Source organism: Acinetobacter sp. KH_038, from assembly GCF_057839405.1.
On the sequence record NZ_CM174489.1, the window covers coordinates 2,883,200 to 3,113,885 of the forward strand.

General features: G+C 43.8%; 199 protein-coding genes, 4 tRNA genes, 3 rRNA genes and 4 pseudogenes (2 of these 210 cut by a window edge). 83 read left to right on the forward strand and 127 right to left on the reverse strand.

The window, feature by feature from the left end; translation table 11 throughout:
* The 5 genes from AC3IT7_RS13720 to AC3IT7_RS13740 form a co-directional block, all read left to right on the forward strand.
* A protein-coding gene (locus AC3IT7_RS13720; protein ID WP_489248826.1) for an NUDIX domain-containing protein crosses the window boundary here: on the forward strand, window positions 1-75 show its final stretch. 561 nt of this gene lie to the left of the window's left edge; the window shows 75 of its 636 coding nt (coding positions 562-636); the start codon falls outside the window, past its left edge; its stop codon occupies window positions 73-75.
* Entirely contained in the window at window positions 72-884 is an 813-nt protein-coding gene (cpdA, locus tag AC3IT7_RS13725) for a 3',5'-cyclic-AMP phosphodiesterase (RefSeq protein ID WP_489248827.1), read from the forward strand. The genes AC3IT7_RS13720 and cpdA overlap by 4 nt, the downstream gene beginning before the upstream one ends.
* Before the next feature lie 209 nt (window positions 885-1,093).
* Window positions 1,094-1,621, forward strand: a complete 528-nt coding sequence (gene dksA / locus AC3IT7_RS13730) for an RNA polymerase-binding protein DksA (RefSeq protein ID WP_364484384.1) — start codon at window positions 1,094-1,096, stop codon at window positions 1,619-1,621.
* Between the two features lie 2 nt (window positions 1,622-1,623).
* A complete protein-coding gene (gene gluQRS / locus AC3IT7_RS13735) occupies window positions 1,624-2,544 on the forward strand; it encodes a tRNA glutamyl-Q(34) synthetase GluQRS (RefSeq protein WP_489248828.1) in 921 nt (306 codons plus the stop codon).
* 58 nt (window positions 2,545-2,602) lie between these two features.
* Window positions 2,603-2,863: a zinc ribbon domain-containing protein gene (locus AC3IT7_RS13740; RefSeq protein ID WP_489248829.1), complete on the forward strand. Its 261-nt coding sequence runs from the start codon at window positions 2,603-2,605 to the stop codon at window positions 2,861-2,863.
* Here the strand turns inward: AC3IT7_RS13740 and ftsW are convergent.
* The 5 genes from ftsW to AC3IT7_RS13765 form a co-directional block, all read right to left on the reverse strand.
* Entirely contained in the window at window positions 2,852-4,048 is a 1,197-nt protein-coding gene (ftsW, locus tag AC3IT7_RS13745; RefSeq protein WP_475655344.1) for a putative lipid II flippase FtsW, read from the reverse strand. The genes AC3IT7_RS13740 and ftsW overlap by 12 nt on opposite strands.
* A gap of 20 nt (window positions 4,049-4,068) precedes the next feature.
* A complete protein-coding gene (gene murD / locus AC3IT7_RS13750) occupies window positions 4,069-5,415 on the reverse strand; it encodes a UDP-N-acetylmuramoyl-L-alanine--D-glutamate ligase (RefSeq protein ID WP_489248830.1) in 1,347 nt (448 codons plus the stop codon).
* Between the two features lie 162 nt (window positions 5,416-5,577).
* The gene (locus AC3IT7_RS13755) at window positions 5,578-5,829 is read right to left on the reverse strand and encodes a DUF6587 family protein (RefSeq protein ID WP_489248831.1); all 252 of its coding nucleotides are present in this window, start codon (window positions 5,827-5,829) and stop codon (window positions 5,578-5,580) included.
* A gap of 55 nt (window positions 5,830-5,884) precedes the next feature.
* Window positions 5,885-7,741 carry a ferrous iron transporter B gene (feoB, locus tag AC3IT7_RS13760; protein WP_475655158.1) on the reverse strand — a complete coding sequence of 619 codons (1,857 nt, stop codon included), beginning with the start codon at window positions 7,739-7,741 and terminating at the stop codon, window positions 5,885-5,887.
* Window positions 7,738-7,998 carry a FeoA family protein gene (locus AC3IT7_RS13765; protein ID WP_475655159.1) on the reverse strand — a complete coding sequence of 87 codons (261 nt, stop codon included), beginning with the start codon at window positions 7,996-7,998 and terminating at the stop codon, window positions 7,738-7,740. The genes feoB and AC3IT7_RS13765 overlap by 4 nt, the downstream gene beginning before the upstream one ends.
* A 175-nt stretch (window positions 7,999-8,173) precedes the next feature.
* Here AC3IT7_RS13765 and xerD point away from each other — a divergent pair, with 175 nt between their 5' ends.
* The 4 genes from xerD to thrC all read left to right on the forward strand — a co-directional run bounded on the left by xerD (window position 8,174) and on the right by thrC (window position 12,632).
* The gene (gene xerD / locus AC3IT7_RS13770; RefSeq protein ID WP_489248832.1) at window positions 8,174-9,091 is read left to right on the forward strand and encodes a site-specific tyrosine recombinase XerD; all 918 of its coding nucleotides are present in this window, start codon (window positions 8,174-8,176) and stop codon (window positions 9,089-9,091) included.
* A gap of 99 nt (window positions 9,092-9,190) precedes the next feature.
* Window positions 9,191-10,003: a DsbC family protein gene (locus AC3IT7_RS13775; RefSeq protein ID WP_475655161.1), complete on the forward strand. Its 813-nt coding sequence runs from the start codon at window positions 9,191-9,193 to the stop codon at window positions 10,001-10,003.
* Window positions 10,004-10,130: 127 nt separating this feature from the next.
* Window positions 10,131-11,435 carry a homoserine dehydrogenase gene (locus tag AC3IT7_RS13780; RefSeq protein WP_489248833.1) on the forward strand — a complete coding sequence of 435 codons (1,305 nt, stop codon included), beginning with the start codon at window positions 10,131-10,133 and terminating at the stop codon, window positions 11,433-11,435.
* 57 nt (window positions 11,436-11,492) lie between these two features.
* On the forward strand, window positions 11,493-12,632 hold the full coding sequence (gene thrC, locus AC3IT7_RS13785) for a threonine synthase (protein ID WP_489248834.1): 1,140 nt from the start codon (window positions 11,493-11,495) through the stop codon (window positions 12,630-12,632).
* Between the two features lie 56 nt (window positions 12,633-12,688).
* Here the strand turns inward: thrC and AC3IT7_RS13790 are convergent, their stop codons facing one another.
* Window positions 12,689-13,756, reverse strand: coding sequence for a serine hydrolase (locus AC3IT7_RS13790; protein ID WP_489248835.1), 1,068 nt, complete (start codon window positions 13,754-13,756; stop codon window positions 12,689-12,691).
* 219 nt (window positions 13,757-13,975) lie between these two features.
* On the opposite strand from AC3IT7_RS13790, the gene gacA reads away from it, so the two are divergent.
* From gacA to AC3IT7_RS13805, 3 genes are read left to right on the forward strand one after another with little or no spacing between them, the layout of a single operon-like run.
* Window positions 13,976-14,611: a response regulator transcription factor GacA gene (gene gacA / locus AC3IT7_RS13795; RefSeq protein WP_005108454.1), complete on the forward strand. Its 636-nt coding sequence runs from the start codon at window positions 13,976-13,978 to the stop codon at window positions 14,609-14,611.
* Between the two features lie 22 nt (window positions 14,612-14,633).
* On the forward strand, window positions 14,634-16,199 hold the full coding sequence (locus AC3IT7_RS13800) for a sensor histidine kinase (protein WP_489248836.1): 1,566 nt from the start codon (window positions 14,634-14,636) through the stop codon (window positions 16,197-16,199).
* A 14-nt stretch (window positions 16,200-16,213) separates the two neighbouring features.
* Window positions 16,214-17,638 carry a sigma-54-dependent transcriptional regulator gene (locus AC3IT7_RS13805; protein ID WP_489248837.1) on the forward strand — a complete coding sequence of 475 codons (1,425 nt, stop codon included), beginning with the start codon at window positions 16,214-16,216 and terminating at the stop codon, window positions 17,636-17,638.
* On the opposite strand, the gene AC3IT7_RS13810 is transcribed toward AC3IT7_RS13805, so the two are convergent.
* The 4 genes from AC3IT7_RS13810 to lptF all read right to left on the reverse strand — a co-directional run bounded on the left by AC3IT7_RS13810 (window position 17,639) and on the right by lptF (window position 22,688).
* Entirely contained in the window at window positions 17,639-18,811 is a 1,173-nt protein-coding gene (locus AC3IT7_RS13810) for a S41 family peptidase (RefSeq protein ID WP_489248838.1), read from the reverse strand.
* A gap of 31 nt (window positions 18,812-18,842) precedes the next feature.
* Window positions 18,843-20,390, reverse strand: a complete 1,548-nt coding sequence (gene gpmI / locus AC3IT7_RS13815) for a 2,3-bisphosphoglycerate-independent phosphoglycerate mutase (protein WP_489248839.1) — start codon at window positions 20,388-20,390, stop codon at window positions 18,843-18,845.
* Window positions 20,391-20,514: 124 nt separating this feature from the next.
* Window positions 20,515-21,585 (reverse strand): LPS export ABC transporter permease LptG, encoded by a 1,071-nt coding sequence (gene lptG / locus AC3IT7_RS13820; RefSeq protein ID WP_489248840.1) that lies wholly within the window; start codon window positions 21,583-21,585, stop codon window positions 20,515-20,517.
* A 2-nt stretch (window positions 21,586-21,587) separates the two neighbouring features.
* Entirely contained in the window at window positions 21,588-22,688 is a 1,101-nt protein-coding gene (gene lptF, locus AC3IT7_RS13825; protein ID WP_475654427.1) for an LPS export ABC transporter permease LptF, read from the reverse strand.
* Window positions 22,689-22,844: 156 nt separating this feature from the next.
* Here lptF and AC3IT7_RS13830 point away from each other — a divergent pair, with 156 nt between their 5' ends.
* The 4 genes from AC3IT7_RS13830 (at window position 22,845) to AC3IT7_RS13845 (ending at window position 25,699) form a co-directional block, all read left to right on the forward strand.
* The gene (locus tag AC3IT7_RS13830) at window positions 22,845-24,293 is read left to right on the forward strand and encodes a leucyl aminopeptidase (RefSeq protein WP_489248841.1); all 1,449 of its coding nucleotides are present in this window, start codon (window positions 22,845-22,847) and stop codon (window positions 24,291-24,293) included.
* Window positions 24,286-24,693 (forward strand): DNA polymerase III subunit chi, encoded by a 408-nt coding sequence (locus AC3IT7_RS13835; RefSeq protein ID WP_489248842.1) that lies wholly within the window; start codon window positions 24,286-24,288, stop codon window positions 24,691-24,693. The genes AC3IT7_RS13830 and AC3IT7_RS13835 overlap by 8 nt, the downstream gene beginning before the upstream one ends.
* Window positions 24,694-24,719: 26 nt before the next feature.
* Window positions 24,720-25,331: a cell division protein BlhA gene (gene blhA / locus AC3IT7_RS13840; RefSeq protein WP_489248843.1), complete on the forward strand. Its 612-nt coding sequence runs from the start codon at window positions 24,720-24,722 to the stop codon at window positions 25,329-25,331.
* 149 nt (window positions 25,332-25,480) lie between these two features.
* Window positions 25,481-25,699, forward strand: a complete 219-nt coding sequence (locus tag AC3IT7_RS13845) for a hypothetical protein (protein ID WP_475654423.1) — start codon at window positions 25,481-25,483, stop codon at window positions 25,697-25,699.
* A gap of 357 nt (window positions 25,700-26,056) precedes the next feature.
* Here the strand turns inward: AC3IT7_RS13845 and AC3IT7_RS13850 are convergent, their stop codons facing one another.
* From AC3IT7_RS13850 to glnK, 7 genes are all read right to left on the reverse strand, one after another.
* Window positions 26,057-26,602, reverse strand: a complete 546-nt coding sequence (locus tag AC3IT7_RS13850; RefSeq protein ID WP_489248844.1) for a VTT domain-containing protein — start codon at window positions 26,600-26,602, stop codon at window positions 26,057-26,059.
* Between the two features lie 109 nt (window positions 26,603-26,711).
* On the reverse strand, window positions 26,712-27,371 hold the full coding sequence (locus tag AC3IT7_RS13855; RefSeq protein WP_159516346.1) for a riboflavin synthase: 660 nt from the start codon (window positions 27,369-27,371) through the stop codon (window positions 26,712-26,714).
* 20 nt (window positions 27,372-27,391) lie between these two features.
* Window positions 27,392-28,684 carry a DNA adenine methylase gene (locus AC3IT7_RS13860; RefSeq protein WP_489248845.1) on the reverse strand — a complete coding sequence of 431 codons (1,293 nt, stop codon included), beginning with the start codon at window positions 28,682-28,684 and terminating at the stop codon, window positions 27,392-27,394.
* Entirely contained in the window at window positions 28,681-29,769 is a 1,089-nt protein-coding gene (ribD, locus tag AC3IT7_RS13865) for a bifunctional diaminohydroxyphosphoribosylaminopyrimidine deaminase/5-amino-6-(5-phosphoribosylamino)uracil reductase RibD (RefSeq protein WP_489248846.1), read from the reverse strand. Before ribD ends, AC3IT7_RS13860 begins: the two co-directional genes overlap by 4 nt.
* Before the next feature lie 2 nt (window positions 29,770-29,771).
* Window positions 29,772-30,236, reverse strand: a complete 465-nt coding sequence (gene nrdR, locus AC3IT7_RS13870; protein WP_005094481.1) for a transcriptional regulator NrdR — start codon at window positions 30,234-30,236, stop codon at window positions 29,772-29,774.
* Window positions 30,237-30,375: 139 nt separating this feature from the next.
* Window positions 30,376-31,791 carry an ammonium transporter gene (locus AC3IT7_RS13875; RefSeq protein ID WP_489248847.1) on the reverse strand — a complete coding sequence of 472 codons (1,416 nt, stop codon included), beginning with the start codon at window positions 31,789-31,791 and terminating at the stop codon, window positions 30,376-30,378.
* Between the two features lie 59 nt (window positions 31,792-31,850).
* Window positions 31,851-32,189, reverse strand: a complete 339-nt coding sequence (gene glnK / locus AC3IT7_RS13880; RefSeq protein WP_004650081.1) for a P-II family nitrogen regulator — start codon at window positions 32,187-32,189, stop codon at window positions 31,851-31,853.
* 277 nt (window positions 32,190-32,466) lie between these two features.
* Between glnK and AC3IT7_RS13885 the strand changes: the two genes are divergently transcribed.
* Complete coding sequence (locus AC3IT7_RS13885; protein WP_225553520.1) at window positions 32,467-32,694, forward strand: accessory factor UbiK family protein; 228 nt, start codon at window positions 32,467-32,469, stop codon at window positions 32,692-32,694.
* A gap of 66 nt (window positions 32,695-32,760) precedes the next feature.
* Window positions 32,761-34,251, forward strand: coding sequence for a YifB family Mg chelatase-like AAA ATPase (locus tag AC3IT7_RS13890; protein ID WP_489248848.1), 1,491 nt, complete (start codon window positions 32,761-32,763; stop codon window positions 34,249-34,251).
* A gap of 53 nt (window positions 34,252-34,304) precedes the next feature.
* On the opposite strand, the gene AC3IT7_RS13895 is transcribed toward AC3IT7_RS13890, so the two are convergent.
* Window positions 34,305-35,033 (reverse strand): TorF family putative porin, encoded by a 729-nt coding sequence (locus AC3IT7_RS13895; protein ID WP_489248849.1) that lies wholly within the window; start codon window positions 35,031-35,033, stop codon window positions 34,305-34,307.
* Between the two features lie 616 nt (window positions 35,034-35,649).
* On the opposite strand from AC3IT7_RS13895, the gene AC3IT7_RS13900 reads away from it, so the two are divergent.
* Window positions 35,650-36,921, forward strand: coding sequence for an OprD family outer membrane porin (locus AC3IT7_RS13900; RefSeq protein ID WP_489248850.1), 1,272 nt, complete (start codon window positions 35,650-35,652; stop codon window positions 36,919-36,921).
* A 101-nt stretch (window positions 36,922-37,022) separates the two neighbouring features.
* Here the strand turns inward: AC3IT7_RS13900 and ppa are convergent, their stop codons facing one another.
* Window positions 37,023-37,559 carry an inorganic diphosphatase gene (gene ppa / locus AC3IT7_RS13905; protein WP_004281037.1) on the reverse strand — a complete coding sequence of 179 codons (537 nt, stop codon included), beginning with the start codon at window positions 37,557-37,559 and terminating at the stop codon, window positions 37,023-37,025.
* Window positions 37,560-37,678: 119 nt separating this feature from the next.
* Window positions 37,679-38,077, reverse strand: coding sequence for an MAPEG family protein (locus tag AC3IT7_RS13910; protein ID WP_489248851.1), 399 nt, complete (start codon window positions 38,075-38,077; stop codon window positions 37,679-37,681).
* A gap of 100 nt (window positions 38,078-38,177) precedes the next feature.
* On the opposite strand from AC3IT7_RS13910, the gene AC3IT7_RS13915 reads away from it, so the two are divergent.
* Window positions 38,178-38,558: a hypothetical protein gene (locus tag AC3IT7_RS13915; RefSeq protein ID WP_244782681.1), complete on the forward strand. Its 381-nt coding sequence runs from the start codon at window positions 38,178-38,180 to the stop codon at window positions 38,556-38,558.
* Between the two features lie 50 nt (window positions 38,559-38,608).
* Here AC3IT7_RS13915 and AC3IT7_RS13920 read toward each other — a convergent pair whose 3' ends face one another.
* The 6 genes from AC3IT7_RS13920 to AC3IT7_RS13945 form a co-directional block, all read right to left on the reverse strand.
* Window positions 38,609-40,285 (reverse strand): AMP-binding protein, encoded by a 1,677-nt coding sequence (locus tag AC3IT7_RS13920; RefSeq protein WP_489248852.1) that lies wholly within the window; start codon window positions 40,283-40,285, stop codon window positions 38,609-38,611.
* Between the two features lie 151 nt (window positions 40,286-40,436).
* Complete coding sequence (parC, locus tag AC3IT7_RS13925) at window positions 40,437-42,656, reverse strand: DNA topoisomerase IV subunit A (RefSeq protein WP_489248853.1); 2,220 nt, start codon at window positions 42,654-42,656, stop codon at window positions 40,437-40,439.
* A gap of 165 nt (window positions 42,657-42,821) precedes the next feature.
* Entirely contained in the window at window positions 42,822-44,141 is a 1,320-nt protein-coding gene (gene niaP, locus AC3IT7_RS13930; protein ID WP_475654866.1) for a niacin transporter NiaP, read from the reverse strand.
* A 129-nt stretch (window positions 44,142-44,270) separates the two neighbouring features.
* Complete coding sequence (locus AC3IT7_RS13935; RefSeq protein ID WP_004281031.1) at window positions 44,271-44,915, reverse strand: trimeric intracellular cation channel family protein; 645 nt, start codon at window positions 44,913-44,915, stop codon at window positions 44,271-44,273.
* 61 nt (window positions 44,916-44,976) lie between these two features.
* Window positions 44,977-45,441 carry a YchJ family protein gene (locus tag AC3IT7_RS13940; protein WP_489248854.1) on the reverse strand — a complete coding sequence of 155 codons (465 nt, stop codon included), beginning with the start codon at window positions 45,439-45,441 and terminating at the stop codon, window positions 44,977-44,979.
* A 74-nt stretch (window positions 45,442-45,515) separates the two neighbouring features.
* On the reverse strand, window positions 45,516-47,093 hold the full coding sequence (locus AC3IT7_RS13945; RefSeq protein ID WP_489248855.1) for a TerC family protein: 1,578 nt from the start codon (window positions 47,091-47,093) through the stop codon (window positions 45,516-45,518).
* A 333-nt stretch (window positions 47,094-47,426) separates the two neighbouring features.
* On the opposite strand from AC3IT7_RS13945, the gene AC3IT7_RS13950 reads away from it, so the two are divergent.
* On the forward strand, window positions 47,427-48,047 hold the full coding sequence (locus AC3IT7_RS13950) for an LOG family protein (protein ID WP_244782678.1): 621 nt from the start codon (window positions 47,427-47,429) through the stop codon (window positions 48,045-48,047).
* 59 nt (window positions 48,048-48,106) lie between these two features.
* On the opposite strand, the gene AC3IT7_RS13955 is transcribed toward AC3IT7_RS13950, so the two are convergent.
* Together AC3IT7_RS13955 and AC3IT7_RS13960 are read right to left on the reverse strand one after the other, a co-directional pair.
* A complete protein-coding gene (locus AC3IT7_RS13955) occupies window positions 48,107-49,081 on the reverse strand; it encodes a hypothetical protein (RefSeq protein ID WP_489248856.1) in 975 nt (324 codons plus the stop codon).
* Window positions 49,082-49,235: 154 nt separating this feature from the next.
* Window positions 49,236-51,053: a choice-of-anchor I family protein gene (locus AC3IT7_RS13960; RefSeq protein WP_489250022.1), complete on the reverse strand. Its 1,818-nt coding sequence runs from the start codon at window positions 51,051-51,053 to the stop codon at window positions 49,236-49,238.
* Between the two features lie 176 nt (window positions 51,054-51,229).
* On the opposite strand from AC3IT7_RS13960, the gene mdtD reads away from it, so the two are divergent.
* From mdtD to AC3IT7_RS13985, 5 genes are all read left to right on the forward strand, one after another.
* Window positions 51,230-52,621: a multidrug transporter subunit MdtD gene (gene mdtD / locus AC3IT7_RS13965; RefSeq protein WP_475655045.1), complete on the forward strand. Its 1,392-nt coding sequence runs from the start codon at window positions 51,230-51,232 to the stop codon at window positions 52,619-52,621.
* A gap of 63 nt (window positions 52,622-52,684) precedes the next feature.
* On the forward strand, window positions 52,685-53,464 hold the full coding sequence (locus AC3IT7_RS13970) for a glycoside hydrolase family 25 protein (protein ID WP_489248857.1): 780 nt from the start codon (window positions 52,685-52,687) through the stop codon (window positions 53,462-53,464).
* Between the two features lie 58 nt (window positions 53,465-53,522).
* Window positions 53,523-54,539 carry an MBL fold metallo-hydrolase gene (locus tag AC3IT7_RS13975; RefSeq protein WP_489248858.1) on the forward strand — a complete coding sequence of 339 codons (1,017 nt, stop codon included), beginning with the start codon at window positions 53,523-53,525 and terminating at the stop codon, window positions 54,537-54,539.
* 20 nt (window positions 54,540-54,559) lie between these two features.
* On the forward strand, window positions 54,560-55,615 hold the full coding sequence (gene dinB / locus AC3IT7_RS13980) for a DNA polymerase IV (RefSeq protein ID WP_489248859.1): 1,056 nt from the start codon (window positions 54,560-54,562) through the stop codon (window positions 55,613-55,615).
* Window positions 55,616-56,500: 885 nt separating this feature from the next.
* Entirely contained in the window at window positions 56,501-56,857 is a 357-nt protein-coding gene (locus AC3IT7_RS13985) for a RidA family protein (protein ID WP_489248860.1), read from the forward strand.
* A 50-nt stretch (window positions 56,858-56,907) separates the two neighbouring features.
* Here AC3IT7_RS13985 and AC3IT7_RS13990 read toward each other — a convergent pair whose 3' ends face one another.
* From AC3IT7_RS13990 to def, 11 genes and pseudogenes are all read right to left on the reverse strand, one after another.
* On the reverse strand, window positions 56,908-57,459 hold the full coding sequence (locus AC3IT7_RS13990; protein WP_489248861.1) for a DUF2726 domain-containing protein: 552 nt from the start codon (window positions 57,457-57,459) through the stop codon (window positions 56,908-56,910).
* Between the two features lie 399 nt (window positions 57,460-57,858).
* The gene (locus AC3IT7_RS13995; protein WP_489248862.1) at window positions 57,859-60,270 is read right to left on the reverse strand and encodes a YgiQ family radical SAM protein; all 2,412 of its coding nucleotides are present in this window, start codon (window positions 60,268-60,270) and stop codon (window positions 57,859-57,861) included.
* 263 nt (window positions 60,271-60,533) lie between these two features.
* Window positions 60,534-61,727, reverse strand: a pseudogene (locus AC3IT7_RS14000) (MFS transporter).
* 149 nt (window positions 61,728-61,876) lie between these two features.
* Window positions 61,877-61,991 (reverse strand): 5S ribosomal RNA (rrf, locus tag AC3IT7_RS14005).
* A 190-nt stretch (window positions 61,992-62,181) separates the two neighbouring features.
* Window positions 62,182-65,078, reverse strand: a 23S ribosomal RNA gene (locus AC3IT7_RS14010).
* Window positions 65,079-65,536: 458 nt separating this feature from the next.
* Window positions 65,537-65,612: transfer RNA gene (locus AC3IT7_RS14015), tRNA-Ala, on the reverse strand.
* Between the two features lie 71 nt (window positions 65,613-65,683).
* Window positions 65,684-65,760 (reverse strand) — tRNA-Ile (locus tag AC3IT7_RS14020).
* A 60-nt stretch (window positions 65,761-65,820) separates the two neighbouring features.
* Window positions 65,821-67,358 (reverse strand): 16S ribosomal RNA (locus tag AC3IT7_RS14025).
* Together the 16S, 23S and 5S rRNA genes with 2 tRNA genes alongside form the textbook arrangement of a ribosomal RNA operon.
* A gap of 761 nt (window positions 67,359-68,119) precedes the next feature.
* Window positions 68,120-70,204 (reverse strand): TonB-dependent copper receptor, encoded by a 2,085-nt coding sequence (locus AC3IT7_RS14030; protein ID WP_489248863.1) that lies wholly within the window; start codon window positions 70,202-70,204, stop codon window positions 68,120-68,122.
* 71 nt (window positions 70,205-70,275) lie between these two features.
* Window positions 70,276-70,689, reverse strand: a complete 414-nt coding sequence (locus AC3IT7_RS14035; RefSeq protein ID WP_225553502.1) for a DUF2946 family protein — start codon at window positions 70,687-70,689, stop codon at window positions 70,276-70,278.
* Between the two features lie 92 nt (window positions 70,690-70,781).
* The gene (gene def, locus AC3IT7_RS14040) at window positions 70,782-71,312 is read right to left on the reverse strand and encodes a peptide deformylase (protein ID WP_044112406.1); all 531 of its coding nucleotides are present in this window, start codon (window positions 71,310-71,312) and stop codon (window positions 70,782-70,784) included.
* A 120-nt stretch (window positions 71,313-71,432) separates the two neighbouring features.
* Between def and AC3IT7_RS14045 the strand changes: the two genes are divergently transcribed.
* The 3 genes from AC3IT7_RS14045 to tsaC all read left to right on the forward strand — a co-directional run bounded on the left by AC3IT7_RS14045 (window position 71,433) and on the right by tsaC (window position 74,429).
* Window positions 71,433-72,587 carry a LysM peptidoglycan-binding domain-containing protein gene (locus tag AC3IT7_RS14045; protein ID WP_489248864.1) on the forward strand — a complete coding sequence of 385 codons (1,155 nt, stop codon included), beginning with the start codon at window positions 71,433-71,435 and terminating at the stop codon, window positions 72,585-72,587.
* 91 nt (window positions 72,588-72,678) lie between these two features.
* A complete protein-coding gene (dprA, locus tag AC3IT7_RS14050) occupies window positions 72,679-73,818 on the forward strand; it encodes a DNA-processing protein DprA (protein ID WP_489248865.1) in 1,140 nt (379 codons plus the stop codon).
* Between the two features lie 41 nt (window positions 73,819-73,859).
* On the forward strand, window positions 73,860-74,429 hold the full coding sequence (tsaC, locus tag AC3IT7_RS14055; protein ID WP_489248866.1) for an L-threonylcarbamoyladenylate synthase type 1 TsaC: 570 nt from the start codon (window positions 73,860-73,862) through the stop codon (window positions 74,427-74,429).
* Window positions 74,430-74,868: 439 nt separating this feature from the next.
* Here tsaC and AC3IT7_RS14060 read toward each other — a convergent pair whose 3' ends face one another.
* A complete protein-coding gene (locus tag AC3IT7_RS14060; protein WP_489248867.1) occupies window positions 74,869-75,768 on the reverse strand; it encodes a DMT family transporter in 900 nt (299 codons plus the stop codon).
* A gap of 176 nt (window positions 75,769-75,944) precedes the next feature.
* Between AC3IT7_RS14060 and AC3IT7_RS14065 the strand changes: the two genes are divergently transcribed.
* The 3 genes from AC3IT7_RS14065 (at window position 75,945) to AC3IT7_RS14075 (ending at window position 78,430) form a co-directional block, all read left to right on the forward strand.
* Window positions 75,945-76,490 (forward strand): glutathione peroxidase, encoded by a 546-nt coding sequence (locus AC3IT7_RS14065; RefSeq protein ID WP_489248868.1) that lies wholly within the window; start codon window positions 75,945-75,947, stop codon window positions 76,488-76,490.
* Window positions 76,491-76,690: 200 nt separating this feature from the next.
* Complete coding sequence (locus AC3IT7_RS14070; RefSeq protein ID WP_489248869.1) at window positions 76,691-77,293, forward strand: hypothetical protein; 603 nt, start codon at window positions 76,691-76,693, stop codon at window positions 77,291-77,293.
* 129 nt (window positions 77,294-77,422) lie between these two features.
* Entirely contained in the window at window positions 77,423-78,430 is a 1,008-nt protein-coding gene (locus tag AC3IT7_RS14075) for a pirin family protein (RefSeq protein WP_489248870.1), read from the forward strand.
* 24 nt (window positions 78,431-78,454) lie between these two features.
* On the opposite strand, the gene AC3IT7_RS14080 is transcribed toward AC3IT7_RS14075, so the two are convergent.
* The 13 genes from AC3IT7_RS14080 to AC3IT7_RS14140 form a co-directional block, all read right to left on the reverse strand.
* Window positions 78,455-79,831, reverse strand: coding sequence for an NAD-dependent succinate-semialdehyde dehydrogenase (locus tag AC3IT7_RS14080; protein ID WP_489248871.1), 1,377 nt, complete (start codon window positions 79,829-79,831; stop codon window positions 78,455-78,457).
* Window positions 79,832-80,191: 360 nt separating this feature from the next.
* The gene (locus tag AC3IT7_RS14085; RefSeq protein ID WP_489248872.1) at window positions 80,192-80,800 is read right to left on the reverse strand and encodes a hypothetical protein; all 609 of its coding nucleotides are present in this window, start codon (window positions 80,798-80,800) and stop codon (window positions 80,192-80,194) included.
* A gap of 11 nt (window positions 80,801-80,811) precedes the next feature.
* Window positions 80,812-81,762: a hypothetical protein gene (locus AC3IT7_RS14090; RefSeq protein ID WP_489248873.1), complete on the reverse strand. Its 951-nt coding sequence runs from the start codon at window positions 81,760-81,762 to the stop codon at window positions 80,812-80,814.
* A gap of 96 nt (window positions 81,763-81,858) precedes the next feature.
* Complete coding sequence (locus AC3IT7_RS14095; RefSeq protein ID WP_005094544.1) at window positions 81,859-82,278, reverse strand: F0F1 ATP synthase subunit epsilon; 420 nt, start codon at window positions 82,276-82,278, stop codon at window positions 81,859-81,861.
* 27 nt (window positions 82,279-82,305) lie between these two features.
* A complete protein-coding gene (atpD, locus tag AC3IT7_RS14100) occupies window positions 82,306-83,700 on the reverse strand; it encodes a F0F1 ATP synthase subunit beta (RefSeq protein WP_148334829.1) in 1,395 nt (464 codons plus the stop codon).
* 26 nt (window positions 83,701-83,726) lie between these two features.
* On the reverse strand, window positions 83,727-84,596 hold the full coding sequence (gene atpG / locus AC3IT7_RS14105) for a F0F1 ATP synthase subunit gamma (RefSeq protein ID WP_005105137.1): 870 nt from the start codon (window positions 84,594-84,596) through the stop codon (window positions 83,727-83,729).
* Window positions 84,597-84,685: 89 nt separating this feature from the next.
* Window positions 84,686-86,230 carry a F0F1 ATP synthase subunit alpha gene (gene atpA / locus AC3IT7_RS14110; protein WP_475655206.1) on the reverse strand — a complete coding sequence of 515 codons (1,545 nt, stop codon included), beginning with the start codon at window positions 86,228-86,230 and terminating at the stop codon, window positions 84,686-84,688.
* Between the two features lie 43 nt (window positions 86,231-86,273).
* On the reverse strand, window positions 86,274-86,810 hold the full coding sequence (locus tag AC3IT7_RS14115) for a F0F1 ATP synthase subunit delta (protein ID WP_489248874.1): 537 nt from the start codon (window positions 86,808-86,810) through the stop codon (window positions 86,274-86,276).
* 12 nt (window positions 86,811-86,822) lie between these two features.
* Window positions 86,823-87,293 carry a F0F1 ATP synthase subunit B gene (locus tag AC3IT7_RS14120; RefSeq protein WP_004970142.1) on the reverse strand — a complete coding sequence of 157 codons (471 nt, stop codon included), beginning with the start codon at window positions 87,291-87,293 and terminating at the stop codon, window positions 86,823-86,825.
* 39 nt (window positions 87,294-87,332) lie between these two features.
* The gene (gene atpE, locus AC3IT7_RS14125) at window positions 87,333-87,578 is read right to left on the reverse strand and encodes a F0F1 ATP synthase subunit C (protein WP_000424060.1); all 246 of its coding nucleotides are present in this window, start codon (window positions 87,576-87,578) and stop codon (window positions 87,333-87,335) included.
* Between the two features lie 84 nt (window positions 87,579-87,662).
* Window positions 87,663-88,538: a F0F1 ATP synthase subunit A gene (gene atpB / locus AC3IT7_RS14130; RefSeq protein ID WP_004644859.1), complete on the reverse strand. Its 876-nt coding sequence runs from the start codon at window positions 88,536-88,538 to the stop codon at window positions 87,663-87,665.
* Between the two features lie 110 nt (window positions 88,539-88,648).
* Window positions 88,649-89,041 carry an ATP synthase subunit I gene (locus AC3IT7_RS14135; protein WP_004280982.1) on the reverse strand — a complete coding sequence of 131 codons (393 nt, stop codon included), beginning with the start codon at window positions 89,039-89,041 and terminating at the stop codon, window positions 88,649-88,651.
* Between the two features lie 174 nt (window positions 89,042-89,215).
* On the reverse strand, window positions 89,216-90,052 hold the full coding sequence (locus AC3IT7_RS14140; RefSeq protein WP_475655207.1) for a metal ABC transporter solute-binding protein, Zn/Mn family: 837 nt from the start codon (window positions 90,050-90,052) through the stop codon (window positions 89,216-89,218).
* A gap of 146 nt (window positions 90,053-90,198) precedes the next feature.
* On the opposite strand from AC3IT7_RS14140, the gene AC3IT7_RS14145 reads away from it, so the two are divergent.
* Genes AC3IT7_RS14145 through znuB form a run of 3 tightly spaced genes read left to right on the forward strand, consistent with a single transcriptional unit; the run spans window position 90,199 to window position 92,264 of the window.
* Window positions 90,199-90,696: a transcriptional repressor gene (locus AC3IT7_RS14145; protein WP_489248875.1), complete on the forward strand. Its 498-nt coding sequence runs from the start codon at window positions 90,199-90,201 to the stop codon at window positions 90,694-90,696.
* Complete coding sequence (znuC, locus tag AC3IT7_RS14150) at window positions 90,678-91,460, forward strand: zinc ABC transporter ATP-binding protein ZnuC (protein ID WP_475655209.1); 783 nt, start codon at window positions 90,678-90,680, stop codon at window positions 91,458-91,460. The genes AC3IT7_RS14145 and znuC overlap by 19 nt, the downstream gene beginning before the upstream one ends.
* A gap of 3 nt (window positions 91,461-91,463) precedes the next feature.
* Window positions 91,464-92,264: a zinc ABC transporter permease subunit ZnuB gene (znuB, locus tag AC3IT7_RS14155; RefSeq protein WP_489248876.1), complete on the forward strand. Its 801-nt coding sequence runs from the start codon at window positions 91,464-91,466 to the stop codon at window positions 92,262-92,264.
* A gap of 49 nt (window positions 92,265-92,313) precedes the next feature.
* Here the strand turns inward: znuB and AC3IT7_RS14160 are convergent, their stop codons facing one another.
* Together AC3IT7_RS14160 and AC3IT7_RS14165 are read right to left on the reverse strand one after the other, a co-directional pair.
* Window positions 92,314-92,916, reverse strand: coding sequence for a hypothetical protein (locus AC3IT7_RS14160; protein WP_489248877.1), 603 nt, complete (start codon window positions 92,914-92,916; stop codon window positions 92,314-92,316).
* 62 nt (window positions 92,917-92,978) lie between these two features.
* Window positions 92,979-93,599, reverse strand: coding sequence for a LysE family transporter (locus AC3IT7_RS14165; RefSeq protein WP_489248878.1), 621 nt, complete (start codon window positions 93,597-93,599; stop codon window positions 92,979-92,981).
* Between the two features lie 161 nt (window positions 93,600-93,760).
* Between AC3IT7_RS14165 and AC3IT7_RS14170 the strand changes: the two genes are divergently transcribed.
* Window positions 93,761-94,681 carry a Dyp-type peroxidase gene (locus AC3IT7_RS14170; RefSeq protein WP_489248879.1) on the forward strand — a complete coding sequence of 307 codons (921 nt, stop codon included), beginning with the start codon at window positions 93,761-93,763 and terminating at the stop codon, window positions 94,679-94,681.
* A gap of 123 nt (window positions 94,682-94,804) precedes the next feature.
* Here the strand turns inward: AC3IT7_RS14170 and AC3IT7_RS14175 are convergent, their stop codons facing one another.
* Genes AC3IT7_RS14175 through AC3IT7_RS14185 form a run of 3 tightly spaced genes read right to left on the reverse strand, consistent with a single transcriptional unit; the run spans window position 94,805 to window position 99,415 of the window.
* Entirely contained in the window at window positions 94,805-95,275 is a 471-nt protein-coding gene (locus AC3IT7_RS14175) for a hypothetical protein (protein ID WP_489248880.1), read from the reverse strand.
* The gene (locus AC3IT7_RS14180; protein ID WP_489248881.1) at window positions 95,262-96,566 is read right to left on the reverse strand and encodes a LysM peptidoglycan-binding domain-containing protein; all 1,305 of its coding nucleotides are present in this window, start codon (window positions 96,564-96,566) and stop codon (window positions 95,262-95,264) included. Before AC3IT7_RS14180 ends, AC3IT7_RS14175 begins: the two co-directional genes overlap by 14 nt.
* Window positions 96,567-96,568: 2 nt before the next feature.
* Window positions 96,569-99,415 carry a type VI secretion system Vgr family protein gene (locus AC3IT7_RS14185; RefSeq protein ID WP_489248882.1) on the reverse strand — a complete coding sequence of 949 codons (2,847 nt, stop codon included), beginning with the start codon at window positions 99,413-99,415 and terminating at the stop codon, window positions 96,569-96,571.
* A 258-nt stretch (window positions 99,416-99,673) separates the two neighbouring features.
* Here AC3IT7_RS14185 and AC3IT7_RS14190 point away from each other — a divergent pair, with 258 nt between their 5' ends.
* The 3 genes from AC3IT7_RS14190 (at window position 99,674) to AC3IT7_RS14200 (ending at window position 103,891) form a co-directional block, all read left to right on the forward strand.
* Window positions 99,674-100,828: a methionine aminotransferase gene (locus tag AC3IT7_RS14190; protein ID WP_489248883.1), complete on the forward strand. Its 1,155-nt coding sequence runs from the start codon at window positions 99,674-99,676 to the stop codon at window positions 100,826-100,828.
* 128 nt (window positions 100,829-100,956) lie between these two features.
* Complete coding sequence (locus AC3IT7_RS14195) at window positions 100,957-102,321, forward strand: MATE family efflux transporter (protein ID WP_489248884.1); 1,365 nt, start codon at window positions 100,957-100,959, stop codon at window positions 102,319-102,321.
* A gap of 202 nt (window positions 102,322-102,523) precedes the next feature.
* Window positions 102,524-103,891, forward strand: a complete 1,368-nt coding sequence (locus AC3IT7_RS14200; protein ID WP_489248885.1) for an LLM class flavin-dependent oxidoreductase — start codon at window positions 102,524-102,526, stop codon at window positions 103,889-103,891.
* 126 nt (window positions 103,892-104,017) lie between these two features.
* Here the strand turns inward: AC3IT7_RS14200 and AC3IT7_RS14205 are convergent, their stop codons facing one another.
* Both AC3IT7_RS14205 and AC3IT7_RS14210 read right to left on the reverse strand, forming a co-directional pair.
* The gene (locus AC3IT7_RS14205; RefSeq protein ID WP_489248886.1) at window positions 104,018-104,842 is read right to left on the reverse strand and encodes an ABC transporter ATP-binding protein; all 825 of its coding nucleotides are present in this window, start codon (window positions 104,840-104,842) and stop codon (window positions 104,018-104,020) included.
* 30 nt (window positions 104,843-104,872) lie between these two features.
* Window positions 104,873-105,088 (reverse strand): TOBE domain-containing protein, encoded by a 216-nt coding sequence (locus AC3IT7_RS14210; RefSeq protein ID WP_489248887.1) that lies wholly within the window; start codon window positions 105,086-105,088, stop codon window positions 104,873-104,875.
* 224 nt (window positions 105,089-105,312) lie between these two features.
* Between AC3IT7_RS14210 and AC3IT7_RS14215 the strand changes: the two genes are divergently transcribed.
* Window positions 105,313-106,410, forward strand: a complete 1,098-nt coding sequence (locus AC3IT7_RS14215) for a sigma-54 interaction domain-containing protein (RefSeq protein ID WP_489248888.1) — start codon at window positions 105,313-105,315, stop codon at window positions 106,408-106,410.
* A gap of 314 nt (window positions 106,411-106,724) precedes the next feature.
* Here AC3IT7_RS14215 and AC3IT7_RS14220 read toward each other — a convergent pair whose 3' ends face one another.
* From AC3IT7_RS14220 to AC3IT7_RS14265, 10 genes are all read right to left on the reverse strand, one after another.
* The gene (locus AC3IT7_RS14220) at window positions 106,725-107,561 is read right to left on the reverse strand and encodes an ABC transporter permease (RefSeq protein ID WP_489248889.1); all 837 of its coding nucleotides are present in this window, start codon (window positions 107,559-107,561) and stop codon (window positions 106,725-106,727) included.
* A 32-nt stretch (window positions 107,562-107,593) separates the two neighbouring features.
* Window positions 107,594-108,427 (reverse strand): ABC transporter ATP-binding protein, encoded by an 834-nt coding sequence (locus tag AC3IT7_RS14225; RefSeq protein ID WP_489248890.1) that lies wholly within the window; start codon window positions 108,425-108,427, stop codon window positions 107,594-107,596.
* A gap of 2 nt (window positions 108,428-108,429) precedes the next feature.
* On the reverse strand, window positions 108,430-109,461 hold the full coding sequence (locus tag AC3IT7_RS14230; protein WP_489248891.1) for an ABC transporter substrate-binding protein: 1,032 nt from the start codon (window positions 109,459-109,461) through the stop codon (window positions 108,430-108,432).
* A gap of 9 nt (window positions 109,462-109,470) precedes the next feature.
* Window positions 109,471-110,295, reverse strand: coding sequence for an ABC transporter permease (locus tag AC3IT7_RS14235; RefSeq protein ID WP_489248892.1), 825 nt, complete (start codon window positions 110,293-110,295; stop codon window positions 109,471-109,473).
* Window positions 110,296-110,297: 2 nt separating this feature from the next.
* On the reverse strand, window positions 110,298-111,143 hold the full coding sequence (locus tag AC3IT7_RS14240) for an ABC transporter permease (protein ID WP_489248893.1): 846 nt from the start codon (window positions 111,141-111,143) through the stop codon (window positions 110,298-110,300).
* Window positions 111,140-112,390 carry an MFS transporter gene (locus AC3IT7_RS14245; RefSeq protein ID WP_489248894.1) on the reverse strand — a complete coding sequence of 417 codons (1,251 nt, stop codon included), beginning with the start codon at window positions 112,388-112,390 and terminating at the stop codon, window positions 111,140-111,142. Before AC3IT7_RS14245 ends, AC3IT7_RS14240 begins: the two co-directional genes overlap by 4 nt.
* A gap of 11 nt (window positions 112,391-112,401) precedes the next feature.
* On the reverse strand, window positions 112,402-113,457 hold the full coding sequence (locus tag AC3IT7_RS14250) for an ABC transporter substrate-binding protein (RefSeq protein ID WP_489248895.1): 1,056 nt from the start codon (window positions 113,455-113,457) through the stop codon (window positions 112,402-112,404).
* Between the two features lie 24 nt (window positions 113,458-113,481).
* Entirely contained in the window at window positions 113,482-114,966 is a 1,485-nt protein-coding gene (locus AC3IT7_RS14255) for a porin family protein (protein ID WP_489250023.1), read from the reverse strand.
* A 90-nt stretch (window positions 114,967-115,056) separates the two neighbouring features.
* Window positions 115,057-116,565, reverse strand: coding sequence for an amidohydrolase family protein (locus tag AC3IT7_RS14260; protein ID WP_489248896.1), 1,509 nt, complete (start codon window positions 116,563-116,565; stop codon window positions 115,057-115,059).
* A 273-nt stretch (window positions 116,566-116,838) separates the two neighbouring features.
* Window positions 116,839-117,687, reverse strand: a complete 849-nt coding sequence (locus AC3IT7_RS14265) for an SDR family NAD(P)-dependent oxidoreductase (RefSeq protein ID WP_489248897.1) — start codon at window positions 117,685-117,687, stop codon at window positions 116,839-116,841.
* A gap of 222 nt (window positions 117,688-117,909) precedes the next feature.
* On the opposite strand from AC3IT7_RS14265, the gene AC3IT7_RS14270 reads away from it, so the two are divergent.
* The 3 genes from AC3IT7_RS14270 (at window position 117,910) to phoR (ending at window position 120,931) form a co-directional block, all read left to right on the forward strand.
* Window positions 117,910-118,587 (forward strand): TetR/AcrR family transcriptional regulator, encoded by a 678-nt coding sequence (locus AC3IT7_RS14270; protein ID WP_475653544.1) that lies wholly within the window; start codon window positions 117,910-117,912, stop codon window positions 118,585-118,587.
* A 249-nt stretch (window positions 118,588-118,836) separates the two neighbouring features.
* Window positions 118,837-119,547, forward strand: a complete 711-nt coding sequence (gene phoB / locus AC3IT7_RS14275; protein WP_475653543.1) for a phosphate regulon transcriptional regulator PhoB — start codon at window positions 118,837-118,839, stop codon at window positions 119,545-119,547.
* Between the two features lie 25 nt (window positions 119,548-119,572).
* Window positions 119,573-120,931 (forward strand): phosphate regulon sensor histidine kinase PhoR, encoded by a 1,359-nt coding sequence (gene phoR / locus AC3IT7_RS14280; protein ID WP_489248898.1) that lies wholly within the window; start codon window positions 119,573-119,575, stop codon window positions 120,929-120,931.
* Between the two features lie 39 nt (window positions 120,932-120,970).
* Here the strand turns inward: phoR and AC3IT7_RS14285 are convergent, their stop codons facing one another.
* Both AC3IT7_RS14285 and AC3IT7_RS14290 read right to left on the reverse strand, forming a co-directional pair.
* Window positions 120,971-121,621, reverse strand: coding sequence for a glutathione S-transferase family protein (locus AC3IT7_RS14285; protein ID WP_489248899.1), 651 nt, complete (start codon window positions 121,619-121,621; stop codon window positions 120,971-120,973).
* 163 nt (window positions 121,622-121,784) lie between these two features.
* Window positions 121,785-122,732 carry a pirin family protein gene (locus AC3IT7_RS14290; protein WP_489248900.1) on the reverse strand — a complete coding sequence of 316 codons (948 nt, stop codon included), beginning with the start codon at window positions 122,730-122,732 and terminating at the stop codon, window positions 121,785-121,787.
* A gap of 511 nt (window positions 122,733-123,243) precedes the next feature.
* Here AC3IT7_RS14290 and AC3IT7_RS14295 point away from each other — a divergent pair.
* The 3 genes from AC3IT7_RS14295 to AC3IT7_RS14305 all read left to right on the forward strand — a co-directional run bounded on the left by AC3IT7_RS14295 (window position 123,244) and on the right by AC3IT7_RS14305 (window position 128,504).
* Complete coding sequence (locus AC3IT7_RS14295; RefSeq protein WP_489248901.1) at window positions 123,244-124,593, forward strand: GGDEF domain-containing protein; 1,350 nt, start codon at window positions 123,244-123,246, stop codon at window positions 124,591-124,593.
* Between the two features lie 163 nt (window positions 124,594-124,756).
* A complete protein-coding gene (locus tag AC3IT7_RS14300; protein WP_489248902.1) occupies window positions 124,757-125,977 on the forward strand; it encodes a GGDEF domain-containing protein in 1,221 nt (406 codons plus the stop codon).
* A gap of 73 nt (window positions 125,978-126,050) precedes the next feature.
* Window positions 126,051-128,504 carry an AAA family ATPase gene (locus AC3IT7_RS14305; protein WP_489248903.1) on the forward strand — a complete coding sequence of 818 codons (2,454 nt, stop codon included), beginning with the start codon at window positions 126,051-126,053 and terminating at the stop codon, window positions 128,502-128,504.
* A gap of 181 nt (window positions 128,505-128,685) precedes the next feature.
* Here AC3IT7_RS14305 and guaA read toward each other — a convergent pair whose 3' ends face one another.
* Window positions 128,686-130,254 carry a glutamine-hydrolyzing GMP synthase gene (gene guaA, locus AC3IT7_RS14310; protein ID WP_475654958.1) on the reverse strand — a complete coding sequence of 523 codons (1,569 nt, stop codon included), beginning with the start codon at window positions 130,252-130,254 and terminating at the stop codon, window positions 128,686-128,688.
* 203 nt (window positions 130,255-130,457) lie between these two features.
* Complete coding sequence (locus tag AC3IT7_RS14315) at window positions 130,458-130,820, reverse strand: NirD/YgiW/YdeI family stress tolerance protein (RefSeq protein WP_489248904.1); 363 nt, start codon at window positions 130,818-130,820, stop codon at window positions 130,458-130,460.
* 272 nt (window positions 130,821-131,092) lie between these two features.
* Between AC3IT7_RS14315 and AC3IT7_RS14320 the strand changes: the two genes are divergently transcribed.
* Window positions 131,093-131,731 (forward strand): DedA family protein, encoded by a 639-nt coding sequence (locus tag AC3IT7_RS14320; protein ID WP_489248905.1) that lies wholly within the window; start codon window positions 131,093-131,095, stop codon window positions 131,729-131,731.
* Window positions 131,732-131,752: 21 nt separating this feature from the next.
* Here AC3IT7_RS14320 and AC3IT7_RS14325 read toward each other — a convergent pair whose 3' ends face one another.
* The 5 genes from AC3IT7_RS14325 to AC3IT7_RS14345 all read right to left on the reverse strand — a co-directional run bounded on the left by AC3IT7_RS14325 (window position 131,753) and on the right by AC3IT7_RS14345 (window position 134,591).
* Window positions 131,753-132,346, reverse strand: coding sequence for a threonine transporter RhtB (locus AC3IT7_RS14325; RefSeq protein ID WP_475654959.1), 594 nt, complete (start codon window positions 132,344-132,346; stop codon window positions 131,753-131,755).
* A gap of 196 nt (window positions 132,347-132,542) precedes the next feature.
* On the reverse strand, window positions 132,543-132,935 hold the full coding sequence (locus tag AC3IT7_RS14330; RefSeq protein ID WP_475654955.1) for a hypothetical protein: 393 nt from the start codon (window positions 132,933-132,935) through the stop codon (window positions 132,543-132,545).
* Window positions 132,936-132,948: 13 nt separating this feature from the next.
* Window positions 132,949-133,785, reverse strand: a complete 837-nt coding sequence (locus AC3IT7_RS14335; RefSeq protein ID WP_489248906.1) for a ParA family protein — start codon at window positions 133,783-133,785, stop codon at window positions 132,949-132,951.
* Window positions 133,786-133,880: 95 nt separating this feature from the next.
* Window positions 133,881-134,273 carry a SirB2 family protein gene (locus AC3IT7_RS14340; protein ID WP_489248907.1) on the reverse strand — a complete coding sequence of 131 codons (393 nt, stop codon included), beginning with the start codon at window positions 134,271-134,273 and terminating at the stop codon, window positions 133,881-133,883.
* A 9-nt stretch (window positions 134,274-134,282) separates the two neighbouring features.
* On the reverse strand, window positions 134,283-134,591 hold the full coding sequence (locus AC3IT7_RS14345) for a BolA family protein (protein ID WP_475654952.1): 309 nt from the start codon (window positions 134,589-134,591) through the stop codon (window positions 134,283-134,285).
* A 233-nt stretch (window positions 134,592-134,824) separates the two neighbouring features.
* Between AC3IT7_RS14345 and AC3IT7_RS14350 the strand changes: the two genes are divergently transcribed.
* From AC3IT7_RS14350 to AC3IT7_RS14370, 5 genes and pseudogenes are all read left to right on the forward strand, one after another.
* Window positions 134,825-134,897, forward strand: a tRNA-Gly gene (locus AC3IT7_RS14350).
* Window positions 134,898-134,945: 48 nt separating this feature from the next.
* Window positions 134,946-135,021: transfer RNA gene (locus AC3IT7_RS14355), tRNA-Gly, on the forward strand.
* A 112-nt stretch (window positions 135,022-135,133) separates the two neighbouring features.
* Window positions 135,134-135,500: pseudogene (locus AC3IT7_RS14360) on the forward strand (antitoxin Xre/MbcA/ParS toxin-binding domain-containing protein).
* Window positions 135,501-135,930: 430 nt separating this feature from the next.
* Entirely contained in the window at window positions 135,931-137,325 is a 1,395-nt protein-coding gene (locus AC3IT7_RS14365; RefSeq protein WP_489250024.1) for a GntP family permease, read from the forward strand.
* A 57-nt stretch (window positions 137,326-137,382) separates the two neighbouring features.
* Window positions 137,383-137,844, forward strand: a complete 462-nt coding sequence (locus AC3IT7_RS14370) for a MaoC family dehydratase (RefSeq protein WP_489248908.1) — start codon at window positions 137,383-137,385, stop codon at window positions 137,842-137,844.
* A gap of 434 nt (window positions 137,845-138,278) precedes the next feature.
* Here AC3IT7_RS14370 and AC3IT7_RS14375 read toward each other — a convergent pair whose 3' ends face one another.
* The 3 genes and pseudogenes from AC3IT7_RS14375 to AC3IT7_RS14385 all read right to left on the reverse strand — a co-directional run bounded on the left by AC3IT7_RS14375 (window position 138,279) and on the right by AC3IT7_RS14385 (window position 141,967).
* Complete coding sequence (locus AC3IT7_RS14375; protein ID WP_489248909.1) at window positions 138,279-139,064, reverse strand: 3-hydroxybutyrate dehydrogenase; 786 nt, start codon at window positions 139,062-139,064, stop codon at window positions 138,279-138,281.
* 37 nt (window positions 139,065-139,101) lie between these two features.
* Window positions 139,102-139,793: pseudogene (locus AC3IT7_RS14380) on the reverse strand (GntP family permease); the annotation flags it as partial.
* A 473-nt stretch (window positions 139,794-140,266) separates the two neighbouring features.
* Complete coding sequence (locus tag AC3IT7_RS14385) at window positions 140,267-141,967, reverse strand: NAD-dependent malic enzyme (protein WP_489248910.1); 1,701 nt, start codon at window positions 141,965-141,967, stop codon at window positions 140,267-140,269.
* 294 nt (window positions 141,968-142,261) lie between these two features.
* Between AC3IT7_RS14385 and AC3IT7_RS14390 the strand changes: the two genes are divergently transcribed.
* The 10 genes from AC3IT7_RS14390 to AC3IT7_RS14435 all read left to right on the forward strand — a co-directional run bounded on the left by AC3IT7_RS14390 (window position 142,262) and on the right by AC3IT7_RS14435 (window position 153,656).
* Entirely contained in the window at window positions 142,262-143,224 is a 963-nt protein-coding gene (locus AC3IT7_RS14390; protein ID WP_489248911.1) for an alpha/beta hydrolase, read from the forward strand.
* Window positions 143,225-143,572: 348 nt separating this feature from the next.
* Window positions 143,573-145,084 carry an acetaldehyde dehydrogenase ExaC gene (gene exaC / locus AC3IT7_RS14395; RefSeq protein WP_489248912.1) on the forward strand — a complete coding sequence of 504 codons (1,512 nt, stop codon included), beginning with the start codon at window positions 143,573-143,575 and terminating at the stop codon, window positions 145,082-145,084.
* 412 nt (window positions 145,085-145,496) lie between these two features.
* Window positions 145,497-146,612, forward strand: a complete 1,116-nt coding sequence (ribBA, locus tag AC3IT7_RS14400; RefSeq protein WP_489248913.1) for a bifunctional 3,4-dihydroxy-2-butanone-4-phosphate synthase/GTP cyclohydrolase II — start codon at window positions 145,497-145,499, stop codon at window positions 146,610-146,612.
* Between the two features lie 18 nt (window positions 146,613-146,630).
* On the forward strand, window positions 146,631-147,101 hold the full coding sequence (gene ribH, locus AC3IT7_RS14405; RefSeq protein WP_004280926.1) for a 6,7-dimethyl-8-ribityllumazine synthase: 471 nt from the start codon (window positions 146,631-146,633) through the stop codon (window positions 147,099-147,101).
* 4 nt (window positions 147,102-147,105) lie between these two features.
* A complete protein-coding gene (gene nusB, locus AC3IT7_RS14410; RefSeq protein WP_475653362.1) occupies window positions 147,106-147,555 on the forward strand; it encodes a transcription antitermination factor NusB in 450 nt (149 codons plus the stop codon).
* An 18-nt stretch (window positions 147,556-147,573) separates the two neighbouring features.
* On the forward strand, window positions 147,574-148,491 hold the full coding sequence (gene thiL / locus AC3IT7_RS14415; protein ID WP_489248914.1) for a thiamine-phosphate kinase: 918 nt from the start codon (window positions 147,574-147,576) through the stop codon (window positions 148,489-148,491).
* Window positions 148,469-148,990, forward strand: a complete 522-nt coding sequence (locus tag AC3IT7_RS14420) for a phosphatidylglycerophosphatase A family protein (protein ID WP_475653360.1) — start codon at window positions 148,469-148,471, stop codon at window positions 148,988-148,990. Before thiL ends, AC3IT7_RS14420 begins: the two co-directional genes overlap by 23 nt.
* A 20-nt stretch (window positions 148,991-149,010) precedes the next feature.
* Window positions 149,011-150,375, forward strand: coding sequence for a bifunctional UDP-N-acetylglucosamine diphosphorylase/glucosamine-1-phosphate N-acetyltransferase GlmU (glmU, locus tag AC3IT7_RS14425; protein WP_489248915.1), 1,365 nt, complete (start codon window positions 149,011-149,013; stop codon window positions 150,373-150,375).
* 12 nt (window positions 150,376-150,387) lie between these two features.
* Complete coding sequence (glmS, locus tag AC3IT7_RS14430) at window positions 150,388-152,226, forward strand: glutamine--fructose-6-phosphate transaminase (isomerizing) (RefSeq protein ID WP_489248916.1); 1,839 nt, start codon at window positions 150,388-150,390, stop codon at window positions 152,224-152,226.
* A 59-nt stretch (window positions 152,227-152,285) separates the two neighbouring features.
* Window positions 152,286-153,656, forward strand: a complete 1,371-nt coding sequence (locus AC3IT7_RS14435; RefSeq protein WP_489248917.1) for a phosphohexomutase domain-containing protein — start codon at window positions 152,286-152,288, stop codon at window positions 153,654-153,656.
* Window positions 153,657-153,728: 72 nt separating this feature from the next.
* Here the strand turns inward: AC3IT7_RS14435 and galE are convergent, their stop codons facing one another.
* The 18 genes from galE to tviB all read right to left on the reverse strand — a co-directional run bounded on the left by galE (window position 153,729) and on the right by tviB (window position 174,308).
* Window positions 153,729-154,745 carry a UDP-glucose 4-epimerase GalE gene (galE, locus tag AC3IT7_RS14440; protein ID WP_489248918.1) on the reverse strand — a complete coding sequence of 339 codons (1,017 nt, stop codon included), beginning with the start codon at window positions 154,743-154,745 and terminating at the stop codon, window positions 153,729-153,731.
* The gene (pgi, locus tag AC3IT7_RS14445) at window positions 154,738-156,369 is read right to left on the reverse strand and encodes a glucose-6-phosphate isomerase (RefSeq protein ID WP_489250025.1); all 1,632 of its coding nucleotides are present in this window, start codon (window positions 156,367-156,369) and stop codon (window positions 154,738-154,740) included. Before pgi ends, galE begins: the two co-directional genes overlap by 8 nt.
* Before the next feature lie 35 nt (window positions 156,370-156,404).
* Window positions 156,405-157,661, reverse strand: coding sequence for a nucleotide sugar dehydrogenase (locus tag AC3IT7_RS14450; RefSeq protein ID WP_489248919.1), 1,257 nt, complete (start codon window positions 157,659-157,661; stop codon window positions 156,405-156,407).
* A gap of 12 nt (window positions 157,662-157,673) precedes the next feature.
* Entirely contained in the window at window positions 157,674-158,552 is an 879-nt protein-coding gene (gene galU / locus AC3IT7_RS14455) for a UTP--glucose-1-phosphate uridylyltransferase GalU (protein WP_489248920.1), read from the reverse strand.
* A gap of 12 nt (window positions 158,553-158,564) precedes the next feature.
* A complete protein-coding gene (locus AC3IT7_RS14460) occupies window positions 158,565-160,439 on the reverse strand; it encodes a polysaccharide biosynthesis protein (protein WP_489248921.1) in 1,875 nt (624 codons plus the stop codon).
* 130 nt (window positions 160,440-160,569) lie between these two features.
* Complete coding sequence (locus AC3IT7_RS14465) at window positions 160,570-161,739, reverse strand: DegT/DnrJ/EryC1/StrS family aminotransferase (protein WP_489248922.1); 1,170 nt, start codon at window positions 161,737-161,739, stop codon at window positions 160,570-160,572.
* Window positions 161,740-161,770: 31 nt separating this feature from the next.
* On the reverse strand, window positions 161,771-162,427 hold the full coding sequence (locus tag AC3IT7_RS14470) for a PglD-related sugar-binding protein (protein WP_489248923.1): 657 nt from the start codon (window positions 162,425-162,427) through the stop codon (window positions 161,771-161,773).
* Window positions 162,424-163,032: a sugar transferase gene (locus AC3IT7_RS14475; protein WP_489248924.1), complete on the reverse strand. Its 609-nt coding sequence runs from the start codon at window positions 163,030-163,032 to the stop codon at window positions 162,424-162,426. The genes AC3IT7_RS14470 and AC3IT7_RS14475 overlap by 4 nt, the downstream gene beginning before the upstream one ends.
* Window positions 163,033-164,175 (reverse strand): glycosyltransferase family 4 protein, encoded by a 1,143-nt coding sequence (locus tag AC3IT7_RS14480; RefSeq protein ID WP_489248925.1) that lies wholly within the window; start codon window positions 164,173-164,175, stop codon window positions 163,033-163,035. It lies immediately after the preceding gene.
* A gap of 4 nt (window positions 164,176-164,179) precedes the next feature.
* Window positions 164,180-165,535, reverse strand: coding sequence for a phenylacetate--CoA ligase family protein (locus AC3IT7_RS14485; protein WP_489248926.1), 1,356 nt, complete (start codon window positions 165,533-165,535; stop codon window positions 164,180-164,182).
* 3 nt (window positions 165,536-165,538) lie between these two features.
* Window positions 165,539-166,390, reverse strand: coding sequence for a glycosyltransferase family 2 protein (locus AC3IT7_RS14490; protein WP_489248927.1), 852 nt, complete (start codon window positions 166,388-166,390; stop codon window positions 165,539-165,541).
* The gene (locus AC3IT7_RS14495) at window positions 166,391-167,398 is read right to left on the reverse strand and encodes an EpsG family protein (protein ID WP_489248928.1); all 1,008 of its coding nucleotides are present in this window, start codon (window positions 167,396-167,398) and stop codon (window positions 166,391-166,393) included.
* Between the two features lie 39 nt (window positions 167,399-167,437).
* Entirely contained in the window at window positions 167,438-168,556 is a 1,119-nt protein-coding gene (locus tag AC3IT7_RS14500) for a glycosyltransferase (RefSeq protein ID WP_489248929.1), read from the reverse strand.
* A 45-nt stretch (window positions 168,557-168,601) separates the two neighbouring features.
* Complete coding sequence (locus tag AC3IT7_RS14505; RefSeq protein ID WP_489248930.1) at window positions 168,602-169,576, reverse strand: glycosyltransferase family 2 protein; 975 nt, start codon at window positions 169,574-169,576, stop codon at window positions 168,602-168,604.
* 1 nt (window position 169,577) lies between these two features.
* Complete coding sequence (locus tag AC3IT7_RS14510; protein WP_489248931.1) at window positions 169,578-170,648, reverse strand: polysaccharide pyruvyl transferase family protein; 1,071 nt, start codon at window positions 170,646-170,648, stop codon at window positions 169,578-169,580.
* A gap of 1 nt (window position 170,649) precedes the next feature.
* Window positions 170,650-171,939, reverse strand: coding sequence for a lipopolysaccharide biosynthesis protein (locus AC3IT7_RS14515; RefSeq protein WP_489248932.1), 1,290 nt, complete (start codon window positions 171,937-171,939; stop codon window positions 170,650-170,652).
* A 50-nt stretch (window positions 171,940-171,989) separates the two neighbouring features.
* The gene (locus AC3IT7_RS14520; protein ID WP_489248933.1) at window positions 171,990-173,012 is read right to left on the reverse strand and encodes an NAD-dependent epimerase/dehydratase family protein; all 1,023 of its coding nucleotides are present in this window, start codon (window positions 173,010-173,012) and stop codon (window positions 171,990-171,992) included.
* A gap of 18 nt (window positions 173,013-173,030) precedes the next feature.
* Window positions 173,031-174,308 (reverse strand): Vi polysaccharide biosynthesis UDP-N-acetylglucosamine C-6 dehydrogenase TviB, encoded by a 1,278-nt coding sequence (gene tviB, locus AC3IT7_RS14525; protein WP_262472645.1) that lies wholly within the window; start codon window positions 174,306-174,308, stop codon window positions 173,031-173,033.
* 301 nt (window positions 174,309-174,609) lie between these two features.
* Here tviB and AC3IT7_RS14530 point away from each other — a divergent pair, with 301 nt between their 5' ends.
* Genes AC3IT7_RS14530 through AC3IT7_RS14540 form a run of 3 tightly spaced genes read left to right on the forward strand, consistent with a single transcriptional unit; the run spans window position 174,610 to window position 178,357 of the window.
* Complete coding sequence (locus tag AC3IT7_RS14530) at window positions 174,610-175,710, forward strand: polysaccharide biosynthesis/export family protein (RefSeq protein ID WP_262472658.1); 1,101 nt, start codon at window positions 174,610-174,612, stop codon at window positions 175,708-175,710.
* On the forward strand, window positions 175,710-176,138 hold the full coding sequence (locus tag AC3IT7_RS14535) for a low molecular weight protein-tyrosine-phosphatase (protein ID WP_262472660.1): 429 nt from the start codon (window positions 175,710-175,712) through the stop codon (window positions 176,136-176,138). The genes AC3IT7_RS14530 and AC3IT7_RS14535 overlap by 1 nt, the downstream gene beginning before the upstream one ends.
* 35 nt (window positions 176,139-176,173) lie before the next feature.
* Window positions 176,174-178,357 carry a polysaccharide biosynthesis tyrosine autokinase gene (locus AC3IT7_RS14540; RefSeq protein WP_489248934.1) on the forward strand — a complete coding sequence of 728 codons (2,184 nt, stop codon included), beginning with the start codon at window positions 176,174-176,176 and terminating at the stop codon, window positions 178,355-178,357.
* A 757-nt stretch (window positions 178,358-179,114) separates the two neighbouring features.
* On the opposite strand, the gene AC3IT7_RS14545 is transcribed toward AC3IT7_RS14540, so the two are convergent.
* From AC3IT7_RS14545 to rfbB, 13 genes are all read right to left on the reverse strand, one after another.
* Window positions 179,115-179,765, reverse strand: a complete 651-nt coding sequence (locus AC3IT7_RS14545) for a sugar transferase (protein ID WP_489250026.1) — start codon at window positions 179,763-179,765, stop codon at window positions 179,115-179,117.
* Between the two features lie 943 nt (window positions 179,766-180,708).
* Window positions 180,709-181,641, reverse strand: a complete 933-nt coding sequence (locus AC3IT7_RS14550) for an IS5 family transposase (protein ID WP_489248935.1) — start codon at window positions 181,639-181,641, stop codon at window positions 180,709-180,711.
* 343 nt (window positions 181,642-181,984) lie between these two features.
* Window positions 181,985-182,938, reverse strand: coding sequence for a GNAT family N-acetyltransferase (locus tag AC3IT7_RS14555; protein ID WP_489248936.1), 954 nt, complete (start codon window positions 182,936-182,938; stop codon window positions 181,985-181,987).
* A 43-nt stretch (window positions 182,939-182,981) separates the two neighbouring features.
* On the reverse strand, window positions 182,982-184,136 hold the full coding sequence (locus AC3IT7_RS14560; RefSeq protein ID WP_489248937.1) for a glycosyltransferase family 4 protein: 1,155 nt from the start codon (window positions 184,134-184,136) through the stop codon (window positions 182,982-182,984).
* The gene (locus tag AC3IT7_RS14565; RefSeq protein WP_489248938.1) at window positions 184,136-185,002 is read right to left on the reverse strand and encodes a glycosyltransferase family 2 protein; all 867 of its coding nucleotides are present in this window, start codon (window positions 185,000-185,002) and stop codon (window positions 184,136-184,138) included. The genes AC3IT7_RS14560 and AC3IT7_RS14565 overlap by 1 nt, the downstream gene beginning before the upstream one ends.
* Window positions 185,003-185,004: 2 nt before the next feature.
* A complete protein-coding gene (locus AC3IT7_RS14570) occupies window positions 185,005-186,147 on the reverse strand; it encodes an O-antigen ligase family protein (protein ID WP_489248939.1) in 1,143 nt (380 codons plus the stop codon).
* 142 nt (window positions 186,148-186,289) lie between these two features.
* Window positions 186,290-187,186, reverse strand: a complete 897-nt coding sequence (locus AC3IT7_RS14575; RefSeq protein WP_489248940.1) for a glycosyltransferase family 2 protein — start codon at window positions 187,184-187,186, stop codon at window positions 186,290-186,292.
* Window positions 187,187-187,198: 12 nt separating this feature from the next.
* A complete protein-coding gene (locus tag AC3IT7_RS14580; RefSeq protein ID WP_489248941.1) occupies window positions 187,199-188,443 on the reverse strand; it encodes an O-antigen translocase in 1,245 nt (414 codons plus the stop codon).
* Window positions 188,444-189,559 carry a DegT/DnrJ/EryC1/StrS family aminotransferase gene (locus AC3IT7_RS14585; RefSeq protein WP_489248942.1) on the reverse strand — a complete coding sequence of 372 codons (1,116 nt, stop codon included), beginning with the start codon at window positions 189,557-189,559 and terminating at the stop codon, window positions 188,444-188,446.
* 89 nt (window positions 189,560-189,648) lie between these two features.
* Window positions 189,649-190,740: an acyltransferase family protein gene (locus AC3IT7_RS14590; RefSeq protein WP_489248943.1), complete on the reverse strand. Its 1,092-nt coding sequence runs from the start codon at window positions 190,738-190,740 to the stop codon at window positions 189,649-189,651.
* Between the two features lie 70 nt (window positions 190,741-190,810).
* Complete coding sequence (locus AC3IT7_RS14595; RefSeq protein WP_489248944.1) at window positions 190,811-191,221, reverse strand: sugar 3,4-ketoisomerase; 411 nt, start codon at window positions 191,219-191,221, stop codon at window positions 190,811-190,813.
* Between the two features lie 3 nt (window positions 191,222-191,224).
* Window positions 191,225-192,100, reverse strand: a complete 876-nt coding sequence (gene rfbA / locus AC3IT7_RS14600; protein ID WP_489248945.1) for a glucose-1-phosphate thymidylyltransferase RfbA — start codon at window positions 192,098-192,100, stop codon at window positions 191,225-191,227.
* A complete protein-coding gene (gene rfbB / locus AC3IT7_RS14605) occupies window positions 192,100-193,158 on the reverse strand; it encodes a dTDP-glucose 4,6-dehydratase (protein WP_489250027.1) in 1,059 nt (352 codons plus the stop codon). The genes rfbA and rfbB overlap by 1 nt, the downstream gene beginning before the upstream one ends.
* A 728-nt stretch (window positions 193,159-193,886) precedes the next feature.
* Between rfbB and AC3IT7_RS14610 the strand changes: the two genes are divergently transcribed.
* The 6 genes from AC3IT7_RS14610 to AC3IT7_RS14635 all read left to right on the forward strand — a co-directional run bounded on the left by AC3IT7_RS14610 (window position 193,887) and on the right by AC3IT7_RS14635 (window position 200,535).
* Window positions 193,887-194,963: a polysaccharide biosynthesis/export family protein gene (locus AC3IT7_RS14610; protein ID WP_489248946.1), complete on the forward strand. Its 1,077-nt coding sequence runs from the start codon at window positions 193,887-193,889 to the stop codon at window positions 194,961-194,963.
* Between the two features lie 430 nt (window positions 194,964-195,393).
* On the forward strand, window positions 195,394-197,577 hold the full coding sequence (locus AC3IT7_RS14615) for a polysaccharide biosynthesis tyrosine autokinase (RefSeq protein ID WP_489248947.1): 2,184 nt from the start codon (window positions 195,394-195,396) through the stop codon (window positions 197,575-197,577).
* 165 nt (window positions 197,578-197,742) lie between these two features.
* Window positions 197,743-198,447 (forward strand): BamJ family beta-barrel-assembly machinery protein, encoded by a 705-nt coding sequence (gene bamJ / locus AC3IT7_RS14620; protein WP_489248948.1) that lies wholly within the window; start codon window positions 197,743-197,745, stop codon window positions 198,445-198,447.
* 49 nt (window positions 198,448-198,496) lie between these two features.
* The gene (bamJ, locus tag AC3IT7_RS14625) at window positions 198,497-199,186 is read left to right on the forward strand and encodes a BamJ family beta-barrel-assembly machinery protein (RefSeq protein WP_489248949.1); all 690 of its coding nucleotides are present in this window, start codon (window positions 198,497-198,499) and stop codon (window positions 199,184-199,186) included.
* Between the two features lie 164 nt (window positions 199,187-199,350).
* Complete coding sequence (locus AC3IT7_RS14630; RefSeq protein ID WP_475654462.1) at window positions 199,351-200,085, forward strand: dienelactone hydrolase family protein; 735 nt, start codon at window positions 199,351-199,353, stop codon at window positions 200,083-200,085.
* Between the two features lie 90 nt (window positions 200,086-200,175).
* On the forward strand, window positions 200,176-200,535 hold the full coding sequence (locus AC3IT7_RS14635; RefSeq protein WP_168386674.1) for an HIT family protein: 360 nt from the start codon (window positions 200,176-200,178) through the stop codon (window positions 200,533-200,535).
* 100 nt (window positions 200,536-200,635) lie between these two features.
* On the opposite strand, the pseudogene AC3IT7_RS14640 reads toward AC3IT7_RS14635, so the two are convergent.
* Window positions 200,636-201,076: pseudogene (locus AC3IT7_RS14640) on the reverse strand (transposase); the annotation flags it as partial.
* 177 nt (window positions 201,077-201,253) lie between these two features.
* Between AC3IT7_RS14640 and AC3IT7_RS14645 the strand changes: the two are divergent.
* The 6 genes from AC3IT7_RS14645 (at window position 201,254) to ahr (ending at window position 205,948) form a co-directional block, all read left to right on the forward strand.
* Entirely contained in the window at window positions 201,254-202,321 is a 1,068-nt protein-coding gene (locus AC3IT7_RS14645; RefSeq protein ID WP_489248950.1) for an RNA-guided endonuclease InsQ/TnpB family protein, read from the forward strand.
* Between the two features lie 86 nt (window positions 202,322-202,407).
* On the forward strand, window positions 202,408-203,436 hold the full coding sequence (gene mutY, locus AC3IT7_RS14650; protein WP_475654461.1) for an A/G-specific adenine glycosylase: 1,029 nt from the start codon (window positions 202,408-202,410) through the stop codon (window positions 203,434-203,436).
* A gap of 69 nt (window positions 203,437-203,505) precedes the next feature.
* On the forward strand, window positions 203,506-204,048 hold the full coding sequence (locus AC3IT7_RS14655) for a M23 family metallopeptidase (protein ID WP_489248951.1): 543 nt from the start codon (window positions 203,506-203,508) through the stop codon (window positions 204,046-204,048).
* Window positions 204,049-204,063: 15 nt separating this feature from the next.
* Window positions 204,064-204,309, forward strand: coding sequence for a hypothetical protein (locus AC3IT7_RS14660; protein WP_441368430.1), 246 nt, complete (start codon window positions 204,064-204,066; stop codon window positions 204,307-204,309).
* A 24-nt stretch (window positions 204,310-204,333) separates the two neighbouring features.
* Window positions 204,334-204,915 (forward strand): DNA-3-methyladenine glycosylase I, encoded by a 582-nt coding sequence (locus AC3IT7_RS14665; RefSeq protein ID WP_489248952.1) that lies wholly within the window; start codon window positions 204,334-204,336, stop codon window positions 204,913-204,915.
* Between the two features lie 4 nt (window positions 204,916-204,919).
* The gene (gene ahr, locus AC3IT7_RS14670) at window positions 204,920-205,948 is read left to right on the forward strand and encodes an NADPH-dependent aldehyde reductase Ahr (RefSeq protein ID WP_489248953.1); all 1,029 of its coding nucleotides are present in this window, start codon (window positions 204,920-204,922) and stop codon (window positions 205,946-205,948) included.
* Between the two features lie 48 nt (window positions 205,949-205,996).
* On the opposite strand, the gene AC3IT7_RS14675 is transcribed toward ahr, so the two are convergent.
* Both AC3IT7_RS14675 and dapB read right to left on the reverse strand, forming a co-directional pair.
* Window positions 205,997-206,641 (reverse strand): START domain-containing protein, encoded by a 645-nt coding sequence (locus AC3IT7_RS14675; RefSeq protein WP_005094773.1) that lies wholly within the window; start codon window positions 206,639-206,641, stop codon window positions 205,997-205,999.
* A 57-nt stretch (window positions 206,642-206,698) separates the two neighbouring features.
* Complete coding sequence (gene dapB / locus AC3IT7_RS14680) at window positions 206,699-207,520, reverse strand: 4-hydroxy-tetrahydrodipicolinate reductase (protein WP_489248954.1); 822 nt, start codon at window positions 207,518-207,520, stop codon at window positions 206,699-206,701.
* A 1,254-nt stretch (window positions 207,521-208,774) separates the two neighbouring features.
* On the opposite strand from dapB, the gene AC3IT7_RS14685 reads away from it, so the two are divergent.
* A complete protein-coding gene (locus tag AC3IT7_RS14685) occupies window positions 208,775-209,239 on the forward strand; it encodes a BLUF domain-containing protein (RefSeq protein ID WP_489248955.1) in 465 nt (154 codons plus the stop codon).
* Between the two features lie 127 nt (window positions 209,240-209,366).
* Here AC3IT7_RS14685 and dnaJ read toward each other — a convergent pair whose 3' ends face one another.
* The 4 genes from dnaJ to AC3IT7_RS14705 all read right to left on the reverse strand — a co-directional run bounded on the left by dnaJ (window position 209,367) and on the right by AC3IT7_RS14705 (window position 215,342).
* Window positions 209,367-210,485: a molecular chaperone DnaJ gene (gene dnaJ / locus AC3IT7_RS14690; RefSeq protein WP_489248956.1), complete on the reverse strand. Its 1,119-nt coding sequence runs from the start codon at window positions 210,483-210,485 to the stop codon at window positions 209,367-209,369.
* Window positions 210,486-210,589: 104 nt separating this feature from the next.
* On the reverse strand, window positions 210,590-210,967 hold the full coding sequence (locus AC3IT7_RS14695; RefSeq protein WP_475654323.1) for a hypothetical protein: 378 nt from the start codon (window positions 210,965-210,967) through the stop codon (window positions 210,590-210,592).
* 131 nt (window positions 210,968-211,098) lie between these two features.
* Window positions 211,099-214,236, reverse strand: coding sequence for an efflux RND transporter permease subunit (locus AC3IT7_RS14700; protein ID WP_489248957.1), 3,138 nt, complete (start codon window positions 214,234-214,236; stop codon window positions 211,099-211,101).
* A gap of 2 nt (window positions 214,237-214,238) precedes the next feature.
* On the reverse strand, window positions 214,239-215,342 hold the full coding sequence (locus AC3IT7_RS14705) for an efflux RND transporter periplasmic adaptor subunit (RefSeq protein WP_489248958.1): 1,104 nt from the start codon (window positions 215,340-215,342) through the stop codon (window positions 214,239-214,241).
* A gap of 150 nt (window positions 215,343-215,492) precedes the next feature.
* On the opposite strand from AC3IT7_RS14705, the gene AC3IT7_RS14710 reads away from it, so the two are divergent.
* The 3 genes from AC3IT7_RS14710 (at window position 215,493) to AC3IT7_RS14720 (ending at window position 220,543) form a co-directional block, all read left to right on the forward strand.
* Entirely contained in the window at window positions 215,493-216,119 is a 627-nt protein-coding gene (locus AC3IT7_RS14710) for a TetR/AcrR family transcriptional regulator (protein ID WP_489248959.1), read from the forward strand.
* Window positions 216,120-216,266: 147 nt separating this feature from the next.
* A complete protein-coding gene (gene ppc / locus AC3IT7_RS14715) occupies window positions 216,267-218,951 on the forward strand; it encodes a phosphoenolpyruvate carboxylase (protein WP_489248960.1) in 2,685 nt (894 codons plus the stop codon).
* 296 nt (window positions 218,952-219,247) lie between these two features.
* Window positions 219,248-220,543, forward strand: a complete 1,296-nt coding sequence (locus tag AC3IT7_RS14720; RefSeq protein ID WP_489248961.1) for a solute carrier family 23 protein — start codon at window positions 219,248-219,250, stop codon at window positions 220,541-220,543.
* Window positions 220,544-220,662: 119 nt separating this feature from the next.
* Here the strand turns inward: AC3IT7_RS14720 and AC3IT7_RS14725 are convergent, their stop codons facing one another.
* From AC3IT7_RS14725 to ilvD (AC3IT7_RS14740), 4 genes are all read right to left on the reverse strand, one after another.
* On the reverse strand, window positions 220,663-220,950 hold the full coding sequence (locus tag AC3IT7_RS14725; RefSeq protein WP_195725371.1) for a chorismate mutase: 288 nt from the start codon (window positions 220,948-220,950) through the stop codon (window positions 220,663-220,665).
* Window positions 220,931-222,253, reverse strand: a complete 1,323-nt coding sequence (locus AC3IT7_RS14730; protein WP_489248962.1) for a hypothetical protein — start codon at window positions 222,251-222,253, stop codon at window positions 220,931-220,933. The genes AC3IT7_RS14725 and AC3IT7_RS14730 overlap by 20 nt, the downstream gene beginning before the upstream one ends.
* Before the next feature lie 149 nt (window positions 222,254-222,402).
* The gene (ilvD, locus tag AC3IT7_RS14735) at window positions 222,403-224,088 is read right to left on the reverse strand and encodes a dihydroxy-acid dehydratase (RefSeq protein WP_489248963.1); all 1,686 of its coding nucleotides are present in this window, start codon (window positions 224,086-224,088) and stop codon (window positions 222,403-222,405) included.
* Window positions 224,089-224,476: 388 nt separating this feature from the next.
* Window positions 224,477-226,306 carry a dihydroxy-acid dehydratase gene (gene ilvD / locus AC3IT7_RS14740; RefSeq protein WP_489248964.1) on the reverse strand — a complete coding sequence of 610 codons (1,830 nt, stop codon included), beginning with the start codon at window positions 226,304-226,306 and terminating at the stop codon, window positions 224,477-224,479.
* A gap of 408 nt (window positions 226,307-226,714) precedes the next feature.
* Between ilvD (AC3IT7_RS14740) and fmt the strand changes: the two genes are divergently transcribed.
* Window positions 226,715-227,677: a methionyl-tRNA formyltransferase gene (gene fmt, locus AC3IT7_RS14745; protein WP_489248965.1), complete on the forward strand. Its 963-nt coding sequence runs from the start codon at window positions 226,715-226,717 to the stop codon at window positions 227,675-227,677.
* Complete coding sequence (gene rsmB, locus AC3IT7_RS14750; protein ID WP_489248966.1) at window positions 227,674-228,981, forward strand: 16S rRNA (cytosine(967)-C(5))-methyltransferase RsmB; 1,308 nt, start codon at window positions 227,674-227,676, stop codon at window positions 228,979-228,981. Before fmt ends, rsmB begins: the two co-directional genes overlap by 4 nt.
* A gap of 84 nt (window positions 228,982-229,065) precedes the next feature.
* Here rsmB and zupT read toward each other — a convergent pair whose 3' ends face one another.
* The 3 genes from zupT to AC3IT7_RS14765 all read right to left on the reverse strand — a co-directional run.
* The gene (gene zupT, locus AC3IT7_RS14755) at window positions 229,066-229,875 is read right to left on the reverse strand and encodes a zinc transporter ZupT (RefSeq protein WP_475653333.1); all 810 of its coding nucleotides are present in this window, start codon (window positions 229,873-229,875) and stop codon (window positions 229,066-229,068) included.
* A gap of 88 nt (window positions 229,876-229,963) precedes the next feature.
* On the reverse strand, window positions 229,964-230,074 hold the full coding sequence (locus tag AC3IT7_RS14760; RefSeq protein ID WP_411689564.1) for a methionine/alanine import family NSS transporter small subunit: 111 nt from the start codon (window positions 230,072-230,074) through the stop codon (window positions 229,964-229,966).
* A gap of 10 nt (window positions 230,075-230,084) precedes the next feature.
* Window positions 230,085-230,686, reverse strand: the 3' end of a protein-coding gene (locus AC3IT7_RS14765) for a sodium-dependent transporter (protein WP_475653332.1). Its footprint extends 874 nt past the window's final position; 602 of the gene's 1,476 nt are visible here — the last part of the coding sequence; the start codon falls outside the window, past its right edge; it ends in the stop codon at window positions 230,085-230,087.

Consider the following 230,686-nt stretch of genomic DNA (forward strand, 5'->3'; position numbering starts at 1 on the left):
CCGGTCATTATGGCCTTGCAGTGGTTGCAACAGCATATTCATACTGCCGGGATATGTCTAAGGGGAAAGACATGAGTTTTCAGCAGTCAGGTACAACCACACAGCCGGACTGGACCATCATCCAGATTTCGGATACGCATTTGATGAATCAGCAAGAGCTGGAATTTGCCCAGATGAATCCTGAGCAGAGTTTTCATGAAGTGATACGGCATGTGCAGCAACGCTTTCCCAAAATTGATGCACTGCTTCATACCGGTGATCTGGCTCAGGTTCCGGTAGCAGAAACTTATCAGCGTTATATCGACTTTATCCAGTCCTTAGGCGTACCGCATTACCAGATTCCAGGCAATCATGATGATGCTCAAGTATTTCCGTTTCATCAGAATACCAATCAGGTACATGCGATTCATTTCGGCACTTGGAGCATGATGCTGTTAAACAGTGCGGTTCCAGGCAAGGTCGATGGCTGGGTCGAGCAAGCTCAGCTCGATCAGCTGGATCAGCTTCTGGGTGAATACAGCCAGCAATATATTATTATTGCCTGTCATCATCATCCGTTTAGCATGCAATCTCACTGGATCGATCAGCACCGGCTTAAAAATGCCGACCATCTTAAAGATGTGCTGGCACGGCATCAGAATGTGAAGCTGGTATTATTCGGTCATGTGCATCAGGACTCCTGCAATGAGTGGCACGGTATCTATTTTTTATCCACGCCATCGACCAGTGTACAGTTCAAACCCCAAAGCCCGGATTTCGCGCTAGATCAGGCGGCGCCTGGTTATCGTGTATTACATTTGCAACAAAATGGTGAGTTTGATACCTACATTGAGCGGGTGGCATTGAGCCAGCAAAATATTAATACCGAAATTTCAGGTTATTAACTTTTCAATTTGTTTTTTTTGCATTACTTTATTGCAACCAAAGGAAATGTGATATGCATAGTCCAGCCATCAAAGACTATCAATAAGCATAAAAAGTCTATATGATGACGGCCCCCACAGGAGGATAATCCTTCTTCAGGGTGGATAAAAATTGCATATCACCATATTTTTTGCGTAGCAATCATACGCATAGATGAGGAATGCCCTAAATGGCGAATGACAACCAAAATCAAGTCTTAGACAATCAAACTGAAGTTGTAGAAGAGAAAGCTGCAAAGCGCGTACGCAAATCTAAGCCTAAAACGACTGACGGTGGTTCTACTGCTAGCTTATTTGGTATTGAACCTTATCAACCTAAAAAAAATGAAGAATACATGTCTGAAGGTCAGCTTCAGCATTTCCGCCAGATCTTGATGGCATGGAAAGCTGAATTGATGTCAGAAGTAGATCGTACCCTCAATACAATGCAAGATGAAAATACTGCCCTTCCTGATGTCAACGACCGTGCGACGCAAGAAGAGGAATTTGCCATTGAGCTACGTACCCGTGACCGTGAACGTAAACTGATCCGTAAAATCGAACAGTCGATCGAAGCGATCCAGAATGATGACTATGGTTTCTGTGAAACCTGTGGTATCGAAATTGGTCTGCGTCGTCTAGAAGCACGCCCAACTGCAACTTTATGTATTGACTGCAAAACGTTGGCAGAAATCAAAGAGAAGCAAAATAACGGTTAAGTATGTCTTTAAGTAATCCCTCCCTGACCCTCCCTTTATTAAAGGGAGGGAAAGCTGAAGTGAATTACGTGGGTCGGTTCGCGCCATCGCCAACCGGCCCTTTGCATTTTGGCTCCCTCATTACCGCAGTCGCCAGTTACTGCGATGCCAAAGCAAATCAAGGTACATGGCTGGTCCGGATTGAAGACACCGACATTCCACGTATTTATCCTGGTAGCGAAGAGCATATTCTGCGCGCCATGGATGCCTTTCAGTTTGAGCCAGACGGCGAGATTATTTTCCAGAAAGACCGTTTAGACATCTATGCAAATGTAATCGAACAATTACGTCAGCAAGGTCTGGTCTATGCCTGTCAATGTACCCGTAAAATGCTCGGTTCCAATCATATCTATCAGGATACCTGTCGCGACCTGGGTCTGGCTTTTGAACAGCAGGCCATTCGCCTAAAAGTCGCGGAGGTCGAGATCTGTTTTGAAGACCGTCTGCAAGGCAGACATTGCTCCGAGCTCAAAAAAGATCTGGGGGATTTTGTCTTGAAACGTCGCGACGGCATTATCAATTATCAGTTGGCTGTTGTGGTCGACGATTATCTGCAAGGCATAAGCCATGTTGTGCGCGGTGCGGACTTGCTGGACAATACCGAACGGCAGATCTATCTGGGACAGTTACTCGGCTACCCTCGCCTGAGCTATATGCATCTGCCACTGGCAATGAATGATCAGGGACAAAAACTGTCAAAACAGAATCTGGCCCAAGCCCTGGATTTAACCCAGGCACCGCAATTATTACAACAGGCACTTCAGGCTTTGCATCAGGCTGAAGTTGATCCGGATACGCCGCAGCACATGCTGCAACAGGCTGTGGCGCAGTGGGACATTGAACGGATTCCGCATACAACAGCGCTACAAGGTCACTATTTATAAAAACGGGTTTTCAATTAATCTATCTAAAAGTAACTCGCCAGATAAAAGGATGATAAAAATGTTGTTTATTTTTGGATTCGGCCCGAAAACCAAAGTGATTGAGAAAAGCCAGTTCCTGTGTCCGGTCTGCCGCACCCGTTCAGGCTATGAACTGAAACAGCAGCGCAATTATTTTTCTCTGTTTTTTATTCCCTTGATTCCGCTCTCTAAACCCAAGAATGCATTTGTCAGCTGTTCTAACTGCGGTACGGTGATGCCGAGCACAGTGCTTGACCATGCTCAGCCTGAACCTCAGCGTAATTCCAGTCTAGAAGCTTGATTCTTCCCGGCTTGGATTGACCTGTCGTGTGGTTGAATCGATTTTCAGAATCAGACTGATCATTACCGCACAGACAATTAAGGATGAACCACCATAACTGATAAATGGCAGGGTCAAACCTTTGGTTGGCAACATGCCCATATTCATGCCGGCATTCACCAGAATCTGTAACAGGAAAATGATGCTGATGCCATAAGCCAGATAGCCGGCACGCAGATATTGATGCTGCAAGGCACGATGACCAATACGGATGCAGCAGACCATCATGGTAAAAGACAGGATCAGAATTGTTGCAATACCCAAGAAACCGAATTCCTCACCCAGAATCGCCAGCATGAAGTCGGTATGCGCTTCCGGCAGATAAGACATTTTCTGGATACTGTGACCTAAGCCTACCCCTGTCCATTCGCCGCGCCCAAAGGCCATCAGGGCATTGGACAACTGATAGCCGGTACCCAGAGGATCTTCCCAGGGATTCGAGAAAGACAGCAGACGTTGCAGACGATAAGGTTCCAATAAAATCGCGGCAGCAAATGCCCCCACCAGGGTCATGAAAGCCACACCAAACTGAATCCACGGCGCACCCGCCAGGAAAAACACCCCGAGCATGGTCAGGGTAATCACGACGGTTGCACCCAAGTCAGGCTCAAGGATAATCAAACCGACGGTCACCCCCATAATGGCGCTTAAACGTACCAGACCCTTGATGTTATTGCGCACTTCTTCCGCACGGCGTACCACATAGTCGGCAGTAAAAATCGCCATCATCACCTTGGCCACTTCCGAGGCCTGCAAGGTAAATCCGGCCACCCGAATCCAGCGCTTGGAACCATTCACTTCAGTTCCAACCACCAGCACCGCCACCAGCAGCATAATGGTGATAATCCACAAAAAGAAGGTGTTGTTAAACCAGACCTTTAAGGGAATCTTATACGCCAGCAAGGCCGCAACAGCGGCAACAAAAATGGAAATACCATGGCGGCTAATATAATGAAAGGCATTTTCATGCATGCGTTCAGCATAGGGCATCGAGGCCGATGCCACCATGATCGAGCCAATACACAGCAATGCCAACACACAGAAAATCAGCACATTGCGCGGATTCAGCTCAGCGGGGAGTTTCGGCAACCACTGGCTATAAAACTGGTTTAATTTATTGATCGTAGTCTGAGCAAACCCAGCCATATCACGAATCCTTGTTATTCTTAATTGAGTTCATTCACATATGCAACAAACTTGCGACCACGCTCCGGATAGCCCGAGAACATATCAAAACTTGCACATGCAGGAGACAATAGCACGACATCATGTGGCTGGGTGTGCTTTTGGCAGATTTCCACCGCCTGCTGCAAGCTCTCTGCACGCAGCAGTTCAGTCGTGCCTGCAATTGCCGCTTCGATGACGGGACGATCTTCACCCATCAGGACAGCCAGCTTGGCATATTTACCCAGTGATTCACGCAAGGCCTTAAAGTCCTGACCTTTGCCCTGCCCACCAAGAATAATCGCCACCTTGCCGCCTTGTGCTTCAATGGCCATACCTAAGCCGTCGAGTGCCGCCAAAGTTGCACCGATATTGGTTCCTTTAGAGTCATTGTAGTAACGTACACCCTGTACTTCTTTGACGAATTCGCAGCGATGTTCCAGACCTTTGAAGGTTTTCAGGGTTTCCAGCATGCTGTCCAGTGGCAAACCAATTGCTTCACCGAGTGCCAGACAAGCCAAGGCATTGGCAACATTATGCGTGCCCTGCATATACATTTCGGTACTTTTTAGCAGACGTTCACGCCCCCGCGCCAGCCAGATGCCACCATCACCATCTTTAAGAATCCCGTACTGGTTCATATCCGGTGCATTCAGCCCAAAGCTTTGCATCGGCGTCACATCCGGCACCAAAGGACGGGTCAAAGAGTCATCCCGGTTATACACCACTTTTTTCACACCCTGAAAAATCCGGTGCTTGGCAGTGTGATAGCCCATCATGTCGCCATGACGATCCAGATGATCTTCACTCATGTTGAGTACTACAGCAACCTCTGCCGCCAGGTTTGAAGTGGTTTCCAGCTGAAAACTGGATAATTCTAAAATATATAGCTCAGGATCATCTTTGGTCAGATCTAGCGCAGGACGGCCCAAGTTACCACCCACGGCGACTTTCTTGCCAGCATCGGCGGCCATCAAACCAATCAAAGTCGTGACTGTACTTTTGGCATTCGAACCGGTAATTGCCACAATCGGCTTGTCGGTAGCGCGACGTAAAATCTGGATTTCACTGACCACCGGAATGCCATTATTGATCGCAGCCTGAATTTCGGGAAGCTTCGGATCAAGTCCGGGACTGATCACGATTTCTTCTGCGGACAGCAACAGTTCCGCATCAAACTGGCCAAAACTGGTCTGAACCTCGGCCGGAATCTGGTCATGCCCTGGCGGGTTAGCTCTAGAATCTGTTACTGCAACGCGGTAGCCCTGACCATGCAAGAAATTGACTGCTGCAACACCAGATATTCCGAGTCCTGCAACGACTTTTAACCCACCACGTTGTATTAACATTTTCGCCCCATATTTTGGTCTATTTTGAAACTGACGAAATGGTAGCACTTTGCTGTTTTGAATGCCTTTTCTGATTGAGCTTTCTGTACATTTTTTTTGTGTCCATGCGTAAAAAAACCGTCATGCTGATGACGGTTTTTAAAATTCCAGCAGAAAAGGAAATTATTTCCATTTCACCGCTTGCTGGGCCGGCTTTTCCTGTGTAGTTTGCTCCGAAGCCGGACAGGCACAATTTCCGCCACAGCCACTGGCCATTGCAGGCTGCAGCCATTTGGCCAGACCCATCCAGCCTTTGGCTGCACAGGCATCAGACAGCTTCTGGAAGACTGAGCGAGAGGTGTTCGGAAACACCTTTTTAAATACCACCAGCGCACTCCATAGAACCAGTGCCGCCACAATCAGAATTTCAATCATTTCAATCTCCCATGCATAGTATTGAACCAAAGCAATTGACCCAGGCCAAAGCAGTTTAAGCCCAATAATATGAAGCAATTTGATAAGTCAGGAATGACATAAAATATGCCAGACCAAACAGGTAAACCGTCATGATACTGACCGTTTTCCAGGAACCCGTTTCACGCTTGACGGTCGCCAAGGTTGCCAGACAATGCGGTGCATAAATAAACCACACCAGTAAGGACAGGCCTGTTGCCACTGACCAGCCCAGATCACCACCACTGCTGATTAATGAAGATAGACCTTCAGACATGGCATCGTCATCTACAGCAGACAGCGCATAGACAGTACCGAGTGCAGCCACCACCACTTCACGGGCAGCCATCGCCGGAATCAGGGCAATACAGATCTGCCAGTTGAAACCGAGTGGCGCAAAAATCGGCTGCATCAGGTGACCGAGCATTCCAGCCAGTGAATAGTCAATGGCCGGCAAGGTTGCACCTTCAGGCGGTTGCGGAAAGGTGCACAAGAACCATAACACCACAGACAGCGCAAAGATGATGCCACCGACACGTTTCAGGAAGATTTTGCCGCGATCCAGCAAGCCGATCCAGACGTTTTTCAAATCCGGAAAACGGTAGCTAGGCAGCTCCATCAACAGCATGTGCTGAGACTTATCTTTATGAAAAAATTTCAGTACAAAAGACACCACCAGCGCACTCAGGATACCCGCCATATACAGGCCAAATAGCACCAGACCTTGCAGGTTCATAAAACCCCAGACGGTTTGTTGAGGAATAAAGGCTGCAATCAGCAAGGCATAGACGGGCAAACGAGCCGAACAGGTCATCAACGGCGCAACGAAAATCGTAGTTAAACGATCGCGTGGATCACTGATGGTACGTGAGGCCATGATACCCGGAATGGCACAGGCAAAGCTGGATAATAACGGAATAAAGGCACGTCCCGACAGCCCTGCCTTAAACATCAGCTTATCGAGTAAAAACGCTGCACGCGGTAAATAGCCTGATTCTTCCAGTACCAGAATAAAGAAGAACAGAATCAGAATCTGCGGCAGGAACACCACCACCCCGCCGGCACCGGCAATAATCCCGTCCACCACCAGACTGTTGAGCAAGGGATGGGCAATATATTCACCCAGGAATTCACCGAGCCAGCCAAAGAAGGTTTCGATGCCATCCATGAAGGGTGCGGCCCAGGCAAATACTGCCTGGAAAATCACAAACATCATTACCGCCAGACTAAGTAGACCCAGTACCGGATGCAAAAAAATCTTGTCGAGAAAATCGGTACGTTTGTCTTCCTGATCAATGAAATTGACCACATCACTCAGAATGGCTGCCACTTGCTGATGGGTATCGCCTTTCAGGCCGCTCAATTCAGTTTGCGGTACCGAGAACTTGCCTTGATCCAGGGCATTTTTCAGGTTTTCAATGCCTGAACTGCGCACAGCCACGGTTTCTACCACTGGCACGCCCAGACGTTCAGACAGTTTCTGGGTATTGATCTGCATGCCACGGCGGCGTGCTTCATCCATCATGTTGAGTACGACCAGAACCGGACGACCCAGGGCAATCATTTCCAGTACCAGACCCAGATGCAGCTTCAGGTTGGTGGCATCCACCACACACAAAAACGCATCCTGCTCCTGTTCCTCAGCAATTTTACCTTGCACCACATTGCGGGTGATTTCTTCATCCGGACTGGTTGCATTCAGACTATAGGTTCCGGGCAAATCCAGGACGCGGACTGCCTTGCCAGAAGGTAGCGTAAACGTACCCACCTTACGTTCAACCGTAACACCCGCATAGTTCCCGACTTTTTGGCGTGTTCCTGTTAAATGGTTGAATAAAGAAGTTTTACCGCAGTTAGGGTTACCGACAAGGGCAATACGTAATGTATCACTCATGCCGACACCGCCTGTTCAATTTCAATTTTAGCTGCTTCTGATTTACGCAAAGCAAAACGGGTAAATCCAACTTGAATCAAAATGGGATCTCCCCCAAAAATACCTTTCGTAATCACCTGTACTTTGGTACCAGGTACAAAGCCCAAAGTTTCCAGGCGACTCGCGACGACATCGTGTAGCGCACTTTCACCCTCAGTCGCTCGACTCACTTTCCGGATGATGGCAATTTGTTTTGCTTTTAAATCAGACAAACGCACCGTGAAAATTCCTAAACAATTTTGTACAGTATACAAACAAATGAGAATAATTAACAAATAAGATTAATTACATTCCAATTTAGCCTTATACCACATCGACACTGTCATAAAATTACACTACAGTGGAGAATACCAATGCAAATTATCGCTTTTTTAGATCAGATCCTTGCACCCTATGCTGAATAAAAAACCCCGTATCCCTGCTCCGGTTCAAATTCCGGAAGCCTTGAGCTATTTACAGGGTTTTCGTGACTATCTGATTGCGCAAACAGTCAGCCCGCATACCCGAAATGCCTATTTATCCGATTTGCTGCAATGTGCCGAATGTCTGGCCAAACCTTTGCCAGAATGGACTCATGACGATATTTCCGATGTATTGATTAACCTGACCAAACAGCAAAAAAGCCCGCGTTCAATTGCCCGCTGCCTGTCAGCCTTGCGTTCATTTTATAAATTTCTGCGGGAACAGAAACTGCGCAGCGACAATCCGGTAGCAGCGCATAAAACTCCAAAACTGGGCCGGGCCTTGCCCAAAGACCTCTCTGAAGCCGATGTCGAAGCCTTGATTCATGCACCAGATATCAACACGGCGCTAGGACTGCGTGATCGTGCCATGTTTGAGGTGCTATATGCTTGCGGACTACGCGTGAGCGAACTGATCAATTTACGTCTGGAACTGATCAATTTGAAACAGGGCTATTTGCGTATCGTGGGTAAGGGCAATAAAGAACGACTGGTGCCGATGGGACAAATGGCCTGTGAATGGGTAGAAAAATATCTGAACGAAGCCCGTCCGCAACTTTATAAGACTTCGACCGATTATCTGTTTTTAACCCAGCATGGCGGGATCATGAGCCGGCAGAACTTCTGGTATGCCATCAAGCGCTATGCCCTGCAAGCCGGGATTCAGTCCGAGCTGTCACCGCATACCTTGCGCCATGCCTTCGCCACCCATTTACTCAATCATGGCGCAGACTTACGCGTGGTGCAGATGCTTCTGGGCCACAGCGATCTGTCCACCACGCAGATTTATACTCATGTGGCGCAAGTGCGAATGCAACAACTGCATGCAACCCATCATCCACGGGCTTAAAACGTTTACAGGTCGAATAAACTGAGAAGTTTGACGTGATTGTATTTTTTTTTGTTATGCTAATGCTCTGTTTTTAGTCCAAGAAGAAAAGGGTTATTTATGACATTTGCCCGCTCAAAAGTTTTTATGGCTTGCACACTTGCTGCTGGTTTGGGGCTTAGCGCATGTTCCAATTCCACGAACAACGATAAAAAGCAAGATACGCTCACTGCAAGTGCACCAGCAACGGGCGAAGCCTCTACCCTGACCGAACGTAATGCCCAACAGCGCCTGGTTTCTACCCTAGAAAAGCATTTCAAGACTGCTGGCATCAGTGCCAAAATCACCGACATTAAAGCCACCGAAGTCCCGAACCTGTTCTGGGTTAGCCTGGAAGGCATGTCTGCGGTGTATGTCACCAGTGATGGCAAATACCTGATTCAGGGCGACGTGATCCGACTCGGCGATAAACAGCTGCATAATGTCAGTGAAAACCTGCAAGCCGGAATCAACAACAAACTCTTTTCTGAGCTGAAAGCAGAAGACCTGCTGATCTATCCGGCCACAGGCAAAGCCAAGCATGTGATCTATGTGTTTACCGATGTCAGCTGCCCGTATTGCCATAAATTCCATGAGCAAATGGATGAAATGAACAACAAAGGTATCGAAGTGCGTTATATCGCCTGGCCGCGCGGTGAACAGCATATGCCAGCCATGGAAGCAATCTGGTGCAGTGCCGACCGTCGCAGTGCCTTTGATCAGGCCATTGCCGGTGCACAGATCACTGCGCAAAAATGTGAAAATCCTGTTCAAGATCAATATCACATGGGCCTCAATATGGGCGTCAATGGCACCCCGGCAATTTATAGCTCAGAGGGCGTTTACCTGGGCGGATATCTATCTACCTCGGAATTATTGAAGCGGCTTAAATAACTCATTTTAATAAGTTATTTAACTTTAATTTATACATGAAGATATTCTGAAATGACCCTAGAGTCATTGCGTTTTTTTAGCTATGATCTAGGTTCTCGTAAAAAACTGATTATATTTGGAGTGTGACGTGAAACCAGTTCGTCTGGCAATCCTCGGTCTTGGTACTGTAGGTGGTGGTGCCTTGAAACTATTAAAAGAAAATGCTGCTGAGATTAAACGTCGCACCGGTCGTGAAATTCAAATTACTTATGTAGGTACCCGTCGCCCACGTCCTGATCTGGATCTGCCTGAATCGGTAAAGCAAAGTGCCGACTTCATGGATATCGTACGTCAACCGGATGTAGACGTGGTCGTCGAAGTCATGGGCGGCATTCACCCTGCTTTTGAAATCATCATGGAAGCCATGAAACATGGCAAACATATTGTCACTGCCAACAAAGCCTTATTGGCTGAACACGGCAATGAACTGTTTAAAGCAGCTGAAGACAATGCCGTGCAAATTGCCTATGAAGCAGCCGTAGCCGGCGGCATTCCAATCATTAAAGTGATTCGTGAAGGTCTGGCTGCCAACAAGATTGAATGGCTGGCAGGTATTATCAATGGTACGGGCAACTTCATTCTCAGTGAAATGCGTGAAAAAGGCCGTGCTTTTGAAGATGTGCTCAAAGAAGCACAAGAACTCGGTTATGCCGAAGCCGATCCAACCTTTGATGTGGAAGGTATTGATGCTGCACATAAACTGACTATTCTGGCGTCGTGTGCCTTTGGTATTCCGCTTCAGTTCGACAAAGTCTTTACTGAAGGCATTGGCAAAGTCACTGCACAGGATGTCAAATATGCAGAAGACCTCGGTTTCCGTATCAAGCACCTGGGGATTGCACGCCGTACCGATGCCGGAATTGAGCTACGTGTTCATCCAACCCTGATTCCTGAAGAAGAACTGATTGCCAATGTGAATGGCGTAAAAAATGCCGTTCTGGTACAGGCCAATGCGGTTGGCCCAACGCTGTATTACGGCGCAGGCGCAGGTGCAGGTCCAACAGCGTCTGCTGTGGTCGCAGATGTGGTGGATATTGTCCGTGACATCATTTATACCGAAGACGGTGCCGGGACCATTCCTCAACTGGCCTTTGAAGCCCTGACCGATTTACCGATCTTGAGTCGTGAACAAATGACCACCGGCTATTACATTCGTATCAATGCCGAAGATCAAATGGGCGTGCTTGCCGATGTCACCACGATTCTTAGTCGTGCCGGCATCAGTATTGATGCCATCATGCAGCAACCACGCTTAAAAGACCTTATTCCGATCGTGATTCTGACCGATCCTATCGTCGAATCAAAAATGGATGCAGCGCTCTCACAAATTCAAGCATTACCCGTCATCCATGGCGAAATTGTACGAATTCGTTTAGAATCGCTTGATAATTAATCGGGTTAAGGGGAGTATTTCCCCTGGCCAAGCTCTACACACAATTGGAACATCATCATGTCGAATGCCAATCGTTATACTGGTTTAGTTGACCGCTATCGCGACCGTTTACCAGTGTCTGCAACTACTCGTGCGATCTCTTTGGGTGAAGGTAATACTCCCCTGATCAAGCTTGAGAATATTCCACGTATTATTGGTAAAGACGTTGAAATCTATGTGAAGTACGAAGGCTTAAACCCGACTGGTTCATTTAAAGACCGTGGTATGACCATGGCCGTAACCAAAGCGGTTGAAGATGGCTCTAAAGCCATTATTTGTGCCTCTACCGGGAATACTTCAGCTGCTGCTGCTGCTTATGCAGCACGTGCCGGCATCAAAGCATTCGTGCTCATTCCTGAAGGCAAAATTGCCATGGGTAAAATGGCACAGGCCATGATGTATGGCGCGATCACCATGCAAATTCGTGGAAACTTCGATGACGGTATGCGTCTGGTCAAAGAAGTTGCCGATCAGGCTCCGGTAACGATTGTAAACTCAATCAACCCGTACCGTTTGCAAGGTCAAAAAACTATTGCTTACGAGATCGTTGAAGCTTTAGGCCGTGCCCCGGATTACCACTGCCTGCCAGTCGGTAACGCGGGTAACATCACTGCACACTGGATGGGTTATACCGAAGCTGTTGCAAACCAATCCAAGGAAGAGTTTGAGCAAGTTGTATATGATGCTGAAACAGATGCCTTCACTGGTCCTAAACCGGCAGGCTTGCCAATCATGGCAGGTTATCAAGCGTCTGGTGCTGCACCCTTCCTTCGTGGCGGTCCAGTAGAAAACCCTGAGACGGTTGCAACTGCAATCCGTATTGGTAATCCACAAAGCTTCAATCATGCCAAAGCAGTAGTTCGTGACTCAAACGGCTGGTTTGATGAACTGACTGATGCCGAGATTCTTGAAGCACAACGTCTGCTTTCTATGTATGAAGGCGTGTTCGTAGAACCTGCATCTGCTGCGTCTGTGGGCGGTGCGATTCGTGATATTAAAGCAGGTAAAATTGCGGAAGGTTCAGTGATCGTGTGTACCGTAACAGGTAACGGTCTGAAAGATCCAGATACTGCCATCAAACAATGTGCTGATGCCGTAATGTTATCAATCGATGCAACCATGAACCAGGTAAAAGATTCAATTCTGTCGAATATGTAATTTCTGCCAGAATCAAAAAAACCCTGCTGATGCAGGGTTTTTTAATATAGGGATGATTAAATACGTTTTGGTTGCTGAGTCACCCAGGTCATCAAACGGGTTGCATCATTGGTACGGGCCTGTGAGCTGTTGGCACCTAAAAGCACCACTGCCACCGGACGGTTATTTAAAGTGGTATGCATCACCACACAACGCCCTGCTTCATTAATAAAACCGGTTTTGGAAATATTGATATTCCAGCCACCATTACGCACCAGTGCATTGGTATTATTCGATTTCAGCACACGATAGCCCAAGTTAAAGTCGTAGCTCGGGGTGGTCGAGAACTGGCGAATCAGGCCGTATTGAGAAGCCGTATTGACTAAAATTCCCAAGTCACGCGCCGATGCCACATTTCCAGGATGCAAGCCGGTTGATTCCATAAAGCGGGAAGAGTTCATGCCTAAGGCTTTGGCTTTACTGTTCATCGCTGCAATAAATGCACTTCGGCCACCTGGATAGGTACGTGCCAAAGCGGCCGCTGCCGGGTTTTCAGACTTCATCAGGGCAAACAATAAAGCTTCAGCACGGTTCATGCTGTCGCCTGCTCTTAAGGTCGAGCTTGAGCTCTTGCAGCCTGCACAGGAAAAATCAGCCTGTTGTAGCGTGATTTCTTCTGACATGTTTAAACGTGCATCGGATATCACTACGGCGGTCATCAGCTTGGTAATCGACGCAATCGGGTAAGCCGTGTTGGTATTTTTACTAAACAGCACTTCACCCGTCTGTGCATCCATCACCAATGCGGCACGGGCATTTACAGAAGGTTGATTGCTATAGTTATTTGTATCAAAAATCTGAACTGCTTTTGCCGGTTGCTGCCCTACTCCTGCTGGCGCAGTGCTTGGTCCAACCTGACGCAAGGTGGTGGTGACCGTGGCTGAACCGGGTGGCGAAGGCTCATCAGCAGCCACACGAAAATCATCGCTCATCAGCTGATTGACTTGCTCAGATGACCAACTGATACTGGTTCCGCCCTCTGTCGTGCCGGAATTCATAATGATTTCAGCAAAACTTGTCGCACTCATGCTGACTAACACGGATAGGCCCAGTACATGCCTTAAAGACTTGTTTATTTTCTTCACTATTTCTTCACTCAACTAACAGAGGTAAGATTGATTTGCGTATTACCTCTAATATGCCTTACATTTAAACACATTGCAGAACAATTTTTGATCTTGACACTGTGTGATAAGTTTCAGATTTTATCTTGCGAATAGGATTGCTAATTTTGTACTTTCATTGCAAGCTTATTTTGCTTTATGTAACAAAAAAATGATTTTTTTAACAGAGGGAGAGCTTAGGTGATCACAGTTTTAGTTGTGGACGACCATGAATTAGTACGTACTGGAATTTGCAGAATGCTGGAAGACCATGCGGAGGTTCAGGTGATTGGCCAGGCTGAATCTGGTGAAGAAGCAATTTCTCTGGTTCGCCAGCATCATCCGAATGTGGTTTTGCTGGATGTAAATATGCCGGGTATTGGTGGAGTAGAGACCACACGGCGTCTGCTTCAGAGCGCCCCTGAAACCAAGGTGCTGGCTGTCAGCGGCCTGGCCGAAGAACCTTATCCTTCGCTGTTACTTAAAGCCGGGGCCAAAGGCTATATCACCAAAGGCGCACCGATTTCAGAAATGGTTCGCGCCATCAATAAAGTCATGCAAGGTGGTAAATATTTCAGTGCCGACATTGCAGAACAGCTGGCCAGCTCTTACCTTTCCGATACACAACAGTCGCCCTTTGATGCACTGTCAGAACGTGAAATGCAAGTGGCAATGATGGTGGTGAATTGTATCAGTGCTCAGGAAATTGCCGACAAGCTCTTTGTCAGCGTCAAAACCGTAAATACCTATCGTTACCGTATTTTTGAAAAACTGAATATCGATAGTGATGTCAAACTGACGCATCTGGCGATGCGCTATGGGCTGATCAAACCTTAGCCTTTGGCGAGTTGCGGTGCATATGGCACAAAAATCTCATTATTCTGAACTTAATCAATACCACTTAGGCATCTGGTATAGTGCCTATCGCCTGATTATCAGCACTGGCCTGCTGCTGATTTTTCTGCTGACGTATCCTGCACTCACAGCAGATTATCAATATCCACAGCTGTATTCTTATGCATTGGCAATCGGTGTTGCGGTGAATGCCGTGCAGCTGTTTGCACTGAAATGGGTAAAACGACTGATTCAGCAACAGCTGATCATGATTTTCTTTAGCGATGTCTGTGTCTTAAGTTTGCTGACTTTGGCAAGTGATGGGCCTAATCTGCAAATCGGGCTATTGTTTGTGATTACCATCTTTTCTGCATCGTTATTACTGGATGCAAAAAAGGCCTTGGTGGTCACTCTGGTTGCCGTGATTAGTGTTATTTATCAACATTTTATCGGCAGTATTTTTGCATTTTCCTCACTCAGCAATATCAGCAATAGTGCCCTGCTGGCCTTTCTGTTTTTTGTGGTGTATGGCACCGGACAAATCGCCGTGCGGCGTTTTCAGATTCTGGAAAACCTGAATTTTTCCCAATCGCTGGAACTGCATCGCTTACAGAATATTAACCGCTATATCCTGGAACAGATTGAAACCGGTTATCTGGTACTGGATGAAAATTATCATGTGGTACTGACTAATCCCGCGGCCTGTACTTTGCTGGGGATCGAAGCCAAGTATGCCTATGAAAAATTTAGCCTGTACCAGTCCCAGCCCGATTTATTCGAACTGATTCACTTTGAAACCCTGGAAAATGGTGAACGCTTTCAGTTTGAATCCCAGCAAAGTCGCTATAATATTCATGTGCAGGTACAAAAGCTGATTGTGCCGCATCAGACCCTGACTTTATTGGTGTTGCAGGATGCCAAAAAACTCAATCAGCAGGTGCAGCAGCTCAAGTTGGCTGCACTGGGTCAGCTCTCGGCCAGTATTGCCCATGAAATCCGCAATCCTTTGGCTGCCATTGTACAGGCCAATGATTTGTATCTGGATTCAGAAACTGAACAGCAACAGCTGCTTAACCAGATGATTGGCCGCCAGGCAACCCGGATTGACCGGATTATTCAGGACACACTGAATATGGTCAAAAATAAAGAAACCCATCCGGTACCGATCCATCTGAATGAATTTATCCCGTTATTTATCCAGGAAGATTTGGCCGATATTAGCGATCAGATTCAATTTAATATTGATGTGCCGCTGCTGATACAGTTTGATGAAGCACAGTTCCGGCAAGTCCTGATCAACCTGATCCGAAATGCCATCCGTCACAACTCGGGCGATGCTGCTTATATCCAGCTCAACATACATCCCTATGAGCATCGGGTCTGGATTGATGTCCGCGATTTTGGCTCAGGCGTGGCCATACATGATCAGGCCTTATTATTTAAACCTTTTTTCAGTACCTCGATTAGTGGTACCGGATTAGGACTGTATTTATCACATAGTTTTTGTGAAGCAAATCAGGCACAATTAAACTATATACAACAAGAACAGGGCGCATGCTTTCGCATTAGCTGCCAACGTATTACGGTATAAAGGGGTCAAGGGAAATGAGCGTGGAACAACAGCCACTGGTGCTACTGGTGGATGATGAAGAAGATTTGTGCACCCTGATGCAAATGTCATTGCTGCGCATGGGGATTCGTACGCATATTGCCCATCGTCTGCAAGATGCTAAAAAATGCCTTGCAGATCATCAGTATGATGCCTGCCTGACTGACCTGAACCTGCCCGATGGCAATGGTCTGGAGTTACTGGAATGGATTGGCAATCTTTATCCTGCACTTCCAGTGGCAGTTCTGACTGCTTATGGCAATATGGAAATTGCGATTGCAGCGCTCAAAGCTGGTGCCTTTGACTTTGTCAGTAAACCGGTCAATCAGAAACATCTGGAACAGTTACTGCAAAAAGCCCTGAATAAACCGGTAGATTATTCGCATAATAATCCCAATAATGCCTTGGAACATAAAATGCTGATCGGACAATCGATGCCGATTCAGCAATTACGTATTACCCTGCAAAAAATTGCCCGCTCCCAGGCACCGGTTTTTATTACCGGTGAATCCGGAACCGGTAAGGAAGTGGTGGCCAATCTGGTTCATCGCCTGAGCAATCGCAATGAAGGCCCTTTTATTGCCATTAACTGCGGTGCCATTCCAACCGAACTGATGGAAAGTGAACTGTTTGGACACAAGAAAGGCAGTTTTACCGGAGCAGCCCAGGACAAACAGGGTCTGATTCAATCGGCACATGGCGGCAGTCTGTTTCTGGATGAAATTGCAGAATTACCCCTGGCCATGCAGGTCAAACTGCTACGTGCGGTACAGGAAAAACGCATTCGCCCCTTAGGTTCAGACAGCGAAATTGATGTCGATTTCCGGATTATCAGCGCCACCCATCAGGATCTGGAAGCCTTGGTACAACAAGGCAAATTCCGTCAGGATTTATATTTCCGTATTCATGTGATGGATCTGACTTTACCACCGCTGCGCGAACGCGGTCAGGATATTCTATTACTGGCCGAACATTTTATTCAGAAAATTTGCCAGGAATGGGGCATTGCCAATAAAAAGCTGACCGAACGCAGTAAAGAGTTTTTATTGGGGCAATATTATCCCGGTAATGTGCGGGAATTGCGTAACATTATGGAACGTGCGATTACCCTGAGTGATGAGGAACGGATTGATCTTCAGCATCTGCAAAGTGCACCGCTACGTCATGCGCTCAGTAACGCTCAGGAGAGCACCACGCTCAATAGTGAGATCATTGCGACCGACAGCCTGATTGTGCCTAAGAAGCTCCCGGAAGAAGGCCTGGAGCTGTATCTGGAAAAGATTGAAAAAGAAGTGTTACTCAATGCGCTGAATCTGACCCACTGGAACCGGACACTGGCCGCAAAAAAACTCGGCATGTCGTTTCGTTCGCTACGCTATCGTCTGAAAAAGTTCGGACTGGACACTGAAGAAGACGAATAGTTATTTTTGCAGGAGCAGCAGGTCTGTGACGTGTTCCAGATAGCTCTCCTCACGCATTTCCTGCTTAAACGGATAGTTGAAATGCGGCTGCACCCCTCGCCCTTCGATCATCTGGCCGCTCGGACTGAAATACTGTGCGACCGTCATTTGCAAAGCAGAGCCATTACTCAGCGGGAACAGCTTTTGCACCACGCCTTTGCCATAACTCTGCTCACCGACCACCCAGGCACGCTGATGTTCTTTCATTGCTGCAGTAAAGACCTCAGCTGCCGATGCGGAACGGTTGTTAATCAGAATGCCGACTTTCAGATTCTGAAATTCAAAACTTGGCAGTGCCTGAAATTGCTGATTGCCTTCTGCACGGCTTTTGGTCGAAACAATCACGCCCTGATTCAAGAACAGATCGGCCGATTCTACTGCTGCAGAAAGTAATCCTCCCGGATTATTGCGCAGATCAAACATCACGGCTTTTAAGCGCTTGTCGGCATGGCTTTCAATCAGGCGTTTGATTTCATTGGCGGTATCTTGCTGGAAAACTTTGACCTGCAATACCAGTACCTGATTATTGTACAGACTGGATTTAATTTCTGTATCGAGCTTGGTATTGCGTACCAGACGCACCACCGGACTTTGCGGAGAAAGCTGTATGCTCAGCGTAGAGCCAACTGCCCCGCTCAATAACTGCCGCACCTGTTCCTGATTCAGGCTACTCAGCACCTGATCATCAATCTTATAGACCGTGACACCATTGCGCAGCCCCTGCTTGGCAGAATCGGCATCGGCACTTAGTCCCTGAACCATCCATTGCTTCATCTGCGGGTTAAACTGCAGATCGAAATCAATGCTGGCCAGATCGCCCTCGGTATACTCACGTAGCTGTTTATAATCTTCAGGAGACAAATAACGTGAATAGCGGTCCAAGCCACTGACCAGACCTTGAATCGCTTGCTGGAACAAGGCTTCGTCATTTTTATCTTGAATATAATTGTCTTTGACGATGCCGTAAATTTGTACGAATTCTTGAATGGATGCCACAGGAATTTCGGAATAGACCTGGTCATCCATTTGCATATCATCGAGTGCCGGCTCTTTTGAGCCCGCACCCCAGGCTAAATGGCTCAAACACATCAGCAAGCATGGTATTACAACAAACTTCCAATGTGTTCTTGCCATTTTTTACCTTTCTTATCAATCTTATGAAAAATTATTGTTTCAGTTCAATCAGGTTGCGGCCTTGCATTTCTGCAGGAACCGGAACTTGCATCAGGCTTAATAACGTCGGTGCCACATCTGCCAGGACACCGCCTTCTGCGATGGTGGCCTGAGTCGGACCGACATAAATAAATGGAACCAATTCAGTAGTATGCTGGGTATGCACCTGACCACTGTGATAGTCCTGCATCTGCTCTACATTACCATGATCGGCAGTGATAATCATATGGCCTTGTTGCGCCATCACCGCATCATATACTCGTCCTAAACAGGTATCGACCGCTTCGACTGCTTTCACAGCCGCATCAAAGACACCGGTATGACCGACCATATCACCATTGGCAAAGTTCACCACCAGCAGGTCGAATTCACCGGAATTGATTGCTGCCACCAGCTGATCCGTCACTTCATAAGCACTCATTTCCGGTTTAAGGTCATAAGTTGCTACATTTGGTGATGGAATCAGGATACGTTTTTCACCCGGATATTCATCTTCACGACCACCACTGAAGAAGAACGTCACATGCGCATATTTTTCAGTTTCTGCAATACGCAGCTGGGTTTTACCCAGGTTCGACAGGTATTCGCCAATCGAGTTGACCAATGCTTCCGGCATATAGGCCACAGGCGCATCAATTGTCGCCTGATAACGGGTTAGCATCACGAATTTGGCCAGATTTGGCACTACTTTACGTTCAAAACCGGCAAAGTCTTTTTCCACAAATGCGCGAGTAAGTTCACGGGCACGATCGGCACGGAAATTCATGAATACCACGCTGTCGCCATCCTGAATTTTTGCCAGCTCACCAATACGGGTAGCTTTGACAAATTCATCAGATTCATCTGCGGCATAAGCCTGTTCCAGGCCTTCAACTGCGGTAGTAGCAGTACGGGCTGCTTCGCCTTCAGTCAACAAGCGATAAGCCTGTTCCACGCGATCCCAACGGTTATCACGGTCCATGGCAAAATAACGGCCAATCATGCTGGCAATACGGCCTTGACCTGGATATTGTGCAAACAGCGCATCCAGTTTTTCCAGAGAAGGCTGGGCACTTTTTGGTGGTGTATCACGGCCATCCAGGAAAGCATGCAGATACACTGTGACACCACGTTTCAGGGCCAGTTCAGCCATCGCGACAATATGGTCTTCATGCGAATGTACACCGCCTTCAGACAACAGGCCGAGCAAATGCACTGCCCCGCCTGACGCTTTGGCTTTTTCAACGGCATCGACGAGTACTTCATGATTGAAGAAATCACCGGTACGGATGTCTTTGGTAATGCGGGTAAAATCCTGATACAGCACACGACCGGCACCAAGGTTCATATGCCCTACTTCCGAGTTGCCCATCTGTCCATCTGGCAGACCCACGTCTTCGCCAGAACCCGAGATCAGACCATGCGGATGCTTGTCCTGCATTGCAGTTAAATTAGGTCGTTTAGCTGCTAAAAACGCATTGTCTTCGACCGCTTCGCGATGACCCACACCATCCATAATCACCAAAACGTGAGGGATTTTGCCAGCAGTTGCATCCGCCATAATGAAATACTCTGTTCGTCTACGAATTAATCGCTCTATTTTAGCGAAGTTTGCAAAAAGAGGCCATGACCAGTAGATGGTTTAAGCCGCTCATCGCGATTGATTTGTTCTATTTTCCTGAGTCTTAGCGTGCCCGATGCAGCAAATATCCACCAATGGCAAACATGATCAGAATCGGAATAAATACGAACCATGCCGGAGATGGCGCATACACCAGACTGGCATAGCCCAGGAAATCCTGCAGGTAGAAAAAGCCCAGACCGGCAAATAAGGCAATCACCAGACGGAAACCCATCGATTGCTGACGCAGCGGCCCGAAAATAAATGAACAGGCGATCACCACCAGTGCAATCAGGGCAAAAGGCGAACCAAGTTTTTGCCAGAAGGCCAGCTGATAGGTTTTTGGCACCTGGCTATATTCATGCATATAACTGGTGAAACTGATCAGTTGGCTCGGTGACAGGTCTTCAGGATCGATGGTGACCATATGCACATATTTAGGCTGCAAGGCCAGCGCCAAGGGTTGCTGTTGCTGCTTGATCAGGGTGGCATTACCATTTTGCAAAATATCGAACTGTTCGGTATTGCCTAGCGTCCAGGAGCCATCTTTGACAAACTCGCCCTGATCCGCCTGCAAGGTGCCGCGCAAGCGATAATCTTCATCAAAATCCAGCATCTGTACATTTTTCAGCTGACCTTGTGAGTTGGCATAATCGATATAAATAAAGCGCTGCCCTTCCCGGGTCCAGTAACCCCGTACTTCACCCAGTTGCGCCGCTTTACTCGAACTTTTTACGCTCTTGGCCTGTTCATTGGTATAAGGAATCACCCACTCGCTCAGGGCAAATGACAACACCACCAACAACAATGCAGAACGGATCACCCAGCCGACAATCCGCCATAAACTGATCCCGATCGAACGCATCACAATCAGTTCGCTATTCGAGGCCAATGTGCCCAGACCTAAAACTGCACCGATCAGCGCCGAGATCGGCAGAATTTCATAGAGATAATTCGGCGCGCCCCAGAGCACATATTTCAAGGCATCCCAGGCACCATACCCTTCTTTTAGCGAGCCCAGCTCACCCAAATAAGTAAACAGGACCTGTAAACCCGCCAATACCGCGGTTGCACCCAGCATTGCCAGCGCAGTGGTTTGGGTCACATGTTTTGCAACTATACGACGTGCCAACATTGTTAAGACCTCACTCGCTGAATCTGTTTCTTAATTTTCGGGGCCAAGTTCTGTTTACGTGAGAACAAGGCACCCGCAATCGCATAGACCACCAGGATCAGTGGGTAAGCCCAGATGCCCATTTCTTCTTTACTGATTCGGGTTTTCACTGCCATCAAGGCCACGATCAGACTGGCAAAGATCATCAGGGCAGGAAATAGTTTGAGATAACGCCCCTGTCGCGGACTCACTTCAGACAAGGCTACGGCAAGAATCAGGGCAATCAGAATCGCAAACGGTACAAATACCCGCCAGCCCAACTCGCTGGCCACTACCGGATCCTGCCGGTTCTGCCACAATTGCGAAGTCGGCAAGGCTTCCACTTCTGCACTGGCAAACTGGGCTTCTGCATCATTTTCTAAACGCAGACGATAGCTTTCAAATTCGGCCTGGGTATATTGCGGTGTACCCGGATAGATCTCATAACGGCGTCCATTGACCAGATCGACCACATTGGCGGTATCGTTGGGTACCTCGATGCGGGTGGCTTCTTGCGCCAGAATCATCACATCGGGCTTGCCTTGTTTTTGTGAACGCTGATAAAAGAAAATATCTTTTAAATTCTTGCGGTCCTCAGACAGATCACCGGCATAAATGGTATAGGGCCCGGAGGAGATAAATTCTTTGGGTCGAACCAGATCAAAGCCGGTACGTACTGCCTGACTGGTGGTCAGCGCTTCAAACTGGCGAATGCCCCACGGCGCGGCCCACAGCATGAGTCCGGCCTGGGCAATTAAAAATACCAGGGTCATCGGCACCAGTAGACGTGCCAATTGATGCCGGCTGACGCCACTGCCATTCATCACCGCCATTTCATGATCGACATACAGACGGCCAAAAACCAGCATCAGACCAATAAAGAAACCGAGCGGAAGAATCAGGGTCAAGAATTCAGGCAAACGGTAGCCAATGATGCTAAATAAAATACCTGCATCCAGACGGCCTTGCGCTGCGACACCAAAATACTTGATCAGCCGACCACCCATCATGATCAAGGTCAATAAGGCAATCACCACCAAGGATGTCGAGACAACTTGCTTGACCAGATAACGCCGAATAATCAAATTAATTCTTCCAAAATAAGGTCTATAAAACGACTGCTAGTTTACCCGAATAGTAAAAATATAAAACCTAAGCGGCCCTGCCCATTGAAAATCTATTCGGATAAATGTTTCAATGACTGAATGATTTACAAATCCAGACAGGCGTGAAAACAGAATATGAAACTTACAATTAATACGTCATTCCCAGAGAATGGATCAAGTCAATCTTTGTTGATTTTAGTTGACTCAGAGCAGCTTAAGAATATAACCGCGACCTATCAAATCAACAATTTAGACACATTAATTGAAGCTTCCCAATTCAAGGCAACTTTGGCAGAAAACCTGAGCCTGATTGGTCAGGTCAGCCAGTCTAGTCATGCAGCACTGATTGGCTTGGGCAAAGTCGCTGAATTGCAACCGGCAAAACTGGCAAAAATTGCCCAGACTATTATTCAGGCCACTCAAAAAAAATTCAAACAGATTTCTGTAGACCTGACACAACTTCCACAAGAACTGCATTATCTGTTTGCGCTGGCATTGACCCAGGCCAGCTATGCATATGATGAATATAAATCCAAAAAGAATGAGTTTGTTCTGGAACAGATCGACCTGATTGCTACCCATAGCGTCTTGAGCACAGAACAGTTGCAACTGGTTCAAGCGGTACAAAGCGGACAAAATCTGGCACGTGACCTGGGCAACCGTCCGGGCAATATCTGTTTCCCTGAATATCTTGCCGATCAGGCTGTGGCATTGGCAGCTGAATATCCGGACCTGCTCAAAGTCACTGTTCTTGATGAACAGCAGATGGCAGATCTGGGCATGGGTGCTTTTCTTGCAGTCAGCCAGGGTTCCGACCGTCCAGGCCGTATCATCAGTATGGAATACCAGTCAGGGCGTAGCGAAGCACCCGTGGTACTGGTCGGTAAAGGGGTTACTTTTGATACCGGCGGTATTTCACTGAAACCAGGCGCAGGCATGGATGAAATGAAATACGATATGTGCGGTGCAGCCTCTGTACTTGGCACCATGCGCGCACTGTGTGAAGCACGTCTACCGCTGCATGTGGTAGGAACAATTGCCGCAGCAGAAAACATGCCTTCCGGCAAAGCGACCCGTCCGGGTGATATTGTCACCACCATGAGCGGCCAGACCGTTGAAATCCTGAATACCGATGCCGAAGGCCGTCTGGTGCTGTGTGATACCCTGACCTATGTGAAACGCTTTAACCCTGCGCTGGTGATTGATATTGCGACCTTGACCGGCGCCTGTGTCGTGGCTTTGGGTTCAGTGCTGACCGGTCTGTTCACACCAGATGACAAACTGGCAGCAGAACTGGAAGCTGCCGGCCAGCACTCATTTGACCGGGTCTGGCGTATGCCAGTCATCGATGACTATCAGGAACAGCTCGATTCCCCATTTGCCGACATTGCTAATATCGGTGGTCCAAAGGCCGGTTCTGTGACGGCTGCCTGCTTCCTGCAACGTTTTACCCGTGAATATCGCTGGGCGCATCTGGATGTGGCTGGTACAGCCTGGAATTCCGGCGCAAATAAAGGTGCTACCGGTCGTCCAGTTCCATTATTGATGCAGTTCCTGGCCAACCGCGTTCAAACGAATGGCTAAGGTCAGCTTTTACTTATTTGAAAAAAGTCCTGAACGACAAGTCGAAAGTGCTTGTCGTTTATGCCGCAAGATTCTGCGCCAGCCGGCGCGGATCTGGCTGCTGTGTGCCGATGCAGCCTTACAGCAGCAGCTGGATGAACGCCTGTGGAGTTTTGATCCTGCCAGTTTTATCCCTCATGGGATTGACCAAGTTGAGGCCACGGTATGTATTTCAGCAACCTTGCCGGAACAGTCCGACTGGATTATTTTCAATTTTAATCAGGAAGCACTTGAACCTTACACAAAATTTAGTCACATTATTGAGATCATTGAAAATCATGAAACGGCTAAACAGCAGGGCCGTGAAAAATTCAAACAATATCGTCGTTTAGGCATTGAGCCAACCACCCATAAGCTTTAACCGATATCACCCACAAGGAGAGGCACGTGGCATTAAATGTAGGTCCCGATTTTAAACAGCGCTGGTTAAATGTGCCGGAAGCTGTACGTCAGACCTTTATCGATGACCTCTCTCGTATCTGCGATATTTTAAAACCTGAAACGTCCTTAGAAGAATGGCAGATTCGTGATCAGCGCTTACAGCAGGAATCTGAACGCAAGATTGAAGAGGCATATGCCCAGCGCAAAACCGAATTAATTGAAGCAGCCCGTATTCGCAGACAGCTGGCACTCGAACAGGCCCTGGCCGAGAAACGTGCCGCAGAACAAGCTGCAATTGCACAACTGTATCAAGATGAACAACTGAAGTTTGCCGAGCAAAACCAGTTACTTGCTCAACTCAACATGCAGCTGGAAGCTGAAGTACAGCACTATGTTGAGCGTTATCAGAAAAATCCTGAGCATAGCGTTGACTTTGCCAAAGGTCGTCTCCTGGTGGAAGACCACACGATTTTATCTGAACTGGAAAGTGTCCGTTTGCGTCTGGAACTTGAAGCAGAAACCGTGATTGAACAGACTGTCAATGCGCTTAGAGAACAAATGCGTGCAGCGGCCCAGGAGGAAATTGATTACATCTTGAAAAACCGCCAAGCTGAATAAAAATCCGGCAAAAAAAGTCGTTGGTTGCCCAATTTCACCATGATGTCATCAAACTGACATGATTTGGTCACATCATGCCCCTCAGCTGATCTATCGATCTATAACAGAAAGATCAGCATATATAATGAAATAAGCGTTGAGGGAATCGTATGGACATTTTAAGCCAAATTACTCAAAAAATTGCGTTACTGCGCTGCGGTGAACAGTGTGTGATTAGTGCAGAAGAGCTATTGATCGGCCGCGATGACTTTCATTCATTGACGGTATATTTAAACCGCACTTCCGAGCAAGGTGGTTTCTCAGTGGTTGGAAATCGGGCGGTGCCCCAGTCTAGCGCCAGTACCAGCGTCAAAATTATCAAAAACTAATTGAAAAAAGCTCACGATAGTATAATGCCAGTCAGTTAAGAAATTGACTGGCATTTTATTTTTTAAATTCATGGCTGTATTTGATATATAGAAAAGTCATCCGCAACTGTTTGAGGCCGGACCACATTAAAAAATGATTGTTTCTGCGATAAATTTTCTAGTTGATAGTGGCTGACGAGTTTTGCGGATGACAAATGCCTTTGGTTACTTTGGGCGAAACCAAAGTAACAAATGAGCTGCAGAATTTTGATTTAAAACAATAAGACTCTGCGATGAATTAGTAAAAATTAAGGAATTTATTTCTAAACTCCTTAACTGATCAGCATTATCACGATAGTGGGCTTTTTTTATGCCTGTTTAAAGAAAATCGGCCAGCATAAAAGCGGCATTTCCAAGCAGATAGCCAATACTCAACAAGGTGCTAATCCAGAGTATGCCCCCAGCAATATTATAAAAGCTGAATGTAGCAAAATTCATATGCGCTGAACCGGCAGCAAAAGGGCCAAATGAGCGGACAAAGGGAATAAAGCGCGCAATCAGAATGGTTTTACCGCCATGCTTGATAAAATACTGGTTGGTTTTCACCATATATTCCGGCTTGAAATAGCGCGAATGCTGATTAAAATATTTTAAGCCCAGCACTTTTCCGGTGTAATAATTTACGCTATAGCCAAGTACCGAGGCAGTAAAGAGCAGTAATCCCATCGAATGTAGGGTCAGCAGATCACTACTGGCACACAAGGCACCTACCGCCAGCAATAAACTGTCGCCCGGCAGGAAAAAGAAGAATACCGAGCCGGTTTCCGCAAAAATCACCAGAAACAGGATCGCATAGATCCATACCCCATATTGATCGAGCAATAGCGGTAATGACTGTTCCAAGTTGAGTAAAAAATCGAGCATTCGACCCGTCCATCCAGGCAATATTTGCAAGTTGAACTACTGATTATCCCGAAAAATAAAAAAACAGTCTAATTTTTCAATCAGACTGCTCAGTAATTCAGCATTTTTCTTATTTTAAGAAACCATTTTCGGCAAGGAAGTCCATGCTGATTTTGGATTGCTGGGTCGTTTCAGCGGCTTTATCACCGAGCAATAAACGCTCGATATAACGCGCCAGTACATCGACTTCCAGATTGACTTTGCTGCCCGCTTTCCAGGTGCCAATGTTGGTACGCTCGGCAGTATGCGGGATCAGGTTCAGGCTAATCACATTACCACGCAAATGATTAATGGTCAGGCTAATACCATCGACCGTGACCGAGCCTTTTTCAGCCAGATATCTGGCAATTTCAGCAGGTGCAGTCACTTCATAATAAATCGAACGTGCATCTTCACGCACCAGGGTGATTTCACCTACTGCATCCACATGCCCTGACACAATATGCCCGCCAAAGCGTGTGGTCGGCAGCATGGCTTTTTCGACATTGACAGGTTGGCCGGCTTTCCAGGTACCGAGCGTGGTCCGGTTCAGACTTTCACGAGACACATCAGCTGCATACCAGTTCTCGCCCCAGTCAATTACCGTCAGGCAGATACCATTGGTGGCAATAGAATCGCCCAGATGTACATCCGACATGTCCAGATCAGTCTGGATGCGTAAACGTATATCACCACCGACACTTTGCAGACTGTCGACTTTGCCTAGACTTTCGATAATACCTGTAAACATTTTATTTCCTTTTCTATGCTTTACCACAGTGCCAACTGGGTACTGACACCAGTAGTATCGACGCCACCCAATTCAGCATAATGATGGAGCTGACTCAGCAATTGGCGGATTGGTGGGCCAGATTTGGCATGGGTATCGGTAATCACAATAAATTCCAGTACACGTGCACGCTCAGACTGACGCTGTTTGCTGACCCGATACCGTGGCACGTCCTGAGTGAGCAGAGTCACCCGACCACGTTTCAAGTTGGCCTGCAATAAATCGGTGGCACTGATATTGCCGTCGGTTGAATAACTGGTCAGGATAAAACGTGCATTAATGGTCGCCAACAGGTTTTCATAGGCTTCTTGTGCATATTTGGAAGAGTTGTACTGGCTCGGACGTTCTTTACGCCATGCCCGATCAATCCCGCTCTTGAATCCCTTGGTATCTGGCGTAGGTAAATCGGCCTGATCCCACAAGGTCAACGCATTCAGAACATGATAATTACTGCTATAGGCATGCTGATTATACGGTGGATCCAGATAAGCCACATCCACTTCAAAACCGCTCATCTGATTGGCCAGATGCTGGGCATCGACACACCACATTTCGGCGGCCATGCCTTTTTTCTGATCCGACTCACAGAAACGGCTTGGGGTCAGCCACAGTAAAGATTCGATCCGTTCCAGCGCAGTCTGGGTCTTGCCGCCCCAGCCATGGTGGAAACTTTTGAAAACACCCGAGGTATTGCTGACAAAACTGGCTGAATACAGTAAAGGTGCCAATAAGGCCGACATTTCGACATCGTCAATCGCACCTTGCGCCTGCCAGGCAGCAATCTGCTGACGAATCGCATCAATGCGCATGCCGTTACGACGTTTAAAGAACAAGCGGTCACGCGCCGGATCGTAAATTTCATCATTGCGCGGACACAGGTTGTGCGTTACCCAGCCCTTCACTTCCGGCAGACGGTTCAGATAATCAATCGCTTTCTGATAACCGCCCAGTTCTTTAAACGCCGGTGCTTCGGTACAGGCCAGTACGGCATGATTTAGTGCATGGCTATACGGTTCCCAGTCATTGGCAATGACACGATAACCATTTTGACGAGCTAAACGTGACACCACACCTGAACCGGCAAAGAAATCGGCAAAAATGGGGGCACGACCATCTTTACGATTCAGGGTGCCAGTACTTTCCAGAGCTTCCAGAATGAGATGCAGTAAACGGCGTTTGTTGCCCAGATAAGGAACCAATTGATGGAAAAGATACTCATCGGTGGTACGCGCCGCATGGCGGCGTTTATGATAAACCGTAGACTCTGAACTCATAGTGTCTCTTGAAAAGGAATTAACCTGAAGCGCACATCATCACCGAAGCGAGTCACATCGCGCAGCTTAAATCGGAGTTGTTCGGCCATACGGCTGAATTCTGCATTAAACATAGTACGTGCAGACTGGCCCAATAGGGTTGGTGCAACGTAACTGATCAGTTCATCAACCAATTGTTCTTGTAAAAATGCCGTAGATAAGGTCGCCCCTGCTTCCACCAGTACATCATAAATCTGATGCTGCTCAGCCAGCTGGGACAATAATTGTTTTAAAGGCTGTACCGCTAATTGTAGCACACCCAGATCGGCCAGCTCCTGACGGAATGGCCCCATGACCATCACGCTGTCAGGTTGCGCCAGAATTTTTGCTGACAATAGCAAACGCCCCTGACGGTCCAGAATGATGCGCTTGGGCTGTACTACGGTTTCAATATCTTCAATGCCATCCAGTTGCCGTACATTGAGCTGACAGTCATCGGCCAGAACCGTATCAATACCGGTGATCACTGCACCGGAAATGGCCCGCCAATGCTGCACGTCCTGACGCGCCTCGGCTCCGGTAATCCATTTCGATTCACCCGAAGCCATAGCCGTACGGCCATCTAAACTCGAGGCAATTTTAAGGCGCACATAAGGCATGCCGGTGGCCATGGCCTTTAAGAAACCATGGTTCAGTGAATGCGCCTGATCCTGACCAATCCCGACTTCAACCTCAATCCCGGCATCTTTTAAAATCTGTACGCCCTTACCTGCCACCAAAGGATTGGGATCAGGACAGGCCACAATAACTTTAGCCACACCTGCTGCGACCAGCCCCCTGGCACACGGCGGTGTACGGCCATAATGCGCACATGGTTCTAAAGTCACATAAGCAGTTGCACCACGTGCCTGCTCATCCGCCTGACGCAGCGCAAAAACTTCCGCATGCGGCTGTCCGGCCTGAGGATGAAAACCTTCACCGACCATCACCCCATCTTTGACAATGACACAACCGACATTCGGATTCGGTTTGGTGCTGTACTGGCCTTGCTGGGCAAGCTGAATCGCTCGCTGCATCCAGACTTGATCTTGATTCAGTTCAGACATGTTTATTCTTGTGATTCTCGCTGTTGCATCTGTTCAATTTGATGACGAAACGCTTCGACATCCTGAAAGTCCTGATAGACTGAGGCAAAACGTACATAAGCCACGTGATCGAGTGCAAATAAAGACTGCATCACGATTTCACCAATGGTACGCGATTTCACGTCACGCTCACCCAGACGGCGAATCTGCAACTGGATATCGCTCAAAACTGTTTCAATCTGTTCTTGTGTCACCGGACGCTTCTGCAAGGCATGCATCAGGGAACGGCGCAATTTGGCTTCATCAAATGGTTCATTTTTGCCATCCGACTTGATGACACGCGGCATCACCACTTCATAACTTTCAAAAGTCGTGAAACGTTCATTACAACTGACACATTCACGGCGACGACGAATCTGACAGCCTTCGGCTGCCAGGCGTGAATCAATCACTTTACTGTCTGCAGTATTGCAAAATGGGCAATGCATAGCGGTTTAATTGAACAAATCCAGATGGATTCCGAGTGTAGCAAAAATTGCAAACTTTGTAGAGTTTTACGCAACATATAGAAAAAAAACAGCCCATTTGGGCTGTTTTGCACTATATATTGATTATAGGTATTTATTATTATTCGACACGTTCGCCATGTTGGCTTAAATCCAGACCCATACGCTCATCATCAGATGCCACACGGATCCCAATGATCAGGTCAATTACTTTCAGGATGATGAATGTCATGATGGCAGAGTACGCGATGGTTGCCAGAACCCCTTCAATCTGAACCCAAAGCTGGCTCATCATATTGGCAGGCGCAGCATCACCCATAATGAATTCGCTGGCAAAGAAAGCGGTCAGGATCGCACCGACAATACCACCCACACCATGCAGACCAAAAGCATCTAAAGAGTCATCGGCTTTCAAGGCACGTTTCAGTGCAGTAATGCCCCAGAAACATACCACACCACCGATCAGACCCATCGCCAGTGCACCGCCAACCGTTACAAAACCTGCCGCTGGCGTAATCACCACCAGACCCGCCACTGCACCCGATACGCCGCCCAGTACAGAAGCTTTGCCACGTACCAGTTTTTCAGTAATTAACCAGGAGATCGCGGCTGCCGCTGCTGCGACTTGAGTCACCACCAGCGCATAACCGGCCGAGCCGTTTGCACCCAGGGCAGAACCACCGTTGAAACCGAACCAGCCGACCCAGAGCAAAGATGCACCGACGACTGTCAGAGTCAGATTATGCGGTGCCATCGATTCACGACCCAGGCCCATACGTTTGCCCAGCATATATGCGGCAACCAGACCGGCAACACCCGAGTTAATATGAACCACCGTACCACCAGCAAAATCAAGTGCACCGTCGTTACCCAACCAGCCGCCACCCCATACCCAATGGGTAATTGGTGCGTATACGATCACCACCCACAGGGCGACGAAAGCAACGAATGCACCAAACTTCATCCGTTCTGCAATCGAACCGCTGATGATCGCCACGGTAATAATGGCAAAAGTCATTTGGAAAATAACAAACAGGATTTCAGGAATGCTGCCTGATAGTGCTTCGGTGGTAATGCCGGCCAGCATAAATTTATCAAGGCTACCAATAAAGGCATTGCCTTCGCCAAAGGCCAGGGTATAACCGATGATCACCCAGACGATGCTGACGACTGCTGCAGCAATAAAGCTGTGCGCCATCGTTGCAAGCACGTTTTTCTTACGGACCATACCGCCGTAAAATAGTGCTAAACCAGGAATGGTCATTAACAGGACCAATGCGGTAGAGGTTAAAACCCAGGCAGTATCACCCGTATCTAATGTTGCTTCTTCTTCTGCGGGTACTGCTGTTTCAACTGGTGCCACTCCAGCAATTGCTGCTGGAGTATCTGTAGTAGTATTCAGTGTAGTTTCGCCTGCTTCTTCAACAAGCACAATTTCTTCTGTCGGTGGTGTTGCTGTTGCAGCGTTTTCAGCCCATGCAACAGAACCACCAAAAAGAGCGCCGGCCATGCCGAACGCAAGTAGCATTTTTTTCATTCGTATCCCCCAACCAAGTTTTTGTGAGTTCTTAGGTACTCAGCAAACTTCGTGCCAAGTTAGACAGCGTCTGCACCTGTTTCACCTGTACGAATACGGATGACTTGTTCCAAGTTAGTCACGAAAATTTTTCCGTCACCGATTTTTCCAGTGCTAGCCACACGGGTAATAGATTCAATGACGGAGTCGACCATTTCATCGCTAATTGCAATTTCAATTTTGACTTTCGGCAGGAAATCTACAACGTATTCAGCACCACGATAGAGTTCAGTATGGCCTTTTTGACGACCAAAGCCTTTCACTTCAGTTACAGTGATGCCTTGAACACCAATTTCAGATAATGCTTCGCGAACATCATCCAATTTAAAAGGTTTTACAATTGCAGTTACGAGCTTCATGTTTGTTTTCCTTCGGCTTATTTCACCAGTAAGGTTTTACGTTCAAATTTCATGCCAAGATCCCTAAGGTCGGGGGAAATTAGAAAACCCGGCATGTGGTTTATTTATACCTCATTTTATACATATAAAGGTTTTGAATCTCTAAAAAACCGACATTTTTTATGTGGATTTTTACAATATCTCTTATCGACTAAGCCTATATTTTGTCTGAAATACTAGGGTCTGTATTCGAGCAATGCTACACTGTGGGCTCCTTTCGCTGGCGATGGATCAGATAATGATTGAAACCCTATTACAAGCAATCTTGCAGCAAGTTGAACAACCTAAGAAAGATCTGGAACAGAATCTCCGTGCCCTGTTAAATGAAGCCGTGACAAAAATGGATCTGGTCTCGCAAGAAGAGATCGAGCGCCAACGTACTGCGCTAAACAATGCCAATCAGCGTCTGAATGATTTGCTGAAACAGGTTGAAGCATTAGAACAGAAAATTTCGAATAAAAAATAAGCACAAGTACAGTGCATAAAAGACGCTATAGCTATAAAAATAATGCACCAAACTGGAACAATAATAATGTCTTTTGCCAAAATTTATACGCGGGGCTTGCTTGGCCTGCGCGCACCTTTAATTGAAGTCGAGGTTCATGTCAGTTCCGGCATGCCTTCCCTCACTATTGTCGGACTTCCCGAAGCCGCAGTCCGGGAAAGTAAAGACCGGGTCCGTTCTGCTATTTTAAATAGCGGCTTTCAGTTTCCGACCAAACGTCTGACCATTAATCTGGCTCCGGCAGACCTGCCCAAAGATGGTTCACGTCTCGACCTGCCGATTGCCCTGGGTATTTTAGTGGCCTCCGGACAACTGCCAGAAAACTGCACTGATCAGCTTGAGTTTATTGGAGAATTGGCCCTTGACGGTCAATTGCGTCCCGTCACTGGCATTCTCAGTATTGCAATCGCCTGCCAGCATGACCAGCATCAACTGATGTTGCCAGGCCCCAATGCACAAGAAGCCTGCCAGCTCCCAGACTTCAAAGTCTTTGCCGCCAATCATCTGAAAGAGGTCTGTGAACATCTTTCTCAGGCGCAGTGCTTACCGCAAACACAGGCCAGTCCAGTTGATACAGACCATTTTTACAAATTTGATCTTGCCGATGTCAAAGGCCAATTGCGGCCACGGCGTGCACTGGAAATTGCCGCAGCTGGTGGACATTCCCTGCTGTTTCGAGGGCCACCTGGCACGGGGAAAACCTTGCTGGCTTCTCGGCTGGCCAGTATTTTACCGCCGTTAAAAACTCAGGAAAATCTGGAGGTCGCCAGTATTTACTCCGTCGCGAATGCCAGTCATCCTTTTGGACAGCGGCCATTTCGAGCGCCACATCATACTGCCTCTGCAATTGCACTGGTGGGCGGTGGCTCGCACCCCAAACCAGGCGAGATTACCTTGGCACATTTAGGCGTGCTGTTTCTGGATGAGCTGCCTGAATTCGACCGTAAAGTATTGGAAGTGCTGCGCCAGCCTCTGGAAGCCAAGGAAATCGTGATTTCACGCGCTTCACGCCAGATTACTTTTCCAGCCAACTTTCAGCTGGTGGCTGCCATGAATCCCTGTCCCTGCGGTTATGCCTTTAATCAGGATATTCGCTGCCAATGTTCTCCTGACAGTATTAAACGCTATCAGAGCCGGATTTCAGGCCCGTTGCTGGACCGGATTGACTTGCATATCGATGTACCCCCCTTGCAAGCCCAGGAGCTACAGGATAATCGACCCGCAGAAAACTCGGAAACAGTCAGACAACGTGTGATCGCCGCCTATGACATTCAGATGCAACGACAAAATACGTTAAATATGAGCCTCAGCCCCAAACAGCTAGAACGCTATGCGACATTAGATCTGCCTGCTCAGAACATGCTTGAACTGGCCCAGCAAAAACTGAATTTGTCCGCCCGCGGCTATCATCGCGTTTTACGGGTTGCTCGAACCATAGCCGATTTAAATCAAAGTTTGGATATTCAGAGTCAGCACCTGTCGGAAGCTTTATCTTATCGGGGACAGCAACAGATCTGAATCAAAACAGATAAAAAAAGCGACCTCAGGTCGCCTTTTTTATCTACACAGAATTAGAAACTATAGCCAAGTCCAAATACCACTTTATTCTTTTGTTTTTCTTCAAAACGATCATAACCTCCAACCGTATAATTCATGCTTGCAGTCACACCTGTATCACCCAGTGGCTTGCTGAGGCCTATATCGAAATGACGAAAACCGAAACTGTTTTCCGTACCTTCTATATCCCCATCTTTTGCATAGATATATAAGCCAAGTGCGGTATCCAGGCTAAAGTCTTTTGGCAGTGCATAGCTATAGGTTCCTTTTAGATAAGTATCCCCTGCATTACCCCAATCAAGATCTTCAAGTAATGTTTGAGCAGTAACACCAAAATCTTTATAAGTCAGACCGAGCATGGTTTCAAAGCCATTTGAACCGGTATTACCAATATCATAATAGTAATAATAAGTTAAACCTGCTGTATAACCCCAATCCTCATTAATTGAACCGTTATAACCTGCATAAAAGTCATTTTCAAAGGCATTTGGCAAATCATCGCCATAGTCTAATGTTGATCCCCACCAGCCTGCATAGAAGCCTGATGCATGGTTGTAATCCAGCCCGCCTTGCAAGGTCGCTCCGCTATTTTCAGGAGCATTGGTAATACCGCGCAAGTTATAGCTTGAAAGCACGCTGATATTTCCTGAAACTGTATGTTCAGCAGCAGGTTCCTCAGCAAAACTTAACGTTGATGCCGCACCCAATACAGCGACTGATAATACTTTTAAAGTTAGTTTCATTATTTGGCTCCCCAAGACCGTCCTGAGACGTTTTTATGATCATGTATTAAACTCAGGATAGACTTTGCAAGAGCTATGCCAATCTATAAAAAATCAGCTCAAAATAAAATTTCTGCCTTACACTTGGACACAAATAATTGTTTTTAATTAAAAAATTAAAATAAAAGAAATAAACAGCCCCTTATGACGCTCTCATTATTTCTGTTTCAGTTATTTTTGGCTAAAGGTTACTGTTTTTGCAATCGTCACATCTTTATTTAGCTATTGCCTCTTTTTGAGTCCGTTTTTATAGCGATTAAAATTTATGCTAAAAAATAGTGCACAAAATTTGATCTATTTTCATTTTATCTGATCAGTTTACAAAATAAATCAGTAGATTTATTTATGTCTGAGGTATTTCAACCAAGTATCCAGATAGTAAAATATGCTTTTGTTTTTATTAGTTTTTTACTAAAAGTTCAAAATTTACTCTCCTAGAATCCTTGGCACTGTTTAATTTTAATTAAAAAAAACCTGAACTTTAGTGGAATATACTCAATAAAAAATGACATTTTTTCAGCAATTCTTATACAATTCCTAAAAATTTCCGATCAATTTGTATAAGGCTCTCTCCCCAATGCAAAATTCAAAAAAATTAATGTTGGCAGTTTTAATTCAAGCTGCTTTAGTTTCGACTGTATATGCAAACGAACAAAGTGAAGCAAAAGGCTTTGTTGAAGGTGCTGAAGGTACAGTTTTATTCCGTACTGGCTTTTTACAACGCGATAAGAAAAATGGTGTAGCTGATACACGCTCAACCGCGCAAACTGCAATTGTTAAACTGGATTCTGGTTTTACTCAAGGTACAGTAGGTTTTGGTGCCGGTATTATTGGTGATGCATCTTTCAAACTGGGCGAAAATGCACATGCCGGGAATAATATGATTCCTAAGAACAACGATGGCTCAGCTTATGATCATTGGGCTCGTGGTGGTGCATATGTTAAAGCACGTGTATCGAATACGACAGCTCTATACGGTACTCAAGTTCTAGACCTGCCCGTACTTGCCAGCAACACTGCACGTTTAGTTCCTGAATATTTTGAAGGTTTATTAGTCACAAGTAATGAAATTGATAACCTTAGCTTAACCGCGGGTAAATTCACCAAGAACCAATATTCTGATCAAATTAATTCAGATGGTCGTGAATTGGATCGTGCTGTAGTTTGGGGTGCAAAATACACCTTTAATGATGACTTAAATGCATCTTATTATGGTGTTGACGTTAAAGATAAATTAGATCGTCACTATGCCAATGTAAACTATACCCATGGCTTAAAAGACGATGCTTCTTTAAACTTTGATGTAAGTGGCTACCATACTGAGTGGGATAAGGACGGCGAAACTTATTCTGAGACTACAACAGATAAGTCTGATCGTAAAAATACGATTTTCGCGGTATCTAGTGCATACAGTAAAGATGTTCATAATGTAATGCTTGCTTACCAACAAAATACAGGTAATACAGGCTATGACTATGGCAACAATGCTGACGGTGGTCAAAGTATCTATCTTCCTAACTCCTACCTTTCTGACTTCATTGGTAACGATGAAAAATCAGTTCAGCTTCAATACAGTTACAATTTTAAAAATCACGGTTTAGCAGGTTTGAACTGGACTACTGCATATGTGTATGGCTGGGATATCAATGTAAATAACTCAGACACAGATGGCCAAGAACGCGAATTCTTTAATCAGGTGAAATATACAGTTCAGTCTGGTTTTGCGAAAGATGCAAGCTTGCGTTTACGTCATTCTTATTACCGTGCAAGTGATAACTACCAATCTAACTATATTGGTGACACGAATGAATGGCGTATCTGGTTAGATATTCCTGTGAAATTATTCTAATTCACTCGAAGTTCAAGCCATAAAAAAACCTGCACAATGTGCAGGTTTTTTTTCAATTTAAGCTCTAAACGTTTAAAGACTTAAACCAACAGGCAAAGCAATTATTTGTTTGCTTCTGCATATGCAGCAATTGAGTCCAGTACTTCTTGTTTCGCAACATCCGCACCTTCCCAACCGCTTAATTTGACCCATTTTCCAGGCTCTAAGTCTTTGTAGTGCTGGAAGAAATGTTCAATCTGGCTAATCAACAATGGAGGAAGATCAGTATATTCCTGAACATCTTTGTAGATTGGAGTCAGTTTGTCGTGTGGAACTGCAACCAGTTTCGCATCAACACCGCCATCATCTTCCATGTTCAGTTTACCCACTGGACGGCAACGGATCACAGAACCTGGCTCTACTGGGTGTGGCGTCACAACCAATACATCAAGTGGATCACCATCAAGAGACAGTGTATTTGGCACATAACCGTAGTTCGCTGGGTAGAACATTGCTGTACCCATGAAACGGTCTACGAATAATGCATCAGAATCTTTATCAATTTCGTATTTGATCGGTGCTGCATTTGCAGGGATTTCGATAATGACATAGATGTCGTTTGGCGCATCTTTACCCGCTGGGATATTGCTGTAGCTCATAGCATCACTCTTTAACAAGTTATATCTTTTAAAAACCGCGACAATTATAACGGTTTTTCAAGAATTTTTTGGATTTTAAAATATCGAACTGTAAATATGTCTGGCAACGTCGAGGCGACTTAGACCATCTTGATAATCAAAAGCAGCAAAGCTACCGGACACAAGATTGAAAGCAGCCAGATAATTGAGCGTAAGGTCGCCCAGTTGGCCAGATAGCAGATACCATATAGCACACGAAAAACCAGATAAGCGACGCCAAAAGTCATCACCAAGCTTTGTGGCACCACCATATATTCTGCCATCAAGATTGCAGCGATAAATAGCGGTAAACTTTCAAAACTATTTTGCTGGACGGCATTGGCACGGCTCGCGAGGCCTGTTGATTTTGCCAAAAACTCTCGTGGATTCTGATTGTCTTTCGCGCTAAAGCCTGCCGATTTCTTTGCAATCAAAGTAAATACATAAGGCAAAAGACAAGCGGCTAAAATGAGATAAATAATCCCACTAATGCTGTGCATCTGTTTTTTCTCATGAAAATTTTATCTCTATCATAGCATGGCATTTCGTGAATAAATTTTGTTAAATAGGGTGCTTTTTATTACTTATTAAGGATTCACTATGGTTGCGCCTGAGCAAAATGAAATGTTCGATGTCCTCGAGAAACAGCGCCAGCATCAACGTCAAGTGGATCGCGTTTTAAAAATTGTGCTGCCGATTGTGGCATTTTTAATGGCCGTAATTTGTGCCAATATGAATATCTGGTCGCCGATCTTCACCTTTGCGCTGTTATGGATTGCCTTTTATGCGGTCGGGATCAAGCGTATGCCGCTCTGGCATTGGGTGGTGGCGATTTTGCTGTACTGTTTAATTGACAATATTCTCAGTTATGGCAGCTTTAACCAGACCGGATTTACCCGTCAGTTTGGCACCATGTTTATATTCCTGGGAGTGGTCGGTGTCGGCCGTCCTTATTTTGACCGCTGGCTGATGAAAAAATAAAAGCCTGCAACTAAAAAAAGCGCCATCAGGCGCTTTTTTTATGATCCAATTTAAGCAGTTTTACGTAAATCTTTACGCAGGATTTTACCTACGTTGGATTTTGGTAATTCGTCCATAAACTCGACATAACGTGGACGTTTATAACCGGTCAGATTTTCTTTGGCAAATGCCAAAACTTCTTCTGTGGTCAAAGACGGATCCTTTTTCACCACAAACAGTTTCGGTACTTCACCAGACTTCTCATCTGGTACACCAATCGCAGCCACTTCCAGTACTTTTGGATGTGTTGCGACAACTTCTTCAATCTCAGATGGATAGACGTTGAAACCAGAAACCAAGATCATGTCTTTCTTACGGTCTACGATTTTTACATAACCACGTGAGTCCATGACACCGATATCACCGGTACGGAAGAAGCCATTTACCATGACTTTTTCAGTTTCATCTGGACGGTTCCAGTAGCCTTTCATCACCTGAGGACCACGGATTGAAATTTCACCTTGCTCACCCAATGGAACTTCATTGCCGTCATCATCCAGAATTGCCACTTCAGTCAATGGCAATGGAATCCCGATGGTGCCACTGAATTCTTCAGATGCAGGCGGGTTTGCTGTCGCCACCGGAGAGGTTTCAGACAGGCCATAGCCTTCAACAATATTGGTGCCGGTGAGTTTCTTCCACGCTGCTGCGGTAGAAGGCAGGACAGCCATACCACCACCCATCGCCATTTTCAGCTTGCTATGATCCAGCTGCTTGAACTCTTCATTATTTACCAGCGCATTGAACAAGGTGTTCACTGCCGGGAAGAAGGTTGGCTGGTATTTACGTAACTCTTTCATGACCGCAGGAAGATCACGCGGATTCGGAATCAGGACGTTGGCCTGACCTTTGTACATGCCATAAAGTGCACATACCATGAACGCAAAGATATGATAAAGCGGTAAGGCACAGAAAATACGGTCATCTGGCTGGCCATCTTGAGCACCAAACTTGCTCTGGAAGATGCCATCACACTGCAACAGGTTTGCAACCAGATTACGATGGGTCAGTTCAGCACCTTTCGATACGCCTGTAGTACCGCCAGTATACTGAAGAACCGCGGTATCACTGAGAGTCAATTCAGGACGTTTATAGTTGCTTGGACTGATTTTATTTAATGCTGTATTGAATTTCACATGACCTGGAATATCCCAAGCTGGAATCTGTTTACGTACAGAGCGTAAAACAAAGTTCACCAGAGTACCTTTTAATGTACCCAGCATGTCACCTACGGAAGCAACGACCACATGCTTCACCGGGGTTTTACCTATAATTGCCTGATAAACAGAGGCAAAGTTTTCAATAATCACCAGTACTTCAGCGCCTGAGTCATTCAACTGATGTTCAAGTTCACGCGATGTATAGAGTGGATTGACGTTGACCAGCACCAGACCTGCGCGGAACACCGCCAGTGCCACGACCGGATACTGCAGCACGTTTGGCATCATCACCGCAACACGTGAACCTTTTGCCAACCCCAGACTTTGTAAATATGTTGCAAACTTGCGGCTCGCTTCTTCCAGTTCATTGAAAGTCATGGCCTTATCCATAAAAATAAAGGCATCACGCGAACCAAATTTTTGGAAATTACGCTCAAAAACATCAACTAGAGAAGTATTCTCTGCCGGTAATTCTACTGTTTCCGGAATCCCTGTCTTTTGGTATTCAGCCAACCAAATTTTTTCCATAATGCCCATCTCTCCAATCATAATCCTTAGTATTTTCAACTGTTTTTTTCAATATTGCCTGCCTTTTTTAGACTTGTATATGTGCAATATTGCATCCATCTTGTCGAATCGTTGTTCATATATAACGTATTTCCTTAGATGGATGCTAGTATTATCTTTGAATCAACAGTCTATTTGCTTTTTGATATCCACGCGGTAAAAGTTGTCCTTTTGCACCACGCTTGCCGATATATTTCTGCAAATCATCCCCTTTTAATTTTAATTGCTGTTGTCCTGCAAGCACTTGAATTATTTCATCAAGCTTCAATATTGTCATGGACGAAATTTGATCACCACCTTCAAGTTGTATCAATTTATTTCCTTTGCCTTTGTTCAACACCGGCAATTCTGCCAAATCAACAATCAGCAGACGCCCTGCTGAACTGAGCAATGCAATATGCGTGGCATCATCCAGTGCCTGCAAGTTCATGACCTGTGCGCCATCGGATAAATTCAGGAAGGCCTTCCCGGCTTTGGCATTGGTATCCAGCTGTTTGGCCTGGGTTTTAAAACCATAGCCCTTGTTGCTGAGCGCCAGCACTTCAGTCTCATCATCTGCGACCAGGACCTGTTTAAAACCGACACCACTGGCCGGAGATAATTTGGAACTTAAAGGTTCACCCAAACCACGTGCCGAAGGCAGGTTACTGATTGGCAAGGCATAACTTCGACCGCTTTCATCCAGTACATATACGCGTTGATTGGACTTGCCCTGTGCATGACTGAGATACTGATCCCCGGCACGGAAATTCAGATTTTCGGCATCCACTTCGTGGCCTTTGGCACAGCGAATCCAGCCAGCTTCTGACAAAATCACAGTGACAGGATCGGCTGGTAACATTTCATTTTCATTAATCGCAGCAGCTTCGGCACGTTGCACGATTGGCGAGCGGCGATCATCACCGAATTTTTTAGCATCATCTTTCAGTTCAGAAATGATCAACGCTTTTAAAGATTCTGGATTGGCCAGCTGTTCACGAATGACTGCCGCCTTCGCTTCCAGTTCTTCCTGCTCACGGCGCATTTCCATTTCTTCAAGCTTGGCCAAATGACGCAGTTTCAGTTCCAGAATGGCTTCGGCCTGAATTTCGTCAATGCCAAAACGCTGCATGAGAACCGGCTTGGGCTGATCTTCTTCGCGAATAATCTGAATCACTTCATCAATATTCAGATAAGCAATAATCAGACCGCCAAGAATATGCAGACGTTTTTCAATCTTGTTGAGATGATATTGCAGACGGCGGGTCACTGTGGTTTTACGGATTTCAATCCATTCCAGTAAAATACGACGAATCGATTTCACCTGTGGACGGCCATCGGCACCGATCATGTTCATGTTGACACGGTAGCTCGATTCCAGATCGGTGGTGGCAAACAGATGGCTCATCACCGCTTCGGCATCAATCCGGTTAGAACGCAACACAATCACTAAACGGGTAGGATTGGCATGATCCGATTCATCCCGTACATCACTGACCAAAGGCAGTTTCTTGGCCTGCATCTGATCGGCAATCTGGGTGATAATTTTGGAACCTGAGACCTGATACGGCAGTTCAGTAATCACAATCTCATTTTTATCGACTGTATAGACTGCACGCATGCGGTAGCTACCACGACCTGTAATCTGAATTTTTAACAGTTCAGCCGGTGGGGTAATAATTTCCGCTTTGGTCGGCAAATCTGGTGCCGGAATATATTCTGAAATTTTTTCATCGCTTAGATTCGGATTACGAATCAGGGCAATGGTGCCTTTGATCACTTCACGCAGGTTATGCGGCGGAATATCGGTGGCCATACCGACAGCAATACCCGTGGTACCATTGAGCAGGATATTCGGTACACGCGCCGGCAAATTTACCGGCTCTTTCATCGAGCCGTCAAAGTTGTCCTGCCAGTCACAGGTACCCTGTCCCAGTTCAGACAGCAACAGTTCACTGTATTGAGACAGTTTGGCTTCGGTATAACGCATCGCAGCGAAAGACTTCGGATCATCCGGCGAACCCCAGTTGCCCTGCCCTTCAATAAACGGATAGCGATAACTAAAGGGCTGTGCCATCAAGACCATGGCTTCATAACAGGCCGAGTCGCCATGTGGATGATATTTACCGAGTACGTCACCGACGGTACGTGCAGATTTCTTCGGTTTGCTGGTCCACTTCAGACCCAGCTCACTCATGGCATAAACAATACGGCGCTGTACCGGTTTCAGGCCATCGCTGATATGCGGTAAGGCCCGATCCATAATCACGTACATGGCGTAATTCAGATAAGCTTGTTCGGTAAATTCTGCTACGGAGCGGTTTTCTGTCGCATGATGCGCAAGGCTTGTCATAACAACCTATAGTCCTAAATAATTCGTTTTTGTATCAATGTTTCTTATGCTATGTCGCGGCTGAAGATGACACAAGGGTATCAAATGGCTCAGCGCGACAATTTGTGTCTTATGGCCTAAAAATATCCACTTTATAGACTCTAAGCAACTAAAAAATCACCACGTTTATTGGCTCAAAGATTCTAAGGTACGTCCTTTGGTTTCTTCACCCAGGACCAGAATCACAATCGCCACAGCGACCAGAACTGCAGTAAACATGGTAAAGACATAACTGAAACCATTGGGCATACCCATCAGGTGCGTCACCGCAAAAGGCGCGGCAATTCCCCCGATCCGGCCCACTGCACCTGCCCAACCTGAGCCAAAAGCACGGATATTGGTTGGATACTGTTCTGGCGTATAGGTATAAAGCACACCCCAGGCCCCCAGATTAAAGAAGGACATCAGACAGCCCCAGATCACAATTTCAGTGACACTGCCCGACTGCCCGAAGAAATACGCTGAGACAGCACACAGGCCAATAAAACCGGCCAATGTCGGTTTGCGACCGAGTTTTTCGACCAGCCATGCCGCTACCAGATAACCCGGCAACTGCGCCAGAATCATAATCAGCACATATTCGAAAGACTGTACGATGCTATAGCCCTCTTTGACCAGAAGGCTTGGCAACCAGGTAAAGATGCCATAATAGGAGAAAATAATGCCGAACCAGATCAGCCAGAGCATGAGCGTACGCCGTGCAAAGATACCCGACCACAACTGGGTAAATGAAATATGCTGCTTTTCTGCAACCGGCTTCACTTCAAAGATTTCATAGACTTCCACGCCACATTGACGCTCAATCTTTTTCACCAGAGCCGAGGCTTCTTCTATACGGCCACGATTGATCAGAAATGGAATCGATTCCGGCACCATTTTCCAGATCACAATCGCATAGAGTGCCGGCACCCCGCCAATCAGAAAAGCGGTTTGCCAGCCAAAATCAGGAATGATAAAGCGCGATACTAAGGCTGCAACTAACCAGCCCAGTCCCCAGAAGCTTTCCAGCAACACAATAAAACGGCCACGCACATGCGCAGGAATATATTCACTGACCAGTGTTACGGCCACCGGCAACTGCCCACCCAGACCCAGACCGACAATAAAACGGAATACCAGCAGCCAGGTCAGGTTCGGTGCAAAAGCGCAGGCTGCCGTGGCCAGACTGTAAATGACCAGCGTCGCAGCAAAGACGGTTTTACGCCCAAACCGGTCGGCCAGACCACCTGAACAGATCGCGCCAATCGCCATGCCGACAAAACCGATGGATACCACCCAGCTTTTCTGATCTGCAGTCATTTGCCAGTCTTCAGCCATTTTTGCCAGAATAAAGGAAATTAACCCAGTATCCATGGCATCAAACATCCAACCGAGTCCAATCACCACCAGCAAGGTGTAGTGAAACCGGCCAATCGGTAAGCGTTGTATGCGAGAAACTAAATCCATAACAAAAATCTCTGATCAGGTGGAACGGGAGATACTGCTTTCTCAACAAGTAGACTGCTTTTTATTTTTTATACTATGAATTGAGCCCAATGCGGCTATTTTTATAACCGCATTCATCACAATTAAAAATCAGGATTCATCTTTGGAAGATGCCGAGTGTTCATCATCTTCTTTATAAATGAATTTTGGCATTTCCAGACCAAAATAGATGGCAATCAAACGTAAGCTGAAACCAAAAATCAGGGTAGAAATAATCGTCAGGTCCTGCGACAGGCCATAGTGGCTACAGAGCCAGTAAAAAATCACTGAAACAAAGGCAATACTGGCATACAGTTCACGACGGAACACCAGCGGTACATCATTACATAAAATATCACGCAAGATCCCACCGGATACACCGGTCAAGACCCCTGCAACGGCACTGACCACAAAACCATGTCCCATTTCCAGGGCAATCTGGCAGCCAATAATGGTAAAACCAATCAGGCCTAAGGCATCCAGCACCAGAAAGACGTTACGTAACTGTCGCATCCATTTGGCAATCAGGATGGTCAAGAAGGCGGCGCAACAGGTTAATACCAGATATTCAGGGTGTTTGACCCAGGTCAGGGGATAATGCCCCAACAGGACATCGCGGACTGAACCACCACCAAGTGCCGTGACACAGGCAATAATCATGACGCCAAACCAGTCCATGCTGCGCCGGCCAGCAGACAGTGCCCCGGTCATGGCTTCAGCGGTAATTGCAATAATATAGATGACGGTCAGTAACATCGCCCTGCTTCCACCTGAGGCTTTGAGATGGCGGCTATTCTAAGCTAAATCTATGTGAAAGTTATAAGAATCCGGCACAACATTGTTTAAATTTTTTCCCTGAGCCACAAATGCAGGCCTGTTTCATGCCGGGCTTCTGATCGGTGGTCGGATCGAGAAAATACCAGCGACCCTCAAACTTGACAAAATGGGAGGCTTCATGATGAACCTGTGCCTGTCTGCCATCATGATAATGTGCCTTAAACTCGACTAGGGCATGATTTTTATCCAGTTTTTCATTGGTCTGAACAATTTCAAGCTTTAACCATTGATTGGCCTTGCTCCACTCGCTAATCGCCTGCACATCCAGCGCCTGCTGCTGACCGAGTGCGGTGGTAGTTTTGATGTAATCAATCTCGTACTTGGCAAAGGCACTATATCGGGAACGCATGAGTTGCTGCGCAGTCTCTGCAACCTGTTGTCCTGTGTGTAAAAGCTGACAACAGCTGTGATATTCACCTTGTCCGCATGGACATGCTTCTGACATTTCAGTTCCATAAAAAATAGCCCGACTCTACGGGCTATTTTAACAAATTTTACTGTTCAAACGCTGGCTATCATTTAATCCTGTGCAGGAAGCTGCGCAATGATATGCACTTTATCAATCTTATGGCCGTCCATGGTCAGCACTTCAAAAATATGCCCGTCAGCTTCAAACTTTTCACCGCTATGCGGCAAGCGTGCCATATGGAATAACACATAGCCAGACAGGGTCGAATATTCTTCGGTTTCATTGACCAGATCACGATCCAGCAGCAAGGATACATGACGAATATCGGTAGAACCATCCAGAATCAGACTGCCATCTTCCAGGCTTTCTGCTGCAGCCTGCAGCTCATCTTCATCCGGGAATTCACCGGCAATCGCTTCAAGGATATCAATTGGCGTGGCAATCCCTTCGATCGAGCCATATTCATTCAGTACAATTGCCATTTGCAGCGGGGCCTGGCGCAACTGTTCCATCACCATCAGCACCTGGGCATTTTCATGCACGATGACCGGTTCACGTAAATGCTTTTCAAAGTCCAATACACCGGTTTCAATATATTCGTTCAGGACTTTATGGGTCAGTACCACCCCGGCAATATTGTCCAGTTCTCCACGTGCGATAATCAGGCGCGAATGGCTCATCTGCAATAACTGCGCTTTGATACTGTCAGCATCATTGTCCAGATCAATCCATTCCAGTTCGGGACGCGGTGTCATTACTGACTTGACCGGACGTTCAGACAGCCCCAATACCCCCTGCACCATGACACTGTGATAGATACCACTGTCATCATTAAACACTTCATCGGCAAAGGCACGGGTTGCCAGAACATTTTCTGGCTCAGAAGAATCATTGTCCTGAGCAGGCTTACCCCCCAGCATACGCATCACGGCAGAAGCAGTACGGTAGCGCATATCTGTCGTGGTCACCATTTTTTCCTGATTGCGCTTCATGGTCTGGTTAATAAATTCGACAATGACCGAGAAACCAATCGCGGCATATAAATAGCCTTTCGGAATATGGAAACCAAAGCCTTCGACCACCAGCGAGAAACCGATCATCATCAGGAAGCCCAGACATAAAATCACCACTGTCGGATGCTTATTGACGAAATCCATCAGGGCTTTGGATGCCCAGAGCATAATCCCGATGGCGATAATCACGGCAATCATCATGACGGACAGATCTTTGACCATACCGACTGCAGTAATCACGCTATCTAGCGAGAAGACTGCATCCAGTACCACGATCTGCACAATCACCATCCAGAAGACCGCATGGACCGGATTTTCTTCCTTGATCACCGGTTTGGCTTCCAGACGTTCATGCAGTTCCATGGTGCCCTTGAACAGCAGGAATACCCCACCAAACAATAGAATCAGATCCCGGCCCGAGAAGGCATGATCCATGATGTAGAATAGCGGATCGGTGAGTGTTACCACCCAGGCAATCGAGGCCAGCAAAATCAGACGCATCAGCAACGCCAGCATCAGGCCCACCACCCTTGCGGTATTGCGTTGTTCTGGCGGCAGTTTTTCTGCCAAAATGGCAATAAAAACCAGATTGTCGATCCCGAGTACAATCTCAAGAACAATTAATGTGAGTAAACCGACCCAGGCTGAAGGGTCTGACATCCATTCAAAAATCATTGGCTTGGCTCCTGAAATTCAGGGCTGCAACATGAAATGAACCAATGCTGCTGTACAGCCAAACAGGACTTTCTATATTGAATAATATCAATTTTTTGACGGCGATTTATAGAGTTATACGGCCAACTACCACTACCCATTTTCGTTCTATTGTTGTGAAACCAATTTTCAGTATATCAAGATCAATATGAAATTCACCTGTTTTTCACGGCTGATTAGCAAGGAATTCTGCTGGGAAGCTTTGAGGTAAAAATGTAGCTGCGCATAGAATTGTCATATTTACCAATTAAGCTAGAGCCGTTACAGATAAAAATGATAAGGTGAAGAAAATAAATGCAAAGCGTAATTCAAATGACCAATTATTTTAAAGACAACTCCCCAAAAACAACACGTCCTTTAGTGGCTCTCTATTGTGGTTCACGTGCCGGCAATAAACCGGTTTATCTGGAAAAAGCCGTTCAACTCTCGCAAGGGCTGGCAGAACACGGCTTCGGACTGGTTTACGGCGGTGCCAGTATCGGCCTGATGGGACAAGTCGCGGATGCCATGATTCAGCATGGTGGTGAAGCAGTCGGCGTTATTCCCGAATTTATGCTGGACTATGAAATTGCCCATAACCAGCTTACCGAATTACATGTCGTCACCAGCATGCACCAGCGTAAGGCCATGATGGCGGATCGTGCCTGTGCCTTTGTGGCCTTGCCAGGCGGACTGGGAACCTTTGAGGAAATCCTGGAAATTGCCACCTGGGGCCAGCTGAACCAGCACCAGAAACCCATGATGCTATATAACGTTAACGGTTTTTATGATGCCTTGATTATGCAGCTGGACCGTGCCGTTGAAGACGGATTTTTGCCTCCACAGCATCGCGCCAAACTGATTGTTTGCGAAGATGAAAATGAAATTTATAGCTCATTAACCAATTTGGGCCATCCACAAAGATTTGTGGTTTAAAGCATTCAAAGCAAAAAAGCGAGCACTGGGCTCGCTTTTTTATGGATTATGGCTGCTAGTTATTGACCATAATTCGTCACAAAATCATAGAACACCGGCAATGTGGTCGCCAGAATCACAGACATGGCCAGACCGAACATCAGTTTCATCGCATCTGCACTGACATTACGTGACGTCCGATGTTTGTTGACTTCATCCAGAATCATCGACATGGCAAATTCACGACCTGCAAGTAAGCCCAGGAACACCCAGGTCGTACTCATTGGAATATTGCTCCACTCTTTGAAGATCAACAGGATGATGGCATACAGGAAGTCGATAATCGTGGCAGCACGAATATCGGTGACACCAGTTTTGGTGTCGACAATATTCTGGATGGCCCCACCACGTTGATACAGAATCACGCCCAGCAAGATCACGAATACCGTAATCGCAAACATCAGGAATTCAAACGGCACCTGACGTGGTACATAGACAAAGATGTTAGCCAGATCCTGAATCAGCCATTGGCTCCACAGAAAACCGGTAGAGACCCACTGTAAGCCCATCCAGACTTTGGAGTGCTCCTGATGACGTGTCTTGGCAAAATGGCGTGCCAGCTGCTTGACCACAAAACGATAGATGATAATCGCCACGATAAAGGCCACGGCGTAGCCCATCATCGATTTGACCATCATCGAGCCCAGGCTAGCAGGAGAGAAGATCGTCAGTACCAGGAAGGTCGTACTGACCGGAATCCCGTATCTGGTCAGTATTAACAGGAGAATAGGCGGCACAATATACAGCCAGGTAATCCCCCCTTCAGGGAAAGGAATGGTTTCTAGACGACCATATGAGGCATCACCGACTCCGGAGGCATACCAGCCATAGGTCAGCACGACAATTAGAATTGAGCTGATATAAATCCACAACACCCACCAGGGACGATGTGCATTCGAGGAAATAAATGTCCCTAAGGTTTGAGGCACATCATTTCCGACAATAGAATAGGCGGCTAAACAGAAGCCGATCACCATCAAGATCTCGATTGTCATAAAAACAAACCTATACGCGAGGAGATTTCAGCACTGCTGAAAAGTTGGCCCAAGATTATGACGGTTTTATTTCATTTTCATGACAAGACTGTCATATATGCGACCAGCTGACAAAAAAGAGCACCGCAGTGCTCTGAATTTAAAAGCTTTGGGCTTATTTTAAATTTACCTGATAAATCGTGGTACTGCCACTGACTTCATGACCGACCACCAACAGGGGTTTCTGGTTTGGAGAGTCTTTGGCCGGAATAAAGACCAGACCTTCCGGCCCTAAATCACCGGCCTGCCCCAGCTCAATCTGCTCGGTGCTCGCATTGAAATCACGTGAATTGATATATTGCACAAAGCTTGGTGATGCAGGCGTCGTCACATCATAGACCATGATGCCACCAACACGCTCCAGACCAATAAAGGCAAAGGTTTTTTCTCCAATCTGTCCCAAGGTCACCCCTTCAGGTTCCGGCCCCTTATTATCACTGCGATTGTCCAGCCCGGCTTCTTCATGGTTAAAGTTGAAGATCTCCGGATGATGTTGTGCAATATACTGCTCAAACTGATCCCCTGAATCCCAGACCAGCTCTACACCGGTCTGCTGCGCATTTTCCACCCAGATACTGACCGAGCGTGTCCCGAAGCTATATAAATGGTCATAGACCAGATTGCCGCGCTCATTCAGCTTGGCTGTACCATCGGCATTTTTTTGATAGCCTTCGGTCCAGCTAATATTTAAACGGCCAAGAAAATGATCTTCACGACAGTCTTTGGCATCTCCAGCTATCGCACCGCAATAAGCAAAATGACTTGGATTGAGTTCTGCTCCTTTGGCCAACACAGCTAAATGTGCCGGCAGATCATCTCCCAGACGGCGCTCAAAACCTTTGCCATGCACGAGATGTTTGACCCGCCATTCCTCAACAAAGCCTTTACTGGCATCGCCAGCAAAATAGGCAGGATTGTTTTCACCCCAGGCCCGGGCATCGCCTTCATTGGCAGAAACAATATAGGTTCTACCCGCGACCTCGAAGCTGGCAATCGCATCTGGCATATATAGACCGCGAACATTGGCCCAGGGTTGAATATTGATTTTGCCTTGAGCATCGAGCCCATCTGCGTCACTGACATCCATACCTTGACCGGTCAGGCCATGATCTTTAAAACCGAGCGGATAAACCGCGACGACCTTGGCAGAGGCGATATCAATTTTGGCCAGGGCATTATTTTCCTGTAAAGCGACCCAGGCAGTGGTGCCATCTTTAGACACGGTGATGTATTCAGGTTCAAAATCCTGAGCGGCACTTGCCTTTGGTCCGAAAATACGCACGCCCTGCGCACGCAACGCTGTCTCCTGACCATTGAAAGCCTTGAAGTCTGCTGTACGAAGGATCGGGGCTTTTAAATTGGCCAGACTGATCACCGACACTGAACCTTCCGGATCGGCCTGATAATCATCAGCAGGTTCGCCCTCGTTGGCCACCAGCAAAGTTTGCCCATCTGGACTAAAAGTCAGCATATCCGGCAAGGCACCCACCTGCACATGTGCCAGCTTGCTCAGGTCTTTGGCCTGATATAAGGCCACATAACCCGGGTCGGTTTTAACAGCTGCCTGAATCGCAATGGCGACAATACCATTGTGTACTGCGACACTGTTGACTTCAGCATCTGCTGCAATGTCATCGATCTTGATCGAGGTTATTTTTTTCGGCTGCTCAGGCTGACTTAAATCCAGCACATCCAGTATGCCTTCTTTGGCATTTACTACAAATAGACGCTGACTGGCAGCATCAAAGGCCGGAATTTCTGCTGCACTTTGACCAAATACCCCGGACTCGTAAGCCGCCAACTTGCTTAACTCGATTGAATCGGGTGTGGCCTCAAGCACTGGCGCAGCTGCTGTATTTTCATTATCACTGCCACATGCCACCATCCCCACAGCCAGCATGGCCACGATCAATGACTTCAATTTTAGTTGCATTTTTTGTTGATCTATCATGAAGAATTGCCGATCAATCTATAAGCAATGTATTGCAGCCCCATGACAGCTAGATTGCAGTTCTTTGACAAAGCACCCTATACAAGTGAACACGCTTTGTATACGACAGACTCGGCTGATTCCTTTAAACTATTCAAAATTTTCAGTTTTCCAGAATTATGAATGCCACGCCTACCCATCAAGCCTTAGATCCCGAGTTCAGACTGCTGGTCTTACTGGTATCGATTGGCTTTTTTATGCAAGGTCTGGATACCACCATTATTAATACGGCCCTGCCCGCGATTGCACATAACCTACAGGCAGATCCGTTACGCATGCACAGTGTCGTGGTGGCCTATGTGTTGTCTGTGGCAGCCTGTATTCCCTTAAGTGGCTGGCTGGCAGACCGTTTCGGTGTCAGAAATACCTATTTTGCTGCGATTATTATTTTCTCTTTGGCCTCTTTGGGCTGTGCCTGGTCAAATAGTCTGAACGAACTGCTGGTTTACCGGATCTTTCAAGGGATTGGTGGTGCATTACTGCTCCCGGTGGGCCGGCTGGCGATGCTTAAAATCATTCCACGTACCCAGTTTCTGGCCGCCATGAGCCTGATGAGTCTGGCCGGCCTGATTGGCCCGCTGATTGGACCGACCTTAGGCGGCTGGATGGTGGAATATCTGTCCTGGCACTGGATTTTTCTGATTAACCTGCCGATTGGCTTGCTCGGTGCACTGATTACCTTTAAAGCCATGCCGAATGTCATGGAACCGCTGGTGGCCCGCTTTGATTACTGGGGTTTTATCTTGCTGGTCGTGGCCATGGTAGGACTCTGTCTGGGAATTGAAAATTTTGCCAGTCCGCAAAACCCGCTATGGTGGAGTCTGAGCCTGATTCTGGCCGGACTCTTGGCCACCCTGATTTATGCTTATCATTCGCATACCCATAATAATGCCCTGTTTCGCAGCCAGCTATTTAAAAACAAGATTTATGCAATTGGGATTTTGGGCAATTTCTTTGCCCGTCTCGGCGGCAACTCGATTCCCTTTCTTTTGCCCTTAATGCTGCAAGTCGCATTTGGTTTTGAACCCTTTATTACCGGTTTACTGATGATTCCGACGGTACTCGGCTCACTGGCCTCAAAACCGATTATTCGCAACATTATTCAGCGTTTTGGTTATCGCCGGGTTCTGCTGGTCAATACCTTATTGGTCGGATTGTGTATTGCCAGCTTTGCCCTAACCACGGCGGATACCCCGATCTGGCTTCGCGCAATACACTTCTTTATCTTCGGGATTTTGAATTCACTGCAATTTGTATCGATGAATACCCTGACTTTAAAGGACTTAAGCCAGCAGGATGCCAGTAGCGGCAACAGCTTCCTGTCAATGATCATGATGCTGTCGATGAGTATCGGAGTCGCGCTGGCAGGCACATTGGTCAATATGCTGAGTGCCTATTATGGCGCTGAGCATCTGGTGACTGCTTTTCATGTGGCATTAATCTGTTTAGGCTGTATCAATATTATTGCGGCCTATATTTTCTGGCATATTCCTAAAAACACCCCCGTCTGATGCAATATATTAACGTCAGGCTGATATGCTATTTAGGCCCCATGAATCCAGCGAAGGACTGAAATGCAAACAAATCAGGCGCCACACCGTTGCAAAAAGCCGCTGTTGATTGGAGTGGGCATTCTGATCCTGGTGATCACTAGCACGGTGGTCTATCTATACCTGATCAAAGTACCTTCCGCGGATGCAGCCAATTATCCAGTACAGGGTTTTGATGTATCACATCATCAAAAAGACATTCAATGGCAGCAGATTTCACTAGAAAAATACCGTTTTGTTTATCTGAAAGCCACTGAGGGCGGTGACTTTAAAGATACCCGCTTTCAGCAAAACTGGCTTCAGGCCCGAGAACGTGGCTTTCTGGTCGGTGCCTATCATTTCTACCGGCTCTGCCGCGATGGCAGCATTCAGGCACAAAACTTTATCGACACCGTACCCAATAAAGCAGATGCTTTACCACCGGTGATTGATCTGGAATATGACAGCAAGTGCATCAATACCTATTCTAAAGAGCAGCTTCTAAACGAAATCCAGATCATGCACGATGCCCTGCAAACGCATTATGGCAAACAGCCGATATTCTATATTTCTAAAGCATTTTATAATATTGTACTGGCAGGAAATTTCTCTGAAGTTCCTCTTTGGGTACGTGAATACAAGGGTCTGCCTGATTTGAAAGACCAATCGCAATGGCTGTTCTGGCAATATACCAATCGGGGTGAAATTTCCGGAATTAGCACGCCTGTGGATTTGAATGTATTTTATGGCTCGGAACAGCAATGGCTGGATTTTCTGAAAATGAATGCAATTGCAGTACCGCCATCTACTCATCAGAACAAATAAAATGGATGGTCTGAAAACACGCTATTTATAAAAGTAGAACAATAAGGAAATAAACATCTTGAAATGGATAAAAGGTATTTTACTCGGTCTGGTGATTGTTATTCTGCTTATGACCGCTGTATTGACTTATCTGCTGCAAGCTTCGGGAAAACTCAACGACTTTCAAGCTTGGCAGCCGAAAACCAGTGCATCCGTTCATGGTCTCAAAGTTAAATTTTTTGGTGTGTCCACCCTGTTGCTGGATGATGGTCAGGATCAGATCCTGATCGATGGTTTCTTTAGCCGGCCGTCGTTGTGGCAAGTGATCAGCCAGCCGGTTCAAAGTGATAGAGCGCTCTTAGAACAATTGCTTCAAGCGCATGAATTGAGCCGAAGCAAAGCCATTCTGGTCAGTCACTCGCATTATGACCATGTTCTGGATCTGCCGGCCTTGCTGGAAATGCTTCCCGGCACAGCAGTCGTCGGTTCCGCCACTAGCCTGAATATCGCCCGGGCAAATCCCAAAGTTACTCCACAGCAGCTACAACCGGTTAAGCCTTGGCAAGTACAGCAATGGGGTCATTTTCAGATCACGGCAATTCCCTCGCAACATACCCCGCCCACAGCGATAAATGATGATTTAGGCGAAGAGTTGCTGCAGCCTTTAACTCTGCCGGCCAAATTTTCCGAATTTAAAGAAGGCGGCAGTTTCGATTACCTGATTGAGCACTCAGGACATAAAATTCTGGTCAAGGCCAGTACCGGTTTTATCCCGGGTCAATTTAAAAACCTGCAGGTCGATACTTTGTTTTTAGGCATTGCCCAACTCTCCAGACAATCACCTGCCTATCAGCAGCAGTATCTGGCCGAAACCCTGCACATGCTCAAGCCGAAAGTGGTCATCCCGATACATTGGGATGATTTTTTTCAGCCTCTAAGCCAGCCGCTACAATTCTTGCCTCGCATTGCCGATGACACACCAAAAAGTTTGCGGCTTCTGATTCAGGCTGCCGAGGCACAGGGCAGCAAAGTCATCATCCTTCGCGGACCACAGCCCTATTTACTCAGCGAAACAGTCTCTTCCCAAGCAGATTAAAGCCCCTTAAGATAGCGGCTATGCGCAAAATTATTCATATCGATATGGATGCGTTTTACGCCTCGGTCGAGTTGCGTGAACGTCCAGAACTCAGACACCTGCCTGTGGTGATTGCCTCGCATCATCCCCGGGCAGTGGTTGCGGCTGCCTCCTATCCGGCACGGGAGTATGGCCTGCGTTCTGCCATGTCGATGGGGCAGGCACGTAAACTCTGTCCCCAAGTCATCGTGATTGAGCCAGACTTTGCCAAATACCGTCAGGTATCGGCACAGATCCATCAAATTTTCCAGCAATATACCGCCCTGATTGAGCCCTTATCTCTCGATGAAGCCTTTCTGGATGTAACTGAAAATCTGCGACAGATTCCGAGTGCCACCGAAGTGGCCATGCGGATTCGTGAAGATATTGTTCAGGCGACCGGACTAACCGCTTCTGCCGGCGTAGCACCAAATAAATTTCTGGCCAAAATTGCCTCGGACTGGCACAAACCGAATGGTATCTGTGTGATCAAGCCTTCGCAGGTACACAGTTTCATTCAGGATCTTGCGCTGAAAAAAATTCCCGGTGTCGGTAAAGTCACCCAGGAAAAACTGAGAAGTCTGAATCTGGAAACCTTAGGCGATTTGCAGCAAATTGAGGAAGCTGTCCTGATTCAGCATTTTGGCAAATATGGACGGCGACTGTTTTTATATGCACAGGGCATTGATGATCGCCCGGTGGAAGCTGAACGGGAACGCCAGCAGATTTCCAAAGAAACCACCTTTGATGATGACCTCTATCTGGAACAATGCCGTCCCTACTGGCAACCCCTGCTTGCGCAGTTATGGCAAAGCTTGCAGAAAAAACAGCTGTCAGCGCGTGGGGTAAGCGTCAAGTTAAAGCTCAAGAATTTTCAGGTGATACAACACCGTAAAAGCTTTAAGCAGGCATTACGTAGCCCAGAGCAATTGGCACAGGCGTTGGACTTGCTTCTCGGCGATCTGCATGTAACTCCACAGATGCAATTCCGCTTGATCGGTGTCGGCGTGTATCAACTCAGCGCACCACAAACAGAAACCCAGTTATTGCTGCTTTAAACTGCTTTTGTTCAAGTTTTAGACACTGGTTAAAAAATAAGGCAACTTTATTTTTAAATTTTGGTTTTTTAGAGTACTCTATCTGCGCAATGCATTATCCATGTATGTGCTGAGATGCTGAAAATCACCTTTACTTTCAGCATGCTGTCCTGTAATTGGCGTGACGATCCAATCCGAATATTACAGGGCAACTCTGATGTCACTCATGGAATTCCTTCCTGCATACCTTTCTTAAGCCCCTGTTATTCAAGAACAATGTGCGCCTAAACTGCGCTATCCAGCTGTGTCATTCCTCCTGTCAATTGATCTAATGTTCTACTTTAGAGCATTGTTGCGGCTTTAATTTTTTAAAGATCAGTTTTACTGTAGTATTCACTCAAAATATGGCTATGCTGGCCACCTTCAAACCCAGTTTCCTATTCCATGCCTTGGCCAAAATGAGCTTTGCTCAGGTTGCTCACCCGCCTGGCCACAAAAATAGTGGTCTGAATATGGTCCTGATAGATATTATGAGCATGAATAGTGGCTGACTGGGCCTTGAGATGCCTTCTGGCAGTAGCCCACGTCACCATGATGATGCGGATTCGAAGCGATCATTATTGGCACAATTTTACTGGCCAAGCTGGTGCATGATATGCTGATCAGTGCCCATCCAGCGATTTTCACTGCGTTGTTTAATAGCAAATTCACTACACCACTGCCGAAGCAGGCGGTCAGGTGGTCAGGTGGTCAGTATCGTTGCTGGCGGTTTAACCGGATTTATTACAGCAGCACTGATGATTTGAGCAGACAGTTCATGGCATTATGTCACCATCTATCTGGCAGTAGGTTGCCTGCTGACTGCATTGGTCGCAGCCCTGATGCCCCCAATGCAGGATCGACAATATGACAGTTGAACGTTTACATATCTCCAAACGCTTTTCGGAAATTGCCATTGCTGGCAATCTGGTCCATCTTGCCGGGCAACTGGCCACAGATGTCGAACTGGATATCAAAGGGCAAACCCAACAGACTCTAGATATTATTGACCAGTTTCTGGCTGATGCCGGTACTGACAAAAGTCACATCATGTCAGTGACTATCTATTTGAAAGATATTGAAAAAGATTATGCAGCCTTCAATGAAGTCTGGGATGCCTGGGTGGCTGATATTGAAGCCCTGCCTCGCACCTGTGTGGAAGCCAAACTCTATGATCCACGGGTTCTGGTCGAGCTGACAGTGGTGGCCGTCAAACCACAATAATGCACTCGACATGATATGCATAAAAAAGCATGCTCATGGCATGCTTTTTTTCAACCTACTGCTTTGATTTTATTACGTTTTAGATCCGAATATAAATAATATTTTTTCAGATCATTGCTGACGCTATCTTTAGCAGCGGCTTTCTTGATGTGCGCTTGCTCCTGCAGAAAGTCTTCTCGTAACTGATAATATTCCGGCACATCATCGTAACGAATCACCCGATAACCGGCCATGCTCAATAAGGCATCCTGAAAACCGGTCTGCTGGGGACGCTTTAAGATTAAAGGATCATCCACAGCCACAATTGCCAAAATCTGGTGTTGCTGATCCAGAATCACAAAATCTGCAGTCAGGTTGCGGTACTTATGCCGTGTCCGGTTAAATTTGGTGGTCATGAGGGCATCATAGGAAACATGTGCCAAAATGATATGTTCAGGTAATACTTCTCTCAGCCGAGTGAAGGTCAATTGCTCATTCAGGTTGAAAATCGCACGCTGCTTTAACGCGCTATCTTGTGGTTTGGAATTATTTCCGAGCTTTTTCCATGCCATGAGCACGACACAAAAGAGCAGGAAACTCCCAATCATAATATAGGTGGTCATGCCTAAATCCTTGCATTCTTATAATCATTTTTGTTTTATTGTTGTGCAGTATAAACCCACGCTTTATTCTGAATAGATCTAACAACCAATCTGCTTAAATACCCATACAACCCGTATCAAAACCAGACGCCGTGTTACCTAAAATGACATCTTGATAAATGCCAATGAAAGTGGATTTAAAGTACTGATAATGCACTCTAAAACACCTATAGAATTGATCGCAATACAAATCTGCTAAACTGTAGGACAATTCCGACAAAGTGTTATTTTTATATCACTTTTTAAAATTTATTGATGTAAATAATATATTCTTTTACAGTTTTAGCTTGCAAGCTCAGGCTACCTTACTTTACCTAAGTGCTAAAAAAAGACACCGAAGTGTCTTTTTTATTAACTTAATTATGCACGTGATTTGGACTTGGATTTAGGTTTCGGCCCGCCGAACGGTTTTTTGGCATCACCTGTTTCACGCGGTGGCAAACCGGTGTGCTGGCTCAGAATCTGACCACGTTCCGGGCGCTTCTTGGTATTGGACGGACGTGATTGAGCTTGTGCAGCCTTGTTACGATTGTCCTGCTCACCGTTACGCTTTTGCGAATCTCCAGCCACTGTAGAGTTTTTCTTGCGCGCCGATTGATACTGGCCTTCGGTACTACCAGATGGCTGATAAGTCGGAATCAAATGCTGTTTGGAATTACCAATCAAATCCTGACGACCCATTTCTTTCAGGGCTTCACGCAAAAGCGGCCAGTTGTTTGGGTCATGGTAACGCAAGAAAGCTTTGTGCAGACGACGACGCTTCTCACCTTTTACAATATCGACAGTTTCGGTATAACGTGCCACCTTGGCCAGCGGGTTTTTACCGGTGTGATACATGGTGGTGGCTGTTGCCATTGGTGAAGGATAGAAATTCTGTACCTGATCGGCACGGAATCCGTTTTTCTTCAGCCAGATTGCCAGGTTCATCATGTCGTAATCGGTAGTGCCCGGATGCGCTGCGATGAAATAAGGAATCAGATACTGTTCCTTGCCTGCTTCCTTACTATAACGTTCAAACATCTGTTTGAAACGGTCATAGGTCCCGATTCCCGGTTTCATCATCTTCGACAATGGACCTTTCTCGGTATGTTCCGGGGCAATTTTCAGATAACCACCGACGTGATGGGTTACCAGTTCTTTGACATATTCAGGATTCAGCACTGCAAGGTCATAACGTAGACCAGAACCAATCAAAATCTTCTTGATACCCGGTAAAGAACGCGCCTTACGGTACAACTGGGTCAGTGGTGCATGATCGGTATGCAGATTCTGACACACCCCCGGGAATACACAGGATGGTTTACGGCAATTTTTCTCAATCTCAGGATCTTTACAGGCCAGACGGTACATGTTGGCTGTTGGGCCACCTAAGTCAGAGATAATACCGGTAAAGCCCGGTGCGGTATCACGGATTTTTTCGACTTCACGTAAAATCGATTCTTCAGAGCGGTTCTGGATAATACGGCCTTCATGTTCCGTAATTGAACAGAAGGTACAGCCACCAAAACAGCCACGCATGATGTTGACCGAGAACTTGATCATGTCAAAGGCCGGGAAACGGGCATTGCCATAAGCAGGATGCGGCAGACGTGCATAAGGCAGGTCGAACACATAGTCCATTTCTTCCGTGGTCAACGGAATTGGCGGTGCATTCAGCCAGACATCACGTTCACCATGCTTTTGCACCATGGCACGCGCATTACCCGGATTGGTTTCCAGATGCAGAATCCGGTTGGCATGTGCATATAGTACTGGATCGGCAGCCACTTCTTCAAAGGCAGGCAAACGGATTACCGCCAGTTCGCGCGGCGGCAATTTATGTTTAATCGCTTTTGATGCCGGTTGCAGCTGCACGATTTGAGTATCTGGGTCTAAATCATCGCCTGCTCGTACAATCGGATTGGCCACAGGTTCTTTTTGGAAACCTTGATATTGAGTCAGGCTGTCTTTGTCCTTTTCAATTTCACAACCTTCCAGATCTTCCGTCATCACATAAGGATTGATGATCGGATCGACACGACCCACTGTATCCACATCATTTGAGGCAATTTCGACAAATTTGGCTTTAGAGGCACGGTTATGTTTGTTAACGATAAACGCAGTACCGCGAACATCGGTAATCTCGTGAATTTTTTCGCCACGCGCCAGACGATGCATGATTTCAGTGATTGAACGCTCACCATTCCCATACATCAATAAATCTGCTTTGGAATCCATTAACACAGAACGACGGACTTTATCTGACCAGTAATCATAATGCGCAATACGACGTAATGATGCTTCAATACCACCGAGTAATACCGGCACATCTGGATAAGCTTCACGCACACGCTGACAATATACCGTCGCAGCACGATCTGGACGTTTATTCGGCTGATTATCTGGTGAATAAGCATCATCCGAGCGAATTTTACGGTCTGCGGTATAGCGGTTGATCATCGAGTCCATGTTGCCCGCAGTAACACCCCAGGCAATATTCGGTTTACCCAAAACGCGGAACGCATCCACATTGGTCCAGTCCGGCTGGGCAATAATACCAACACGGAAACCTTGGGCTTCTAAGGTACGGCCAATAATGCCGGAACAGAAAGATGGGTGATCAATATAGGCATCGCCACAGACCAAAATAAAATCACAGCTGTCCCAGCCGAGTTGATCCATTTCCTCGCGTGACATCGGCAAAAATGGCGCAGGATCAAAACAAGACGCCCAATATTTGTCGTAATCAAACAACGCTTTAGGCGCTGTCTGCATGGTATAAGCAGTAGACATGGCTAGCAATTCTCGGCTGGCAGATGATAGGAGATCTAAAAATAAGATCAAAGATGAAAGCCGAGCATTTTACCATGAATTAGGCGTGGCTTGCTTGATTATAATTTATACAAAATCAGAGACTAAGATAATTGATCTTTCTATATGATCAGAATTTATTGCATGGCCTCAAATTGATCAGCTTATACTGAAATAGCTAAAAACAGATACCTCTAAAAAGACTTTTCTGGATTTTTAATCTGGAAAAATCTGCACATGCTGTTCTAATTAGTACGAAGTTTGAAGCTTGCTACCAGACCGAATAACAAAAAACCGGCCACAAAAAAACTTAATCCGACCCAGCCATAGTTTTCCCAGACCAACCCACTGGAGCTGCCCAACACGCTTGAACCCAAGTAATAGCAAAATAAATACAGCGATGAACCGACGGCCCGATAATGCAAAGACTGGACCGATACCCAGCTACTGGCAGTAGAATGGGCAGCAAAAAATGAAAAAGTGAAAATCAGCAATCCGATAAAGACGATGGCCAGCTGATTGATCAGCATCAGCATTAACCCAGCCAGCATCATCAGAATCATCACTGCCAATGTCTTGAATTTACCGTAATGCCGCCCCCAAGATGCTGCCCGCGGTGAGCTGTAAATACCCGCCAGATAGGTCACCGAAATTAAACCGATCCAGGCCTGTGATAACTCAAAAGGAGTTTGCAACAAACGATAACTGAGGTAGTTAAATACCGAAACAAAGCAGCCCATCAACAGAAAACCTTGCAGGAATAGAATGCTAAGTTTGGGATCGGCCAGATTCTACCTAAATGAGTTTTTAAAACGATGAAACTGGATTGGATAGGCCTTAAAATGTTGCGAAGCTGGCAATAAATAATAAAATAATCCAGTAATACATAGATTTAAGACACCAAGAATCAGAGTAGCAGATTGCCAGGAGATAAAATCAACCAGAACCCCGGCAATCAAGCGCCCGCCCATCCCGCCAATGGCTGTACCAGAAATGTATAAGCCCATGGCGAAACCGATATCTTTCTCGGCAATTTCTTCCCCGATATAGGCCATGGCGACTGCAGCTACGCCACTGACACACAGGCCAATCAAGATCCGAGTCAATAAAAATACAGACCAGAGTGGCAGCATGGAACTAAGCATCAGCAAAATTGCAATCAATAGCAGGGAGCAGACCATAACCGGTTTACGCCCAAAACGGTCCGAAATCAGTCCGGTAAATAACAGGCCAATTGCCAGTGCAATGGTCGATAATGATAAAGGAAAACTGGTTTGGGTCGGGCTGACCTGAAAATAATCAGCCAGGATCGGCATCATTGGCTGGATACAATATAAAGAGGAGAAAATTGCAAAGCCAGCAAGAAATAATGAGAAAAGTACCGCTTTAAACGCAGGAGAACCATATTCAATATGGCTTGAAGATGAATTTAAGGACATATCCGCTCCATAGACTCCGCTAGTATATGCCTATTATTTTGATGAGCGCCGGGTTTTTAACCGATATCCTGCTCAATTTTACTCATTTCCCTATTTTTTCCCCATAAAAAAACACCCCCTGCTAATTGCAGGGGGTGTTTCGAATAATGAGCTGGCGATGACTTACTCTCACATGGGTAACCCCACACTACCATCAGCGCTAAGAGGTTTCACTTCTGAGTTCGGGAAGGGATCAGGTGGTTCACTCTTGCTATTGTCGCCAGCACAACTGTTTATGGATACTTGCTTTGGTCTTATTTAGTCACTTTTCAGTGTATGCCAATGCTTTTTCCAAATGAGTTATTAACAGGTATATCTGAGTTGAATATTGTCTTACTAACGAGATACTGAATCAAGTCGTTTTGCTGAATATCGAATCAATTGATGCTTTATACAACAACTGTTTGGGTGTTGTATAGTCAAGCCTCACGAGCAATTAGTATTGGTCAGCTTCATGCATCACTGCACTTCCACATCCAACCTATCAACGTCGTAGTCTTCAACGGCTCTTTAGAGGACATAAAGTCCTGGGGAAATCTTATCTTGAGGTAGGCTTCCCGCTTAGATGCTTTCAGCGGTTATCCCTTCCGAACATAGCTACCCGGCGATGCGACTGGCGTCACAACCGGTACACCAGAGGTTCGTCCACTCTGGTCCTCTCGTACTAGGAGCAGATCCTCTCAAATTTCCAACGCCCACGGTAGATAGGGACCGAACTGTCTCACGACGTTCTAAACCCAGCTCGCGTACCTCTTTAAATGGCGAACAGCCATACCCTTGGGACCTGCTTCAGCCCCAGGATGAGATGAGCCGACATCGAGGTGCCAAACACCGCCGTCGATATGAACTCTTGGGCGGTATCAGCCTGTTATCCCCAGAGTACCTTTTATCCGTTGAGCGATGGCCCTTCCATACAGAACCACCGGATCACTAAGACCTACTTTCGTACCTGCTCGACTTGTGGGTCTCGCAGTTAAGCGCGCTTTTGCCTTTATACTCTACGCGTGATTTCCGACCACGCTGAGCGCACCTTCGTACTCCTCCGTTACTCTTTAGGAGGAGACCGCCCCAGTCAAACTACCCACCAGACATGGTCCTCGCTCCAGATTATGGAGCAGAGTTAGAACCTCAATATTACCAGGGTGGTATTTCAAGATTGGCTCCACCAGAACTAGCGTCCTGGTTTCAAAGCCTCCCACCTATCCTACACAAGTAAGATCAAAGTTCAATGTCAAGCTGCAGTAAAGGTTCACGGGGTCTTTCCGTCTAGCCGCGGGTACACCGCATCTTCACGGCGAATTCGATTTCACTGAGTCTCTGCTGGAGACAGCGCCCCCATCATTATGCCATTCGTGCAGGTCGGAACTTACCCGACAAGGAATTTCGCTACCTTAGGACCGTTATAGTTACGGCCGCCGTTTACTGGGGCTTCGATCAAGAGCTTCGCTTACGCTAACCCCATCAATTAACCTTCCAGCACCGGGCAGGCATCACACCCTATACGTCCACTTTCGTGTTTGCAGAGTGCTATGTTTTTAATAAACAGTTGCAGGGGCCTGGTTTCTGTGGCTGCTCTCAGCTCAGGAAGCAAGTTCCATCACCAAAAGCAGCGTACCTTCTCCCGAAGTTACGGTACCATTTTGCCTAGTTCCTTCAGCAGAGTTCTCTCAAGCGCTTTGGTCTACTCGACCTGACCACCTGTGTCGGTTTCGGGTACGATTCCTGTGTAACTGAAGCTTAGAGACTTTTCCTGGAAGCATGGTATCAGCCACTTCACTGTACAAGTACAGCTTGCTATCAGTTCTCAGCATAGAGCACCCCGGATTTGCCTAAGATGCATGCCTACAACCTTCCACCTGGACAACCAACGCCAGGCTGACTTAACCTTCTCCGTCCTCTCATCGCATTACACAGAAGTATTGGAATATTAACCAATTTCCCATCGACTACGCCTCTCGGCCTCGCCTTAGGGGTCGACTCACCCAGCCCCGATTAACGTTGGACTGGAACCCTTGGTCTTTCAGCGAGCGAGTTTTTCACTCGCTTTGTCGTTACTCACGTCAGCATTCGCACTTCTGATACCTCCAGCAGACTTCTCAATCCACCTTCATCGGCTTACAGAACGCTCCCCTACCACGCATAATAAATTATGCATCCGCAGCTTCGGCATATAGTTTTAGCCCCGTTACATCTTCCGCGCAGGCCGACTCGACTAGTGAGCTATTACGCTTTCTTTAAAGGGTGGCTGCTTCTAAGCCAACCTCCTAGCTGTCTATGCCTTCCCACATCGTTTCCCACTTAACTATAATTTTGGGGCCTTAGCTGGCGGTCTGGATTGTTTTCCTCTTGACTACGGACGTTAGCACCCGCAGTCTGTCTCCCGGATAGTACTCATTGGTATTCGGAGTTTGCATCGGTTTGGTAAGTCGGGATGACCCCCTAGCCGAAACAGTGCTCTACCCCCAATGGTATTCGTCCGAGGCGCTACCTAAATAGCTTTCGGGGAGAACCAGCTATCACCAAGTTTGATTAGCCTTTCACCCCTATCCACAAGTCATCCCCTGGCTTTTCAACGACAGTGGGTTCGGTCCTCCAGTTAGTGTTACCCAACCTTCAACCTGCTCATGGATAGATCACCTGGTTTCGGGTCTATACCCAGCAACTAAACGCCCTATTAAGACTCGGTTTCCCTACGGCTCCCCTATTCGGTTAACCTCGCTACTGAATATAAGTCGCTGACCCATTATACAAAAGGTACGCAGTCACCGGACACAATGCCGGCTCCCACTGCTTGTATGCATGCGGTTTCAGGATCTATTTCACTCCCCTCACAGGGGTTCTTTTCGCCTTTCCCTCACGGTACTGGTTCACTATCGGTCAGTCAGGAGTATTTAGCCTTGGAGGATGGTCCCCCCATATTCAGACAAGGTTTCACGTGCCTCGCCCTACTCGACATCATCATATAAGCCCTTTCGTGTACAGGACTATCACCGTCTACGGTCGCACTTCCCAGAGCGTTCCACTAGAACTTATATGACTTAATGGGCTCTTCCCCTTTCGCTCGCCGCTACTGAGGGAATCTCAATTGATTTCTTTTCCTAAGGGTACTGAGATGTTTCACTTCCCCTCGTTCGCCTTGCAACACTATGTATTCATGTTGCAATACCTACCTTATGGTAAGTGGGTTTCCCCATTCAGACATCTCCGGATCACAGGATATTTGCCGCCTCCCCGGAGCTTTTCGCAGGCTATCACGTCTTTCATCGCCTCTGACTGCCAAGGCATCCACCACATGCACTTAATTACTTGACTATACAACCCCAAACAGTCGCTTGATCCTACAAGGAGATCAACCAACATTCAGTTTAGTGTCTCGTGAACTTAATCACTGTACAGCTTCAATTAGATTCATATACCAAAACGCTTGATTCAGTTAATCGCTAGTTTCTCAGTTCTTCATCTCCATTCAACTATGTCACTTGCGTGTCATATTTAAATGTCAATTTAGTTCTGAGCCTTAAACAATTTATTTCAACTCAAATATATTCTGTTAATGATTGATCTAGCCTTCGTCAGGTCTAGACGCTGTGATAAATCACAGAGATTATCAAGTGCGCGTATCATAACGCTTGTACTTGTTAATCTCTAGGATCTAAACACTTGATCGCTTAGGAACTAAACAACTCCAACACTGTATGCTTACATACTGCGCGAAGCGTAGCTTCTTGCTTAAATTTCAAGGAAAAGCATGCTTTTCTTGTCTTGAAATTTGGTGGAGACTAGGAGAGTCGAACTCCTGACCTCCTGCGTGCAAAGCAGGCGCTCTACCAACTAAGCTAAGTCCCCAGCTTATCAATAAGTCAATGTATCGTTCCGTTCTGTTTGCTTCAGCACTCTCATGCTGCGTTAGTCAGATTTGGTGGGTCTGACAAGACTTGAACTTGTGACCCCACGCTTATCAAGCGTGTGCTCTAACCAACTGAGCTACAGACCCTCAGATACATCGTATGAAGAACAACTTGTTGTGGATTCTTACCAATCGTCAATCTTTCGTTAAGGAGGTGATCCAGCCGCAGGTTCCCCTACGGCTACCTTGTTACGACTTCACCCCAGTCATCTGCCACACCGTGGTAAGCGTCCTCCTTGCGGTTAGACTACCTACTTCTGGTGCAACAAACTCCCATGGTGTGACGGGCGGTGTGTACAAGGCCCGGGAACGTATTCACCGCGGCATTCTGATCCGCGATTACTAGCGATTCCGACTTCATGGAGTCGAGTTGCAGACTCCAATCCGGACTACGATCGGCTTTTTGAGATTAGCATCCTATCGCTAGGTAGCAACCCTTTGTACCGACCATTGTAGCACGTGTGTAGCCCTGGTCGTAAGGGCCATGATGACTTGACGTCGTCCCCGCCTTCCTCCAGTTTGTCACTGGCAGTATCCTTAAAGTTCCCGGCTTAACCCGCTGGCAAATAAGGAAAAGGGTTGCGCTCGTTGCGGGACTTAACCCAACATCTCACGACACGAGCTGACGACAGCCATGCAGCACCTGTATGTAAGTTCCCGAAGGCACCAATCCATCTCTGGAAAGTTCTTACTATGTCAAGACCAGGTAAGGTTCTTCGCGTTGCATCGAATTAAACCACATGCTCCACCGCTTGTGCGGGCCCCCGTCAATTCATTTGAGTTTTAGTCTTGCGACCGTACTCCCCAGGCGGTCTACTTATCGCGTTAGCTGCGCCACTAAAGCCTCAAAGGCCCCAACGGCTAGTAGACATCGTTTACGGCATGGACTACCAGGGTATCTAATCCTGTTTGCTCCCCATGCTTTCGCACCTCAGTGTCAGTATTAGGCCAGATGGCTGCCTTCGCCATCGGTATTCCTCCAGATCTCTACGCATTTCACCGCTACACCTGGAATTCTACCATCCTCTCCCATACTCTAGCCAACCAGTATCGAATGCAATTCCCAAGTTAAGCTCGGGGATTTCACATTTGACTTAATTGGCCACCTACGCGCGCTTTACGCCCAGTAAATCCGATTAACGCTTGCACCCTCTGTATTACCGCGGCTGCTGGCACAGAGTTAGCCGGTGCTTATTCTGCGAGTAACGTCCAAGCATCTTGGGTATTAACCAAGAGCTCCTCCTCCTCGCTTAAAGTGCTTTACAACCAAAAGGCCTTCTTCACACACGCGGCATGGCTGGATCAGGGTTCCCCCCATTGTCCAATATTCCCCACTGCTGCCTCCCGTAGGAGTCTGGGCCGTGTCTCAGTCCCAGTGTGGCGGATCATCCTCTCAGACCCGCTACAGATCGTCGCCTTGGTAGGCCTTTACCCCACCAACTAGCTAATCCGACTTAGGCTCATCTATTAGCGCAAGGTCCGAAGATCCCCTGCTTTCTCCCGTAGGACGTATGCGGTATTAGCATCCCTTTCGAGATGTTGTCCCCCACTAATAGGCAGATTCCTAAGCATTACTCACCCGTCCGCCGCTAAATCCAGTAGCAAGCTACTTTCATCCGCTCGACTTGCATGTGTTAAGCCTGCCGCCAGCGTTCAATCTGAGCCATGATCAAACTCTTCAGTTTAAAATCAGTAGTACCTTTAAAGGGTACCAATCTTGGCTCATCAATTTTCTGACAAATATTTCTCAAATAAACTTCGAGTAATTTCTACCATCAATCAATGAAAATAATTTCGATCGATCAACCAGTAAAAATCCACACAAGTTGTTCTTCATAATCTCTTAATGATCTTCTTGCTACTTCGTCAGCAGCAAGCTAGGTCGGCTATATTACTCTTTATTTCGAAAGAGTCAACAGGTTCAGTCGATTATTTTTAAACTTCTTCAAGACTTCCAGATTTAAACCCTTTGAGCTAAATCCTTGTTTCTCAACAAGTTTTAATCAACATCACCGCCGTTGGATGTGCATTCTACAGCATTTCAGATGCGTTGCAACACTTCTCGCAAAGATTTTTGATCGTGTGTTTATTTTTCAATCCAATAAAAATATAAGTCATTGTTATATATCTTTAATTTATTTTAAATATTTTTTAATTTAGTTGAATTCACCCAACAAAACACACTTGAATTCAATCTAAGCTATTGTTTAAATTAAACTTATAAAACAAAAACACTTATTACATGAATTGTATTGCTTAAATCTCCTTCTATTCTTGTTTTATTCTTCACCAACTTGGCGTTTATCTATACAAAAATTATGAATCTGGCCTTATGGCGAGTGATAGAAGATCTATTTAAAAAATTGAGGAAATGAATTGCAAAGCTAAAAATTAAAAAACCACTGCGATTGTGCAGTGGTTTTTTAAAATACTAAGTAACTAACAATTAAAACTTCATACTGACACGTGCCCAGTAGTTACGGCCAATATTGTTAAACTGCTCTGTTGCAGACAAGCCAACACCCGCATTACCCATTTTGTTTAAATGTTCGGTATAGGTTTTATCTAAAACGTTATCGACCCCCACAGAAAGATCAACACCATCCGCAATGTGATATGTGCCATTTAAAGACAGTGTGCCAAAGCCTGCACTTTTCTTAACATCATAACCAACGATATTCCCTTCACGCTCACTAATTCGGTTTTGACCATCGACCAAACGCCAGTAAGCACCTAACGTATAATTATCCTGGACATAACGTAAATTCACCCGAGCTTCTAAAGGTGCAATCTGTGGCAACGGCGTATTATCTGTGGTGTTTTTACCCCATGCATACATGGCGCTGACATCGGCTTGAATTGCATCAGTAAACTGATAACCCATCCCTGCTTCAGCACCGGCAATAGTGGCATCAACACTACGAGAATTTACTGAATCACCGTGATGCATTGGGGTAGGAGCAGCCTCAGCCATGTGCATCATGTGTGACTCTTGCTGTTTTTCAGGATAAGTCATCAGAATAAAATCCTGCACAAGGCCAGCATAAGCCGACACCCATGAGTTAAAAGCACCATGATGATGTTGATAACCCACATCGAGCTGTAGAGTTTTTTCTGTATCTAATTGCTGAAAAGTATTAGCACTCACGCCATGATAATCAGTTTTGAATAACTCCCAGTAATCTGGAACGCGCTCGACATACCCCAAACCAATATAAGTTTTGCCATCATCATGTTCTGGATGGGTATTTTCGAAACGGATAAAGGCACTTGGTAAAGTTTCCTGACGATTCTGCCCAGTTTTTAAGGCATCAATATCCACCTGATCAATCCGCACGCCTGTGACCAATTTATTATTGTCGCCCAAGTCATGACTTAATTCACCAAATGCGCCATAAGACTGAAATTTCATATCTGGAGTGAGCGGCATATTCATACTAATTGATGTCATTCCTCCAGCATGCTTATTCCGCTGAGAATCAATACCCGTGATGAGTTGTGTTTGATCCCATTCACTCGTTAATGCCATACGGGTATTTAAAGTACGGCGCGTAACCTGCATCTCAGAAGGTGCAGGCTGCATGCTATGAGTATGCCCATCATGCATCATTGGAACAGGACGCAGGCTAAAGTTATCCATCACATGATCATTAAAGTTATAGTTCACTTGGGCTTCAACTTTCTTGATCACATCAGTGACATTTTTTTTCTCAAATCTTAGCCCCAGACTTTCTCTGGCAAATTTTGAGCCATCCATCGCCCGGCCCGCATACACTGCTTCACCATCTGCCTTACCTGCGGTCAATTCAACCCAGGTATCTTCATCGGGCGTGAGACCCAAAGCCAGATCGGCATTCCAGCGCTCCCAGTCTGATGGCACAGTATTGCCACTTCCATCCTGATAGCTGTCAGATACAGAACGGTTGCTATTCAGGCGGATATATTTTTTATCATCCCCTGCTGCTACTTCAATATTTTGATCCAGACGACCAAATGAACCCATCAATACGCTTGTCTGACCACGATAGTTTTTATCTTCATCAAACTGTTCCGGCCTGCGCTCAAAAATTACGGTTGCGGCAGATCCAGTATTGGCGTATTGAACCGTTTGTGGCCCTTTAATCACTGAGATCTGGTCATAGCTTTCTGGAGAAATATAAGAGGTCGGTGAATCCATACGGCTTGGACAGGCTCCGAGATTTTCGGTGCCATCGGTCAGGATTTTAATCCGGGAACCAAACATGCCACGGAAGGTTACATCACCATTGGTGCCGGCACCGCTATTCACCGCACTAAAGCCGACAATACTCTGTAAATAATCGGCACCATCGCTGGCAGGAATCGGCTGAATTGGCTGTTTCGGATCAGCACGCACAATCAGGCCATTGGCATCATTACCCGCAGCAGAGGTCACCACAATCGGCGCCATAGTGTGCACAGGAAGGCTTTCATTTGCCATGCTGACTTGTGAATAACAGGCAACACAGATCGCAGCCGCAAGTGGCTGTAAAAAGAATTTAGGCTGAGCCATTTTTTATCTCACTGAATACATAAATAAAGCATGGCTTGAGTCAATAACAACCCAAGCGGAAAAATGCAGATTTATGCAGGCAGTGGTGGTGCCCGTCCCTGAGGAATTAAGAAGAGCTGCTGAAGGACAAACCAGACATGCTTAAAGGTTTTTTGATAAGCAATCAAACGTACATGAATCCGGTCAAGTACCTGCTGGATCTCCAGATCAGGCGGCAAGATCAGATTGGCATAGACGGTACAGTACTGGCATTGATGATTGGCATCATGATGGTCATGCTCAGCATGGTCGGATTGAACCTTGAAATGGGTATGTTCGCTTATACTATGCTGCGCATGCGGGTCTGTTGCTACAAAAAGTGCACGCGTGATGGTTTCACAGACCGGCGCAACCTGATATTGCTTCGGTAACAACGGCTGTAGAAATACAGCAATCTGTAGAAACACAGCTGCACATGCCAGTAGCAGCCCACCTCGTAACAACACAGATCAACCCTAAAATATGCTGATGCCCAGTATAACAAAGCCCAATTGAAATTGGGCTTTGTTTGACATTAAATTTAACGAAAATAATGGACTTAGCGCTTGACTGCGACCTTGTCTTTATTACGCTGGCGTACCAGTTTTTCCACTTTTTCACGTGCCCGTTGACGTTTTAATGGTGATAAATAATCAACAAATAATTTGCCATTTAAGTGATCCATTTCATGTTGGATACACACAGCGAGAAGTCCGTCAGCATCAAGCTCAAATGCTTGACCTTGCAGATTAATTGCCTCGATTTTTACACGTGACGGACGGTCAACTTTATCGTATATTTGAGGAACTGATAGACAGCCTTCTTCGTAGGGCTGCGTTTCTTCAGTCAATGGTGTAATTTTGGGGTTAATAAACACCATCGGTTGATCTTTATCTTCAGACAGATCCATAACAATCAGCTGAATATGACGATCCACCTGAGTCGCGGCGAGTCCGATACCTGGTGCTTCATACATGGTTTCAAACATATCTGCAGCGAGCTGACGAATTTCATCAGTCACTTCTTCGACAGGTTGTGCAATGGTACGAAGACGGGGATCCGGGAAACTTAAAATAGGTAATAAGGCCATACTGCGTCCTCAATTATGCCATTGATCAAAAAACCAAATGAAGGGAATGCTTCATCAAAAAAATGTGTGTAAGATCGTTATTATAACGCAACTACGCACATAATTTTAGGAATTATGATAATGAAAAAGGTTTTGAAGGGCATGCCATTTTTTAGTGCCTTGGGGTTTAAAAATCAGATGCTGGCACTTGCTGTTTGTGTAGGCGTCAGTATGGGGACCATTCATTCTGCCGAGGCAGCACCTGCACGTAACGTCAATCCACCGGCATTAAAAGCCAGTGCGCCCAATGTTTATGTGGTAAAAAAAGGTGACACCCTTTGGGACATCTCGAAACGCTTCCTGAAAAATCCGGTACGTTGGCCTGAAATCTGGGCCAGCAACAAGCACGTCAAAAATCCACACTGGATTTTTCCGGGTGACCGCCTGTTGATGTGTGATTATCAGGGCCGTCCGATCATTGGCAAAGATGAAGGTGATGGTTGTGAAGGCATTATCAGCCGCTATCTGGGTAGCACCTCCTTGCAACCTCAGATTCGGGTTGAATCGTTAAACAATACCATTCCAGTAATTCCACTAGAACATATCAAGCAGTGGCTGGAACGCTATACCCTGATGGCACCTGATTCAGTTCAAGGTACGCCATATATTCTTGGCACTGCCGATCAGCGCGTACTGGCAGGTAAAGGCCAGAAGGTCTATGTACGTGGTAACGGTCTGGAAGTGGGTCAACGCTATGCCGTGTATCGTGAAGCGGAACCGTATGTATTTACCGATGCGAATGGCAAGAAATATACCGCTGCACTCGAGCTGCAACAGGTGGCATCCGGTATTGCAGTACGTAGCGAAGGTGATGTGACTACCCTTGAACTGACGGATAGTTACAATGCTGAAGTGCGCCGCGGTGACCGCGTACTGGCTGAATACGATCCGATGTTACCGACGCTGTTCTACCCGACCAATGCAGAAAATATTGTGTCTGGTGGTCAGATTGTACGGGTACTGGGATCGATTGGTACGGCGGCACGACATAGTGTGGTGACCATTGACCGGGGCAGCCGTGATGGTGTGCAATCGGGCCATGTCTTTAGCGTAAACCAGAAAGGTGAAGTCGTGACTGATCCGAAAACCAAAGAACGGGTGCAACTGCCGGGTGAGCGTATTGGCCAGGTGATGGTATTCAAGACTTTCGACCAACTCAGCTATGCCTATGTGCTTGATAGTGAACTGCCAATTAAAGTGGGTGCCAATATTCAGCCGCCACTATTAGACGATTAAGCTTTTACACGGGATGATGTGGATTGATCGACATCATCCCTTTTGTTTCAACTCATACCCATAATAAGAAGACACCGAAATAGGTCTCACCATGTTGAATACATTGTCGACAGCGCAAATCCATGCCATTACGCTGTGGTATTTGCTGCAACACTCCCTCAGCAGCTTTTATAAAATCAGTCAGCATTATGCAGACCTTGCCCATGCAATTGATGGTTCTCAAACCGAAACCTGGCGCAAGCTGGGCATTCATAAAAACCACATTCAGCGCCTGCAAAATTTCCAGTCAAGCGAGTCGCAGCTCTATTTTCAGCGCAGTCTTGAGCAGATCCAGTTACACAGTGACTTTGTGCTTTTGCATACAGATGCCGCATATCCACAGCAGCTGAGCCATTATGCACATAAGCCGCCCATCCTGTTCGGGCAAGGACATGCCGATCAATTGCTGCAGCCACAGATCGCGATTGTGGGGAGTCGCAAGCCCAGTCTGCACGGCCGGCAAGTCGCTTATGACTTTGCTTTTTATTTGAGTGAGCAGGGTTTCTATATTAATAGTGGTCTGGCACAAGGAATTGATGAAGCAGCACATCAGGCTGCATTACAGCATCGGCGAACGATTGCGGTAATGGGCACAGGCATTGAACAGACCTACCCTGCTACCCATCAAGCCCTACGTCAGCAAATCATCGAACATGGAGGTACGGTCATTACTGAGTTTTTGCCATTTACCCCGCCCTTACAGCAGCATTTTCCACGGCGTAACCGAATTGTCAGTGGCTTGAGTCTTGGAGTGATTGTGGCAGAAGCCGCTTTAAAAAGCGGTTCATTGCTGACCGCACAATGGGCCACGGAACAAGGCAAGACCATATTCGCCATTCCGGGGCATATTTACAGTGAACATCATCAAGGCTGTCATCAACTGATTCGTGAAGGTGCGACTTTGATTGATCATCCACAGCAAGTGATCGAGGATCTGGCCCTAGCCACCCAGTGGCAATCAACGGCAAATCATTTAAAAGAAGACAGTCCGCCTGAGCAAGCAAGTACCATCCCACCACATTTAATTCATCTTTATAATCAACTTGATTGGGTTGGACAGACCCTGGATCAGCTCAGTCTTCAGTTACAACAGGAAGTATCTTCCCTGACCAGTCAACTGATGGAACTGGAACTGCTTGGCTTTACTACTCAACAAGCCGGCATGTATCTGCGTTGTCGTATCCTCAAATAAAGTTCACAATAGGACTTTGTTATTTTGTATAAGGTATTCACATGATCACTACCTCTGTTGCTGAAGCAGCAGCATGTCTCAAAGACGGACAAGTCTTGGCATATCCTACAGAGGCTGTTTGGGGCTTGGGTTGCGACCCCTACAATGAACAGGCATTTCATCAGATTTTGACCTTGAAACAGCGCCCGATTGAAAAAGGCGTGATTCTATTGGCAGCTCATCTTTCACAGGTGGAACACCTGTTGCAGGATCTGACGGAGGAAATGCGTGAACAGGTGATTGAATCCTGGAGTAATGACCGACCAGCGGAACGAGCCACCACCTGGCTGCTTCCTGCCCATGAGGAGATTCCTGGCTGGATTAAGGGCAAGCATCCCAAAGTAGCAGTCCGTGTCACCAACCATCCGCTCTGTGTAGCCTTGTGTCAGGCCTTTGGCGGTTTTATTGTTTCGACCAGCGCCAATCCTGCCGGAATGGAACCTGCGCGTTCGCTCCAGGATGCCATCCGCTATTTTGACCAGAATCTGAATTATCTGAATGGTGACTTAGGCCTAAGCCAGCAACCAAGCCGGATTATTGATGCTGTTAGCGGCGCGATCATTCGTGACTAAGTTAGTTCTCAGTCGACTCAGATATTCAAGCTCGACTAAAGTTTTAAGACAAAAAAAAGCTCAACCATATAGGGATGGTTGAGCATAAAAAGGATGTGCATAAATCACATCCAGAGGGTCTAGTAAATCTCTGGGAGCCTGATAAAACAAGGAAATTTTTGTTTGATCATTCTCGATGGGCGCATTATGAGAGAAAATTAATCTGACCACAAGTATAAAAAAAACATCATTTAATACATTTTTCCTATTAATACAAGATGCCTTTTGGGAAAAATTCAAAATATCTTGCTCTTTCTATTCCAGTTTTAAAATAATCAGATATTTTCCTATGCATTTTTACATTTAAAAATTAAGAATTAACAGCATCTTTCAATTAAAAAACCTGAATCATTTGATCAATAATTAAACAATTAATACTTTAATAAATTGTTCTGGCTGTTTATGGCTTTATTCTGCCCGGATATTGCGCCCATAAAATACCCAGCAAAATGATCCCTCCACCAATACTGTGGTACATGGTCCAGGCCTCCCCTAGCCAGAGATAGGCGACTATGGCGGTAAAAACCGGCATCAGGTTCATAAAAATACTGCTGCGATTTGGACCGAGTTGCTGTACCGCCATCATCCAGAATAAGGGGGCGGCAATTGAAGGGAAAATTCCGGCATAGACAATACTGGCTGCATTATCGCTATTGATGCTGTCCAGTCCGAAGTAAAGCACGAATGGAATATGATACAGAAAGGCCATAAAAATCTGGATATACAGGCTCAGCAGCAGTGGAATCTGGATCTGCCATTTTTTGAGCAAGACCCCATAGCAGGCATAAAACAATACCGCGATCAGCATCAGCAAATCACCGATATAACTGTCACCTACCGTCAGAAATTGCAGCCCCTGCCCTTGTGCCATGACATACATCAGGCCAATAAAAGACAGGATGCTGCCCAGCACTGCAGCCTGCGTAGGGCGAATTTTTAAAACGAAAATGCCCACAATAATGGTAAATATGGGAATAAAGGCATTGATCAGCCCCATATTGGTCGCAGTGGTAAAATGCGCAGAGCTATAGGCCAACCCTTGATACAACAACATGCCCAAGGCACTTAAAACGGCAAAATGTCCAAGATGCGGACGGATTTCTGGCCAGGCAGCTTTAACTTTGGGTAACAGAAACGGGCTTAAAATCAGCAGTGCCAGTACCCAGCGGTAGAAACTGATACTGATCGGAGAAATATAATCCGCCACATAACGAGTCACCGTCATATTTAGCGACCAGATAAAAACTGCGGCCAATGGCAATAGCGTCGCCCACCAGACTACTTTTTGCTGCTGTGTCATACCCTCATCCATGTGTCGCCAGTATTATTATTTTCGCCTGCTAGCATAATAGATTTTTCACACAATATCAGGAAATTTAGCGGCTGAAGTCTTTGCTCTCACCTGTTTCTACTTGTACTGAACTCAAATACCCGTTAAAACAAATACCGATTCAGTCTGAATAAATAGGAAATCTCATGACTCGCTCTGTATATGACATTCCAGTCAAAACCATTCAAGGAACGGAAACTACCTTAAACCAGTATCAGGGCAAGGTATTACTTGTGGTCAATGTGGCATCAAAATGCGGTCTTACGCCGCAATATGAAGGCTTGCAAAAACTCTATAACGACAAAAAAGCAGAAGGTCTGGAAATCCTTGGCTTCCCGGCCAATAATTTTCTGGAGCAGGAACCGGGTAGCGAGGCAGAGATTCAGGAATTCTGCTCTGTGAATTATCAGGTCGACTTTCCACTGTTTGCGAAAATTTCTGTAGCGGGCGAAGACAAGCATCCGCTCTATGCCACGCTGACTCAGGCTGTACCAGAGCGGACCGGTGAAGGCCCATGGTGGAAAGATCTGGTCGATTATGGCCTCACTCCAAGCCAGCCACCTGAAGTGTTGTGGAACTTTGAAAAATTCCTGATCAATAAAAACGGTGAAGTCGTGGCACGTTTTGCACCCGATATTACTGCCGATGATCCGCGAATTGTGGATGCAGTAAATGCCGAACTGGCCAAATAATTTTTAGCAGCAATGTAGGGATCTATTTCCAAATGGATTCCTACTTTTTTAATTAAAATAGCTGCTTAGATACTTCATTCATATAAAGTCGCCACCTTTCAGCAATTTTGTTATAACTTTGCAACAATCTTTTTTATCTCCATAGTTTGTCCCTATATTAGAGAAAGAAATATCTTTACCTGCACCGAGATCCCGATTCCATGTCCAAAATTCTTGCCAATGCCGTTCTTCCCTTTGCATTATTTAGCTCAGGAATTTTACTGATGGGATGTGAACAGGCAGTTGAAGCACCGGTTGAACAAGCAGAGAACCACAGTTCCGAGCTTGAATCTGCACAGCAGTCGCAGACTGGTGCTACAGCACAGACCGAGCTGAGATCGGGCAATATGTTTTATATGATTCGCGATGTGGCTGATTTACAGCTTAAGGCCGGCAGTTATGTCGAACAGTTAAAGCAGACCCAGACTGAACTACAAACTGCGGTCGAAACCAAAGATACCCAGCAACTGCAATCCACCGCGACCCAGTTACAACAGCAACTGAACAGCTTTAATCAGGTACTTGGCAACCTGAATTTAAAAAGTCAGGAAATTGACCAGATCCGTAGCAATATCATGAATGCCAATCAGCAGGTTCTGGCCTCACCGCTGTTAAATGGTGAGATGGATTTCAGCCAGATCGACCTGAAAAAAATTGAATCGCAAATGGTCAATGTACAAGCTGAAATGTTCAAACTAGCAGGTCTGCTGATCCAGAATCCGGAGCAAAAATCAGACAGCCAGACTGAGCAGGAAAATACCTAAACTCCCATTCAGGGCGATTGATCGGAAAGTTTCTTCCTCAATCGCCTTTCTCGCTTTACACTGTTATTTATTATAAAAATCAATTTAAATTAAAAACTTATATTTAAAAAAGTGATCAGGAGTTCAACCATGTCGAATTCAGTACTCTATGCTATTGTTCCGGTCGAATCCCGGCTTGACCTGAAAGATCCTTTTATTTTTACTGCACATCATCAGGATCATTATCCGCAAGGCAATTCCGATTTAGGGCCGGTGACACCGCCGCATCAGCATGAATATGATATGTATTATGGCGAAAGCATTCCCGGCTTTCCCGGACATCCACATACCGGTTTTGAAACCATCACCATAGTCGAACGCGGTTATGTCGACCATTTTGACTCGCTTGGAAATTCGGGACGTTATGCCGCGGGTGATGTGCAATGGCTGACTACTGGCAATGGGGTACAGCACTGCGAGATGTTCCCATTGGTTCATCAAGATCAGGACAATCCGCTGGAGCTGTTTCAAATCTGGCTCAATTCCTCACCGGAACAGAAAAAACAGCCTGCCGATTATAAAATGTTTTGGCGTGAACAGATTCCGCATGTATTTTCAGCAGATACGGCCGGACGTAAAGCGGATATCCGTATCATTTCAGGGCAGTTTAAAACAACTGAAGCACTGGATCGTCCAGCACATTCCTGGGCAGCAGCCGCTGAAAACAGGGTCAATATTTATATGATCACGCTTGCACCTGAGGCAGAGCTAATTATTCCGGCAAGCACTGCGAGTGCAACGCGGTTTTGTTATTTCTATCAAGGTAACAGTCTGGAGCTGGAAGGACAGAAAATACAGGTCAAGCATCTGGTAGAACTGAAACCAAATCAGGACATTCACCTCAAAGGCGGTTTACTGGAATCGCATATTTTATGGCTGGAAGGTGAACCGATTGGTGCGCCTGTGGCAATGCGCGGCCCCTTTGTATTAAATACTCCGCAGGAACTGGATGCTGCTTTTCGCCGTTATCGTGACACCCGCTTCGGTGGCTGGCCCTGGGCGAAGGCTGAGCCAGCTTTTCCCCAGGATCAATCTCGTTTTGCCAGTTATGAAGGTGGCAAGCGCGAAGAATATCCTGAAAAAGAAGCCACTGAATAGTGGCTTCTTTGTTGAATTAATCTCTTATTTCTTCGGGCTTTTAACCACGACCAGTTTCTTTTGCACAAACTCTTTAAAACCGTCAATCGACAGTTCGTGGCCATAACCGGAATTTTTAACTCCACCAAATGGTAACTCCGGCGTAGTATCAGTAAACCAGTTAATCCAGATCATGCCGGTTTCCACCCGTGAAGCCAGCTGTTTAGCCCGCTCAATATCCTGAGCATGAATCACGCCGCCCAGACCATAATTGGAATCATTGGCAATTTCGACAATTTCATCATCATCTTTTGCGACATAGATTTGCGCCACCGGACCAAAGAATTCTTCATACCAGGCATCGTTTTCACGCGTGATATTTTCCAGAATGGTCGGTGCATAAAAATTGCCTGGGTGTTCTACGGCTTTAGCACCCGTCACCACAGTTGCACCCTGCGCTACGGCTTTTTCCACTTGTTCGGTAAGCTTTTCCAATGCTTCTTTTGAAGACAGCGGCCCTAAGGTCGTTTCCGGATCGAGCGGATCGCCCAGCTTTAACTGTTCAAAGGCTTTGAGCATGCCAGCCTTGAATTGTTCAGCGATTTTTTCATGCAGGATAAAGCGTTTTGCCGCCGTACACACCTGCCCGGCATTATTTACCCGTGCCTGACAGCCCAACTTAATTGCTCGTTCCAGATCGGCATCATCGAGTACGATAAATACATCATTCCCGCCCAATTCCAGTGTGGATTTTTTAAGATGTTTCCCGGCCTGCTCAGCCACTGCACTGCCTGCACCCTCGGAACCGGTCAGTGCCACCCCGCGTACTCGTTTGTCTGCAATCACATCTTTAACCTGATCGGAACTGATAAACAGATTGGTCCAGACACCTTTAGGGGCACCTGCCTCTAAGACTAGCTTCTCAAAAGCTTCGGCACATTGCGGCACAATTCCGGCATGTTTTGCCAGAACTGGATTACCAATCGCACAGTTTGGAGCGAAGACCCGCATCAGTTGATAAAACGGGAAGTTCCACGGTTCAACTGCCATGATAATACCCAGTGGATGATGCTCGACCCAAGCTTCACCCAAATCGGTCTGATAAGACACTGGCGCTAAAAATTCTTTGGCATGATCCGCATAGTATTCTGCAATTTTGGCGCAGGTTTCGATTTCACCTTCACTCTGCTTAATCAGTTTCCCCATATCCTGGGTCATAAGCTTGGCCAGTTCAGCTTTTTGCGCTCGCATGTTGGTAGCCAATTTACGCAGTACTGCAATACGGGTGTCGACCTGCTGTGACCATTCTGACTTTAGGATTTTTTCCGCAGTATCAAGTGCATGTTGAATATCTTGATCGCTATGTGATGGGTAGTCTTTCAATTTTTGATTGGTAAATGGATTAATAGATTGATAAGCCATGGTTTTCCCTTTTTTCAATTATAAGTTTTGCTTGTTCTACACTTCTATCGTATTCAGCTATAACAAGCGAAATCTGTTCGAATCATTTAACTTATCACTGATTTTTTTATGGCGTGTGCAGGTTTACAGATTGGTTCAAAACATTACTGAGAAAGGGTAAAAGTTATATCGAGCGGTACAAAAGAGTATTTGATTAGAGCGTAACAACTAAGAAGCCAATATTCCCGAAATGGGCGTTCAAGCAACCTATAAAACGTAAAGCTCCAAGTTTAGAGGAAGGATTTATTGAGATATTTAAACTGAAGATTATGGGGAATGGGGAGTTTACTATGACAAAAATAGTAAACACCTCATCAATACTTAAGCAAGAGTCTCTTCGTTATCATCATTATCGTTAGAATCAGAAGCTTTCTTAGAATTTAGAATAAGCAACCCATCTTCCGGCTTAACTGTCAATAAAGTATGAATTCTTTTAAGAATCATAAATATATTTAAAGCTGTTAAAGTCAGCAAAAATATTACAAATGGGTTTAGAAACCATTTTGCTACCAACACATTAAGTTGTGATGGCGGGTTATAACTTAAAAGCTGTGATAAAACTAAACAAGCTATTACTAATGTTAAAGCACAAATAATAGAAAATGAAATATTTGAATACAATTGACTAAGTAATTCTTTCCGCTTTTGAAATAGAGGAATTGTTAAATTATTCCTGTACCATAAATCAGCCTTTTCATCTAGTTTAGTTTCCTGATCAAAAATAAGCACTAGTAAGGAAAGTAAAAGTGCTGTGAAGATAGATCCAAAACTCACTAACAATGACAAAGTGTCTTTCACTAATTTTATATCTAACATCAATGAAATGATCACTAACAAAATTGGAAAACCAAAAAAGCTAACCATATCTCTGACATTCAAAGTTCTAAAATGCTGACTACAGATATTTACAACGCTTATTTTTTTACTCATGTCATATCTCCTTAAGGAGTAATCTCTGAAGAAAACTCTTTAGCGACCTCAAAAGCCCAATCTTTAAGCTCTTCTAGAGTAGGCGTCGGGTTTTCTAAAAGTTCCTCAGGAGCTTCTATTTCACAAAGAACATTTGCAACTCCATTTCCAATTTTGAATGTTCTTTTTTTACCATTCAATTCGAATACTGTTTTTACTTCTTTACAATGCTCAGTTAATACTTCAACAGCTTTTAATTTCTTTGATGGCTTATTAAGTTTTTTTCTTGAAAAAAGCTCTGAAAGAGTTCCGAAATTACCGCCTCGAACTGGAGGTTTAAGGGTAAGAGTAGCTATAGCATCTTCTTTATACCCCAAATCAGTGATGGTATCTGTTATATCATCCTGTGGTACAAATTTATTTAACTTGATTTCTTTAGCTACGGCTTTACTCCAGTTCTTAAGGGATGTCTCATCAGACAATGGAGTCATAGTTACTAAGCAGCTTATTTTCGGTCTTGTAAAAGCTATAATTTCATCATGAAATGTGGTTTTCATGCCATGCCCATTAAAATTATGAAGCAAAGCCAACCCATACCTTGATAGTAAAGGTAAATTTATATAGAAGAAATGCTTTGTTATTTCTGCATTGTCTAATCTTCTAGTAAATTCAACATCTGAACTATTTATATCAATAATTTCCTTTTCGAGACCATATTCTCCCTCTAGAAACCAACCATAAATTATTCTTTCTTTTTTTAAAGCTTTTACATCTAAAAATTTATAAACCTTTTTACGGCTTTGATCGGAAACCTTTTCAAATTTCGAATTATGAGATTTAATGAAGTTTTTTATTAAATCGAATAAGTCTTTTCCATTTATATCATTAAGTTGACTATTAGCACCTATCTTTTTCTTACCACATATTTCTACTTCTAAAGTTGGATTATAAGCTTTTACCAGATATGGACTAATTGAATGCAAAATTTTCCCCTAAAAAACTATAAATTTATGTATCGTTCCTCATTATAAATAAAAAAACCACCCTTTCGGGTGGTTTCTTCAATCTCGAACCGTCTCTTATTGAGCGCGGTTTTTGATTTTGCGGATCGTTTCCAGCTGTGCAGCAGTTTCTGCAAGAGCAGCCAATGCAGCAGCAGAATCCAAATCGCTCTTTTGATTGGCAAGCAATTGTTCAGCGTGTTTACGCGCTTCAATAATTGCCGCTTCATCCAAGTTGTCGGCACGGATTGCAGTATCTGCAAGAACCGTAACAACATGCGGTTGAACTTCTAGAACACCACCAGATACATAGATCAACTCTTCTGTACCGTTTTCCAAAATAACGCGGATCGCGCCAGGTTGGAGCAAAGTTACTAACGGAGCATGGCCAGGCATAATACCCAACTCACCGCCAGCACCTTTTGCAATTAGCATCGTTACAGTGCCTGAGTACAAAGACTCCTGAACACTTACAACATCACATTGCATAGTCGCCATGAGAATCTCCTAAATTAGAGTCGCTAATTAAAGTTTCTCGGCTTTAGCAATCACTTCGTCAATACCACCAACCATGTAGAACGCTTGTTCTGGGATGTGATCGTATTCACCAGCTAGAAGACCTTTAAAGCCACGAATCGTTTCTTTAAGAGATACTAATTTACCAGGTGCACCAGTAAATACTTCAGCTACGTGGAACGGTTGAGAGAAGAAACGCTGGATTTTACGCGCACGGTAAACAACCAGTTTATCTTCTTCAGCAAGCTCGTCCATACCAAGAATCGCGATGATGTCTTTAAGCTCTTTATAACGTTGCAATACGTTCTGTACAGAACGTGCAATTTCATAATGCTCTTGACCAACAACTAACGGATCTAATTGGCGTGAAGTTGAGTCTAGTGGATCGATCGCTGGGTAAATACCAGAAGATGCGATGTCACGGCTCAATACAACAGTTGCGTCCAAGTGAGCAAACGTTGTAGCAGGCGATGGATCTGTCAAGTCATCGGCAGGTACGTATACCGCCTGGATTGACGTAATAGAACCAGACTTAGTCGATGTAATACGTTCTTGAAGAACACCCATCTCTTCTGCAAGTGTAGGCTGGTAACCTACTGCAGATGGCATACGACCTAGAAGTGCTGATACTTCAGTACCCGCTAGTGTATAACGATAGATGTTATCTACGAACAATAGTACGTCACGGCCTTTACCGTTTTCGTCTTTCTCGTCACGGAAATATTCAGCCATAGTCAAACCAGTCAACGCTACGCGTAAACGGTTACCTGGTGGCTCGTTCATCTGACCGTAGACCATTGCTACTTTGTCTAGAACGTTAGAATCTTTCATTTCGTGATAGAAGTCATTACCTTCACGAGTACGCTCACCAACACCAGCAAACACAGATAAACCTGAGTGAGCTTTCGCGATGTTGTTGATCAATTCCATCATGTTTACAGTTTTACCAACACCGGCACCACCGAACAGACCAACTTTACCACCTTTCGCGAACGGGCAAAGTAAGTCGATGACTTTAATACCAGTTTCTAGAAGGTCAGTAGAAGCCGCTTGTTCTGCATAAGAAGGCGCTTGACGGTGAATCGGTAAACGCGCTTCAGTCGCAACAGGACCAGCTTCGTCGATCGGGCGACCAAGAACGTCCATGATACGGCCTAGAGTCGCTGTACCTACTGGTACAGAGATCGGCGCTTCAGTGTTAGTTACGTTCAAACCACGCTTAAGGCCTTCAGTAGAACCCATTGCAATAGTACGAACTACGCCATCACCAAGCTGTTGCTGAACTTCTAAAGTAGTTTCAGTACCATCTACTTGGAGAGCGTCATAGATCTTAGGAACGCTGTTGCGTTCAAACTCGACGTCGATAACCGCGCCGATGATCTGAATGATACGACCGCTATTCATTGCTGTCTCCTCAATTCAAAATAATGTTAAACGGCAGCGGCACCACCAACGATCTCAGAAATTTCCTGAGTAATCGCGGCTTGACGCAGCTTGTTATAAATAAGTTGCAGGCTCTTAATGATCTCGCCTGCGTTGTCTGTCGCTGCTTTCATAGCGACCATACGTGCAGACTGCTCACATGCGATGTTTTCAATCACACCTTGATATACCACAGACTCGATATAGCGAACCAACAAGCCATTTAAAAGCTCTTCAGCTTCAGGCTCGTAGATATAATCCCAACCGTATTGACGGTTAAGATTCTTGTCTTCTTCAGCAGCAGCCAAAGGAACAAGTTGTTCGATCTTTTGATTTTGAGTCATGGCATTGACAAAGCCGTTTGACACCAGATAAATACGATCTAACTCGCCTTTATCATAAGCGTCCAACATCACCTGTACAGAACCAGATAACTGCTCAAGACTTGGAGTGTCGCCCACTTGAGTGGTCGCACCAAGCACTTTACCGCCGTAGTTTTTAAAAAACGAAACCGCTTTTTGACCAATTAAAGCAAATTGAACTTCAATTGACTGCTCTTGTTGCTGCTGTACGTGTTTAACCACTTTTTTGAACAGGTTAATGTTCAAACCACCAGCAAGGCCGCGATCTGAAGACACAATGATATAGCCAACGCGCTTAACCGGGCGTTCAACCATATAACGGTGTTTGTATTCAGGGTTCGCTTGGACCAAATGAGCAATTACACGGTGCATATTTTCGGCATACGGACGGCCTTGAGCCATGCGCTCTTGCGCACGACGCATCTTAGAAGCTGCTACCATTTGCATCGCTCGAGTAATCTTCTGCGTGCTCTTGATACTAGCTACTTTGGCGCGAATTTCTTTTAAATTTGCCATACGCTTAACCTAGTATTCGAAAGCCCTTGCGAGCTTCCGAAGGTTGATTCCGTGAACCAAACCGACACTAAATTCAACACGGGTTGAAATTAGTAAGTTTGAGTCGCTTTAAAGCTTTCAATACCTGCTTTGATTGCAGCTTCGATGTCTTTGTTGTAATCACCAGAGGCATCGATTTGTTGCATTAACGCAGCATGTTCTGAACGGAAGTAAGAAATCAACGCAGCATCAAAGTCTACGATTTTCTTAACGTCTACGTCAGTCATATAACCTTCGTTAGATGCATAAATTGAAACAGCCTGGTCAGCAATTGAGTATGGAGCATATTGTTTTTGCTTCATTAACTCAGTTACACGTTGACCATGTTCAAGTTGCTTACGAGTTGCTTCGTCAAGATCAGAAGCGAACTGAGCAAATGCTGCCAATTCACGGTATTGCGCCAAAGCAGTACGGATACCACCAGACAATTTCTTGATGATCTTAGTTTGCGCTGAACCACCAACACGAGATACAGAGATACCCGCGTTCACAGCAGGACGAATACCTGCGTTGAATAATGATGTTTCAAGGAAGATCTGACCATCAGTAATCGAAATTACGTTGGTTGGTACGAATGCAGATACGTCACCCGCTTGAGTTTCAATAATCGGCAATGCAGTTAAAGAACCAGTCTGGCCTTTCACTTCACCGTTAGTGAATTTCTCAACGTAGTCAGCAGATACACGAGAAGCACGTTCAAGTAGACGCGAGTGTAGATAGAACACGTCACCTGGATACGCTTCACGACCTGGTGGACGGCGTAAAAGCAATGAAATTTGACGGTAAGCAACAGCTTGCTTAGACAAGTCATCATAAATGATTAACGCATCTTCACCGCGGTCACGGAAGTATTCGCCCATTGTACAGCCAGAGTACGGAGCTAGATACAGCATTGCTGCCGGATCAGCTGCAGCTGCTGCTACAACAGTTGTATACGCCATAGCGCCAGTTTCTTCCAGCTTGCGTACCACGTTAGCGATAGTCGATTGTTTTTGACCGATTGCTACGTATACACATTTAATACCAGAGTTTTTCTGCGCGATGATCGCGTCGATCGCCATTGCTGTTTTACCAGTTTGACGGTCACCAATGATCAACTCACGTTGACCACGGCCTACAGGGATCATTGTATCTACTGATTTATAACCAGTTTGTACAGGTTGATCCACTGATTGACGCCAAATTACGCCTGGTGCTACTTTTTCAACAGCATCAGTTAATTTTGCATCAATTGGGCCTTTACCATCAATCGGATTACCCAAAGCATCGACTACACGGCCTAAAAGTTCTGGACCAACCGGAACTTCTAATACACGACCTGTGCAACGCGCTTTTTGACCTTCTTGAAGGCTTAAGTAGTTACCTAAAACAACGACGCCCACTGAATCCTGTTCTAGGTTCAGTGCCATACCATAAAGGCCGCCGTCGAATTCGATCATTTCACCGTACATTGCATCAGCAAGGCCGTGAATACGCACAATACCGTCGGAAACCATAACAATGGTTCCTTCGTTCTTAGCGGTTGCGCTGGTGTCCAGATCGCCGATACGCTGTTTAATGAGCGCACTGATCTCGGATGGATTCAGTTGTTGCATTGCGCTATACCTCAATCTTTTTAAAGTTCAGTCTTCTTATTTCTTAGGCAAGAAGACGAGTACGCATTTTTTCAAGCTTATTAAGCGCAGAATCATCTGTCACTTGGTCGCCTGCACGAATAACTACACCAGCAATAAGCTCTGGCTTCACTTCTACAGAAACATTTACCGCAGCTTCGAATTTCTTCTCTAATGCATGCGTCAATAATTGTTCCTGAACAGAAGTTAATGGGAATGCTGATTCAATCACAACATCCACAGTATTGTTATTCTGTGATTTGAGCTGTTCATATTCTGCAGCAATTTCAGGAAGAAGCGTCAAACGGTTGTTTTCAGCAAGCAATGTCAAGAAGTTAGACACGGCTGCAGTTTGGTCTTCACCTAAAACTTTAGCAAAAAGAGACACCTGCTCAGCAGGTGTAAGCTCCAGGCGATTTAGATAAGCTGAAAATGCCTCGTCTTGCACCGCAGCACTGAGCAATTCAAGTGCAGTTGACCAAGAGTCAGTTGCACCCTGCTCAGAAGCGTAAGCAAATGCTGCTTTTGCGTAAGGGCGTGCTAACGTCAAGAGTTCAGCCATAATCCGCCTCTCTTAAAGTTTAGCAGCCAGCTGAGTCAGCATGGCATTGTGAGCTTCTGCATCAACTTGCTGGCTAAGAATTTTCTCAGCACCAGTCACTGCAAGAGCAGCCACTTGTTGACGTAATTCTTCGCGAGCAGAATTGATTTCAGTATCAACAGCTTCTTTAGCCTGTTGACGAATACGCTCACCTTCAGCAGATGCTTGAGTACGCGCTTCTTCTACCAACTGTGCTGCACGACGGTTCGCTTGTTCGATCAATTGAGCCGCTTGTGCTTTTGCCGCGTCCAGTTCAGCTTTCACTTGTGCTTGCGCATCTGCAAGGTCAGCTTTCGCTTTTTCAGCAGCATTTAAGCCATCAGCGATACGACGCTGACGTTCACTAATCGCATTGATTAGTGGTGGCCATACAAACTTCATGCAGAATGCGACAAAAATCGCAAACGCAATCGCTTGGCCAAACAATGTGAGGTTGATATTCATTGCAAATTCCTCAAATAGTGAATTTCGGAATTAAGCTGATTAACCTACAAATGGATTAGCGAAGATGAAGAACAAGCCAATACCAACACCGATCATAGGCACAGCATCAAGAAGACCCGCGATTAAGAACATACGAGTTTGAAGTTGTGGAGCCAATTCTGGTTGACGAGCTACAGCTTCAAGGAAACGGCCGCCTAGAAGACCAAAACCAATCGCAGTACCTAAAGCACCAAAAGCGATCAAGATAGCAGATGCAATTGCAACTAGACCTAAAGTGAGTTCCATGATAATTCCTCAGAGGTTAGGTTTATACCAAATTAAGTTAAAAAATTGTGTGCCCAACCATCCGGTGACAGTTAGGCAATACCATTAATGCTTTTCGCTTGCCATACTCATGTACACGATAGTCAACATCATGAAAATGAATGCTTGTAGCGTAATAATCAAAATGTGGAAAATCGCCCAAGGCACAGACAACGCCCACTGGATCCAGAACGGTAATAACGCGATAAGAATGAAGATTAACTCACCCGCATACATGTTACCGAACAGTCGTAGAGCCAATGAAACTGGTCGCGCCAAGAAAGTGGTCAATTCCAGCAATAAGTTGAATGGAATTAAAAGCACTTTAGCAACTGGGTTACTTGGGTTAAATGGGTTAAGTGCTAACTCACCAACGAAGCCGCCAACACCTTTCTCACGAATACTATAGAAAATAATTAAGAAGAATACAGAAATAGACATACCAAGGGTAATGTTTGGATCTGTAGTCGGAACAATTTTAAAGTAAACCTGATGAGGGTCTACACCCAGCATAGAAGCAATCGCGTGTTGAGCTACATAAGGAATAAAGTCAACAGGGATCAAATCCATCAAGTTCATGAGGAAAATCCACACGAAAATGGTTAATGCTAAGGGTGCAATTAATCGAGACTTCCCGTGGAAGGTATCACGTACACTTGAATCTACAAACTCGATAATCATTTCGATCGCTGACTGGAACTTGGTAGGAACACCAGCATTAGCTGCTTTCGCAACCAACCAGAACAGCAAACAGAAAATCAGACCCAGTCCGATAGACCAACCCATTGAATCCAAGTGAATAGCAGTGAACCCCATCTGTTGAGCTTCAGCACCGCTCTCGGCCAATTTCCACGTACCGTCTGGCATTTTGCCATAGGTCATGTTGGTCAAGTGATGCTTGATATACTCGGTCGAAGTAAGGGCATGTTCTTCAGCAGCCATAAATCACACCTGGTCAATGTCAAAAAACTAATAGAACAAACGAATATCGCGTGCTGCTTGATATCTCGCCTGCTCCTGAAAAACTTTTCAATTTCTTGTTGTGTCTATACTCATTTTTGTAGACGTGACGCCCAAAACGGAGCGACCCACGACATGGCTTGAACAAGTATAAAACCACAAAACAATGCCACCGCTGACAACGGTTTGACATTGCTTAAAATTAAAATGAAACCAACAATCACAATTGCAAACTTTCCCATTAAGCCTTTATACATGTTCGAAAGAACTTGTTTAGACGCCCGGGCTCCTGCTGCTCGAAACGATTGCCACGAAAAATAACAAGTCGCGAGCCAACAAACGAGCGCACCTAATGCTGCACTCAGGGCTGCGGTTGAGTCTTTCACGACCCAGCCGATCAAGGCTGAAACAGGAATCATACAGGCTTGTAGGAGGACCAAAGCTTTCGCTAATCGTCGGTCAATCAAGCGACTAGTTCGGCTCATTATTTATTCACTCACAGCAAGCATGCTTGACAAGTTTAACAGGTGATTATTTTTAATCGCAGGCATTATAGAGTTACACCCCTGAACATGCAATCTTTTCCCGACCTTAGTCATGTTTTTTTAAATCCGGCAAATGCTGCTAAACTAATCAAAATATGTCTATTTTTTAAATCATTAGCGGGCATTTAACACACATTTCTGGGTTTGGGCTGCCAATTGCTGCCAGGCCTGTATAAAGTCCCCTGCCCCACTCATGCTTTCATCGACATGTTGAAACAGCACCGGTTTCAGTTTTCGGTACTGATTTTCACTGGCATGACCTTCGGCCAGCAGACACATTTTGGCCTGTGGGCGATGATCCTCTAAGAACTTGATTTGTGCCACGGTTGGCGACACATGTGGATCATCGGTCAGTGCACCCATGAACTTCAAATTCAATGGACGTTCCAGATATTGATAGGCATCGTGATACGACCAGTACGGTTGTGCTTTGCTGCCTGAACTGTAACGCTGCGCCGTAGCAAACATGCTTTGTGCAAAGTCACGGGCATTTTTCCAGTACAGTTCACGATTCTCTGGCAATTGCTGGGAACGCAGCGCAGCAATAAAGAAACCGATCCGCACCGCATTGTTTGGATCGAGCCAGACATGCGTATCGACCGTATTTTTCAAAGCTTCACCACGCGGATTGCGCATCGGCAAAGTGGTCAAGATACCGGATTCTAAAATCGCGATACCTTTATGACTTTCATTCAGCACTTTGGCCAATGGTGCTTCATGCGCTTGTCCCAGCCAGATCACCAGACCGGCATCCTGAATAAGTTTACGATGCGCCGGGGTCAGACTGACATCATGTCCGCTCTGATTGGCCAGTAATAAAGTCGGTTGTTCTACGCCCTGGGTGATTTTCTTGGCAATCAGATAAATTGGCTGAGTCGAAACCACCAGACTTTGTGACCAACTGAGTGTACTGAACAAAGCCAGCAGACCCAGTGCAAGGAGACGGAACATGAGGAGCAATCACTTAAAAACGAGAAAATTAGTAAGTGTTATAATATAACAAAAATACAAAAATACCTATGCCCAATCGAAACTCCGAACGCTTCATGTTAAGATTTGAAATCTATTAATTTTCAGTTTCGCACTTGAGGTGAACTATGGGTTCCTGTTCGCACGAACACCACAATGCATTGCACGGCGTACACGACCATCCCAATGTCGCACAACGTCTTGCTGAAGCGGAAAGTCTTTGTGCAGCAACCGGCGCACGTCTTACCCCTTTGCGTAAAGAAGTGCTGGAACTGATCTTGAATGCGAATGGCCCGATGGGCGCCTATGATCTGCTGGCACAAATGAAAAATGCCAGTGATCGCCCTGCGGCACCGCCTACGGTATACCGAACCTTAGATTTCTTATTGGCAAAAGGTCTGATTCACCGCCTGACCTCAATCAATGCCTATATTCCCTGCTGCCATCCGCGTGAAGGTCATCAGGCCGCATTTTTAATCTGTACCGAATGTAAAGCGGTGACTGAAGCGTCAGCCCAAGGTCTTCTAGACCAACTTGATGCCCTTGCCAGCTCGGATCACTTCAGCGCCCATCACAGCATTATTGAAATTTCAGGAATCTGCCAGCAGTGTCGCCACAAAGCTTAAGTGCCTCTCCCCTGATCCAGCTCTCCCAGATCTGGGTCAAGATTGATGAGCGTGACATCTTAAAAGCCATTGATTTTTCTTTGCAGGAAAAAGAGATTGTCACCCTTATTGGTCCGAACGGTGCAGGTAAATCGACTCTTATAAAGGTCATGCTCGGCATTGTAAAACCGCAATCCGGCGAGATTCAAACGGCACGCAAACTGAAATTTTCTTATGTGCCACAAAAATTCAATCCGTCGCATAGTCTACCGCTACGGGTAAAAGACTTATTGGCCCTGGAAAAATGTCCTTCCAAGATTAAAACCGAAATCATTCGTGATACAGGCATTGGCAAGCTGCAAGATTCCAAAGTTCAACAGTTGTCTGGTGGCGAACGGCAGCGGGTGTTATTGGCCCGAGCCTTATTACGCCAGCCGGACATTTTAGTCCTGGATGAACCGATGCAGGGTCTGGATATTCAGTCCGAAGCGGAACTGTATGAATATGTGCGTAACTTGCCAGAAAAATATGGCTGTGCCGTACTGATGGTATCGCATGATCTGCAATGGGTGATGCAAGGCACCACCCGGGTGGTATGTCTGAACAAGCATATCTGTTGTAGCGGTCTACCGGAAAGTGTGCAGCAGCATCCGGAATATCAGGCAATTTTTGGCACCAACCGGGTATTTTATCAGCATCATCACGATCATTGTGCGCATGGCGACTCTGCCACCGCCTGTCAGCATGATTCGCGCCCTCATATTCACCCCGAGCCGGAAGCTTAAACCATGATGGATTGGTTACAACTCCTTTTACCTGCATGGATCATGGGTACATTATTGGTATTTTTGACTGCACCACTGGGCTGCCTGATGCTCTGGCGGCGCATGTCATTTTTTGCCGATACCATGGCTCACGGCACATTACTGGGTGTTGCGATTGCAGGAGCTTTGAGCTTGCCGTTATGGATGGGCGTAACCTTCTTGGCCTTATTACTGGTGGGTATTTTATGGGTTTTGCATGATCCACGCCTACCCAATGATGCCCTGCTTGCCCTGTGCTCAGCCACTTTACTTTGCTCCGGCTTGTTATTCATTCAGCATATACCAAGCTTAAGACCTGAATTGCTCAGCTATTTATTTGGCGATCTGCTGACCATATCCTGGGCAGACTTGCCGACCTTTGCCATCGTGATCATTCTGGCTTTGGCTGTGCTATATAAAAGCTGGCAAGCGCAGATTCAAATCGCGATTGATCCGGACATGGCAGTCAGTGAAGGAGTAAATGCCAAATGGCAGCGCCTGATCTTTATGTTATTGCTGGCATTATTTACCGTACTGGCACTAAAAGCAGTCGGTTCACTGTTAATGGGTGCCTTACTGGTGATTCCTGCGCTAACGGCACGATTACTGGCACATTCACCGAAACAGATGGTGATCTGGGCATTTGTGATTGCACAGATTGGCGTGACCGTGGGCTTATGGTCAAGCGCAGGTCTGAATACTTCAACTGGCCTGACCATTGTGCTGACCATGGCAATTTTATTTGCCATGATGTTTGTTTTTCAGAAGTTTAAAAAGCTGAGTTAATTTTACTCACTAAAAAAGAGTTTTTTAAAATTGAATTAGATTAATAAAGTCAGTCTTTTTTTATTAAATCTATGATATTTTTTTTAATTTCAATTAAATAAATCTCATTGTAGTTATTATGCATTTTATCGCTATAAGAAAATGTTAACTTGAACTTTAGATATTCAATAAGTTTTTCTAATTTGTCATCTGGATGCCCATTTATTGTAACATCCATAAAATATTCTTTATTACTTTCATCTATAGAATTAATTACTTCAAAACCGAACTGTGGCGATATCGAGTATCGATTATGGCGCAGTACACCTTGATGTTCCAAATTTGTTCTAAACTTTATAGCCTTACCACCTAAATTATCTATACGAATCCTAATTTTGTGCTCTCGTTTTTTTATTAAAGAGTTATCCTTAGACTCCATTCCAACGCATTGGAAGTGCAGCTTTGGATGTATATCAGATAAGGTATAAATTGCTACCCAAACCGCACCTAAAGTGCATGATACAGTTAACAATCCAATAAATAACGGTAGTGTAAAGGACAATGCTTTTTCATAATTATCAAAACTAAAATATATGACAATAAAAAAGACCGTAGAAATTAATAGAATCCAACCTAAAGTAGCCCTACCAATTTCTAATATTTTTTGGATCATTTATTTAAAAAAAATCAATTAATTTAATGAAACCTAATACTATAGCTTTTAATATTTTATATCTACTGATGCACCAGACTCAGTAAAAATGCAGCGCCTGCAAACAATGCGGCAAAAGTACGGTTCATGACTTTTTGTTGTTTTGTCGATCTTAGCAATCTTAAAACTTTAGCCGCCAGTCCGGTATAGCCGGCCATGACAATCAAATCTATCGTGACCATCGTTGCTGCCATAATGACGTATTGAATCCATTGCGGTTTGGACAAGTCCAGAAATTGTGGCAAGACCGCCAGTAAAAATACAATGGCTTTGGGATTACTCATATTTACCAAGAAACCATGTAAGACCAATTTCCCAGCAGATTTACGTGCCAATTCATGTTTAATTTCGATAGATTGTACAGGTGCTTTCCACTGCAAAACAGCTAAATACAATAAATAGCCAACCCCAAACCATTTCACCACCAGGAATGCCCATGGCGTGGTCGCAAACAGTACGCCCACTCCGGCCGCCACCACCGCGATCTGTACCAGCAAAGCCAGTTGCAGACCTAATGCATTCCAGTAGCCATGCCTGAAACCATAGTTCAGTCCACTCGACATTGAGGCAATTGCACCGGCACCCGGGGAAACACTAATTACCCAGCAGGCCAGCATATAGGCAAACCACATTTGATAGGACATGGACATTCAACTCAGTAAAACTCGCACAATATTATATGACTTATCCACTAGATTCAGACTAAAAATTTGCTTAAATATAAGACGCTGCACTATTCACCCTGCATGGCTTCAGGCACAATATATGTATTAAAAATCAGGATCTATCATTACAGGAGCCATGAATGACAGCCCAATCGGTAATCTTGCCTCTCCCTTCAGATCATGCTCGCTTTATTGTATTGCGTCTCAAAGATTTAAGTATTGAAGCACTCAAAGAAAAATTAGAACATCTTTTTACCTCTCGTGACCGCCTGATTACCCAGCATCCTCAAGCACAAATTAAAACTGCAGTCGCTTTTGGTCCTGAGCTTTGGTCACGACTTTATTCACAAAGCCCTGCCGGCTTTAAACAGCTTGAGCCGATTCAGGGTTCATTTGCCATGCCAGTAGTCCCCGCAGATATTCTGATTCATATCGCCAGCGCACGGGCAGATATCTGTTTTGCCCTGAGTCAGGCTTTTTTTGAAGGCATTCAGGATCAGGTAGAAGTTCTGGATGAGCGGGTTTGCTTCCGTTATTTCGATGGTCGTGATATTACCGGCTTTATTGATGGCACTGAAAATCCGCAATTTTCAGATGACCGTGCTGAGGTGGCATTACTTGGTGAAGATGCTGGCATTTTCCAGGATGGTTCATTTATTTTTGCCCAGCGTTATGCGCATGATCTGGAAAAATGGAAAAAGCTGAAAGTCGATACCCAAGAGCAGGTGATGGGCCGCACCAAACTGGAATCGATTGAACTGGATGATGAAGTTAAACCGGAAAATGCTCACGTTGCACGTACTGTAGTGGAAGATGAAGAAGGTGAGGAAATGGAAATCCTGCGTCATTCGTTGCCTTATGGTGATGGGCGTGGTGACCAAGGCCTATTCTTTATTGCCTATACCAAAAACCTTACTATTATCGATGCCATGTTAGAACGTATGTTCGGTACGTCTGGTGATGGAATCCATGACCGTTTGCTGCACTTCGTTACTCCACTGGATGGTGCCTATTACTTTGCGCCAAGTGAAGAGTTGTTGGAAGATGTTTTGGAAGGATAACTTTTAATATTCAATTTAAATTATAAATAAAAGGCTTTAGATTTTTTAAAACCTTTTATTTATTAGTTTTTTTTAAATTTTTTTCAGCTATCTTTTAACCCAATTTTTTATCTGTGATTCAGATTAATTACAGTTCTTCGTTAACACTGATTTTGGTATTCTTTTCTTATACATATCAAATTTTTTAGCGATATTTTTATTTATACTCCCAATAAATGATTTATTGCTAACTAACTCCATATCATTATCGAAATTAGTACTATCATCTGCAATGAGATCTTTTAACTCATCGTCAGTAACCAACAATCCATTTTTATATCTATATTTCAAGTAAGATGTTTCTATTAAATTATTTTTTTTAAATTTAAAGTTATATTTTTCTTGACTATTTTCCCCATAAATATTGAGTAGAAGTGAGCAAAAATTTCTATCTTTATACAACTCAATTCCACCACCTTCTGCGCTTATTCCTTCATTCGTGAGATCTAGTTCAAATACTTTTTCTTCAATATTTTTCCTAATGCTCTGATTCGCTGAACTATTGCAAGCAGTTAAAAATATTAAGAGGATTATATAAAATTTATTGAATATCATATCTTACCTTTAGAGGGTCACCACCCGCACTCTCAGTTAATTTTCTAAGCTGAGCCATTGTTTTCCCAGTTTTAAGCTGAAAATGGGGATTATCGATAATTGACTTCCAATCTCCACCCCATTCCAATCCAATTGCCTTTCCAATAGGAGCGATCTTTTTAAGGATCTTGATATTTTTCTGGTCTGATTTTACATCCATATGCAATTTACCGTCTTCCCACAAAGGAAACACATCAACTGCTAGGGCAAAATTATGATTGCTTTGCCCTCCCCTTGCATTCGTTACCACACTGCCAGAGGCTGTTCTCCCTTTTGCATATAAAGCATCTTGCTGTGCATATGTACGATAATCCTGAACAATTACAAGCTGTACCTGATGTTTAGCATATGCATCATTAATGAATTTTCTAATTTTATCTCGAACTTGGGGATGCAATTTTGCTATTGATTTTTCATTTCTCTGTGAAACTTTAGAGCTAGTACGAACAGAAGATTCTACCTTAGCTGTTGGTGCATTTTCTTTATTCTTAGATGCGTCCTGTTTTACTATTGGTGGAGTAAAAGGCTTTTTATCTTCATTTTTTGTTTTCGCAATAGTAAATACTACTTTACGATCATAAACTTTTAATTTTTGATTTTTAATAAGCTTCTCATTACTAAGTCCATTAAGTTTTTTAATCTCATCAACGGTATTATCTGTCAGTTTAGCAATTAAAGGTAAATTATCTTTTTCCTGAATAACAATAACTTTTAATTTTTCTTGCTCAACTGATGTTGGTAGTTCTATTTTAGATTTATTTTCCTGTAAAGGAGTTGATATTTCAATTTTCTTGATAGGAATTTTTAGAACTTGTCCAGGATGGATATCGGTATCATTTTTTAGACTATTTATTCTTATCAATTCCGCTATAGTGGTATTATTATCAGCTGCTATCCGAGAAAGATAATCACCTTCAGCAACGATATATGTTGATCTTACATATGTCCCTGTTGCTACATCCTTAGTTGAAAGGTTCACTCCTTTCAACAATACTTTCGGGCTACGAACAATAAAAATGGTCTTTTCCCCCATAAGTCTTATCTTAACTTTCGATTTATATTCACTTGATATCATGCTTTTAATTTTTACATCAATAATTGTACCAACTGGCCGTTTAATCCATACTGACTCCCCACTTGCAGATGTAACATAATCAGAAATTAATATTGAATCTACCCATAGTTGATGAATCAAACCATTAATTGGTTGGTCAAGAGCATCTAAAAATTTAATATTTGCAAGACAATCCATAATTAATCCTCTTTTTCATTATTGCGGTCTTGTTCACAAGCACTACAAATATGTTCAATTTCTTCTAAATTTTCATCATCAGCAAATACAGTCCATTCATCTTCAGTACCAATCAGAATGTCGTAATTTTCGTTCTTGTAAGCATTGATACGTTGAGTTCGACCATGTTGATCAAGTGTTCCAAATATGTAGGTATTGTTTTTATTATTGATCAATTTATATTTAACATCTGCAAAGTTAGTCTCATAGAACAGATCATAAAAATCCCATTTATTTGTAAATTTTTTAATATCTTTAGCCATAGGTAAAACCGGTATTTCAGTTTTAACTTTTGCTCCATTAACAAAACTATGCTGCCCTGCCTTACATTCAAATTTCCCACCAGTTGTGACCACCACTCCACCACCATTGATCTTAATTTGAGACCCTCCAGCGGTCAGTACAATCTCCTTCGGACTGGTGATTTCGATCTTGTCTTCAGTTGAAATCAGCTTCATTACCTTGCGCGCAATCATTTCGATAGCCTCATCTTGCGCCTGTATTTCAACCTTACCTTGGCCTGCATATAAACGTGCGCCGTCCTGGGCAGCAAATAGGCTGATCTTGTTCTGGGCATGTGCAATCAAGGACTGTTGAGTCGACAGGTGAATGTTCTCTCCCGCACTCTGATTGATCTGCTGGTCTGCAGATAAATGGATATTTTCATTTGTACTCAGCGCAATCGAATGTGGTGCGGTTAATAACATGACAGCCTGTTTAAATGCCGTGGCTTTGCTCGCATCTTCAGTTTCAAGCTGATTCAAAAACTGCTTTAAGCTATTAAAAAGTTCGAGCGGATCAGTCTGCTGTGCTTCTGCCAAGTCACTCAGGACTTTGCTGTTATTCAGACTGGATTGCATCTGGTTTTCAGCTGGGTAGGCCTCCAGGTGATGACCTTTAGCTGAGTCTTGCTGATAGGTCGAAAGCAATAAGCCTTGGCCTGCGCGTATTGCGCCCCACTGATCTGTCCTCAGCTCAAACCCTTCACCTCGAGCTTCGCTAGTTTCATTTTCTTTGGGATGACTCAAATGCCCCAGATTCAGCTGACTGGCTGCATGACTACTTTGCAACTGCACACTAATCTGATTTGTCGTGTCATCAAAACGTAGCTGGTTAAAGCCCTCACCATCGACCTCTTGTGAACGGATTCCACTAAGCTTTTTCGTGTCCGGCAATTGTCCCTTGGCATCAAACATCGCCGGATATCGTTCTGCTTCATGAATCCTCCCCATGACAAAGGGCCGGTCAATATCACCCTCAAAAAAGTCAATTACTACCATTTCACCAACTCGTGGATGCAGCCTGACCCCATAACCCTCACCGGCCCAAGGGGTCAATACATCGACCCAGGCGGAATCGCTGTTATTGTCATTACTGCCTGCACCGGCATCATGTTGCTGGTCATCACTGCGTGTAAACAAGAAGCGGACTTTGACTCTTCCCCATGCATCGACGTGAATCGTCTCACCTTCAGGCCCCACGACTCTGGCCCGTTGTGGATAGGCAGCGGGGCGATGCATAAAAGGCTGATATTCAGGGACAATCGGGATATCACGACGCACGATCTCCAGCTCATTGGCCTGTCGTTCCTCTTCGGATAATCCCAGCCATCCACTTTGATCCACTAAGCCATCTAACTGTTCTAAAATGTCTTTGGGTAAATTATTCTGGTTATAAAAGCGTTTAGCCAAAATCAGAAATTCACGTTCATGGGCAGGATGCTGATCAATTTCAGCATGCTGTTTTAATTCAAACCAGTATCCGACCTGAGCATCACGTACGCTGCTACTGGCTTTAAAATATTTGGATTGCAGAGCATGATAATGATTGAACTGCTGATTCAGTCGCTCCAGTTGTGCCGTACCAGATGCCGTTACCTGATCCTCATGATTTAAATCGCCTGTCCAGGCCGGACTGATGCTCCAGGCATCTTCAAGGCTTAAACTGGCCGTATCCTGCACGCTACTTTGCTGATGGGTACTCAATAGAGGCTGGCTTTGATCCTGAGCCAGTTGCTGGGCCTGCCAGCGCTGGGTATGGACGCTACTGGAACGAAGCTGACGTATAGCAATCAGCCTGCTCAGCGTATCCAGCTGTTCGGTGGCATGACTGCGATGGAAACGGATAGAACGGCGTTTTAATGCCGTAAAAGCTTGAGCATGATCAATTAAACGCAGGATCTGTGGCTGAATCTCAGTAGTGGAGACCGGCACAATCAACTGCTTTTCATCAATTAGCCAGTTCATTCCTTCGCTGCGCCATAAGCGTGTCAGAAAATCATAATCCGATTCATTGGACTGCATTACAAAAGGGCGTACATCGTAGTCCCGATTTAACCCGGTCAAGTCCAGACTGAGGCTGGCTGCGAATAATGCACTTCTGTTTTGCCATTCATTAAACAGAATTTCACTGATTTCGACTACGCTTTTATTCATAAAGACACGACTATTGCGGCGTTTATGCCAAAGTGCCGTGGCGTCCTGCAGAGTCAGTTTATACAGGCTCAAGCCGCCGTCACTGTGGCCCTGACTTGCTGCAGTAATGATACCCGTGGTTCGAAAAAGCTCACCACGATCTGTCACCTGATCTACAGCCACCTGACAGCCAATAAATTGCTTTAAAGCAATATTGGCCTGCGTAGACAGACAGATCAGTTCTGCTTGTAATCCCTGATTAATCTGATGCTGACCATCAATCCGCTGAATAAACACTTGATGATTTAAAGACTGATGCGAAAACTGAAGATGTAGCGCACGATGTTGCCGATTAAGACCAAGTTGCTCCAGCAGCAAATGAATATGTTTTGGCATGTTATGGTTATAATTTTAAGTATTATTATTGTGGGGCAAATTCTAGAAAAAGTTGCTCATTTCGTCCAGCTCAGCATGCATTTCACATAATTAGGCATTTAATTTTTTAATCCTTCATCAATGCTGCATCTGTGCATTTTCTACCGGACTATGTAGATGAGACCCAATAATGAGGTCAAATATTTCAGAATTTTCTGATGCTGTAGAACGAAACTTGCTGCTACACTGACTTAAATCTTATTTTTCAAGGCCAAGGACATGCTGGAATTCCCTTCTAAACTGCCTGATTTAGGCGTTACGATTTTTAGTACCATGTCGGCCTTGGCACAAAAACTCGGCGCACTGAACCTTTCACAGGGATTCCCAGACTTTCCTGCACCACCCGCCCTGGTTGAGGCTCTGACTCGGGCCAGTCAGGATGGTTTTAACCAGTATGCACCTGGAGATGGCTTGCCGGTATTGCGAGATCTGGTGGCGGAGCTGTATCAACAGCGCGATCGGTTGAGCATTGATCCGCTAGAAGAAATTACGATTACGCCCGGTGCCACCATTGCGATTTTTTGTGCGATTCAGGCCACGGTACGTCCCGGTGAGGAAGTCATTATCTTCGATCCGAGCTATGACAGTTATGCCCCTGCGGTACAGCTGGTAGGCGTAACCCCGGTACACATTGCACTCCAGCATCCAGATTTTTCTGTGGACTGGAATCAGGTCAAAGATGCCATCAATGAGCGTACCCGCATGATTGTAGTCAATACTCCTCACAATCCCAGCGGGAGTATCTGGTCCAGAGCCGACTGGCAGCAACTGATTGAGCTGATCCGTGAGCGGAATATTGTCGTGTTATCTGATGAAGTCTATGAACATCTGGTTTTTGACGGTATGCAGCATCATTCAGCCTGGTCATTTCCTGAACTGCGTGAGCGTAGTTTCGTGATTGGTTCTTTTGGTAAAACCTTTCATGTCACTGGCTGGAAAACCGGCTTTTGTATTGCAGCGCCGCCCTTGATGCGAATATTCCGACAGATTTATCAGTTTGCCAGTTTCTGTGGTGTGACCCCCGTTCAGGTCGCTTTGGCGGAATATATGCAACTGCATCCTGAACACATCCGGGAACTTTCCCGTTTTTATCAACACAAACGCGATCTGTTTAACTCGTCAATAGCAACCTCACGCTTTAAATGGACACCCTCTCAAGGGACTTATTTCCAGAATCTGGATTATTCTGATATTCGGCCAGATTTAAATGATGTAGACATGTGTCATTTCCTGGCAGAGCAGCATGGAATCGTGGCGATTCCGGTTTCTGTGTTTTACCAGCAAGCACCTGCTGATTTACGTCTGCTCAGGTTCTGTTTTGCCAAAAAACAACATACCTTGATTCAGGCCGGTGAAATCCTGTCCAAGGTTTAAATTATTTTTTAACTAAAAGCCTTATAAAATAAATGCTTTATTTACTTAAAAGCTAAGGCTTTTTTCTATGTCCTCTTGGATAATAGCCAGATAATTGAATAAATGAAAAATCATCAACAGGATGTGGCATGGCACAGCAATCACTGATCCAACAACAGAATTTATGGAAGGCCTTTCTGGTATTTCTGTTGCCATTAATTGCAACCAATATCCTGCAAAGTCTTTCTGGCACCATCAATACGGTTTTTGTCGGGCAAATGCTCGGGGTTAATGCTATTGCTGCGGTTGCGGTATTTTTTCCGATCCTGTTTTGTCTCATGGCTTTTGTGATTGGTTTATCTGCCGGCTCTACCGTCCTGATTGGACAGGCCTGGGGTGCAAAAAATATAGAAAAAGTGCGCTGCATAGTCGGTTCTACGCTTTTTATGACCTTAATTGGCGGAAGCCTGATTGCACTGTTTGGGGTCATTTTTGCTGAAAATATCCTGTTGGCTCTTGGTACAGATCCGGATGTGATGCACTTGTCCTTGCCCTATGTACAATGGATGCTGGCAGGTAGCCCCTTAATTTTTATCTATATTATTTATACCTCGATCTTGCGCGGTGTCGGGGACAGTACCACACCACTCTTTGCTTCTGCACTCACCATTGGCGTGGGTCTGGTGGTCACCCCGATATTGATTGCCGGCTATTTTGGTTTTCCCAAGATGGGGATTATCTCGCCTGCAATTGCCACCATTCTGGGGAATCTGGCAGTCCTGCTGTTTTTAACCCTGTATCTGAACTATAAACAGCATCCACTCCGACTCGATTGGGCCTTGTTAAAACATATCCGTCATCAGCCTAAATTAAGCAAAATTATTTTACGTCTGGGTGTTCCAACCGGAATACAAATGGTCACCACTTCTGTCGCTGGCCTGGTGATTGTCGGCCTGGTCAACCGCTATGGTGCAGAAGCTATGGCAGCCTATGGGGCGGTCAATCAGGTATTAAACTATATCCAGTTTCCAGCCTTGTCGATTGCAATTGCAGCCTCAGTGTTTGGCGCACAAGCGATTGGTGCGGGAAAATCAGATCTGCTGAATAAAGTCACACGAACTGCACTCGGTATGAACATTCTGTTTACCGGCAGTCTGGTGATTTTGGCTTATCTGTTCTCCAAATATCTGATGGCACTGTTTATTACTGATCCTCAAGTCGTGGTACTTGGTCAACAGTTACTGTTTATTGTGCTCTGGTCGATTCTATTCTTTGGTGCCAGTGCCATTTTTGCCTCAATCATGCGGGCTAGCGGTACGGTGACAGTACCCATGCTGATCAATGTCGTGGCTATTATTTTCATTGAAGTGCCATGTGCCTATCTGTTTAGTCAATGGTGGGGCTTGCAAGGCATCTGGTATGGCTATGCCCTGGCCTTTGTCTGTCTTTGCATTATGCAGGGCCTGTATTACCAGTTTGTGTGGAAGAAAAAAACCATTACAGCCCTGGTTTAAAATCTGCGCTTAAATCTGCTAAGTTCTGCATTTTTGCTGCTGTAGGCTTTGCAGCAGTTGAGTTCAAATACTGCTGAAATATCCACAGTATTTATTTAATCATAGATCAATATACTGTTTTTATTGTATTTTTTATCTGGCATGGAACTTGTTATATCCCTATCAATGATGATTTCAAAAATCGAATGATAAGGAGATAAACATGGCAAAACGTCAAATTAAACTTGGTGCATTTATTCCTACTACATCGCAGCATGCGGCAGGATGGCGCCATCCTAAATCTCGCCCGGAACAGCATTTAAGTCTGGAATATGCCATTGAGCTGGCAAAGACTGCAGAAAAAGGTTTATTCGATGCCTACTTTCTGGCTGATGGCCTGTCGGTACGCTGGGGTTCTGCAGCTGAAGGTGCGCTCGGTTTAGGCGACAAAGGCGTCGGCTTTGAACCAGTCACCTTATTTGCAGCCTTATCTGCGGTAACCCGACATATTGGCTTTATTGCCACTGCCTCGACCACCTATGAAGATCCTTATCTTTTAGCGCGTAAATTTGCCTCTCTGGATCATATTAGCCAAGGACGTGCAGCCTGGAACGTGGTCACCACAGCTTCTCCAGATACGGCGCGAAACTTTGGTCTGGAACAGCATCCAGATCCGAAAACCCGTTATCAACGTGCAGATGAGTTTATCGAAGTCACACAAAAATTATGGGATTCCTGGGAAGATGATGCCTTTATCTATAACAAGGAAAGCGGTCAGTTCTTTGATGCCGATAAATTGCATGAGCCGCAGCATCAGGGTAAATATTTCAGCGTTGGCGGTGCACTGAATGTTTCCCGCCCACCACAAGGTTATCCAGTGATTGTGCAGGCGGGACAGTCTGAAGATGGACGCGAGCTGGCAGGTAAATACGCCGAGGTGATCTTTACTGCACAGCAGAATCTGGCAGATGCACAAGAATTCTATCGTGATGTCAAAAGTCGTCTGCTCAAATATGGCCGCCATCCGGACGATTTAAAAATCATGCCAGGGGTATCAATTTTTGTGGCGAAAACCGAACAGGAAGCACAAGAAAAATACGATCTGCTGAATAGCCTGATTCATCCTCAAGTGGGCTTAAGCCTGCTGTCCGGGCTTTCTGGTGGAATTAACCTGAATAAATATGACCTGGATGCACCCTTCCCTCAACTTGAAGATGCTGATCTGAATTTCTCCAGCCGCCAGCAAATGATGATTGATATTGCCCGCAAACATCATTTTAGTATTCGCGAGCTGTATCAATATATTGCTTCGGCACGTGGTCACTGGACCCTGATTGGTACACCTGAACAAGTGGTTGATCAGCTGCAAACCTGGTTTGAAAATGAAGCTGCCGATGGTTTCAATGTCTTGCCACCGAGTACTCCTGCTGGCTTAAATGACTTTGTCGAGCTGATTGTGCCGGAGTTGCAACGCCGTGGTCTGTTCCGTACCGAATATGAAGGTACGACTTTACGTGAAAACCTGGGTTTACAGCGTCCTGAAAATCAATATGTCTTACAAGCTGCACAACAGCGCAGTCAGGCTTCTTGAAAGCTCACTGTTTTAATGCCCTGCGGGGCATTTTTTATAGCTGAAATTTAACCGAGATGATCAATTCCTAAAGCTAAAAAAGCCTGCATAAGCAGGCTTTTCGATACAGACAAGAATTGCAATAGCTTACCAGGCAAACTGATAATCCGAGAATGTCTTTGCAGGCACCTGTAATAACGCTTCCTTGACCGGATCACTAAAATCTTGCAGGATATTATTTTTAATATTGTGCAAGCGGACATCTTCCCGTTTACGTGGATGGGATACCGGTACATCGACAATGCGTTTGATTCTTCCCGGATGCGGCTGCATGACCACCACCCGATCGCCAAGAAATACGGCTTCCTCGACATCATGAGTCACAATGATCATGGTAATTTTTTCAGTCTGCCAGATCCGCTGTAATTCATCCTGTAAGTTTTGACGAGTCAAGGCATCCAGCGCGCCAAAAGGTTCATCCAGCAGTAAAATTTGCGGCCGGTTAACCAGACTGCGGGCAATCGCTACTCGCTGATTCATACCGCCCGATAGCTGTGAGGGATAGGCATTTTTAAAGTCCGTCAGATTGACCAGGGCTAAATGCGCATCAATCAGTTGATCTTCTTCTGCACGAGCCAGATTGCTCCTGTGTAGCGCAATACGGATATTTTCTCGTACACTCAGCCAGGGAAACAGGCGGTGATCCTGAAAAATAATGCCACGGTTTAAACTGGTACCAAAGGTTTTCTCTCCATCTACCAGAATCTGACCCTGATATTGCTGCTCCAAGCCCACTAACAGGCGTAACAGCGTGGATTTACCACACCCACTGCTGCCGACGATACTAATAAATTCACCTGGCTGAATGTCCAGATTAATATCTTCCAGAACAGTAAGATTGTCACCTTGCTGGCTCGGGTAATGCTTGCTTAAATGCTGAATCGAAACAGAACCGCGATCTTGATGTGTCATGCTCTCCTCCTTAGATGCTCTGGTCTCAACCTAGAGTTTGGCCAAAGACACTTCTGTAGACTTGATCAGCACCACCACCTCAGAGCCAATTTTCAGATCCAGATCCTGTACCGAGCGGGTACTGATAATCGAGGTAAAGAGACCGGCTTTGGTTTCGACATTAATTTCTGAAACCACGGTTCCTAAAACAACTTCCTGAACCACACCTTTAAATTGATTACGAACATTCACTGCTGTAATTGTCATTTTATTTACTCTATTTTATAGTGTGGGATTAATATAAATTATTTTATCTAAAAGCATTATCTCGATTTAATATTAGGTTATCGAAGGTAGTTTTATCTGATTTTAAGATAATTTTTTCTTTTATTACTTTATACCGGAGACAGATATTTAAATATCGATTTCTTATTTATCCTTATCCGTTAAATATTAGATGATGTCCGGGATTGAATCATTGAAATAATAAGATGTCTATATTTACCCACCCGATTATCAGTCAGACACGACGACATGAACGTGCTACGGCAACGGTATTTGAAGACCCCTTGTCACAGGCACTGCTGGCACGTATTCAACAGATTGCCCCGAGTGATGCCAATGCTTTAATCCTTGGTGAAACAGGCACAGGTAAGGAACTGGTAGCACGTCAGATTCATGACCTGAGCCATCGTGCCAAAGGACCGTTTATTGCGGTGAACTGTGGCGCCCTGACCGAATCCCTGGCAGAAAGTGAGCTGTTCGGGCATGAAAAAGGGGCTTTTACCGGTGCGATCCAGCAGCGCATAGGCTGGTTTGAAGCGGCGCATAATGGAACTTTATTTCTGGATGAAATTGGTGATTTGTCGCTGCCGATGCAGGTCAAACTGCTCCGCATTTTGCAAGAACGGGAGATTATCCGGGTAGGCTCCTTAAAACCCATCCGGATCAATGTGCGGATCATTGCAGCCACACATGTCGATCTGGAAAAAGCAGTGATTGAAGGAAAATTCCGTGAAGACCTGTTCTATCGTCTGTATGTCGCGCTGCTCAAGATTCCGCGCCTGGCCGACCGTCGTGATGACATCCTGCCTTTAGCCAGGTTTTTTGTAGAGCGTTATCAGACCAATCCACATGATACTCCGCTACGCATCTCTGCTCTGGCGGCCAAAAAATTGCTTCAGCACCGCTGGCCGGGCAATATTCGTGAGCTGGAAAATACCATACATCATGCGGTGCTGGTCAGCCAGAATGGCGTGATTGAGCCGGAAAATATTAGTTTTTCCAATCTGATCTCGGCACAACATAAAACAGCAGGTTTATTCAATAACCAGCGCAATGATCAGCCGGAAACTCACACCTCGATTCATAATCTGCAAGATGCAGAACAGCTGCTAAAAACCACCTTCCAACAACTCTTTGAAGCATCCATGCAGCTTCCTGAATTCAATATCAATGAACTGATTGAAGAACGTTTTATTCGCAGTGCTTTCGAATATTGTCAGTATAACCAGGTGCATACCGCAAAGCTTTTAGGCGTGACACGTAATGTGGTTCGCACCCGTTTGCTAAAATACGGATTGCTTTGATCAGGCCTGTTATTTTATTTCCTGGATTAATATTTGTTCATCAACGACTTGCTGCCCAACCGAAAGCCTCCTCTCTACTGGTAGGAAACTTGCAAAGCATGCTCGTCTGGCAGAGCTTTTTTTACGCAAAAATCCGATTATCCTCGGGTGAAACTGTGCTTATTATCTTAAAGGATACGGTTAATCTTTATTTAAATATAAATAAAATAATGATTTCTTATTTATAAATCAGTTCTATTCAAAAATAGAATCAACACAAGAAAAAACACCAGTATATCGCTGGTGTTTTTTTAATTTAACTTTGAATTCTGTATTTATTCGATCGGGTTTTTCTTCCATTTTGTAAAATGTCTTTCTACTGCCAATAATCCATAGTTAAAGATTAAGCCTACCAAGGTCATCATTAAAATACCCACAAACATTTCCGGAATTTCGAAGCTATATTGAGAATAAATAATTAAATAACCCAGGCCGGCTTTAGAGCCAAACATTTCTACTGCCACCAATGCCAGCACAGAGATGGCCCCGGCCAGACGGATGCCCACAAAAATTGTCGGAACGGATGCCGGGAGAATGACTTTCCGAAATAGCTGATAGGGTGCTAAGCCCATGGTACGTGCTGATTTGATCAATAGCGGATCTACATTCTGGACCCCTGAAATGGTATTTAATAAAATCGGCCAGGTGCAGGCATAAACCAGCAAACTGATTTTGGAAAGTTCACCAATTCCGAGAAATAAAATGAACACCGGCATCAGTGCCAAGGCAGTGGTATTACGAAACAATTCCAGCAAGGGATTTAAGGTTTCTGCAATCAGTTTGTACCATCCAATCAATAAACCGAGTGGAATTGCGATCAGAATCGCCAGACTAAAACCAATTACCGAACGTTGTAAACTGACACTTAAATGATGACCGAGCTGGCCAGATTGATACAGCTCCCAGGCGGTTTGCAGCACCGTACTAAGTGCAGGTAAAAACGCGGCATTGACGACGCCGATACGGGGTAAAATTTCCCAGAGCAGAAAAAATAATATCAGGGCAATTGAGCGTTTAAAGCCGGAACTAAGCCAGGTCAGTTGCAGCTGGGTTTTCTTGGAATGCAGTCTTGCCTCAGGATAACTGAGCGTTGGATGCTTTGCAGTGGTCACGGTCTTCTTCCTTCATTCTCGTTATAGGTGGTTTAAGCGCTGTGCTTGAGTTGCTTGGACTTTTCCAGTGCTTGCGCCTTGATCACTTCCTCACTCAGCTGCGACCAGATATGATGGCGTAAGCGGCCATATTCAGCTGTCGAGCGTATATCCTGGGTTTTGGCCTGCAAGCTGTCTGGAATCTGGATCACATCTTTGATCCGCCCTGGACGTGAAGTCATGATAGCCACGCGCTGGCTTAAATAAATGGCCTCATCAATACTGTGGGTAATAAAAATGATGGTGGCCTTGGAGGTACGCCAGATATTGAGCAGCTCTTCTTGCAGGGTTTCGCGCGTTTGCGCATCCAGTGCCGCAAAAGGCTCATCCATCAGTAAGATTTCAGGTTCATAGGCCAGACTGCGGGCAATCGCGACCCGTTGCTTCATGCCACCGGACAGTTCATTTGGAAAATGCTGTTCAAAACCTGCCAGTCCCACCAGCTCCAAATAATATTGCGCTTTCTGGCGTCGGGTTTTCTTGTCCACACCTTTGGCTTCCAGTCCAAATTCAATATTTTGCAAGGCATTCAGCCATGGATAAAGCGCATATTGCTGGAAGACGATGCCGCGATCGAGACCGGGTCTGGTAATTTCTTTGCCATTCAATAATATCTGTCCGGAACTTGGACGTGTTAGCCCGGCAATCAAATCCAACAAGGTCGACTTGCCGCAGCCGCTAGGGCCGACGATTGAGACAAACTCACCTTGCTGAATGTCCAGAGTGACATTTTCGACAGCCACAAAAGGGGCTGAAAGCTGTTTGCTGCTACTACTTTTTGCGGGAAATTCTTTACGGATATGATCCATTTTTAATGCAATTGTCATTGTTATAATCCTTGAGTCTGCTCTGCGGCATAAGGGTTAAAGCGGTTACTGAAAATTTCATGAGCTTGTAATTGCTTGTTTTTCAGTTTCTGGTCTTTTTGCATGAGTTTGATCCAGGGTTCAAAATCTTCAGCCTTTTGCACACCGCCAATCGCATGTACGCCATAACTCTGGAAATACGGCAACAGGGCCAGACTTTCATTGCGGTTACGTTCGGAAATAATCCGTTTAAAACGTGCCTGAACCTGCTCGACTGGCGTGGTCTGCACCCAGCGATGGGCATGTGCAATTGCAGCAACAAAGGTTTGCGCTACCTCAGGATGTTGTTGAATAAACTCCTGACGCATGGAATAACTGCCCGCAGTAAATTCACCATATAGGTCGATATCGGCAAAGATCTTACGCACGCCGCCATTATTCAGCGCGCGCTGTTCAGTGATGCTCGACAATACTGCAACATCAATTTGTCGATTGCGCAGCGCCTGTTCCGAGCTAATGGGCGGCAACATGATAAATTCGACCTGAGCAATTTCAGCTGCGCTCAGCCCTTCACGCGCCAACCAGTCACGTAATACAAAATCAAAATGTGCACCGAAGGTATTCATGGCAACTTTTTTACCAATAAAGTCTCTGGCAGTACGGATGGGGCTATTTTCCAGCACATAAAAGCCGGCCGACTGCTTCAGGTCGCTGCCATAAGAAGCCACGACCGGCACCACATTTAAGCCTGCAGCCACCACTTTTACGACTGCGCCATTAAAGGCCGAAGCGAAGTCGACATCCCCTGCCACCAGTGTCAGTAAATCCTGCGGTCCACCTTGTACCGTCCCCACATAATTGAGCTTGATATCGCCCAGATAGCCCAGATCTGCAGCCAGTTCCGGTAAAGTCACCATGCCGGCGGTACTCTGATAGCGTAATTCGGTGACTTTGGTTTCCGCATCCTGGCTACGCTGCAGGCTGCAGGCCACCAGACTCAGGCTGGTGAGCATGACCAGGGAAAGTTTTGCCCACCATAAGCTTGTTTTATTCATTATTCGCTCCTATCGGTTTTGCCACGCCAGTACGCGCTGCTCAAAGATGGATAAAATCCGGTTCAACAGCAGACCAATGGCTCCTATCAACAACATGCCGATTAAAATCAGTGAGACATTGAACTGCTCACGGCCACGAATCACCAGATTCCCTAGCCCTACGCCATAATTGGCCAGTAAAAATTCAGAACCAATTGTGGCCAACCAGGCAAACATCAATCCAAGTTGCAAGCCGACAAAGATTTGTGGACTGGCCGCAGGTAAAATCAGTTTGCGGTAGGTATAGGCTTTGGGAAATTGATAAACCTGTGCCACTTCGCGGTATTTATTTGCAATACTGCTTACCCCTTCCAGACTATGCAGTGCGACCGGATAAAACACCGACAGGCTGATAAACAGGATCTTGGCGACATTGCCATAACCTAAAAAGGTCGAAATCAGCGGCAGCCAGGCAAATAGCGATACCTGCCGCAAGACATGAAAACTGGGCGCAAAAATCCACTGCATCCATCGCGAAGTTCCCAAAGCCACACCGCAAGCGACACCCAGACTGGCACCGATCAGATAACCGGTTAAATTACGACTGAGGCTTGCAGCAAGCCCTTGCCAGAATTGGGCTTGAGCTAAAATGGTTGATGCATTGAGCACAACCTGCCACGGCGATGGAATAATTTTCACATCTAGCCAGTTAAAATAAGACGCAACTGCCCAGAGCAGGATAAAAACGGCAGGTAAGGCCAGTGCCTGAACCGGTTGAAGATTGAAGCGCCAGCTGCGTGTGGATGCTTCTTCTGGATAGGCCAGTTTATGCTTGTGTAGAATGGTATCTGACATGATTAAGCCCTCACCCGGGTTGTATAAAAACGTGCCCAGGCTTCCAGTCGTGCCAACAGGCTGTCGAGCGCATAGCCGGTCAAACCAATCAAAATGATGCCAATAAATACCAGATCCATTTGCATCAACTGGCGGCCCCAGACCATTAGAAAGCCGATCCCTTCACTGCTGGCCAGCAACTCGACAAAGACCAGTGCCAACCAGGCCTGCATGATGCCCTGACGCAAGCCACTAATCAGTGCCGGTAAACTGGCAGGCAAAATCACCTGGCTCAAGGTTTGTAATCTGGAAAATTGATATACCCTGGCCACATCCAGTAAGCGTTCAGGCACCTGCTTGATCCCTTTAAAAGTCGCAATCAGCACCGGAGAAACTACTGCCAAAGAAATCGCGACGATTTTCAGGGCTTCATCGATCCCTAAAAAAATCATCAGCAATGGAATCCAGGCAATCATCGGAAATTGCGCCAATAACTGAATACTTGGATAGGCCCAGCGCTTGGCACGTTCAGAGCATACAAACCAAACCCCTAAACCCAAGCCTAAACTCGCCCCCAGCAACACACTCCATAAAATACGTTTGGCACTGATCCAGAAATGAAACTGCAATTCCGCACTGTGCCAAAGCTCAAGCGTGCTGCTCCAGACCAATTGCGGTGCTGGCAGAATCTGTTCCGGCAACCATACTTTTAAAGTAGCGACATACCACAAACACAGCACAGCGACAGGCAGTGCCAGACCACACAGCATAGTCCCGCCACGCTGTAGATAAGGTTTTAGTTGTTTCAGGATGCGGCGGTCGCTTTGCCATGAAATTGGCTCGACCTTTAGCTGCTGAGATAAGCTCATGGTTCTTGCCTCTGTAATTGTGTGAGTGCTGGATCTGCTTTTAAAAAAGATTGGAAATTTAAATTACGGAAAACAAAATAGGTCATAGCGACAAACACCAGTCCAATCGGCGCAAAGATGGCTTGCAAACCAATATGATGGCCCAGTGCTGCACCGGCCAAACCGCCGAGTAGGCCGCCTGCGGGGCCGACCAGTGCCAGTAGCGGCGAGATCTTGCTCATGGCAGTTTGTTCGCCAACTTTGGCAAAGGACATAAAATTGGCAATGTGTAAGATACCGAGTCCCAGCCCCAAAGCCACACTGGCCGGCCATAACCAGAACGCATGTTGTGCCAGACTCAGACTGATGAGAGCAAAGCTGATCAGTGACAGTCCGATCAGATAAAACTTGTGATAACCCAGGACTTCAGCCCATGCGCCCAAGCTAAACAGGCTGCCGACAAAGACCATGCCCTGTACCGTCAGCAACATTACTGCCAGTGTTTCTTCTAGCTGGAAACTCTGGATCGCAATGACCACAATGAAAAAACCAAAGTAGTTGTTGGCGATATTGCTCATAAACTCCATGCTGCAAATGGTGCGTAACTGTGGATGCTGTTTCAAGAGTTTTAAGGGTTCAATGATTTCGGCGAAACGAAACTTGGACCGGGCTGTTGCACGGGTTTCAATCGGTTCAAAGCATACAGGTGCAAAGATCACTGCCAGCAGGAATAAGGCAGCAACCCCCCAAAACGCGCCGTGATAGCCCAATACTTCAATTAGAAACAAGGCCAAAGTCGGTGCGAGCAGGAAGAAACCCATCATATGCGAGCCACGAAACCAGCCAGCTTTGGCCGGGCCTAAGCGTTTGAGGTTGCTCAAGAAAACGGTATGAATCGAAACAAAGCGCATCGGCAGCACAAAGCTCACTAAAGCGGTAATGATCAATAGATACCAGGCATTGGTATAAGCAGAGAGCAGGCTATACAGCACCGCCCCCAATACACTGCCCAGAGCAAAAATTCTGAGTGAGCCAAAGCGCTGTACCAGCACGCCAACCGGCAATGCCATGATCAGCAGACCAATACTTTGTGCCGCTGCGATCAGGCCGAGCTGTAACTCGGTGGCATTCAGCTGAACTGCATAGAGCGAGGTTAAAACACGGGCGACACCGACCCCGAGCCCAGCCAGAATCGTCAAGACAATAAAACTGCTGGCAAACTTAAAACTCATCGGCTCAAGAACAGCGCTGCTTTCAACAGGTTTCATCAATCCTATCCTTACTTTGGCTGACCTTTGGCATTCAGCGGCGTCCAGTAATTTTCCAGTTTCAGCTCTTTCAGGGCATGATTGAGATACTTCGGCTCATACCAGGTTTTGGTATCGACATCACGGCGAATCAAGCGTGCCTGTTTGGATACACGTACCGCATCTTCAAGCTGGGCACGGTGGAATTCATCCAGCAAGGGATTGATCCGCACTTTCAGGGCATAGCCATCCCAGTCTTTTTTATAATCTAAAAGTGGCACGCCACTTTGTGACCACAGCTTGTATTGCGCAGCACGGTTGGCTTCCTGAGAGCTCCAGTGCGCCTGTTTGACCAGTGTGGTCACGACACGCTGCACGATGTGCGGATATTGTTTTTCAAAACTTTCCGTGACCCAGAAACTGGAAAGAGGCGCGACCGTCGGATCATTAATGGTTTGCAGGCGTTTGGCTACACCGCGTGCTTCAAGACTCCACGGAGATACAATCGTGGCATCAATATCACCTGTGGCCAGTGAGGTCCGCGAAGAAAAGCCATCCTGGCTAATCACACGCAAATCACGTTCGGTTAAACCATTTTTGGCTAGAATCCGATTCAGGACGATCTGACCGTTAGTGCCTTTAAAGTTGGCAAATTTCTTGCCTTTCAGATCCTGAATACTTTTGGCAGTTGAATCACGCGGTACCACGACATAGACGGGTCCCAAACGGGTCGCATTAAGCAGAATTTTGGTTTTCAGCCCGGTAGAACGCCCCACAATAGATGGCAAATCGCCTTGCAAGGCAAAATCCACTTTACCGTTGGCCAAGGCTTCATTGGTAGCAGGTCCGGCACCCGGAAAGAACAGCCAGTTGACCTTGATGCCATCCTGTTTAAATTCCTGTTCAAGTACACCACGTAAATGTGCTGTGGCCGCATAAGAACCGCCCACTTTGGGTTTACCGCCCTCACCGGCACTGGATACCGAAATTCGGATTTCTTTCGGATTCGCGGCCTGCACCTGCAAACTCAGCCCTAAAGCCGATAAAGCTAAAAATGTCGCTGCAATTTTTTTGGTAAAAGTTTTCATCTTGATCCTGTCTGTGTTTAATCATTAAAAGGTGTACTGGAATTGCGCCTGCAACTCATTGCTGTCTTTTTGTGCGGCTGTTTCCAGCTCGAAGTTATAGTGATTCAGCTGTAACTGGAATTTGGTGGTTTGGGCAAAAAACAGATTCAGGCCCAGAGAGTGAATGTCATATTCACCAGTTCGGCCATTGCTCAGATCGAGATAATCGTTTTGCTTGGTATTTGGATTAAAACGGTCATAGCGGTAATAACCTTGCAGCGATTTTGGCCAGAAGTCGTCAAATTTGGCATTCGACTTGATGCTGTTATAGAACTGGTCACCGAGCGTATAGAACACCGTGAGGGTATGCCCTTCAGCTTTAGCTTCCTGTACCGATGCCGTACTGGCCGAGATATAATCGGTATGCCCCTGAACATATTCATAGGTCACACCAAACGGTGCATGGTTATAGTAAAGATCGATACCAAAACGGTCGCGGGTGGCTTTATCTTCCACAATACTTGCAGCGGCAATTTTGCTTTCGCCATTGATATAGGACAGTCCCAGTTTCAGCTCACGCAGCCAGCTGGCATAATCCACCGGCAAGGTAAAAGCTGCCCGTGCCACGAATTCTTTGCCATCATTGTCATCGGCTTTATTGCTGCCATTGCCATTGGTCACGCCAAGGGCATATTCCAGCAAGGGTGCACGGTAATTCGCTGCATAGTCCACGAAGGGTTTAACATCACCACGTACAATGAAACCATTTTGTCGGGTAAACAAACCTAGCGAATTCAGTGAAGAAGCCGTAGTAATGGTGGGACGCAAGTCTTCCGGTGACTGAACATCCAGCCCAAAAGGCAACAGTTGCTGACCCAGGGTCAGATTCAGACGTGGAGTTTCCAAGCCCGCATTGGTCGAAAATGCGTGATAACGCAAATAGGCATCCAGCAGGTTAAAATTGCTGTTATTGCTGCCATCATTGCGCTTGCTATAACCATAAGAAAGTTGGTAATCGAGGTTTTTGCCTTCGTTATAATCGCGATATAAATTGCCGCGTACCCCGATCAGTGCCGTTCCAATATCGAAGCTGGATTTGGGACTCCCCGAATGATGATTGTCCTGTACATTGGCACGCAGCTGCACTGTGCCATAAAGTGTGGTATCCCGTGCAGTTTTGGCAGTTTGACGCTCGTACTGACGCGATTGGTCATATTTATAATTTTCCAGCTCGGCACGCACCGCCTCAATATCTTCCGAAGTAGCAGGAGTAGCTTCAGTGAGCAGCTGCTCCTGTTGTGCATCCGCTTCTATTTCCGGCAACTCTGCCTGAACAGCAGCAAGCTGTGGCACGGCCTTGGATTGGGCTTCTACTTCATTCAAGCGCTGTTGCAAGCTGGCCATTTGCTGTTTCAGCGTATCCAGCTGCTGATACAGTTCCTCATCTGCAGCCAAGGCCAGATTTGAGCCTCCTGAAAGCAGTAATCCCACCGCAAGCGCTAATTTTTTCTGTGTTAATTGTTTCTGTATGTGTTTCACTGACTCGAGTTCCAAAAGCGTAAAGTTCCCCCAACCCCACGCCAGATGGCATGGGGTGGCGCTGTTACGAGGGTTAAACCATTAAGCGGCGTGCTGTTGTTTTAACTTGGCTTCGACCTGAGTACCTTTAAAGAAATCAGGATTATTGGCGGTATAGAACTGATATGGATTGGTGAACACCAGCGCCTTGAAGTCTTCCGCACTAATTGCACCTTCCTGAACCAGATCCCAGGTTTCAGCCAGAGGTTCAGTCAGTTCAGGTACATCCCAGTGGCCTGAATCAGAGGAATACAGGGCATTAATTTTCTGGCCAAATGGATTTCCTTTCGGGTTTAATGCTCCCACGATGGTGCGGTCATCGGCTTCATTGCCAAAATAGAAATTCGGCACCCAGCGATCCCAGATATCCTGCTTGTGCTGGATGTTTGCTAAAGCAAAATCATTAATTTCATCAGGTTTTTGTGCATGGAAACGTGAAGTGGCCGCCACCCCAAAAATGCTTTGAATAATTTCATCCTCACTCAGTTCACGCCCCTGATATAAGCTTTCGCCATACTGACGATACAGCTCCAACGCCAGTTCCCGGTCTAAACGCTCCGGGTTATATTGCTGTACATGCTGATTGCCCCGTTTCTCAAAACGGTCAACCAGATGGGTCAGTACGTTTTGCCCCCAGGCCGCACCAGCTTCCAGCAAGGCAATCCGCAACTGTGGAATACGCTCGGTCACTCCGCCAAAGAACAGCGCTTTCGCCAGTGCCTCAGAGGCATCCGCAAAATGGTTGATATGATTAAACATGTAATTACTTGGCGAATTACGTGCTACCCAGCTCTGACTACCGGAATGGGTGGACAGGTTGATTCCCAGATCGACACTCTTTTGCCAGAACGGGTCATAATCGTATTCACTGTCAATGCCGAAGAAATCCAGCCAGTAAGCATGACGGCGCAGATCAGTATCTTCAGGATAACGCTCGGCAATGGCTTTGATCGGGCGACGTACTGCACCCGGAATCAGCGCAGTTTTTAAACCTAGCTTGTGTGCGAATTCCAGTTCTTCGATGCCCTCTTGCGGATTATTCAAAGGAATTGCAGCCACCGGAGTTAAACGGTCAGCATAAGGCTTGTACAGATCGGCATGGAAATGGTTGATGGCACGGGTCAGCGACAAACGTAAGTCATCATTGGAAGAATTGATCGGAAATAAAGACAGGTTGGGATACAACACGGCATAGTCGGTACCGAGTTCTTCTAAACGCTCGTATAACAATCCCGGCAATGACACGGTTGCCAGATCATAGGTATTTTCAGCGGGTAAGGCCCAAAATGGCGGACGGAACAAACGTCGATCTTGACGCTCTTGCGGTGTCGCGCCATACCATTCGGCAGCAAGGGCATTCAGGCCATTACTTTTTAGATGGCTACGGAACAGATCCACCACAGCTGTTCCGCCATACTGCGCGATATAGTCTTCGAGTGCAGGACTAAACGCATTGGTATGAATATCGGTATCGATTACCGGAAAGTCGAGCTGTGATCGAAGCTGTGCAGCACGAGATGTTCTGGTTTTTAAATTACTTAAAGTGGTCATGGTTATACTCTGCATTTTTAATAATCTTGTTGCTGATACATGGCAACAAGCATGCCAACTATTTAAATAATTGTTTTTTATACTTTTTATAAAAATATCCCGACAATTTATGTTGGTTTTTAATCGTTTTCCCTGTTGTTTTTTGAACAGCTGCTTAGATCAATTCAGCTCAAATCATTATTTTATTTTTACTTTTAATGCTAAAGAGCGATGTTCTGCCATCAAAATTTTGGCATTAAAAAACCCGCTTTCGCGGGCTGGATGTCATAGTATTTAAGCCGATTTTTTCTTCTTTTTACCGAACTGGGTTGCCAGTGCAGTGACATGCTGATAGCCACTCGGCAGGATTCGCTGGATCAGATCAATTGCTTTAGCATCGTTCCCGATCAGCAGACGGCGTTTGTCTTTTTGTACCGCCTCCAGAATCTGACGGGCGGCTTCTACAGGCGGGCAACGTAACAGTTTATTAAAATTGCGCGCCGATTTTTCCGGATTCATCCCCAGCGTCAGCAGGCTATTATTCATTTTAGCGGCATTGGCGATATTGGTTCGGATTCCGCCCGGATGGACACAAAGTGCGCTCACCCCACAGTTTTCCATATCCAGTTCCTGACGTAAAGATTCGGTAAAACCACGTACCGCAAACTTGGTCGCATTATAAGCAGACTGGGTCGGTTGCGCAGTTAAACCAAACAGACTGGAGATATTGATGATATGGCCATCACCGGTTTTCTTGATCAGTGGCAGGAATTCCTTGGTGCCATACACCACGCCCCAGAAATTAATTCCCACAATCCATTCCAGTTCGTCATAGCTCGCACCTTCAACGGTTGAGCCCAATGCCACTCCAGCATTGTTAAAGATCATATTGACACTGCCATGATCCTGTTCGACCTGAGCTGCCCAACTGCGAACCTGTTCCAGTTCAGCCACATTGACTTTTTGCACCGTCACCCGCACAGCACTGCCCTTGAGCAATTCAAGCGTTTGTGCCAGTCCCTGTTCATTAATATCACTGAGCGCCAGATGACAACCTTGCTCTGCCAGCAAAACTGCCAGTTGCTGGCCAATACCCGAACCGGCGCCAGTAATGGCAGCGACTTTATTATTAAAATTTTTCATTGAATTTCCTTATGTAAAAACTGCCATTCCGTGACAGCAGGATCTTGTTCTGTTGTTTCAGGAGCTAGCACAGCTCCTCAATATAGTTTTGACAATACCTATTGTCAATAATTATCCCATGTCCTTAGAGGCCAAATTTCACTGTTGAATTTCGGCATAGGTCAAAGCGCGATTTATTGCTAAGATATTCACAATCTTCATGCAGATGAGCAGCCAGGCCTTATGACCGATTCAAGCGATGCAGCACTAAAATCACGACCATCCAAGAGCAAGGAACGTCAGTTTAAAGGCCTGTCGATGGCTGAGCGGCAGCAGGCGCGTCGTGAAAAGCTGATCGAAGCCGGCATTGAAGCCTATGGCAGTCATGGATTTTTTTCAGTGACAGTCAAAGATATCTGCAATGAAGCCAAACTGACCGAACGTTATTTCTATGAATCGTTCAAAAAAAGCGAGCATCTGTTTCAGACCATTTTTTTAAAGCTGATTGATGAACTGCAACAGAATGTCATGCAGGCCATGATGCAGGCTTCCACAGATCCGAAAAAGATGATTGAAGCCGGTTTGACTGCCCTGCTCACCACATTGCGTGATAATCCGCGCATGGCCCGGATCATTTATATTGATGCCATGCTGGTGCAGGAGCTGCATAATCAGGCCACCATTCATGAAACCATGTCACGTTTTGACCGCATGATTCATGCCTTTGTCATGTTAATGATGCCGCAGTTAAATCGCAGTGAGCAGGAAATTTCGCTGGTTTCCACCGGTTTAAATGGTTATGTCACCCAAATTGCAATTCGCTGGGTGATGAGCGGTTTCAAGCAGTCACTTGAGGAAGTATTATCCTCCTGTAGCATCGTATTTCTGGCTTTACTGGAGTCATTTTCCGAGAAAAAATAGCTGTTAAATCGAGTGCTTAAACAGACTTCCTGCATGCTTTAGCCAGCCACGGCTTTAAGCTCGGAGATGCAGAAAAGTAAAATTAATTTATGGTTTTTTAAAAATTTTCTTTGTTAAAATTGTCACAATTCTTTGCGAATTTCAGCAGTTTTTCCCTTTCTGCAATGATACTGTCATAATTAGTCTTTGTAATAAGCCTGTCATAAATATAAAACGGTTCACCGTTTACATGAAATAGGGTATTGCGTTGTGAAAGATGACTATATATTAATCGTCGATGACGAACTTCCAATCCGGGAAATGATCCATACCTCTCTGGACATGGCCGGTTTTCAGTGCTTACAGGCCGAAGATGCCAAGCAGGCGCATCAGATGATTGTGGATCAGCGTCCGGCACTGATTTTACTGGACTGGATGATGCCGGGTGGTGTCAGCGGTGTAGATCTATGTCGTCGTCTGAAACGTGATGAAAGCCTGTCAGAAATTCCGGTGATCATGCTCACCGCACGTGGTGAAGAAGACCACAAGGTCCAGGGTCTGGATGCCGGTGCCGATGACTACATGACCAAGCCCTTCTCGACCCGGGAACTGGTTTCACGCATTAAAGCAGTATTGCGCCGTGCCAATGCACTTAGCGGTGAAAAAACCATTGATGCCAATGGTCTGATTCTGGATCCGGTCAGTCAGCGGGTCAATTTTGGTGATAAGATTCTGGAAATGGGTCCAACTGAATACCGTCTATTGGCGTTCTTTATGACTCATCCGGAACGGGCTTATACCCGTGCGCAATTGCTGGATCAGGTATGGGGCGGCAATGTCTATATTGAAGACCGGACCATTGATGTACATATTCGCCGTTTGCGCAAAGTATTGGAACCTTATGGGGCAAACCGCTATGTACAGACCGTACGCGGAACCGGTTACCGTTTTTCCACCCGTGCAGACGTAGCTTTAGGTTAAGGTCTTTTAAGGTAAATTTTGTTTTATGTATGAACCCTACCCCGTCCCCGAACTGGCACGTGAACACAAGAGAATCCGTTACAGCAGTTTATGGGATTTTGCTAAGCAGGATTTGCGCTTACTGGCTTTTTTCCTGGTCATTGCCGGCTTTATCGGTTTCGGGATTGGGTATTTCTGGATTTGTATCGTCATTGCCTTCGCGGCTTTCTTTGCCACCCAGATGCGTTCTTTATATCTGGTCAATGAATGGATTTCCAATCGCCCTTATGATGTTCCACCGAATATTGGCGGCATTTGGGGCGCACTGTTATTCAATGTCTACCGCGCCCAGCGTCAGGAACGCATTGTTCAGGCTGAAATGGTCGAGCTGATCGATCGTGCCCAGTCTTCACTGGTGGCCTTGCAAGAAGCCGTGGTCCTGATTGATGAAAACCAGCAGATTGAATGGTGGAATCCGGCGGCCGAACGGCTACTCGGCATTTCCAGTGATGACCGTCGCCGTAATATTTTAACCTTATTGCGCCAGCCAAGTTTTATTGAATATTATCATCATATTGATGAATCCCCAGATGGCCTGAAAATGCGTTCTTCACTGTTTGAAGACCATTATGTTCAGGTCAAAATGACCCGTTTTGGCGGAGAAAGCCGGGTACTGGTGGCTTATGATGTGACCCGGATGCATAATCTGGAACAGATGCGTAAAGATTTTGTCGACAATATTTCACATGAATTACGGACGCCTTTGACCGTACTTAGCGGCTATATTGAAACCTTTACCGATCAGGAAGACATCAATCCACGCTGGAAACGCGCCTTTGACCAGATGCAATCGCAGACCCGACGCATGAATGCCCTGGTCAATGACCTGCTGCTGCTGTCACGTCTGGAAAATGACAAGAATATTGCCAAAAACCAGATCATTGAAATGCCGAGTCTGATGAATCAGCTGTTTGATGATGCACAGGCCTATAATATTGATTATGGCCATACCCTGAATCTGGATATTGACAGCCACTGTGATCTAATTGGCTCCGACATGGAACTGGCCAGTGCCTTTAGCAACCTGATCACCAATGCGATCAAATACACCCCCAAAGGTGGCACCATCACCATGGGCTGGCATGATGACGGCGAATCGGCCTATTTTGTGGTGCAGGATAACGGCATCGGGATCGACCCCAAACATCTGCCACGTCTGACCGAACGGTTTTACCGCATTGATTCAGACCGTAGCCGGCGTACGGGTGGTACCGGTCTGGGACTGGCGATTGTGAAACATGTATTAATGCAGCATCAGGCACATCTGGAAATCGAATCTAAAGAAAACCAGGGCTCTACTTTTAAGGTAATTTTCCCCAAAGAACGCCTCAGTTTTCCAGACTAATATTCCCATTAAAAAAGCTGCCATCGGCAGCTTTTTTATTCAGGATGCGATCTGTTTCTCTTTCGCCAGGGCCCGCGCATAGGCAGCACGTTGTGATACCCGTTTCAGGTAGGCCTGAATCGCAGGATAACTTTGACCGGTACGACTTTGCATGGCCTCCAAAGGAAAACTCATCTGAATGTCGGCAAAACTGAAATGCCCGGCAAAATAATCATGCTCGCTCAAATAGCTTTCCAGAAACTGGATATGATCTTTTAAGCGGCTCTGTACAAACTGCTTTTTCACTCCCTCACAGATTTTCTTGGCCACAGGTCGAATCAGCAAGGGTGTACGTTTAGGCACGGTGGTCATCACCAGCTGCATCACCAATAACGGCATTAACGAACCTTCAGCATAATGCATCCAGTAACGGTACTGGGCCTTATTGGTCGCATCCTGAGGTCGAAACTGCTGCTGTTCATCATAGCTTTCCTGTAAATATTCCAGAATCGCGGCAGATTCAGCCAGTACCTGTTCCTGATCGACCAGAATTGGTGCCTTCCCCAAGGGATGAATCTGTTTTAAGGCAGCAGGCGCAGAAAGATTAGGCTGGCGCTGATAATATTTAACCTCGTAATCCAGCCCTAATTCTTCCATGGCCCAGAGAATACGAAACGATCGTGATTGTTCGAGATGATGTAAGACACGCATATTAGACTCATGATTTTATTGTTCTTGCTCACTGAGCATAGCAAAAAGCAGCAAAATTTAGTTCATGTTTTGATGACTGTAATGATATGTTCCCTCGATTGCAAATTCACGATTTTTAGTTCAAATCAGACAGGGCTGCATCCACCCCTGTCATTTTGATCATTTATCTGGAGGCACGCATCCGGTCGGGAAATGCCGGAGCTTCTAAACGTGGCCCGTCATAAGCAGGAATGGAACCAAAACGCTCATGCCCTTCGATCCACTGTTCCCGTGCAATTTTAAGTTCCTCGGTAGTCCGCCCGACCAGATTCCACCACAGTAAAATCGGACTTTCAAATGGCTCTCCACCAATTAATAACACCCGGCTTCCGGCATGAATTTCAGCATTGACCTGCGTCAAGCCCGGCTCCAGAATCAGCATATTATCTTCGGTCAGCTCATGTCCATTGATACTGGCTGTACCTTCAAGCACCATAAAACCATATTCAAATTTCGGATTCAGGGGCAAGCGCGCAGTTGTACTTTCAGCGGCATACAGATCTACGCCCAGCAGTTCACTATGCACTCTAACCGGTGATGCTGTTTTTAAATATTCGCCCACCAGTACGGTAAACTCAATGCCCTGATCATGCACCACTGGCAATTCGGGATAATGCTCAAAACCCGGCGCCATATTGATCTTGTCATCCGGCAAGGCAATCCATAACTGCGCCGCATGCATATGGGTTTCACTTTCCGGTGAAACCTCAGTATGTGAAATACCATAGCCCGAGGTCATCAGATTGACCTGTTTAGGCCGAATCAGCTGCTGATTTCCCAAACTGTCATTGTGCATCATGGTGCCTTTGAGCATCCAGGTAAAGGTCTGCAGACCAATATGCGGATGTGGCCCAACATCCAGCCCATCACCTTGTGGAAAGCTGGCCGGACCGGCGTGATCCAGAAAACACCAGGCACCAATCATACGTTTATGCCGGCTGGGCAAGGCACGTTTAATCACCGTACCCTGTCCGATTTCGGCACGGCGTAAAGGAAATTCCTGAATAAACTGGTTAACATACTTTTCACAATCATCCGAATTGGACAGTTCAATATCACTATTGTTCGACATGGCTGAGCTCACCTCGGCATTTTTATTCCAGATTTTGGCTTATTTAAGACATACTTCCCTTTAACTGCTGCAAGATGTCTCTCTTCAGGACAATGTACAGGGTCTCCATACAAAATCTATCTCTGGAAATATTTAGATACGTATAAAACGCTCGTGCAGTGAACCGCTATACTCTTGCATCGCGTATGCAATTTAAAATGTCACAGTGCCAAAACCTGAAAATAAACAGCTAAATGCTTAAGTATAGGCTGCCAGATATGAACTCGAACCGACCTCAACCAGACTGGTCTAATTACCCCATGTTTCACGTGAAACGAATAATTTAATTTAGAAAATTTTAGCCGCTAAAAATTATTTTTTAGTGATTTCAATAACTTTTCTGCATTTAACAAACATAAATTTTGTTACGTTTTAAGTTTAAATTTATGTCAGATACCCAATTATAGGGAGGTTATTTTTCACCCAGTCACGGCATAATAGGCACCTAGAACAATAATACCGGACCATGGACATGTCTTCTAAAAATGAGAATATATATTCAGCAGCGAATATATCTTTTCAAAATTCGATGACCGATAAATCACTGAAACTATCTGAGTGTGACCTGCAGAACCGTCAGCTGATTGAACAGGCGCTGACTGATGCTCAGGCGCGTATTCCTGGCCAGTTTCAGCAATATTTCCATGACTATGTCTATACCAATACTCATCATAGCTTGCGTCAAATTAACTATCTGGCTCAAATTGCTTTTCTGCTGTATTTCTTTGCCGACATTCTGATTATTCCCGACATGTTTTTTATTTCCGGCCTGATGCGTGTGGTGCTGGTACTCGGCGCCATGGTTTGCTGCTATTACCTGTTCAAAAAAAATAAGAATATTCAGGTTCTGGACAGGATTTTGCCAATTGGCACCACCCTGGCTGCAGCGGGCTGGATTAGCCTGCTGTTACTTTCAAGCAGTCCCCATGTGGCTACCTATATCTATGCCTCTGCAATCTTTATCTTGATTGCCAATCTATGTGTGCAGATCCAGTTTAAAGTAGCGCTGTACTGTTCTATCCTGATTGCGCTGTTTATCACGATTGGGGTGACCCAGTTAATGACTGCCTCTCAAGCCTTTATCTTTACTGTGGTTTTTAGTCCACTCTGGTTTTTTAGCATCTATATTAACTGGAACAATATTCTGAATGTACGACGTTCTTTCCTGCGATCACTACTCGATGAGTGGAACTATCAAACCTTAAAGAATCTGGCACATACCGATGATTTGACCCAGTTGTATAATCGCCGCCATTTTGTCGATATGGCTGAACGTTCGATTCATAAATGGCCCAAACATGCCAGTACCTGCCTGCTGATGTTTGACGTCGATCATTTTAAAAATATCAATGACAATTATGGACACGATATCGGCGATCGTGTGCTACAGCTGATTGCTGAGGTAACCCGTAAAGAAATGCGGCATAGTGATGTACTGGCACGTTTTGGCGGCGAAGAGTTTATTGCCTTACTGGAAGATACCCAGCTGCAGGACAGTCTGGTGATTGCAGAGCGCATTCGTTGTACGATTCAGAAACAATTCATTTATGCCAAACCCAACCATCCGATTCGGTTCACCATTTCGATTGGTGTAGCAGAACTGGAGTCACATACCCAAACGCTGGAAGACCTGATCAAGCAAGCCGATATCGCCTTATACCGGGCAAAAAAATCAGGCCGAAACCGGATTGAAGTCTATCATCCTGAAATGCCGGAAAAATCCAAACCTGCCAAAGCACAGCCTTGGAGTGTCTTTAAGCCAGCAACTCAGCAGGATCAGGTCACGACAAATAAAGCCGAGCAATCCTGGTCTGCGCTATAGGCCAGAAGAACCGATATGGAATCTAAACTAGCCACTTAAGCTTAAAAAATAAATTAACTTTTCTACTTTAAACTTAAGCGACAAAAGAATAGAATATTTTTTATACAAATGTATATAAATTTTCGCTTATCTATTTCTGTAAATTTTAATTTGGGAAGGCTGCATGCCGCATGATTATGAAAAAGAATCTCGCGTCCTGATTCAGGATGCGCTTCAAGATCCGCTTGTTCGTATTCCCGCGCCGTTAAAAACGGCCTATCATGCCCATCAAAAGCAGCTGACTTTAAAATATTTATTACAGGTCAATTTATTCGCACAGCTGGCCTATGCTTCTTATACCCTGGCCGACATTCTGGTATTGAGTGATATTTTCCATTTATTGCTGTTCACCAAATTAAGTTATACCCTTCTGGTTATTATAGTTACCCTCTGGATGTATCGGGTTTATCAGAATTTAAAAGTCTTTGATTTATTGCTCCCCACTTCGATTATTGGTGCCAGTGCAATCTGGTTTTTTAATCTGAATCAGTCCGAAAGTGCCCATACCCTCATCTATCAATATGCTGCTTTGGTCTTTATTGTACTGGCCAATTTATGTGTGCAGATTCGGTTCTGGCCATCATTGATCACGTCAGGCCTGATTACCCTGATCATTTATATCGGCGTATATTTCAATACCCAAGCTGACCTGTACCAGATGTTTTTATTTTCCTTGATTTATATGCCGGTATTGACCTTTAGTCTTTATATTAGCTGGAGCTCCACTTTAAAATCACGCATTGTATTCTTGCAGCATACCCTGAATGAATATAACCGGCAGGCCTTTGAGAATCTGGCACATACCGACTCTCTGACTGGCCTGAATAACCGTCGCTGCTTTGAATATCTGGCACAACAACTGCTACAGCAGCATTCCGATCAGCCTGTGCCGATAAGTTTACTGGTATTTGATGTTGATCATTTTAAACAGATCAATGATCGTTATGGACATGATATTGGCGATCAGGTACTGCAACTGATTGCACAGACCACACGCCATGAAATGCGGCAGAGTGATATCGTCGCGCGCTACGGCGGTGAGGAATTTATTGCATTTTTACCAGACACTGCTCTGGATGAGGCCTTAAGTATTGCAGAGCGTTTAAGGCATAAAATCGCAAATATTGTGGTCGATCTGGAGCAACATCGTTTTAGCTTTAGTGTGTCTGTGGGCGCAGCGATTTTAACAAGCGGCGAAACGGATCTATTGTCCCTGATTAAGCAAGCCGATATTGCCTTATATCAAGCCAAAGCCAATGGCCGGAATCGGGTGGAGGCTTATGATGCAAAGATGGAGCAGAGTTTAGCCAGAGAAGTGCAAAACTGGCAGCTTAAACCGGCTTAAGATAATAATTAGAAATAAAAGTTACTAACAGCATATTTATAAAGATAAATTTTTTAAAGGGAAAACTAAATTCATGAAGATTAAACGTATTTCTAAAATTAATAATTTTTCAATTTTCAGAAATTTTGATTGGGAAACCAACTTAACTTATCAAAACAAACAAGGGCAAAATGAAATCTACGATTTTAAAGATATCAATATCTTGTATGGAAGAAACTATTCAGGAAAAACGAGCCTTTCAAAAATAATTAGATGCCTTGAAAAAAGGGAACTTCCGCGTAAATATAATAATCCTAATTTCAAAATTAAACTTTCAAATGATAGTGAAATAACTCACTCCACCATCCAAAATTTTGAATCTCCGATTCGTGTTTACAACTCTGATTTCGTAAAAGAAAATTTAAAATTTATACATAACGAAGATGAAAATATTGAATCATTTTCAGTCACTTTGGGCGGCGACAACCGACAGATTTTAAATCATATCCAAGAATTGAAAAATGAATTAGGTTCAAGCGAAGAAAGTAGTAAAACAGGGATATATCTTGATATTTTTAATAAAGATAAAGAGATTCAAAATGCTAAAAACGATCATCAAGAAAAATTAAGTGACCTAGACAAAAAATTATCAGATAAAGCAACTCGCAACCCTGATTCAATCAAGAATCAACACTCAATTTTTGGCGATATTAATTACAACGTAGGAAAACTCAAAAGTGAAATCATTGAAGTACAAAATTCTAATTTTCAATCCTTAACTTATGATCAAAAAACAGAAAAGATAGCGCTAATAAGACAAGTCGAATTACCTCCCCCTACGGAGCTTACAACTTATACTTTAAATTTCTCATCTCTCATAAATTCAACCGCACAAATTTTAAAAACTGTTGTGGGTGGTTCTCAAAAAATTGAGGAATTAGTCAAAGACAGTGAGCTTAATTCATGGGTACAGAAAGGTCATCACTTGCATAAGGATCGATCTAGTTGCGCCTTTTGTACTAATAAAATTTCTGAACAAAGACAAACAGAGTTAAGACAACATTTTGATCAAGAAACTCAACTTCTTCAAAACCGTATTGCAGATGGTATAGGAAAGATAAAAGAATTCTTACAAAGCCAAAGTTTTAAAATCAGTTTTGATATAAATCATTACTATCAAAAACATCATACTACTTTAACCGAGTTAAAAGAGAATCTTCACACGACTATAGAATTACAAAAAGTATCGCTCGAACAAATTATAAAATTACTCGAGCAAAAAAACAGGCAACTATTTACTGAATTAGAAGCTGAATACCCAATAGATTATTCAAATAATATTAAAGCTATTCTTGAACAAGTTTCTGAAATCAGAAATGAATGCATTCAATTAAATAGCGACTTAAAATCTCAACAAATGGAAGCAAAAAAAGCATTACGTTTAGACCATATTTATAACTTTTTACAAACTATCAACTACTCTCAGTTAACTTCTGATATAGAGTTTGCATCGCAAGCTATAGTACCTTTAGAAACTGAACTAGCAAAGCTAAGAACTCGAAAAGATACAGTTCTGTCAGATATTGAAATTGAAGAAGCCAAATTAAAATCTGAAGGTGAAGCTTGTAAACGCATTAAAAAGCTTCTAAATCATGAATTTGGACATCCAGATTTAAGTTTAGAACCGATTGAAGTTGATACTACCAATGGAAAGCAAATTAAATTTGAAATACAACGAATTAAAAATGGAAGTAAAACTAAAGCTCACAATTTGAGTGAAGGTGAATGTAGCTTAATTTCCTTTTGCTATTTTTTGGCTAGAATCCAAGATGATTTAGACCAAGATAAGAAGCCCATTATTTGGATAGATGACCCAATTTGTAGTTTAGATAGTAATCATATTTTCTTTATTTACAGCCTAATAAATGAAAAAATTTGTGGATTAAAAAAGTTCTCTCAATTATTTATCTCTACGCACAATTTAGAGTTTTTGAAATATCTCAAAAGATTGGACAAAAGTTTCCATAATAATGGTGCAACACCGAGTTTGAAAATTTCTCATTTTTTGATTCAGAGAACAGAAAACAACTCAACTATTTCAAAAATGCCAAATTACCTAAGTGAATACGCTACTGAATTTAACTACCTTTTCAACCAAATTCACACATGTGCTAGTACAAACATCTTAAGTGATGAAAATCATTCTTTCTTTTACAATTTTAGCAATAATGCACGAAAATTTATTGAAATTTATTCATTTTATAAATTTCCTACCTTTTTTCAAGAAGATGATGAACGATTAAAAGCTTTTTGGAATGATGAAATTTATCGCTTATTTATTGGAAGAGTAAATAATGAATACTCTCATTGTGCAGGTGTTTTAGAGCGAGGCATGTCACTGATGGATGTACCTGAAATGCATCGAGTAGCTAAAGCAATTATTCAAAAGGTTAAAGAAGACACACAACAATATAACGCTTTATTAGAGAGCATCAATATAGATATAGCTAATGACCCATTAAGTTCTCTTCAAACAGAAGCTGCATAAAAAAAGAGCGCCGAAGCGCTCTTTTTTTCATTTGGAAAGTTTAGGTTTTTCCCAAATTGCCGCGAGCATAGCTCTTGGTGTAATTTAGGCAGACAGTCGTGCTATCTAAAATTCTAAACTGCCGCGAGCATAGCTCTTGGCGTAAAACTGGCAAGCAGCAACGCTGCTTGAAAGCCCAGTTTTACTCCCATTCAATCGTTGCAGGTGGTTTAGAAGATACGTCATACACCACACGAGAAACATCAGCAATCTCATTCATGATACGGGTAGAGATTTTGTCTACCAGATCATAAGGAAGATGTGCAAAACGCGCGGTCATGAAGTCCACAGTTTCTACTGCACGCAGTGCAATCACCCATGCATAACGGCGACCATCACCCACTACACCAACAGATTTCACTGGCTGGAATACTGCAAATGCTTGAGCAGTCTTGTCATACCAACCGCTGGCACGTAGTTCCTGCATGAAAATGTCATCTGCAAGGCGCAAGATGTCTGCATATTCTTTTTTCACTTCACCCAGAATACGCACGCCCAAACCCGGACCCGGGAACGGATGACGGTAGATCATGCTGTGCGGCAAGCCCAAAGTGGTACCCAGTTTACGTACTTCATCTTTAAATAAGTCACGTAATGGCTCAACCAATTCAAAGGCCAGATCTGCTGGTAAACCGCCCACATTATGGTGCGATTTAATCACATGTGCCTTGCCCTGTTTGCTTGCAGCAGATTCAATCACGTCTGGATAAATCGTACCTTGCGCCAGGAACTTAACGCCATCTAATTTACGGGCTTCTTCAGCGAAGACTGCAATAAACTCACGGCCAATAATTTTACGTTTTGCTTCAGGATCGACTTCGCCTGCAAGTGCAGTCAGGAAACGCTCTTCAGCAGCAGCACGGATTACACGGATCCCCATGTTGTCGGCAAACATTTGCATCACCTGATCGCCTTCGTTCAAACGAAGCAGACCATTGTCTACAAATACACACGTCAGCTGATCACCAATGGCTTTGTGCAACAACGCAGCAACTACAGATGAATCGACACCACCTGACAGACCCAGTAATACTTTCTCATCACCAATTTGCTGGCGCAGCTGTTCTACACGTAGATCAATAATGTGTTCAGGCGTCCATAGACCGCGACAACCACAAATCTGATGAACGAAGTTAGACAGTAATTCTGCACCTTTCGAAGTATGGGTTACTTCAGGGTGGAACTGAATGCCATAGAAACCGCGAGTTTCATCAGACACCATTGCAATTGGGCAACTTGGGGTCTGTGCAGTGATCTGGAAGCCTTCTGGAATACGGGCAACTTTATCGCCGTGGCTCATCCAGACATGCAGCTGATTTTCACGGTCCTGTAAATTACCGATCAGCTTGTCACGTACTACAATATCTACTTCTGCATAGCCAAATTCATGCACAGTCCCTGGCTCGACTTTACCGCCAAGCTGTTCGCACATGGTTTGCAGGCCATAACAAATACCCAATACCGGCACACCCAGTTCGAATACCACTTGCGGCGCACGTGGGCTGCCTTCAAGGTGAACACTTTCAGGTCCACCAGACAAGATGATACCGTTTGGATTAAATGCACGAATGTCTTCTTCAGACATGTCATAGGCATACATTTCAGAATATACGCCAGCTTCACGTACGCGACGTGCGATAAGCTGACTATATTGAGAACCGAAATCCAGAATCAGGATACGATCTTCAGTAATTTGAGTATTGGTAGTCATGACGAACAACTATGAAAGGCAAACGAAAGATAAGCGCCGCATTCTAGCATTTTTCTTGAGTTTACGCACACTATTCCAAACAGGATAAAGATTAAACAGTTAAATTATTTTTGAGCTGTTTTTAAACAATCACCAAGCCGGTCTTGGGCTTGAAAACAGGAGAGCCCATTGCAGCCTCTCCTGTTTAAAAATAACAACCGGGTTTATTTCACCCGTTCAATCTTGATGACATCAATGTCGGTCGGTTTATAACGATGAGTATCAACCTCACCCCAGACTTTTACCCGATCACCGGCTTTGATTTTTAACGCTTTCCAGTCATCATCATCGACATCAATCATGATGCTGCCACTCCGATCTTTCAGCTCAAATTCATCACTGTCTGTCGAGCGCTGCTTTACAATCTGGCCCACTACCGTCACGCCTGTTTCATCTTTCATTTTATGCGCCTGGGCAATGCTGACCACATTCTTTTGGGCTTCTGCCATCAGTGCCTGATCGGACTTGGCCTGAAGGGTCGGACTTGCTGCTGCCACTACCAGTGTTGCTAGAATATATTGCTTCATACTCAACCTTTCCTTGCAGTATCATTAAGCTACCATCTAAGCAGAAAGTTGCCATCCGCTCCGCAGCGATTATGTAACAGCAACATTAGCCCCTGTCATTTGTTTAAAACCATAGCAATAAAAACCGGGCGATGGTGTGACAGTCATGAGTTTGCAACAGGCCGAGGCAGCCCCCGAGCCAAAGCGCCAGCAGCAAAATAGTCGACTTTTATTACTGACTTTAACGGTGATCACTGTTAGGATTTCAGCACACTTTTGCTTGTACTCGGCTCATGGAACTGATTGATTTTATCTTGCATGTGGATGACCATCTGCTTGAATTTATCACCAATTACGGGATCTGGATTTATGCCATTCTTTTCCTGATTATCTTTGTTGAAACCGGTCTGGTGGTCATGCCCTTCCTACCGGGCGACAGCTTGTTATTTGCTGCCGGCGCACTGGCTGCCTCTACCGGCGCCATGGACCCCTGGGTGCTGATTCCGCTCCTGTTTGCTGCGGCAGTCTTGGGTGATACTCTGAATTATCATATTGGTAAATATATCGGGCCACGGGTGTTCGAGATTGAATCGCGCTTTATCAATAAAAAGCATTTATTGGCCACCCAGCAGTTCTTTGCCAGACATGGGGGTAAAACCATTATCTTTGCGCGTTTTGTGCCTTTTGCCCGTACCTTTGCCCCCTTTGTCGCGGGTGCCGGCAGCATGAATTATAAATATTTCCTGACTTATAATGTGGTCGGCGCATTCCTCTGGATTAGCTCTTTTGTCATTCTGGGCTATATGTTTGGTAATATGCCGATTGTCAAAGACAACTTCACCTATTTGATTTTTGGCATTATTATTTTAAGTATCTTGCCAGGCCTCATTGGTTTTATTCAGCAGCGACTCAAAAAAGGTAAAACAGCTTAACTAGGTTTTAACGCCTGAGGTTTAAGCCCATAGTTTGATCAGTAACGGGATCAGACACAGCAGCACAAAGAGAGCCGAGCCTTTATAAATCAGGCCGGCTTTTACTTTTTCCGATTGACTGGTCAAAATGGCCTGCCCGAATACCATCCAGAAAATTGCGACTGGAACGGTACTCAAGCAAAAGGCAGCAAATACCAGAACGAAGTTGGTCGGACTCTGCCAGGTTTCCATGGGTAAAATTCCAGAAGCCAGCAGTGCTGCCTTAGGATTTTTTAGGGTGGCTGTGAACATTTGCCAAGGTTTAATCTGGGGATGATTTTTGCTGTAGCGTTCTAACTGCCGGGCTTTATATAAACGCAGCGTCATCCAGCCGACACAAATGGTACTCAGCACATATACCAGGCTTTTAAAGTTTGGCCAGATCGGCAAAGCCAGATGAATCAATAAGGCCCAGACATTAATCGCATAAAAATAGCCAAGCAGAATGGCCGGAATATACAGGCTGGTTTTGGCCTGCCCCTGCTGATAGGCAGCACTGGCGACCAAGGCATTGGCGGGACCTGGAATCATCAAAACGGCGATCAGCCCCAATACAAACAACCAGTTTTCAATCATCACGATGAACTATCCCGAGCCAAGGTGCTAGCTTAATCAATAAGCTGGTGTCATCACAAGTATATAAGTTACAGATTTTTATGCAGTCAGGTCAATTTCCAGTGAAATTTCTTTAAGTTTTATTGCATGAATATTAAAAAAAACCATAAAAAATGCCGACCTGAAGTCAGCATTAATCAGCAAAATGATGAATGATTTATTGAGGATTTGTCGGACGAATGACCAGCGGACAGTTTTTATAACGTGCGGCTTGAACAATCGCTTCCTGCTCACCTAACAGCCGGGCCAGTTCAGTTCTTTTGGTATTGGAGGACTGTCCCATATTGACTGAAACACTCGGCCCAATTCCCCAACCACCGCGACTGCCCCAGCCACCCCCCAGACCCACACCGACACCAACGCCAGTACGTTTCGGGGGCTCGACGCCATTGTCGATATATTGCTGAATACGGTCATATTCACCCTGCAGCTGTGGACAGCCCAAGGTCTGATACTGGGTCGGGGACACATAGGTCGGTTTGACTGTGGTTGCACAGGCGCTTAGTAATGCAAGTGCTGCAAAACTCAGGCTTAATTTCACAAGTTTCATAATTAACTCGATCCTAGATCTGCTCTATCTCATTGAACAACGATTGATAGGCCTGAGTCAATTTATGATCAGTAGCCAAATGAATCAGGGGCTGATTTTTCTGATGGGATTCTTTCATCAAGATGGAAGGCGGCAACATACTGTTGAGCACTGGCAAGCCTTCATCTTTGAGCTGCTGCACCACCTCACGCGGCAATCTGGCCTGCGCCTGAAACTGATTTACCACAATACCTTCAATTTCCAGCCTTTGATTATGGTCATCCTGGGTTTCAATAACATTTTCAATCAGGGTCTGTAAGGCACGTTTCGAGAATACATCACAGTCAAATGGAATCAGGACACGGTCTGCAGCAATGAGTGCCGATAATGTAAAAAAATTAAAAGCCGGCGGGGTATCAATAAACACCCGCTCATAATGCCCTGACAATTGCTGCAAGGCATCCCGCAGTTTGTAAATTTTATGCTTGGACTCCAGTGCATGGGCTAATGCACCGAGCGTCGGGCTGGCCGGAATCACATCCAGATGCTTAAAAGGTGATTGATGCACATAACTTTCCAGACCTTTGGGGCGGCTTTTTAAAATCGAGCCAATCGCATTGCCAAGCAAGCCTTTACTTTGCTGATTGCCAAGTACATCTTCAAAATAGTTTTCAACATTCGGTTCTAATGCCGGCTTGTCACTTGAATAGGTCGCGTCATCACCCAGCACATACTGGCTGGAATTGGCCTGCGGATCGAGATCAATTAATAAGGTTTTTAAACCCTGATGTGCACTGATTGCGGCCAGATTCACAGTAATACTGGACTTACCCACCCCACCTTTTTGATTAAATACCACACGTGTCCGCATGTCCCCTCCTGTTATTTTTAATTACTTTTATCACACTTGTATCTTTTAATTATCTGTAAGAACAGGCTGTGCCTTAAATCACAGCCTGTTTGTTTTTAGCCAAAATTCGGTTTAAGCATTACCAGAATCAAAATAGAAACCAATGACACTACAGCAATAAACAAGCCAGCCCGGCGTTGTGCCAGCAGGATTGAATCATCTTTTTTATAGGCCTTGCCCAAAGAGGATACCAGCACTAAAAAGAGAATGACTTTGGCATAGAACCAAGGTTGCACATCAAAATTCTTGATAAACAACGATACAATACCCGTGAGCGCAATGACTGTAATTGCCAGATGCTGTAAAGCCACCATTGCAATACGTGCTTTCGGATTCGGTAGGTTGCCTTGGGTACCAACGAACAGGGTCAAGGCACGGGCAAGAATAGCGACAATCGCCAGTGCTGCCGCCGACATATGAATAATTTTGACTAAAAGTTGGGTTTCCATCATGTCCTCTTAGTTTTTCGGTGCATGTGCACAGGCGGGACTGGTCGTGTCCTGCCCTGCCCATTCTTCAGGCAAAAATGCATGAATGGCCAGTGCATGAATCTTGTCTTTAGCCAGTAAGTCACCCGCAGCGGCATAGACTTTCTGATGACGCTGAACCGGACGTAAACCGGCAAAAGCCTGACTGACAATCACGGTTTTAAAATGCGATTCTTTTCCCGGGAAATAACCGCCATGACCAGAAGACTCATTCACTACTTCTAAATGAGTCGGAGATAACTCTGCCAAACGGTCTTTCAGTTGTTGTTCTAAGCTCATGGCCTGACTCCAATCTTCGAAAATATCATCTCAGTATACCTTGTTCTATGGAGTATTTCGGTAGTCCGTCGCAGTGCAATCTGTTGATTGTGGCGAAGTTTCATTAATTTCCACAGAAAGATTGTCTATTTATTGTCTGATCCAGAATATTTTGCTTTTATTTTATGCAATCGATGCGAGATTTTTAATAAAGGTGTTGACCTCATTTTTTCATGCTGTATTATACACGGCATGCGGGAATAGCTCAGTTGGTAGAGCATAACCTTGCCAAGGTTGGGGTCGGGAGTTCGAGTCTCCTTTCCCGCTCAAAATTTTTTCATTTAGTTTTTTCATTTAAAAAACTTTATAGACTCCGCGGGAATAGCTCAGTTGGTAGAGCATAACCTTGCCAAGGTTGGGGTCGGGAGTTCGAGTCTCCTTTCCCGCTCCAGATTCAAAAAGCCCTCATCGCAAGATGGGGGCTTTTTTATTGTTGATTTTATTATATTTTTTAAAAACTCTTCTTCCCTATATATCAGCAGCGTCTGAAACAGAGATCAGTCATGCATAAAACATCAGAAAAAATTGCAAAACAAAAAAGATATTAGCTAAAGTGTTTTATCATCTGCAAAACAACTTGGCTTGACACAGGACCAGCTTGCTATCGTTCTCAAGCTAGATTCAGTGGAAACTTTAAATTCGCTTGAGTTAGATATCGATTCAAGTCAGGGAGAACTCGTAATTATTTTAATTGGTATTGCGATATCACTAGATACTCTAACAGGTGGAGAGGCTAAATGGATGCAGCATTTTATGAAGTCACCCAATAAGCTAACCGAAGGCATTCCAGTGGAACAGATTTAGACTACTCAGGGAGTAGCTACCGTATTAAACGTAGTCGAAGGACTTTGGCTTCAGGGTAAATATTAAGAAATACAAAGCTTCATTACACAGAAAATTAAAAGTCATAATTTTGTCTAATAATTCAAATTCAAGGCATAAGAAGTTCCCCTTCTTAAGAGGCGTACAACTGCTTAATTAATGTATCTACAATGAATAAGTCTTTACTTCAGCAAATTAAAATAGGATCTAATCAGGCTAATAAAGCATTGCATTGTTTATTTTAGTCCGTGTAATTGTATTACCTTCAATCTACGTATAATTCAGAAACTGAAAAGTGTATAACAACAGTTATTAATCTAATAATCAATTGATTAATTTAAAATCACTATGCTAAGGTGAAATTGCCTTACATCACTGCCTTAGAGGCAAAATGGTGTCATCTCAATAAGGCAACCATGATTCAAAGCCTTTTAGAAAAAAACGTTATGGATAACGAAAAAATAAATAACAAGGAGAAATAATGGGTACTTTAGCAATCCTCATCTCATTGGCATTACTGATGTTTTTTGCCTATCGGGGTATTTCAGTACTGATTTTGGCACCAATTATGGCGGCTATTGCCATTTTGCTTTCTGGTGACATGCTATACATGATGCCACAGTACACTGAAACCTTTATGTCGGCTTTAGGCGGCTATATTTTAAAATTCTTTCCTATTTTTTTATTGGGTGCCTTGTTTGGACAATTAATGGTTGATTCAGGTGCTGCATCCAGCATTTCAAACTGGATCATGAAGAAATTAGGACATAATCGAGCCATTTTGACGGTGGTATTGGCGTGTGGTGTATTGACTTACGGTGGGGTATCACTGTTTGTAGTGGCTTTTGCTATTTATCCGATTGCCAAGTCTATGTTTCAAGCGGCAAATATTCCAAAGCGATTAATTCCAGGTGCCATCGCTTTGGGCTCATTTACCTTTACCATGACCGCTCTACCAGGTTCGCCTTCCATTCAAAATGCGATTCCGATTCCTTTTTTTGGTACTAACGTATTTGCTGCCCCAGGTATTGGCGTTATTTCCGGTTTAATCATGTTTAGTTTAGGCTGTATGTGGCTACAAAGCCGTGCCATTAAAGCCTCTAGAAAAGGTGAAGGATACGGTATTGATACCCAAGAAGGAGAAAAGTTAGAGGACGGCGTGACATCTAAAGGTGAAATGCCAGTATTCTTAGCATTTTTACCATTACTGTTAGTCATTGCTGTAAATGCTTTGTTCACTTACATTCTTTTTCCAAGCATGGACTTCAGTTTGTTCAAAGAACTTTATCCAAACTTAGACCCTACCAAACAAACAGGTTTATGGGCCTTGGTGATTGCCTTGGTGGTTGCATGTTTAAGTTTGATTTTGTTACGTTTGGGCAAATGGAATAACTTAAAAGAAACCGTGAATAAAGGTGCTTTGGGTTCGATGTTGCCAATTTTCAATACAGCTTCTGAAGTGGGTTATGGCGCAGTCATTGCATCATTGGCAGGCTTCGTGATTATCCGCGATATGGTATTAAATGTATCAAGTAATCCCTTGATTTCAGAAGCTATTGCCATGAACATTTTAGCAGGCATCACCGGTTCTTCTTCTGGCGGTATGTCGATTGCCTTATCGACTTTGGGTGAAGATTACCTAGCTATGGCGACTGCTGCTGGTATCAACCCTGAATTACTACACCGTATTGCGGCATTGGCGGCAGGCTGTCTGGATACCTTGCCTCACTCAGGCGCGGTCATCACCTTACTGGCTATTTGTGGAATGACGCACAAACAATCTTACGGCAACGTGGCCATGTGTACGGTTGCTATCCCAATGGTATCGGTTGTTGTAGCGATTACTTTGGGAACGCTTTTCGGCTCATTCTAATCCCCTCTATTTACAGGATGCTACAAAGCGTCCTGTATCCATTTTTAAGGATTAAATATGAAATTGGCTCACATAGATGACTTTCATGTAGGTTTATCCCATACCTTAACCCGCACTATAGACGCAGAAAAAGTGGCTCAATTTATAAAGTTATGTGGTGATAAGAATCCTATACATCATGATGAAATTTATGCCGCGCAAACCAAATTCAAACGCCCTATCGCACACGGTTTTTTAACCGCGAGTTTTTTCTCACCTATTTTTGGCTTGCACCTTCCAGGCCCTGGTGCAATTTACGTCAATCATAATTTGCGATTTTTAAAACCGGTTTATGTGGGTGACAGTGTTGATGTTATCGCTACAGTAACCAAAGTTGATCATGAACGGAAACGGGTTTACTTTGACACCATTTGCAACATAAATGGCGAAAGGGTGATTGAGGGCGAAGCAGAATTATACGTACCTAGCCCCACAGAAGTAGGGCAAGCGGCATTGGATGCAGCGACAACAAAGGTTTAGCTGCATTCAATAATTTCAAACCCTTTACACATAGATTTAATCCTTTATTGGTGCATGAATAATGGAGGATTAGATCCATATTTTAGTTAAAGTTAATTAGCGAGTTAAAACTCTAATATTTGTCTAAGAATCTAGGCATTTAGTTTCATTTTCAAATATGCCCAAAATTTGTTTAGCTAGTTCTGTAAGTGGAATACCAAGGATCATTGGAGTTAGTAGTCATCTCAATTACGCAGTAATGATTGGTTCATTGCAGTCGATTGTAAATTCTAATTAATATAAATTCGACAAAACAAAATTTCTGCTCTTATCATTCTTGACCAGATTTTATAGTTCACGATGATGTAAATCCATGAAAAACTCCGCTCGCTAAAACAGTCTCGGATCTAAACCTCCAAGGCTGTTTTAGATTTTCAAATTAGAATAACTTAAACTTATTGGGCAGTATAACCACCGTCCATTACCACAGCTTGTCCTGTCACACCACCCGCCTTATCACTGGCAAGGAAAATCGCATAATCTGCAATTTCGTCCACACTCAATAAACGTTTTTGTGGCACCATCGCTAAAATCACATTTTCTAAAGCGTTTTGTTCACTGACATTTCGTATTTTAGCCAAGTCATGAATTTGACCGCGTACCAATGGTGTATCAACATAACCCGGACATAAAGCATTCACTGTGATGCCATCACGGGCACATTCTAAAGCTGCGACTTTGGTCAAACCAATCACCCCATGTTTGGCACTGTTATAGCCCGCCTTACCTGCAAATCCAATTAAACCATTAATCGAAGCCATATTAATGACACGACCAAACTGCTGCGCTTTCATTATGGGAAATGCATACTTGATGCCAATAAACGAACCCACCAACATGACATTTATTAGCTTTTGATACACTGCGGTTGGAAATTCTTCAATCACGGCAACATGTTGAACACCTGCATTATTGATTAAAATATCCAAACGACCATAAGTTTTTTGAGTCAGTTCAATGGCTGCTTTATACCCCTCTTCATCTGTCACATCGCAAGGTGCAGACAATGCGTCAAAGCCTTCTTTTTGAAGTGCAGCCACAGTTTCAGCGCACTTCTCTGCGTTCACATCTGAAATGACAACTTTAGCACCCTCAGTGGCAAATTTTTTTGCAATTTCCTGTCCAATACCACTGGCTGAACCAGTAATAAATGCAACTTTATCTTTTAACAGTTGACTCATCATGTACTCCGTTATCTTCTTTTTTCATTCAACAGCCTTAAACAATACCAAACCAAGTGAAGGCGACAATGGCAACAAATACCGCGATGGTTTTAATAATCGTGATGCCAAAAATGTCTTTATAAGATTGTTTATGGGTTAAACCTGGCACTACAAGCAAGGTTATCACCGCTCTGTTATGCGCTAAGGTGTCCATACCGCCTGATGTCATAGCAACAATACGGTGCATCATACTTCAGGTGGGATTGCCAGCGCTAAAACGCAGCATTGTACTGGTCCGCCATTGTGGCTTAAAGCGATACTCATACCGCCAGAAGCTGAACCTGTCACCCCAGCCAAAACCGTCGTGGTGACCACACCATTGACCAGCGGGTTGGTAAAGGGCTTACCTAATGCATGGCTAAGAATCGCAAATAGGCAATGTAACAATGATTACACCAAAACCATATTCAGAATGAACCATTAATACTGGCATTTATACCTTCTTGAAACCCTATATACACGGCTGAAATCAAATAAAATAGCAACAATAATTCCTACAATTCAGGCTAAACCTACCGCACAAATCGTAGATATTTTGGCAATATCCATGGTAGAGGCCGCAAGTCCAAGCACATTGAAGTCAAAGCCGTTTGGGTAGCATTCTTTAATCGCAGTTGATAAATATTTATTGGTTACAGCAACTAAAATCAGCGATATGAAAGCCAACCACTGACGGGCGGTAAAACCGATTCAATAAAATCACTCGAAACATGTTACCTGAGCAGATTCGATCAGAAACCCTCCAGATGATCCAAAATGGGATTAAGCATAATATTCATTTACTGAATTGAATATAAACCATCCATATGATGATTAATCAACATTATATTAAATCACATATTGTTATTATTCATCATAAAAATCCCTATCAAAATAAAGTGACCAAAACAACCTCAAACGATCTTAATTGATCAAAATTTCACTCTAAAAAACCGAATACTAATAATTAAATCAAATACTTATAGTTAATATCAATTAATGAAAAAAATCTCGATAACCTTGCCAAGGTTGGGGTCGGGAGTTCGAGTCTCCTTTCCTGCTCCAGATTCAAAAAGCCCCCATCGCAAGATGGGGGCTTTTTTTATGCTTAATTTATTCATCAGCACCACTCTGACCAGAGCAAAAACAAGCCCCTAGCCAGAGTTGATCTGCATGTATACTTAAAAAGTGACCCGCTGATAATCACGATATTGTGGTGTCCAGAAGTTCTGCTCAATCGCCAACTGCAACTCTTCTACAGGCACTTTCGCTGCCACACCATCTTCAATGGCAGCCAGCGCCACTTTTAACGCAATCTGCTTCGAAATAGACTGCAAACAATCCAGACTTGGCAATAAATCCGCCTGCGGATCTTTAAGTTTAGGCGAACAGTCTGCCAAAGCATTGCTGGAAGCCATCAACATATTATCAGTCACCCGCTTCGCTCCCGAAGCAATCACACCCAACCCGATTCCAGGGAAGATATAAGAGTTATTGCATTGTGAAATATGATGAATCTGTTCCTGATAATTCACTGGAGCAAATGGGCTGCCTGTTGCAATCAGTGCCTTCCCCTGGGTCCATTGCAAAATATCTGCCGGCACGGCTTCTACCTGAGACGTCGGATTCGATAAAGGGAAAATAATCGGCTGCCCGCTATTTTCTGCCATGGCTTCAATCACTTCCTGAGTAAATAAACCCGGTTGCCCCGATACGCCAATCAGTACTGTCGGCTTGGCATGTTTCACCACATCCAATAAGGAAATCATGGCTTCGGCATCCGCCCAGTGCTCTACATTGTCTAGGGGTTGTGCCAGTTTACGTTGAAAATCCAGTAAATTTGGCTGGTTTTCCGTGATCAAACCAAAGCGGTCAACCATAAATACGCGGGCCCGTGCTTCAGCATCACTTAATCCTTCAGCCACCATTTGTTTAATGATCTGTTCGGCAATCCCGCAACCGGCAGAACCTGCACCTAGAAAGGTCACAACCTGATCTTTAAGCTGCTTGCCTGCTGCACGTGAAGCGGCAATCAGACTACCGACAGAAACCGCAGCGGTTCCCTGAATATCATCATTAAAGCAGCAGATCCGATCACGGTATTTTTCCAGTAAAGGCATGGCATTTTTCTGGGCAAAATCTTCAAACTGAATCAAGGCATCTGGCCAGCGCTGTTGAATAGCCTGAATCACCATCTCGACAAAAGCATAATATTCATCGCCACTGATCCGTGGCTCACGCCAGCCCATATAGATCGGGTCATTCAACAACTGCTGGTTATTGGTGCCGACATCCAGAGTGATCGGCAAGGTATACGCTGGACTGATTCCACCACAGGCAGTGTAAAGCGCTAATTTACCAATCGGAATCCCCATACCGCCAATCCCTTGATCGCCTAGACCCAGAATGCGCTCGCCATCGGTGATCACAATCACTTTCACATTCTTTTTATTGATATTGTGAATAATCTGGTCGATCTGGTCACGATCCGGATAGGAAATAAAGATTCCGCGATGCCGGCGATAGATATCGGAAAAGCGCTGACATGCTTCGCCCACAGTCGGGGTATAGATAATCGGCATCATCTCACTGAGGTGATTTTCAATCAGATGATAAAACAGGGTTTCATTGGTGTCCTGGATATTGCGCAAATAAATATGTTTATTAATATCACTATTAAAAGCAGAGTATTGCTGATAAGAACGCTGACTCTGCTCCTCAATGGTCTCGGTGACACGAGGAATTAAACCGTGCAAATTAAAGTTTCTACGTTCTTCTTCAGTAAATGCAGAACCTTTGTTCAGTAGTGGGAGTTCTAATAAGGTATTTCCAGCATACGGAATATATAAAGGACGTTTACTGTTCAAATTTTCTCTAGGCATTATTTAACTCATCTAATCAATCTTCAGCATTTCGCCGAACACAATGACATTACTATCGTTATTTTATATAGCCTATCCTGATTTTGCTGTTTTGGGGCATTTAGTAAATTGATAATGCTTTTAGCAGGATTTTATAATCTGATAACCCACCTAAGCAGGACAGGTTCTGGGCCGATTCTGCAAGAATCACTTTCTTTTTATCTGTAAATGCAAATACAAAGAAGATCTGTTTGACAAAATACCTGAGCTCATCAAGGATAAAGCATAAATTTAATAAGATGTATGAGTATAACAATGAATGAATTTCAGCCACTTTATCAACCTGATATTTTAGGCCCGGGCTATGAACAGGCAATACTCAACTTTCCTGATGATTATGAGGGTAAAGTTGTAGCCACACTGATCCGTAAAAAAGCCGGGCAACCCAGTCATAAAGCAGTTTTGTATATTCATGGCTTTATTGATTATTTTTTCCAGACCGACATGGCAGAACGTTTTAACCAGCAAGGTTTTGATTTTTATGCCCTGGATTTAAGGAAATACGGCCGCTCGATTCTGCCGCAGCAAAAATATTATAACGTGCATGACCTGTCTGAATATGATGCCGAAATCACCCAGGCACTGGATATTATCGCAGCCGAAGGTCACGATGCGGCCCTGCTCTGCGGTCATTCTACTGGCGGCCTGACCACAACCCTGTACGCAGCCCACCATCCCGATCATCCATTAATTCAAGCGCTGTGGGTGAATAGTCCATTTTATGACTTTAATATGAATCCGATCAAACGTGCGCTGGGTATTCCACAGCTCAGCAGACTGGCAAAAAGCTTTCCCGATTTAAAATTTCCGAGCGAGTTAAACAAATGGTATGCCACCAGTCTGCACAAAGATTTAAAAGGCGAATGGGACTTCAATCTGGACTGGAAAAAGAGCCGTTATCCAATGGTGCGGATCAGTTTCATTCGGGCCATTCATGAGGCACAAAAAGAAATTCATCGCGGTATCCAGCTTGATATTCCGGTACTGATCATGCATTCACATCAGACCCGCTATCCGAAAAAGTGGGGCACGGCGGCAGAGAGCAGTGATGTGATTCTGGGAGTCAAAGATATTCAGAAACAGGCTAAAAAAATAAAAGGCGATATCACAGTACAAAGTATTCAAAATGGTCTGCATGATCTGGTGCTTTCAAAACCGGCCGTACGTGAACAGGTTTATCAGCAGCTGTTTCAATGGCTAAATACCAAAGGGCTTTAACTCAAATCACGACAAAAGATAATTGCTGTCATGCGCTTTGCTATCGGGTACTGTGATTGAAGAGTATAACAGCGCTTAATGTAATTTTTTACCTGACCAAATAGATAAATTTTTCGATTTTTTCATCGCTAAAAATATCTAATTTTGATTTTAAGCGATTATTAAATATCAATTTTCTTTTTTATTCTGCATGATCGAAATGTTGTCTTTTGTAGCAAGTCTGTAAACAAGCAAACACCGGTCTTTTTCCGTCTTTATAGTAGAGCTGACTGCTGAAGCTAAGGCATTTTACCAAGCATGGCATGTGCTTAGCCTGCACCAATAACAATCATATAAAGGAATAATAGTATGCGTTATGCAGATCCCAATACTGACGGTTCAAAAATTCAATTTAAAGCACAATATGACAACTTCATTGGCGGCGAATGGGTCGCTCCAGTCAAGGGCGAATATTTTGACAATATCTCTCCGGTAGATGGCAAAGTCTTTAGCAAAGTCCCGCGTTCTTCTGTGGAAGATATCGAACTGGCACTCGATGCAGCACACAAGGCCAAAGAACAGTGGAACAAATCCTCACCGACCACCCGTTCCAATATCCTGCTGAAAATTGCCGATCGCCTGGAACAAAATCTGGAACTGCTGGCTGTGGCAGAAACCTGGGACAATGGCAAACCGATCCGTGAAACGCTGGCCGCCGATATTCCGCTGGCGATTGATCATTTCCGTTATTTTGCCGGCTGTATCCGTGCGCAAGAAGGTGGCATTTCCGAAATTGATGAAGATACCATTGCTTATCATTTCCATGAACCACTCGGCGTAGTCGGTCAGATCATTCCATGGAACTTCCCGATCCTGATGGCAGCCTGGAAACTGGCTCCGGCACTGGCTGCTGGCAACTGTATTGTGCTGAAACCTGCAGAGCAAACCCCGGTCAGTATTTTAGTTGTGGCCGAACTGATTCAGGATATTTTACCACCCGGCGTGCTGAACATCGTCAATGGCTACGGCGTTGAAGTCGGTCGTCCCCTGGCGACCAATCCACGCATTGCCAAAATCGCCTTTACCGGCTCGACAGCTGTCGGCCAGATGATCATGCAATATGCCACAGAGAATATTATTCCGGTAACGCTGGAACTCGGTGGTAAATCACCGAATCTGTTCTTTGCTGATATCATGGATCAGGAAGATGATTATCTGGATAAGGCACTGGAAGGCTTTGCCATGTTTGCGCTGAATCAGGGGGAAATCTGTACCTGTCCTTCGCGTGCCTTGGTACAGGAAAGTATTGCCGATGAGTTTTTGGCGCGTGCAGTGGAACGGGTACAACGCATCAAGACCGGCCATCCCCTGGATACGGACACCATGATTGGTGCGCAGGCCTCACAAGAACAGCAGGACAAGATTCTGGGCTGCATTGCCACTGGTCGCGAAGAGGGCGCACAAATCCTGACTGGCGGTGAAGCGCGCCAGGAAGTGGGACAAGGTTTCTATATTGAACCGACCATTTTTAAAGGCACCAATGACATGAAGACCTTTCAGGACGAGATCTTTGGGCCGGTACTGGCTGTCACCACTTTCAAAGATTTTGATGATGCGATCAAGATCGCCAACGATACCATTTATGGACTCGGTGCCGGGGTCTGGTCACGTTCGGCACATACCTCTTATCGGGCTGGTCGTGCCATTCAGGCCGGTCGGGTCTGGACCAACTGTTATCACATCTACCCGGCACATGCCGCATTCGGTGGCTACAAGAAATCCGGGATCGGGCGTGAGAACCATAAAATGATGCTGGATCATTATCAACAAACCAAGAACCTGTTGGTCAGCTATTCAACCAAACCGGCAGGATTCTTCTAAAAACATATCAGCTGAAAGCGGACTGGGGTCCGCTTTTTCTGGACGATCTTCAAGCTATGCAGCTCAGGGCAAAATTTTCCGGGATTTCAGTATTTTTCCATAACTTGAGTTTATTTTTATTAAATTATGCCGTCAGGATAAAACACTTGGGAAAATAGCTGAAAAGCCAGTGCTTATGCTGATTTCACCTAAGTTTTTCAATTTTTATGCATTTTAATCGTTCAAAAAACCTGCATAAAGCCCAAGCTTTCATTTAAAGCCGGCTTTTCATGCTTCGCAAGACTGTGTATAACAATGAACCACTATAGGGAAACCAATAAGCATAGGCAAAATTGCGCAAAAAGCGTTAGACTATGTACCCAATAATGTCATGATTCGGTCTGATCAAGATCAAAAAAGAAGGTGAAGGTTGATGCCGCTCAATACTGTAGAAGAGCTTGTAGCAGATATCCGTGCAGGAAAAATGGTCATCCTGATGGATGATGAAGATCGTGAAAATGAAGGCGACCTCGTTATTGCTGCCACGCACGTACGTCCTGAGGACATCAACTTCATGATCACCCATGCGCGTGGTCTGGTCTGTCTGACTTTAAGTAAAGAGCGTTGCCAGCAGTTGAATCTGCCATTAATGGTAGATGCCAATGGCGCCCAGCACGGGACCAATTTCACCCTGTCGATTGAAGCAGCGCGAGGTATTTCTACCGGTATTTCTCCGGCTGAACGTGCGCACACGATTCAAACTGCGGTAGCAGCACACGCCAAACCGGCAGATATCGTACAGCCAGGACATATTTTCCCGCTCATGGCACAGCCAGGTGGTGTATTGCACCGTGCTGGCCATACTGAAGCAGGCTGTGATTTATCGCGTCTTGCCGGTCTTGAACCTGCCTCTGTCATTTGTGAAATCATTAATGAAGATGGCAGCATGGCACGTCGCCCAGATTTGGAAGTCTTTGCAGAAAAGCATGGCCTGAAAATCGGAACAATTGCCGACCTGATTCATTACCGCATGACCAATGAACAAACTGTTGAACGTCTTGATCAACAGAGCATTGATACCGAATACGGTACATTTGACCTGTATCGTTATCAGGAAGTCGGCAATCCGGATATTCATTTGGCTTTGGTCAAGGGCGAGCCTAAAGACGGCGTAACCACCGTGCGTGTACATGGTTTTAACCCGACCCGCGATTTGCTCAAGCTCAATAAACAGGACGGCGAACCGGCCTGGAATCTGGACCGTGCCCTGAAAGAAATTTCCAGCAGTGATCGCGGTGTGCTGGTCTGGATCGGTCAGCGTCATTTGCAGGATCTGGGCCCAGCATTAGATACCCTAAAAGCACCAAAAAATGTAAAATCAAATGCTGCACTCTCTCAGCAGTATCAGACCATTGGTGTGGGTGCACAAATTTTACGTGATTTGGGCGTTGAAAAAATGAAGCTACTCAGCTCTCCATTACGCTTCAATGCACTATCCGGCTTTAACTTAGAAGTGGTGGAATACATCACCGCACAACACACATCTTAAGAAATTATCGAGGTTGTTATGGCAGTTCGCCGTATTGAAGGTATGTTACATCTCGCGAACGAAGACCGTTATGCGATTTTAGTTGGTCGTTTTAACAGCTTTGTGGTTGAACATCTGTTAGAAGGTGCCATTGATACATTGAAACGTCATGGTGTATCAGAGGATAATATCACTGTTGTTCATGCCCCTGGTGCCTGGGAACTTCCTGTAGTTGCAAAAAAACTGGCAGCTTCAGATCGTTTCGATGCCATCATTGCGCTGGGCGCCGTGATTCGCGGTAGCACACCTCACTTCGATTTCGTTGCGGGCGAATGTGCCAAAGGTTTGGGCGTGGTTGGCCTGGACACTGGCTTACCTGTGATCAATGGTGTACTCACTACGGACAGTATTGAACAAGCGATTGAACGCTCTGGAACAAAAGCAGGCAATAAAGGTAGCGAAGCTGCCCTGACTGCGATTGAAATGGTTAACTTGTTAAAGGCTATTTAACGCTATGTCGCAAACACTTCAAGCAACTTATGCAGCAAAACGTAAAGCACGTCGCTTTGCTGTACAAGGAATTTATGAATGGCAAATGAGCCACAATCCGGTACATGAAATTGAAGCACGTACGCGTGTGGAAAATGCCATGCACAAAGTGGATCTGAGCTATTATCATGAATTGTTGACTCAAGTGGTTGCCAATCATGAAGCATTGGATGCGCTCTTAATTCCGGTACTCGATCGCGAACTTAGCGCCCTGGATGGCGTCGAGCTTGCAACCTTACGTCTGGGCGCCTATGAACTCAAAGAACATCTTGAGATTCCATATCGCGTGGTTCTAGATGAAGCGATCGAGCTGGCTAAACATTTTGGCGGTGCAGACAGCCATAAATACATCAACGGTGTATTGGATCGTTTAGCGACAACCTTACGTGTAGCAGAAAAGCAACAAGCCAACTAATTAAAGTCGAATTGTTGTATGGCTGAATTTTCGATTATCGATACCTATTTCAATCGCAAGAATGCCAATTCTGTCGATTTAGGGGTCGGTGACGATTCAGCCTTGCTCACCCCTCCGCCCCAGCAACAACTGGTCATCTGTGCCGACACCCTGGTTGCGGGACGCCATTTCCCCTTAGATACAAATCCACATGCCATTGGCTGGAAAGCTGTCGCCGTCAATTTATCTGATATTGCCGCGATGGGTGCAACTCCGCACAGTATTTTATTGGCATTGAGCCTACCCCAAATTGATCATGACTGGCTAAAAGCATTTAGTCAGGGTTTGTACGATTGCTGCGATCAATTTGGGGTGAGTTTAATTGGTGGTGATACCACCCAAAGCCCACATCTCACTTTATCTGTCACTGCACTCGGTTGGGTCGACACCGGTCAGGCGGTGCCACGCTCTGGCGCTCAAGCCGGTGATCTGGTTTGTGTCAGTGGCACTGTCGGTGATGCCGCTTTTGCCCTGCAACATCTGGGACACCCTCTACAAGAACGTCTGGATTATCCGACGCCACGCTGTCAGCTTGGTGCCGCCCTCAAAGGCCTGGCCAATAGCATGATTGATGTTTCAGATGGTTTAGCCCAAGATCTTGGACATATTCTTCAAGCCTCGCAAGTCGGTGCCAAGCTGCAACTGGAACACTTGCCACTCAGCCCGCCCCTGCAGGCTTTAAGTGATGCACAAAAATGGCAATACGCACTGGCCGGTGGTGATGACTATGAATTATGTTTTACAATAAGCCCGCAAAATTACGAAAAATTATTGCAAAAACAACTTGATGTTTCGATTAGTATCATCGGCACGATTCAGCAGCAACCAGGCTTAACTTTTGAAAAAAATGGCGTAGATCATTCACTTCAATTTAATGGGTATCAACATTTTGCATAAACCTGCGATTAATTTTAAAGCCATGTCATGGACTGACCGACTGATTGTATTTAGCGGGGTCGGTTTTGGTTCCGGTCTGGTGCCTAAAGCTCCAGGCACTTTTGGCTCTGCTTTTGCCCTGTTATTTGTTCCGCTGTGGTTCAGTCTGGGTTTTTTAAATAGTGTTTTTGCCATTGCCATCATGTCCCTGATTGGCATATATATCTGCGGGCGTACTGCCAAGGTCATGGGCGTGCATGATGATGGACGTATTGTCTGGGATGAATTTGCCGGACAGTCGATTACGTTCTTACCCCTGATCTATATCGGCCAGATGAACTGGTTATGGTTGCTGACCGGTTTCGCGCTATTCAGATTGTTTGATATCTGGAAGCCCTGGCCGATCCGGGTCATTGACCGTCAGGTGGAAGGTGGTTTCGGCATCATGCTGGATGACATTATTGCCGGGCTATGGGCAGCGCTTTGTATCTTGATTTATTTTTACTTCACTGTGGCATAAGCCATATTTAGGATTAGAACATGTCAACGACAGTTATTATTCTTGCTGCAGGTAAAGGCACGCGGATGCGTTCCAGCTTACCGAAAGTATTACAACCACTTGCAGGACGTGCTTTACTGGGTCATGTCATTGACACCGCAAAAAAATTAAACGCAGAAAATATTATTACCATTTATGGTCATGGCGGTGATCGCGTTCAGACGGCATTTGCCCAGCAAGAGATTAAATGGGTTGAACAGGCTGAACAGCTGGGAACCGGTCATGCAGTACAAATGACGTTGCCGGTTCTACCTCAAGATGGCGTATCGCTGATTCTTTCCGGTGATGTGCCTTGTATTAACCCAGTGACCTTACAAAAATTACTCGATGCCACTGCAGCAAGCGGTATTGGTCTGGTGACCCTGACCCTGCCAGATGCCAATGGTTATGGCCGTATTGTACGTAAAAATGGTCAGATCCAGGCCATTGTCGAGCACAAAGATGCTTCCGAAGAGCAGCGTCAGATCAAGGAAATCAATACCGGCATTTATGCAGTCAGCAATGCCAAGTTACATCAATGGTTGCCAAATTTAAGCAATGACAATGCACAAGGCGAATATTACCTGACTGATATCGTGGCAATGGCACTGGCCGATGGCATGCAGGTGGCTTCTGTTGAACCTGAGCAAGCCTTTGAAGTTGAAGGTGTTAATGACCGGGTACAACTGGCAGCCTTAGAGCGTCAATTCCAGGCATTTCAAGCCAAACAACTGATGCAGCAAGGTGTGCATCTGATTGATCCGAGCCGTTTTGATTTGCGTGGCTCAGTTAAAGTGGGGCAAGACGTTCGCATTGATATCAATGTGATTATTGAAGGTGATTGCGAACTGGGCGACCATGTTGAAATTGGTGCTGGCTGTATCATCAAGAATAGTAAAATTGCAGCTGGAACCAAGGTGCAGCCTTATAGTATTTTCGACAATGCCATTGTGGGTGAAAATACTCAAATTGGACCTTTTGCACGGCTGCGCCCAGGCGCGACATTGGCCAATGAAGTGCATATCGGTAACTTCGTCGAAGTCAAAAATACCACGATCGGACTCGGCTCGAAAGCCAATCACTTCACCTATCTGGGCGATGCTGAAATTGGTGCCGGTTCAAATATTGGTGCAGGAACCATTACCTGTAACTATGATGGTGCCAACAAATTTAAAACAATTATTGGGGATCAGGCCTTCATTGGTTCCAACAGTTCATTGGTTGCCCCAGTGAAAATTGGCAACGGTGCTACAGTTGGCGCAGGCTCCACCATTACCCGTGATGTGGCAGACAACAGTTTGGCGGTAGAACGCTCAAAGCAATTTGAGAAAGAAAATTATCCACGTCCGCAAAAAATCAAGAAATAAGAGGAAAAAATTATGTGTGGTATCGTCGGTGGCATTGCGGAACGTAGCATTACCAGCATTTTAATTGAAGGCTTAAAACGCCTGGAATACCGCGGCTATGATTCTGCCGGTCTGGCACTCATTAATAACAGCCAGGTCCTGCGTGAGCGTCGTGTGGGCAAGGTCGCGAACCTTGAACAGGCCGTGAATGAATCACAGATTAGCGGTTCACTCGGCATTGCACATACACGCTGGGCAACCCATGGCAAGCCGACCGAAGAAAATGCCCATCCGCATATTTCTGAAAATGTGGCAGTGGTTCATAATGGTATTATTGAGAACTATCAAGAGCTTAAAGACGATCTTGAAGCTTTGGGTTATGTATTTACCTCCCAGACCGATACAGAAGTCGTCGCACATTTAGTCAATGATGCATTGAAATCCACCCCAAGCCTGCTGGAAGCTGTACGTCAGGTGGTTCCGCAGCTCAAAGGTGCTTATGCACTGGGCATCGTGCATACTGACCATCCAGATGAACTGATTACCGTGCGTGAAGGTTCTCCACTGGTGATTGGTGTCGGGATTGGCGAAAACTTTATCAGTTCTGACCAGCTGGCCCTACTTCCGATTACCAACCGCTTTATCTATCTGGAAGAAGGTGATATTGCACGTTTGACCCGCAATACCATTGAAGTTTTTGTCGATGGCCAGCTGGTCGATCGCCCGGTCAAGGAACTGGACGCTGCAGTCAGCAATGCCTCTAAAGGTGAATACAAGCACTACATGCTCAAAGAAATCTATGAGCAGCCTGAAGCGATCAAGCAGACGATTTCGCAAGCCTTGAATGGCAATGAGCTGCGCGAAGACTTCCTTGCCAGTGCAGAACAAGACTTCTCCAAAATCCAGCAAATCCAGATTATTGCCTGCGGTACCAGTTACCATGCTGGCATGATCGCCAAGTACTGGTTTGAACAGCTGATTGATCTGCCTTGTCAGGTCGAGATTGCCAGCGAATTCCGTTATCGCACGCCAGTTATTGTGAATAACACGCTATATGTATGTATTTCCCAATCTGGTGAAACTGCCGATACCTTGGCTGCATTACGTGATACACAGAAGCGTGCCGTTGCCAAAGGATTGGATATCACCACGATGACGATCTGTAACGTGGCCACTTCATCAATGGTACGTGAAACTCAGCATAGCCTGTTGACCCTGGCTGGCCCTGAAATTGGTGTGGCTTCAACCAAAGCTTTTACCACGCAACTTGCTGCATTGATGCTGCTGGTACTGAAAATCGGTTCTGTGAAAAATACGATTTCTACAGAAAACATGACGGCAATCACCACTGGACTTTGGCATATGCCTAAAGTGATTCTGGATACCTTGCGTCATGATAATGAGATTTTAGGTCTTTCTGAGCTGTTCGTAGAAAAACAGCATTGCCTGTTCTTGGGCCGTGGTACGCATTTCCCGATCGCACTGGAAGGTGCACTCAAGCTGAAAGAAATCTCCTATATTCATGCCGAAGGTTATGCGGCAGGTGAGCTGAAACATGGTCCATTGGCCCTAGTGGATAATGACATGCCGGTGGTCATCCTCGCGCCGCAGGATGACATGCTGGATAAACTGAAATCCAATATGGAAGAAGTTCAGGCACGTGGTGGTGAACTGTTTGTCTTTGCTGACGAAAATAGTGGTATTAAAGCCAAAGAGCGCCAGCATGTGGTACATATTCCGGCAGTCGATGCTGTCTTGGCACCGATTGTATATAGCATCCCGGTACAATTGCTTTCTTATCATGTAGCAGTACTGCGTGGTACCGATGTGGATCAGCCACGTAATCTGGCAAAATCGGTCACGGTGGAATAATAAAAATTGAATTAAGGCTGGGGAACTGGCCTTTTTTCTTTTAAATGGAGAGCCTATCAATGACACAACTGACTTGCTTTAAAGCCTATGACATTCGCGGCAAACTTGGTAGCGAGCTGAATGAAGACATCGCCTATAAAATTGGTCGTGCCTACGGACAGATTTATCAACCGAAGACTGTAGTGATTGGCTGTGATATACGTCTCAGCAGTGAAGGCCTAAAACAGGCCACGATTCGTGGTTTGAATGATGCCGGTGTCAATGTACTGGATCTGGGGATGACCGGCACTGAAGAAGTTTATTTCGGCGCATTTCATCTCGATGTTCAAGGCGGGATTGAAGTCACAGCCAGCCATAATCCGATGGACTATAATGGCATGAAGCTGGTGAGAGAAAATGCCCGTCCTATCAGTGCGGATACCGGTCTCAAAGAGATTCAGGCTTTGGCAGAATCAGGTGAATTTATTGAAGTCAGCAATAAAGGCCGTACCGAAAAATACAATATCCTGCCCGAGTTTATCGAGCACCTGACGACCTATATTGATCCAGCCAAAATCCGCCCAATGAAACTGGTGGTGAATGCGGGTAATGGTGCAGCAGGTCATGTTATTGATGCAATCGAAGTAAAATTTAAAGAACTCAATATTCCGGTTGAATTTATCAAAATTCATCATGAAGCTGACGGCACTTTCCCGAACGGGATTCCCAACCCGATTTTAACTGAGAACCGTGACAGCACCCGTGATGCGGTCATTCAGTATGGCGCAGATATGGGCATTGCCTGGGATGGTGACTTTGACCGCTGCTTCCTGTTCGATGAAAAAGGCCAGTTTATTGAAGGCTATTATATTGTCGGCCTTCTGGCTCAAGCCTTCTTGCTAAAGCAATCTGGCGAAAAAATTGTACATGATCCGCGTTTGGTCTGGAATACACTGGATATTGTAGAGCAATATCAAGGGATCACGGTTCAGTCCAAGTCAGGTCACGCCTTTATTAAAGATGTGATGCGTGAGCATAATGCGGCCTATGGCGGTGAAATGAGTGCACATCATTATTTCCGTGACTTTGCCTATTGCGATAGCGGCATGATTCCATGGTTACTGGCGATAGTAGTACTGTCTGAAACAGGAAAATCCTTATCTTCTTTGGTAGAAGAGATGATCGCCAAGTTCCCATGCAGTGGTGAAATCAACTTTAAAGTCGCAGATACCCAAGCGACCATCCAAAAACTTTTCGATCATTATGCCAATCAGCAGCCGGAGATCGATCAGACCGATGGGGTCAGTCTTAATTTTGATGCATGGCGTTTTAATGTGCGGGCATCGAATACTGAACCGCTATTGCGTCTGAATATTGAAAGCCGTCGGGATCATAACCCGCGACCAATGCAGGACTATGTCGATGAATTGACTCAGCTGATCCAGAGTTAAGCTTTTGGTATCAAACACAATAAAAATGGGAGCAATGTTGCTCCCATTTTTATTTATATCGCTATAAAGATTTTAACGATAGCCATTCGGATTCTGCTTCTGCCAGTTCCAGCTATCAGCGAGCATGTCCTCTAAACCATACTGAGGTTGCCAGCCCAACTCTTGGACTGCACGGGTATTGTCTGCAAAACAGGTGGCCACATCGCCTTCGCGACGAGGGGCTAATTCAAATGCAATCGCAACCCCATTTACTTGCTCAAAAGTATCTTTAACTTGTAGCACTGAAATGCCATTACCTGTACCAATATTCCAGGCACGGCAACCTTGCGCAGTTAAACGATTATTGAGAGCACATAAGTGTGCATTGGCTAAGTCGACTACGTGTATATAATCGCGCACACCAGTCCCATCCACCGTGTCATAATCATGACCAAAAATAGATAGCTTTTCACGACGACCGACTGCCACTTGAGTCACAAAAGGCATCAGGTTATTGGGAATACCTTGTGGATCTTCTCCAATCTGGCCACTTTTATGCGCGCCGACCGGATTAAAATAACGTAATAAGGCAATCGACCAACGTTCATCCGCCACAGACAACTTTTCTAAGAGCTGCTCCACAATCAGCTTGGTATAGCCATAGTTATTGGTTGGCATGCCAGTCGGCATTTCTTCGTTTAAAGGTGACGGATTATTATCACCATACACAGTAGCCGACGAACTAAACACCAGTTTAAAAACCTGCGCGCGCTGCATCGCCTGAACTAGGCTGATTGAACCGGCAATATTATTGTCAAAATAAGCCAATGGTATTTGCTGGCTTTCTCCGACGGCTTTAAGCCCGGCAAAATGAATCACTGCATCAATCGAGTGTTGCTGAAATACCTGATCTAATAATTGAGCATCACGGATATCACCTTGTATAAATGTCAGGCTTTTTTGGGTCAACTGTTGCACCCGATTTAAAGACTCAGCAGCGCTATTGCAAAGATTATCTAAAACCACCACCTCATGGCCGGCATTTAATAACTCAACACAAGTATGCGAACCAATATAGCCTGCCCCGCCCGTTACCAGAATTTTAGCCATGCTGCTTCCCTAATAAAATGTTAATTAAACCTTGAGTTGAGCCATCCAGACCACCTAGCTCAGACTGTTCACCATTCAAAATAGGCAGCAACTGGTTGGCAATTTCCTTGCCTTTTTCCACGCCCCATTGATCAAATGGGTTGATGTTCCACAGCACTGATTGAACAAACACCTTATGCTCATACAATGCAATCAGCATGCCCAGACTATAGGGATTCAGTTCTTGCAACAACAAGGTACTGCTCGGCTGGTTGCCTTCATACTGCTTATAAGCCGGCAAGCTCGCCAATTCATTTTGATCCAGCGCTTCATTACCAAAAGCCAGTAAACGCGATTGCGCCAGACAATTCGACAATGCCAAATGATGCTGCTCGATTAATGCCTCAGCACTATCGGCATAGGTATATTGCTGACTGTTATAGCGCTCTACCGGGGCAATAAAGTCACAGCTGACTGATTGAGTTCCCTGATGCAGGAGTTGATAGAAAGCATGTTGCGCATTCGGCCCAACCTCTCCCCAAATAATCGGACAGGTATCCAGCTGCACTTTTTCACCATTGCGCTGGATCGACTTGCCATTCGATTCCATTTCCAGCTGCTGCAAGTAGGAAGCAAAGTACTTTAGCCGCCCATCATAAGGCAGGATGGCATGGGTCTGAATATCCAGGAAATTGTTATTCCAGGCCCCCAAAAGTCCCATCAAGACCGGAATATTCTGTTCAAAAGGCTGATACTGAAAATGCTGATCTACTGCATGTGCACCCGCCAGCAGCTGCTTAAAACCGTCTATTCCGATACTCAAGGCAATCGGCAATCCGATACACGACCACAGCGAATAACGCCCTCCAACCCAGTCCCATAACAACAGCTGGTTTTCTGGAGCAATCCCCCACGCTGTCATTTTCTCCGGTTTGGTCGATACCCCGATAAAATGATGCTTGAGAATATAAGGATGCTGACCCAATGCTTTTTCCAGCCACAGGCGTACAGTCTGGGCATTGGTCAGGGTATCAATCGTGCCAAATGATTTGGACGAAATGATAAACAGCGTGGTTTCCGGACGCAGCTGATGCAACAACTCGGACAGCTGGCTGCCATCCATGGTCGAAACAAAATGTACGTTAAGTGGCTGGGCAGACTGATATTTAAAATCAGATAAGGCATGCGTGACCATCAACGGCCCAAGATCTGAACCACCAACCCCGATATTGACCACATCCTGAATCACTTCACCGGTAGCACCACGGCGCTGTCCGGCATGAATTTGCTCTACCAAGGCATACATACGCTCAAGTTGCGCATGCACATCAGCGGCCAGATCGGCATGTTGCTGATCCTGTGCCGGTAAGCGTAAGGCCCAATGCATGGCTGCACGCTGCTCGGTATAGTTGATTGCCTGATTGGAAAATAAAGATCCGATCCAGGATCTGAGGTTCTGTGCATCCGCCCATTCAATCAGGCCCTGCATCACCTTGTCATTGATTCTGTGTTTGCTGTAATCGAATAGCAGTTGTTCAAACTGGATCGAATACTGGTTAAAACGCTGGGGATCGGCGGCAAACAGTTCTCGCAGATGAACCGCATCAAGTTGCTGTTTGCTCGAGGCGAGTTTCTGATACACCATTTCAGGATTTGGATCTGGATTAAGCTGGCTCAACATTAGCGACCTACCCCAATATAATTAAAACCACGTGCCTTGATATAAGCCGGATCATACAGATTACGCCCATCTAGAATCAGTGGATGCTGCATCAGTTTAATCAGATAAGGATAATCCGGACTGCCATACTGTTTCCAGGCGGTCATCAGACACAAGGCATCTGCACCTTCGACGGCCTGATATTGATCTTCACACAGGATAAAATCTTCCCGTGCGCCATAGACCTTTTCAATATTGGCCAGTGCCTGTGGATCATGCAGTTTGACTGTCACGCCCTGCGCCCATAATGCGGTCAGCATGGCATGCACCGGAGATTGCTGGATGCTCGGGGTGTTTTCTTTAAAGGCTGCGCCCCAAATCGCCACCACTTTGCCTTGTAAATCACCACGGAAATAATTCCAGAGTTTGCGAAACAGCAATTCTTTTTGTTGTTCGTTAATTTCCCAGACCTGCTCTAACAGCTGGTTTTTCACCCCGGAATCTGCCACAGCGTGAGTAAGGGTCCGGATATCATGCGAGAAGTTTTCGCCACCAAAACCTACGCCCGGAAACAGATAAGCCGAACCAATCCGGTTATCTGCCGCCATGCCCTGACGTACCTGCTCAATATCGATGCCAAGTTTTTCTGCCACACTGGCCAGATCATTCATATAACTGATCCGGGTAGCGAGCATGCCGGAAATACTCAGTTTGGTAAATTCGGCATCCAGTACCGGCATAAACAGATACTGCTGTGCACGCGGAAATAAGGGCCGTAACAGCTCTCTGATTTTAAGCTGTGCATCCGGTTGGTCACAGCCGACGATCAGCTGGCTGGCCTGCATAAAACTTCGAATCGCATTGCCTTCCTGAATGATATCCGGCAGGTAAATCCAGTCATCATTTGGCAGAAGTTGCTGAAAACGTTGCGTTCCGTGCAAGCCAAAAGTCGAGGCATTGATCATCAGTTTGGGATGGGCAAAACAGGCATGCCGGATGGTATCCAGCATCTGCAATGCCATATGTTCTTCAGTTGCATTAAAACTAAAGAAAAAAGCATCCTGATTGAAATCCAGATGCTGAAAATCACAACAGTTTAAAAAGCCGGATTTTTCCTGTTTTTGCAGCAATGCTTGCAGTGCTTCATCCTGAAAATAAGTCCGTGCCGGATCATCGCTACTGAAGCTGTTACACCACACCACCTGATGACCACATTCAGCTAGAAGGGCCGCAATGACCCCTGAAAATAAGGTTTTTCCCAGTACCGCGACTTTCATAGTATCCCTTTGTTATTCGAATGCCAGTTCCTGAATCAATACTTTAAACTCGTGACCAAGCTTGGGATGATCCACACCATAATGTAAAACCGCTTTTAAATAGCCGAGCTTGTTCCCACAGTCAAAAGTTTGACCTTTCATACGATAGGCTTCAACCGCTTCAGTCTGCTGCAACATGGCAATCGCATCGGTGAGCTGGATTTCATTGCCCGCCCCGCGTGGTGTCTGTTCCAACAGCTGCATGATTTTTGCCGGCAGGATATAACGTCCCACCACAGACAGATTCGATGGTGCCGTCCCGACTGCTGGTTTCTCGACAATTCCTTGCATCACAATACTGTGACCTTCGGCAGGTGACTCTGCCACATCGACAATGCCATATTGATCCACCAGATGGTCAGGCACAGCTTCGACCATGATTTGTGCTGCTGCAGAGGCTTCATAGCGCTGAATCATTAAGCTCAAGTCATTCTGAGTCTGAGTGTCTTTCACCAGAACATCAGGAAGCAGGACCGCAAAGTCATCTTCACCAATCACGGCTTTAGCACACAGTACCGCATGCCCCAAACCTAATGGCTGCGGTTGACGTACGCTAATAATACTGACACCTGCCGGTAAAATTTCAGTAATTTCTTTGAGTAAATCGGTTTTGTTTTTTTGCGCAAGCGTGGTTTCTAGCTCGAAGTTACGATCAAAGTAATTTTCAATCGATGCCTTGGAAGAATGTGTCACCAGAATAATCTGCTCAATCCCGGCAGCTACGGCTTCACGTACTACATACTCAATTGCAGGACGATCGACCACAGTCACCATTTCTTTGGGAATTGATTTACTGGCTGGTAAAAAACGTGTACCCAAACCTGCCACAGGAAGAATTGCTTTCTTGATCATATTTATAAAAACCTAGTTAACTTGAATTTCGTTACCACGGACATAACCATCGACATAGTATTCCAGCTGGGTCAATGCCCATTCAATATCGGGCTGCGTCGCTGAAAGCTCATGGATCTGATTAAAGACCTCCAGAATTTCTGCCAATGGATAATGCTTTTCCACCGATCTTAGAATACGGGTATGTGCAGTAATTTCTGTATTTTCTTCGTCAATCAGCAGCTCTTCGTATAATTTTTCACCTGGACGCAAGCCGGTATATTGAATTTCAATATCGCCATTTGGATTTTTGTCCTCACGAACCTTGAGTCCACTCAGTGAAATCATTTGTCGTGCCAGATCCTGAATCCGCACCGGTTCCCCCATATCCAGCAAGAATACATCGCCACCGGTTCCCAAAGCACCGGCCTGAATCACCAGTTGCGAAGCTTCCGGAATGGTCATAAAGAACCGGGTCACTTCGGGATCGGTCACGGTAATCGGGCCACCTTTGGCAATCTGCTGTTTAAACAGCGGCACCACTGAGCCAGAAGAACCGAGCACATTACCAAAGCGCACAATACTGATCTGGGTCTGATCCTGAGCTTCCGCCATGGCCTGACAATACAGCTCTGCCATACGTTTGGTCGCACCCATCACATTGGTTGGACGTACCGCTTTATCGGTTGAGATCAGAACAAAAGTTTCAACGCCTTTTTTCACTGCCGCATTGACACTGAATGCTGTTCCCACCGCATTATTTTTCAGGCCAGCCAGTGGATTACACTCCACCAGTGGCACATGTTTATAAGCCGCCGCATGATAAACCGTTTGCACGCCGTACTGTTCAATCACCCGCTCCAGCTTGCGCTCATCCAGTACAGAACCCAGAATTGGGATAATGTCACACGTGGCAGTCAGACGTAATTCTTTATCAATACTATATAAGGCGAATTCTGTCAGTTCATAAATAATAATCTTGGCCGGCTGATTTTTAATAATCTGACGACACAGTTCGGAACCAATGGAGCCACCCGCACCTGTCACCATTACCACTTTATCTTGAATATTTTTGGCTAACAGCTCTGCAACCGGTGGCACAGGATCACGGCCCAGTAAGTCCACAATATCAACTTCCTGAATATCGGAAATACGAATTTCACCATCGACCAGCTTGGTCAGACCCGGAATTTCAGTAATTTTAAGATGGGCCGGTTCTAAAAACTTGATAATTTCACTTTTACGTATCCGCCCTACTGAAGGTAGAGCAATTAAAATTTCACTAATTTTTAATTTAGTCAGATATTTCAGCGCTATATCTGGCAAATAAACTTGAATACCCCCAATATTCTGGCCGTTTAAAGAAGGATCATCATCAATAAATAGAATCGGTAGATGCTCATTAGAGCGGTTTAAAGTGGCTGCCACCTGCTGCCCGGCATAACCTGCCCCATAAATCGCAATGCGTTTTTTAGGTACACCTGACTTTAAATAGGACTGTACGACAAAACGAATCACACCACGACTAAACCAGACCCAGGCAAACATCATAAAGCCGAACATCAAGGGAATAGATGTCGGAATAAAAGCATGGGTGCCATAAGCCAGCAAGTACAATCCGATCACGCTTAATATCGTGGCCAGACCCAATTTAACAATAAAAAACTCATTAAAAGTCCGTACAATAAAACGGTATACGCCACAAATAAACAACATAAAGACTGCTATCGTACTCACCCAAACCGAGCCAAAAGGAATATTCGGCACAACCTCTGCACCGAGGTCAAACTGGCGGATGGCATAACACAGCCAGATCAGGATCGGGAATATACAGAAATCTAAAATAACTAAAAATGCGAGTTTTGCTGAACGTGGAGATTCAACAAGTGGCAGAATGATGGACTTCACGTGATGTGTCTTCTCAATAGTACTTATAAGTTTCAATCCAATTTAAGTATTAGAATGATTAAATTGAAGCTTGGGTAAATTTATCGAATGCACCCATAAGTGCATTCTACGTGATTGAATCATGGATAGATTATATGCGACTAATCACTTGTCGCAGGGCATTTTCAGTTATTTGAATATTATTTTCTGTTAACGTCGGATGTACTAGGAACATTAAGCTGGTTTCGCCCAGTTTTTGTGCATTCTGCAAACGCTGCACTGGTCGCCATGGCGTAGCATCGAAAGCATGCTCTAAATAGACTTCTGAGCAAGATCCACTAAAACATGGTACAGCTAAAGCAGTAATTTCTGCCATAATCCGGTCACGTGACCAGTCTGCTGGCAAAGCCTCCGTATTGACTTGCACATAGCACTTATACCAGGCATGCGTATAGTCGACATCTGGTGTATGTACGGTAAAATAAGGGCTATCCTCAAAACAGGCCAAGATTCTTTTAGCATTTTCAGTGCGTTTCCGAGTCCATTCCGGCATTTTTTGCAGCTGGATACGACCAATCACCGCCTGCATTTCCATCATGCGCCAGTTGGTACCAAAAGAATCATGTAACCAGCGGAAACCCGGTGGATGCTGCTTGTTATAAATACTGTCAAAATTCTTGCCATGGTCTTTATAGGACCACATTTTTTTCCACAGCTCTTCATCATTGGTGGTGACCATACCGCCTTCACCACCTGTGGTCATGATTTTGTCCTGACAGAAGGACCAGGCTGCGACATGACCAATTGAACCGGCCGATTTACCTTTATATTTCGCGCCATGCGCCTGTGCACAGTCTTCAATCACATACAGGCCTTTATCGGCAGCCAATTGCATGATCGGATCCATATCGCACATCCAGCCTGCCAGATGCACACAGATAATCGCTTTGGTATTTGGAGTAAGTACTGCTTCAATAGTTTGAGCAGAGATATTCTGTGAATCCAGTTCAATATCGGCAAAAATCGGATTTGCCCCAACAGTCACAATCGAGCTAGCCGAGGCCAAGAAGGTTCGTGAGGTGACAATCACATCATCCCCTGCACCAATGCCTAATGCCTTAAGTGCAACATCCAGAGCAACTGTTCCATTGGCTAAAGCTACTGCATATTTGGTTTCTGCAAACTGGGCAAATTCTTTTTCAAATTCACGGCATTCCTGTCCGGTCCAGTAGTTGACCTTATTCGACAATAAAACCCGGGAAACCGCATCCGCTTCTTGCTGGGTAAAACTTGGCCATGGTTCAAATGCAGTGTTTAACATGATGTTTCCTGAATTTTTAAAATTTAAAAACTTATTTTTTCTCTAGAATTCGTGCCGGATTGCCAATCACCGTTACGCCCGGTGGAACGCTCTTGGTGACCACAGCCCCCATACCCACTACCGCACCTTTGCCAATCACCAAAGGTTGGTCCGGTGTGCCCTGTTTAATCACAGCTCCACTACCAATATAGGCATGGTCTTCAATATGGATATTGCCATTGCATTTCACCCCAGGAGCAAAGGTGACGTAATCACCAATCACACAGTCATGCTCTATATAACTGTATAAATTAGCATGAAAACATTTTCCAATCTTGATATTGGAAGTGAGGGTTACAAACGGGCTTAGGGCAGCACCTGGGGCAAGCTCTATTGCATCCATACGCACAACATTATCTGCCTGAACCGTCCAGAGCTCAATTGCATCTTGTTCAAGTTTTATCGCAATTTTTTCACGAATTTGACTATTGGCAATCGCAATTAGAACGGACTTTCTATCAGCCTTTAGATTTTTAAATGCTGCATAATTTAATGCTGTATGACCATTAATTACTATTTCATCGATCAGGCTGTCATCAATAAAATAGATTTCGGCACTGATATTCTGACGTTGTAATTGCTGGCGGGCCACAGGCATCAAGCTTCGACCACAACCTGAAGCACCATAGACGGCATAGATTTCATTCATGAATCTTGTCCGTTTTTTGTGCCGGTAAATTTGGTCATGGTCGCTTCACCTTCAGCACTGATATCGTCTTTTGCTAAAACTTTATGTACCGTTTTAAACATGATTTTAAAGTCGAGCCAGATGGATTGATTTTCCACATACCAGGTATCCAACTTGAACTTCTCTTCCCAGCCAATGGCATTGCGGCCATTCACTTGTGCATGGCCGGTCATCCCCGGGCGCACGTCATGGCGTTTGGCCTGTTCAGGGCTGTAAAGTGGCAGGTATTCCATTAACAGTGGGCGTGGGCCAACAATGCTCATATCACCTTTAATCACATTCCAGAGTTCTGGCATTTCATCCAGACTGGTAGAACGTAGCATTTTGCCAAAAGGTGTTAGACGCTCACTATCCGGTAATGGATTACCCTGCTCGTCTACAGCATCTTTCATGGTCCGGAACTTGATCATCTCAAAGGGCTTGCCATGTAAACCGGGACGCACCTGGCGAAACAAGACCGGAGAACCCAGATTTTTTTTCACTTTGTAGGCAACAAAGGCATAAAGTGGTGAAAGCAGGATCAGAGCGATGGACGCAATAATAATATCGAGAAGGCGTTTTAGCATTTAGATCAAACCCATTTCTTGCATCATATGTGCGTTTACCTGATGTACATCGTATTTATGAAGTGCGATTTCTCGGGAGCGACGTCCCATTTTAGCGATAAGCTCTGGTTGAACAATCAGTTTCTCCATTGCTTTTACTAAACTTTCCACGGATTTTACTTCAACCAGAAAGCCGTTATCGCCATCGGTAACAGTTTCACGACAACCTGGTGCGTCTGTAGTAATAATTGCGCGCCCCATGGCCATGGCTTCTAAGACAGTACGGGGTGTGCCTTCACGATACGACGGCAACACATACACCGAGCTTTCTGCAATTGCAGGGCGAACATCGGATAATTTTCCCCAGTAGTTTAATGTATTACTGGCTACCCATTGATCCAGTTCTTGCTGGTCAATTGCTGAAGGATTTTCATCAATCCATCCCACCAGATTAAATTCTACATGCGGATATTTATGTTTGATAATTTTTGCTGCTTCAGCATATTCACGGATACCTTTATCTACCAGTAAACGTGCAATCAACAAGAAGGATATTTTAACTTTTTGATCAACGGTTACAGGTAAAGGTAATACATTAAAGTCGGTAATATTAACCCCAGAACCGTTCACTACTACTGTAGGCGTTTGAGCGTTTAAAAGCTTTAAATCCTGAAAAAGTTTCAGGTCATCTGGATTTTGGAAAAATGCCTTATGACTGCGCGACAATGCCTGTTGGTATAAACCATGAACCAGTTTCTGGAAAATACTACGCTTAGTCTGAGTTTCTACATTTTGAAAAGCATAACCTAAACCTGTAATTAGGGCATAACGATTCGGTACTTTTGCCAGCCATGCGGCCAGTGTTCCATAAATCACCGGCTTGATCGTATAAGACAGGACATAATCAGGTTTGATTTTTTTTATAAGCGTATACATGCTTCCTAAGGTTTTTAAGTCTGCTACCGGGTTGGTACCTGTACGCTGCATGGAAACTTCATGTACGTAATAACCAAGTTCTAATAGTTTTTCATGCTCGGCAGAAAAAGAAGTCAGATCAGGTGCAATAATATGGATCTCATAGCCTTGCTGATGAATCGCTTCAAGTAGCTTTCCACGGAAATTTAATACTGAAGGGAGAAAGCTAGAAATAATTAAGAATTTCATTCTATCAATCTTCTATCTTTAAGTTATTTTTTACAATTCTAAATTTACCACTTTTTTCTTTAGGAATATCATCAACCTTGTCTAAATTAATTTTAATTTTTTGACCAACCATTCTTGTTAAATTCTTAATAAATATTTTTTCTTGGTTGTCATTAAACCTACTATCAGAAACAATATATATTTTCAATTCATTTAAACGATCCTGAACTGCTTGCAATAATAGAATACCCTCCACCTCATTTATACATAAAGTGATATGAGAAAGACTAATTTTTCCCATATCTTCTGTATATATATAATCTTGTTTCCGACCTTCTATATTTTTTACTAAAGGATGATTTGAGCCACAAGGACATTTGACATCATTTTCAATTTGAACAGAGTCCCCAACAGAGTAACGAATTAATGGAGTACCTCTAGTAGAAAATGAGGTAACTAATATTTCTTTACTATCAGTATCAGGATATTTATATTCAAAAATTCCACTTAAAGGATGAATATGCATTCCTCCAAATGGGCATTCTAAAATAAAAGGAGCTCCCTCAGAAGAAGCATATTGATCAATAACTTTACATCCTAGTACAGACTCAATGACTGAACGATGCTCATATAATACTGTTTCTGCTGTGGGAAAAAATACTTTTACTGAAAATTGTGACTTAAGCCCTTTACTTTTTGCCATAACACATATTTCATAAATACTAGATGGATAACCTACAATATATTCTGGTTTATACTCCTGAAGACTATGCCAATAAATATCAAAATTCTTAGCATTTATATCAAATGTAGAATAAAATCTAATTTTATTTATAAAATCATCTCGATAACAAATTCCTTTCTTTAAATCACTAGGTATAACAATTTTTTTACCAGAAAACCATGCTGTTTTTTTACCTAACTTATACCCATATTTTTCTCTAAAATGATCTAATAAAGCAAATCTTTCCTGCATATCCTCTTTAGTATAGTAAACTTTTAAAGCTGTTCCTGTAGTACCACTAGTTTTACTAATTATTTTTTTATCATTAGAGTTAATAGTAGTAATTAAATCTAAATTTTCCAATAAATCTCTTTTCTCTAATATTGGAAAACTATTTAAATCTTTTTCAGAGTACCTTTTAAACCAAGATGAATTTTTAGTAGCATACTCTAAAAACACTTTAAGACGTCTTTTAGACTCTAAATCTAAATCATTTTCATTTAATTGGTCAGATTTCGCATAATAGTCACGATAATATTGATATTTTCCAGAGTGACGCATACGATAAAGATTAGTATTTAATAAAGAAATTACTAAATTTTGTAAAAAGTAAGGTGATTTAAAAAATAATTTTTTCAAACTTTGCATAGTTTTCATCTACTAAGATCCAAGAATTTTATTTAAAGTTTCTTGCTGTTTAGCAATATCAATCTGATCATCAAATTTTAAATTCCTTCTTTTGGATAGACTTTGCTCAAGTTTAAAAACCGATAGTAACCTTACCATATTACACTTATAAGTTACTTTTATATTATCACGAAAATTTCCACCAATTCCGTATAATTTTCTAATACCTAAACCATCTTTGTAAGACTTTATTAGTTTATCAGGGTAAATATTTCCCTCTTCACGACAGAAGTAGAGTAAATCAGGCAATACAATAATCTTAAAGTCATTTTTTTTTGCAGCTCTACACCATAACTCATAGTCTTCAGCACGAGGAAAATCTAAAGAATACTTATTTCGTAGAAACCAAGATTTCTTTGCTAAAACTGATGCATGTATAACAGGGAAATTCTTAGAGTGGCCGTCAGATTTAATAACTTTTGGTACACTTCTATAACCTTTTACTACATTCTCAACGGTTATAGAGATAAGACCTGTTGAAACTAAATCATAATCATTATTTTCTTTTAAGTAGTCTAACTGAATTTGTATTCGATCAGGATGCATAAGATCATCCGCATCCATTCTAGCGATATATTCATATTTAGACTCATCAATAATTTGATTTAAGCGATAAGGTAGTTTTTTATTGGAACCATCAGATAATACACGAATACGACTATCTTTTTTCTCATAAGATCTAGCAATTTCTAATGATTTATCAGTGGAACCATCATTTACTAAAATTAGCTCCCATTCTGTAAATGACTGCTTAATTACAGAGTTTATAGCATCTGCCAAGAAATCTTCAGCATTATAGAATGGAATACCTATACTAATTTTCATTTAAAAGATCCTAAAGCTTTCATTAACAATATAAGGAGTTAGATGGGAAAATTTTGAAGTAATCATATAAAAATAAATCACAGAGAAAAGAATAAATATATAATTAATTAACTTATTATTTATTCTATTAAAAACTATAGGGAGAAGTAAAGCAACAGGCCATACAAAATAAAATAATAAGCGTTGGGGTCCTGATGGATTAGCACCTAACATCGCTACAGGAATTAGAAATACAATCCCATAAATATATAATTGCAGCAATATATAAAAATCTTTATTTGTTATTTTATATAATTTCATCAATATATATATAAAGAGACCAATCATAAAATAAAATCCTAAAGTAAGGTACCCACCTGCATCTTCAGAGACCTCTGTATAACTAGTATATTTTTCATTTATAGAGGCAAGATACTGAACAGTTGCTCCACTAAGCATTAAAGATCCAAGAAAAACTCCTATAATTTTATATTCCAACTTAAACTTAAGGTGAATCAAAAAGTAAAAAACAAACATTATAAGTGCTGATTTATGAAATAAACTAGCTAACAATATTATTAAAGTAAATTTTTTTATTTTTTTATCTATTAAATAGGGTGTTGCCCATACAGCCAAAGCCATAGATAATCCTTGTCGCAATCCATTAAAATAAAAAGTATAAAAACCAAAAGTTAAAAATATAAAAATAGATAAAAAATAATCTTCTGATTTTTTTTTAAAAATATATAAATAGCTACCCACCACAATAATAGAGGATACAAAAAGCAACCAGAAATAATTATGAGTCAAATATAAAATAATATATTTTATTACCTGATATCCATATTCTAAATTCTCACTAAATATAAAATATTGAATATCCAATTTATTACGAAAATCAGAAGTATATGCACCTGTATCGGTGCCTACCAAATAACTCCTAATACTTGCAAATAACACTAATGTAAAAAAAGGCACCCAAAATGCATTTCTATTTAAGGATTTTTTTTCTAAAAAAATCCAAAACATCACAAAACCTAGAAGTAGCAAGTAAGGTAGCATTTTAAGTTATTTTCCAATATTTGAATTATTTAGAGATTGATAGAAATTCAATAGATCTACTGCATTCTTCTTAACATCAAACCCAGAGGCTTGTAGACATGTATAGATTTCGCTTTCAGAAACATATTCTTTTCTTTGATTTTTTAAGGTTTTAATCCAAAAATTGACATTTTCTAAAGGCAAAAACTTAATTAACCCTAAATTTAGATCCACTTCTCTAGCAATATTCTCGGACAAGATACTAGGCAAACCTATAGCTTGACTTTCCACTAAAACTACTGGAAACCCTTCATGTAATGATGGCATTAGCATTATATCAGCTCCAGCCATAAGCTCTGGTACGTCAGATCTAATACCAAGCATAAATACGTTTTTTTCCAATCCATATTCTTTTATTCTTTGTCGAATTAAATTTTCTAAAGGCCCCTGCCCTACTATAAAAAATACAAATTTAACACCTTGTTCTTGCAATTTTTTAGCAATATCCAATGAAAATATATGATTTTTTACTTCATTTAATCGACCAACTTGAATAATTTTTAAACCCTGAAATTCCGGAATTCTTGTTGACCAATACCCTTTATTTTGAATACTGATATTTTGATAATTTTTAAGATCAATTGCATTATTCAACATCCAGACATCTTTTGTTGTTTCAAATAAATATTCAGCTGCCTCCCTACCACATGCAATTTTTTTTGTTGATAATTTTTTATTCAGATAGATTGCAAATTTCTCATACAAACAAGACACAATCCCTGATTTAGCATTTTGTGTATTATGGGAATGCGAAATTCGGTGTTGAACTCCTGCTTTTTTTGCTGCTAACAAGTGAAAGGCATTATTGAGTAACATATGTGCATGTACAATCTGATATTTAGAATGCTGCTTTAAAAAGCTTGTTAATTTAAACATGCGCTCAATAGAATTACTTGCAATAATTGGAAAAATCTTTCCACCTAACGCTAAAATTTCCCCATCATAATCACCTTGGTCAGTCGTAAAAGTAACAAAGTCAAATTGAACTTGTTTACGATCGATATTTCGATAAAGATTCATAAGCATAGTTTCCGCACCAGCTCGGTCCATTTTACCGACAATATGTAAAACTCTAATAGGATTCATTGGACTTTCCAAAATTAAATTTATTCCTTAAAGACTTAGGCTTAATCATCTTTTCAATAAAATACGTAAAATTTTCAATAACTTTAAAGCTAATATATTTGGCAAACTGGTGATAAGATTGGTGATCAAAATACGAATATTAAGCTCATACTTATAATTTTTATTTTTTAAAATTTTATTAATTTTTTTTACATCATTTAAAGCTTGAGCTAGATGGTCTTTATGGATACATGTCAGAATACTCCATTGACTCATCTTTACTTTATTAGCAAACTTCTCTTTTAAAGCAACTGCTTTATATTGCTCTAATAAATTTAAAACTAAATTATGGATTTTAAATAGATCTAAAAGTTTCTTACCTGAAGAACCTGTAATAGAAGTTTTTCGCTGTCTATATAGTAACAATTCAGCAGGAATATGGAATTTTTTATTGGCAACTAGACCTAGCTCCCAATGAAACGGCCAATCCTCATAATACAATCCAATTGGAAAATATAGACTTTTAGATTTAACTAAACTCGTCCTAATAAACTTTAGCCAAGCAAAATGTTGTTGATTAAAATAATCTTCACCTTGTTCTAAAACTTTCAAATTATCCACATCTAATAAGTCCAATTGTGGGCTTAGCTTGATACCATCTTCAAATGCCTTGAAATTATATGTTATAAGATCTGCATCATTTACTATCGCATATTTCACACATAATTCTATAAGTGATAACTGAACAATATCATCCGAATCTACAAACATAATATAGTCTCCTTTCGCAGCATCTATACCTGTATTACGTGCTGCTGAAAGACCACTATTTTTTTCATGTTGAATTAGCTTTACACGAGGATCTTCTGAATGCTTAATGAAAGTATTTAATGAATTGTCTGTTGAACAGTCTTCAACCACAATAATCTCTAGATTCTCATATGTCTGTTGACGTATTGAATTCAAGCACTCATCAAGATATTGCTCAACATTATAAACAGGCACAATCACACTAACTAAAGGATTATTTTGACGATTCATTTTAAGATAGAGCCTTAATCAATGGTTTATATTGAGTCAATTCAACAGGAGAATCGGTTAAATTACCGCGAGGTTGAGATAAAAGTTGATCTATATATTTTGGAACCTGAGTAAAGTTTTCAATTTCAACAAAAATTACTCTTGGATGATCTTTCAACCAATTCAAATAGGTTTGTCTTATTTTATGATTTGAGTTAGGCAATACTAAGCAAGGCGTACCTGAAAGAATACATAAAATCATACCGTGTAAACGATCTGTGATAACTAACTGAGCTTCAGCAAACTGCTGAATTTTATTAGAAAGCAATTTATCACATTCTGCTTTGCTTAAACCTGAACCACCAGCATGTGTATCTGTCTTAGTAAGAGTAAGGCCGGTATCACCAATAGCACTATCTAAAATGGCATAGTGTTTTGCTTTTAAAGCACATTCCTTGTCATTTCTTAGACAAGTCAAAATACCTGTAGGTTTCGAACTATTTAATACCCCTAACTGTTTGGCAGATGTACTCATTACAATATCAGGTACAAACCCTACCTTTACATTCTTTTGACTATTGAATACGTCTTCTAATTTCTTGTAAGTTATTAACTCTCTTGCAAAAACATGAATATCCGGATGACTAGCATATATTTTTACTAACTTTTTAAGAGCTTTATGAGACGATTGGGATTCCTCCCAATCTAAAGTTTGTGGAAAGCAAACAATTTTATTATATGGAAAACTTTGAATTACTAATTGTCTTAAATCCTCTATATCAGGATAAAGTGATCCCATATTACCACCACCAATAATGGTAATAATATCGGCAGAGGTAACTTGCTTTTTAATTGAACCTAACCAAATTCTAGTTTTACTGATAGGGACTGGAAAAACTTCATAGTCCTTTAAATTATCTTTTAAAAAATTCTCCTGTGCTTTTGAAATCGCTAAGTCACCAATATTTCCATAATCCGCTGATAAAAAAATAAAAATACGCTTTTTTTCTGGAAAAATAATATTTTGCTTTTTCAACATAGTAAAAATTATTTGCTTCACCTTGATCGGTATAAATTTCTTTAATATTTTCATTTCAGCTTTTCTCTTTACACTTTTTAAGAATCACGATTAGCAGTGATAAATATCCAATAATATTAATTAAGGAAAATAATTTAATAGCCATTAAATCATTCCCTAATGTCGCTCCTAAAGAAATACTTCCTATACGTAATACTGTTATTACAATTTCATAAGCTAATAAAAATCCTTGTAACTTGAGAACAGGCATTGATGCAACTGCAGGACGAGTAATAAGAACACTAAACATCCAAAGAGCTACCCACTGTGAATATTCCCCTGCTCGCCCCCAAGCTTCGCCTAAAATCCAAGGTAAAATTAAATCTCCCCACAAAGCAATGATACCGAATGGAACCAAACCAATAAGACTCATTAAAAGTGTAGATTTATAAAGTAGCCGAAAAGCATTGGCAGGATTTTCCCTAACTATAGTCGTTATCTTTGGGAAAAAAACCTCTAAAACAGAATTACCTAGAAGCATCACTGGTGCCCCTAGTAAAAGGGTAGTAATAGCGTACTGTCCTGCTGCTGAAGCACTAAAAAAATTTGTAAGAAGTATTACAGGCAGTCCCATGGAGGCTGCATTAAGTATACTCTGAGGTAAACGATAGAGGGCAAAATCTTTATTATCTAATGCAGCTTTTTGGATACCGTTTAGACCAAACCAGTGACGAAAATTAAATGCACCAACTTTAGGAACTCGTGCCATTAATATAATGTAATTAATTAATTTACTTACAATTAAAAATATAATTAAAGTAATTCCGGTAGCAGAAATACACCCAGCACCTAATTTCCCAAGATTCATAATTAAAGTACTGGCAACATATGAACTTGATTTTGCTTTAAATAATCCTTCACGTATAGCTACTTGATTAGCAACAGACAATAAGGCTACGAGTAATAAAGAAATAGGAATTAAATAAAGTAAATTCGGCTGATTTTCCAAGCCTGTCAATTTTGCAAGCTGAAGTTGAAAAACATAAACTGAAATTAAAACGATAGGTGAAACAATAGCTGCTGAAACAAGAGACAAACGTGCTACTGCATTCGCTTCTTCATCTGTTTTTGGCATAACAATAGCATTAGCATAGCCTAATGTCGCTAAGGGCGTAATGATATTTATAATGGCAGTAAAAGCAGCTAGTGCACCAAAAGCCTCAGGACCATATAAACGTGTCAGAAATGGCATGAATGCTAATGAAATTGCTTGTGCAGCAGCAACTCCTGTTGCAACTGCAAGCACATTTCTAACAAACTTACTTTTCCTAAAGTAATTTATACGGCTACGTAAGGAATTCGACATCTATATTTATCCAATGCAACCAATTGAACTGCCTTGATTAATTTTTATCATTATTTTTGAAAATCTATATACCAAGGCATAGCATTTTTAATACCTTCAATAATTTTATATTGTGGTATATAACTTAAATGCTGCTGAATCTTAATAATACTCGCTTGTGAATGTCGAACATCACCTGCTCGGAAATCACGATATACAGGTTCTTTCGTATAAGTCACACCATTTTCATTTAATGCAGCTTTAATGGCATTAAACAAATCATTGAGTGTAGTACGATCTCCGACTGCTACATTATAAACCTGATTTTTAGCTTCATCATTTGCTGTTGCAGCTAAAATATTGGCCTGAACCGTGTTTTCAATAAAACAGAAATCACGGCTGGTTTCACCATCACCATTAATGAATAAATCATCACCAGCAATCATGGCTGCGGTCCATTTCGGAATCACAGCAGCATAGGCACCATTCGGGTCTTGACGCTTGCCAAAGACATTAAAGTAACGTAAACCGATGGTTTTGAACCCATAAGTTCGGGCAAAGACTTCGGCATACAGCTCATTTACATATTTGGTGACTGCATAAGGCGAAAGTGGCTTGCCGATATTGTCTTCGACTTTTGGTAATGCCGGATGGTCGCCATAAGTTGAACTGCTGGCGGCATAGGTAAAGCTTTTCACTTCTGCATCACGTGCAGCAGTCAGCATATTTAAAAAGCCAGTAATATTGGCTGCATTGGTGGTAATCGGGTCAGCAATCGAACGGGGTACAGAACCTAAAGCAGCCTGATGCAAAACATAGTCCACCCCTGCACATGCTGTCTGGCAATCTTCAAAATTACGGATATCACCTTTATAAAACTTGAAGTTTGCCCACTGTTCAGGTTTCACCAGACTTTGCACTTCATCCAGATTATGCTGATGACCTGTAGCAAAATTGTCTAGACCCACTACATTCTGGTTCAGCTTTAACAGGGTTTCCAGTAAATTTGAGCCAATAAAGCCTGCCACACCGGTAATTAACCAGGTTTTTGGTACTTGTTGTAATTGCTCGCATACAGTTTGATATTGGCTCATTTTTATGGTCCCTATAAATTACAGACGAAGGTCAGATTCAGATTGATCCAGTACATATTTTAGATCATATAAAATATGTGCTGACTTGCCCAAGGCACGTAATGCTTCAGCGCCCATAGCTTTAAACTGATCATGGGCAACGGCCAGAATCACTGCGTCATAGTGACCCTGTTCCAAATTTACGACTGGAGTAATTCCGTATTCATGTTGAGCTTCGCTTGCATCTACCCATGGATCATACACATCGGCAGAAATATTGTATTCTGTCAGTTCATTGACAATATCAATAATTTTGGTATTACGAATATCCGGACAGTTTTCTTTAAAACTTAAGCCTAAAACCAGAACCTTGGCACCTTCGACCTGAATTTTTTTCTTGATCATCGCCTTGACCAGCTGGGTAACCACATACGCCCCCATACCGTCATTTAAACGGCGACCTGCCAGAATGATTTCAGGATGGTAACCGATAGACTGCGCTTTATGGGTTAAATAGTACGGATCAACACCAATACAGTGTCCACCTACCAGTCCTGGACGGAATGGCAAGAAATTCCATTTGGTACCGGCAGCCTGCAAAACTGCTTCGGTATCAATTTCCATTTTATTAAAGATTACGGCCAGCTCATTAATCAGGGCAATGTTGACATCACGCTGGGTATTTTCAATGACTTTTGCTGCTTCAGCCACTTTAATGCTAGTTGCTTTATGTGTACCTGCTTCAATCACCAGGTTATACACCTGGTCGACAAATTCAGCGACTTTAGGCGTAGACCCTGAGGTAATTTTTAAAATATTGGTGACACGATGCAGCTTATCGCCCGGGTTAATTCGCTCTGGACTATAACCGGCAAAAAAATCCTGATTGAACTTCAGGCCCGATACCTGTTCCAGAACCGGAATACAGGTTTCTTCTGTCGCACCTGGATATACGGTAGACTCATAAACCACCACATCACCTTTTTGAAGTACTTGGCCAATACTGGTCGAGGCTTTAACCAGGGGCGTTAAATCTGGCTGCTTAAACTCATCAATTGGGGTAGGCACAGTGACAATAAAAAAGTTACAGCTTTTTAAATCTTCTAAATTTGCTGAATAGCTAAGTTGATTTGCCTGTTTGAGTTCTTCTGGGGAAACTTCAAGGGTATGGTCTTGACCACTTTTAAGTTCATCAATTCGTTTCTGGTAGATATCAAAACCGACTACAGGTACTTTTTTCCCAAATTCAACTGCAAGTGGTAAGCCCACATAGCCCAAACCAATCACCGCAATTTTTAAATCTGCAATAGATAGCATTTCAACGCCTTATTTATGTACTGTACTTATGAAGATTAAATCTTTCGGCAGGCATACTAGCAGAAAATGATGCAATTTCTATTATGATTTGTGCTCAAAGTAGCTCAAAAATATTCTCGCGTGTATTTTCTGTTAAAATCAATTAGTTTATTTGTAACTATTAAAATAGATTAAACTTTTTATAATATTAGCCTCCTATCATAAAACTAGAAAGATAGTTACAAATTGCTATGTATCAGGTCAATAACTTGGGTAGAATAGCTTCAATTTTAAAATTTAAAAATAATCTTTGGGAAAACGTGTGCGACACTTTCAACTAGCTGCTTTATTGGCATGTGGTCTTGCTACTACAGGGTGTGCAATCACCTCTGGTCTACAAACATACGACTTACCTGGCGAAGGCGTTTTTCAAACTGACCTGGGTACTACAGTAAATGTCATAAAAATCACTCAAGATTCCATTATGGCTACCCGGCCTGCTGAATATAATATTCAAAAACAATATGCTCACCTGTTCAAAACACAGCACCGTAACTACAGCCTGAGCCCAGGTGATATTTTATCAATTTATTTATGGGCTTATCCAGAACTGACATCTCCACCTAATATCAGTAGTGATCAGTCTGCACAAGCAAATGGTTTCCAAATCGATTCGGAAGGCTATATTCAATTTCCGATTATTGGGCGTTATAAGGCTGCAGGAAAATCATTGACGCAAGTCAATCGTGAATTACGTAATCAGCTATCACGTTACCTGAAAAATCCAGATGTAATCGCACGAATAGTATCGTATCAAGGCCAGCGTTATTCAGTGCAAGGTAATGTGATGAATGGAGGTCAGTTTTACTTAAGCGACCAACCTGTCAGTGTTTATACTGCTTTGAGTATGGCTGGTGGTGTGAATGCACAGCAAGGTGACAATACCTCGATTACCTTGGTACGTCAGGGACACTCATATAGCCTAAATACCGTAGAATTAGAAAAAGCAGGTTTTTCGCTGCATAACTTATTGATTCAGCCAAATGACACATTATATGTAAACAACCGCGAAAACCAGAAGATCTATGTCATGGGTGAATCGGGTAAAAACCAATCTTTACCATTACGTGATCAAGGCATGAGCCTCAGTGATGTACTAGGCGAAAGTCTGGGCTTAAATCCACTTTCTGCCAGTCGTAGTAAGGTGTATGTGGTGCGTAACCAACCAAATACTGCTCACACTGAAGTCTATCAGATGGACTTGACCAGTATTGCTGATTTTGGTCTGGCCAACCAGTTTAAAATGCACAGCAATGATATTGTCTATGTCGATGCATCTGGCCTGGCGCGCTGGCAGCGTGTCGTAAACCAGATTATTCCATTCTCAAATGCGTTGTATAATTTAGATCGTTTGGGGAATTAATGAAAATTAATAATATTTTGGTAGTCTGTATTGGCAATATTTGCCGTAGCCCCATGGCAGAATACTTTTTAAAACAGGAATACCCGCACTTAAAGATTGAGTCTGCAGGTATTGCTGGCGTAGTCGGACATGCAGCCGATGAAAAAGCCAGCCTATGCATGCAACGTTTTGGGATTGACATGAGTCCACATGTTGCAAAAAAACTCAATGCTGAACTGATTAAGAAAGCCGACTTGGTTCTGGTCATGAGTCAGAACCAGCAAAAGCATATCGAACAGACCTGGCCATTTGCCAAGGGCAAAACCTTTAGACTGGGGCATTGGCAAAGTAAAAATATTGCCGACCCTTATCAGCATGATCAGACATTTTTTGATGATACCTGTCAATTAATTCAAGACTGTATTGCTGACTGGAAAAAATATATTTAATTTTTTTAATATTTTCACTTTTTGATATTTAAATTATGAGCCAAACCGCCAATACCGAAGATACCATTGACCTAAAGGAATTGTTTTTTTCCTTAATTGCGCAATGGAAACTGATTGCCTTATGCATTATTTTAAGCTTGATTTGTGCCTTACTATACTTGAGAACCACACCAAATACATATGCAGTAGATGCCTTGGTACAAGTGGAAGATAGTAAAGGTACTTCAGCTGCACTATTGGGTGATTTATCCGGCATGATCAACCAAAAATCTCCAGCGCAAGCCGAAATTGAGATTTTAAAATCGCGTTTGGTGCTCGGCGAAGTCATCAATCATTTAAATTTAAATATTCGCATATCTGGTACAGAAGACAGTTTCTGGAACCGGTTAATGGCCAAACATAAGTACAGCACCGAATACTCAAAAAAATCAGTATTATTTAAAGATAATCAGAATAGTTTTGATGTTCGCCAGTTTGATATTCCACAATATTTCCAGAATAAAAACTTAATGTTAAGTTTTAAAGAAGGCAAATATAGCCTGACTGATGAGACAACTGAACAGGTGGTTTTTTCTGCGCCTCTAAACCAGATCAGTCAATCTTCATCTGAATACGGCCTTTGGAAAGTAGGTGTTTTTAGTCAAGACCGTTTTGATGCCGCTTATAATATCCGAAAGCAAAGCTTGCCTGCTGCTATGCAGACTTTAACCGCCAACTATTCTGTCGCTGAAAAAGGAAAATTGACTGGCGTATTAGGTCTCAATTATCAAGGTGAAGATAAAAAGCATATTACGCAAGTACTGAATGCTATCCTTACCGCTTATAGCCAGCAGAATATTGAGCGCCGCTCTGCAGAAACTGCTCAAACACTCAAGTTTTTAGAAGATCAGTTACCTGAGCTAAAACAGCAACTGGATGTTGCAGAGCGTGAATTTAACCGTTTCCGTCAACAATCAAATACAGTTGATGTCACCAAAGAATCAGAATTATATCTAACCCAGAGTATTGCTTTAGAAACACAAAAAGCTCAGATAGAACAGCAAGTTGCAGAAGCTTCATCCAAATACACCAATGAACATCCCATGATGCAGCAAATGAATGCACAACTCGGTGCAATCAATAAAAAAATTGCAGAGCTAGATGGGACTTTAAAACGTTTACCTGAATTGCAACGTCAATACTTACAATTTTTCCGTGAAGTTGAAGTCAAACAACAGCTATATACAGGTCTATTGAATTCATACCAGCAACTTCGTATTGCCAAAGCAGGTGAAATCGGTAATGTCCGTATTGTCGATACTGCGGTCGAACCAATTCAACCGATTAAACCAAAGAAATTACAGATTCTGATTTTATCGATTTTCCTTGGTGGCTTCTTAGGCACATTATTGGCATTGTTACACAATATGATGCGGTCAGGCATTAAAGATGCTGCTCAGATCGAGAATGAACTGGATCTGCCAGTCTATGCCACTGTACCCCGCTCTTTAATTCAAGAAAGTCGTATCAACCTTCTAAAGAAGAAAAAGAATATTCCTATTCTTGCAGTGAAGGACAGTGGTGATATTGCCATTGAAAGCTTACGCAGTATGCGAACAGCAATTCATTTTGCTTTAATGAATGCCAGCAATAATGTGATTGCACTGTCAGGCCCTGCTCCTGAAATCGGGAAATCTTTTATTACCGTTAACCTTGCTACCATTTTGGCACAAGGTGGAAAACGGGTATTGGTTATTGATGGTGATATGCGTCGTGGCTATTTACACAAGTATTTCAATGCCGATATAAAACCGGGTCTAGCTGAACTATTGAATCGTCAAAATAGCTATGAAGATGTTGTCCAGAATTCTACAGTAGATAATCTGTACTTTGTCACTCGTGGTAAAAGCCCAGTTAATCCTTCTGAATTGTTAAGTACTGATCAGTTTAAGGCTTTCCTTGATCAGGCATCTGCCAATTTTGATCATATATTGATTGACACCCCACCCGCACTTGCAGTAACTGATGGTATTATTATTGCTCAATATGCCGGGGTAAACCTATTGATCGCTCGTCATGCCAAAACCCAGATTAAAGAACTGGAAATCACGGTAAATCGTTTTGAACAGGCCAACGTCAAAGTCAATGGCGTGATTCTGAATGATGTACAAAAAGGTGCTGCTGGTAGTTATGGTTATAATTATGCCTATGCTTATAAAGCCTCAAAAGACGAGGACTAAAATAGATTTAATTGGTATCCATTAATTTTGATCAACCTAAGAAAATTAATTAAACATTTTTTAGAGCAGATCAATATTCTGGATATTGGCTTAAGAAAATAAGCCAATATTATAAGGCTTCAGACTGATTTAAACTCTCTCGGTTCAAATTAGCCTGAAGCCTTTTTATTTTTCTAAAGTTTGTGATTCATTGATCTGAGGAATAGCTAAGCAGATCATATTATTTTTTACTTTAGGGCCAAATACTATGAATTAGGCGTAGATCAATACAAACAGATTGAGGATCTATCATTTCAATCATCAAGTATTAGTGGAGTAATAGTCAAAGACAAATGATTTTTGCCTGAAGCAATTCTTTTATGCAGCATTGCTACTGATAGCACTCAGATAGCCTTCAGTAATACTTAGCAGAATACTTTAATGATTTTAGCGTTGTGCATAATCGCTTTAGCTATTGAGCTAAAACAGACAAAATAGTGTCATAGGCTACAGGCTTATCATTAAGACAAATTTGAACTCATGGATAGAGTCTGTAATTTTAAAAATCAATTAGTTAATCCAATTTATATAATTAAAAGCCAACTGATGATACTAGCGAAAGTCATCTGTATGAACATGCCGATACCTTTATCAGCCAAGACATCTAATGAAAACTGTCCCAAGCTGAAGCAGTAGTATTGTATTGGCACGTAATAGGATAAATTGGCTTAATTAATGAGCTATCCTAGATTAATAATAAGGCTTGATTTCAGACATATTATTTTACCTCCTTTGTAAATAAAGGAGTTTCAGGCACGTTTTTACCTGAAAAGCGTGCAGCGCCAACTTCTTGATCTGGAGCATTAATTCCCTCTTGACTCAACATCACTTTAGCTGTTTTAAACATAATTTTGAAATCCAGCCAAATAGTATGGCGTTTAACATATTGCACATCTAAGGCAAATTTTTCTTCCCAAGATAAATTATTACGCCCACTAACTTGAGCAAGCCCAGTCATACCAGGTTTAACTTCATGGCGTCGCATTTGTTCATCTGTATAATGTTCCAGAAATTCTTTCATTTGAGGACGAGGTCCAACAATACTCATATCACCTTTTAATACATTAATTAGCTGTGGCATTTCATCTAAACTGGTAGAACGTAACTTTTGCCCAAATGCAGTAATACGAAATTTATCAGGTAAAGGATTACCCTCCTGATCCACTGCATTTCGCATAGATCGAAATTTAATCATTTTAAATAACCGACCATCTTTACCAGGTCTCTCCTGATAAAAGAAAATAGGCGAACCTAAATTTTTTCTCACCTTATAAGCAAGAATAATAAAAACAGGAAATAATATAAGTAATACTGTAAAAGCAATTACTATATCCAATAGTCTTTTAGAAAATTTTCGCTTAGAAAATATATCGGCTACAGAATAAAAATACCCCTGAGGTATGAAAAAAAATTTAAAAAATGAATTATCTTTACTCATAACATACCCAGATTTTTTTTTATCCATTTCGCCAAACTTTTCTTTTTTTAACGAAAATTGTATTATTTTATTTTTATATCGCCCCTCATTTATAAATTCTATTTTAAAAAATTTTTTATTTCTTCCATTAATTAAAGACTTATATATTAAAATACTACTTTCTTTATTTCTTTTAATATTATTTTTCTCTTTTTCTGCAATCATTAATAAACACCTCAATATGTCTATTTTTCATAATCATAGCAAGGCTGTTTGATTTTAAAAATAAAAAATTTTTTTTAGAAGATAAACTATTAAATAAAGCAAAAATAACCCGATAATAATATTTTTTTTATTCTTATTTTTATTCTATGCCGTGTTAGTGAAAGATTACTTAATAATACAATTAAATTTTTAAAAAATTTTCATAAAAACCGGAAACTTATATAATCGAAGCTATTCATAAATTTATCCTGAATACTTATAAAGAATAAAGAAAAGTATTATTAATCAAGGAAAATATTAATGACTAAATACGACATAGCTCACACTAAAAAAAATGTGACAAAATGTGATCTAATTTTTTATTTCGTGATAAAAAACACAAAAACCTTTCGTGCATGAATCGAACCATCAACGTCCATAATCTTATTCAATGCATATCATCTAAACATAAATCTTTAAAATTATTAAAAAATTTGGATTATATCCCCAAGATTAGAGCAAGCTATGAGTGATTCATCTCAATTCTGGGTAGGAATATCTATGCGAAGGTTTCTATAAGTCTAATTACGAATCCAGTTTGACAGGATTTAAAGTCCAACCACATCTATAGTTGTTTGCGGCTTTGTTGCACAAAGATTTGAAATGCAAAGCGCCCCTAATTGAGCCAAATTTAAGGCGTAACTTGGGTAAGTGGTCGACCTAATTCCGTAAATCTGTTAAGGACTGCTACACGTACATGGATCTCATTCACTTGGCTATCAAAACTCCTTGCACTGAGTTTATCTCCTAATAATTTGATGCAATGCATCTTAGTTTCAACCAAACTTCGCCGATGATAGCCTGACCATTTTTTCCATAGTGTCCTGCCTAAACGTTTAATTGTTCGAAGTAATTCATTTCGCTCTAGCGAGCTACTCTTTGTATCTTTCCATGGTTTCGCATTTTTTCTAGGTGGAATCACCGCATGCGCTTGCCGATCTGCAATGACCTGACGGCATTGCTTGGTGTCATAAGCTCCATCGGTATAAACAGAGTCAATCTGCTCATCTTGTGGAATCTGATTAAGTAAATCACCAAGCACCTCTGAATCACTGACATTATTGGTTGTGAGCTGAACTGCTCGTATTTGTAGGGTTTTAGCATCTATACCAATATGAAGTTTACGCCATTGGCGACGATATTCAGATCCATGTTTCTTGCGCTTCCATTCGCCCTCACCTAGAAACTTCATGCCTATAGAGTCCATGAGTAGATGCAGCCCATCGCTACTTTTTTGGTAGCTGATTGCAATATCAATATGCTTTTGTCTTCTACAAAGCGTGGTGTAATCTGGAGCTATCCAATTTAATCCGCAAAGTTTAATCAGACTTTGCACAAAGCCAGTAACCATACGTAAAGACAGACGGAATAAGGATTTAATCATTAAGCAGCATTGGATGGCTGCGTCGGAGTAGGTTTGATTTCGCCCTTGTTTGCCTTTTGATGGCGCATACCATTGCGTAGCAGGATCAAACCAAATGGCAATATTTCCGCGACTCATGAGTGCTCGGTTATATGCGGGCCAATTGGTTGTGCGGTAGATTTTGTGTGTAGGCTTCTTCATTTGAAAATTATATCGCTGAAAAAGCCTTTACAGATAGGTTTGTGCAACAAAGCCGTTGTTTGCTAATAACTAATCTATAAATGTCGCGTTTTTTCTGCTAAGGCTATAGGCCATTTCTCTGTGATCTAGAAAAGCCTAGATATAGCTTATTAACCGGTTTTGTCCAGTCTAAGAATATAAATAATAAAAGTCAGTCCAGCGAATTCAATAAAAATAGTAATAATTGATTTCCCCGAAAATAATTTGATTTCGACCCGCTGAGTCATTCATTGATGCATAATCAAATCATGGTACGAATGAATAAGCCCCTCAAACCTAGGCTGGTTTAGTCATGCACCAAGCCTTATAAATCTATACTATAAAAATCATGTACAATTGCACGGGCGCCAAAACTTTCTTTTTGATTAATCAATCCCGTGTTTAAAAACTTTCCTTCTTTTTCATTTGAGATACCGAAATCAAAGATCTTAGCGGACTTCATACTTTTATTGATTAAAAAATCAATTAGAAGGTCTAAAGCTCTTTCTTCTCTCCCCTTATCATTAGACGCTAAATACTGTAAATGAACTACTTTCTCAGTTTCAAACGTCACTGCAGCTGCAACAATGTGACCTTTAAAACAACATTTATAAGACCTTATATTATTAGGAAATCTACTTTTTAATAAATCTATTTCTGCCTCATTATGAACTGGCTTTTGATTATGATGTTGATGTAAAACTCTACGAATAACCTCCCAAACAATGCTTGGCTGTTCGACTTCTTCATAAGTTAAACCAGATTTTTTTGCTTTATTAATTGACCATTTTTTAGATTTCGAATAAGAAAAATCTTCTTGTAAATCAATAGAAGCACTAATATCTCTACGGTAGAGACTTGCTTCATTTAGGAATAAAGCATATAAATCCTCTTGAGCAGGATAATTATGATAAATACTCGGGATACATTTATATATAATTTTTTTAATATCTTTCTCTTTTAAAAAAGATTTTAATTCAGAAAAAATACTTAACATATCAATAGCACGGCAACTCCTATCAATCAAAAAACCACCAAATGTCAGACCTTGATGACTATAAAAAATATTATCTTTAATATTTCCTGGCAATAAAGCCATAATTTTATCTTTATCATCTTTAAATATTAAAGAAAAGTCTTCAAATCGGTCAGAATGATATTCTATAAAATCCCGATTAAACATAAAATGATAATTTTTACAATTCAATAAAAAATTATTCCATTCATCTTTATCTAAGTATTCATATTTTTTTATTTTAAAACATACAGCTTCTTTCACTATAATTACCTTTATTATAATTTATTATTCTATAAATAAAATCTTAGGATTTCGTAATTTCTAACATTTGTAATAGTTTATGATTAATTAAATCTGCATTAAAATTTTTTTTAGCATATAAATATCCTTGATACCCCATTTTATTCACTTGCTCGGGATGCTCTATAAAATAAACCATTTTATCTGCTAATGCTGTTACATTCCATTTTGGAATCAGAAAACCAGTCACACCATCTACCACAGTCTCATTACAACCCGGTACATCAGTAGTAATCACTGGACGCCCGATGGCCATCGCTTCTTGTGTACTACGAGGTATACCCTCACGATAATAAGAGGGTAATACAAAAACTGCGCTCTCACATATTCGATGAGCTACATCTTTGACAAATCCATCATACTCTATAATATCTTCATATATTAATCGTTTTAATTCCTTCTGTTTTAGTCCTGTAGGGTTTTCTCTATCTAAGCAACCTATGATCTTAAATATTACTTCAGGATATTTTTTTTTAACTATCTTAGCTGCTTCTAAATACTCAAATATGCCCTTTTCAGCGATTAATCGAGCTACAAAAATAAAAGATATGTTTTTTTGATTATCCCATTTTTTATAGCTGAAATCCTGTAAATTAAGTCCAATAGGTCCTAAAACTTCAATAGCATCTTTTTTATGAGGAAGACTATAGTGATGTACTAAGTCTTTAGGATCTGCATGATTTAAGAATATAATTTTATCCAAATATGGAAATGCCAGTCTATATAGAGAGATTTGTATGAATCGGATTAACTTAGTTTTAATATTTTGCCCATGTTTATGAATGGTAAAGGGAGAACCTAAGCCTTCAATCATGCCATAGATATAAGGAACCTTGGTTTTATATGCCGCCAAAGTTGCATAAATAACTGGCTTGGTTGAATATGAAAAGACAATGTCTGGTTGAATTTCCCTAATTTTATTTATAAGCTGAAAAATAGAATACAGATCAGATAATGGGTTAACTCCTCCTCGACTAAGGTGATAGGTAATAGGAATAGCTCCTAAACCTCTAATTATATCTAACCATTGATCATCATATTCTGATACAAAAGCATAAACCTGATGACCATGCTCTAAACACGTGGAAATAAAATCTTTACGAAAATTATAAAGGTTATAAGCAGTAGAACCTATAATGGCAATTTTTTTAGTTATCATTATTTTAATCGTCCTATAATTTCTAATTGTAAAGTATAAAAATTTCTATCTTCTTCAGAAATAGCAGTCATCCTACGCTTATTTAAAATTTTCATTAGATTCAAAAAACTTAATATTTTTACAATTACTTTTTTTATTTCAAATTTCAAAACAATCTTATTCTTATCGAGATCAGATATAATATTATTATAATATTTTTTAATTAATTCTATTTGGGTATTATAACCACGGATCATTTTCTCTTTTTTTACATTTTCTATTTCTCGGTAAAAATATAAGGGTTCTTGCATAACTATATAGTTTAAATCACTTTTTATAGCTGCTAAAAGCCATAATTCATAATCTTCAGCTAAGCAATTAGTTTCCTGATAAGGATTTCTTTGACACCACTCCTTACGTGCCAGCAGTGAAGCATGTAATAAATTTGTCAAACCTTGTAAAATTTCTTTAGGTTGCATTCTATGATTGGAAAAAATTCTTTTTCCTAAAATTTCATTTTTATTCCCAATCGAATACAGACTAGTAACAACTAAATCAATATCAGGATTTTCATGTAAGACTTTTATCTGTTTTTCAAGACGATTTACTGCCATTAAGTCATCAGCATCCATGCGGGCAATAAAGTCGTACTTTGCTTCCTTAATAATCTGGTTTAAGCGATAAGGTAGTCTTCTATTAAAACCGTCAGAAATGATGCGAATTCGGGGATCAGCAAATGATCGAGCTATTTCTAGAGATCGATCTGTTGATCCATCATCTACCAATATTAGCTCCCAGTTTTGAAAAGTTTGGGCTAGTACTGATTTGATCGCATCTTCCAGGTATTTTTCAGCATTAAAAAATGGAATTCCTATAGAAATATACATATTTATTCTTCCTTATTATTATTTGAAAATAGTAAAAAAGCAGCTAATAAAAACCAAAAAATAATCGTTCTTGCACTATAGGTAGTAAACCCATATAACATTGGTCCTAAAAATATCATCTTGTTTGAAAATGATAAATTCCTGAATATCTGGTATAAGAATATTAAAAATAAACTTATACCTATAATTCCGTAATAAAATAGGATCCCTAACCAGGTTGAATGAATTTCATTATCTGCAGGGTTATATAACCAATGGGCACCCTGTCCGGCACCAAAAATTAAATATTGAGGATAATCAAGGAAATTAAGAAGACCGCGTCCTTCTACTTGGCTATTTCTCTGATCGAGTCCTTCTACAAATCTCAATACAACACTGTCAAAAACCCCTAATATATATAAAAAGTAACCTAAGAGACTAAAGCATACTAATGTTCCAAAAAACACCAATATCCTTTTATTAAGGTCCCCTTTTTGACTAAAAATAAATCCTAGAGTTAACATCAAAAAACCAATTGATGCTGATCTTGACATGGTCAACAAAATCAAAAACAGGGCCAAGAAATAAACAAATATTTTTTTAAAGTTGTTTTTAGATATATATATATATATTGCACAAGTACTTAGGATCCAGAATGCCATCTGATTAGGATCATTAAAAAGGCCATTATATCGTGGCTCAAAATCATAACGACCTAAGTCAATTGCCCAGATAATGAACCCTACAATATAAGAAATAGGAATAAGAAATAACAGCTTTTCATAGAAAAAGTTAACTTGGACTTGAGTCAAGTTTGTCATTAACAAGAAAAACAATAAATTAAATATCCAGTAAACAGTAGACATCATATAACTAGAGTCTAGCACTATCAAATACCATGCAAAATTTACAATGATTGCATACCCTACAAAAAATAACATTATGCTTGAATACTCAATATTTATTTTAGATTTTTTACTAAAAAATAATAGAAGTGCCCCCATAATAAAAATGTGACTAAACTGCGGGACACCACTAGACCAAAAATAAAACTGCGATAAAAAAAATGAAAATAATATAAAATATATAATGGCTTTATCTTTTATATCAATATCACTTAAAAAAATAATGTTATCCTTTGAATTACTTTCATTTAAAATAATCATCATCTATTCCTTTTATATTCTCCAATGCACCATTAAGAGCAAAAGATCTTATTAATATTTTATATTATTAAATTTATTATTTTTTTCTTTAGATTATTTAAAGATGTTTTTCTTTATATAAAATCAATAATACTAATAAAATTTATTTTTCATTAATTTTTTTAATGAGCAACCAGTAAAAAAATCTTAAAAAATCATATGTCAAAATTTCAGAAGGATACTCTTTCAAAATTCTTAACATTTTTTCTAAAGATTTCTTTTTAGATAATAATCCCCATTCAAATGCATTTATCCATAGAACTCTTTTTTTGGCTTTATTAAATAAAAGATGATTTTGGTACTTATTTAAAATCATGATTCTTGAATCATGCATAAGAGAAGTCTGTTTATGCATATTGTTATCATGCAACCTATATTTAGCAAAAAGGACAGGAAGGTAACATAATTCGCCTTGTTGTGCTAAAAGCAACCACATATACCAATCTTCAATTTTTACCTCGGCGTTATAACCACCTATCTGTTTTAGAGATTTTGTTCGAATTAGTTGTGTAGTGGCTGGTAAGTCGTGTTCTAACAATAAAATCTGGTCAAAAGTATAACTTTTCTGTCTTTTAATTCTATCTTTTATAAAATTAGAATCATTATCAATAACTGACACTCCTCCAAATACTGCAATACAATTTTTATTATGATTTAAAAATTCAGTTTGTATTTTTATTTTATCTTTTAAAATTATATCATCAGATGCAAGAGAAGAAAAATATTTTCCCTGTGCCCATTCCAATGCTTCATTCAGGGTTGCACTCAAGCCCTTATTTTCCCGATGCCTAAACTCGAACCGGACAAATCGTTTTTTACATAAAGAAATCAGTTCCTGTATTTTTTCTACTGAAGAGTCCGTAGATCCATCATCAATAATAATAAGCTCAATATTCTGATAAGACTGTTCAATTACGCTTTTTATACTATCACAGATGAATTTTTCATGATTATAACTTGGTATTATTATAGAAACTAAAGCCTGTTCACTTTTCTGCATGTTAGGTCTCTCTTATTTTAATTGTTTAAATACAAATAAACTGATTACGATCCAGTACATTCCATAATTAATAAGATGAGCAATGGATACACCTTCAAATCCAGATATTTTAGTACATATATAGGTCAAACTAATCAAGGATAAGGTGGATATAATTTCAGTTAAAATATACAGTTTGATCATTGCCTTACTGATCATCAAATAAGCCAATATCCAGCTTCCTATTTTTAATGCATCACCCATCATTTGCCAAAAGAACAAATTCTGCATAGGTGCGAAAGATGGACTAAACAATAACTTAATAATCCATTCACGCAATATAAAAATGCTCATTCCCCCTGCAATAGCCAGTGGGAAAATAAATTTATAACCGAGATAGACTTCATTTTTAATTTCATTAATATTATTTAACTCTGAAAACCTAGGTAAGTAATAAACTCCTAATGTAGTTGTAGCTAACATTAAATATGCGGCACTCAAACGGATCATGGCTTCCCAATAGCCCGCATAAGCTAAACCAAATTCTTGGGTCAAATATGCTCGGATTAGCATTTGTGACAAAGGTACACAGATCGCGCTAACCAATGCCATTAAAAGAAAAGAAGCAAGCTTTTTAGTAATTTCTGAGTCTATTCTTCCAAACAGATATGAAAATTTAAACCAATCTGCCTTATAACACAGGGATAAAGTCACTATAAAAGCAATGGACTGATATATAGAAAGTGCGATTAAGGCTCCGTACAAATGCAGTTGAATTGCCAAGACAGCCGTAATCACTAAGGCAAACAAACTCCCTGCAATATTAGCCAGTACCAGTTTTAATATTTCTTTTTTACCATTCAATATGGCTAAAAATAATGTATTTAAATTAAAAAATAATAGAAAAATGGCAAACCAGATAAAAACATTTTGATACTTAAGTGACTGAAATATATAGATTGAAAGTTGTTTTTGAAAAATTAGTATTACACATGTAAAAATCAAGCTTAATAGTAAAACGATACTGCCTGCTGTTTTCCAAATTGCGCGTTGTTTACTTTCATCTTCATGATATTCGGCAGTATATTTGACAACTGCCGTATTAATTGCACTACCAGCAAAGCTCGTCACTAGCTGAATAAAATTTTGAAATTGACCTATAGCCGCATATCCGGTTGGCCCGAGATAGACAGCCAGAATTTTATTCAGTACGAACATGGTTATGGTCTTAATTAAGACTGCCACGCCATTGAGTACACTGGTCTTAAATAAATTCATCTATGTTTGAAAACCATTACATAATTGAACAACTCGCTTTGCTTCATCCATGGACAAAGCAGGTCCTATCGGCAGGCTCAAGACCTCCGCATGTAGTTGTTCTGAAATTGGCAACCTTAAATCATTCCATTCCTTATAGGCTTTCTGCTTATGAGGTGGAATCGGATAATGAATAAGCGTTTGTATCTCATGCTCTACCAAATATTTTTGTAACTCTTGCCGATGTCTGGTCCGGATCACAAATAGATGCCAGACATGTTGAGTATAGGCCCGCGTATCTTTATTTTTGAGTGGTAACTCAATTAATGGATTCCGGATTTCTTTCAAATATAAATCTGCAATTTGACGACGATGCTGAGTCTCCTGATCTAAAAATTTCAGTTTTACATTCAGCATCGCCGCCTGAATTTCATCCAGGCGACTATTCACTCCAGCTACCAGATTTTTATATTTTTCATGTGAGCCATAGTTACGTAGAGCTGTAAGCATATGAGCTAACTCAGTATCATTGGTCGTAATCGCACCGGCATCCCCCAATGCACCTAAATTTTTACCTGGGTAAAAACTAAAACCTGAAGCATCACCCCAGTTTCCTGCTTTTTTAGCTTCAATTTCGGCACCATGAGCCTGTGCTGAGTCCTCCAAGACCAGTAAATTATATTTCTTAGCAATTGCCATAATTTCTGGCATTGCTGCAAGTTGTCCATATAAATGAACAGGAACAATCACTCTAGTTCTGGTTGTAATCGCTGCTTCTATTTTTTCAGGATCAAGATTAAAACTATTGATATCCGGTTCAATCAATACTGGCTGTAAATTATTCTCGGTAATAGCTAAAATACTTGCAATATAGGTATTTGCAGGCACAAGTACTTCATCGCCTTCATTCAGTTTACCCAGTTCCCTCCATGCACGCAGGGTCAGAGTCAAAGCATCCAATCCATTGGCAACCCCTATGGCATATTTTGTGCCACAATAATTTGCAAAATTTCGCTCAAAATCTTCTAGTTCTTTGCCACAGATATACCAACCGGAATCAATGACCCGGGTACAAGCTGCTATAAGCTGGTCACGGTATTGCGCATTTATCGCTTTTAGATCAAGAAAAGGAATCATTCTTATAATCTCATATAAAATTTATTATCTATTTTTTAGTTTCATATTTACTAAATATAAATATTAATTAAATTAAGTAAAACCAAAAGCTATTCTTTCAGTTCATAACTCTTAGTCTTTAAACTTGGCTCTAATAAGAATTTCTTTATTTTTCTATTTAAAGGCTTTTCAATATATTTATACATTAACAAGCTAGCTAATAGAGTTACAAGAAATACAATGATAGAAAACAACATCAAATCCATATTAACGGAAAGTATATTTTTAATATAATTTAAAACCTGTATCTCCAGAACATGCAGCAAATAAAAAGAAAAACTGATTTCCCCAGCTAGAACCATATATTTATTTGATAAAAACCGGGTAATAATACTTTTTTCTTTAACCACATAAGACAATGCGAAAACAAGAATAATTGCAGCCATAGGCAACCAGTAATACATTGAATATCTATAACTGATATCTATTTTGCTATGAAACACAAAGAATAAGACAAAAAGTAAAATTGCGCCTAATTCAAATACAAAAGTAGGTATATTGATTTGAGAATAATAGAATTTTATTTTTTCATAAAAATCGAACAGAATAATACCAAGTAAAAAATCAGAAAAACGTATCAATGGCGAGATATATAACCAATAGTGGCCCTGATTTGTATCAAGCTGAATATTTAAAAGAAAAATACCGACAAGATATAAAATAAAAATATAAACTCTTATTTTTTCAGAAATTAAAAACAAAAATGGGAAAAGCAGATAAAAAAACATTTCATCAGAAATACTCCAGGAGGGTGAATTCAATGAAAAATGAACATTTTCTTCTAGAAAGAAACTTTGTATCAGAAAAATGTGTTGAATTAAGTATTCCCATCCTGTTTCTGAGCGCAAGTAAGTCAGTAGAAGCACCAATGCTGTCATAGCAATATGAACCGGATATATTCTTACCAAGCGAGAAATATAAAACTCTTTTTTTGAAATATTTCCTGTTAAAATTTTCTCCTTATAATTATAGGCTAGAATAAATCCGCTCAATATAAAGAAAAAACTCACCCCTAAAAAACCCTCATCAAAAATACTGTTAAATATATTTGCATAATGAGTGTCATTTTTGAGAAAAGCCAAATGGCTCAGAAAAACAAAAAGAGCGAAAAACATACGCAATGATGTAAGTGGCTTTATCATTTCATACCTCTCCTTTATATTTATTATTATCTAAAAATTCTATTTTATAATTGTATGAGCTGACTATTTATTAGATAAAATCTTTCTCTACTTCTTTTAAAAACTGCTGATAATTACGAATGTAGTCACTTTCATCATAATAATCGCTGGCCAGCACCAACAATATACAATCTGCTGAAAATTCATGCATCTCATGCCAAACCATTGGCGGAATTTTTACCCCTTGACTGGACTGGTCGAGTAATACTTTTTGTTTTTCTTTACCGTTATCCATTAATATTTTACAGCTGCCTTGAATACTAAATGCAATTTGTTGAAGTTCCTTATGCGCATGAAAACCACGAGGAACATCCGGCTGAGCAGCAAAAATATAATAGAGTCGCTGTATACTAAAAGGGATATTTCGATTGGCTTCAGCGACCACCAGACTGCCACGATGATCTCCCAGATTCGGCAGTTCAACCCATTCGATTAGATTCATAATTTAACCTGCTAAAGAAATCAGATATTGGCCATATCCATTTTTACTCATCGTTTGGCCAATGGCTAACACTTGTTCTTTGCTTAGCCAGCCATTATTCATTGCAATTTCTTCTAGACAGGCAACTTTATAACCTTGACGTTTTTCCAGGGTTTCCACAAACTGAGCAGCCTCAAGCAGACTGCCCTGTGTACCCGTATCCAACCAGGCAAAGCCACGCCCTAGCAATTCAACATTTAAATCACCACGCTCCAGATAAGCTTGATTAATCGAGGTAATTTCCAATTCACCCCGCTCAGACGGTTTTACCTGTTTGGCAATTTGAATCACCTCATTATCGTAAAAATAAAGACCTGTCACAGCAAAATTTGATTTAGGATTTTTGGGTTTTTCTTCTATTGAAATAGCACGTTGATGTTGATCAAATTCCACCACACCAAAACGTTCGGGGTCTTTAACCTGATAACCAAAAACAGTTGCTCCCTTCTGACGTTCTGCCGCCTGGCGTAGCATGGGGGTAAAACCTTGCCCATAAAAAATATTATCGCCCAGCACCAGACACACATTGCTTTGCCCAATAAATTCTTCACCCAGAATAAAGGCTTGCGCCAAACCATCTGGACAGGGTTGTATTGCATAACTCAGCTGCATGCCAAATTGGGAACCATCCCCTAATAAGCGCTTAAATCCCTCAATATCTTCCGGGGTACTGATAACCAGAACTTCACGGATACCGGCCAACATCAATACAGATAACGGGTAATAGACCATTGGTTTGTCATAAATCGGAAGTAGCTGTTTGGAGATTCCCTTTGTAATCGGATGCAGGCGTGTGCCCGACCCACCGGCTAAAATAATTCCCTTGGTTGTACTTGACATTATACCGCCTCCCCTAAGCGTTCACGCTGATAAGAACCATCCTGAACCCGACGACACCATTCCAGATTATCCAGATACCACTGCACAGTTTTACGAATACCAGTCTCGAATGATTCCTGTGGCTTCCATCCCAGTTCCCGCTCTATTTTTGAGGCATCAATGGCATAACGCACATCATGTCCAGGTCGATCTTTCACAAGAGTAATCAAGCTTTCATAACTTTTTCCATTCTGTCGTGGCTGGAGTTCATCTAAAATATTACAAATAGTTTTAACCACATCGATATTCTGCTTTTCATTATGTCCACCAATATTATAGGTTTCGCCCACCCTGCCTTTGGTCGCAACCTGATATAAAGCACAGGCATGGTCTTCTACAAAAAGCCAATCCCGGATCTGCTGGCCATTGCCATAAACAGGTAAGGATTTTTCTTCCAAAGCATTCAAAATAACCAGTGGAATCAGCTTTTCAGGAAAATGATAAGGACCATAATTATTGGAACAATTGGTGACAAGCACCGGCAGACCATAGGTTCGATGCCAGGCTCGGACCAGATGATCTGCGCTGGCCTTACTTGCCGAGTAAGGTGAACTTGGGCAATAAGCAGTAGTTTCAGTAAATAGATTGGTTGTGCCTTCCAGGTCCCCATAGACCTCATCTGTTGAAATATGATGAAATTTGAATTTAGCTTTTTTAATTTCAGTTAAATTTTGCCAGTACTTGCGTGCAACTTCTAATAAGGTATAGGTACCCACAATATTGGTAGTGATAAATTCGGCGGGCCCATCGATTGAACGATCCACATGAGACTCTGCAGCCAAATGCATGACCACATCAGGCTCAAATTCTGAAAATAATTGCGTTAAAGATCCATAGTCACAAATATCCGTTTCAGAAAATTGATAACGGGGATGATCTGAGATAGAAATCAATGAGTCCAAGTTGCCTGCATAAGTTAACTTATCAACATTTAAAACATGATTTTCAGTCTCTTTAATCATATGCCGGATGACAGCAGACCCAATAAAACCCGCCCCACCGGTTACCAATATTTTTATTGTCATTTTAGTATCCTTTACTATTTTTATTTTATTTTTCACAAATTATTTTCAATTTACTGTTGCCTTATGGCACATCTGTTTTTATTGATTTATTCATACGATATATTAATTTTATTACATAAACCACTTATAAAAAAGCAAGCTCTTAAATGTAGTTACATTTTATCGGTATTTTTAACTTTTTATAGATTTACTGATCGTATTTATCTCTAAATATTCTGAAAAACTTTTGATCAATATTAATTTAATATTCATCAAAAATTTTATATTATTATTTTAATTAACAATAGGTTATTTTATTTTCATAAAATTATATTTTCCTAAAAATCATTTAAATACTATTTAAAATCAACAATCTAAAAAAACTCTAGATTAAGTAAAAATTATATGAAAATACTTTTTAGCATTAACAATATCCTCTCTATTTGTGTTTTTTATCTAACTTACTTATTCAAAAATAACAATTGGAAACAATTAATCCTGGTTTTACAAATTAAACAATTTTGTGTATCCAGATAGCCTATTGAATCAAAGTTTCACCCCCATTTTCATCTATATTTTTGCCGTGTCTTTGTGCAAACTTATTAAATTGACTTAAAAATAGCTATAGACAAGAAATGTGATCTATTATATTTTTTAGATGTTAATCACATAACTCGAATTCAAAAAATTAATAACTATTAATAAATACCAATTCTGAATATATAAAAATAAAGGGGTTTCAAGTGAACTATAGACACCTTTTAGGTATTTTTACCTTAAGCCTATCTCTAGCCGGATGTGCAGCATTATCCGGCTTTCAAACATATGATTTACCCAAAGAGGGAATCTATCAAACTGAACTGGGAACTCCTGTCAATCTGGTGCAGTTGAATCAGAACACCTTACCTGTCTTGCAGTCTGCCCAGACCCATAATCCCGGTCATTATGCTGCTTTATTTCAAACCGAGGTGCAGGATTACCGTTTGAATCCAGGTGATATTTTATCCTTTCAATTATGGGCCTATCCTGAAATCAGTGCCGTTCCTACAGCTAGTGATAATAATAACGGCTATCAAATTGACCGAAATGGCTATATCCATTTTCCATTCATTGGCCGTTATAAAGCAGCAGGAAAAACCCTTCCGCAAGTAAATCAGGAAGTACGACGTCAATTAATTCCCTACCTGAACAGCCCGGATGTGGTGGTGAGAGTCATTTCCTATCAAGGACAGCGCTATTCAGTGGTAGGTAATGTGAAATCGGCGGGGCAATTTTATTTGTCTGATCAACCAGTCAGCGTTTATACGGCGCTAGGTTTGGCGGGTGGCATTAATGAGCAAGGTGACTCGACTTCGATCCAACTTGTGCGTCAGGGGGTGACCTATGACCTGAATACAATCGCACTGGAAAGAGCTGGATATTCCTTGCATAAGCTTCTGATTCAACCTGATGACACCCTTTATATCAGTCCTCGTGAAAACCAGAAGATTTATGTTATGGGTGAAGCAGGCACCAATAAACCTTTGCCTATACGTGATCAAGGGATGACCCTGGCAGATGTACTAGGTGAAAGTGAAGGCATTAACCCCTATTCAGCCAGTGCGAGCCGCATCTATATCTTACGTGGCAATCCACACAATCAAATGACTGAAATATATCATTTAAGTCTAAAAAATCTTGGAGATTTTGGCCTGGCTAAACAGTTCAAAATGCGTAGCAATGATATTGTTTATGTTGATGCCACAGGTCTGACCCGATGGGAACGTGTGATTAGCCAGATTCTTCCATTTTCATATGTCGCTGATTCAGCTATACGATAGGTAACTCAGCTATGAAAATAAAAAATATTCTGGGGATGTGTTCTGGAAATATCGACTATCGCTTAATGACTGAATACGTATTAGCACAATCTGCCTGTACTTGTAGATTAAATCTATAAGTGAGGGAGGTTAAAGTAATATATATAACTGATAACAAAATACTATTTTTTATATAACACCATGGGATTCGCCTGCAACTCCATAGAGTTCAACACTGAATATGGGGCAGATTTAATAAAATAGCCTGATCCTGATCATAATAAAAATATCTGGATTCACCAGACTAGATTTTTCATGAAAGGACTTAAAGCCAGCATATTTGGGATCCATTCTCGCAGGGACAGCAGGTCTTTGATGAAGCGCCGTAATTTGATGCAATGCTCCATCATTGACTGGAAAAATCACTATTAAACTTTTAGAAAGCAAAATTATGAACAAAAATAACAATACCGAAAATATGATTGACCTAAAAGGGGTGCTCTTTTCCTTGTTTGCGCAATGGAAACTGATCCTCTTATGTGCCTTGCTCAGCGTGATTGCAGTGCTACTGTATTTACGTACTGCCACGATTAACTATAAGGTAGATGCCATCGTTCAGGTCGAAGAAAGTAGAGGTGCTTCAGCGGCTTTATTAGGTAGCCTTTCAAGTATTATTGGGCAAATGTCTTCGTCGAATGCTGAAGTTGAGGTGTTAAAATCACGTCATATCCTTGAATCAGTCATTGATCGTTTGAATCTGGATCTACAAATTGCCAGCACTGAAGACACCTTTGTCAAACGGCTATTTCAGGGGATAAATTATCAAACCGAATATCAGCCTGAAACTGTACGCTTCAAGGATGGCCAAAAAAGCTTTGATATTCGACAATTTGAAGTTCCTGATGCCTATCTGGATAAAAATCTGTTGCTAAAATTTCAACAACAGAGGTTTAGCCTGATCAATCCTGCCACAGAAGAAATTATATTTCAGGGTGCAGTTAACCAGCCCACACAATTTAAAGCTGCGCAGGGCAACTGGAAAATCGCGATCTTTAGTCAGGATCAGCTCGACAGCAGTTACAAGGTACAGAAGCTCTCTTTACCCTCAGCGATAGACTCTATTCTTGCCAATTATTCAATTGTAGAAAAAGGCGAACTGAGCGGGATCTTGCAGCTTCGCTATCAAGGTCATGACAAACAGCACATCACTAAAGTCCTAAATACTATTCTGACAGTTTATAGCCAGAATAATATTACACGCCGTTCGACAGAAACTGCTCAAACCCTCGCATTTCTGGATGATCAGTTACCGGTTTTAAGAACCCAACTTGACAATGCAGAACAGGTCTTTAACAAATTCCGTCAACAACATAATACGGTTGACATCACCAAAGAATCAGAATTGTATCTAAATCAGAGTATTACCCTAGAAACACAACGGGTGCTACTGGAACAGAGACAGGCAGAAATAGGCGCAAAATACGCAGCACTCCATCCAGCCATGCGGGAGATTACTGCTCAGCTTCGGGTGATTAATGGTAAGATTCGTGAGCTCAATACCACACTTAAAAATCTTCCAGAAATACAACGCCAGTATTTGCAGCTGTCTCGTGAAGTCGAAGTCAAACAGCAACTATATACCAATCTGGTAAATTCCTACCAACAGCTGCGCATTGCCAAAGCAGGTGAAATTGGTAATGTACATGTTATTGACACTGCCCTTGAACCGATTGATGTCATTAAACAGAAACAGCCATTGATTCTATTCCTAGCCTTCTGGTTCGGTGCTTTCTTGGGAATTATAGTGGCATTATTCCGCAATATGCTGCGCTCTGGAGTGAAAGATAGCAGCCAAATAGAATACCAGCTAGATCTTCCTGTCTATGCCAATATTGCACACTCGCCTGTACAGAAACCGGGACTAAAACTACTGAAAAAGAAAAAAATCCCTTTCTTATTGGCCCTTAAGCATAGTGATGATATGGCGATCGAAAGCTTGCGCAGCATACGTACCGCAAGTCATTTTGCCCTGTCTCAGGCGAAAAACAACATCATCATGATCTCAGGTCCAGCACCCAGAGTTGGAAAATCATTTGTTGCTAGTAACCTTGCGGTCATCATGGCTGAAAAAAATAAACGTGTGTTGATTATTGATGCGGATTTGCGTCGTGGTCATATCCACAAATATTTTAATCTGGATAATCAGTATGGATTAACCGAATACCTGAATGAGCAAATTAGCCTGGACCAGATGGTACAAAGCACCAATGTAGCCAACCTTAGTGTCATCACCTGTGGTGAAAATCCAGACAATCCATCTGAACTTCTCAATTCAGTTCGATTCCAGGAATTACTCCAACAGCTGACGCCACATTATGATCATATCATTATAGATACTCCTCCTGTCCTGGCAGTCACGGATGCAATCATCGTATCCCGATATGTCGGACTCAACCTGGTCGTAGCTCGCTATGCAAAAACACAAATGAAGGAATTGGCACTTACAGTGAACCGTTTTAAACAAGCCGGAAGTGCCGTAAATGGCTTAATCCTGAATGATATCCAGCGTTCAGCCGGCGGAAGTTATAGCTATGATTATACTTATAGTTATAAAACCAGAACAAAAGCCAGTTGATCCTGTTTAATAAAAAAACCAGCAATTGCTGGTTTTTTTATTTCTCGAAGGCTCTACCAAACTACAATGTTCGCTTGCTAAAAAACCACCCATTCTGCAAGATTTCCCAAAATTTTCTGCTAAGATGGAATGAACCTCAACGATAACATTAGATTGGAATAATACATGAGCAAGGCCTTACCGATTGCTGTCGCTGTTCTTCTAGGCGGTGCCGCGCTAGTACCTGTTTACTATGCAACTCAAAACCCAGCAGCTCAAACTACAAAAGCATCTAAAGATGCCTCTGCTGTTTCTAAAATCAGCTATGCTCTCGGTTATGAAGTGGCTCATCAAACTCCACCAGAACTGGATATCAACAGTTTCGTTACTGGTGTTCGCGAAGGTCATGCCCGCACAGAACCCGCCTATACTGAAGAAGAATTACAAGCGGCTTATGAGCAGTTCCAGAAAGACATGCAGCAAAAGCAAGTCGAAGATTCAAAGCAAGCTCAAGCATCTAGCGATAGTTTCCTGACAGAGAATGCGAAAAAAGCCGGAGTGAAAACCACAGCTTCTGGCCTGCAATATATCGTTACCAAGGAAGGTACCGGCAAACAGCCAGCTGCCTCTTCAGTTGTGAAAGTCCATTACACCGGCAAACTGGTCGATGGTACGGTATTTGACAGTTCAGTTGAACGTGGCGAGCCGATTGAGTTCCCACTCAACCAGGTTATTCCAGGCTGGACTGAAGGTCTGCAACTGATGAAAGAAGGCGGTAAAGCGACCCTGTATATCCCTTCGCAACTGGGCTATGGTGAACAGGGCGTGCCAGGAACCATTCCTCCACACAGTACTTTGATTTTTGATGTGGAACTCATTGAAGTAAAATAATCCACGACAAAGGAGAGCAAGGCGCTCTCCTTTATTTTGAGAATAAATCATGAAAATACAAATAAGCTTGATGGTTTTATTGCTAAGTTCTAGCAGTCTGTTTGCCAAAGATGTCACCAATAAAAGCCCGGAAGCCGAACAGGTGGGTTACAGCTTTGGTTATCTGATGGGAAAAAGTAATGCCGAGTCCTTGCAAGGTATTGATCTGGATGCATTTAGTGCTGGCTTAAAAGCTGCAGCAGCAGGCAAACAATCCACTTTAAGTGAAGAAGACATGGCCCGGGTCTTGACCCAATTTAAGCGTCAGGCTGAAGCCAAAGAACTGATTACGCTAAAGCAGCAGGCTGATGAAAATGCCAAAATCGGTCAGGCTTTTCTGGCTGAAAATGCAAAAAAACCGGGGATAAAAACTACTAAATCCGGCCTGCAATATCAGATTCTTCAGGAAGGTAAAGGCAAATCGCCAAAAGCCGATAGCAATGTCCGCGTGCATTATGAAGGTCGCTTGATCGATGGTACGGTTTTCGACAGTTCAATTGCCCGTAACCAGCCCGTGGTATTTCGTACCACCCAGGTGATTACCGGCTGGACCGAAGGCTTGCAGCTGATGAAAGAGGGGGCCAAATACCGCTTTTTTATTCCTGCAGAACTGGCCTATGGACAGATTGGTTCAGGTGATGTGATTGAGCCAAACAGTACCCTAATTTTTGATGTGGAATTACTGGAAATTATTAAGTAATCAATACTATTTTTTTTAATATTCTATTTGAGAGGCGCGATAGCGGCCTCTCTTTTTTATGCAGATGAAGAATAAATTAATCGAATGTTTTCATGTCACATTCAGAACAGTTTTGCTATGTTATATTTTAATTAAACGATTCAACAAGAATAGAGGATGTCAGCATGGCAGCAATTAAGACTCGCGAAATTCATTATACTGCGCCGGATGGCAGCACATTGATTGGTTATTTTGCCGCTCCAGAAACAGATGCGCCCGTTGCAGGCGTGCTGGTCGCACCAGAATGGTGGGGTCGTAATGAATATACCGAACAACGTGCTCGTGAACTTGCAGAACATGGTTATGCGGCCTTGGCGATTGACATGTATGGTGACAAAAAAGTAACCACCCATTCTGATCAGGCCTACCAGTGGATGATGCAGACGTTTGAAGATCCGGATACCATCGTGAATCGCGCTACAGCAGCTCTGAATACCTTGGCAGCCCAGGATGAAGTCAATGCAGAGAAACTTGCAGCGATTGGTTTCTGCTATGGTGGCAAAGTGGTACTGGATCTGGCACGTGCCAATGCACCTTTAAAAGCAGTTGCCACTTTCCATGCCAACCTGTCTCCAAAAGCACCGGCTCAGGAAGGTCAGGTACAGGCAGAAATTTTAGTGCTGCATGGCGAGCTGGACAGTATGGTAACGCTGGATGATGTCGCCAGCTTCCGTGAAGAAATGCATGCCGCCAAAGTCGAGCATGAAGTGATCGTATTTGAAGATGCCAAACATGGCTTTAGCAACCCGCTCGCCGATGAACGGGCCAAAGCCAATGGTGTGGATCTTGGTTACAATGCCGAAGCCGAACAAAAAAGCCTGACGGCAATGTATGCTTTACTTGAACGTCATCTGGCTTAAATACAACTGCTCGACTGGCGACCAAGCCAAGTAGTTCAGATACTCATTGAAGAAAAGAACGATAAATCCTACCAGAGGAGAATGCTGATTATGGCTGAAACCAACTGCCCCTACTGCAACTATGACGAATATGACGTCATTGCCAAAAATGATTATGGTGTGGTGCTGCCTGAACCGAATTCATTATCCGAAGGTCACTGTGTGATCATTCCACTACGACATGTGGCTTCATTTTTCGAAGTAACCGATAAAGAACGTAAAAGCCTGATGTCTTTACTGGAACAGGCGCGCAATGAATTGCAATTACGTTACCAGCCTGCCGGTTTTCATGTCGGCTTTATTGATGGTGAGGTGTTTCAGGAAAAGGTAGAACATCTGCATATTCATATTATTCCGCGTTATAAAGGCAAGGCGCTGAAGCTGGATGAACGCTGGGGTATTAGCGACTAAATCCTGACTGTGATTGAATAAATGCTCTTCGGAGCGTTTATCAATTGGAGCGTAAAACCTCGTGGTTCAGCGCGAGAATATAAGCGACTGGCGTAAGAGCCTATCCAGAATATTTTCTACACAAAAGAAGGCTTAAAAAGGCTAAATTAATGAATTGAAGACTCATATTTAAGTATCTTTTACAGTTTTTCCACACCCTTCTGCACTTTTCTAACCAAGCAAACGATCTTTCAATAACCCAGTGTTGTGGAATGACTGAAAATTTATGTAATTCACTCCGTTTTGCTACCTCAACTCGAACTTCAATTAAACTTTCAATAACTAAGGCAAAAGGGTGGCCGGCATAACCATCATCATCATCAAGTACAACCTCCATACTCTGTAAAGTCTGCTTATTTAATCCTACAGCATCTAGTGCACCTTGACGATCCGTTTCATCTGCTGTTGTAAGAAATATTTCATATGGGAGACCTGGAGTATCAACAAGAATATGTCTTTTAATCCTTGAAATTTTTTTACCAGCGTCATAGCCTTTATCTCGTTCGACTAATGTCGCTGGAATATGGTTTTCTCATACGAATATTTTATAAAAATCTTTTTCGAACTACCAAAAATGAGGAAAATTTATTCTATATAGGCTCTAAGCCATACGACATAGCATGTCGTAGTGAATAGTTTTACTGTTCCTTAATCAAAATACTATTGTTAAAATAAATGCATGAAAACCCTTAAATTACGCATAAAAGACAAACACAGCAAGGTGCTCGAACAGTTAGCATCTGAGGTGAACTTTGTCTGGAATTATGTTAATGATTTGGGGTTTAAGCATTTAAAAAGAAAAGGGGAATTTCTTAGTGCCTATGATATTGCCAAATACACCAAAGGCGCATCTAAAGAATGCAATCTTCACAGCCAAACCATTCAGGCTGTGACAGAAGAATTAGTCCTCCGAAGAAAACAGTTCAAAAAAGCAAAGTTGAAATGGCGTGTCAGCAATAAGCAATCAGCAAGAAGATCGCTTGGATGGATACCCTTTAAAAAGGCAGCAATCAAGTATGCTGATGGTTGGATGCAGTATGGCAAACAACAATTCAAATTATGGGATAGCTACGGCTTAAGCAAATACACGGTTAAGACAGGCTCATTTGTAGAAGATAGCCGTGGGCGTTGGTATGTGTGCCTTGTGGTGGATAGTCCTAAAGCTGAGAAATCCAAAGCCACCAAAGCGATTGGCATTGATCTAGGCTTAAAGGATGTTGCCACCTGTTCCGATGGTACAGTGATCTCTAATCCTAAATTCTATCGAAGTTATGAACAAAAATTAGGTATTGCTCAACGAGCAAGAAATAAGAAACGTGTCCGTACATTACACTCCAAGATAGCGAATTGTCGTAAAGACCATTTGCATAAAGCTAGCACTATGCTTGTGAAAGAAAATGCACTGATTGTTGTTGGTGATTTAAGTGCGAAGAAACTTGTAACAACTAAAATGGCAAAATCTGTTTTAGATACCGGCTTTTCGGCACTCAAAACAATGCTCAAGTATAAATGCGAGAACGCAGGGGTATTGTTTGAAGAAGTGAGTGAGAGATTCACAACCCAAATCTGTTCGAGCTGCGGTGAAATCACTGCAAGTAGTCCGAAGGGTAGAACAGATTTGCGAATAAGAGAATGGCAGTGCAGCAATAAAAAATGTCTAAGTTCGAACAACAGGGACATTAATGCTGCAAAGAACATTCTTGCGCTTGGACATAAGCGTCTAGCGGTAGGAATCTCCCTCTTTTGAGGGGGAGAAGATGTCAACTACTTTTCACATTTCATATCTGCTGATTCCGCTATAATAGCAGTTGCTTATTCGGTTGCTATTTATCCATGTTTGTATTTTCAGATGCCTTGTTAGAATGGTTTGATGTGCATGGTCGTCATGACTTGCCTTGGCAGGTGGCAGATGATCCCTACAAAGTCTGGGTCTCTGAAATCATGTTGCAGCAAACCCAGGTCAAAACTGTGCTGCAATATTTTGAACGATTTATCCAGCGTTTTCCGACCGTACAGGATTTGGGTACTGCCTCTTGGGATGAAGTGGCGCCTTACTGGGCAGGACTGGGCTATTATGCCCGCGCCCGTAACCTGCACAAAGCTGCCGGCATGGTGACAGCACAGCAACAGTTTCCACAGACACTGGAACAATGGATTGCTTTACCGGGGATCGGCCATTCTACTGCCGGTGCCTTGATGTCACTGGGTTTACGTCAATACGGCGTGATTATGGATGGCAATGTGAAACGGGTCTTGTCGCGTTTCTTTGCGATTGAAGATGACCTGTCTAAACCTATCCATGAACGTGCTTTATGGCAACTGGCCGAAGAATTATGTCCGCTTGAACGTAATCATGATTATACCCAGGCGATTATGGATCTCGGGGCCACAGTCTGTACCCCGAAAAAGCCACTGTGCCTGTATTGTCCGATGCAGCAACATTGCAAAGCGCATCAGCAGGGTCTGGAAAATGAGTTACCGTTCAAGAAGGCTAAAAAGCCGGTACCCGTACGCTCAGCACAGGTCCTGCTGATTCAGTCCGGTCAGGAATGGCTCTGGCAACAACGACCCAACAGTGGCCTGTGGGGCGGACTCTGGTGCTTGCCGATTATTGAAAATACCCATGAATTCGAACAGCAATGTCAGCAGCTTGGCCTGAAAAATATCCTCAAAAAAGTCCAGATCAGCCACAGTTTCACCCACTTCACCTGGCAGCTTGAAGCAATCGTTTTTGTAGTGGATCAGGATCAGCAGGAACATCTGGCGATTGAACTGCAAGGCAACTGGATGCGTCCAGAAACCGCGATTGATTGCGGTCTGCCGACAGCAATGAAAAAATTGATCTCTGCGGTAAATGTATGACATAGTCTGGACAAAGCAAAAAATCGATTAGCTCAGAATGAGCATTGCCAATATTTAAGGATGAATAGCGTGCGCCAATACCTTGCTTTGACCTGGGTGGCTTTGATTGCCATATTACTGACCGCCTGTAGCAGTACACCGAAGCAACCCTCTTCTGCACAGTTAAATCCGCTACTGGTACAGCAACTGCAAAATAAGCGTATGCCCTCTTCACTGCCCATTCCGGTGGCACGTGTACAGGCACGTGAATTACAGGATACCTGGGGTGCGTCGCGCAGTCGCGGGCGCCTGCATGAAGGCATTGATATCATGGCTCCACGTGGAACCAAAGTCTTTAGTGCCACAGAAGGTCTGATTGCAGATTTACGCAATAACAATTTGGGTGGTAAAGTAGTCTGGATTCTGGGCCCCGGCGGCTCTTGGCATTATTATGCGCATCTGGATGGGCACAAGCGCGGCCTGAAAGTAGGTGATGCGGTCAAAAAAGGCCAGCTGATCGGCTATGTAGGCAATACGGGTAATGCCCGGCATACTGCACCACATCTGCATTATGGAATTTATTTACAGGGCAAGGGTCGCGGTGTGGTCAATCCCTATCCCTATTTACGTTAATTTTAGGATATTTACATGTCAGAAGCGTTGATCAATCGTCTGGTGGAATTTGCTGAATCAGGCAATCAACAAAAAATCGTGCTGAATGGTCAAAGCTACCAGGGCTGGGTGATGGAAATTACCGAGGAAGCCTTGCTGATCAGTACCGGTTATGCCGATAAAACCGGTAAAGACATGTGGATTCAATTTAGCGATCTGGATCAGGCTGAACTGTCGTACTGGGACAATCAGCAGGATCAGTGGACTGTTTTTAAATTATAAAACAATAAAAACAAGGAGCATGGCATGACTCTGCAACGCTGTGGCTGGTGCTCCGATGATCCGCTGTATATCGCCTACCATGACCAGGAATGGGGACAGGTTCTACTAGATGAAAACCGCCTGTTTGAAATGCTGTGTCTGGAAGGTCAGCAGGCCGGTTTAGCCTGGATTACCGTCCTCAAAAAACGTGAAGCTTACCGTGAACATTTTTTTCAATATAGCATTGAATCTATTGCCTCACTTACAGATGAACAACTCCAGCTTAAGCTGGGAGATGCTAGCTTAATACGGCATCGCGGCAAACTGCATGCCATTCGGCAGAATGCCCAGGCATGGCTGCAGCTGCAACAGCAAGGCATCAATGTAGGGCAATGGCTGTGGTCTTTTGCAGCGCAACCCCGACTGAATAATGATGTTGCGGATTATCGTCAGGCACCCGCACAAACCATTGAGAGCCAAAAGATGTCTAAAGCACTCAAACAGGCCGGTTTTAAATTTGTTGGACCCACCATTTGCTATGCATTTATGCAGGCCGTCGGTATGGTCGATGATCACGAAAATCATTGTGACTTTAAAACAATATCCTCCCATTCAAAAAAGGGCTGAACTTATGTCGAATAATATTATCCAGGCCTATGCTGCAATGTCAGCAGGTACTGCACTCGAACCCTATCAATTCGATGCCGGCGAACTACAGCCACATCAGGTCGAAGTCAAAGTAGAATACTGCGGCCTGTGTCATTCCGATATTTCGGTGATCAATAATGACTGGGGTTCATCGGTTTATCCAGTGGTGGCTGGACACGAAATTATTGGCACCATTACCCATTTAGGCTCAGAAGCTAAAGGCCTGAAAGTGGGTCAACGCGTTGGCATTGGCTGGACTGCGGAAAGCTGCCAATATTGCGATCCGTGTATTTCAGGTCAGCAGGTGCTCTGTACTGGCGGCCAAGTGGCGACTATTGTCGGACATGCCGGTGGTTTCGCCGACAAGGTCCGTGCTGGCTGGCAATGGGTCATTCCCCTGCCTGAAGATCTGGATCCTGAAAGTGCCGGCCCCCTGCTCTGTGGCGGGATTACCGTATTCGATCCGATTCTGAAACACCAGATTCAGGCCATTCACCATGTTGGAGTGATCGGGATTGGCGGGCTGGGCCATATTGCGATTAAACTGCTTAAAGCCTGGGGCTGCGAAATTACCGCCTTTACTTCCAATCTGGACAAGACCGATGAGCTGAAAGCCATGGGTGCTGATCATGTGGTGAATAGTCGTGATGTGGCTGCATTAAAGGCTCAACGTGGTAAGTTCGATTTATTATTGAGTACGGTCAATGTCACCTTGAACTGGCAGGCTTATCTGGCCACTCTGGCACCGAACGGTACTGTGCATATGCTGGGTCTACCATTAGAACCGATGCCGATTCCGGCGGGCATGCTGATTGGCGGCGCCAAGTCTGTTACCGGCTCACCGACCGGTTCACCGGCGGCACTGCGTCAGTTACTGCAATTTGCTGCGCGTAAAAATATTGCCCCACAAATTGAAGTCTTCCCGATGTCACAGCTGAATCAAGCAATTGAACATCTGTATTCGGGTAAAGCCCGCTACCGGATTGTACTTAAAGCAGATTTTGAAGCTTAAACTCTGCCTGTTTCAATCTGTCAAAAAGACCCAGCAATTGGGTCTTTTTTATTGCAATACTTCAGGCAAAACTGCAAGGCCTGCAGGCTTGGCCAGCTCTGCTTTCATCTTCTGCAGCATCTGATAAGGCTGCTGCTGCACGAACATATTTACAAAAGTTAAGGGAATCGAGCCTTCCGGATTGGCATAACCATAAGTTGAAACCTTGACCTGATTATTGGCCAGCTTTTGAAAAGTCCAATCCCCCTGATAATCGGTCAAACGCACATAATTCGGATTTAAGGGATAGCCGGTCTGAATGGCTTTATTCTTGATACTGATCTGTCCATTGGCTTGCTTGATCATCTTGCCCTGTACAATCAGGTCGCGGTCTTTTAACGGAAATGGAAAATCCAGCACCATATACAAGGTAAATTCGCCTTTTTTATCATCACGTGATAAGACCTTGATACTGCCCATATAAGGTACCCATTGCACAGCATGCTCGATATCCAGAATCAGCGACACGGCATTTTCAATTGGTGCATGGTAAGTGGTTTCTGCCTTATACAGAAAGACCGGATTCTGCTGATCCTGATAGGTCCAGACCTTGATATTATTTTTATCAATACTGAGTTTGGGCGTATGGAGTGGCTTTGCCTGCGCAATGGTGCCAAGCACCACTGCACAGAGCAGGAAAATCATTTTTTGCATTATATTATTCGTCTTATTTTAGTTTTAGATTTTTTTATAAATGATTTTGACTGGATTTTAAACCTGAATGTCGTTAAAACCCAACACGTCTTTCATGTCATATTTGCCAGTTTCACGACCGACCACCCAGGCAGCAGCACGCACTGCACCGCTGGCAAAATTCATGCGGTTGGTGGCTTTATGGGTAATTTCCACACGTTCGCCATCGGCAATAAACATAGCAGTATGTTCACCGACAATATCGCCGCCACGAATGGTCTGGAAACCAATGCTCTTGCGCTCACGAGGACCGGTATGACCTTCACGGCAATATACGGCATCCTGTTTCAGGTCACGGCCCAAAGCACCTGCAATCGCCTCGCCCATCATCAATGCCGTACCCGATGGTGCATCAACTTTATGGCGGTGATGTGCTTCAATCACTTCAATGTCGACCGTATCACCGAAAACTTTAGAAGCAAGTTCAAGCAGCTTGATCGATACGTTTACACCTACTGAATAGTTTGCTGCATAGACCACAGACGTTTCAGTAGCAGATTCATCCAGATAGGCTTTCTGCTCGTCATTCATTCCTGTAGTACCAATCACGATGGCCACACCGGCTTCACGGCAGATTTTCAAGTGATTGACCGTCGCTGCCGGTGCAGTGAAATCAATTACCACATCGCAGTCTTTTACTACATCTGCGAGGCTAGCTACCACTTTAACCCCGACTGCACCAATTCCGGCAATTTCGCCAGCATCCGCACCCAATAATGTACTTTCAGGGCGTTCTACTGCAGCCGCCAATTGATAACCCGCTTCATGCACTGCCTGAATAAGGATACGTCCCATACGACCGCCGGCACCTAAGATCCCAATGCGTGGTGTAGCTGACATAACATAGTCCTGATGTTGATCCAAAATTGCTCTTACTATAGCAAAACTGTGCAATAACACTAAGATGCATTGCATAAAAATCAATGAAAATACTCAAACAGTAAAATCACTGCGATTGATAAGACTTTCAGCCCAGAAATCACAAGCAAAGACTTTAACAAATAAAAAAATGAAAAACTGTCTGTACCGGGTCGAAAAACAGCATCATAAAAGCCAATCAAGCCATCAAACAGAATGCCGACCAGCATCTATTTTTGGCTACATAAATGATGCTATGTATCTTTCCAAAGCCTTTCTTTGTACAGATAAAATCGTTCTGCGTATGAGAAGAATAAAAAGGATATAGCGCATTAATTCTTTCGCAATATATGCAACAAACAAAGCGCCTGCAAAAGCAGAAACCAAATGCACAAGTCAAAATGCCTGTACGTTCATGGATAAAATTCAGACAATTTTGTACGCTTTGGCTTACATCAATCTCGTCCCTTTGCCGCTATCCGCAATAGTACAAATTTCCTATGATGGATTCATCGGGAACAGGATGTTCCATACAAGAATAACAATAGATAAGTACAAGGACGTTCAGGTACGACAGGAGTTATACCGAGCCAAGCAATACGAAAACCCCCGGCAGGATGCTGGGGGTTTTTATTTTAATTATCATTTTATTCGAGGATTTGCATGACCGCTTTATCCAGTCATGAATCAAATAAAAAATATAATTGATTTAAATAATGTAGGAGAAATAGTCATATATAGGTATTTCATCTAAGCTCAGAGCTTTTTAGTATCAGCTGTCTATATTTAAGTATATCATATGTGCTGTCTTGCATTTTATTCCTGCAGTTGTAGTTCTCCTATTTGTTTTGTGATTTAGTCTCATGCCAGTCAGTTAAATGTTCTAAAACAAATTCCTGTCATTTTATTTTTCTTCACCTTAAAAGATCTCTGCATGACTCCTGCATTTTAATACCTTACCGAGATGGTAAAAGCGGCTATTTAATGGCCAGAATTTAAAATAATTTAATTTTCATTAATTAGATATACCCAATGATCTTTGCTTCATCGCTTGATGCGGTCTGCCGATCTATACCACATAATTGATCTTCCACTCCCCTAGTCTGAACAACAAGTGCCGTTTCAAGTCTGAAAAATCTTAGGAACATTTTTTAACTGATGTCATTTATTTATAAGCAATTGTATTTTCTATTTTTTAAATACACGTATTCTTAAAACTCCCATACAGGTAACAACATGAATGATATAAGATTATTATATGTCAGCAAATTTAAAAGTAAGATTAATCCGATAAATGAGTTGTGCGACATTTTGTCAGAAGCCCTCACTTTTAATGGGCTCAACCAAATTTATGGCGCTCTTTATTATGGAAATAATTATTTTGTGCAGTGCTTAGAAGGTCAAAAAGATAAAGTAGAACATTTATTTTATCAAAAGATTTTAAAAGATCCACGTCATGAAAACTGTGAAGTCTTATCTTGTGAAAATATTGAACAATATTCGTTTTCTGGCTGGCATATGAAATATGCCATGATTCATACAGAAGTACTGGAGTTCTTTGCCCACCACCATAATGATGAGTTTAATCCCTATTTACTTAATACCGTGACTATTCCAGCTTTTATCAACTTATTAAGCCAGCATGGTGACAGTTTTTCTATCTTGAAAAGTAAAGCCCTGGTAAGTGCCAACCCCATTTAAAGCTCAACTAAATCCTCTGGTCGCGACAAAGGGCCGGATTTAAAAGTCTTTTGAGCATCTTGTTCAATAGAACCGTATATACAGCATAAAAAAGGACGCATTTGCGTCCTTTTTTACCTGCATTCAATTAATCGAACAAACGATCAAAGAATGATTTTTTCTTTGGCGAAGATTTACTATCTTCACCATCCATGGTTTCTTGCAGTTCTTTCAACAGTTCACGCTGACGCGCACTTAAGTTGACTGGCGTTTCCACCACGATTCTGCACAGCAAGTCACCCTGCATGCTGGTACGTACCGGTTTAACCCCTTTACCACGTAAGCGGAACAGTTTGCCCGTTTGAGTACCTTCAGGAATTTTCAGGCTCACACGGCCTTCCAGGGTAGGAATCTGAACTTCCTTCCCTAAGGCTGCATCAGCAATTGATACCGGCACATCCATATACAGGTCAGCACCATCACGCTGGAAAATTTCATGCTCACGCACTACCACTTCTACGTACAGGTCACCGGACTGACCGTCACGGATCGCTTCACCTTTACCGGTCAAGCGTACGCGGTCGCCATTGTCTACACCCGCAGGAATAGTGACTTCCAGAGTTTGCTGACGATCTGATACCCCTGAACCATGACATTTATTACATGGGTTCTTGATGATCTTGCCCTGACCGCGACAGGTACTACAGGTTTGCTGTACCGAGAAGAAACCTTGCTGCATACGCACTTGACCGGCACCATGACAGGTACGGCAGGTTTCTACATCGTTTGGATTTTTCGAGCCTTTACCATCACAGGCATCACAAGGTGCCGGTGCAGTAAAAGTAATGGTTTTCTTGACGCCCTTGACTGCTTCTTCCAGGGTCAGTTCCATGACATAGCGTAAGTCGGAACCTCGGCGCGCGCGCTGCTGGCCACGACCACCACCGCCGCCGAAAGCACCACCGAAAATATCACCGAACTGGCTGAAAATGTCTTCTGCGCTGAAACCACCACCGAAGCCGCCACCGCCGCCCATACCACCTTCAAAGGCCTGATGCCCCATACGGTCGTACATGCTGCGCTTTTCACCATCAGAGAGCACTTCATAGGCTTCTGCTGCTTCTTTGAATTTCTCTTCAGCTTCAGCATTGTCCGGGTTACGGTCTGGATGATATTTCATCGCCAACTTACGGTAGGCTTTTTTGATTTCATCATCACTAGCGGTTTTAGCGACGCCCAAAACCTCATAATAATCACGTTTAGCCATGTCTGGCGATGCTCCTCACGGAATTTTGTTTAATATTCAACTGAGGTCTGAAATTGGGGTCAAACCTAGTTTTACAAGGGGAAATGTGAAAAAAATTATGCGCTTTAGAACACAGCTTTATTTTGAGAGAATTTATGGATACCTTTAAACCAGGCATTGAGCAGAAAAATAAAGGCAATAAAGCTGAAAATTACCCCGGTCACCACACAGGCCTTGACCCATAACTGGCTGTCCCAGGCAAAGAAAAACAGGGGAATAAACCACAGTGCAGCGAAGATCGCTAAAATGGTATAAATCACGATATTACGCATGATCCACAGCGCCTGTGCCTGTAGCCAGACTTCAGCATAATCGACCTGAGTCACTTTACGCGCGAACCAGTAGGCCAACAGGCCACTAAACAGGGTGAACAAAGCCAAAAACATGAAGACATAAGCCATTGCTACGGAACGTCGCATCTTGGTTAATGTATTTTGAGTCATGTCTGGTTCAACCTCATTACTGAATTGGCAGTCCGGCCAATGCAGCAATTACTTATTTTTTTAAAGTATAAAAATCTCAGGTGCTACTATATTGAAGATTTCGCTATTTCGCACCTGAAATTATGACAAATTTAAACAGAATTTAAACTTTTTTTCACTTTAAACCATTGTGCATATAAGGCAGGCAGGAAAAACAGGGTCAACAGGGTTGCCACAATCAGACCGCCCATAATTGCCACTGCCATCGGCCCGAAAAAAATACTCCGCGACAGGGGGATCATGGCTAAAACTGCAGCCAGTGCGGTCAAAACAATCGGACGACAACGGCGGACCGTGGCATTGATGATGGCATCCCATTGTGCTTCCCCGGCCTGAATATCCTGCTCGATCTGGTCGATCAGAATCAGCGAATTACGCATGATCATGCCAGACAGTGCAATCGTCCCGAGCATAGCGACAAAGCCGAAAGGTTTATTGAACAATAACAGGAATAATACCACCCCAATGATGCCCAAAGGCGCAGTCAGAAATACAATAAAGGCCCGTGACATACTTTTGAGCTGAATCATCAGCAGGGTCATCACCACCGCCAGGAATAAAGGCATGCCGGCATTGACCGAGTTCTGGCCACGTGCAGATTCCTCAACAGTACCGCCCACTTGTAGCAGATAGCCATTGGGTAACTCAGCTCGTAGCTGCTCTAGTGAATCCTGCAATTCATTCACTACCGTGGCCGGCTGCAAGGCCGTGCGAATATCGGCACGTACGGTAATGGTTGGTAAACGATTACGATGCCAGATCAGGCCTTCTTCAAAGCTATATTCAATGTTGGCAAGCTGGGCCAGCGGCACTGAAGTTCCCGTGGCTGTAGGCACGGCCAGACTGCTTAAAGATGCCACCTCTACCCGTTCAGCCTGAGCACCGCGCAAACGGATTTCAATCAGCTCACGTTTTTCCCGGTACTGATCAATGCCTGCACCCAGAATCGAGCTGTTCAGTACATTGGCCAGTTCACTGCTACTGACCCCCAGCTGGCGGGCACGGTCCTGATCAATCTGCAGTTTGATAACCTTGCTCGGCTCACCCCAGTCCAGATGCACATTGGTGGTATTCGGATTCTCTCCCACTTTGGCAGCAACACGCTGTGCCCATTCACGTACCAAGCCCAGATCTTCGCCAGAGACCCGAAACTGCAGTGGATAACCGACTGGTGGGCCATTTTCCAGTAAGGACACCCGGGTCCGGACTTCCGGCAATAACACCCGAATCTGGTCGCTTAAGGACTGCCGGATTTCATTACGATCTTCCAAAGAGGAGGCTAGCACCACAAACTGGGCAAAACTGGTTTGCGGCAGCTGCTGATCGAGTGGCAAATAGAAACGCGGCGAACCAATCCCGACATAGGCCACATAGTTATCAATGCCCTGCTGTTTCGACAAAAAGGCTTCGACCTTTTTCACTGCGGCCTCGGTGGCCTTCAAGGAGGCACCTTCTTCCAGTTTAAGGTCGACCAGAATCTCCGCCCGGTTGGATGGCGGAAAAAACTGCTGCGGTACCAGCTTGAACATCAGAATCGACAGGACAAAAATCCCGACTGTGGCTGCAATCACGGTTTTACGATAGGTCACACAGGCATTTACCCAACGGCGAAAGCCCTGATAAAACCGGGTTTGATAGGGGTCATAGTGTTCGCCGGCATGATGCACAATCGGCGCAGGTTGCGGCTGTTTGCGCAGACGTGCCCAGAGACGCTGATACCACGGTGCTTTTTGCACTAAATCTTTGTTGAAATCCGGCAGCAGTTTATCACCTAAGTAAGGTACAAACAGAACCGCGGCAATCCAGGACACCAGCAGGGCAATGGTCACCACCTGAAAAATCGAACGGGTATATTCCCCGGTACTCGATGCTGCCGTGGCAATCGGTAAAAAGCCGGCAGCAGTAATTAAGGTCCCGGTCAACATTGGAAATGCGGTGGTGCGCCAGGCATGGCCGGCGGCCTGTAGCCGGCTAAAGCCCTGCTCCATTTTAATCGCCATCATTTCAATCGCGATAATCGCATCATCGACCAGCAAACCCAGCGCCAGGATCAGGGCACCCAGGGAAATCTTGTGCAGCCCGACATCAAACAGCTGCATCCCGGCAAAGGTCATGGCCAGTACCAGTGGAATCGAAAATGCCACCACCAGTCCGGTACGAAAACCGAGCGAGAAGAAACTGACCAGCAGTACGATAATCACCGCTTCGGCCAAGACTTTCATAAATTCGTTAATACTACGTTTGACCGCCACCGGCTGATCGGAGACTTTTTGCAGCTGCATGCCGAGTGGCAAGGTTTTTTGCAAACGGGCAAATTCCTGTTCCAGATGTTTGCCCAAGGCAATGATATCGCCACCCTTGCGCATGGACACGGCAATGCCAATGCCATTTTCCCCCATAAAGCGCATCCTTGGCTGGGCCGGATCACTAAAGCCGCGATAGACGTCAGCCACATCTCCGAGCTGAATGGTCTTGCCATTTACCAGAAGTGGCAACTGCTGTAGTTGTTCGACACTGCTTAGAGCACCACTGACCCGAACCTGAATCCGGTCAGAACCGGTTTCAAAAAATCCGGCATTGCTCATGGCATTTTGCTGCTGTAAGGCCTGCTGAATGGCGCTGACGGGGACGCCCAGCTGAATTGCTTTAGTGTTGGAAATTTCAATCCAGATTTTCTGGTCTTGCAGCCCGATCAGTTCTACTTTGGCCACATCTTTCACCCGTTGCAGTTGTAGCTGCAAACGGTCGGCATATTCTTTTAAGGTGGCATAATCGAAGTCTTTGCCTTTAAGCACATAGATATTGCCAAAAGTATCGCCAAATTCATCATTGAAGAAGGGACCTTGTACCCCTTGCGGCAATTCATGCCGGATATCGCTGACTTTCTTGCGCACGTTGTACCAGACATCAGCCACCTCTTTCGAAGCCAGCGAGTCTTTGGCAATAAAGGTCACCATGGATTCACCCGGACGCGAATAGGCCATGATGCGGTCATACTGTCCCGTGGTCATCAATTCCTTTTCAATCCGGTCGGTGACCTGCAAGGAGACTTCCTTGGCACTGGCACCCGGCCAGTAGGTCTGGATTACCATGACCTTAAAGGTAAACGGCGGATCTTCACTTTGCGACAGCTTGGAATAGGAGACGATGCCAACCAGACCCAGCAGGATCATAAAATACAGCACCAGACCTTTATTTTTTAAGGCCCATTCCGACAGGTTAAAGTTCATGCTTAACCCCCTGCCTGAATGTTCACAGGGCGATTTTCACGATCAATCGGTTTGATTTTTTGCTGGTCACGCAGCAGATGTACCCCGCCAATCACCACATAGTCTTCCGGTTTCAGGCCACTGAGTACGGGAACACTATCGCGGCCATAAGCACCCAGCTGAACCGGAACTTTAGCCAAGCTATGATCCGCCTTGACCACCATCACATAAGCCTGCTGATCGGTGGCCGATACACTGGACAGCGGGATGCTGAGCATATTGTCGCGGCTGTGCTGAAAATATACCCGGGCACTTTGTCCCAGCTGAATCTGCGCATTGCCCTCACGCAGTGAGACTTTAACCCGGAAGGTACGCGACTGGTCTGCTGCCGGTGCAATCTCGCGAACAAAGGCAGCAAATTTCTCTTCAGGTTTGGACCATAAAGTGACCGTGGCTGCCTGTCCGACCTTGATCTCTGAAATGGCCTGTTCCGGCACTCCAATCACCACTTCACGCTCACCGGAAATCGCCAGCTCATAAGCTGCCTGCCCCGCGGCCACCACCTGACCTGTTTCGATATTACGTGCAGTGATCACGCCATTTTTAGTGGCAAGCAGCTGATTATAAGCGGTCTGGTTTTTGGCCGTATCATAATTGGCTTGTGCCTGTTTCAGGCTTGACTGTGCAGCTTTGTATTGATTATCGACGGCATCATATTGCGAGCGACTCACGGCATTGACAGGTAATAGCTGCTTGAAGCGCTGGAGTTCATCTTGAGCAATTTTGCTGGCAGACTGTGCATTTTCCAGCTGGGCACGTGCCGCATTCAGCTGTAGCTGTGCATCTTTTACATCCAGCGTCGCCAGTACCTGCCCGACTTTGACCTGATCCCCGACATCGACGAAACGCTGGGTCACCTGTCCCGCCACCCGAAAGGCCAGCTCGGTTTGCTGACGCGCCTGCACATCTCCGGCATAGCTTTTCAGTTCATGCTGTGAAGTGGCCGGTCTACTCACCATGACGAAGGGAACTTCCTGTTCTGCTGCGGCAGTATCTTTGCTGCACCCGCTTAAGGTCACACTGCAAAGCATCATCATGCCAGCCAATACGCTGTAAATCCTGCTCATATTGTTCGCTCTTATCTGATAATCTGTTTTTAGGGCAAATGATGCTGATATATTAAATTGCTTATTTTTTAATTAATATACCACTGGGTACATTAATTACGACTCTGCGGTCAAAGCAATGACCGGCCTGACTTTTTTTTGGAAAAAATTGTGCAAATACCTGTGGGACGACCCAAAGATCTGGAAAAGCGCCAACGGATTCTCAGTGTGGCCAAAGCCTTATTTTTAGAACATGGCTATCATGCTTCCAGCATGAACCAGATTGCGCGCGAGGCAGGTGTCACCAAACTGACGGTGTATAACCATTTTCAGGACAAGGCTACTCTGTTTACTTGTGCGATTGAAGATACCTGTGAAGCCATTCTGCATGAACAGCCGCAGATGCTACGAGCGGAAAGTGATTTTTATCATGAGTTTTATCAGGCCTGTTGCCGTGCTTTGAACATCATTAATTTGCCCGAAGCCATTAAACTGGATCTGCTGCTGATGGAACTGGCCTCGCAGCAAAGTCCGTTGACCGAACAGTTTTATCAGGCCTCGCATAGCAGACTAGATGCGGTCTGGAATGATTTCTTTGCGCAGGCCCAGCATTACCAGTTTATTCGGCCCGATCTTCCGGAAAAACAGACCGAGCTGATTGTGTCCCTGCTGACCGGAACCCGGCATCAGAAAATCCTGCTCGGCCTCAGCCCACCTCCTTCGCATACCGCACAGCAGCAGATCATTGCCCAAGCGATTGAACTGTTTATGCTGAAATATGGCATTGCCAACCCATAAGCTCATACCAGCGTCATCTGCCTGCGCTATTGTGATGCTGCAGACTTATGAAAAAAGCAGCTAAAAATCTGCAACTTTTGTCTTTAAAGGACTTGGATTGTCCGACAGTCGCGGTATAGTCAAACTAAGCATTTGAGGGAATATAAAATGATTCAACAAATTGATGCACCACTACGCGAAGACGTACGGTTACTGGGTAATTTACTGGGGGAAACCTTAAAATTACATGCCGGGCAGGATTTGTTTAATCAGATTGAGCAGATTCGTGCCTTGTCCAAAGGCGCACGTGATGGACAGCTTGAAGCAGAAAAACAGCTAGAACAACTATTTTTGAGTCTGGAAGATGCGGAAATCCTGCCACTGACCCGGGCCTTTACCCATTTTTTAAACTTTGCCAATATTGCCGAACAATATCATGTGGTGCGTCGTCGCCGTCAAAGCGAATTCGATGACACGGCAGAATCTCCTAATCCCCTGATACCATTATTTGAAAAATTTAAACAACAAGATATTTCTGCCGACACGCTGTATCAGCAAATCTGTGAATTAAAAATTGAACTGGTGCTGACTGCACATCCGACTGAAGTCAGCCGCCGTACCCTGATTCAAAAATATGATGGCATCAATGCTGCGCTGTCCAAATTCGACCAGCAGAAACTGACGCCGCGTGAGCGTCAGGCAGTTCTGGCCGACCTGAAACAGCTGATCAGCTCTGCCTGGCAAACCGATGAAATCCGTCAGCATCGTCCGACCCCGATTGATGAAGCCAAATGGGGCTTTACCACCATTGAGCAGACCTTGTGGAATGCGGTTCCGAAATTTATCCGGGAACTGAATAGCATGGTCACAGAACAGTGTGCACAGAACCTGCCCCTAGATGTGGCACCGGTACGTTTTGCCTCCTGGATGGGTGGTGACCGCGACGGCAACCCGAATGTGACCCATACCGTAACTCAGGAAGTGCTGTGGCTGTCACGCTGGAAAGCCGCCGACCTGTATTTACGTGATATTGAAAATCTGCGCTGGGAACTCTCCATTCAGCAATGTAGTGCAGAAATTTCCGAGGCATTGGGTCAGGCTCATCCGGAACCGTATCGTGAATATTTACGTGACACACGTACCCGCCTGCAAGCGACCCGACACTGGCTGGCAGAAAAATTAAAAGGCAATGAGGCCGATGACAGTCTGGTGATTAAAAGCAAAGATGAGCTGTTGCAGCCGCTCCTGACCTGCTACCGCTCGCTGATGGCCTGCAATCTGGCCGAAATTGCCAATGGCAGCCTGCTGGACTTTATTTACCGGGTCAACAGCTTTGGCATCGAGCTGCTGAAACTGGATATCCGTCAGGAATCTGGTCGTCACCGTCAGGCGATTTCAGCCATTACCGAATATTTAGGACTGGGGAATTTTGAAACCTGGACCGAACAGGCACGGCAAAACTTTTTACTGCAAGAACTGCAAAGCAAACGTCCACTCTTGCCGAAACATCTGAATGAACCGGCTGGCAGTCTGATTGAGCATGCAGATGTACAGGAAGTGTTTGCCACCATGCGTACTCTGGCCGAGCAGCCGAGTGAATCTCTGGGCGCTTATATTATCTCTATGGCGGAATATCCAAGTGATGTGCTGGCCGTACTGCTGTTACAAAAAGAAGCCGGCATCAAGCAGGCCTTACGGGTGGTGCCACTGTTTGAAACCCTGAAAGATCTGGATGGTGCAGCCGCCACCATGTCGACCCTGTTCAATATGCACTGGTACAAACAGCATATTCAGGGCAAACATGAGGTGATGATTGGCTATTCGGATTCGGCCAAGGATGCCGGTTTTATGTCGGCCAACTGGGCGCAGTATCGTGCCCAGGAAGAACTCACTGCCATCGCCCGCCAGCATGGCGTGCAACTGACGCTGTTCCATGGCCGTGGCGGCTCAATCAGCCGTGGCGGTGCACCGACACAACAGGCCTTGTTCTCGCAGCCACCGGGTTCGATCTCGGGTGCGATTCGTGTCACGGAACAGGGTGAAATGATCCGGTTCAAATTCGGGCTAGAAGAAATTGCCCTGCAAAATCTGGAAATTTATACCGCTGCCACACTGGAAGCAACCCTGTTACCGCCACCCGAACCGAAGCAGGAATGGCGCGATCTGATGCATCAGATGACTGAACTGTCGGTTCAGGTCTATCGCCAGACTGTCCGGGAAAATCCGCATTTTGTGAAATACCTGCGCACCGTTACCCCGGAACTGGAATTGCAGATGCTGCCACTCGGTTCCCGCCCGGCCAAACGTAAAGTCAGCGGCGGGATTGAGTCCTTGCGTGCCATTCCCTGGGTCTTTGCCTGGACCCAGATTCGTCTGATGTTGCCGGCCTGGCTCGGTACTGGTGCAGCCCTGAATGAGGTACTGGATCAGGGTCAACGCGCCGTACTCGATGAAATGCTGGCCCAGTGGCCATATTTTCAGACCCTGATTGATATGCTGGAAATGGTGCTGTCCAAAGCCGATGCGCATGTGGCACTGTATTATGAAGCACATCTGACTCAGGATGAAGATCTGAAGATTCTGGGCACAGAGTTGCGCCAGCGTTTGCAGGATGCGGTACAAACCCTGTTAACCTTGAAAGGTGAATCGAAACTGCTGAGCAGCAACGGCGTACTGGATCAGTCCATGAAAGTACGTAAACCCTATTTGTTACCGCTGCATTTACTGCAAGCCGAACTGATGAAACGTCGCCGTCTCTATCTTGAACAGCAGCAGGCTGAACATACCCCCGTCGATCATGCCCTGATGGTCAGTATTGCCGGGATTGCAGCCGGTCTGCGCAATACCGGTTGATCCAAACCGGCTATTTAAAAGCACATCTTCACGATGTGCTTTTTTATTGATCAGTCAATAGCCAAGAAATATTTTATTTTATATAGTAAATCAGATTTATTTATAGATACTCTGGTGCATTTTAAGAAATTAATCGCCTGATTTCACTTTACTTTTAACTCAAAATTATTTTACCACCCGGTAAAATATCAAATAAAGTCATAGCATTAATTTGAACAAAAATTTTGTTTAAGTAATTAAATCTTCTAAAGAACAAGAGTATGATGTGCACAATTTATCTTTCGAGTGCTCATTTTATGTCCAGTTGGTTTCCCAAATGGCGCCCTTATGAGGGCAGTATCGATGCACGACCAGTAGGTACCGCAGAGTATTTGCCACCCGCACAGACAATGATTCTGGGTGTACAACATGCATTTGCCATGTTTGGCGCGACTGTACTGGCACCTTTTTTAATGGGCTTCGATCCAAACCTGGCCATTTTAATGTCAGGGATCTGTACCATTCTGTTCTTTCTGATCACCGGTGGCCGGGTTCCAAGTTATTTAGGTTCGAGCTTTGCCTTTATTGGTGTGGTTATCGCAGCAACCGGTTATGCCGGTGGTGGTGGACTCAATCCGAATATTGGCGTTGCAGCCGGCGGTATTATTGCCTGTGGTATTTTCTATGCGCTGATGGGCTTTCTGGTCATGGCGACCGGCACGCGCTGGATTGAAAAGCTGATGCCACCCGTGGTAACCGGTGCGGTGGTGATGATCATTGGTCTAAACCTGGCGCCGATCACCGTTAAAAGCGTCATGGGTAACACCTTTAATATGTGGATGTCTCTCGTTACCGTGATGTGTATGGGCTCGATTGCGGTCTTTACCAAAGGCCTGCTGCAACGCCTGCTATTATTGGTCGGTCTGTTACTGTCCTATCTGATCTATTTCATGCTCAGCAATGTTATGGGTTATGGTACTGCGATCAATTTCCTGCCAATTCAGCAAGCTGCCTGGTTCGGTTTACCGACATTCCATGCACCGACTTTTGAAGTCAATGCCATGCTGATCATTGCACCGATTGCGTTGATTCTGGTGGCTGAAAATCTAGGACATATCAAGGCTGTAGGCGCGATGACCGGAGAAAATCTGGATCCGCATATTGGTAAAGCCTTTGTGGCAGATGGTGTTGCAACCACTCTGGCAGGGGGTGTTGGTGGCCCGGGCATGACCACTTATGGGGAAAACATTGGCGTGATGGCAGTCACCCGCGTGTATTCCACCATCATCTTTGCAGTTGCCGGTGTCTTTGCGATTTTCCTCGGTTTATCTCCGAAGTTTGGTGCGGTGATTCATACCATTCCAACGGCGATTCTGACCGGTGCTTCAATTGTGGTGTTTGGTTTGATTACCATTGCCGGTGCCAAAATCTGGATTGAAAACAAGGTCGATTTCTCGCAGAACAAAAACCTGATGGTGGCTGCGGTCACGATTATTTTAGGTACAGGTGATTTTGCCCTGACTTTCGGCAGTTTTAATCTGGGTGGTATCGGTACGGCCACTTTTGCCGCGTTGCTCCTCAACTGGTTCTTTAGTCTGGCCGATAAAAAATAACCGTAAAAATTGAAAATTTATAGCAGCCCTTAGGCTGCTTTTTTTATGCTGATAGGGTTCAAATTATAGCCAGTGCAATAACAGCAAGCCGCCAGGCTGCTGTTATTGCACATGTCTGTTTAAGGGCGAAACTCTTTCAGTTCACGTTGAATGAAATAATGGAACATTTCGCGATAGAGATGCTCGATAAACTCCTGATCGACGCCCTGCTGCTGTGCCAGTGCCCTGACATTTTCCACAATCTGTTCCATACGTTCCGGCGACTGCAAATCGGTTTCAGTTTTTTTAAAACGGGTGGTTTGATCAACATAAAATTGACGTGCAGCGATCAGCTCAACTAAAGCTGTATCAATGGCATCGATCTGTTGACGTGCGTGTTCTAATGATTCAGCTTTGATCTTTTCCATGTTTTTTCAATTCACTTTCAGTTTGATTATTACTCTTATACTTTTCTTCTAACACATTACTGAAAATACTTTCAATCATCCAGACCCGATATAAGCTATTAAATGTATAACTTTGATCATCAATGCGCAGTTCCAGTACCGGAAAGTTCGGCTGCGACTTCATTTCACAGAGCATATCATTGTCCTGCAACTTGGCCAGAATATCGTCCTGGCTCAGCTCGGCAATGTTAAGTTGCTGCTGCATACGCTGGAAATGCGGGGTATAGGACAGGTCTTCACCTCTAGTCCAGACAGCTTGCAAGATCTGGTACATGGCCTCGATGCGCTGCTCCTCAGGACAGCTATAAAACAACTGTGCCATCGCAATAGTCGCCTGCTCGGTAGGCCGGCAGAACGGGGTAAATTTTACTTCGGTACGTTTCGACAAACGCGTGGCCAGACTCCAGTCAAACCAATCCCGGCCCCGATAGGACAAGGGATAGATATTCAGCTGGATATTATAATAATCGGCCAGTTCTTCCTTAATATAGGCCAGCAATAGCCAGGAAATCGGATCTTCCAGTGCGATATACAAGTCCAGTTCCGGGTCCATCGACTGGATCTCGTTCAGCTCTTCGGCATCACTGATCAGGTGCTCACGCCATTCAATATGATTGATCAGAAAAATCGGATTGCCGGTCAACAGTTTCTGCTGGTCCAGACGTCGGGTCAAACGTAACAGGTCGTCCACGGCCTGATACTGGCGGCCACCCAAATCAAAATAGCTGGCCAGAACCGGGGTCTGGTCAAAAATACGTTCCGGAAAATCCTGCGGCTGATGATGACGGCTGGCCATGGCATATAAAGTCCGCAATTTTCCGGTCTGTTTTTGCCACAGCATATGGAACACATCTTCCAGCAAATACAGGAAATCCTGCCCGCGCAGCGGGGTGCGCCGTAAAATTAGTTCCGCCTGTTGCAAGGCTTCAGCGCTGGGCAATTCTGGCGTGTCATGAAAACTGAAACGATGCTGTTTCGACAGAATCTTGGCATCATTCAGGGTGTAGTGCTGCCATTCATCAAAAGACATCTGGTTGGGTGCTTCGGCATGCACACTGGAAATGACCACTTTCAGCGGTTTCAGTTCAGGACTTAAAATTTCTTCGAGCTGCGGTAACTGCTGTACCGCCAGATAACTGTATACATCATCCAGTCTTAAATGGATACTCAGCCCATCTTCAATAGATAACACCGTATATCGAACCGGTTTTTGGTAAAACCAACTCGATCGGATTGGATCAAACCAACGGCGTAACAGCGACATGAGATCGGCCTCGACAAGAATGACGGTGTGCGGTTCAAAAAATTGAATCTGCACAGAATAATCTATTTTTAAGATCGCAGGGCGAATGCCCTGCATGCTGTAAAAACTTATATCAAGTCATAAGCAAATGTTCAATGTTTAACAATGGATTAGAGGTCAAGATTCAGGTCAGTGACCGCTCCGGTTTCCGCACCCGAAGTCAGTTTGGCAAATTTCGCCAGTGCCCCGTAAGTATAATTCGGTCGCGGTTTTTGCCAGGCTGCCTGACGTGCTGCAATCTCCTGCTCGTCTACATGCCAGGTCATTTCCCGGGTTTCCGCATTAATTGAAATCTGGTCGCCATTTTGCACCAGACCAATCGGACCGCCATCATAAGCTTCTGGCGTGACATGCCCAATCACAAAACCGTGACTGCCACCAGAGAAACGTCCGTCCGTAATTAATGCCACTGAATCACCCAGACCTTTACCAATAATCGCTGAGGTCGGTTTCAGCATTTCCGGCATACCCGGGCCGCCTTTCGGACCGACACCACGAATCACCACCACTTCACCCGGCTGCACTTCGCCATCCAGGATCCCGCGCATGGCGCCCTGCTCGCCTTCAAAAACCCGTGCCGGCCCGGCAAAATGCAGACCTTCCTTACCGGTAATCTTGGCCACGGCACCTTTAGGTGACAGATTGCCTTTTAAAATCACCAGATGCGAGTCTTTTTTCACTGGCGCATCAAAAGGCAGAATAATCTGCTGACCTTCGGGATAATCTTCTACCTCGGCCAGATTTTCGGCCAGGGTTTTACCGGTCACGGTCAGGCATGAACCATCCAGCATGCTAGCATCCAGCATGCGCTTCATCAGTGGCTGAATGCCGCCAATCGCGATCAGCTCTGACATCAGGTATTTACCTGAAGGACGCACATCAGCGACTACCGGAATATCTTTACCAATCCGGACAAAGTCATCCAGATTCAATTCCACCCCTGCGGTATGTGCCATCGCCAAGAGATGCAGTACGCCATTGGTGGAACCGCCCAAGGCAATCAATACTTTAATCGAGTTTTCAAAAGCCGCCTTGGTCATGATGTCGCGCGGCTTGATATCCAGTCGCAGCAGATTCATCACCGCTTCACCGGCCCGGGCACAGTCGATTTGCTTGTCTTCCGAGACGGCTTCCTGCGCCGATGAACCCGGCAGGCTCATGCCTAAGGCTTCAATGGCAGAGGCCATGGAATTGGCGGTATACATGCCACCACAAGAACCCGGACCCGGCAAGGACACTTCTTCAATATGCTTGACCTGAATTGCGTTGATTTCACCTTTGGCATATTGACCGACTGCTTCAAATACCGAAATCATGTCGGTATGGCCTTCACCCGGCTTGATGGTCCCACCATAAATAAACAAGCCCGGACGGTTTAAACGTGCCAGTCCCATGATGCAGCCCGGCATATTCTTGTCGCAACCACCAATGGCAATCACCCCATCATAGGCCTGACAGCCCACTACAGTTTCAATCGAGTCTGCAATCACTTCCCGTGATAGCAGTGAATATTTCATGCCTTCCGTGCCGTTAGAAATCCCGTCGGAAATGGTAATGGTATTGAAGATAATGCCCTTGCCACCTGCCGCACTCACGCCCTGTTCGACGGTTCTGGCCAGCCCATCAATATGCATATTACAAGGCGTGACATTGGCCCAGGTCGAAGCAATGCCGACAAATGGACGCTTAAAATCTTCATCCTGAAAACCGGTAGCCCGCATCATGGAACGCGCCGGTGCATTTTCAATGCCTTCATAGACAGGGGCTGAATGTTCGCGGATATTATCTTTACTCATTATTTTATTCCTTGGCGATGACCAATGTTAGGCTTCGGTCTTTGGCAATTTATTTTAAGATCATTGTATAGAATTAAAACAGAGCAATACAGCTTTCAGGTGTTTCTATAATATTTGATACATGCCAAAGTCATCTGCAACTGTCCGAGGCAGGACTACAATTAATATTTACTGTTTCTGCGATCTAAGTGAAAAAAGCTAGTTTCGGACGAGTTTTGCAGATGAGAGTGGTTGCCTACTTTTGCCGAAACAAAAGTAGGTCAAACCGAAGCTTATAAGCTGCAATTAGCCAATTTCCTTTAAGACTGCGCTGTACTGAACCTATAAATTTCATTAAATAAAAAAGCACCCCATCTGGAGTGCTTTTTTGCGCTATAAAAATTACAGCTTAGATATCACGTACCGCACCTTTCGCCGCACTGGTGGCATGCATTGCATAGGCCTTCAGCGCTTTAGAGACTTTACGTGGGCGTTCTTTAGCAGGCTTCCAACCTTTGGCTTCTTGTACTTCACGGCGTGCTGCCAGTACATCTTCAGCAACGGCTAAATGAATGCTACGGTTTGGAATATCAATTTCGATACGATCGCCATCTTCAACCAAGGCAATTGTGCCGCCTTCAGCTGCTTCTGGTGAAACATGACCAATGGAAAGACCTGAAGAACCACCAGAGAAACGACCATCAGTGACAAGTGCACAGTCTTTGCCTAAACCTTTCGATTTTAAGTAGCTGGTTGGGTACAACATTTCTTGCATGCCCGGACCACCTTGTGGACCTTCATAACGGATCAGTACCACATCACCTACCACAATTTTTCCACCAAGAATGGCTTCTACTGCATCATCCTGGCTTTCAAAGACACGTGCTGTGCCGTTGAATTTTAAGATGGAGTCATCCACGCCTGCAGTTTTTACGATACAACCATCCAGTGCGATGTTGCCATAAAGCACTGCCAAACCGCCGTCTTGCGAGAAGGCATGTTCAACGTTGCGGATCACACCATTTTCACGGTCACCATCAAGGCGTGTGTAGTAACGGTCTTGTGAGAATGCAGTTTGCGTTGGAACACCGCCCGGTGCAGATTTAAAGAAATTATACACCTCTTCATCTTCGGTACGGATAATGTCCCACTTGTCTAAGGCATCTTTTAAGGTCGCTTCATGTACGGTAGGTACAGAAGTATCCAGTAAACCACCACGGTCTAGTTCACCGAGGATCGACATAATGCCGCCGGCACGGTGAATATCTTCCATATGAACGTTTTTAACCGCAGGTGCCACTTTACACAGTACAGGCACTTTACGAGATAAACGGTCGATATCGTCCATGGTGAAGTCTACTTCTGCTTCGTGAGCAGCTGCCAACAAGTGAAGAACGGTATTGGTTGAACCACCCATCGCGATGTCCAAAGTCATGGCATTTTCATAGGATGCTTTGGTCGCTACATTACGTGGCAATACGCTGTAATCATTCTGTTCATAATGACGCTTAGTGATTTCAACGATCAACTGACCTGCACGCTCAAATAACTTCTTACGGTTGGCATGGGTTGCCAGCGTAGAACCATTACCCGGTAAAGACAGACCCAAAGCTTCAGTCAAACAGTTCATTGAGTTGGCCGTGAACATGCCTGAACAAGAACCACAGGTTGGACATGCAGAACGTTCGTATGCTTTGACTTCTTCGTCTGTGTAGTTGTCATCTGCCGCTACAATCATCGCATCAACAAGGTCAATCGCCTGTTCATTGCCACGAATTTGCACTTTACCCGCTTCCATCGGGCCGCCTGAAACAAACACCACAGGAATGTTCAGACGCATGGCTGCCATGAGCATGCCCGGGGTGATTTTGTCACAGTTTGAAATACACACCATCGCATCTGCACAGTGTGCATTGACCATGTATTCAACCGAGTCAGCAATCAGGTCACGTGAAGGCAATGAGTACAGCATGCCGTCATGACCCATCGCGATGCCATCATCGACAGCAATGGTATTGAATTCTTTTGCTACGCCGCCTGCTTGTTCAATTTGACGTGCAACCAGCTGACCCAGGTCTTTTAGATGGACATGACCCGGTACAAATTGCGTGAATGAGTTAACGACCGCAATAATCGGCTTACCGAAATCTTCGTCTTTCATTCCGGTAGCACGCCATAAACCGCGCGCGCCAGCCATATTTCTTCCGTGTGTCGATGTTTTTGAACGATAGTCAGGCATTTTATATTTCCAACAAAGTTTGAGCTTGAAATGAACCGGGCAGATCCACTCTGGCTAAATCATACTGACAATGAGCTTAAATCAGTTGAATTTTAGACCTATCATACTACAAGTCCTTGTTTTACAAGATGACCTTTTGGTTGTAGATGCAGGCAAAAATATCTATAGAGAGATTATGATGATCTGGCGATAAAAATTTCTTGATGAAATCTACTATACCGCCATCGTCGTCAGGACAATACAAAACTTTCATGAATAATTTTTACAATTTGCATGAGTTTTTTTTATATAAAAATTCCACTGAAATTCAAGCACTCAGCAAGCTTCTTGAATAAGTTTTTGCAACGATTAGGCTGAAATTTGGCTTTTGGCTTATAATAGCTTTTAAGTTTATTTGGAATTTCATGTGTGAAGATCATATTTGCAGGCACACCAGAATTTGCAGCGACTGCATTGGCTGCGCTACTCAAAACCGAGCATGAAATTGTGGCGGTCTATACCCAGCCTGACCGCAAAGCCGGACGCGGGCAAAAACTTACGGCATCTGCAGTCAAGCAGTTGGCGCTAGAACACAATATTCCGGTCTATCAGCCTTTGCACTTCAAGTCATCGACTGAAGAAGGTCTGGCAGCGCAAGCAGAACTCAAAGCCTTAAATGCAGATGTGATGGTGGTGGCGGCCTATGGCCTGATCCTGCCACAAGTGGTTCTGGATACACCCAAATATGGCTGTCTGAACATTCATGGTTCATTGCTTCCGCGCTGGCGCGGTGCAGCACCGATTCAACGTGCCATTGCTACCGGCGATACCGAGACCGGTGTAACCATCATGAAAATGGCAGCAGGCTTGGACACAGGCGATATGATACTGAAAACCATCTGCCCAATTGAAGCGACAGATACCTCTGCAACCTTACACGACAAACTTGCTGTTCAAGGTGCTGAAGCTACCGTTCAGGTACTTGAGTCTGAAAAAAGCTTACAAAAATATTTGGCTGAACGTGAAGTGCAAGACGAAGCACTTACGGTTTACGCACATAAACTTTCAAAAGCGGAAGCACAAATCAACTGGAGCCAGCCTGCGGCAGAGATTGACCGGAATATTCGCGCCTTTAATCCCTGGCCGGTGGCCTTTACCCCCCTGGATGACAGCAACAATTTACGCATCTGGAATTCATCACTTTCTACGCAAAACGCAAGTAATGCTCTGCCTGGCGAAGTGATTGCTCTGGATAAAGACGGCGTACATGTGATGTGTGGCGATCAGAACGCCATTTGCATCACCAATCTGCAATGGCCAGGTGGCAAAGCCCTGAATGCTGTTCAAATTAATCAAACTCAAAAACTATCGGTAGGATATAAATTCGCATGAGCCAAATTCAATCATCAGCTAAAAACTTGAATTTGCGCGCGCAAGTTGTCAAAACACTCTTGGCTGTACAAAACGGCCAATCACTTGCTTCAGTACTCAATCAACATATCAATATCGTGTCTGAACGTGACCGTGGTTTATATCACGAGTTAACCTTGGGCTGTTTACGTCAGTGGCATGGCCTGAAAGCCATTACCCTGCCGTTATTAACTAAACCCCTCGATAATCAGGCTTTAGAAAGCTGTCTCTATTTGGGTTTATATCAGATTCTATGTACCCGCATTCCGGCGCATGCCGCCATTTCAGAAACCGTGACTGCCGCCAAACAGCTGGGTTTTGAACCTTTAAGTGGTCTGGTCAATGCGGTGTTACGTCGTGTTTCACGTGAAACAGAAGAATTTGATCTGGCGTTAAATCAGGCACATGGCCTGCCAAGCTGGTTATTCAAACGTTTAAAGAAAGACTGGCCGGAACAGCTGGCTGAACTGTCGCACGAGTTAAAACAGATTGCACCGCTGACCTTGCGTGTTAATGTCAATCAGGTCAGCCGTGATGAATATTTGGAAATTCTGGAAGAAGAAGGTTATGAAGCACGTGCTTGCAGCCTGTCTGAAGTCGGGATTGTGCTGGAACAGAATGTGCATATTCCAAACCTGCCGGGCTATGAAGCCGGCGGTTTCTCGGTTCAGGATGAACACGCCCAGCTATGTGCAACCTTAGTACCTGATCTGGAAGGTAAAGTTGTAGTAGATGCCTGCGCTGCACCGGGTGGTAAGACTGCGCATATTCTGGAAAAATATAGTCCGAAAAAGCTTTATGCAATTGATCAGGACGCGAAACGTTTGGTTCGCGTGGCAGAAAATCTGGAACGCTTACTGTTAACCGATTATGCCGAAGTTGAAATTATTGCAGCCGATGCCATCAGCTGGACAGCGCCTGAACCGGTCGACTGTATTGTGCTGGATGCACCATGTTCTGCCATTGGTGTGATCCGTCGTCATCCGGATATCCGTTTGCTGCGTCATTCTACAGATATTCCGCAAACCGTCGCGCTGCAAAAGCAGATTCTGGAAAATATGTGGCAGCAGCTAAAAGTCGGCGGCACCTTGCTCTACATCACCTGTTCGATTCTGAAAGCGGAAAATGAACAGCAAATGGTCGAGTTTTTTGCCCAGCATGCAGATGCCAAGGAAATCAAGATCGAAGCCGATTGGGGCATCGAACAGATACATGGTCGTCAGTTGTTGCCAAAAGCAGATCAAGGCGACGGCTTCTTCTATTGCCGTATTGAAAAGATCGCATAAATCATCATTTTTAAAATTGGAAAAGGTAGCTTCGGCTGCCTTTTTTATTGCATACTTTACTGCATGGCCGGCTTGTCACAGGACTTACTGAATAAACTTAAAGATCACCAGACTGGTCGCCAGTGCAGCCATGCCACTCACCAGTCCATAAACGGTTTCATGTCCTTCGGCATAACGTTTTGCCGTCGGTAATAACTCATCCAGTGCCAGATAGACCATCACCCCACCAATCAGGCCAAATACAAGACCATATACCGTATCGCTCATATAAGGCGCCAGAATAAAATAACCCAAGGCAGCACCCAAAGGTTCGGCCAGGCCAGATACCAGACTGGCCCAGAGTGCATAATCCTTGCGCCCGGTGGCCATATACACCGGCAAGGCAATCGCCACGCCTTCCGGTACATTATGAATTGCGATCGCGACTGCCAGTGGTGCACCCAGAGCCGGACTTTCCAGTGTGGCAAAAAAGGTGGCCAGCCCTTCCGGCAAGTTATGCGCACTAATTGCAAACAGGGTCAGCATGCCGGTACGCAGTAATTGCGGCGAGCTGACACCCTCGGCAGAATGGGTTTCAATCGTGTCATGCGGATTGGGCACAAAGCGATCCAGCAGTAACACCAGAATCACCCCCAGTAAAAGCGCAAAAGTGCCAAAGGCAAAACCGGTTTTTTCATCGAAAGCCAGGCTAAAGGAGGCAATTGATTTATTCAGAATTTCAGTTAAAGAGACATAAACCATAGCGCCGGCCGCAAAGGCCAGACCAAAGGCCAGCAGGCGGAAATTGGGTTTTTTAAAAAATAATACCAGTCCCCCACCCACTACGGTGGCCAGTCCGGCCAGAAAGGTCACGGCAAAGGCAGTATAGACTTGTCCATCTGAAACAGAAATCATGCCCAATCATCAGCCATTAAAAAAGTCATTATCACTCAAGATGATAATGACTTTCGTTTACATGAACAGCAGCTTTATGTGAACATTTTTAGTCTTCTGGTTCTTCCGGATTTTTCGACAGATGAATTACAGACAGGATTAAGCCACCCCATAACAAAACGATGGAGATGATCATCATGATCAGTGCAGATGTATTCATATTGCTTCTCCTAGCTGTGACGGTCTTTGACCAGACTGAATAGAATGGCACCCAGAATAAAGAATGCCATCACGCCTCCACCTACCATCCACAGGGTACTGGCAGCATAGCCACCATAACCTTCTGCCATGATCGATTTCAGGGTCAGGCCCAATGCCATTAATAAGGACAACGGGGTGATGACTGTCAGCATGAAGCTCCAGCTACGCCCCAGTTTGATACTGGCAAACTGATTCACATGGCCTTCCAGCTGTTTCATCAATGGACGACGGAACCAGGACAGCAAGATAATCGAGATTAAACCGCCACCGACAATACCGATATTATTGGCAAAGTAATCAATGATATCAACAAAGGTAATCGCACTATGAGTCGAGAACATCAAGGTAGAAATCACCGCTGAACCACCGGCAATAATCGTCACAGACTTGTTCTTTGACCAGCCCAGTTTGTCCTGAAACGCGGCAATCGGCACTTGCAGGATACTGACCATCGAGGTAATACCGGCAACTGTCAATGAAGCAAAGAACAGGAAGCCAAACAGGTCACCACCAGCACCCAAACTGGAAATGATTTTCGGGAAGGCAATGAAGGCCAGACCAATACCGCCAG

Bases quoted from the DNA above. Each gene is read 5' to 3' on its own strand.
- cpdA (WP_489248827.1), top strand. From the start codon at position 72: ATGAGTTTTCAGCAGTCAGGTACAACCACACAGCCGGACTGGACCATC.
- dksA (WP_364484384.1), top strand. From the start codon at position 1,094: ATGGCGAATGACAACCAAAATCAAGTCTTAGACAATCAAACTGAAGTT.
- gluQRS (WP_489248828.1), top strand. From the start codon at position 1,624: ATGTCTTTAAGTAATCCCTCCCTGACCCTCCCTTTATTAAAGGGAGGG.
- AC3IT7_RS13740 (WP_489248829.1), top strand. From the start codon at position 2,603: ATGTTGTTTATTTTTGGATTCGGCCCGAAAACCAAAGTGATTGAGAAA.
- ftsW (WP_475655344.1), bottom strand. From the start codon at position 4,048: ATGGCTGGGTTTGCTCAGACTACGATCAATAAATTAAACCAGTTTTAT.
- murD (WP_489248830.1), bottom strand. From the start codon at position 5,415: ATGTTAATACAACGTGGTGGGTTAAAAGTCGTTGCAGGACTCGGAATA.
- AC3IT7_RS13755 (WP_489248831.1), bottom strand. From the start codon at position 5,829: ATGATTGAAATTCTGATTGTGGCGGCACTGGTTCTATGGAGTGCGCTG.
- feoB (WP_475655158.1), bottom strand. From the start codon at position 7,741: ATGAGTGATACATTACGTATTGCCCTTGTCGGTAACCCTAACTGCGGT.
- xerD (WP_489248832.1), top strand. From the start codon at position 8,174: ATGCTGAATAAAAAACCCCGTATCCCTGCTCCGGTTCAAATTCCGGAA.
- AC3IT7_RS13775 (WP_475655161.1), top strand. From the start codon at position 9,191: ATGACATTTGCCCGCTCAAAAGTTTTTATGGCTTGCACACTTGCTGCT.
- thrC (WP_489248834.1), top strand. From the start codon at position 11,493: ATGTCGAATGCCAATCGTTATACTGGTTTAGTTGACCGCTATCGCGAC.
- AC3IT7_RS13800 (WP_489248836.1), top strand. From the start codon at position 14,634: ATGGCACAAAAATCTCATTATTCTGAACTTAATCAATACCACTTAGGC.
- AC3IT7_RS13805 (WP_489248837.1), top strand. From the start codon at position 16,214: ATGAGCGTGGAACAACAGCCACTGGTGCTACTGGTGGATGATGAAGAA.
- AC3IT7_RS13810 (WP_489248838.1), bottom strand. From the start codon at position 18,811: ATGGCAAGAACACATTGGAAGTTTGTTGTAATACCATGCTTGCTGATG.
- gpmI (WP_489248839.1), bottom strand. From the start codon at position 20,390: ATGGCGGATGCAACTGCTGGCAAAATCCCTCACGTTTTGGTGATTATG.
- lptG (WP_489248840.1), bottom strand. From the start codon at position 21,585: ATGTTGGCACGTCGTATAGTTGCAAAACATGTGACCCAAACCACTGCG.
- AC3IT7_RS13830 (WP_489248841.1), top strand. From the start codon at position 22,845: ATGAAACTTACAATTAATACGTCATTCCCAGAGAATGGATCAAGTCAA.
- AC3IT7_RS13835 (WP_489248842.1), top strand. From the start codon at position 24,286: ATGGCTAAGGTCAGCTTTTACTTATTTGAAAAAAGTCCTGAACGACAA.
- AC3IT7_RS13845 (WP_475654423.1), top strand. From the start codon at position 25,481: ATGGACATTTTAAGCCAAATTACTCAAAAAATTGCGTTACTGCGCTGC.
- AC3IT7_RS13850 (WP_489248844.1), bottom strand. From the start codon at position 26,602: ATGCTCGATTTTTTACTCAACTTGGAACAGTCATTACCGCTATTGCTC.
- AC3IT7_RS13855 (WP_159516346.1), bottom strand. From the start codon at position 27,371: ATGTTTACAGGTATTATCGAAAGTCTAGGCAAAGTCGACAGTCTGCAA.
- AC3IT7_RS13860 (WP_489248845.1), bottom strand. From the start codon at position 28,684: ATGAGTTCAGAGTCTACGGTTTATCATAAACGCCGCCATGCGGCGCGT.
- ribD (WP_489248846.1), bottom strand. From the start codon at position 29,769: ATGTCTGAACTGAATCAAGATCAAGTCTGGATGCAGCGAGCGATTCAG.
- nrdR (WP_005094481.1), bottom strand. From the start codon at position 30,236: ATGCATTGCCCATTTTGCAATACTGCAGACAGTAAAGTGATTGATTCA.
- AC3IT7_RS13875 (WP_489248847.1), bottom strand. From the start codon at position 31,791: ATGAAAAAAATGCTACTTGCGTTCGGCATGGCCGGCGCTCTTTTTGGT.
- glnK (WP_004650081.1), bottom strand. From the start codon at position 32,189: ATGAAGCTCGTAACTGCAATTGTAAAACCTTTTAAATTGGATGATGTT.
- AC3IT7_RS13885 (WP_225553520.1), top strand. From the start codon at position 32,467: ATGATTGAAACCCTATTACAAGCAATCTTGCAGCAAGTTGAACAACCT.
- AC3IT7_RS13890 (WP_489248848.1), top strand. From the start codon at position 32,761: ATGTCTTTTGCCAAAATTTATACGCGGGGCTTGCTTGGCCTGCGCGCA.
- AC3IT7_RS13895 (WP_489248849.1), bottom strand. From the start codon at position 35,033: ATGAAACTAACTTTAAAAGTATTATCAGTCGCTGTATTGGGTGCGGCA.
- AC3IT7_RS13900 (WP_489248850.1), top strand. From the start codon at position 35,650: ATGCAAAATTCAAAAAAATTAATGTTGGCAGTTTTAATTCAAGCTGCT.
- ppa (WP_004281037.1), bottom strand. From the start codon at position 37,559: ATGAGCTACAGCAATATCCCAGCGGGTAAAGATGCGCCAAACGACATC.
- AC3IT7_RS13910 (WP_489248851.1), bottom strand. From the start codon at position 38,077: ATGCACAGCATTAGTGGGATTATTTATCTCATTTTAGCCGCTTGTCTT.
- AC3IT7_RS13915 (WP_244782681.1), top strand. From the start codon at position 38,178: ATGGTTGCGCCTGAGCAAAATGAAATGTTCGATGTCCTCGAGAAACAG.
- AC3IT7_RS13920 (WP_489248852.1), bottom strand. From the start codon at position 40,285: ATGGAAAAAATTTGGTTGGCTGAATACCAAAAGACAGGGATTCCGGAA.
- parC (WP_489248853.1), bottom strand. From the start codon at position 42,656: ATGACAAGCCTTGCGCATCATGCGACAGAAAACCGCTCCGTAGCAGAA.
- niaP (WP_475654866.1), bottom strand. From the start codon at position 44,141: ATGGATTTAGTTTCTCGCATACAACGCTTACCGATTGGCCGGTTTCAC.
- AC3IT7_RS13935 (WP_004281031.1), bottom strand. From the start codon at position 44,915: ATGTTACTGACCGTCATCTATATTATTGCAATTACCGCTGAAGCCATG.
- AC3IT7_RS13940 (WP_489248854.1), bottom strand. From the start codon at position 45,441: ATGTCAGAAGCATGTCCATGCGGACAAGGTGAATATCACAGCTGTTGT.
- AC3IT7_RS13945 (WP_489248855.1), bottom strand. From the start codon at position 47,093: ATGATTTTTGAATGGATGTCAGACCCTTCAGCCTGGGTCGGTTTACTC.
- AC3IT7_RS13950 (WP_244782678.1), top strand. From the start codon at position 47,427: ATGCAAAGCGTAATTCAAATGACCAATTATTTTAAAGACAACTCCCCA.
- AC3IT7_RS13955 (WP_489248856.1), bottom strand. From the start codon at position 49,081: ATGACAATCGAGATCTTGATGGTGATCGGCTTCTGTTTAGCCGCCTAT.
- AC3IT7_RS13960 (WP_489250022.1), bottom strand. From the start codon at position 51,053: ATGCAACTAAAATTGAAGTCATTGATCGTGGCCATGCTGGCTGTGGGG.
- mdtD (WP_475655045.1), top strand. From the start codon at position 51,230: ATGAATGCCACGCCTACCCATCAAGCCTTAGATCCCGAGTTCAGACTG.
- AC3IT7_RS13970 (WP_489248857.1), top strand. From the start codon at position 52,685: ATGCAAACAAATCAGGCGCCACACCGTTGCAAAAAGCCGCTGTTGATT.
- dinB (WP_489248859.1), top strand. From the start codon at position 54,560: ATGCGCAAAATTATTCATATCGATATGGATGCGTTTTACGCCTCGGTC.
- AC3IT7_RS13985 (WP_489248860.1), top strand. From the start codon at position 56,501: ATGACAGTTGAACGTTTACATATCTCCAAACGCTTTTCGGAAATTGCC.
- AC3IT7_RS13990 (WP_489248861.1), bottom strand. From the start codon at position 57,459: ATGACCACCTATATTATGATTGGGAGTTTCCTGCTCTTTTGTGTCGTG.
- AC3IT7_RS13995 (WP_489248862.1), bottom strand. From the start codon at position 60,270: ATGTCTACTGCTTATACCATGCAGACAGCGCCTAAAGCGTTGTTTGAT.
- AC3IT7_RS14030 (WP_489248863.1), bottom strand. From the start codon at position 70,204: ATGGCTCAGCCTAAATTCTTTTTACAGCCACTTGCGGCTGCGATCTGT.
- def (WP_044112406.1), bottom strand. From the start codon at position 71,312: ATGGCCTTATTACCTATTTTAAGTTTCCCGGATCCCCGTCTTCGTACC.
- AC3IT7_RS14045 (WP_489248864.1), top strand. From the start codon at position 71,433: ATGAAAAAGGTTTTGAAGGGCATGCCATTTTTTAGTGCCTTGGGGTTT.
- dprA (WP_489248865.1), top strand. From the start codon at position 72,679: ATGTTGAATACATTGTCGACAGCGCAAATCCATGCCATTACGCTGTGG.
- tsaC (WP_489248866.1), top strand. From the start codon at position 73,860: ATGATCACTACCTCTGTTGCTGAAGCAGCAGCATGTCTCAAAGACGGA.
- AC3IT7_RS14060 (WP_489248867.1), bottom strand. From the start codon at position 75,768: ATGACACAGCAGCAAAAAGTAGTCTGGTGGGCGACGCTATTGCCATTG.
- AC3IT7_RS14065 (WP_489248868.1), top strand. From the start codon at position 75,945: ATGACTCGCTCTGTATATGACATTCCAGTCAAAACCATTCAAGGAACG.
- AC3IT7_RS14070 (WP_489248869.1), top strand. From the start codon at position 76,691: ATGTCCAAAATTCTTGCCAATGCCGTTCTTCCCTTTGCATTATTTAGC.
- AC3IT7_RS14075 (WP_489248870.1), top strand. From the start codon at position 77,423: ATGTCGAATTCAGTACTCTATGCTATTGTTCCGGTCGAATCCCGGCTT.
- AC3IT7_RS14080 (WP_489248871.1), bottom strand. From the start codon at position 79,831: ATGGCTTATCAATCTATTAATCCATTTACCAATCAAAAATTGAAAGAC.
- AC3IT7_RS14085 (WP_489248872.1), bottom strand. From the start codon at position 80,800: ATGAGTAAAAAAATAAGCGTTGTAAATATCTGTAGTCAGCATTTTAGA.
- AC3IT7_RS14095 (WP_005094544.1), bottom strand. From the start codon at position 82,278: ATGGCGACTATGCAATGTGATGTTGTAAGTGTTCAGGAGTCTTTGTAC.
- atpD (WP_148334829.1), bottom strand. From the start codon at position 83,700: ATGAATAGCGGTCGTATCATTCAGATCATCGGCGCGGTTATCGACGTC.
- atpG (WP_005105137.1), bottom strand. From the start codon at position 84,596: ATGGCAAATTTAAAAGAAATTCGCGCCAAAGTAGCTAGTATCAAGAGC.
- atpA (WP_475655206.1), bottom strand. From the start codon at position 86,230: ATGCAACAACTGAATCCATCCGAGATCAGTGCGCTCATTAAACAGCGT.
- AC3IT7_RS14115 (WP_489248874.1), bottom strand. From the start codon at position 86,810: ATGGCTGAACTCTTGACGTTAGCACGCCCTTACGCAAAAGCAGCATTT.
- AC3IT7_RS14120 (WP_004970142.1), bottom strand. From the start codon at position 87,293: ATGAATATCAACCTCACATTGTTTGGCCAAGCGATTGCGTTTGCGATT.
- atpE (WP_000424060.1), bottom strand. From the start codon at position 87,578: ATGGAACTCACTTTAGGTCTAGTTGCAATTGCATCTGCTATCTTGATC.
- atpB (WP_004644859.1), bottom strand. From the start codon at position 88,538: ATGGCTGCTGAAGAACATGCCCTTACTTCGACCGAGTATATCAAGCAT.
- AC3IT7_RS14135 (WP_004280982.1), bottom strand. From the start codon at position 89,041: ATGAGCCGAACTAGTCGCTTGATTGACCGACGATTAGCGAAAGCTTTG.
- AC3IT7_RS14140 (WP_475655207.1), bottom strand. From the start codon at position 90,052: ATGTTCCGTCTCCTTGCACTGGGTCTGCTGGCTTTGTTCAGTACACTC.
- AC3IT7_RS14145 (WP_489248875.1), top strand. From the start codon at position 90,199: ATGGGTTCCTGTTCGCACGAACACCACAATGCATTGCACGGCGTACAC.
- znuB (WP_489248876.1), top strand. From the start codon at position 91,464: ATGATGGATTGGTTACAACTCCTTTTACCTGCATGGATCATGGGTACA.
- AC3IT7_RS14160 (WP_489248877.1), bottom strand. From the start codon at position 92,916: ATGATCCAAAAAATATTAGAAATTGGTAGGGCTACTTTAGGTTGGATT.
- AC3IT7_RS14165 (WP_489248878.1), bottom strand. From the start codon at position 93,599: ATGTCCTATCAAATGTGGTTTGCCTATATGCTGGCCTGCTGGGTAATT.
- AC3IT7_RS14170 (WP_489248879.1), top strand. From the start codon at position 93,761: ATGACAGCCCAATCGGTAATCTTGCCTCTCCCTTCAGATCATGCTCGC.
- AC3IT7_RS14175 (WP_489248880.1), bottom strand. From the start codon at position 95,275: ATGATATTCAATAAATTTTATATAATCCTCTTAATATTTTTAACTGCT.
- AC3IT7_RS14180 (WP_489248881.1), bottom strand. From the start codon at position 96,566: ATGGATTGTCTTGCAAATATTAAATTTTTAGATGCTCTTGACCAACCA.
- AC3IT7_RS14185 (WP_489248882.1), bottom strand. From the start codon at position 99,415: ATGCCAAAACATATTCATTTGCTGCTGGAGCAACTTGGTCTTAATCGG.
- AC3IT7_RS14190 (WP_489248883.1), top strand. From the start codon at position 99,674: ATGCTGGAATTCCCTTCTAAACTGCCTGATTTAGGCGTTACGATTTTT.
- AC3IT7_RS14195 (WP_489248884.1), top strand. From the start codon at position 100,957: ATGGCACAGCAATCACTGATCCAACAACAGAATTTATGGAAGGCCTTT.
- AC3IT7_RS14200 (WP_489248885.1), top strand. From the start codon at position 102,524: ATGGCAAAACGTCAAATTAAACTTGGTGCATTTATTCCTACTACATCG.
- AC3IT7_RS14205 (WP_489248886.1), bottom strand. From the start codon at position 104,842: ATGACACATCAAGATCGCGGTTCTGTTTCGATTCAGCATTTAAGCAAG.
- AC3IT7_RS14210 (WP_489248887.1), bottom strand. From the start codon at position 105,088: ATGACAATTACAGCAGTGAATGTTCGTAATCAATTTAAAGGTGTGGTT.
- AC3IT7_RS14215 (WP_489248888.1), top strand. From the start codon at position 105,313: ATGTCTATATTTACCCACCCGATTATCAGTCAGACACGACGACATGAA.
- AC3IT7_RS14225 (WP_489248890.1), bottom strand. From the start codon at position 108,427: ATGACAATTGCATTAAAAATGGATCATATCCGTAAAGAATTTCCCGCA.
- AC3IT7_RS14230 (WP_489248891.1), bottom strand. From the start codon at position 109,461: ATGAATAAAACAAGCTTATGGTGGGCAAAACTTTCCCTGGTCATGCTC.
- AC3IT7_RS14235 (WP_489248892.1), bottom strand. From the start codon at position 110,295: ATGTCAGATACCATTCTACACAAGCATAAACTGGCCTATCCAGAAGAA.
- AC3IT7_RS14240 (WP_489248893.1), bottom strand. From the start codon at position 111,143: ATGAGCTTATCTCAGCAGCTAAAGGTCGAGCCAATTTCATGGCAAAGC.
- AC3IT7_RS14245 (WP_489248894.1), bottom strand. From the start codon at position 112,390: ATGAAACCTGTTGAAAGCAGCGCTGTTCTTGAGCCGATGAGTTTTAAG.
- AC3IT7_RS14250 (WP_489248895.1), bottom strand. From the start codon at position 113,457: ATGAAAACTTTTACCAAAAAAATTGCAGCGACATTTTTAGCTTTATCG.
- AC3IT7_RS14260 (WP_489248896.1), bottom strand. From the start codon at position 116,565: ATGACCACTTTAAGTAATTTAAAAACCAGAACATCTCGTGCTGCACAG.
- AC3IT7_RS14265 (WP_489248897.1), bottom strand. From the start codon at position 117,687: ATGAAAAATTTTAATAATAAAGTCGCTGCCATTACTGGCGCCGGTTCG.
- AC3IT7_RS14270 (WP_475653544.1), top strand. From the start codon at position 117,910: ATGACCGATTCAAGCGATGCAGCACTAAAATCACGACCATCCAAGAGC.
- phoR (WP_489248898.1), top strand. From the start codon at position 119,573: ATGTATGAACCCTACCCCGTCCCCGAACTGGCACGTGAACACAAGAGA.
- AC3IT7_RS14285 (WP_489248899.1), bottom strand. From the start codon at position 121,621: ATGCGTGTCTTACATCATCTCGAACAATCACGATCGTTTCGTATTCTC.
- AC3IT7_RS14290 (WP_489248900.1), bottom strand. From the start codon at position 122,732: ATGTCGAACAATAGTGATATTGAACTGTCCAATTCGGATGATTGTGAA.
- AC3IT7_RS14295 (WP_489248901.1), top strand. From the start codon at position 123,244: ATGTCTTCTAAAAATGAGAATATATATTCAGCAGCGAATATATCTTTT.
- AC3IT7_RS14300 (WP_489248902.1), top strand. From the start codon at position 124,757: ATGCCGCATGATTATGAAAAAGAATCTCGCGTCCTGATTCAGGATGCG.
- AC3IT7_RS14305 (WP_489248903.1), top strand. From the start codon at position 126,051: ATGAAGATTAAACGTATTTCTAAAATTAATAATTTTTCAATTTTCAGA.
- guaA (WP_475654958.1), bottom strand. From the start codon at position 130,254: ATGACTACCAATACTCAAATTACTGAAGATCGTATCCTGATTCTGGAT.
- AC3IT7_RS14315 (WP_489248904.1), bottom strand. From the start codon at position 130,820: ATGAAGCAATATATTCTAGCAACACTGGTAGTGGCAGCAGCAAGTCCG.
- AC3IT7_RS14320 (WP_489248905.1), top strand. From the start codon at position 131,093: ATGGAACTGATTGATTTTATCTTGCATGTGGATGACCATCTGCTTGAA.
- AC3IT7_RS14325 (WP_475654959.1), bottom strand. From the start codon at position 132,346: ATGATTGAAAACTGGTTGTTTGTATTGGGGCTGATCGCCGTTTTGATG.
- AC3IT7_RS14330 (WP_475654955.1), bottom strand. From the start codon at position 132,935: ATGAAACTTGTGAAATTAAGCCTGAGTTTTGCAGCACTTGCATTACTA.
- AC3IT7_RS14335 (WP_489248906.1), bottom strand. From the start codon at position 133,785: ATGCGGACACGTGTGGTATTTAATCAAAAAGGTGGGGTGGGTAAGTCC.
- AC3IT7_RS14340 (WP_489248907.1), bottom strand. From the start codon at position 134,273: ATGGAAACCCAACTTTTAGTCAAAATTATTCATATGTCGGCGGCAGCA.
- AC3IT7_RS14345 (WP_475654952.1), bottom strand. From the start codon at position 134,591: ATGAGCTTAGAACAACAACTGAAAGACCGTTTGGCAGAGTTATCTCCG.
- AC3IT7_RS14370 (WP_489248908.1), top strand. From the start codon at position 137,383: ATGAAATTGGCTCACATAGATGACTTTCATGTAGGTTTATCCCATACC.
- AC3IT7_RS14375 (WP_489248909.1), bottom strand. From the start codon at position 139,064: ATGAGTCAACTGTTAAAAGATAAAGTTGCATTTATTACTGGTTCAGCC.
- AC3IT7_RS14385 (WP_489248910.1), bottom strand. From the start codon at position 141,967: ATGCCTAGAGAAAATTTGAACAGTAAACGTCCTTTATATATTCCGTAT.
- AC3IT7_RS14390 (WP_489248911.1), top strand. From the start codon at position 142,262: ATGAATGAATTTCAGCCACTTTATCAACCTGATATTTTAGGCCCGGGC.
- exaC (WP_489248912.1), top strand. From the start codon at position 143,573: ATGCGTTATGCAGATCCCAATACTGACGGTTCAAAAATTCAATTTAAA.
- ribBA (WP_489248913.1), top strand. From the start codon at position 145,497: ATGCCGCTCAATACTGTAGAAGAGCTTGTAGCAGATATCCGTGCAGGA.
- ribH (WP_004280926.1), top strand. From the start codon at position 146,631: ATGGCAGTTCGCCGTATTGAAGGTATGTTACATCTCGCGAACGAAGAC.
- nusB (WP_475653362.1), top strand. From the start codon at position 147,106: ATGTCGCAAACACTTCAAGCAACTTATGCAGCAAAACGTAAAGCACGT.
- thiL (WP_489248914.1), top strand. From the start codon at position 147,574: ATGGCTGAATTTTCGATTATCGATACCTATTTCAATCGCAAGAATGCC.
- AC3IT7_RS14420 (WP_475653360.1), top strand. From the start codon at position 148,469: ATGGGTATCAACATTTTGCATAAACCTGCGATTAATTTTAAAGCCATG.
- glmU (WP_489248915.1), top strand. From the start codon at position 149,011: ATGTCAACGACAGTTATTATTCTTGCTGCAGGTAAAGGCACGCGGATG.
- glmS (WP_489248916.1), top strand. From the start codon at position 150,388: ATGTGTGGTATCGTCGGTGGCATTGCGGAACGTAGCATTACCAGCATT.
- AC3IT7_RS14435 (WP_489248917.1), top strand. From the start codon at position 152,286: ATGACACAACTGACTTGCTTTAAAGCCTATGACATTCGCGGCAAACTT.
- galE (WP_489248918.1), bottom strand. From the start codon at position 154,745: ATGGCTAAAATTCTGGTAACGGGCGGGGCAGGCTATATTGGTTCGCAT.
- pgi (WP_489250025.1), bottom strand. From the start codon at position 156,369: ATGGTGTATCAGAAACTCGCCTCGAGCAAACAGCAACTTGATGCGGTT.
- AC3IT7_RS14450 (WP_489248919.1), bottom strand. From the start codon at position 157,661: ATGAAAGTCGCGGTACTGGGAAAAACCTTATTTTCAGGGGTCATTGCG.
- galU (WP_489248920.1), bottom strand. From the start codon at position 158,552: ATGATCAAGAAAGCAATTCTTCCTGTGGCAGGTTTGGGTACACGTTTT.
- AC3IT7_RS14465 (WP_489248922.1), bottom strand. From the start codon at position 161,739: ATGTTAAACACTGCATTTGAACCATGGCCAAGTTTTACCCAGCAAGAA.
- AC3IT7_RS14470 (WP_489248923.1), bottom strand. From the start codon at position 162,427: ATGAATGAAATCTATGCCGTCTATGGTGCTTCAGGTTGTGGTCGAAGC.
- AC3IT7_RS14475 (WP_489248924.1), bottom strand. From the start codon at position 163,032: ATGCTAAAACGCCTTCTCGATATTATTATTGCGTCCATCGCTCTGATC.
- AC3IT7_RS14480 (WP_489248925.1), bottom strand. From the start codon at position 164,175: ATGAAATTCTTAATTATTTCTAGCTTTCTCCCTTCAGTATTAAATTTC.
- AC3IT7_RS14485 (WP_489248926.1), bottom strand. From the start codon at position 165,535: ATGAAAACTATGCAAAGTTTGAAAAAATTATTTTTTAAATCACCTTAC.
- AC3IT7_RS14490 (WP_489248927.1), bottom strand. From the start codon at position 166,390: ATGAAAATTAGTATAGGTATTCCATTCTATAATGCTGAAGATTTCTTG.
- AC3IT7_RS14495 (WP_489248928.1), bottom strand. From the start codon at position 167,398: ATGTTTTGGATTTTTTTAGAAAAAAAATCCTTAAATAGAAATGCATTT.
- AC3IT7_RS14500 (WP_489248929.1), bottom strand. From the start codon at position 168,556: ATGAATCCTATTAGAGTTTTACATATTGTCGGTAAAATGGACCGAGCT.
- AC3IT7_RS14505 (WP_489248930.1), bottom strand. From the start codon at position 169,576: ATGAATCGTCAAAATAATCCTTTAGTTAGTGTGATTGTGCCTGTTTAT.
- AC3IT7_RS14510 (WP_489248931.1), bottom strand. From the start codon at position 170,648: ATGAAAATATTAAAGAAATTTATACCGATCAAGGTGAAGCAAATAATT.
- AC3IT7_RS14515 (WP_489248932.1), bottom strand. From the start codon at position 171,939: ATGTCGAATTCCTTACGTAGCCGTATAAATTACTTTAGGAAAAGTAAG.
- AC3IT7_RS14520 (WP_489248933.1), bottom strand. From the start codon at position 173,012: ATGAGCCAATATCAAACTGTATGCGAGCAATTACAACAAGTACCAAAA.
- tviB (WP_262472645.1), bottom strand. From the start codon at position 174,308: ATGCTATCTATTGCAGATTTAAAAATTGCGGTGATTGGTTTGGGCTAT.
- AC3IT7_RS14535 (WP_262472660.1), top strand. From the start codon at position 175,710: ATGAAAATTAATAATATTTTGGTAGTCTGTATTGGCAATATTTGCCGT.
- AC3IT7_RS14540 (WP_489248934.1), top strand. From the start codon at position 176,174: ATGAGCCAAACCGCCAATACCGAAGATACCATTGACCTAAAGGAATTG.
- AC3IT7_RS14550 (WP_489248935.1), bottom strand. From the start codon at position 181,641: ATGAAGAAGCCTACACACAAAATCTACCGCACAACCAATTGGCCCGCA.
- AC3IT7_RS14560 (WP_489248937.1), bottom strand. From the start codon at position 184,136: ATGATAACTAAAAAAATTGCCATTATAGGTTCTACTGCTTATAACCTT.
- AC3IT7_RS14565 (WP_489248938.1), bottom strand. From the start codon at position 185,002: ATGTATATTTCTATAGGAATTCCATTTTTTAATGCTGAAAAATACCTG.
- AC3IT7_RS14570 (WP_489248939.1), bottom strand. From the start codon at position 186,147: ATGATTATTTTAAATGAAAGTAATTCAAAGGATAACATTATTTTTTTA.
- AC3IT7_RS14575 (WP_489248940.1), bottom strand. From the start codon at position 187,186: ATGCAGAAAAGTGAACAGGCTTTAGTTTCTATAATAATACCAAGTTAT.
- AC3IT7_RS14580 (WP_489248941.1), bottom strand. From the start codon at position 188,443: ATGAATTTATTTAAGACCAGTGTACTCAATGGCGTGGCAGTCTTAATT.
- AC3IT7_RS14585 (WP_489248942.1), bottom strand. From the start codon at position 189,559: ATGATTCCTTTTCTTGATCTAAAAGCGATAAATGCGCAATACCGTGAC.
- AC3IT7_RS14590 (WP_489248943.1), bottom strand. From the start codon at position 190,740: ATGATAAAGCCACTTACATCATTGCGTATGTTTTTCGCTCTTTTTGTT.
- AC3IT7_RS14595 (WP_489248944.1), bottom strand. From the start codon at position 191,221: ATGAATCTAATCGAATGGGTTGAACTGCCGAATCTGGGAGATCATCGT.
- rfbA (WP_489248945.1), bottom strand. From the start codon at position 192,100: ATGTCAAGTACAACCAAGGGAATTATTTTAGCCGGTGGGTCGGGCACA.
- AC3IT7_RS14615 (WP_489248947.1), top strand. From the start codon at position 195,394: ATGAACAAAAATAACAATACCGAAAATATGATTGACCTAAAAGGGGTG.
- bamJ (WP_489248948.1), top strand. From the start codon at position 197,743: ATGAGCAAGGCCTTACCGATTGCTGTCGCTGTTCTTCTAGGCGGTGCC.
- bamJ (WP_489248949.1), top strand. From the start codon at position 198,497: ATGAAAATACAAATAAGCTTGATGGTTTTATTGCTAAGTTCTAGCAGT.
- AC3IT7_RS14630 (WP_475654462.1), top strand. From the start codon at position 199,351: ATGGCAGCAATTAAGACTCGCGAAATTCATTATACTGCGCCGGATGGC.
- AC3IT7_RS14635 (WP_168386674.1), top strand. From the start codon at position 200,176: ATGGCTGAAACCAACTGCCCCTACTGCAACTATGACGAATATGACGTC.
- AC3IT7_RS14645 (WP_489248950.1), top strand. From the start codon at position 201,254: ATGAAAACCCTTAAATTACGCATAAAAGACAAACACAGCAAGGTGCTC.
- mutY (WP_475654461.1), top strand. From the start codon at position 202,408: ATGTTTGTATTTTCAGATGCCTTGTTAGAATGGTTTGATGTGCATGGT.
- AC3IT7_RS14660 (WP_441368430.1), top strand. From the start codon at position 204,064: ATGTCAGAAGCGTTGATCAATCGTCTGGTGGAATTTGCTGAATCAGGC.
- AC3IT7_RS14665 (WP_489248952.1), top strand. From the start codon at position 204,334: ATGACTCTGCAACGCTGTGGCTGGTGCTCCGATGATCCGCTGTATATC.
- ahr (WP_489248953.1), top strand. From the start codon at position 204,920: ATGTCGAATAATATTATCCAGGCCTATGCTGCAATGTCAGCAGGTACT.
- AC3IT7_RS14675 (WP_005094773.1), bottom strand. From the start codon at position 206,641: ATGCAAAAAATGATTTTCCTGCTCTGTGCAGTGGTGCTTGGCACCATT.
- dapB (WP_489248954.1), bottom strand. From the start codon at position 207,520: ATGTCAGCTACACCACGCATTGGGATCTTAGGTGCCGGCGGTCGTATG.
- AC3IT7_RS14685 (WP_489248955.1), top strand. From the start codon at position 208,775: ATGAATGATATAAGATTATTATATGTCAGCAAATTTAAAAGTAAGATT.
- dnaJ (WP_489248956.1), bottom strand. From the start codon at position 210,485: ATGGCTAAACGTGATTATTATGAGGTTTTGGGCGTCGCTAAAACCGCT.
- AC3IT7_RS14695 (WP_475654323.1), bottom strand. From the start codon at position 210,967: ATGACTCAAAATACATTAACCAAGATGCGACGTTCCGTAGCAATGGCT.
- AC3IT7_RS14700 (WP_489248957.1), bottom strand. From the start codon at position 214,236: ATGAACTTTAACCTGTCGGAATGGGCCTTAAAAAATAAAGGTCTGGTG.
- AC3IT7_RS14705 (WP_489248958.1), bottom strand. From the start codon at position 215,342: ATGAGCAGGATTTACAGCGTATTGGCTGGCATGATGATGCTTTGCAGT.
- ppc (WP_489248960.1), top strand. From the start codon at position 216,267: ATGATTCAACAAATTGATGCACCACTACGCGAAGACGTACGGTTACTG.
- AC3IT7_RS14720 (WP_489248961.1), top strand. From the start codon at position 219,248: ATGTCCAGTTGGTTTCCCAAATGGCGCCCTTATGAGGGCAGTATCGAT.
- AC3IT7_RS14725 (WP_195725371.1), bottom strand. From the start codon at position 220,950: ATGGAAAAGATCAAAGCTGAATCATTAGAACACGCACGTCAACAGATC.
- AC3IT7_RS14730 (WP_489248962.1), bottom strand. From the start codon at position 222,253: ATGTCGCTGTTACGCCGTTGGTTTGATCCAATCCGATCGAGTTGGTTT.
- ilvD (WP_489248963.1), bottom strand. From the start codon at position 224,088: ATGAGTAAAGATAATATCCGCGAACATTCAGCCCCTGTCTATGAAGGC.
- ilvD (WP_489248964.1), bottom strand. From the start codon at position 226,306: ATGCCTGACTATCGTTCAAAAACATCGACACACGGAAGAAATATGGCT.
- rsmB (WP_489248966.1), top strand. From the start codon at position 227,674: ATGAGCCAAATTCAATCATCAGCTAAAAACTTGAATTTGCGCGCGCAA.
- zupT (WP_475653333.1), bottom strand. From the start codon at position 229,875: ATGATTTCTGTTTCAGATGGACAAGTCTATACTGCCTTTGCCGTGACC.
- AC3IT7_RS14760 (WP_411689564.1), bottom strand. From the start codon at position 230,074: ATGAATACATCTGCACTGATCATGATGATCATCTCCATCGTTTTGTTA.